Consider the following 230,686-nt stretch of genomic DNA (forward strand, 5'->3'; position numbering starts at 1 on the left):
GGCGGCCGACGGCGCGTACGAGCGCGGCTGGCTCGCATACCTCGCGGGTCTGCCGAAGGCCCCCGGATGCCTGCGCTCGCCCTCCGACCAGGCGCTGTACACGGCGTCGGTCGTGACGCTGGCGGCCGGCGAGGACAAACGCAACCCGGGCGCCTTCATAGCCTCCCCGTCGATGCCGTGGGCGTTCGGCACCGACCGCCACATCGCGCCCGAGACCGGCTCGTACCACCTTGTGTGGGCCCGCGATCTCTACCACATCGGGACGGGACTGCTCGCGGCCGGCGACCGCGACGCGGCGGACCGGGCGATGGACCATCTGCTGCGCACTCAGATGCCCGACGGGCACTGGTCGCAGAACCACAAGGTCGACGGCACACCGTTCTGGACGAACATCCAGCTCGATGAGACCTCGGCGCCCATGCTGCTCGCCTGGATACTCGACCGCCACGACGAGAAGACCCTGCGGCACCTGCGCCGCGGCGCCGACTTCATCCTGAAGTTCAAGAGCGAGGAGGGCTACAGGGCGCCCTTCAGCCCTCAGGAGCGCTGGGAGGAGCAGAGCGGCTACTCGCCCTCCACCATCGCCTCCGCGATCGCGGCGCTGGTATGCCTCGCGGATCTGATGCAGCGTGGCGGACAGGCCGCCGACGCCGCCAAGTACCTCGCGGCCGCCGAGAAGTGGCGGGAGTCGCTCGACGGCTGGACGGTGAGCACCAACGGCCCGCACTCCTCCGAGCCTTACTATCTGCGGCTGACCAAGGACGGCAAGCCGAACGCGGGCACGGCGTACGAACTCGGCAACAACAACGAGGGCAAGGCCGACCAGCGCAGCGTCGTCGACGCCGGCTTCCTGGAGCTCGTACGGCTGGGCATCAAACCCGCCGACGACCCGGTGATCCGCAACTCCCTCGAGGTCGTGGACCGCGAACTCGCCGTGGACACCCCCTCCGGCCGCCACTGGCACCGCTACAGCGGCGACGGCTACGGCGAGCAGCCCGACGGCGAGGCCTGGACCGTCGACCGTCCCGAGGTGAAGACGACCTACGGCCGTGTCTGGCCGATCTTCTCCGGTGAGCGCGGGGAGTACGAACTCCTCTGCGGGGACCGGCAGTCGGCGGAGAGGCGGCTGCGCGACATCGCCGCCACGGCCGGCGAGACCCTGATGCTGCCCGAGCAGGTCTGGGACGACCGGCCCCCGGTCCCGGAGGTTCAGTCGGGCAAGGGCACGGCGTCGGCCACGCCGCTCGCGTGGACGCATGCGCAGTACCTGCGCCTGGCGTGGTCGCTGGAGCGCGGAACGCCTGTGGAGTACCCGACGGTTGTCGCGGAGCGCTATCTGCACGGCTGACACGGACTGCACGGCTGACCCGGGACGCCGCCCTGCCGGACGTGGCCCGCTGTGCGGCCGGACGCTGCCACGGCGCACCGGCGCCGCGGGCTTGCCTCCGACCCCCGCGTGACTGCCGGCGCGGGGCGGCGCCCTCAGCGGCGGTGGCCCGGCCGCACCGGCTCAGGGCATCTCGCGGACCCCCAACCGGCCCGGCCTGCACGGGGATTGCTGACGCTCACACCGAGCGCAGCCCCCTGCTCCCGGGCAGCCGGACCGGCTTGGGCTCACCCGAGAGCCGGGGCGTCCTGGGCTGCTTGGGCAGCACGTGCTGGATCTCCTCCCGCAGGTCGTCGACAAGGCCGTGGCCCGCGTACTGACCTGTGAGCCGGTACATCTCCCGCAGCCTGTCCCACGTGCGGTGCGAGGAGTTCTCACCGATGCTGACGACGGCCAGGCGCGCGTAACGGTCGGCCTGTTCGGGCTCGTCGGCGATGAAGTAGGCCGAGGCGAGCGAGATCCAGTCGAAGATCTTCGAGCGCTGCCGCCCGTCGGCCCGCAACTCGAGGGCGCGCATGGCGTGCGCCTCCGCCGCACCGGCCGCGGACGGCTCGTGCTCGGCCAGCGTCCGGAAGGCCAGCGCCTGCATGCCGTGCAGATCGGCCTCGTCGAACATCTGCATCCAACTCGGCGGCGGCACATCGCCCTTGTCGGAGGCGAACAGCTCCTCGGCCTCCCCCAGAGTGCGCCGCATCTCCTGCCCCTGGCCCATCGAGGCCTGTGCCCACGCCTCGATGGTGTGCAGCATCGCCCGCGTACGAGGCAGGGTCTCCTCCCCCGAGCCGGACCGGGCCAGTTTCATCAGGTCGAGCGCGTCGTCCGGCCTGCCCAGGTGCACCATCTGCCGTGCGGCACGCGAGAGCGCCTCGCCGGCGCGCGGCCGGTCGCCGCCCTCGCGCGCCGCGTGCGCGGCGATGACGAAGTACTTCTGCGCAGTGGGCTCCAGGCCGACGTCGTGCGACATCCACCCGGCGAGCACCGCGAGGTTCGCCGCCACGCCCCACAACCGCCGCTGTAGACGCTCGGGGTGGCGGTAGGAGAGCATGCCGCCCACCTCGTTGAGCTGGCCGACGACCGCCTTGCGCTGCAGTCCGCCGCCCCGTGCGGCGTCCCAGGCGCGGAAGACCTCGACGGAGTGCTCCAGCGCCTCGATCTCCTGCGATCCCACGGGGGCCGCGTCGTACCTGTCGATGGCTGCCTGGTCCGCATGGCGGGCAAGACCCGGGAAGCCGGACTGCGGAACGCCCGCGGCGGAGCCCGGGTCGCCGCGGAGCCAGTCGTACATGGCACTGCTGAGTGCCGATCCTGCGGTGAGCGCGGCGCCCGCGCCCACCAAGCCGCGTCGGTTGAGCATGAGGTCCATTCCCGTGAATTCGGTGAGTACCTCGGCCGTCCGCTCGGGTGCCCACGGCACTCCGTCCAGTCCGGACTGCTGCCGTCTGGCCGACTGCCCTGGCCTGCTGAACCCGAGGTCCTCGATGGTCACGACACGGCCGAGTCGCTCGGTGAAAAGAGCCGCCAGCACCTTCGGCACCGGATCGCGCGGGGTCTCCCCCATGTCGATCCAACGCCGCACCCGCGAGGTGTCGGTCGACAGCTGAGCGTGGCCCATGGCCACCGACTGCCGGTTCACCAGCCGCGCGAGCTCGCCCTTGGACCAGCCGGCGAGGCCGAACAGGTCCGCGAGACGGGTGTTGGGTCCCTTTGTCACGTCAAGCCCCCAGGTTCTCGGCTGAGTTGACAGTAACCCCCGCTCAACTGCCCTGCGACCATTCGCCAGGGTTCGCCAGGGTCCGCCAGATGGTGTGCCACCCGCGCGCCGGTGTGCTGTAGAAACGCGCCACCCCGGTCCCGTCCGGAACGGCCAGGCATTCCCCAGGGTGCCGGGCCGCCGTCCGGTCGGGCCCGGACGGCGCGCGACCCGTCGGCGTACGAAGGGACCCTGCTCACCATGCATCCAGCGACGTCCGCCGTGTCCGCACCGCTCCGGCCGTTCGGCGTGCCACCTCACGGTGGCGGATCTCCCGTGGTTCCCGCGGACCCCTCCGCGGCGCGGCCGTCCGCCCCAAGGAGCGGCCCCGTGCGGACGCGGCAGCCGGCCGGCGCCGGATCTCAATCCGTCAGCGGGAGGCTGGACTTGTCCGGCCCGAACGGTACGCAGCTGCGTGCGGCCATCGCCTCCGTCCACCGGATCTGCCCCGAGTTCCACCCGGTGCAGGTGCTGCGCCGGGTCGGCCGCTCCGTCCTGGTCTCGGGCACGGCCGGGCGCAACGCCGTCGTCGCCAAGTGCCTGATGGACAAGGCGGAGACGTCCGTCGAACGCTTCCGGCACGAAATAGCGGCCTACCGGGCCTTCGTACGGCACCGGCCCCCGGTGCGGGCGCCGAGGCTGGTGGCGGCGGACCCCGACGAGTGCGTGCTGGTGATCGAGCGCATGCCGGGCCGTGTGGCGGCGTTGCGGCGCCACTTGCTGGACACGCCGCCGCGCGCGGACCTGCGCGCCGCGCTCGGCGCGCTGTGCAAGCTCAACCTCTGGCAGCCGCCGGCGTCGGCCTTCACCCGCCCGATCGACTACCCGTCACGGCTCTCCCGCTGCCACGAGCAAGGCCTGTTGACGGACCGTGACCTCGGGGACCTGCAGACGCTGCTCCACGGGGCCGTCCAGGGGCACGGCACCGGCGGCGTCCCGCCGTGGCAGTTCTGCCACGGTGACGCCCTGCTGACCAACGTGCTGCTCGCCCCGCCGGGCCCCGCCTTCGTCGACTGGGAGCACGCCGGCTGGTACCTGCCCGGCTACGACCTGGCAACGCTGTGGGTGGTGCTCGGTGACGCACCGATGGCCCGCCGGCACATCAGCCAGCTCGCCCAGGCTCAGGGCACGGCCGCGAGGGACGCCTTCCTGGTGAATCTGATGCTGGTGCTGACGCGTGAGATCCGTGCGTACGAGTCGGCCATCCAGCGCACCATGCGTGATCCCGCCCCTGCCGCCGGGCCTGCGGGCCAGGAACGCCCCGGCGCCATGGCAACCGGCGAGCAGCAACGACTGCTGCTGCGGCGGCTGCACGACGACTGCGGTCTCGCGAGGGGTGCGGTACGTGCGGCGGTGGGCACGCGGTAGGGCTGCCGGCGAGCGGGGGTTCCGGCCCGTATCCGCTCGTCACCTGCGGGGCGTCACCGGTCTGGACAGGTGACGCCCCGCAGGCGGTGCCGGCGCCCCCGCGCTCTCCCGAACACACCACGCTGACGTGCGACTTCTCCTTCTCTCGCGGTCATTGACGGATGGTCGGGCAACCGATACCTCTGAGGCCTGCTCGCACTTGCATGCGACGAGCCCCGACCGAGGAGGCCGCATTGCCCGGATCACCCGGAAGTTCTGGTCCCGTTCACGAAGCTCCCGACCCGCTCAGACGCCTCGCCCGTGGTGCGTTCGGCAAGGGCGTGCCACGCACACGCCGCTCGCGTGCCCTGTGGGCCGCCGGCACCGGCGTCGCCGCGACGGCCCTGCTGCTCCCGTTGGTATCGGCCGGCCCGTACGCGACGGCGGAGCAGCGCGGCACCTCACGCCTTCAGCAGCAGTTCGCGGATGCCGCCGGGGACCACCACGTCCCTGAGAGCGTGCTGCTCGGGGTGTCCTACCTGCAGTCCCGGTGGGACGCTCACGACGGTGCCCCCAGCGTCTCCGGCGGGTACGGACCGATGCACCTGACGGACGCCCGCACGGCGCTGGCCCGGTCCGCCGCCGCGCACGGCGGCCACTTCGGCTCCGGCTCGGAGGACCCCCGCGGCGACACGGCACGTCCGGCGCTGAAGACCGCCGCGGCCAGTGACGGCGACGAAGCCCTGAAGCCCGGCGACCTGCCGGCCCGGCTTCGCACAGCCGAACGGGCGGCGAAGCTGACGGGCCTGACCAGGAAGGAACTGCGCGAGTCCACGGCCGCGAATCTGCGGGGCGGCGCCGCGCTGCTGGCGGCCGCTCAGAAGAAGCTGGGACGTCCGCTCAGTCCGGACCCGGCGGACTGGTACGGCGCGGTGGCCTCCTTTCCGGGCGCGTCCGAGCGCGGCACCGGAACGGCGTTCGCGGACGACGTCTTCGACGTGATGCGCTCGGGCGAGCAGCGCACCACGGACTCGGGCCAGCGGGTGCGGCTCGACGCCGACCCCTCTTTGCGTGCGGACCCCTCACAGGCGGACGGGACCGGGCAGGCGCAGCTCCGCTCCGCGTCCGGCCAGAAGCCGGAGTGCCCCCGCAGCGTGTCGTGCGAGTGGCTGCCCGCCCCGTACGAGGAGTACACGGACGATGACGGCAACCCGAACTACGGCAACCACGACAAGGCCCGCAGGCCCGCCTCCGCCTCGGTCGACTACATCATCGTGCACGACACCGAGGGCAACTGGGACACCGTGATGGACCTGATCCAGGACCCGAAGTACGTGTCCTGGAACTACTCGCTGCGCTCCTCCGACGGTCACATCGCCCAGCACGTACGGGGCAAGGACGCCGCGTGGCACGCGGGCAACTGGTACGTCAACGCCAAGTCTGTCGGGCTCGAGCACGAGGGTTTCCTCACCGACCCCGACGCCTGGTACACCGAGGCGATGTACCGCTCCTCGGCCCGCCTGGTGCGCTACCTCGCGGACAAGTACGACATCCCTCTGGACCGGCAGCACATCCTCGGCCACGACAACGTGCCCGGCGTGACCACCGCCAACATCCCCGGCATGCACACCGATCCGGGTCCCTACTTCGACTGGCAGCACTACTTCACGCTGCTGGGACGGCCGTTCGTACCGAAGGGCGCACCGGACGGCAAGCTGCTGACCATCAGGCCGGACTACCGCAAGCACCGCCCGGAGTACACCAAGTGCGACGACTCGGGCGACCCCTGCCCGGCACACGGCTCGGGCGCGGTGCGCCTGCACACCGCGCCCGACGCGGACTCGGAGCTGGTCCAGGACACCGGGCTGCACCCCGGCGGGAAGTCCACCACCGGCGTCAACGACACCGGCGCCCGGGCCAGCACGGGCCAGCAGTACGCCGTGGCCGGCCGCAAGGGCGACTGGACGGCGATCTGGTACCTCGGGCAGAAGGCCTGGTTCCACAACCCGAAGAAGCTGCCCACGGCGGTTCCCGCCCGGGGCAAGCTGATCGTCCCCAAGGACGGCAAGGACGAGATCCCGGTGTACGGGCGGGCCTACCCGGAGAAGGAGGCCTACCCGGAGGGCATCCCGGCGCAGGAGCTCTCGCCGCTGCCTTACAGGATCAAGGCGGGCCAGGCGTACGCAGCGGGGCTCAAGACGCGCGGTGAGTATCTCTACGCCAAGGAGTTCGACCCGGAGGCGGAGAAGTTCAAGGTGGTGCGCGGCGATCTCACGTATTACCAGATCCAGCTGGGGCACCGCGTCGCATTCGTCAAGGCGGATGACGTGAAGGTGACCCGCTCCTGACGGAACCGGCTCAGGGAGTGCGAGAGGGGCCCGGCACCTCGGCCGGCACCGCCAAGGTGCCGGCCGGGGCTGCCGGGCTCCTGTCGCGGGCACGGGCTGTTCAGTACCGGCCGGCGCCGGCCCGTGACGGCCGGGAGTGGGTCAGTGCTGGAACATCTCGGCGGGCAGCGGCTTCAGCAGCGCGTAGAGGTCGTTGGTGATGGGACGGTCCCAGCTCGCGATGGTGACGAGCACCCCGTCGCTGCGGTCGAACTGCACGCACGAGACGCGCTCCTCGGAGCACTTCACGCGGCGCACGATCAGCAGGTTGTCCTCGTGCATCACCGGATCGTCCTCGACCCCGGTGACTTCGATCGCCTCGTCGTTCTCCAGCGCCGCCATCAGCTGCGCCACCTCGAAGGGAACCTGGCTGCCGGTGACCTCGCGGGCCGGTGAGCCCTCCGGCAGGTTGCCGATGATCATCGCCGGGCCGCGGCCGCCGAACAGGTCGTAGCGCAGGAAGACGCCCTGGCAGGTGCCGTCAGGTGCGGGCAGCAGGCCCGCACCGAGATTGCCGGGCCAGTCGGTCGGGTCCATGGCCAGGACATCGAAGTCCGGACCTGCGGGCACGGACGCGCTGCGACGGCGGAGGAACGACATGCGGACATGGTACGTCCCACGGCGTACCTCTCCCCGGGGGCGTCTCATCATGGTCACGGACCCGTCACGGCCACCGGTCCGGAGCCCCTGCGCCGTGCCGGCACCTGGCCCGGAGGCGGGCGGTCCCGGGCCGGCCGCCCCGGAGGTGCGGGACGTCACCATGACGGCGCAGACGGCGCCCGGCAGCGGCACTCGACTCCGGGGCCTTCCGGCCGGTCCGGCGGGGCGGGCGCCTTTCGCGGCCGACCGGTGGACAGCCGCGGCCCGCATCCGGGCCCCCAGCCGTTGCGGCGCAACGGCTCACGGCGACCTGTGAGGGTGAACTGCCGCAGTGCGCGGGGGTGTTGGGCTTCGCCGCAGCGGAGTGTCAGGTGAGGTCGAAGCGTCCGTCGCGCGCACCGAGCACGAACGCGTTCCACTCCCCCGGCGAGAAGATGACCGCCGGGATCTCGGGTGTGCGGCCGTTGCGCATCGCGATGTAGCCCTCCACGAAGGCGATCTCGACGCCGCCCATCTGCTGGGTGCCCGACTGCCAGCGGGCGTTGGTGAGATCGAGGTCCGGCCTGGTCGCGGTGCTGGTGGTGGTGCGCTCGGCCACGTGCGCTCCTCCTGTTTCTCTCATCGGAAGGGGCTTCAGCGTAACGAGCGGCGAGGGGCAGCGGACAGAGCTGTGGCGACGTGGATTGCGCCGGCGGCCGGTCGGACGGGAACCCTCAGACGATCTTCTTGCCGTTGAAGATGCCGAGGCGCTCCCGGTACAGCTCGACAGGCACGCCGTTGGGGTCCTTCAGGTACAGGCTCTCCTCGACGCCGCGGTCCGGTCCGGCGTACTCGATGCCCGCGGAGTCGAGGGCGCTGCGGGCCGCTGCGTGGGCTTCGTCCGTCATCGACAGCGCCAGGTGCTGTACACCGCCGACGGTCTCGGCGAACTCCGGGTGGTCGTGGCCGGGGAAGTCGAAGAAGCCGAGCAGGTTGCCGTTGCCGATGTCGAAGAAGAAGTGCGTGGAGCCCCTGTAGTCGCGGTTCTCGACCAGTTCGACGAGGGGGAAGCCCAGCAGCTCCTGGTAGAAGCGGATGGTCTCCTCCACGTCCCGGCAGATGAAGGCGACGTGGTGGACGCCGGCGGCTGTGGTGGCGGGCCGGCCGGGGGCGGCGCGCAGATAGCGTTCCCGCAAGGTCTCCCGCCGGGCGCGCAGTTCCTCCAGTGCCGATCCCTCGGGCTCAGCCATCACGGACCTCCCTGCAGAAGTGATTTGCTCTTCAACAATCACTGTAGAGGTGTGCGGTGCCGCTTTGCGAGCCGCCACGGGCACGGGCGGTCACCGTGCCGGGGCGCCGCCCGCCAGGAAGGTCTGCACGGCCGCGGCGAATTCCCTGGGACGCTGCTCGTGCACCATGTGCCCGCCGTCCTCGATGGTGACGAAGGTGCCGAGGGGGATGCGCTCGGCCACGGCCACCATGTCCTGCTGCGGCAGGTGGCTGCCCGGGCCGCCGCCGATGACGAGGGCGGGCGAGGTGATGTCGCTCAGCTGCCGCCACCATCGCGGGTCGGGCTCGTTGCGCTGCCGGTTCCACTGCCTTCTGACCTCGAAGTCGAACAGCGGCCGCTCCGACGGAAGTCCGGGGATCTCCCGGGGCGGGTCGAGCGGCAGCAGCGCCGCGGTCTCCTCCAGCACGAGCCGTTCCACCCGCGCCGGGTGCTCCCCGGCGAAGATGCCGGCGACGACCGAGCCGAAGGAGTGGCCGATGAGGACGACGCGTTCCAGGCCGAGTTCGTCGAGGAACGACCTCAGGTCCTCGCACAGCAGGTCCAGCCCGTACTCGCCCGGCCAGTCGCTGCGGCCGTGGCCGCGCAGGTCCGGTGCGTACAGCGGGTGCTCGGCGGCGAGTTGGGCGATCAGGGGGCCGCGCCAGTCCTCACCGTCCTCACCGAGGCAGTGCAGCAGGACGACGGGCGTGCCCTCGGCGCTCTCGGTCCCCCAGGTCCGGTAGGCGATCTGGATGCCGTTGGCCCGCACCGTTCGGACTTCATCACTCATACGGACGACGCTAGTGCACCCCGTCCCCGAACCCGTGCTCCCGATGACGGGCGAGTCCAACTGCGGCGGCAGCAGCGAGGGGAGCAGACGACGCCGGGCAGAAGGCCGGCGACCGGCGTCGGTGCAGGCATCGCCGCCGCCGTCCGAAGCGCTGCCCGGCGGCCCGGCCCGGCAGCGCCCGGACCGGAGCACTCACCGCACCTGCGCCGCTGCCCGGCCGCCCTCCGCTTCCAGCACCGCCATCGCGGCGTTGTGCCCGCCGATGCCGCTGACACCGCCACCGCGTACCGAACCGGCGCCGCAAAGAAACACGTTGGGGTGCGTCGTCTCCACTCCCCAGCGTCCACCGCCCTCTTCGGCGGCCCACGGGAAGGAGAGGTCTCCGTGGAAGATGTGGCCGCCCGGCAGCCGCAGTTCGCCTTCGAGGTCCCGTGGAGTCTTGGCCTCGATGCACGGCCTGCCGTCGGCGTCGTGCGCGAGGCAGTCGCCGACGGGCTCCGCCAGGTGACGGTCGAGTTCGGCGAGTGTGCGGGCAAGGGCCGCGTCACGCAGGGCGTCCCGCTCGGACGCGCTCCCGGCGTCGAAGCACTCGGCGGGAGTGAGCAGCCCGAACAGCGTGAGCGTCTGGAAGCCTTCAGCGGCCAGTTCCGGGGCCAGGATGCTCGGATCGGTGAGGGAGTGGCAGTACAGCTCGGAGGGAGGCGCCCCCGGCAGTTCTCCCGCCGCCGCCTGCCGGTGGGCCTCCGCCAACTGTTCGTACCCCTCCGCGACATGGAAGGTGCCCGAGAAGGCCTCCCGCGCGTCGACGGCGGCGTCCTTCAGGCCGGGTAGGCGCCGCAGCAGCATGTTGACCTTCAACTGCGAGCCGCTGACGGGACTTTCGCCGCGCCGCCCCGCGCCGGAAGCTGCCGCCTGCTCCTCGCCGAGCATCTGCGACAGCGCCTGTGGTGAGGCGTTGACCAGGACGCGGCGGGCCGCCACCGTGCCCTCGCCGTCGGCGGTGCGGTAGCGCACCTCGGCGGTCGTGCCGTCGGTGTCGATGCGCTGCACCGTGTGCCCGGTACGGATCCGGGCGCCGGCGGCGCGTGCGGCGTCGCCGAGGGCGTCGGTGAGCGCCCCCATGCCGCCGACGGGCACGTCCCAGTCGCCGGTGCCGCCTCCGATGACGTGGTAGAGGAAGCAGCGGTTCTGCAGCAGCGACGGGTCGTGCGCATGGCTGAAGGTGCCGATGAGCCCGTCGGTCAGCACCACGCCCCGGACCAGGTCGTCGGTGAAGTACTCCTCGACGGCCTCGCCGAGCGGGCGCTCGAACAGCGCCTCCCACGTGTCGTCCTCGCCGATCCGCCTCTTCAACTCCTCGCGGGTGGGGAGCGGTTCGGTGAGGGTGGGAAAGACCTTCTGGGCGACTCGCTGCGTCATGGTGTAGAAGCGCTCCCACGCCGCGAACTCCCTCTCCCCTCCGGTGAGCCGGGCGAAGGACTCCCGTGTGCGGGCCGTGCCGTCGCCTACGAAGAGCCCGGTGGGCCGCCCGTCGCGCACGGTCGGCGTGTAGGAGGAGACGCCGCGCTTGCGTACGGCGAAGCGCAGCCCGAGGTCGTCGATGATCCGCTGCGGCAGCAGACTCACCAGGTACGAGTAGCGCGAGAGCCGGGCGTCGACACCCCGGAAGGTCTGCTCGGAGACGGCGGCTCCGCCGGTACGGCCCAGGCGTTCGAGCAGCAGGACACGCTGGTCGGCACGTGCGAGATACGCGGCGGCGACGAGGCCGTTGTGGCCTCCACCGACGATGACGGCGTCGTATGCGGAGGAGTCGTCGGAGGCGTTCGGCGATGTGGCGCGGGAGGCGGCAGGCATGCTTCTTCGTAGCATGTCCCGGGCTCCGGCCACACGTTCATTCCTCCGGATCGGAGTCCGTCGTCACCTCCATGCCCAGCACTCCCGCTGTGTGGAACATCTCCGACGCCAGCGTCCGCACGTCCGCCTTGCCCTCCAGCCGGAGCGCCACCCGTGCGGTCTCCCGCGCGTGTGCACGTTCCGCCTCGGAGGCCTCCTCGGGCCGCGGCAGCCTCTCCACACTGACTCCGAGGATGCGGAAACCCCGGTTCGTGCACATCTCCATCAGACGGGGCAGCAGGGCCTCTCCGGTGCGGTAGCGCAGCCGGACCGTGGACTCCGTGAGTGCCGGTCCCGTGGAGAGCCGCGCGGCAACGAGCGGGTAGCCGCGGATGACGAGGAAGTGCAGTGCGGTTGTCACCGCCGCCAGCACGCCGAGGCCGCCGCCGCATGCCATGCCCACGGCACAGGTGAGCCAGACCGTCGCAGCGGTGGTGAGGCCGCGCACGGCGTCGCGGCGCACGAAGATCAGTCCGCCGCCGATGAACCCGATACCCGTGATGATCTGCGAGGCGACGCGGGAGGGGTCGAAGGAGACGTCCTCGGCACCCAGCACGCTGCTGAAGCCGAACTGGGAGATCTGCATCATCAGGGCGCTGGCGATGCCGACCAGCGCGTGAGTGCGCAGCCCGGCGCTCTTCTGACGCGAGCCGCGCTCCCAGCCGATGAGCGTGGAGAGGACCAGCGCCAGGCCCAACTCACCCAGCTGGGACCAGCCCTGATGGTTGTGCACGTCCCACAGTGGAGCGGCCAGCCCCATCACGCGCCTCCTACTGCTCCGATTGGCCCGGAAAATACCAGGAAGTGCATGTTCTCCGGCTCTCCCGACACAGGGAGGGAGCCGGCCCCGGGGAAGCCAGTCACCTGCGCACGGGGCCTTACGCACCCAACTTCCCCGGCATCCAGAGCAGTTCGCTTTTCAACCGTATGCCATTCCTGTGCGAGTTCTTCGAACAGGCCGTCCCGGGAGCGGCTCTTGAAGCGCGGGTCACCACCTGCGGTCCGGCGGATGCGCCGTGCCGCATCCGAGGCGCGCACGACTCCGGCTGGGCACACTCCGCTCAACGCAAAGGGTGACGCCGACGGACTGACACGTGCTCAGCGCATGCCCGGCCCGCCCGCACGACGGGAAATCCGGTGCGGAACGGACAGAGAATGTGACTCCCAACCAGGAGTGATGGGGAATAGTGGTTCCGGTCGCTCATGACGCTGAGTAGGGTGTGCGTTGCTGCCGGGTACCGGACTCGTCCCGGTCGAATTCGGCTTGCCCGAATTACGCATATCTGGACGGCACCGGCAGAGACGGCAGATTCGGCAGGAGAGCATGACCGCTGGCTTTTTCGAGGGGCAGTACGTATGGCACCCCGCGGCCGATGACCGTCAGCTGGCACGGGCCTGCGTGGATGTGCGGGCGGGCCGCTACCTCAGCTCGAACGAGGCACTGAAGGACGCACAGCACAACTTCGGTCTGCGCGCCCACCGTTCACTCGTGCTCGCCTCCGAGGCATGCGACTCCGACCTCGCGGAACGCTGGCTCGCCGAGGAGCCCGGCAGGGAGGCGGCGCTGCTGTGGGCACGGGTCTCCTCGCTGCGCGCGCTGCGCGCGGCCGACGCGCAGGACCGCCACGCCGGCGACCTCGGCCGCATCGCCTTCGCCGCGTGCCAGCGGGCGGCACTGATGGCCCCCAGAGACCCCACGCCGTGGGTCACCCAGCTCTCGCTCGCCCGTCTCCAGCGCCCCCGGGACCCCGCACCGCAAGGACTGCTGACCTCGCCGGAGGGCCCCTGGTCGCTCTTCTCCCACATCCTGCGGCTCGATCCGTGGCACAGGGAGGCCCATCACCGGATGCTGTCCTTCTTCTTCGCCCGCAACGGCGGTTCGGGCAAGGCCGCATGGGACGTTGCCGCGTTCCTCGGCCAACGGGCCCCGGCCTCCTCGGCGTTGAGGCTGCTGCCGCTGGTGGCCCTGATCGAGGAGCACGACCCCGCCTCGCTCCTGGCCGACCGCACCTGGGATCAGCCCCAGTGGAAGGCCACCGCGCTGGGGGCGTACCGGAACTGGCTGCCGGAGGTCACGGGTTACGAGTTCACGCCGGTACTGGACCTGGCTTACCTGGCACACGCACTGGTCATGGCGAACTGCGAGTTCGAGGCCCGTGCCGTCTTCGCGGCGATGGGGCCCTACGCCTCACGGATGCCGTGGAGCGCCTTCGGCGATCCCGAGGAGCAGCTCGGCAAGGCACGTCTCGCCTGCGGTCTCCCCGTACCGGGCTCGCACTGACATGACCCGCCCTTCGGCGCCCTCCTCTGCCGGGGGCCGCCCCCGTACCGGGCCGCCGCGCACAACCGGCACCCGTCGCGGCGACGTCTTATCCGCTGTCCACACAAGAAAGGCCGACCGTGTCCGACTCCGCCTTCGCAGGCCGCACTCGAATACGTCAGCGCGAAGCGCCTGCAACCCTGGACGATGACGCCACGCTGCACGCGATGGGTTATCCACGGAAACTGACGCGCCGATTCCGTGGGTTCGACAATTTCGCGATCTCTTTCACCATCATCAACATCATCTCCGGAATCTTTTCCTCGTTCGGTTTCGGGATGAATGCGGGCGGCCCGCTGGTTCTGGTATTCGGCTGGGTCGGTGTCTCGGTGATGGTTCTCTTCATCGGAGCGTCGATGGGCGAGGTCGCATCCGCCTATCCGACGAGCGGCGCGCTGTATTTCTCCGCGGGAAAACTCGCCAAGAAGAACAAAGGCGCATGGTCCTGGTACACGGGCTGGCTGAACTTCGTCGGGCAGGTGGGAGGCACGGCGGCGACCGGCTACGCGGCGGCCACCTTCATCCAGGCGTTCCTGGCGATGCAGTGGCCGTCCTACGAGGTCACGGGGCAGCGCACGGTCCTCATCACCGCCGTGATCCTTCTGCTCCAGGGCCTGGCCAACACCTACACGGTGCAACTCGTCGCCGTACTCAACCGCGTCTCGGTGTGGTGGCTGCTCATCGGAACGGTGGTGATCGTCGCCGCACTGACAGTGATGCCCGAGCACCATCAGTCCGCGTCCTTCGTGACGCACTTCGCCAACAACACGGGTTTCACGAGCGCCCTTTACGGCGGCATGCTGGGCCTGCTCGTCACGAGCTGGACCTTCACCGGCTTCGACGGCAGTTTCCACATGTCAGAAGAGACGGTGCAGGCAACGGTGAACACGCCGCGTGGCATCATGCGTGCCATCGGTTACTCCGCGATCACAGGTCTCGTCCTCATGCTGGCGCTCGTCTTCGCGATCCGCGACTACGGCAAGGAGGCCGCCGCGGACGCCCCGCCCGTGCAGATTCTCCTGGACGCGCTCGGCACGGGCGCGGCCAAACTTCTGCTGCTCATCGTGATCGGCGCAATGCTCTTTTGCGGTCTGGCCAACATGACCAGCAACACGCGGCAGATCTTCGCCTTTTCGCGTGACGGCGCGATGCCCGGATCCCGCTGGTGGCACTCGGTCTCGCCCCGTACCCGTACGCCCGTGAAGGCCGTGTGGCTCGCCGCGGCGTGCTCCCTGGTCCTGGTCGTCCCGGGCTGGTGGTCGGAGACGGCGTTCACCGCCATCGTCAGCGTCAACGTCGTCGGACTCTTCCTCGCCTACGCCGTGCCCATCTACCTCCGGCTGCGCCTGAGCGACTTCCAGCCCGGGCCGTGGCACCTGGGGCGCTGGGGCAAGCCGGTGGGGATCGTCGCAGTGGCGTGGATCCTCGTCAGCAACGTCCTGTTCATGCTGCCGCACGCCTCGCCGATCACCGCGACGAACTTCAACTACGCCCCGATCGCACTGGCCGTGGTCCTGATCATCGCGACGGTGTGGTGGTTCGCCACCGCCCGGAGGCGCTTCCAGGGCCCCGTCAGCTACGGCCGTCCCGACGAAGTGGCGGCCATGGACCTGATCTGACGCAGCGCCGGCGGGCCGTGCGGTGCCGGTCCGCCGCCCGCGACCATCCAAGGAAAGGACGGACACAAGGCATGGAACCTCTCGGGGACGACGCCTCGCATCAGCCCTCCGCAGCCGGGACCGCCGGGGCGGGCCCACTCCACGGCGGTCACGCCGACGGACTCGGCGTCACGCGCGCCTCGGCCCAGGAATGGCTCCAGGTCGAGGAATGGGCGGCCGAGGAACAGTGGAACCCGGGCCTGGGCGATACGGCCTGCTTCCATCCGACCGACCCCGACGGGTTCTTCCTGGGGCGCCAGGACGGCAGGCCCGTCTCGGCCGTCTCCGTCGTCAACTACTCCGACGACTATGCCTTCCTCGGCTACTACCTGGTCCACCCCGCGCTGCGGGGCAAGGGGGTCGGCATGGCCACCTGGCGGACGGCCGTGCCGCACGCCGGCGGCAGGACCATCGGCCTCGACGCGGTCCCCGCCCAGGAGGAGACCTACCGGCGTTCGGGCTTCGCCGCTGCCTACCGCACGGGCCGCTACGGCGGGCGTCCCGCTTCCCCGGGCGTCCCTTCGCCTTCCGTGGAACCAGTGACGGAGGATCACCTCAAGGCGATCGCCACGTATGACGAGACCTGCTTCCCCGCACCCCGCAAGGCGTTCCTCGGCCGGTGGCTGAGCGCGCCGGGGCACCGCGCGCACGTCTACGTACGCGACGGTGAGCCGGCCGGTTACGGCGTGATCCGGCAGGCCAGGAACGGCCACCGCATCGGACCGCTCTTCGCCGACACCCCGCAGATCGCCGAGGCCGTCTTCGACACGCTCATCGCACACCTCAGCCCGGAGGACGAGGTGCATGTCGACATCCCGGGGACTCACGAAGCGGCCGTCGACCTTGCCACGAGCCGTGGACTGGAACTCGGCTCCGAGACGGTCCGCATGTACAAGGGCGACCCGCCCGGCACTCGCGCGGAGCGCGTCTTCGGCGTCACGAGTCTCGAACTCGGCTGACGGCTGCGGCGCTTCCGGCTCCGTGCCCCGCGAGGAGACCCGCGAGGAGACCCGCCGCAGCACCGGCGCGGACCACCGCGGCGGCCTTCCCGTGCGGCAGGCTGTAGGTGTGCGGCCGCTCAGGGTCCTGGCCCGGGCCCACGGGGACCTCCTGACCGGACGTCAGGCGGTTTCCGGTCACGGCACCCGTCCCGGCGGGGCTGTTGCCCGCGTCCGGGACGGGCGGACGACGCGGTCGCGCTTCCGGCTCCCACCTGTAGTAATACTGGCCAGTGGGACAGTGTTCCGCTCACTCGGAGGTATCAATGAAGATGCTGATCAATGTGCCGGAGAGCGTCGTCGCCGACGCTCTCCGGGGGATCGCCGCCGCGCATCCCGAGCTGACGGTCGACGTGGAGAACCGCGTGGTGGTGCGGCGTGACGCCCCGGTGGCCGACAAGGTGGGCCTGGTCTCCGGAGGAGGATCCGGTCACGAGCCGCTGCACAACGGCTTCGTCGGGAGGGGCATGCTGGACGCGGCCTGCCCCGGCGCGGTCTTCACCTCCCCGGTCCCCGACCAGATGACGCGGGCCGCCGCTGCCGTCGACAGCGGCAAGGGCGTCCTGTTCGTCGTGAAGAACTACACGGGCGACGTCCTCAACTTCGACATGGCCGCCGAGCTGGCCGAGGACGAGGGCATCCAGGTGGGCAAGGTCCTCGTCGAGGACGATGTCGCCGTCACCGACAGCGAGTTCACCGCAGGACGCCGGGGCACCGGCGCGACGTTCTTCGTCGAGAAGGTCGCCGGAGCCCTCGCGGAGGAAGGCGCGCCGCTGGAGCGTGTCGAGGCGATCGCCCGTCAGGTCGCCGACTCCTCCCGCAGCTTCGGGGTGGCACTCGCCCCCTGCACGACACCCGCGAAGGGCAGCCCCACCTTCGACCTGCCCGCCGGCGAACTGGAACTGGGCATCGGCATCCACGGGGAATCCGGCCGTGAGCGCCGCCCGATGATGACCTCCGGCGAGATCGCCGACTTCGCCGTGGACGCCGTGCTCAGCGACCTGGATCCGGACGGTCCCGTGCTCGTCCTCGTCAACGGCATGGGCGCCACCCCCCTGCTGGAGCTGTACGGCTTCTGCGCCGAGGTGCGGCGCGTCCTGGACGAACGCCGGGTGCCGGCCGCCCGCACCCTCGTCGGCAACTACGTCACCTCGCTGGACATGGCGGGAGCATCGGTGACACTGTGCCGGGCCGACGAGGAGATCCTGCGGCTGTACGACGCGCCGGTGAACACACCGGGGCTCCGCTGGGGTTGCTGAAGATGCGTCACGAGCACCGGGCGGGGCCGCGGTCGCCGTTCCGGAAACGGCACCCGGTCCTGAAGAGGGAGTTGTCTTGACCGAACTGACCGATGAGCTGGACGCCGGTATCGCCTTCCGCTGGCTCACCGCCGCCGCCGCTGCCGTGGAACGGGACGCGGACCTGCTCACCGAACTCGACTCGGCCATCGGGGACGCGGACCACGGCACCAATCTGCAGCGCGGATTCGCCGCTGTCGTGACCGCTCTCGGCAAGGATTCGCCCTCGGCGCCCGGGGCCGTACTGGTGCTCGCGGGGCGTCAGTTGGTCTCCAGCGTCGGAGGCGCGTCCGGTCCGCTGTACGGGACGCTGCTGCGCCGCACGGGAAAGGCCCTCGGCGACGCGGAGCGGGTGACGGGCGATCAGCTGGCCGAGGCGCTGCGCGTCGGCGTCGACGCCGTGGCGCAGCTGGGCGGTGCCGCCCTGGGAGACAAGACGATGCTGGACGCGCTCTACCCCGGCGTGGAGGCCCTGACCGCGGGCGGGCCGCACCCCTACGGTGCGGCTCGTACCGCCGCCGGTGAGGGCGCGCTGGCAACCGTGCCGATGCGGGCGCGCAAGGGCCGGGCGAGCTACCTCGGCGAGAGAAGCGTGGGGCACAAGGACCCGGGCGCGACCTCCTCGGCGCTGCTCTTCGCGGCGCTGGCCGAGGCGGTCGCCGATGAGTGAGCAGCACGGGGCCTCCCCCGCCGGCGGGGAGGCCCCGGCCCGGGCCGCGACGGGGAAGCCCGGGCCGAAGGTCGGGATCGTCCTGGTCTCGCACAGCAAGGAGGTCGCCGACTCCGTCGCACGCCTGACCGTCGGGCTCGCCGCCGGAGGTGACAGCCCGCCGGTGGAGGGCGCGGGCGGTGGGCCGGACGGCTCCCTGGGCACCAGCGCGGAACTCATCAGCGAGGCCGCCCACAGGGTCGACGCGGGGGCCGGAGTGGCCATCCTCGTCGACCTCGGCAGCGCCGTGCTGACGGTGAAGGCACTGCTCGCCGAGGGAGACGAACTGCCGGAGACCGCCCAGCTGGTGGATGCCCCTCTCGTCGAGGGGGCGATCGCCGCCGTGGTCGCAGCCGCGGGCGGTGCGGACCTGGCGGCGGTCGCCGCGGCCGCCGAGGAGGCCTACCACTTCCGGAAAGTGTGAGCGGACGGTTCCGCGGGCCGGCTCAGCCCTGCCTGCGGAGGCTGGGAGCCGCCGGGTCCCCCGCCGCCTTTCCGTCCGTGTTCGGCCGGCCTGTCTCCTCCACGCCCTCGGCGGTGGCGCGCGCCCAGTCCGCGAGTCCTGCCACGTCGATGCCGTGAGGGGGAGAACTCCCGTACGGCTCGATGCCCTCGGCGCCCCGCAGCAGCAGCCGTGCGCCGCCCTTGGTGTTCCCGCGAGCGAGGTGGGTGATCCCGACGGCGAGCTGCGCCAGGCCTTTCCACAGTGGCGCTTCCGCCTCGGGCGCGCTCTTCCAGGCGTCCTCCAGCACTTCGTGTGCGTGGAAGGGCATGCCCTCGTCGAGCAGCCGCTGAGCCTCCTCCAGCGTCCGCTCCGGGGTACGCACCACGCCCTCGGGCGCGCGGGGGACGCCCTGTTCGCCGTGCGGAAGGGGCCGGCCCAGCCCGTCGCGCGGCCGCGCGTTGCGGGCCTTGCCCTCGGAGTCACGGTCGCGCCGGCGGGAACCGCGTCCGGAGGCGGCGGTGCGGGTTCCCTGCGGGTCGTGGCCGCAGTGCTCGCAGTCGGGGCGCGAGGAGTCCTCCCGCACCCGGCCGCACTCCTCGCACACCTGGTTGAGCCAGCATGCCGCCTCGCCGCCTTGCTGCTCTTGGCTCTCCTGCACGTGACGCTCTTCTCCCTCGCTGACCAAGTGCACGCCGCTCATCGGCGCCCGCCGCCGAGCACCCGCGGGCCGCCGGCCTCCTCGTCGCCGGTGGTCACCCTTCCGCGAAGACCTCGGTGAGGGGAAGGCCCACATCGGCGAGTCTCGCCGCTTCGACGGGCAGACCGGAAGTCACGAGGGTACGGATCGGATCGGTGACCTCCCAGACGTTGACGTTCATCCCGGCCAGTACCCGGCGCTCCCTGAGCCAGAACGCGATGAATTCGCGGTCGGCGGTGCTTCCCCTGAAGACGACCTGGTCGTATCCGCCCGGTCCTGTATGGCCGGTGTACTCCATGCCGAGGTCGTACTGGTCGGTGAAGAAGTACGGGAGCCTGCCGTAGGTCACGTGCTCACCGAGCATCGATCTGGCAGCCGTGGCGGGCTGGTTGAGTGCGTTGGCCCAGTGCTCGACGCGGATGTGCCTGCCGAGCAGCGGGTGGAGGGCGCCGGCGACGTCGCCGGCGGCCCAGATGTCCGGGTGCGAGCTGCGCAGGGCGGCGTCGACGCGGATGCCGTCCTCCACGTCGAGCCCGGCCTGTACGGCGAGGCCGGTGTTGGGTGTGACGCCGACGCCGACGATCACGGCGTCGGCCTCGATCCGCTCGCCGCCCCGCAGCCGCACGCCGCTGACGCGGCCGTCCTTGCCGGTGATCTCCGTGACGTGTGTGCCGCAGCGCAGATCCACGCCGTGCTCGGTGTGCAGGCCGGCGAAGACCTCGGCGGCCTCCCGGCCCAGAACACCGAGAAGGGGCAGTTCCGCCGCCTCGACCAGTGTGACCTGCACGTCTGCCGAGCGGGCGGCGGCGGCGGTCTCCAGGCCGATCCAGCCGCCGCCGACGACGACAACCCGGGAAGCGGTGCGGAAGGTCTCCTTCAGGCGGTCGCTGTCGGCGAGCCGCCGCAGGTAGTGCACACCGTCGAGGTTCTCGCCCGGCACGGGCAGCCTGCGCGGCGAGGAGCCGGTGGCCAGCAGCAGCTTCGCGAACGGGAGGGAGCTGCCGTCCGCGAGAGTCACCGCGTGGCCACCGGGGTCGACGGACGCCACGGGGACGCCGAGCCGCAGCTCGACGCCGTTGTCCTCATACCAGTCGTGGGAGTGGACGTAGACGCCCTCACGGGGCGATGCGCCCTGGAGGTACTCCTTCGACAGCGGCGGACGTTCGTAGGGACGCTCGTGCTCGTCGCCCACCAGGACGAGCGGCCCGTCGAACCCCCGTTCACGCAGCGCTTCTGCGGCCTTCGCTCCGGCCAATCCGGCTCCGACGATCACGAAGGGGGAGTTCACGGCCATGTTCTGCTCCTCGGTGGCGATCGGGCGGTGCGGCAGGGCACCCGGCGGCGCGGACTCGTTTCCCCGGCTCGGCGGCTCCGCACACGCTGCGGAGGGGCGTCAGGCGGGCCGGCTCTTCGAGGACGCGGTACGCAGTTCCTTCTCCACCGTGCCGAAAACGTCCCGCCAGGAGTCCGAGAATTTCCTTATGCCATCTTCCTCAAGAGTCGTCACGACGTCGTGGTAGGAGACACCCGCCACGTCGAGGTCGTCGAGGATCTGCTGGGACTCCGCGTACGTGCCGTGGATGGTGTCGCCTCTGAGCTCCCCGTGGTCCTCGACCGCGCGGAGGGTCGCCTCGGGCATGGTGCTCACGATGTCCGGTGCGACGAGTTCCACGACGTAACGGGTGTCGTCGAAGGCCGGATCCTTCACGCCCGTGGAGGCCCACAGCGGACGCTGGGGCCGCATTCCGTCCGCTTCCAGTGCCCGCCAGCGGTCGCCGGCACGGGCCTGCTCGAACCGCCGGTAGGCGAGCCGGGCGTTGGCGATGGCTGCGCGGCCGCGCAGCGTCCGCGCCTGTGAACTGCCGATCTTGTCCAGGCGGTTGTCGGTCTCGGTGTCGACCCGGCTGACGAAGAAGGACGCCACCGACGCGATGGAGGACAGGTCGTGACCGGCGGCCCGCGCCCCTTCCATTCCGGCGAGGAAGGCGGAGATGACCTCGTCGTAGCGGTCGAGGGAGAAGATCAGGGTCACGTTGACGCTGATGCCCTCGGCGAGGGCCGCGCTGATCGCTCCCAGCCCCTCGCGGGTGGCGGGAATCTTCACGAAGAGGTTCGGCCGGTCCACCAGCCACCACAGGTCCCGCGTCTCCGCGAGGGTCGCCATGGTGTCGCGGGCCAGCTGCGGCGCCACCTCGATCGAGACGCGTCCGTCCACGCCGTGGGTCGCCTCATGAACGCCGCGCAGGGCGTCACAGGCCCAGCGCACGTCGTAGGCGGTCAGCAGCCGGGCCGCCTCGGCGACGCCGACGCCCCGCCGGGCGAGATCCGCGATCTGCGCGTCGTAGTGGAGCCCGGAGCCGATCGCCTTGTCGAAGATCGTCGGATTGCTGGTGATGCCCACGACGCCCTGCTCGTCCACCAGCCGGGAAAGCCCGCCGCTCGCGAGGCGCTCACGGCTCAGATCGTCCAGCCAGGGAGCCACGCCTTCGCCTGCGAGCCGTTCCAGGGTGCCGGTCATGCTCGTCTCCTCGGGTCGTCTCCCCCGAGCAGCCCTCCACTCCAACGTAACGCCCGGCATCTGCCCTCGGTGGCCCGTGCCCGAGGGGATGGGCCCCGCCCCGGTCAGCTCCGGCCGACCCCCTCGAACCAGGTGGGGCCGTCGCCCGCGGCCTGTTTGATGCGGGTGACGACGGCCTCGCTCATGGGCGGCAGCGCGTCCAGCCCGAACCAGCCCACCTCCAGCGACTCGTCGTCGTTGACCCGGGCCTCTCCCCCGGTGGCGCGGCAGCGGAAGGAGATGTCCATGAACTGGCAGACGTCGCCGTTGGGGTAGGTGACGGGTTCCTCCAACGCCTGCACCGCGACCACTCGTTCGGCGACGCACCGGACGGCCGTCTCCTCCTCGACCTCACGCTGAGCCGCTGCCGCGGGCTGCTCACCCGGCTCGGGGATGCCGCCGATGATCGACCAGTGCCCGGTGTCGGCCCGTCTTCCGAGCAGCACACGCCCGTCGCCGTCGAACACGACGGCGCTCACGCCCGGCAGGTAGAGCAGCTGATGGCCTGCGGCGTCGCGGATCCTGCGGATGAATTCGGGTGTCGCCATGATCCCGAGCCTACGCGGTCGGGCATGTGCCGCCGCCCGTCACCGTTCACCGGAGGAGCATCACTCGGGTACGGGATATCCACAATTCCCGCCTCACGCATTACCGTTGAGCCGCGAAGTCGCAGCCCGCGCCGCAGCCGACCGGCCGGCGGTACGGGCCGCGCCGGTTTCGGGGGGTCGCAGGGGATGACGTCACCGGTGCTCGGATCGTCAGGGGTGCGCGAACGGCAGAACGGCACCGCCGACGTCACAGGGGTGCTCGTGCTGGGGGCCTGCGCCGCATGGGCGCTGGTGACGGCCGCGGGGAGGGACGCGCGGCCGGAAGGACTGCTGCTCGCCGTGCTCGCGGTGGGTGCCGGATACGCCACGGGACGCATCATGGGCTCTTTGATGCCCGTCGGAGCGGCCGCAGGGGCGGGAGCGATGGGTGTCGTTCTCGCCCTCTTCGGCCCGTCGTCCTTGCAAGTGATCCCGGGCGGTATCGACTTCGCGGGCCCGGCGGGACGTTCGGGTGTGACGGCCGCGCTCCTCACGCTCGCGGTCGGAGCGTTCTGCTGTGCCTCCTGGGCGACGCCGGTGCCCGCCGTGCGGCGGAGCATGCGGCTGCTGGCAGCCGCGACTGTGGTGTGCGCCCTGCTCGTGGGCACCCCGGTCGGTTTCGCCGCCGCCCTCGGCGTACTGCTGTGCTCCCTCGTGGCGGGACGGATCCGCCGGCGGCCCGCGTACCTGGCGGCTCTCGCGCTGGCCGCCGCGGCCGTCTCGGGCATCACCTTCGCGGTGGCAGAGGAGCAGCAGCCGCGCGGGGCGTCGGTCGCCCTGCACGAGCAACTGACGGCCCACCGGGTCGGGTTGTGGCGGGACGCCATCGCCATCACGCGGGAGTACCCGCTCTTCGGTGCAGGTCCCGACACATTCCGGGACCTGAGCGTGACGGCACGCAGCACGGGCACCGGCGCGGCGCCGGCGGCGTTCACGGCACAGGGCACGCTGCACGCGGACGACGCGGCGCCGTCCGACGGCAAGCCGCACTCCGCTCCCCTGCAGGTCGCCGCCGAACAGGGGCTGCCGGGGCTGGCGCTGCTCGCCTCGGCCTTCGGGTGGCTGCTGTTCGCGCTGTGGACCTCACCCCGGCCCACGCCGGTGGCGCTGACGGCGGGGGCGGCGCTCTCCGCGCTGGCCGCTCTGGCGGCGATAGGCAACGCCCTGAGCTTCACGCAGGTGACGGCCGGGGCGGGGCTCCTCGCGGGCATCGCCTGCGCGAGGCGGCTCGGCTGAGGCCTACGAGAGGTGACCGCGGATCGCCCGCACCGCCGACTCCGCGTCGTCCACGGTGAAGGTGAACGTCTGTCCGTCCTCCAGCCGCAGCCGCACGCCCTCCCCGCGCCGTACGACGACCGCCGTGCCCCTGCCGGGGCGCCACCTGTAGCCCCAGCCACCCCACTGACGTGGCGTGACCCCGCGGACCACCTCCGCGGCCAGGACGTGGGAGAGCGGAATGCGGCGCCGCGGCACCCCGGCGGGTCCGCAGCGCAGTTCCAGCGCTTCGCTGTCGACGGTGACCCGCACGTGCACGAACGCGAGGGTGCCGAAGAGCCCCAGCAGGCCCGCCGCGAGGCAGCCCACGACGGACATGACCAGAGGCGCGCTGTCCAGCTCCCACGAGGCGCGCGCACCCAGCGCGAGTCCGAGCCCCACGCATGCGGCGCCGAGCAGCGCCAGCAGCCATTGCAGACGGTTTGCCGCGCCGCCGGTCCAGACCCCGGAAGGCCGCGGCGGGGCTTCGGGCTGCTCGCTCATGGGGCGCAGATTACGCCGGGCCGGCCACGGCCCGGGGTCAAGGCGTGACGGGTGCGCCCGCGAGGAGCCGGCCCTCGGCGTAGGTGTTCGCCACCTCGGGCAGCCTGGCCGTACTCCCCCCGAGCAGCACGGTCAGCCCGCCGGTCGGGGCGGCGCCAAGGTCTGGGCCGGTGCCGATCCTGCGCAGGGCCTGGGCGGCGACCGCGTCGGCGGAGCCGAAGAGCACCGGCGGCGGACCGTCCGCATCCGTGAGGGCCGCGCGGATGCGTTCACCGACGAGTTCGTAGTGCGTGCACCCGAGGACGACGGCGCGCACACCGCGCGGAGTGAGATCGGCGGCCGCGCCGACTGCCACGTCGATGGCGTGTTCCCGCGCCGTCTCCACGGCGTCCGCCAGACCGTGGCAGGGCACCTCGGTGAACTGGGCTTCCCTGCCGAAGTCAGCGATGAGGCGCCGCTGGTAGGGGCTTCCCGTGGTCGCCGGGGTGGCCCACACGGCGACGGGACCGCCGCCCTGCGCCGCCGGTTTCACCGCGGGCACCGTACCGATGACGGGGAGGTCCGGCTCCAGCTCCTCGCGGAGCGCCGCCAGGGCGTGCACGGATGCGGTGTTGCACGCGACGATCAGGGCGTCCGGCTCGTGGGCTCCGGCGGCCTTCGCGCAGGCCAGGGCGTGTGCGGTGATGTCCTCGGCGGTGCGCGGCCCCCAGGGCATGCTGTCGGGATCGCTGGAGAGGACGAGATCCGCGTCGGGACGGGCCCTGCGCACTGCCGCAGCCGCCGCGAGCAGGCCGATACCGGAGTCCACCAACGCGATCTTCACGGCACGCAACTGTAGTCGATCGGCCATGCGGCCTCATCCGGTGGCACCGCGGCCCCGGCGTACCGTACGCACCGCCTGCGGTGCGGCAGACTGCGGCGGATGAGCCCCCTGACCTGGATCGCCTCGGGTTCGCTTGCCGCCTGGCTGTGGCTGCTGCTGGCGCACGCCCGCTTCTGGCGTACCGACCTCCGGCTGCCGCCGCGCACGGATCCGCAGGCCTGGCCGGCGGTGGCGGTCGTCGTGCCGGCGCGGGACGAGGCGGACGTCCTGCCGCTGAGCCTGCCCGGCCTGCTGGCCCAGGACTATCCGGGGCGGGCCGAGATCTTCCTCGTCGACGACGGCTCCACAGACGGCACCGGTGATGTGGCACGACGCCTCGCGAGCCAACAGGCGCCGCACGGCCTTCCGTTGACCGTCACCTCCCCCGGGGAGCCCGGACCCGGCTGGACGGGCAAGCTGTGGGCGCTGCGGCACGGCATGGCCCTCGCGCGGGAGCGGACAGGCGCGGGCTTCCTGCTGCTCACGGACGCCGACATCGCGCACGCGCCGGACTCGCTGCGGAACCTGGTGAGTGCCGCGACCGGCGCCCGTCTCGACCTTCTCTCCCAGATGGCCCGGCTGCGGGCCGACAGCGCGTGGGAGCGGTTCATCGTGCCGGCCTTCGTCTACTTCTTCGCGCAGCTCTACCCCTTCAGCCGGGTCAACCGCCCCTCGTCCCGTAGCGCCGCGGCGGCCGGCGGCTGCGTGCTGCTGCGCACCGAGGCGGCCGTCCGTGCGGACATCCCCGGGAGCATCCGGCACGCCGTCATCGACGACGTGACGCTCGCACGGGCCGTCAAACGCAGCGGGGGGCGGATCTGGCTGGGCCTGGCAGACGGTGTGCGCAGCGTCCGCCCCTACGAACGGCTGCCGCAGCTGTGGCGGATGGTGGCGCGCAGCGCGTACGCACAGCTCGGGAACAGTCCGCTGGTGCTGCTGGGCACAGTGGCCGGCCTGACGCTCGTGTACCTGGTGCCGCCGGTGACGGCGATTGCGGGGTCGCCCGTGGGCGCTGCGGCATGGGCGGTGATGGCGCTGACGTACGTGCCGATGCTGCGCTACTACCGGCAGCCGCCGTGGCGTGCGCTCGCGCTGCCGGTGACGGCTTCCCTCTATCTGCTGATGACGCTCGATTCGGCGCTGCGGCACCATCGCGGGCGCGGTGCCGCCTGGAAGGGGCGCACCTACGCGTGAGCGCAGGTACCGCGCGGCGGGCGGCAGTTCACTTGCGGCCGGGAGTCCACTGCATGCCCCAGCCGTAGGCGGCGTCTACCGTGCGCTGCGGGCTGCTGCCGCGCTGGGCGACCAGGTAGCGGGCCTCGCGGCGCACGACGAGATCGCCGCCCTGGTTGGTGATGAGCGCGAGCGCACAGACGTTGGAGGGGACGGTGCACTCGTCGAGCGAGAACTCCACCGGGGTGCCGTGCTGCGGCTGGAGGGTCACGGTGCCTTGGACTCCCTCGAAGCTGCGCGCCCCGGCGTAGATCGTCACGAAGACGAGGACGCGCCGCAGCTCCGCCGCATGATCGAGGTTGACGGTGAGGTTCTCGCCGGAGGCGACCGCGCCGGTGCGGTCGTCGCCGTCGAGGTGGACGTACGGTGGTCCGTTCAGCGAGCCGAAGGCGTTGCCGAGCGCCTGGACGACCCCCTTGCGGCCGTCGGCGAGTTCGAAGAGGGCGCACAGGTCCAGATCGAGGCCGGAGTATCCGGCGACGGCCCTGCCGAGTTTCCGGCCCTAGCCCGAGGCGTTCTTCTGCACCTGCCAGTTGAGGTTGACCCGCAGGACTCCGCCGGTGCCGCCATGCTTGGTGAGGGAGACCGACGGTGCCTGTTTGGTCAGCGTGACCTTGGCAGGCGGCACGTGCTGGGCCGCGGCAGGTGCCGGGGTCGCCGCCGGTACCGGGATCGCCGCCGGTGCCGGGATCGCCGCCGGTACCGGGGGCGTCGCGGATGTCTGGGGCGGGACCGCGGGCGCGGCGGGCGCCGCTTCGCCTGCCGGTGCGCCGGAGTCCGTTCCTTCGTCAACGCTGATCCCGAAGTCCGTCGCCAGACCCGCCAGTCCGCTTTCGTAGCCCTGGCCGACCGCACGGAACTTCCAGCCTCCCTGCCTGCGGTAGAGCTCACCGAGGACGAAGGCCGTCTCGACGGTGGCGTCGACGCTCTCGAAGCGGGCGATCTCCGCTCCGCCGTCCGCGTCCACGAGCCGTACGTACAGCCCGGGGACCTGTCCGAATGTGCCGCCTTCGGCGGAGGCCGCGAGGACGATCCTGTCGACATCGGGCTCGGCCCTCGCCAGGTCCGCGCTCAAGACGTCCACGACACCGGGACCTTCGGAGCGCTTGCCCTGGTGGATCACTGCGCCCGAGGCGTGACGGGGCTGGTTGTAGAAGACGAAGTCGTCGTCGGAGCGGACCTTTCCGGACGCCGTCAGCAGCAGGGCGGAGGCATCCACGTCCACGGGAGCTGTTCCGGAATCCCTCCCGAGCTCGATACGCAGCGACGTCTCCGCCACCGGGATGTTGGTGCCCTTGCGCATCGTCATGCCACTCCACTACCCCTCGTCCGCCGGCGTCCTGGTCGCCGGAAGCTGTCCGTCCGCCGCGTTCCTGCGGCTGACGCGGCTCGTCACAACATCTCGACAGGCCCTTCGTGACCGATTTTGCCAGGTTCGCTCCGATTGCTGACGGGCAGTCACCGCAAGCACGGGAAACCGCTCCTCGACCGGGGTCCCCAACGGCCACATTTTGGGCTTACCTTATGGGCATGACCTCCCCCCGCTACTCCCCTGGCGGCTACTACGCTGGCCCTTCGTACCCCGACACACCGATCTACGACATGCTCGTGAACGAGCGCGGCACCCCGCAGATCGCTCCCATCCGTGTCCCCTCGGCGTACGAGGCCCTGCCTTCCCTCGCCGCACTTCCCCCCGCTCTGCCCGCGCTTCCCGCCGGGCCGAGCCACCAGCAGCACACGCCACCCCAGGGGTACCCGGGTGCGATGGGCCACCAGCCCCCGCAGCCCGGCATGGCGCAGCCCGCCCCCCTTCAGTCGGCTCCGCTGCAGCAGGCGCCCGCGCCTCACATCCCGCAGCAGCAGCCGCAGCGGGGATACCAGGATCCACGCCAGCATCCTCAGCAGTACCAACAGCCCCAGCCTCCGCAGCAGATGCGGCCGGTCGCACCGCCCCGTCCCGCCGCTCCCCGTCCCGCCGCACCGCGTCCCGCGGCGCCCCGGCAGATGCCGAACGCCTACGAGGACCCCTACGGCGGGCAGCAGTACCCCGGTCGCGGCTACTGACCGGATCCGGCCCCTTCGGGCGGCCGGCGCCGGTGGCAGGATGACGGCATGACGTCCGTGACGCTGGCATCGCTCCACCTCTACCCGGTGAAGGCACTGGCGGGGATCACGCGCGAGGAGCTGACAGTCGAGCCGTGGGGACCGGCTGCCGACAGGCGCTGGATGCTGACGTCTCCGGACGGCAGCGAGGTCACGCAGCGGGAGCAGCCACGCCTTGCCCTCGTCCGGGCGGTTCCACGGCCCGATGACACCTGCGGGGGAGGTCCGGCAGGAGCGGCGCTCAGCATCACGGCTCCGGGGAGGGAGCCGCTCGAGGTCGGCGTGCCGCCGGCGGACCGGGAGACGGTCCCCGTACGGCTGTTCGGGAAGAAGCTGGACGTGGTGCCCGCCGACGCGGAGGCCAGCGACTGGTTCTCCGCGTATCTCGGCACGGAGGTGCTGCTCGTGCATCTGGACGCCCCCGAGCGGCGGCGCCTCATCGACCCGCAGTTCGCGTCGGGCGGTCAGACGGTCTCGCTGGCCGACGGTTTTCCGCTCCTGCTGACGGCCGTCTCTTCGCTGGACGCTCTCAATTCCCTCATCGCACAGGGCGATCACGCCGACGAGGGCCCCGTGCCGATGGACCGCTTCCGGCCGAGCCTCGTCGTCGCCGGAAGCACCCCGTGGGCCGAGGACCGATGGCGGCGGCTCCGCGTAGGCGAGGCCGTCTTCAGGGTGGCCAAGCCGTGCGGGCGTTGCGTGGTGACCACCACCGACCAGACGTCGGGCGTACGGGGAAAGGAGCCGCTGCGCACCCTCGCCCGCCACCGTCGCTTCGGGGACCAGTTGGTCTTCGGCCAGAATCTGATCCCCGAGCGCACGGGCAGGGTGCGCAGCGGCGACTCGGTCGAGGTGCTCGCCCAGGACCTGCCGTCCGCGGCGGGCACCCCTTCTACCGCTGCTGCGGCGGCAGTTCGGCTGAAGCGCCCTCGTCCATGAGCCGCGAGCGGATCAGGAAGCGCACCCCTTCCGGGGCCTCCAGTGAGAATCCGCTGCCGCGTCCCGGCACCACGTCCACCGTCAGGTGGGTGTGGCTCCAGTACGCGAACTGACTCGAGGACATCCAGAACGGCACCGGTTCGTCGACGCCCTCCACCGCGAGCCGCCCGAGCAGCACGTCGGCATCGCCCGTGCGCAGCTCACCGAGCTGGTAGCACATCGGGGAGCTGCCGTCGCAGCAGCCGCCGGACTGGTGGAACATCAGCGGCCCGTGCTGGTCCGTCAGCCGCCGGATCATCCTGGCCGCCTCCTCGGTGACGCCGACCCGTTCCGGCGCCTCGGCGGCCGCTCGGTCCCGCGCCTGCTCCGCGGACGACATCAGAAGAGTCCGAGCTTCTTCGGCGAGTAGCTCACCAGCAGGTTCTTGGTCTGCTGGTAGTGGTCGAGCATCATGCGGTGGTTCTCGCGGCCGATGCCGGACTGCTTGTAGCCACCGAACGCGGCGTGCGCCGGGTAGGCGTGGTAGCAGTTCGTCCACACGCGCCCGGCCTGGATGGTGCGTCCCGCGCGGTAGGCGGTGCTGCCGTCGCGGGTCCACACGCCGGCGCCGAGTCCGTAGAGGGTGTCGTTCGCCGTCGTCATGGCGTCGGCGAAGTCGGAGAAGCCGGTGACGGCGACGACCGGACCGAAGATCTCCTCCTGGAAGACGCGCATGCTGTTCTTGCCCTCGAGGATGGTGGGCCGCACGTAGTAGCCGCCCTCCAGCTCCCCTCCGAGCTCGGCACGACTGCCGCCGGTCAGCGCCTTCGCGCCCTCCTGCTTGCCGATGTCGAGGTAGGAGAGGATCTTCTCCAGCTGGTCGTTGGAGGCCTGGGCGCCCACCATGGTGTCGGTGTCCAGCGGATGGCCCTGGACGATCTTCTCCGTGCGCGCGATGCCCGCGTCGAGGAAGTCCCGGTAGTGGCCCTGCTGAATGAGGGCACGCGACGGACAGGTGCACACCTCGCCCTGGTTGAGGGCGAACATCGTGAAGCCTTCCAGTGCCTTGTCGAAAAAGTCGTCGTCGGCGCGGGAGACGTCGTCGAAGAAGATGTTGGGGCTCTTGCCGCCGAGTTCGAGCGTGACCGGCTTGAGGTTGTCGGACGCGTACTGCATGATCAGCCGGCCCGTGGTGGTCTCACCGGTGAAGGCGACCTTCGCCACGCGGGGGCTGCTGGCCAGGGGCTTGCCCGCTTCCGCGCCGAAGCCGTTGACGATGTTGACGACGCCCGGAGGCAACAGGTCGGCGACCAGGCTCATCCAGAAGTGGACGGAGGCCGGGGTCTGTTCGGCGGGCTTGAGCACGACCGCGTTGCCGGCCGCCAGCGCGGGAGCCAGCTTCCACGTGGCCATCAGGATCGGGAAGTTCCACGGAATGATCTGGGCGACGACGCCGAGCGGCTCGTGGAAGTGGTAGGCGACCGTGTCCTCGTCGATCTCCGACAGCGAGCCCTCCTGTGCCCGTATGGCACCGGCGAAGTAGCGGAAGTGGTCGATGGCGAGAGGGATGTCGGCGGCCAGCGTCTCACGCACCGGCTTGCCGTTCTCCCAGCTCTCGGCCACGGCCAGTTCCTCGAGGTGGTCCTCCATGCGCTGCGCGATGCGGTTCAGCACCGCGGCACGTTCGGCGGGGGGCGTGCGGCCCCAGGCCGGGGCGGCCTCGTGTGCCGAGTCGATAGCGCGCTCCACGTCGTCGGCGGTGCCGCGGGCGATCTCGGTGAAGGGCGCTCCGGTGACCGGTGTGGGGTTCTCGAAGTAGCCGCCCTGTTTGGGGGCTACGTATTGGCCCCCGATCCAGTGGTCGTAGCGGGACTTGTAGTTCATGACGGCCCCGTCGGACCCGGGCGCGGCGTAGCGGCTCATCACTGCCTCCCCTTGGTGCTGGTGGCCCGCCTCATCGCTCGGCGGGCCCGTGTTGCGGGAAGCCTAGGGACGGGAACGTTGCCGATACGTTGCGTGTGCTCCGCCCTCCTCTGTGTACGGACGGCGCCCGGAAGGCGGCTGCGTGCTCTCCAGCCCGTAGGAGCGGCGCAGTTCGCGCACGCGGCGCGTGAGGGCGGCGGTGCGGGCCTGACCGCCCTGGCGTCCGGCCAGCAGGGCCTCCCACATCTCCAGGTCGTCCTCGCCCCAGGGCGTGCGCACCCACTCCTCCAGCAGAACCGGGTCGCGGGAGGAGAGCAGGGCACGGCGCAACCGGTCCTCCAGCCGCCTGCGCAGCCGTACGACACCGGGCGCCTCGGAGAGCGGCAGCAGCGGGCCGCGGTAGGCGGAGAGCGCGGCGGGCAGATCGCCCTCGGCCAGTGCCTGTGCAACGGCGTCGTGGTCGGTGTGCGGAGCGGTGCGCAGCCGGTACGGACGTGAGTCGAGCAGCGACCCCAGCAGCCCGCGCAGCCGGGAGAGTTCGGCGCGCAGCGTGACCGGAGTGACGGCGCGCTCTCCGTAGAGTTCGAGCGCGAGACGTTCGCCGGTGAGGCCTTCGGGATGCGCCGCGAGGAGCACCATGATCTCGCTGTGCCGCCTGCCCAGCCGAACGGGCGTGCCGCCTCCGGGATCGAGCAGGGCCTCGTCGCAGCCGAGGGCGTTCAGCACGGGCGCACCGTCGGCCGAAGTGCCGCCGGCGGCCGACAGTTCGGCGAGATACGCCTCCGCCGCGCGGGCGGTCGCCTGGACGAGCGCGAGACTCTGCGGCGAGGCGAGATGGTCGCCGCCGGTGATGTCGACGGCCCCGATGAGGCGGTGGGTGCGCGGGTCGTGGACGGGCGCCGCGGCGCACGTCCACGCCTGCACGGGGCGGCAGTAGTGCTCGGCAGTGAAGATCTGCACGGCGTGGTCGACGGCGAGCGCCGTGCCCGGGGCGTTGGTGCCGATGTAGCGCTCGGACCAGCGGGCGCCCGGAACGAAGTTCATCCGCTCGGCGTGGCGCTGGACTTGGGAGTGTCCCTCGACCCACAGCATGCGCCCGTTCTCGTCGCACACGGACAGCAGGTGCGCACCGTCGTCGGCGACGGTGCCGAGGAGTTCACGGAAGAGCGGCATGACGCGGTCCAGGGGATGCGCGGACCGGTACGCGGCGAGTTCCGCGTCCCCCAGGTCGACCCGGGCCACGCTCTCCGGCTCGACGGAGGCACCGGCGCATCGCTGCCAGGACTCGGCCACCACGTTCCGTACCTGGGCCCCGATCGCGCCCTCGGTCACGAACTCCTCGTGCGCGCGGCGGACCTGACCGGTCCGCTCGGCCGCGTCTGCCCCTGCCTCCAGCGCCAGCCATGGATTCAGCACACCGTCATCGTGCCGTGCGTCACAGCCCCAGGCAACGCTGTGGACCCGGACAATCCGGCATGCTTCGGGATACTCCCCGGCCCGTCTGCACGTGTGTCGGGCGGCGTCCCCTGGTACCCATCCCGGCATGCACACGCACCCTTCGCTCTCGGACGACGAGACCGCCCGGCTGGACGCCCACTGGCGTGCCATGAACTACCTGTCCGCCTGCCAGCTGTACCTGCGGGACAACCCGCTGCTGCGTGAGCCGCTGCGCCCGGAGCACATCAAGCCCAGGCTGCTGGGGCACTGGGGTTCGGCACCCGGGCTGGGGCTCGTCTACACCCACCTCAACCGGGCCGTCCGTACGCACGGTCTGGACGCCGTCGGGATCTGGGGGCCGGGCCACGGGGCGCCCGCCGTGCTGGCGGGCGCGTGGCTGGAGGGGACGTTCGGCGAGCTCGAACCCGACCGCCGGCGGGACGCCGCGGGCATGCTCGGCCTCTTCCGGGACTTCTCGCATCCGGGCGGACTGCCCAGCCATACGGCACCCGACGTGCCCGGCTCGATCCAGGAGGGCGGCGAACTCGGCTACGCGATGGCCCACGCATACGGCGCGGCCTTCGACAACCCCGATCTGCTGGTGTGCTCCGTCGTGGGCGACGGGGAGGCCGAGACGGGCCCGCTGGCCGCGGCCTGGCACTCCAACAAGTTCCTCGACCCGGTGCACGACGGAGCGGTTCTGCCGGTGCTTCACCTCAACGGGTACAAGATCGCGAACCCGACGGTCCTCGCCCGGCTGCCGGAGGACGAGCTGGACGCCCTGCTGCGCGGCTACGGATACGACCCGCTGCACGTCACCGCGCACCCCGGGACGCCTCCGGCCGAGACGCACCGTGCACTCGCCGGGGCCTTCGACGTGGCGCTGGAACGCATCGGGCAGTACCAGCGTGAGGCCCGCGCCCGTGCGGGCGCTTCGGTGCACCGGCCGCGCTGGCCGATGCTGGTGCTGCGCACCCCGAAGGGCTGGACGGGCCCTGCGGAGGTCGACGGTGTGCCCGTGGAGGACACCTGGCGCTCGCACCAGATCCCGCTCACCGGCGTCCGTGAAGACCCGGCGCGGCTGCGGCAGTTGGAGGCGTGGCTGCGCTCGTACCGGCCCCAGGAGCTCTTCGACGAGGAGGGCAGGCCAGGCGAGCAGGTTCTGGCATGCGTGCCGGAGGGAGACCGCAGGCTGGGCGCATCCCCGCACGCCAACGGCGGGCGCCTGCTGCGTGAACTGCCGCTGCCCGCGCTGGAACCGCACGCCGTGTACGTGGAGCGGCACGGGCACACCTCGCACGAGCCCACACGCGTGCTCGGCGGCATGCTGACCGAGCTGTTCTCCGCCACTCAGGAGCGGCGCGACTTCCGTCTGTTCGGCCCCGACGAGACGGCCTCGAACCACCTCGACGGCGTCTTCGACGTCACGCCGCGCGGCTGGCAGGCACAGACCCTCGGGACGGACGAGCACCTCGGCCGGCACGGGCGGGTGCTGGAGGTTCTCTCGGAGCACATGTGCCAGGGCTGGCTGGAGGGTTACCTGCTCACGGGCAGGCACGGCCTCTTCGGCACGTACGAGGCCTTCGCCCACATCGTCGCCAGCATGGCCGGCCAGCACGTCAAGTGGCTGCAGAGCTCGCGGGACGTGCCGTGGCGCATGCCGCTCGCGTCGCTCAACTACCTGCTCACGTCGCACGCGTGGCGGCAGGACCACAACGGCTTCTCCCACCAGGACCCCGGCTTCATCGACCACATCATGAACAAGAGCCCGCAGGTCGTGCGGGTCTATCTGCCGCCGGACGCCAACACGCTGCTGTGCGTCGCGGATCATGTGCTGCGCACGCGCGACACCGTCAACGTCGTGGTGGCCGGGAAACAGCAGTGCTTCGACTGGCTGTCGCTGGAGGAGGCCCGCAACCACTGCGAGCGCGGTCTCGGCGTGTGGGAATGGGCGGGCACCGAGGCTCAGGGCGGGGAGCCGGATGTGGTGCTGGCCTGTGCGGGCGACGTTCCGACGCAGGAGACGCTGGCGGCGGCGTCGCTGCTGCGCGAGCATCTGCCGCAGCTGGCGGTGCGGGTGGTCAACGTGGTGGACATCGCGCGGCTGCTGCCGCGCTCGGAACATCCGCACGGGCTGCCCGACGCGGAGTTCGACGCCGTCTTCACACGCGACAGGCCTGTGATCTTCGCGTACCACGGCTATCCGTGGCTCGTGCACCGCCTCACCTACCGGCGGGCCGTGCACGACTCGCTCCACGTGCGCGGATACAAGGAAATGGGCGCCACCACAACGCCGTTCGACATGGTGGTGCGCAACGACATGGACCGCTACCGGCTCGTGATCGACGTCATCGACCGCACGCCGGGCCTGCCGGTGCGGGCCGCGGGTGTGCGGCAGGCGATGGGGGACATGCGGACCCGGCACCACTCATGGATCCGTGAGCACGGGACGGACCTGCCGGAGGTCGCGGACTGGAGCTGGTCCGCGGCCTCCGGCTGAGGTCCCCTCCTCCCCTCCCGGTCCGGATCCCCCTTGCCGCCGGTGCGCGTGCTGTTGCCTGCGCCCGTCAGATCTCGACGTCCTCCAGCACGCCGAGAGCGTCAGGGACGAGCACCGCGGCCGAGTAGTAGGTGCTCACCAGATAAGAGATGAGGGCCTTGTCGTCGATGCCCATGAAGCGCACGTTCAGACCGGGCTCGATCTCGTCGGGGATGCCCGTCTGGTGCAGGCCGACGACGCCCTGGTTCTCCTGGCCGGTACGCATGGCCAGCACACTCGTCGTGCCCTCCCGGCTGACCGGGATCTTGTTGCACGGCAGCAGCGGAATGCCGCGCCAGGAGCGCACGCTCGTACCGTGCAGTTCGGTCTGCTGGGGGTAGATGCCGCGGCTGCTGCACTCGCGGCCGATGGCAGCGATCGCCTTGGGATGGGCGAGGAGGAACTGCGTCTTGCGGCGGCGCGAGATGAGTTCGTCGAGGTCGTCGGGGGTGGGCGGGCCGGAACGGGTGTGGATGCGCTGGGCCAGGGCGGCGTTGTGCAGGAGCCCGAAGTCGCGGTTGTTGACCATCTCGTGCTCCTGCCGCTCCCGCAGCGCCTCGACCGTCAGCCGCAACTGCTCCTCGACCTGGTTCATCGGATGGTTGTACAGATCCGCCACCCGCGAATGCACCCGCAGCACCGTCTGCGCCACACTCAGCTCGTACTCACGCGGAGACAGCTCGTAGTCCACGAACGTCCCCGGCAACGCCTCCTCCCCCACATGCCCCGAAGCCAGCTCGATCTCGGCCTCCCCGCGCCTGTTCTGCCGCGGGATCGCGCGGGAGAGGTAGGCGTCGAGGTACGTGCGCAACGCCCGTGAGCGGTCCGCCAGTTCGCGGAACTCCTGGGCGGACAGGGCCAGTACGGTGCACTTCGTCAGCGTGGTGAGGGTCTGGTCCCAGTCCTCCGGCTCCGGCGTGAGGGCCTGGTCGCCGATGTGGTCGCCGCCGGCGAGAACGCCCAGGGACACCTCCTCGCCGTACTTGCCGACGCCCGTGCGCTTCACCTTCCCGTGGGCGATGAGGAGAAGCCGCGCCGGGTCACCGGGCGAGACAACTGTCTCCCCGGCGGCGTACTCCCGCTGCTCGAACCGTTCGGCGAGCGCCCCCAGGGCCGCGTCGTCGGTCAGCCCGCGCAGCAGCGGGATCTCGCGGAGCTCTGCGGGGATGACGCCGATGTCGGCGCCGGTGACGACGAATTCCACCCGTCCGTCGCCGAGGGTGTGCGTCAGGCGCCTGTTGACGCGGAAGGCACCGCCGGTGGCCTCGACCCACGGGAGGACCTTCAGCAGCCAGCGTGAGGAGATCCCCTGCATCTGAGGGGGTGTCTTGGTGGTGGTCGTCAGGTTGCGGGCTGCGGCGGTGGTGAGGCTGAGGCTCTGCCCGGGTGCGGAGGCGGGCGTCGTCTCGGGCTGGGAGGTCATCGACCGGAGACCTTTCGTGCTGTGGCCGGTACTTGGACTGCTTGCGGGAATCGTCCGGAAATCCCGCTCGGCGGGCGCGGACTGCTGTGACGCCGAAGCGCGGGGTCAGTGGCCGATTTCGACGTCCTCGAGGATTCCCAGAGCGTCCGGCACCAGTACGGCCGCCGAATAGTAGGCGCTCACCAGATAAGAGATGAGGGCCTTTTCGTCGATCCCCATGAAACGGACCGAGACCCCCGGCTGGTATTCGTCGGGAATTCCCGTCTGGTGCAGGCCGACGACACCCTGTTTCTCCTGGCCGGTACGCATGGCCAGCACACTCGTCGTGCCCTCCGGGCCGACCGGGATCTTGTTGCACGGCAGGACGGGCACGCCGCGCCAGGCGGGCAGCCGGTGCCCGTCCACTTCCGCGCTGTCGGGCTGGATGCCGCGGCGGCTGCACTCGCGGCCGAAGGCGGCGATCGCCTTGGGATGGGCGAGGACGACGCCGGGCTCCTTCCATACCGTGGCGAGGAGTTCGTCGAGGTCGTCGGGGGTGGGCGGGCCGGAACGGGTGTGGATGCGCTGGGCCGGAGCGGCGTTGTGCAGGAGCCCGAAGTCGCGGTTGTTGACCACCTCGTGCTCCTGCCGCTCCCGCAGCGCCTCGACCGTCAGCCGCAACTGCTCCTCGACCTGGTTCATCGGATGGTTGTACAGATCCGCCACCCGCGAATGCACCCGCAGCACCGTCTGCGCCACACTCAGCTCGTACTCACGTGGCGAGAGTTCGTAGTCCACGAACGTCCCCGGCAACGCCTCCTCCCCCACATGCCCCGAAGCCAGCGCCACTTCGGATTCCCCGTCGGGCGTGCGCCGCCCGTTCAGTCCGGATGCCGCCGAGGCGGTCTGCGCGCGCAGGCTCTCGGATCGGCCGGCGATCTCCTCGAAGGACTCCCGGGCGAGGGTCAGTACGGTGCCGCTGGTCAGCGAGGTGAGCGTGATGTCCCACTTCCCCGGCTCGCCGGTGAGTCGGCCGGATCCGAGGTGGTCGCCGTCGGCCAGCACGCCGAGGACGCTCTCGCCGCCGTACTTGCCCTCTGTCGTCTTGCGCAGCTTGCCGTGGGCGACGAGCACCACCTGGTCGGCCGGGCGTCCCTCCTCGATGATCGTCTCGCCCGGACCGAAGTCGCGCTGTTCGCAGCGGTTGGCCAGCGCTTCGAGCACCGCACGGTCCTCGTAGCCGCGCAGCAGCGGGAGTTCGGTCAGCTCCAGCGGGATGACCCGCACTTCGGCGCCCGTGGTGGTGAACTCCACGCGGCCGTCGCCCAGGGTGTGCGTCAGGCGCCTGTTGACGCGGAAGGTGCCGCCGGGAACCTGCACCCAGGGGAGAACCTTCAACAGCCAGCGGGAGCTGATTCCCTGCATCTGCGGGGGCGTCTTGGTGGTCGTGGTGAGATTGCGTGCGGCCGCCGTCGCAAGACTCGCCTGTGCCCGCTGTGCGGCATCCTCGCCACCGGAATTCGTCTCCACCGCAGTCGCCATATGGGTACCGCCAATCTCCGTGTCCGCACCGGCAATTCGTCGTTGCGCAGACGAAGCTAATCCGGCGCGCTCATAACGGGCAATCGCTCAAAAGAGATGGCATTCCATGGAATGACCGCCCAAGTGTCTGGGTATCGGGCCGGACTTGAAGGAGAGAATCAGCCACCGAGGGACCCCCTGGAGGACCGGCGGACACCCATGTGACACTCAGTGCAGCCCGGTTCCGCACCCCCGGCCCTTCGGAAGCCGGGCGGGGAGGTAGGCTCGATGTTCCACGATGGGGTGGCTACGGGGCCGGAGCCCTGACCATGTTCCGGTGATTTGAGTCTCTTTGGCCTACTCCACGCATGTACCCGCCTGCTCGAGGTACTCACGCACGTGGAGAAGGGGGTGAGAAGTTATGCGCGCGATCGTCGGCCTGTGGCGCTGGCGTGGCAACCCGTTGTGCCGCCGCAGCGACCGCCGCGAAGCATGGCTGGCACTGGGTGCCGTGATCCTTGTCGTCGTCATCGCTCCGCTCGCCGGCTGGCTCGGCGCCTCCGCGGCGCACGGAGCGCTGCTGAAGAACGCCGAGGAGCAGCGGCAGGGCCGTCACCAGGTGTGGGCCGTGGCCGAATCGGTCCAGGACCGGGCTCCGCTGGACGCCGATCCCGAGTCCGCTTCGCAGCAGCCCGACCGCCGTCATGTGGTCGCCCACTGGGCCGGCCCGGACGGCGAGACACACAAGAGCACCGTCACCACGAAGCAGCGCGTCCAGCCCGGTGAGCGCTTCCGCATCTGGACGGACGCCGAGGGCGTCGCCACGAGAAGTCCCATGAGTTCGCAGACCGCGTCCTCGTACGCCGCTCTGGCCGGACTGGCCGCCGGCGCGGGAGCCGCCGGGCTCATGGAGGCCGGTCGCCGGCTGACCATGCGGCAGTTGCTGCGCCGCCGGTACGCCCTGTGGGACGCGGAGTGGTCCCGCATCGGCCCCGACTGGGGACGCACCGGCTCCAACAACTGAGCCGGGGCCCGGCAGGGCTCCCCGGCTCAGGCCGTCGCCCGTGCCCGGCCGGAGTCCCGCCCGGTTTCCGGGATCCCGGGTTCCGCCCCGGTATGCCGGCACCGTGCGGCCGTGCCGCCCGGACGAGGGTGCAGCGGTCGCCCGGTGCTCCTCGGGCGCCCGAAGTGCGGACACGTGACTGCGCCGCTCCCGGCGCACGCTACGGTGGTGCCTCCCCGGCGCGCATCTCAACGCGCCACAGGAACTTCGAGGTTGGGGCACAACTGTCCATGGCACAGGGCTCGGTGCAGGTGACGCACGCCGGTACGTCGCGGTGGCGGCGCCGCACGGGAGAGTACGGCTCTCTTGCGGCCGCCGTGGAGGCCGCAACCGACGGAGACGTGATCACTGTTGCTCCCGGCACGTACCGGGAGAACCTGGTACTGGAGCGCACCGTCACCCTGCGCGGACCCGAGCGTGGTGCCTCAGGCTCGGTCCGCATCGCCCCCGCCGAGGGCGTCGCCGTGACCGTGCGGTCCTCGGCAGTCGTGCAGCACCTCCAGATCGAGGCGCAGGACGCCACCTCCCCCGCGCTGCTGGTCGAGGACGGGGCCGCCGAGCTGAACGGCCTGCGGGTGATGACGCGTTCGGCATCCGGGATCGAGGTGCGCGGAGGCGCCCGCCCCACGGTGCGCCGCTGCACCGTCGACAATCCGGCCGGGACGGGCATCACCGTCACCGGCGGCGCCGGCGGCGTGTACGAGGAGTGCGAAATCGTCTCGGCGGGACAGTCCGGCATCTCCGTGCGCGACGGCGCCCATCCGCGCCTGGAGCGCTGCAGTGTTCACCACGCGACGGGCGCCGGGCTGCTGCTGCACGGCGACGGCAGCGCCGCCGAGGCCGTCGGCTGTGAGGTGTACGAGATCAAGGGCAGCGGTGTGCAGGTCGTCTCCCGGGCGACGGGACACCTCACCGACTGCCGGGTCCACCGCACGTCGGCCGACGGCGTGACCCTGGACACCGACGCCGTCCTCACGCTCGCCGACTGCGACATCCACGACATCCCCGAGAACGCCCTGGACCTGCGCTCCCGTTCGGTGCTCACCCTCACCCGCTCCACGGTGCGCCGCTTCGGCCGCAACGGCTTGTCGGTGTGGGACCCGGGCACCCGCGCGGACGCCAACAGCTGTGAGATACATGAGAGTACGGGCGACTATCCGGCGGTTTGGATCAGTGACGGTGCGAGCGTGGTGCTGGATTCCTGCCGCGTGCACACCGTCCCGGACGCGCTGTTCGTCCTCGACCGCGGCTCGCGTGCCGACGTCGTCGACAGCGACCTGACCCAGGTCCGCGGCACCGCGGTCTCCGTGAGCGACGGGGCGACCGTGCAGCTCGACGACTGCCGCATCCGGGAGGCTGCGACGGGCGCGTGGTTCCGCGACCACGGGAGCGGGGGCACGGTCGCCAACTGCACCGTCGACGGGGTAGCGACGGGCTTCATCGTCACCAAGGGAGCCGACCCGGGCATCGAGAGGTGCACCGTCACCTCCCCCTCCGAGGCCGGTTTCTACGTCTCCGCCGACGGCCGCGGCACCTTCCACGGCTGCCGGGTCAGCGGATCGCAGGGATACGGTTTCCACGTCATCGACGGCTGCCGCACCACGCTCCGGCGATGCCGTACGGAGCGGTGCGCGCGGGGCGGCTTCGAGTTCGCGGAGAAGGGCCCCGACGTCGAGGACTGCAGGAGCGACGACAGCGCCGTCGTCGCGGCGCCCGGAGAGGGTGGCGCGTCGGCGTCCGCTCCCCCGGCCCAGGCCCCCGCCGAGGCGGGCACCCCCGCCGAAAAGGCGGTCCCTCCGGGCCTGTTGCCGGCGAAGGCCGCGGCCCCGCAGCAGCCCGCGACTCTGCGGCAGGACCCCACTGCTGGTGAGGAGGCCCAGCCTTCCGCCGTGCCGGCCCGGCCCGCTCAGGAGGTCCTCGGCGAACTGGACACGCTGGTGGGCCTGGACAGCGTCAAGCGTGAAGTGCGGGCGCTCACCGACATGATCGAGGTGGGGCGCCGCCGCCAGGAGGCCGGGCTCAAGGCCGCCTCCGTGCGACGGCATCTCGTCTTCACCGGCTCCCCCGGCACCGGCAAGACGACCGTCGCCCGCCTGTACGGGGAGATTCTGCACTCCCTCGGCGTCCTCGAGCGGGGTCATCTGGTGGAGGTCTCCCGCGTCGACCTCGTCGGCGAGCACATCGGCTCCACGGCGATCCGCACTCAGGAGGCCTTCGACCGTGCGCGGGGCGGGGTGCTCTTCATCGACGAGGCATACGCGCTCTCACCGGAGGACGGCGGCCGGGACTTCGGCCGCGAGGCCATCGACACGCTGGTGAAGCTGATGGAGGACCACCGCGAGGAAGTGGTGGTCATCGCCGCGGGATACACCGCGGAGATGCAGCGCTTCCTCGCCGTCAACCCCGGTGTCGCATCCCGCTTCTCGCGCACGATCACCTTCGGCGACTACACGCCGGAGGAGCTGCTGCGGATCGTGGAGCAGCAGGCCGAGGAGCACGAGTACCACCTGGGCGAGGCCGCGACCGAGGCGCTGTTGAAGCACTTCACGGCCCTGCCCAAGGGCCCGTCGTTCGGCAACGGGCGAACAGCGCGGCAGACGTTCGAGTCGATGGTCGAGCGGCACGCGGGCCGGGTGGCGCAGCTGTCCGACCCGAGTACCGAGGACCTCACCCTCCTCTACGAGGACGACCTGCCCGGGTCCGTCTGAGCGCCCGTGCCGCCCCCGGCCTCGCCGGCATCCCCGTGCGTGCCCTGGCGCGGCAGGTCCGCCGCGGCATGCCCGTCCGCACCTCCGTGCACAGTGCCGTGCACGGGGCCCGGCTCGCGCTGTCGCATGCTGAGCAGCAGCAGGTCCCTCTCCTCGTCGAAGACGGGGTCGGCCTGGTATTCGCCGTGGCCGAGGATGGGCGCGGGCAGCGGGTGCCGGAGGGTGCGGCCGTATTCGAGGGGGTCGAGGAGCGGACCGCGGTCGATGGCCGCGCCGCCGTCGACGCGGACCGGTCCGCCGATGGGGTCGGTCAGGCGCCACAGATTGCGCCAGCGGTCCACCTGCTGGTGCAGGTCCTGGAGTTGACGCGGCCCGAAGTAGGCGGGGAACCAGCGCCCGTAGAGCCTCTCCAGGGGCGAGCCGTACGTCAGCAGCGCGACCTGCCGGCGCCCGACACGGTCGAGGTGCCAGACCGCTGCCGCTGCCAGCACGCTGCCCTGTGAATGCCCGGAGATCACCAGTCGCCCGCCGGTCTGCTCCGTCCATGTGGCCATCCGCCAGGCCAGGTCGGGCACGGCGCGTTCCGCGTAGCAGGGCGGGGAGAACGGGTGTGCCGCGCGGGGCCAGAACGTGCCGACGTCCCACAGGATGCCGATGGTCCGGCGCGCCGACGGGTCCCGGTAGGCGCGGCGTGCCCAGGTGAGGAACAGGACGAAGGCGAAGCCGATCAGCCACGAGCCGAGCGCCTGGACGGTGTCGGCGAATCCGTCGACGACGGCGGGCCGTCCGTCCGCGGCGCGTCCCGGAACCTCACCGGTGAGCCACGCGCCGAGCACGCCGGCTCCGCCGAGGAGCAGCGTTATGGCCGCGGCGGTGCCCGCCAGCCACGGGGTGGCGTCGGTGAGGGCGGCACGGGCGATGACGGAGGCGATGCGGCGCGAACGGGAGGCGTCGTGGCGGGCCCCGGGGTAGGAGCGTTCCACGCCGTCGGTCATCTCCCGGCTGCGGCGGGAGACTTGGACGAGGAACCACAGCAGCAACAGGAGCACCACGCCGAGCATGACGGGAATGGCGGAGGACTGCCAGGTCAGCAGTACCGGCGGTCCCTCGATGAGGCCGTTGCCCATGCCGGGGGTGCCCGAGCCGTCGAGCCAGTCGCCGACGCGTTGCGTCACGCCGCCGGACATCACGCCCCCCAGCGCGCACGCGAGCATCGCGACGGAGGCGGAGCCCAGGCCCTTCAGCGCGGTGCGCCCCTCGGGATGCCGGCGGTGGAGCACGATGCCGAGCACGCCGATCGCCGCCACCAGGACGCCCTGTGCGACGACCAGTACGCCGAAGGTCTCGTCGCCCGGCAGTCCGCCGCCGCGGGAGGCCCACTGCGGCCGCGACCAGGAGGCGTGCACGGCCGCCAGCAGCAGTACGCCGGCGCTGATGCCCGGAAGCGCCCGCACCGTGATCCTGTCCAGGGCGTCGTCCGGTTCGCTCTCCTTGCGGCCGCGACGGCACACGACGTACAGCACCCACACCGCACACGCGACGACGAGGATCTCGGTCAGCCGGCCGACCGTGTCGAGTGCGGTGCTGCCGCCGGCTCTGCGGTCGTAGCGGGCTGTGGCGGCGGCGAGTGCGGCTGCGACGGTGAGGAGTCCGGCGGCGGTGTGCGCCGCGCGCAGCCGCGCCACGAGCCGCTTGCCGTACCAGAACCCCGGCAGGCACAGCGCCGGCCGGTGCCGGGCCTCACGGTCGTACTCGTCGACGGGGCGGCGCAGCGGGGGCTGCGATTCGTACGCCGCCCAGGTGCGGTGCGAGAGCCACCACAGAAGCAGCGTCAGCACGGCGGGCACCACCGCGGCCAGCGCCAGGCGGCGGCCCGGCTGGCTCCACCAGCCGCCCTCACCGGAGGGGCCCTGCGCCATGAAGCCCAGCCACGAGCGCTCACCGGCACACCCGCTGGAGCCCGCGCACTGCCAGGCGATCAGGTCCAGCGCCACCTCGCAGGCGGCGGCGACGAGCAGCACGGTGAGGCTGAGGGCGACCAGACGCACCAGCACGCCGTGCAGACGCGCGAGCACGAGGCGGGGGCCGTAGTCCGCGGGGCGCATCCAGTGGGCGAGGTTCGCGACCATGAAGGGCAGCAGCATCAGCCACAGGGCGCGGGCACCGTTGCCGGAGGTCAGATTGGACCAGGAGTACGCCTCGGGAACCGGCTTGTCCGCATAGTCCTGCGGCCGGGTCTCGGCGTCGACGTCGTCGGTGCGCCGGTAGACGGCCGCGGTCAGGTCGCCGGTGACCCGTTCGATCCTCGGATCGCCGAGCATCTCCTGGGGTGTGGTGCCGCCGACCCCGTGCACGAGCAGTTCCAGATTCAGGCCCGGCCCTGGCGGGGGCTCAACTCCCGGCTCTCCCGGAGTGGTTCGTGCGGCTTTCGCACCGGACTTGTCGTACCCGTCGCCGTACTCGGCCGTCTGCAATTCTCCGCTCCCCCGGGAAGTTGCGTGCTCCTGATCTCCCTCCAGCATCCTGCCCGTGGGCGGGTGGCCATGACCGTCCACACACAAGCAACGCGAAATCGTGACGTGGGCTCCCGCTTCGGCGGGTGGGAGGATGGCCGGGCGGGGAGGCTGCGGAGCGCGAAAGGACGGCGGCACGGTGGAGACGGCGGGCGACAACCAGAATCTGCTCGCGGAGCAGCGGCGTGCGCTCATCCTGGAGGAGCTGCGCGAACGCGGCGGTGTCCGGGTGAACGAGCTGACGCGGAGGCTGCTGGTCTCGGACATGACGATCCGCCGCGACCTGGACGTCCTCGCCCGCCGCGGCGCCCTGGAGAAGGTGCACGGCGGCGCGGTGCCCCTCGCGGACGCGAGCACGCACGAGCCGGGATTCGAGGCCAAGTCGTCGCTGGAGCAGTCGGCGAAGGAGGACATCGCCCGTGCCGCGGCGGTGCTGGCGAAGCCCGGCAGCGCGATCGCGCTGTCCGGCGGCACGACGACGTACGCGCTGGCGCAGCGGCTCACGGAGGTGCCGGACCTGACGGTGGTCACCAACTCGGTCCGCGTCGCGGACGTCTTCCATGCCGCGCAGCGCCGCACGCCGGTCGGGTCGCGCCCGGGCTCGGGTGCCGCGACGGTGGTCCTCACCGGCGGTGTGCGCACGCCCTCCGATTCACTTGTCGGCCCCGTCGCCGACGCGGCGATCCGCACGCTCCACTTCGACGTGCTCTTCCTCGGTGTGCACGGCATATCCACCGAGGCGGGCCTGTCGACCCCGAACCTGGCGGAGGCCGAGACGAACAGACATCTCGTCGGTTCCGCGCGGCGAGTGGTCGTGGTCGCGGACCACACCAAGTGGGGGACGGTCGGGCTGAGTTCGTTCGCGTCGCTGGAGGAGGTCGGCACGCTCGTCACCGACGGCGGCCTGCCGCACGAGGCCCGGGAGCGGGTCCGCGAACACATCAGGGAACTGGTCGTCGCGGACGGGCGGCCGGCCGGCGCAGAGAGCGGACAGCCGGCGTCCGAGGGCTGACGGGGGCCTCCGCGAGGCGGGGAGCCGCGCGCCCGGACTGCCCCGGAGCCGCGCGTGCCGCCGGCATCGCCGCCCCCAGCGTGCACGGAAGGGTGTGCCCCATCCGCCGCGGGACGTACTCCCCTCGCCCGATGCACCCGGCCGGCCCCGCTGGCATAACTGAGACATGAACGACCTGCGCATCGCACCCTCACGTGCCGATGAATACCTCGCCCGTATCCGTGCACCGCGCCCGGCGCGAGCCGACGCGGACTCGCTGCGGAACCTGCACCGCAGCCACCTGCTCACCGTCCCGTTCGAGAATCTGAGCGTCCACCTCGGCGAGGACATCGTGCTGGAGGCGGAGGCGCTGACCGGCAAGGTGGCCGTGGACCGCCGCGGGGGCTTCTGCTACGAACTCAACAGCGCCTTTGCCGCGCTCCTCACCGCCCTCGGCTACCCGGTGACGCTCATGGCGGCACGGGTCTTCGGCGAGGAAGGGCTCCCCGGTCCGCTCTTCGACCACCTCGCGCTGCGCGTGGAGACACCCCGGCCTTGGCTGGTGGACGTCGGCTTCGGGCGGCACAGCGAATATCCGCTGCGTCTGGACCGGCGCGGCGAACAGGCCGATCCCGGCGGGACCTTCCGCATCCTGGAGACCCCGCAGGGCGATCTGGACGTACACCGGGACGGCGTTCCGCAGTACCGCCTCGAACAACGCCCCCGCGCGCTCGCCGACTTCGAGCTGGGCTGCTGGTGGAACCGCACTTCCCCCAAGTCGCACTTCACGCGCTCTCTCGTGTGTTCGTTGCTCACGGAGACCGGACGGATCACCTTGAGCGGCCGGACCCTGACGGTGACCGAGGGCGGGAACCGGCGCGAGGAGGAACTGCCCGAGGAGGCGGTACTCGCCGCCTACCGCGAGCACTTCGGCATCGGCCTGGACCGCGTTCCGGCCCTGAGGGGCGCCGCGGAGAGCTGAATCCGGACCGTGGCAGGCCCTGGCCCCCGGGGCACCGTCAGCCGGTCCAGTCGCCCGTCGCCAGGAAGGTCTCGAGGGTCCGGGTGTACGGGGCGATGTCGAGGCCCTGCGCGGCGAGCCAGTCGTCGGAGTAGTACTTGTCGAGGTAGCGGTCGCCCGGATCGCAGATCAGCGTGACCACACTGCCCGTACGCCCCTGGCCGGCCATCTCCGAGACGATCTTCAGTGCGCTCCACAGCCCGGTCCCCGTGGAACCGCCCGCGCGCCGCCCTATGGTGCGCTCCAGGGCGCGCAGCGCGGCCATGGCGGCGCCGTCGGGGACCTTCATCATGCGGTCGATGGCGGAGGGCAGGAAGCTGGGCTCCATGCGGGGGCGGCCGATGCCCTCGATGCGCGAACTGCCCTCGACGGACGCCTCGTCGTCGCCCCGGAGCCAGCCGTCGAAGAAGCAGGAGTTCTCCGGGTCGGGCACGCACACGCGGGTGTCGTACTGCATGTACCGCACGTAGCGGGCGATGGTCGCCGAGGTGCCGCCGGTACCGGCCGTCGCCACGATCCAGGCCGGTTCCGGGAAGCGCTCGAACTTCATCTGTTCGTAGACGGATTCGGCGATGTTGTTGTTGCCGCGCCAGTCGGTGGCCCGCTCGGCGTAGGTGAACTGGTCCATGTAGTGTCCGCCGGACTCCGCCGCGAGGGCTGCCGAGACCTCGTACACCGAGCGGGGGTCGTCCACGAGGTGGCACCGTCCGCCGTGGAACTCGATGAGCCTGGTCTTCTCACGGCTGGTCGTGCGCGGCATCACCGCGATGAACGGCACCCCGATCAGCTTCGCGAAGTACGCCTCGCTCACCGCGGTCGAGCCGGACGACGCCTCGAAGACGGGCCTGCCGGCGCGGATCCATCCGTTGCACAGCCCGTAGAGGAACAGGGACCGCGCAAGCCGGTGCTTGAGGCTTCCGGTGGGGTGCGTCGACTCGTCCTTGAGGTACAGGTCGATGCCCCAGGTCTCGGGCAGCGGGAAGGACAGAAGATGGGTGTCGGCGCTGCGGTTGCTGTCGGCCTGGACCTTGCGGACCGCGTCCTTGAGCCAGGCCCGGTACTCGGCGTCGCTGCGGTCCACATCGAGGGTGGCCGCACCGGAGTCCCGGGCACACGGAGGACTGATGGGGGGCTGTGCGGGCCCCGGACCGGAGGACGGGGCAGGTTCGGTGGTGCTCACGGGGCCGATGATAGAAGGGCCCCCTGGTGGAGCCCGCAGCTTGCGTGCACACTTCACAGAGGGTATGGGGCGGCCGGCCCGGGGTTTGCTGGATTCCCGGGACCGCGGCGACTGTGGGAGGCGATCGTGGTGGAGCCGGAGTACGACGCGGGCGGGGTCCGGATACGGCGGATGCTCCGCTCACTCACACGTGCGGGTCATGTCCAGGTCCGGGACGGGCAGTTGGTGCTGATGACCAGCTACGGGAGCGAGATCGACAGCGCTCCGGTCGACAAGGTCCGCATCAGCGGCTACGGCATGCCGGACAGCGCGCTGGCGACGATCAGCGGGACACGCTATGTGCTCCAGTTCGGTCTCGGCCACCGTGCCGGCCTGCTGAACGCGGTGCGCACGGCGCGCGCCAAGGCGGCCGCGGAGCGTGGGGTGCTCGGGCGCTGAGGCCGCGGCGCGGGAGGCGCCCCGCGTGACGTCTCGGGGGCTGCCTGGGCGAGCTCCCTCGCGTTGCGGGAGACGGGGTAGCGACTCATCCTTGTCGTGTGTCTTTCATCACAAATTTCGCGAATGTCGCTGTGCGCTCCCTGACCAGTGCGTCTGCGGAGCCGTTGCCGTGACCGCCCGTCCCACCGGGAGATCACGCACCCACTGCGCGGTCGAGTTCCAGGCACTGCCCTCGCGGATCGGGCAGGTGCGGCGGATCGTGGCTGCGCAGCTGCGTTACTGGCGCCTGGAGTCGCTCGTCGACGCCGCGGCCCTCGGAGTGACCGAGCTGCTCACCAACGTTCACCGGCACACCGGGTCCGACAAGCACTGCACCGTCGAGATCGTCTTCCGCAGGGATCACCTGACGGTGTCCGTACGGGACCACGATCCGCGTCTGCCGCGGGTGCGCAGCGCCGAACCGGCCGCGACCAACGGCCGAGGGCTCGCGCTCATCGCCGCAGTCAGCGCCAGCTGGGGCATGCGTGCACAGAACGACGGTTCGGGCAAGGTCGTGTGGTTCACGCTGCCGGTCACGTTCGGCACGCCGCCGCAGCGGGCCTCGGCCCTCGCCGGCGCGGTGCCCGACGAGACCGCGCCCGACGAGACCGCCCTGCCCGCGCTCGCCGCGGCGGCGGGCGCCGGCGGGGAGCCGGGGAACACGACGGCCGGGCCGCCGCCCGCGGGCCCGTCGGCCACCGATCCCGGCACATCGGCGCATCCCTGAGCGGCACACCGGTCCCCTGCCCGGTTCCGGCCCCGGTCCCGCGCGACGGCACGCGGCACACCGAGCCGTGCAGCCCCGTGAGAGGGCCGCAGCCCCGCGACGGCGCGGCCGCTCGCCCGGGGCAGTCGTCACTACGTCCAGGCCGCCTTCGCGGGGGCCGGACAGTCGCCGCCGGTACTCGTCCTCGTCGATCTCACCGGGCGGCGAAGCGCCGTCCGAGCAGATCGACGGGTGCGTTCTCCGGCGCGGCATGCCGCGCGGGCCGTGCCAGGTGCACGGTTTCCGCGCAGGGCGGTTCGGCGCATCAGGACGATCACACCGGCCATCACCGCCCCCAGATCAGGGGGGAAGAGCAGGAGCCACGGGCCGGGGAGCGCTCCGTCGTGCCGCTGTGCGAGGTCGGACATGGCGGTCGGCTCCTCGGTCGCGGAGCCGTTGCGCCTGTGTTTCTTCGCTGCCGAGCCTCGCTGCGGCAGGGGCTCCGCGTCGTCGTACGGCAGGCGGCTCCTCGTCTGCCTCCCGGGGAGTATCCGCGGGCGCTACGACTCCGCCGACGGGGCGGGGTGCGGCCGGGGGCGGGGTGCGGCAGGGGGCGGCGTCCGGCGCGGCGTCACAGCGTGACGGCGATCCCGACATGGGGGCGTTTGCCGAGCCTCAGCAGCGCCCCGCCGGAGTCGGTGATACGGAACTGCCAGCCGTACTTGCGGGCCATCGCGCGGCGCACCCGGTCCAGGCCGCCCTCTTCCGTCATCAGTCTCGCGGTGCCCTCGGCGGGCTGTGCGTCCCCTGTCGTACGGCCGCGCGCGTCGCACGGGGTGACGGTGACGCGGGCGCCGTTGCGGATGCGTTTGACCTTGCCGCTGTCGTCGCGGGTCCACACGAGCAGTTCACCTGCGTCCTCGACCGCCCAGACGGGGGTGGCGACGGGGGTCCCGTCGCGCTTGAAGGTCGTGAGGCTGACGTAGCGGCTTGCGGCGATCCCGGATGACGTCACGTGCCGAGGCTACGGCCCCGGGCGGGAGCACGCACCGCGGGGCCTGAACCGGCCGCCGCCCCGGGCGCGGACGGCATCCGCCCCGGGCCGGGGCGGATGCCGTCCCGGCCCGGACAGCCGTCAGCCCGCGCCCAGTTCGCGCCGCATGCACACGCGCAGCCAGCGGTCCAGGCCGGCCCGCGCCTCCTCCGCGCGGATGCGGCGCAGCCCCGGGGTCAGTTCGTCCCCGGCCAGCACACGGAAGCCGCAGCGCTCGTAGTACGGGGCGTTCCACGGCACTTCGGCGAAGGTGCACAGAGTCAGTGCGGGCACTCCCGCCTCCTGCGCCCGTCGGGCCACGTGCTCGATCAGTGCCCTTCCGATGCGGCGGTGCGCGCGAGCGGGGTCGACGGAGATCTGCTCGACGTGGACGCTGCCGTCGACGGGTTCGGTCATCACGTAAGCCACCGGCTCGTCCTCGTGGGCCGTGGCTTCGTCGGCGCCGTCCACCGCGACCCAGAGACCGCCCGAGTGCGCGTAGCGGCGCAGCGCGGGCAGCGGGGGCGGGGCGTCGTCGGCGACCGGGTCCATGCCGAGTGCGCGGAAGAGGCCCCCCGCGGCGCATTCGATCCGCTGAAGGCGCCTCAGGTCCCTCTCGGCGCCGGCTCTGATGCGCACTGCCGTCATCCCGTCAGCGTCCCCAGCGGATCGTCGAGGACGGGTTGCCAGGCCAGTTCGGCGGCGCCCACGAGGCTGTTGTGCTCGAGCGAGCTGGGCAGCACCGGGACGCTGCCGCTCCTGCCCCACAGGCTGCGGTCGGCGATCACCGAGCGGAGGCGTTCGCCGTCGGTCTCGAGGAGTGTGCGGTGCAGGCCGCCGAGGACGATGCGGTCGGGGTTCAGGATGTTGACGAGTCCGGCGAGTCCCAGCCCGAGCCGGTCGATGAGGGTCCCGACCGCGCCGCGCACGGCGGGATCTTTTCCGTACTCGTTGCCGATCAGCTCCTGGGAGCGCTTCAGCAGCGAGACCTCGGGGCCGGGTTCGCGTCCGGCGGCCTCCAGGAAGGCGAGCGGGTCCGTCGCGACGTCGAGGCAGCCGCGGCTGCCGCAGTGGCAGGGGCGCCCGTCGGGGTCGACGGTCAGGTGCCCGACCTCCAGGGCGAGGCCCGAACTGCCCGTGTGCAGGCGCCCGTCCAGGACGAGTGCGCCGCCGACGCCCCGGTGCCCGGTGCCCACGACGAGCAGATGCTGGGCACCGCGCCCGGCGCCGTGCCGGTGTTCGGCGAGGGCGGAGAGGTTGATGTCGTTGGCGGCGTAGCCGGTCGCGGTGGCGTCCCCGGGAGGACCACCGATGCGGGCCTCGGCCAGTGCGCGGGTGAAGATCTCCCGTACGGGGGCTCCGACCTCCCAGGCGAGGTGCAGCGGGTTGATCGCGGTGCCCTCGGGTTCGGCGACGGCGGAGGGGACGGCCAGGCCGGCTCCGACGCAGCGCCGCCCGGTGCTCTCCAGCAGTCCGGCGCCGGTCTCGACGAGCTCGCCGAGGACCTGCGCCGGGTCGGCCGCGACCGCCCGGCGGACGGGTGCGGTGGCGACGATCCGGCCGCCGAGCCCGACGAGCGCGGCGCGGAAGCCGTCGGCGTGCACCTGCGCGGCCAGCACGACGGGCCCCTCCGGGTCGACCGCCAGCCGGTGCGAGGGGCGGCCCTGTGTGCCCGACGCGGCGCCCGGCCGGGAGTCGACCGTGATCAGGCCCAGCGATTCAAGCTCGGCGGCGACGGCTCCGGCGGTCGCCCGTGTCACGCCGAGTTCGGCGGTGAGCGCGGCGCGCGTGGGCGCCCTGCCGGTGTGGACGAGTTCCAGTGCCGGGCCGAGGGCGCTTCGGCCTCGCTCCAGTTTGCTTGTACGCGTCGGGGTCACCCCTCTATTCTCGCTTTGTGCCGACTCTGAACAAAATACGGTCGGTGCTTGCCGGAGCAACGCGGCCCGGCGGTCCCGGCGATGCCGCCTCCCCGCGTCCCGGCCTGCGCCGCCTCCGCATCGCGATCACGGTCTTCTTCGCGCTCGACGGCTTCGTCTTCGCCGGCTGGGTGGTGCGCATCCCCGACATCAAGACGCAGACGGGCGCCTCCCCCGGCGCGCTCGGACTGGCGCTGCTGGGCGTCTCCGCGGGCGGCGTCGTCACGATGATGCTCACCGGACGACTGTGCCACCGCTTCGGCAACCACGCCGTCACCGTCGCCTCGGGAGCGCTGTTCTCGATCGGTGCCGCGCTGCCGCCGCTGACCCACTCGGCCCTGTCCCTCGGTCTCGTCCTGCTCGTGTTCGGGGCAGCCTACGGCGGACTGAACGTCGCGATGAACGCCGCGGCCGTCGACCTGATCGCCGCACTCGGCCGTCCCGTCATGCCCGGATTCCACGCCGCGTTCAGCCTGGGCGGAATGGCGGGCGCCGGCATGGGCGGGCTGGTGGCGGGACAGCTCACTCCGACACGTCACCTGCTGATCCTCACGGTGTGCGGACTGCTCGTCACGGCGCTGGCCGGGCGGGTTCTGCTCACCGGCCGCGCTCCCGTCGGCACGGCCCGGGCACCGGCGCCCGCCGGGCCGGAGGCGGGCACCGCAGACGGCTCATCCGCAGGGACCGGACGCACGAGCGGACAGCGGCGGCTCGTCCTGGTCCTCGGACTGGTCGCGCTGTGCACCGCATACGGGGAGGGCGCGCTCGCCGACTGGAGCGCCCTGCACCTCACCGAAGACCTGGGAGCAGGCCCGGGCACGGCCGCCGCCGGCTACTCCGTCTTCGCGCTCGCCATGACCGCGGGCCGCCTGTGCGGGACGTGGATGCTCGAACGCCTCGGCCGGACGCGGCTGTTGACGGCCGGCGGGCTCACCGCCGGCGCCGGCATGCTGCTGGGAGCGCTGGCGCCGCAGGTGCCGCTGGTCCTCACGGGTTTCCTGATCACCGGGCTGGGACTGGCCAACCTCTTCCCCGTGGCCGTGGCCCGGGCCGGGGCCGTCGCGGGCCCGGGCGGTGTGGCCGCCGCCTCCACGCTCGGATACGGCGGAATGCTGATCGGTCCCGTCGCCATCGGCTTCCTTGCCGAGTGGTTCTCCCTCACAGCGGCGCTCACCACCGTCGCCCTGCTCGCCGCCGTCGCCGCCGTCGTGGCCCGGTTCGCGGAAACCTCGGCGGACGCCGGAGGGGAATGACCGGGGCGGGCGAACCACCCTCCCTCCGGCGCCGTCTGCGGCGGCCTCAGGTGAGCGTGAGCGTCGTGTTCAGCTCCGCCTCCGGGCTGCCGCCCGCGTAGATCCCGAACTCGCCGGGCTCGACGAGGAATTCACCCGCGGGGTGGTTGGTGTGGAACCCGAGCTCGTCGGCGCCGAGTTCGAAGGAGACCGTGCGGCTCTCGCCGGCTTCGAGCGTGACCCTCTCGAAACCGCACAGCCTCCGCACGGGCTGAGCCAGGCTGGCGACCTTGTCGTGGATGTAGAGCTGCACGACCTCGTCGCCCGCGCAGCTGCCGGTGTTCTCGACGTTCACCGTCACGCCGACCCTGGCCCCGCCGTCCCGTACCGCCTGCGCACTGACGCTCTCGTCGCTCAGCCGCAGCTGCGAGCAGGCGAAGGTGGTGTAGCTCAGTCCGTACCCGAAGGGGAAGAGCGGACCGTGCGCCAGGTCGAGGTACTTGGAGGTGTAACCGTCGTCCGGGTCGTAGGGGCGGCCGGTGTTCTCGTGCGCGCAGTACTCGGCGACCGCCCCCACGACCCGCGGAAAGGTGGCCGGGAGCTTGCCGCCCGGGTTGACCTTGCCGAAGAGGACGTCGGCGACGGCGTTCCCGCCCTCCAGTCCGGGATGCCAGCCCACGAGAACCGCGGACGCGTGCTCCACGACGCCGGAGAGCACCAGCGGCCGGCCCGCGAGAACCACGACGACCAGCGGCTTCCCGACTGCGGCCACCCTGCGGATCAGCTCCTCCTGGACCCCGGGGAGCGTGATGTCGCTGCGTGACGCGGCCTCCCCGCTGTGGCTCGCCTTCTCCCCGACGACCACGACGACGGCGTCCGCCGCCCGTGCCGCCGCCTCGGCCTCCTCGAAGCCTCCGACGTCAGGTCCGGTGACGTCGCATCCGCGCGCGAAGGCGACCCGAGCGTCCGGCGCGGCCTGCTTCACGCCCTCCAGCACGGAGACCGCGGGAAATTTCAGCGCGCCGGGACCGGCCCAGGTGCCGTGCAGCTCCCGCGTGTCGTCGCCGAGGGGACCGATGACGGCGACGGACGAGGTGTCCGTGCCCAGCGGGAGTGTGCCGCCCTCGTTCTTCAGCAGGACCGCGCAGCGGGCCGCCGTCTCGCGGGCGTGCCCGCGCGCCGCCCGGGTGGGCTCGGCGATCTCGCCGTCCTCGTCCGTGTACGGGTTCTCGAAGAGGCCCAGGCGCACCTTGACGCGGAGGATGCGGGTGACGGCGTCGTCGAGCCGCTGCCGTTCGATGCGGCCGGCCTCCAGCAGCTCCTCGCCGTTGTCGGCGTAGGTCGTGCTGACCATCTCCATGTCGACGCCCGCGCCCAGGGCGAGAGCCGCGGCGTCCGCCCCGTCGGCGGCGACCCCGTGCGGAACCAGCTCCTGCACGCCGTTGTAGTCGCCGACCACGAAGCCGTCGAAGCCCAGTTCCTCGTGGAGGATGCCGGTGAGGGTGTGGCGGTTGGCGTGCGCCGGGACGCCGTTGACGGTGTTGAAGGCGGCCATCACCGTGGCCACACCCGCGTCGACGGCCGCCTTGAACGGCGGCAGAGCGACGTCGCGCAGTCGCCTCTCGGAGATGTCCACCGTGTTGTAGTCCCGGCCGCCCTCGGGGAAGCCGTAACCCACGAAGTGCTTGGCGCACGCGGCGATCCGGCCCTCTGCCGAGTAGTCCTCGCCCTGGTAGCCCCGCACCTTCGCCGCCGTCAGACGGGCCGTCAGGTACGGGTCTTCACCGCTGCCCTCGGCGACGCGGCCCCAGCGCGGCTCACGGCTCACGTCCGCCATCGGCGCGAACGTCCAGTGCACGCCCCACGAGGCGGTCTCACGGGCGCTCACCTCCGCATCGGCGGTGACCACGGCCGGGTCGAAGGAGGCGCCCTGTGCGAGGGGGACGGGGAAGGTCGTCAGGAAGCCGTGGATGACGTCGAGCCCGAAGACGAGCGGGATGCCGAGGCGTGACTCCTCGACGGCGATGCGCTGGAGGTCGTTGCACTCCTTGGCACCGGTGATGTTGAGGACGGAGCCCAGCCTGCCCTCGGCGGCGGCCTTGCGGGCCTGCTCGTTCTGGGCCTCGCCCGGACCGGTGTCGGGGTTCCAGGTCAGCTGCTGAAGCTGGCCGAACTTCTCCGCCACGGTCATGCGTTCCAGCAGCTCCCGCACCCGCTCCTCGGTCCTCGCGTCGGCACCGCTGTGCTCGGCGCCGGGCACCGTGTCCTGCGCCCCGGACGGAGCCGGCGAAGAAGCGGCGGCCGGTGCGGCCGTCTGCGCCGGAAGGGACGCCGACGAGGCGCGCTCCGCGGCTTCCGCCACCGCGGAAGCATCGAACACGTCGCGACGGCTGAGGTCTCCGGCCACTCGGGTCTCCTTCGGTGTGCCTCACGGGCTGCTCGCATGGATCTTTCCGGGAGGCAGTCAATCCGCCGCTCCATGGGCGGTCAAGGGACGAAAGGGATGCAGGCCCGAGTTTTTGGAAGCGCATACATTCCGGGTTCTCGGTCGTCCCGGAACCGGCCGGGGGGCCGGTGCACGTGTGCCTCTGCACGGGCCGGGAAGGAACCCTTCGCCCGGTGACGCGCGCGCCGCGGGGCCCGGCGGGAGACCGGCCGCCGGGAGGAGGCAGATCAAAGGGGGAAAGCGATGAGGGGTCCACGGACTCAGGCCGAGCGGGACGCCCAGACGGTGGAGATCGGCTTCGCACTGCTGACGGGGCTGGTGATGGCAGGCCTGTGCTTCCTGCTGTTCACCGGCGTCATGGGGTCCTTGGCCGGCCTGGACCTGCTCACCCCGTCGGCCGGGCACATGTGGCTGATGCTCGCCGGAAGCACCTCCGCGACCGTCTTCGTCGGTCGTGTGCTGTACGTACTGATGCGTGCGCCGTCCGGCCGGCTGGGCCCGGAGAGGGACGACGAGGACGGGGCGGAGCTGCCGGACCACACCGGCGCGCACCGCGCGGGCCACGCGAACGGGACGGCAGGCGGGAACGGGCGGGGAGACGAGAACGGTTGAGGGCGCGCCGGCTGGTGGTCCTCAGCCAAGCCGGCCGGGGCGCACCGGTACCGACTCGTAGGCCAGGACGACCAGTTGGGCCAGGACGACCAGTCGGGCCCGGTCGCGGGAGCCGAGCTCGACCATCGCGCGGCTCACGTGCGTCTTGGCGGTCAGCGGCGAGACCACGAGACGGCCGGCGATCCCCGCGTCGGACAGGCCGATTCCGACGAGCGCCATCACCTCCCGCTCGCGCTCGGCGAGTCCGGCGAGCGCAGCAGGCTGCGCGGGCTCCTTGGAACGAGCCGCGAACTCGGCGATCAGCCGCCGCACCGGCCGCGCAGGCGCCGGTGGCGACGGTGACCAGAGGCCGGGATCACGGCCACGGCTCCGCCCGCCACGGGAGGCGGAAGGCGCCCACACCCCGAAGGGGACTGAGCCCGGGAACGGCACCCCCTGCCACCCACGGCAGTCGACGGCCCTGCCGGCGCTCCGGGCACGGACCGCACCGACGATTCTGCGGGCACTGCCACCCCGCCGAACAGGTACTGGCCCGACAAGCCCGGCAACCGCAACGCAGTCCGGCGGCTCCGCCCCTACCGCCGGTCGAGCGCGTTGAGGGCCCGCCGTGCCATCGGCCTCTGCACGACCAGGGCCAGCGAGGTCGCTCCGCGCGTGAACTGTGCGAAGACGTTCCAGGCCGGGCGGAAACTGGTGAGCGCCGCGTGCAGCAGGCCCGGGCGGCGTGAAAAGACATTGAGCATGCGCCGTCCGACACCCATCTCCGCTCCCAGGCCCGCCTTGACGGCGAAGGCGTAGTTGAGCGCCTGCTGGCGCACGTCCACCGCGTCGTGCGCCTCCGCCACGCGCACGGCCCACTCCCCCGCCAGCCGGCCGGAGCGCAGCGCGAAGGAGATCCCCTCCCGCGTCCACGGCTCCAGCAGCCCTGCCGCGTCGCCGCAGACCAGCACCCTGCCGCGGGAGAGCGGCGAGTCCTCGGCGCGGCAACGGGTCAAGTGCCCCGAGGAGATGCTCGGTTCGAAGCCGGCCAGCCCGAGTCGGCCGATGAAATCCTCCAAGTAGCGCTTGGTGGCGGCTCCTTCGCCGCGTGCGGAGATGACGCCGACCGTGAGCGTCTCGCCCTTGGGGAAGACCCAGCCGTAACTGCCGGGCAGCGGGCCCCAGTCGATGAGCACACGGCCCGCCCAGTCCTCGGCGACGCTCCGCGGCACCGGGATCTCCACCTCCAGCCCGAGGTCCACCTGGTCCGTCTTCACGCCGACGTGGGCGCCTATGCGGCTGGCGCTGCCGTCGGCCCCGACGACTGCACGGGCGAGCACGGGCTGTTCGTCCCCCGAGAGCACCACGGCGACGGAGCGGCGGTCGGGCACGGAGGTGCCGTGCTGTTCCACCCGTGTCACGGTCACGCCCGTACGCACCCGGGCACCCGCCTTGACCGCGTGCTCGACGAGGGCCGCGTCCAGTTCGGAGCGGTTCACCAGCCCGAAGAGCATGTGCCGGGAGCGCCTGGTGCGCGAGAGCCTGCCGTTGAGCGAGAAGGTCACCGCGTGCACACGGTCGCGGAAGGGCAGGTCGAAGCCCGGCGGCAGAGCGTCGCGCGACGGGCCGATGATTCCGCCGCCGCAGGTCTTGTAGCGGGGCAGTTCGGCCTTTTCGAGCAGCAGCACCCGTCGTCCGGCGACGGCGGCCGCGTACGCCGCCGAGGCGCCGGCCGGACCGGCACCGACGACCACCACGTCCCAGACGTCTTCGTCCTCGGCCCCCACACCCGGCAGGTCTTCCCCGGCCGCGGCAGGCTCCGCACCTGCGGCACCGGTGAACTCCCCGGCCCCGCGGGCCTCTTCGTCACCGCCGATGCCCTCGCTGCCGTCGGCGTCCCCGGCACCGCGGGCGCCGCCGGACCCGCCGGACGCATGCGGGCCGCCCTCGCTCCGGGGCGCCGCCGGCCCCCCGTTCCCGGACCCCTCCGCGCTCCCGGCGTCGCTCCGGTCCTCTGCCCCGGCTGCGTCCTCGCTGCTCACGATGTGCTTCCGCTCCGCTCGACCTCGGCTTGGTGTGGCCGCTGGCATCCTACGGCGCCGGTCCTCCGGTCCCCGCTGTGGGAGGATCACCGGCAACCCACACGGCACGTTCCCTGCACGTGTGCCCCACACGGGCCACGCATCGGGACGCCGCATCCCTCGGCCACGACCGACAGCACCACCGCGACCACAAGGAGCGTTCCATGACCCTCACCCCGGCCCGCGGAAATGACAAGGCCGGCGTTTCCGCCGCCGTCGTCGCTGCCGTCTCCTCCCTCATGCCGCGGGCGCGGACCGAGCTCGCGGAACTCGTCGCCTTCCGCTCGGTGGCCGATGCGGAGCAGTTCCCGAGGAGCGAGTGCGAGGGTGCGGCGCGCTGGGTCGCGGAGACGCTGCGCGCCGATGGTTTCGAGGACGTCGAGGTGTTCGGCACTCCGGACGGCACCGAGTCCGTCTACGGCGTGCTCCCCGGTCCGCCGGGCGCCCCGACGGTGCTGCTCTACGCCCACTACGACGTGCAGCCGCCGCTGGACGAAGCCGCCTGGCGCACACCCCCGTTCACGCTGACGGAGCGCGGCGGACGCTGGTACGGGCGCGGCGCCGCCGACTGCAAGGGCGGAATCGTCATGCATCTCCTGGCACTTCGCGCGCTGCGAGCGGAGGGAGAGCTGCCGGTGACGGTGAAGTTCATCGCGGAGGGGTCGGAGGAACAGGGCACGGGCGGCCTTCAGCAGCACGCGGAGGCGCACCCGCGGCTGCTGGCCGCCGACGCGATCCTCATCGGCGACACCGGCAACTTCCGTGCCGGCCTGCCGACCGTGACGGCGTCACTGCGCGGAATGTGCGCCTTCCAGGTCACCGTGGAGACCCTGGAAGGCAACCTGCACTCCGGCCAGTTCGGCGGCGCCGCCCCGGACGCGCTGGCCGCGCTCATCCGCATGCTGGACTCGCTGCGCGACGCCGACGGCGGCACCGTCATCGACGGTCTGGAGCCGGGCGCGCCCTGGGACGGCATGGAGTACCCCGAGCAGACCTTCCGTGAGGACGCGCGGGTGCTCGACGGCGTGGAACTGACCGGCACCGGCAGCGTCGCCGACCGGGTCTGGGCGCAGCCCTCTGTGACGGTGCTGGGCATCGACTGCCCGCCCGTCGTCGGCGCGACGCCCTCGGTGCAGGCGAAGGCACGGGCGTCCGTCAGTCTCCGGGTGCCGCCGGGCGCGGACACGGAGCACATGGCACAACTGCTCGTCCGCCACCTGGAGTCGCACACGCCGTGGGGTGCGCGGGTGACCGTCGAGGGGACGGGCGAGGGCAGGCCCTTCCGCGCGGACACCACGAGCCCCGCCTACAAGGCCATGGCCGACGCCCTCGGCGTGGCGTACGACGGGCAGGAGATGCAGATCGCGGGCCAGGGCGGCTCGATCCCGCTGTGCGACACCCTGGCCACGCTCTATCCGCAGGCGGAGATCCTGCTCCTCGGGCTGAGCGAGCCCGCCGCGCAGATCCACGCGGTCGACGAGAGCGTCTCGCCGGAGGAGCTGGAGCGGATGTCCGTCGCGGAGGCCGTCTTCCTCCGGGAGTACGCGCGGCGGGCCTGACCGCGTACGGGCGGCGTCCCCCGCGCTCAGGGCGCCGGACGCCGCCCCGCCGCCGCACCTCCCCCGCCGCACGTGCCCCTCTACGCCGCGTCCCGGCCACCCGGATCGCCGACCGGCACGCCGCCCTCGAGGTAGAGCGGGCGCCCCGTCTCACGTGCCCGCAGCGCGCCGCGCAGCCTCTCCAGCCGCACGGGAGGCAGGAGTTCGGCGGCCTCCGTCTCGGTGACGAAGCGCCAGCCGCGCAGTTCGGCGCCCGGCAGCAGCACGCGGTCCGCCTCCGCCGCGGCGAGGCAGCCCCCGTCGAAGAGGAGGCGTATCCCGCCGTAGCCGGGCGGGCGTGGCGGCTCCCAGTCCGTGACCAGCAGCCGCGGATCCGTCTTCAGCTCCAGGCCCAGTTCCTCGGCGACTTCCCGCACCCCGGCGCGGGCGGGTGCCTCACCGGGTTCGACGACGCCGCCGGGGAACTCCCAGCCCGGCTTGTAGGTCGGGTCGACGAGCAGCACTCTGTCCTGCTCGTCGAAGAGCAGGACGCCCGCGGCGACGGTCTCGGCGGTCGGTTCCGGCGTCTGCACGATCTCCAGGCTCCCGGCGCCCTCGCGCAGCGCGCCTGCCACCTCCTCCGCGATCTGCCGCGGGGTCAGCCCGGACGTCTCAACGGTGTGCGCGTCGGCGGTGAGCCAGCTCAACGCGGCCCGGTAGGCGGGCAGTTGTCCCTGGCACCAGCTGCGCCCGTGGCGGCCGTCGGTGTCCCCGGACCGGTCGATGCGCATGCGAAGGATCGTTTCATCCGCGTGGAGGAGGACGTGACGGACGGGAATCCGGCGGGCGGCGAGCGCCCCGAATATCTCGTCCCGGTACTCCTGCCGCAGCAGCGCCATGGGAACGATGAGCGGCCCGGGCACCTCCGTGAGCACCGCGGCCGCGGTGTCGGCCACCAGGCGCCGCCAGGAGGGAAGCTGCTGGTAGTCGTCGACCTGGGCGAGGCGTTCCTTGGGAAGCATGCATCTGAGCCCCGTGCCGATCAGCTCCGGGTTCCACAGAGTGCTTCCCGGGATGAGTTCCAGAAGTTCGTGCGCCGCGGTGGTCTTGCCCGCGCCGAAGGCGCCGTTGAGCCACACGATCACGGTCGGTCCCCCTCTGCCGTCGCCCCCCGTTTCACGCTGCCCGCTCAACCCTGCCACGGAAACGCGCGGGGGCGGCGCCGTCGCAAAACCCTGGCGCACGCGGCGGATTTCACCACTGTGCGACGGCGCGGCACCTCCTGGGCGGCTCTCCCGGGTCCTCGGACGGCCGGAGAGCGAAGGGATCAGGACCGCGCGGGCGGGCGCCAGTCCGGGTCGCGGCCACTGAGCGCAATGAGTTCGTCGAAGGGGGACGCGCTCCCGGAGACCGGGAAGGGTTCACCGAAGACCTTCATCTTCCGTCCCATGGGCGCCAGTTCCCTCCAGCCTTCGAGCAGCACCGGGAGGCTCGGCCCGTACGGGCGGAAGTCCTGGCCCGTGGCACGCGCGAGGTCCCAGGCGTGCACGGTCAGGTCGCCGAGCACCATCCCGCCGACGGTGCGCTGCGGCAGTCCCATGCCCTGCGAGCTGCCCTCGAGCGCACCGGGGGCGGACCACGCCTCCACCAGTCGCGCGGTCTCCTCCTCGAAGCGCCCGCGCCAGTCCGCCCTGCCGCCGTCCAGGTAGTCGGGGGTACTGGAGAAGTCCGCGGTTCCCCCTGCGGCGAGGGCCTGGAAGCTCACGACCACGTGGAGGAGGTGGTTGAGCAGCGCGCTCACGTCGTACTCGCTGCACGGTGTGGGGAAGCCCATCTGCTCGTCCCGCACGCGGTGCACCACCGGGCGGGCCTGTGCGGCGGCCCCTTCGAGCAGTGGGGAGATTTCGTTCGTCATGTCCGGAACGCTACGGCGGCCGTGCGGGCCACGGCTTGAAGAAACGCGACAGCGGCGCGGGCATAGGATCGGGCGGCATGGCAGGTGAGCACCGCGAGGACGGCCCCGCCTCCCGGGTCGCGGCGGGCGGGTACGGAGGGCACACGCCGCGCAGCGACACCAGGGGCATCGTCGACGCGGGTGAGCTGTTCTCACGTGTGCGTTTCAGGCGCCGCACGGCCGCGGCGCCGCTGCGTCCGTACGTGGAGCACTACTGGCTGATCGACTGGCAGCTGGACCAGCCCCACCTCTCGCAGGTCGTGCCGCATCCCTCGGTGAACCTCGTCTTCCAGCGCCGCGGTACGGGCCCCGCGGAGGCCGAGGTGGCCGGCGTGGGGCAGGGCCTGTTCTCGATCACGCTGGAGAGTACGGGGCGGGTGTGCGGCGTCCAGTTCCGCCCCGGCGGCTTCCGGCCGTTCCTCGCCCGCCGGGGCACCGGAAGCGTGGCGGGACTGACGGGCCGCAGGGCCCCGCTCGGCGAGATCTTTCCCGGCCTCGCGCACACACTTCCCGACGCCGTGCTCTCCCCTGCCGAGGAGGACGCCAGGGTCGAGGCGCTTGACGCCTTCCTCCTGGACCTGGGGCCCGAGGCCGACCCCGCCGCCTGGCGTGCGATGGAGCTGGCCCATCTCGTGCGTACCGACCGCGGCATCACACGCGTCGAGCAACTCGCCCGCCGCGAGGGCGTCTCGGTGCGGTCGCTTCAGCGGCTCTTCGCGGCCTGCGTGGGCGTGAGCCCCAAGTGGGTCATCCTGCGTTACCGCATCCACGAGGCGATGGAGCAGGCCGCCGGCCGCCCGGACACCGACTGGGCCCGGCTGGCCGGCGAGCTCGGGTACAGCGACCAGGCCCATCTCGTACGGGACTTCACGGGCACGGTCGGCCTTCCGCCGACGGAGTACGTACGCGCCGCCCTGCGCGCGCAGCCCTCGCGGGCCTGACGTCCCCGCAGGCCGCCGCCGCCCCGATGAGGCCGGCGTCGGTGCCCATCTGGGCGGGCACGATCTCCGGGCCCCGCACGAACGACAGCGTCGCGTACTCGCGCAGCGCCCTGCGGAGCGGCGCGAAGAGGACCTCGCCCGACTTGGCCACTCCCCCGCCGAGCACCGCTATCTCTATCTCGACGAGCGTGGCCGTGGCGGCGATGCCGGCGGCGAGCGCACGGGCCGCGCGCTCGAACGACGCCACGGCCACGGGATCGCCGGCCCGAGCCGAGGCCGCGACGGCGGCGGCCGAGACGTCCTTGTCCGGGCCGGGCAGCCAGCCCCGTTCCAGGGCGCGGCGGGCGATGTTGGGGCCGCTGGCGATCCGTTCGACGCAGCCGCGGCCGCCGCACGGGCAGCTGTCGCCGTCCAGGTCGACGCTGATGTGACCGATGTGGCCGGCGTTGCCGGTGGGCCCCGGGTGAAGCTCGCCGCCGAGGACGAGTCCGCCGCCGACGCCGGTGGAGACCACCATGCACAGTGCGTTCGCGCGCCCCCGGGCCGCGCCCTGCCAGTGCTCGGCCGCCGCCATCGCCACCCCGTCCCCGACGAGGGTCACGGGCAGGCCGCCGGCAATCTCACGAACCCCCTGGACGAGCGGGTAGTCGCGCCAGCCCGGGATGTTGACGGGAGAGACGGTGCCGGCGTTGGAATCCACCGGGCCCGCACTCCCGATGCCCACGGCACGGGCTGCCGCCCACAGCGGCGAGGCGGCGAGTTCGCCCAGCACCTCGCCCACGGCTGCCATCACCTGCTCGCCGTCTCCTGCGGGCGGTGTGGGGCGCTGGGTCCGTAGGAGCAGGTCGCCGCCGCTGTCCACCAGCGCGCCTGCGATCTTCGTTCCGCCGATGTCGAGAGCCGCGACGATGTCCGTGTGCATGTGGTGATGTTCTCCCGGTGGAGGGGGCCGCAGACCCGCCCCCTGCCGGGAACGGTCGAGAGATCAGTCTGGCGCGTTATGACAACGTTGTCCAGACCGCTGTGCGGGACGGCTATGCTGCTCGCCTGCCGCTCCGCGCCTCACGAGGGGGATCCCAACACCGTGCCCGACTCCGTACGTTCCGCCGCCGCCCGCCCGTCATCCGGGCGGTACGGCAACCGGCCGACCATGAAGGACGTCGCCGCCCGCGCCGGCGTCGGCCTGAAGACCGTCTCGAGAGTGGTCAACGGGGAGGCGGGCGTCTCGCCCGACACCGAGCGGCGCGTACAGGAATCGATCACCGCTCTCGGCTTCCGCCGCAACGACAGCGCGCGCATCCTGCGCAAGGGCCGCACGGCCAGCATCGGACTCGTCCTGGAGGATCTCGCCGACCCCTTCTACGCGCCGCTGAGCCGTGCCGTCGAGGAAGTCGCCCGCGCGCACGGGGCGCTGCTGATCAACGGCTCCAGCGCCGAGGACCCGGCACGCGAACAGGAGCTGGTGCTCGCCCTGTGCGCCCGGCGCGTGGACGGCCTCGTCATCGTCCCGGCCAGCGACGACCACCGCTACCTCGAACCCGAGATAGCGGCCGGAGTCGCCACAGTCTTCGTCGACCGGCCGCCGGGCCGCATCGAGGCGGACCAGGTCCTGGTCGACAGCTTCGCCGGTGCGCGCGAGGGCGTGGCGCATCTGGTCGCGCACGGACACCGGCGCATCGGCTTCATCGGCGACCTGCCCCGCATCCACACGGCGCACGAACGGATACGGGGCTACGAGGCGGCGATGTCCGAAGCGGGGCTTCCCGTGCATCCGGGCTGGATGGCTCCGGGCGCCACGGACCCCTCGCGTGTACGCGCGGACGCCGAGCGCATGCTGGCCGGCCCCGAACCGGTCACCGCGTTCTTCGCGGGCAACAACCGGGTGACGGTCACGCTGGTGCGGGTGCTGGCAGAGGTGGGGCGGCCCGTGGCACTGCTCGGCTTCGACGACTTCGAGCTCGCCGACATGCTCTCGCCCCCGGTCAGCGTCGTGGCGCAGGACCCGGCCCAACTGGGGCGCAGCGCGGCCGATCTGCTCTTCCGGCGGCTGGAGGGCGCGCAGGACCCGCCGTGCCTGAAGACGCACCCCACGAAGCTCATCGCGCGGGGCTCCGGCGAACTGCCGCCGGCCTGAGCGCACTTGGCGCCACCGCTCCGGCGCACCTGTCCCGTGTTGCTCCCCTGGCACCTGGCACCTGCGAGCGAGGGCGTGAAGTCCGTTCCGGTGCACGGGAGTTGCGTCCCGGGCACACCGGACGTCGCGTCAGTCCGGCACGACGGACTCGAAGAGGGCCTCCGCCTCGCGCAGGGCCTCTTCGAGGTCGTCCGGCCGGGTGCTCGCCGAGGCCAGCACCTCGTCGATGCCGCGCAGCCCGGCGCGCTCCAGCAGTGTCTTCTCGTTCGTCACCCAGACGCCCCGGCCGGCGAGCACGGCGTGCGCGTACTGCATCGCCGCGACGGAGACCGATCCGGCGAGTTCCGTGAGGCACCCGCGCGGTGCGTAGTTGGTCCGGGCGTAGGAGAGCGTGGCCCGGGCCGTCTCACGCCACTGGACGGACGCCGAGGCACGCAGAGCGCGCGGGTAGGACGGGCTCGGCAGTTCACCGCGCAGCGTCCGGTTGAGGGCGAGTTCGCCGACCACGAGGTAGCTGGGGATCCCGGCCAGGTGGAACATGAGCTGTTCCCGGTGGAAGCGGCCCTCCTGCGCCTCGGCGATCTCATGCTCGACCACGTCCAGATCGCGGTAGTGGACGTCGGTGCGGCGGCCGTCGATCGTCAGCCAGGCACCGCCGTTGAACACACCGCCGCCCCACTCCCCGATCCCGCTCACCTCACCCGGCCAGCCCAGGGCCCGCAGGTCAGCCGGGTCGAAGTAGCCCCGGTAGTAGAGGGCGAAGTCCCAGTCGCTGCCGGGCCGTTGGGTTCCCTGGGCGCGGGACCCGCCGAGCGCGACCGCCCGCACCGCGGGCAAGGATGCGAGCGCGCCGGCGACGTGGTCGAGGAAATTCCGGTCGTCCATGTGGTCCGTTGTACCTGCCGCCGGGCGTCAGCAGCCCGGAAGTCCGGGGACCGGCCGGTCGTTGTCTCCGCCCTTGATGTAGACGTCGCTGACGAACACGCCGGAGTTGCCGCTGTCGTCGTCGGTCTTCGCCCACCACACATTGGTCCAGCGCCCCGAGGTCTCGCGCTGGGTCAGCTTGGCCTGGCAATAGAAGTAGTTCACGCCGGCGTTGAGTTGACCCACCGGCTCGTGCGCGTCGTTGTAGGACGTGGCCGTCTTCCACACCGTGCAGTCGAACTTGCCCCCGCCCCGCGGTTGGCAGGCCGGGTCGGGTGCGGGCTCACCGCCGCTGCCGCCGGTGCTGCCGCCACCGCCGTCTCCCCCGCCGGAAGAGCCGTCCGAGCCGCCGGGGAGCGTGCCGCCCGTCTCCGCGCCGGACGTCCCGTCGCCGCTGTCGGCCTTCTCGCCGCTTCCCTTGCCCTCGCCGGGGCCGCCCGAGGCGCCCGGCTCGCCCGCCGAGGTCTTGCTGCCGCCGGGGGCGGGCCCCTCCTTCTCCTTGCCGCTGCCCGCGCCGCTGCCGGATCCGGACTTCCCCGCGCCCGCGGCCCTGCCGTCGCCGGCTCCTCCGCCGGCGCGGTTGCCACCCTCTGCGCCGGTCCCCGACATCACCGCGTAGGCGGCGCCGGCACCCGTCAGTACGGCGACGGCCGCGGCGGCCGCGATCAGGGCCCGGCGGCGCCCGCGGGGCCGTGCGGCGCCGGTGGGGACGGTGTGCCGGTCGGTGTCGCCGCCGTGGCCGGGGGCTGGAGGCTCCGCCGCTGCCGGCGCATGTGCGGTAGCCGGGCCGTGCGCACCCTGCGGATCGCCGGCCCGAGGGGGCCAGGCGCTGTCCGGGTCGCCTGCCGCGAGCGGTTGCCGCCCCGACTGCCCTTGCGCGGGCGCGACTTCGGCCCTCCCGGCAGGGGAAGCCTGCCCGTACCCGTCATTGCCCGGCCTTGCGGCCGTGCCGAGCCGCATCGTCGCGGAGGGACCGGCGGGCGGCTCCGTCCCCTTCGCGACGGCTTCCAGCAGTGCCTTCGCGCGCTCCACGCCGGCCCGCTTCGCCGGGTCCTTCTCCAGCAGCTCGGCCAGTACGGGCCCGAGCGGCCCGGCTCGCCGCGGTTCGGGGAGAGGTTCCACGACGATGGCGTTGAGCGTGGACCATGTCGAGGTGCGGCGGAAGGGGACGGCGCCTTCGACGGCGGCGTACAGCGTCGCGCCCAGTGCCCATACGTCGCAGGCGGCACTCGGCTCCTCGCCGCGCGCACGTTCGGGCGCCAAGTAGTCGAGTGAGCCGACCAGTTCACCGCTTCCGGTCAGCTGGGTGCCGGCACCGTCGTCCGGGTCCTCCACGGAGGCGATGCCGAAGTCGGTGAGGACGACGCGCCCGGAGCCGTTCTCCAGGAGAACGTTGCCCGGCTTGACGTCCCGGTGGAGCACTCCGGCGCGGTGGGCGGCGGCGAGGGCGTCCATCACCTCGGCGCCGATGGCGGCGGCCTCCCGCGGCTCCAGGGTGCGTCGCTCGCGGAGCACGTCGTCGACGGAGGGGCCCTCGATCAGTTCCATCACGATGACGGGGCGCCCCTCGTGCTGTGCGACGTCGTGCACGGCGATCACGCCCGCGTGCCGCACTCGCGCGGCGGCCCGCGCCTCCCGCTGCATCCGGGTGCGCAGCCCGTCCAGTTCACCGGCGCCGGCGTCGGTGAAGGTGCGCAGTTCCTTGACCGCGACCTCCCGGCCGAGCACTTCGTCGACGGCGCGCCAGACCACGCCCATTCCGCCGCGGCCGATGCGGCCGGTCACGCGGTAGCGCCCCGCGAGGACTCTGCCGACCTCCGCCGGGTCCGTGCTCCCGCCCGCGGGGCCCGTGTTGCTGCCCGCGGGGCCCCCGTCGCTGTCCGCGGGGCCCGTGCTGCCGCTTCCGCCGCCCTCCGGCGGCCGATCCCCCGGTGTCCGCACTGCCCGTCCCCTTTGCCGCGTGCCGAAGGGGCCAGACTACGAGCCGGAGTTGACTTGCGTCTGCGAGGCCCGTCCGGCGAGACGGTCGAGGTCCGCCCGGGTCAGCCCGGAGTGCTTCGCGACCTCGCCCGGTGACAGAGCGCCGCAATCCAGGCCGCGCAGCAGGTAGTTGCTCAGTGCGCGCGCGGTGGCGGGCTCGTCCATCACGGCGGCGTCCGCGCCGGTGTGGCCGGTGTAGGCGGCGAGCCGGGCGGCGGCCCGCTCCATGCCTTCGCGGTAGAAGGTGTAGACGGCGGCGTAGCGCGTGGGCAGGTGGCCGGGGTGCATGTCCCAGCCCTGGTAGTAGGCGCGGGCCAACGACCGCCGCACGAGGGCGTGATGGTGCCTCCAGGCGTCGTGCACCTGCTGGGTGGGGCCGCTGGGGACGATGTTCGTCGACCCGTCGGACAGCCGCACGCCCGTCCCCGCGGCGGCGGCCTGCATGACGGCCTTGGCGTGGTCGGCCACGGGATGGTCCATCGCCTGGTGGGCGGCGCTCACGCCGCACGCCGCGCTGTAGTCGAAGGTGCCGTAGTGGAGAGAAGTCGCACGCCCGCCGGCCGCGTCGATCATGAGGGCGACGGTGGCTCGCCCGTCGGGGCCGAGGATCGACTGGGTGGTCTCGATCTGGATCTCGAAGCCGATGCGGCCCTCGGGCAGTCCGCGTGCCGCCTCGAACTCCCCGCACAGCCGCGCCATCGCCGCGACCTGCTCGGGGTGGCTGACCTTGGGGAGGGTGAGCACCAGCCCGGCGGGCAGCCCGCCCGCGTCGGCAAGGCCCGTGAGGAAGATGTCGAGGGTGCGGATGCCGCGGTCGCGCACGTCGGCTTCCATGCACTTCATGCGGATGCCCATGTACGGGGGTGCGCCGCCCTCTTGGGAGGCGGCCACGACCAGCCGGGCCGCGCGGGCAGCCGCCGCGTCCTCCTCGCTGTCGGGACGGAGTCCGTAGCCGTCCTCGAAGTCGATGCGCAGGTCCTCGACGGGCTCGCGCTCCAGCTTCGCCCGTACGCGGTCGTGGACGGGCCCCGCGAGCTGCGGAGGCAGGCCGAGCACGGAGGCGAAGGAGGCCGCGTCCGGGGCGTGTTCGTCGAGCAGTTCCCGCGCCTGCTCTCCCCACTCGCGTGCGGTCCCGGACGTGACGGCGTCGGCGGGCACGTACACGGTGTGCACGGGCTGGCGGTGCGGCGGCTCACCGGGGTAGCGGCGGGCGAGCTCCGCGTCGACGGGGGCGAGCCGCGCCGCGAGTTCTTCGCTCACGCCGTCCGGCAGGCTCGTGGCCACGTCCGCGTCCTCACCCACGCCAGGCTCCTCTGCCGGTCTGCCTCCGGCCTCCCGGCCAGCGGATTCAACAATTCGTTTAAGACGCTATCCGCGGCCTTCCGCACAGGTCAACCGTCAGTCCGGCATCGCCAGCAGCCTCGCTTCGGTCTCCTCGTCCAGACCCTTCGGCGGCCGGTCCGCCCTCATCGGGGCTCTTCCGCCGATCCGCCGGAGCCATGCCCAGGTGTCGGCCACCGTCTCCTCCACCGGGCGGCAGCGAAGTCCCGCGGCCAGCGCCCTGGAGACGTCACACCGGTGCATGTGGTCGTAGTCGGCGCTGTCCGGGGGCAGCCACACGGGGAGCCCCGTCCACGGTTCGGCGCCGGACGCGAGCACGGACTCCGGCCTGCGCCAGCACAGTTGGGCACGGCCCCCGGTGACCTCCACGCAGTTGCGCAGCAGTTCGCCCATCGTCGTGTGCCCCGGCGGCGAGACCACGTTGTAGGTGCCGCCGAGTCCGCGGGCCACGGCCGACAGCACCCATTCGGCCAGGTCGCGCACATCGATGTACTGGAGCGGCAGTCCGGGCGGGCCGGGTGCCGGCACGGCGCCGCCCCGGGCGGTGCGCAGCAGCCACCACGGGAGGCGGCCGACGTTCTCACCGGGGCCGGTGATCAGGCCCGCCCGCACGAAGAGGGCCCGGTCGCCGAAGGCAGCGGCGGCGGCGAGCTCCCCTCCCCGCTTGGCCCGGGCGTAGTCCCCGGCCTCCGTGTCGTGCGGTGAGGCGTCCACGACCGGAACGGTCTCGTCGGCACCCGCCACGACGGGCTCGGCGTAGACCGACCGGCTGGAGATGTAGACGTACAGCCCGGCCTGGCACCGGCCCGACAGCAGCCGTGCCGCGTCGCGCACGGCGCGGGGCGCGCCGGTCCAGGTGTCCACTACGGCGTCCCACTCCTGCTGACCGAGCGCCGCGAGGCCGTCCCCGGACGAGCGGTCGCCGCGCAGGACCCGCACGCCGGGGGGCGGCGCGTGCCGTCCCCGGTGGAAGACCGTCACCTGCCAGCCGCGCGCCAGCGCCGCCTCGGCGACGGCTCTGCCCACGAACTCGGTCCCGCCCAGCATCAGGAGTCGCATTCCGCGAGTGTGCCCGTCCCGGGGAAGGCGCAGGCGCCGTCCTGCTCTCGGCAGAACAAGCGGAACACAGTGCGCCGCCCCCGCATGCCGGTGGCGTGCGGGGGCAGCGGAGCGGCCCGGGCCGCAGAGGGCCCGGCGGGGAGGGTCAGCCCTTGCGGCTCTTGATCTCTTCGGTCAGCTTCGGCACGACCTCGAAGAGGTCGCCGACGACGCCGTAGTCGACGAGGTCGAAGATCGGTGCCTCGCTGTCCTTGTTGATGGCGACGATGGTCTTGGACGTCTGCATGCCGGCCCGGTGCTGGATCGCGCCGGAGATACCGGTGGCGATGTACAGCTGCGGGGAGACCGTCTTGCCGGTCTGGCCGACCTGGTTGGAGTGCGGGTACCAGCCGGCGTCGACGGCGGCGCGGGAGGCGCCGACCGCCGCGCCGAGGGAGTCCGCCAGGGACTCGATGACGTGGAAGTTCTCCGCACCGTTCACGCCACGGCCGCCGGAGACGACGATCGCGGCCTCGGTCAGCTCCGGACGCCCGGTCGACTCACGGGGCGTGCGGGAGACGATCTTGGTGCCGGTCGCCGTCTCACCGAAGGACACCGAGAGCTGCTCGACCTCACCGGCGGCCGGCGCGGCCTCCGGGGAGGTGGAGTTGGGCTTGACCGTGATGACCGGAGTGCCCTTGCTGACACGGGACTTGGTGGTGAACGCCGCGGCGAAGACGGACTGCGAGGCCACCGGCCCCTCGTCGCCCGCCTCCAGGTCGACGGCGTCGGTGATGATCCCGGAGCCGATGCGCACCGCGAGGCGGGCGGCGATCTCCTTGCCCTCCGAGGACGAGGGGACGAGGACGGCGGCGGGCGAGACGGCGTCGTAGGCAGCCTTCAGCGCGTCGACCTTCGGCACGACGAGGTAGTCGGCGAACTCACCGCTGTCGGAGGCCAGTACCTTCACGGCTCCGTACTCGGCGAGCGTCTTCGCGGCCTCGTCGGCGCCCGCGCCGAGGTGCACGGCGACCGGGTCGCCGATGCGGCGGGCCAGAGTGAGCAGTTCGAGGGTCGGCTTGCGGACGGCACCGTCCACGTGGTCGACGTAGACAAGGACTTCAGCCATGGGGTTGCTCCTGCGGAAGAATGGGGCGGATGGTGCGGGCGGGCGTTCGCATCAGGTGCGTGTCGCTCGGGCGGGCCTCAGATGAACTTCTGGCCCGCGAGGTACTCGGCGAGCTGCTTGCCGCCCTCGCCCTCGTCGTTGACAACGGTGCCCGCGGTGCGCGGCGGACGCGGCGTGGCGTCGTCGACCTTCGTCCAGGCGCCCTCGAGTCCGACCTCGTCCGCCTCGATGTCCAGGTCGTCCAGGTCCAGGGACTCCACCGGCTTCTTCTTCGCCGCCATGATCCCCTTGAAGGACGGGTAACGAGCCTCGCCGGACTGGTCGGTGACCGAGACGACGGCCGGCAGGGAGGCCTCGAGGTGCTCGGTCGCGGTGTCGCCGTCGCGCCGCCCGTTGACCTTGCCGTCGGTGACGGAGACCTCGGACAGCAGCGTCACCTGCGGCACGCCCAGGCGCTCGGCGAGGATCGCCGGAAGCACGCCCATCGTGCCGTCGGTGGAGGCCATGCCGCACATGACCAGGTCGTACCCGGTCTTCTCGATCGCCTTGGCCAGTACGGCGGATGTGCCGAGCACGTCGGTGCCGTGCAGGTCGTCGTCCTCGACGTGGACGGCCTTGTCGGCACCCATGGACAGCGCCTTGCGCAGCGCGTCCTTCGCGTCCTCGGGTCCGACGGTCAGCACGGTGATCTCCGCGTCGTCGGCGTCCTCGGCGATCTGGAGGGCCTGTTCGACCGCGTACTCGTCCAGCTCCGAGAGCAGGCCGTCCACGGAGTCGCGGTCGGTGGTCAGGTCCTCGGCGAAGTGCCGGTCGCCGGTGGCGTCGGGCACGTACTTCACACAGACAACGATCCTCAAGCTCACGCCGGCTCTCCTACTGCTTGTCCTACGGTTCCGGTCCGTCGCTGAACCGGCACCCCGTCCTCGATATTACTCGCCAGTACACATAGCGCGTACCCCGTTCTCAAGGCCCCGAACTGTGACCTTGCCAACCCGGGCGCACCTGGAGCACGAGCCCAACTCAATCACGGCGGCCGTCCGGCGAGGCCGCCGGTGACCGCGCTGTCACCGTGCCGAGGCGGTATGGAGGGGTCAAGCAAGTCGCCGCGCGATGCGAGATCAATCACGGGAGGCCGTGGCCCCCGGCTCAACCGGTTCCGCGCGACGGCCGCCGCCCCCGGGACCCTCCCCCGCCGCGCTGCCCGTCTCCCCCGCCTCGCCCGCCTCGCCCGCCTCGACCACCGTGCCCAGCGCCGCGATGACGTCCGCCCTGCGCGGCTGTCCGTAGGCACGGCTCACCTCGCGCCCGTCGGCGTCCAGTACGAGCACGGCCGGAGTGCGCACGATCCCCAACTCCCTTACGAGGGCGAGGTGTTCCTCCGCGTCGATCTCCGCATGGGTCACGCCGGGAACCATCCCGCCGACCTCGCGGAGGACGCGCCGCGTCGCTCGGCACGGCTGGCAGAAGGCGCTGGAGAACTGCACGAGCGTCGCCCGCCGCCCCAGGACGCCCGGCCCCAGCGTCTCCGCGCCCAGGCGCGCGCCTCCGTCACCGCTCTGCTGCCGCACTCCGCTCTCCTGCCGTCCGCTCCTGTGGCCTGCAACGCGCTCCCGCGTCCCGAGTGTGCAGCACAGCCGCACGGGACGGACATTCCCCTCCGGCCCCGGCCTCCGCGCAGGTCCCGGGTGTAGCCAACGCGAGGCCGATGGGGAACCATCGGCGGCGGACCGAAGTTACGCAGCCGTAGGTACATGGCTGCGCACCTGGCGGGAGCCGCTCCCTCCCAGGACGGAAAGGAAGGGCTCCGGACATGGCAGAACTCGTCTACCCACCCGTGATCGCCACGGCACGCGCCTGGTTCAAGGCGCTGGACCTGCGCTTCGACATCCAGGGGACCGAACACGTGCCGAGGCGGGGCGGCGCACTGCTGGTGAGCAACCACATCAGCTACCTGGACTTCATCTTCACCGGGCTCGCGGCGCTGCCCTCGAAGCGGCTGGTGCGCTTCATGGCGAAGGAGTCGGTCTTCCGGCACAAGGTGTCCGGGCCGCTGATGCGGGCGATGAAGCACATACCGGTGGACCGTTCGCAGGGCGAGGACGCCTACAAGCACGCGCTGCGGGCGCTGGACGCGGGCGAGATCGTGGGGGTCTTCCCCGAGGCGACCATCTCCCGCTCCTTCACGCTCAAGGACTTCAAGTCCGGTGCCGCCAGGCTGGCACAGGAGGCCCGCGTCCCTCTGGTGCCGGTCGCACTGTGGGGGACGCAGCGTATGTGGACCAAGGGCCACAAGCGGGACTTCGGGCGCAACCACTTCCCCGTCTGCATACGCGTCGGAGAAGCGCTGCACACCACCGCGGGCGAGTCCGCGGCAGGGCTGACCTCCCGGGTCCGCGAACGTATGCAGGGACTGCTGGAGGCGGCGCAGCACGCGTACCCGGGCACCCCCAGCGGGCCCGACGACAAGTGGTGGCTTCCGGCCCACATGGGCGGAACCGCGCCGACCCCCGCCGAGGCGAGGGCCATGTAACTCCCGCGCGGCCGGGCCGGACAGGCCGGGAAGAGGTCCCGACGACGGGTGCGGCGGCCGGTGCCTGCACGGCCCGGCCCCGCCGGCCCTTCCGTCAGCGGCCCATCTCCTCGCGCAGCGCCGCGACGAACCCGTCGACGTCCTCCTCGCTGGTGTCGAAGGAGCACATCCAGCGAACGTCGCCCACCGCCTCGTTCCAGAAGTAGAAGCGGTAGCGCTTCTGGAGGCGCTCGCTGACTTCGTTCGGGAGCCGCGCGAAGACCGCGTTCGCCTGGACGGGATAGAGGATCTCGACCCCGTCGACGTCCTTGACGCCCTCCGCGAGACGGCGCGCCATGGCGTTGGAATGGCGGGCGTTGCGCAGCCACAGGTCGCCCGAGAGCAGGGCGTCCCACTGCGCGGATATGAAGCGCATCTTGGACGCGAGCTGCATGGACAGCTTGCGCACGTGCTTCATCGCACGCACCGAGTCCGGGTCGAGGACGACGACGGCCTCGCCGAAGAGCATCCCGTTCTTCGTGCCGCCGAGGGAGAGGACGTCTACGCCCGCGGCGTTGGTGAAGGCACGCATGGGCCTGTCGAGCGCCGCGGCGGCGTTCGCGATGCGGGCCCCGTCGAGGTGCACCTTCATGCCGCGCTCGTGGGCGTGGTCGCAGATCGCCCGGATCTCCTCCACCGAGTAGAGGGTGCCGAGTTCGGTGCTCTGCGTGAGGGAGACGACCTGGGGCATCGCCCGGTGCTCGTCGTCCCAGCCGTGCGCCTCGCGGTCGATGAGCTCGGGGGTGAGCTTGCCGTCCTCGGTCGGGACCGTCAGCAGCTTCAGCCCGCCGACGCGTTCCGGGGCGCCGCACTCGTCGACGTTGATGTGCGCGGTCTCGGCGCAGATCACCGCGCCCCAGCGGTCGGTGAGCGCCTGCAGCGAAATCACGTTGGCGCCGGTGCCGTTGAAGACCGGGTAGGCCTCGGCGCGCGGGCCGAAGTGGCTACGGACGGTCTGCTGGAGATGCGCGGTGTACTCGTCGTCGCCGTAAGCGGTCTGGTGACCGCCGTTGGCCAGGGCGAGCGCCGCCAGGACCTCCGGGTGCGCGCCGGCGTAGTTGTCGCTGGCGAATCCGCGGATGGCGGGGTCGTGGCGGCGCTTGGCGTCGGTGTTCAGGGCTTCGGGGTCAGCCACAGGCGTTGTCCGTTCACTTCCTCGGTGGGCGTGGTCCACGTGCCGGCGATGGCACCGGCCAGGTCCTTGACGTCGGTGAAGCCCGAGAACTTCGCATTGGGGCGTTCGGCCCGCATCTGGTCGCTGACCAGTGCCTTGACGACCAGGATGGCAGCGGCGGCGGACGGCCCGGCCTCGCCCCCCGCTTTGCGGAAGGCGTCGCCGAGCGCCAGCGTCCACGCCTCCGCCGCAGCCTTGGAGGCCGAGTAGGCGGCGTTGCCCGCGGTGGGGCTGCTCGCCCCCGCGGCGCTGACCAGCAGGAAGCGGCCGTTGCCGCTGCGCGTCAGCGGGGCCTCGAAGGCGAGGGAGGTGTGCTGGACGGTGCGGATCAGCAGATCGTGCAGTGTGTCCCAGTGCGCGAGATCGGTCTCGGCGAACGACGCCGAGCCACGCCAGCCGCCCACAAGGTGCACGAGCCCGTGCACCTTGCCGAACTCCTTCTCGGTGCGGGCGGCCCACTCGCGCGTCGCCGCCAGGTCCAGCAGATCGACGGTCTCGCCCGTCACCCTCGCACCGCCGTGGGCGAAGCGGGCCGTGTCGACGGCCTGGGCGAGGCGCTCGACGTCGGAATCGGCTCCGACGACCGTGGCCCCCTCCTCGGCGAGCCGCGCGAGCGTGGCCGCGCCGGCCGGTCCCGCCGCGCCTGCGACGGCGATGACGGACCCTTCGAGGCTCCCCCTGCCGTTGCCCTGGTATCCGTGTGCCGCCTTGTCGCTCATTGCTGTCGCCTCCTGGTCCTCGACGCCCCGCCGCCTGCCCGTACTGTCCGCCCGCGAGCTCAGGCGGCGGCCCGCACGGGTGCCTCCGCCGTGATGCCCTTGGTCGATGCGATCACGGAACGGAGCTTCTTCGCGAGGGCCTCGTAGAACATGCTCAGCGGAAACTCGTCCGGAAGCACTTCGTCCACGAGCTTGCGCGGCGGCAGGCTCAGGTCGAGCGCGTCGGGGCCCTTGGCCCATGTGGAGCCGGGGTGCGGGGCCAGGTAGGCGGAGACCAGCTCGTACGCCTTGAACCAGTGGACGAGCTTGGGACGGTCGATGCCCGCGCGGTAGAGGGTCTCGATCTCCTCACGCAGCCGCACCGTCACCTGGCGGGCCCGGTCCCAGTCGATGGCGAGCTTGTTGTCGCTCCAGCGCAGCGCCCCGTGCTGGTGGAGGTAGGCGAAGAGGAGCTGGCCGCCCAGGCCGTCGTAGTTGCGGTTGCGCTCACCTGTGACCGGGAAGCGGAAGAGGCGGTCCAGCAGCACCGCGAACTGCACGTCACGGCCCTGCGCATAGCCGTCGGCCTCCAGGCGTACGCCCTCGTGGAAGGCGGTCAGGTCGCAGCGCAGCTCTTCGAGCCCGTACATCCAGAACGGCTGTCTCTGCTTGATCATGAACGGGTCGAAGGGCAGGTCACCGTGGCTGTGGGTGCGGTCGTGGATCATGTCCCACAGCACGAACGTCTGCTGGCAGCGCGCCTGGTCGGCGACGAGTCCGCGGACGACGTCGGGCAGTTCGAGGCTCGTGACGTCGCATGCGGCATCGACGACGCGGCGGAAGCGTGCCGCCTCGCGGTCGCAGAAGATGCCGCCCCAGGAGAAGCGCTCCGGTGCCTCGCGGACGGCGACCGTCTCCGGGAAGAGGACGGCCGAGTTGGTGTCGTAGCCGGAGGTGAAGTCCTCGAAGGTGATGCCGCAGAAGAGCGGGTTGTCGTAGCGGGTGCGCTCCAGTTCGGCCAGCCAGTCGGGCCAGACCATGCGCAGCACGACCGCTTCGAGGTTGCGGTCGGGGTTGCCGTTCTGGGTGTACATCGGGAAGACGACGAGGTGCTGGAGGCCGTCCCGGCGGTTCTGCGCCGGCTGGAAGGCGAGCAGGGAGTCGAGGAAGTCCGGGACGCCGAAGCCGCCGGCGGCCCAGCGGCACAGGTCGGCGACCATTGCCTCGTGGTAGGCGGCGTCGTGCGGCAGCAGCGGTGAGAGGTCCCGCACGGCGTCGCAGACCCGCTGCACACCGGCTTCCACGGCGTCGCGCGCGGGAGCGCCCTCCGCCTCGAAGTCGATCGAGCCGTCCTTCGACTGTGCGGGGCGGATGGCTTCGACGGCGTCCTTCAGCACTGCCCATGCCGGGTGTTCGACCACGCGCTCGGCGGACATCCCCCGGACATCCGCGACCTTGGACGAAAGCATTTCCGTCATGACTACCCCTCCACAGAAGAACCTGGCGTCATGAAAAAGGTAGCCGGGACCGGTGCCCCTCTCAAGTGGAGGAGACAGGAAATCGTCCTCCTCAACCCCCGTGTTCACCGTGGATCTTCCTGTTTGCCACGGTGGAGGCAATGACTTTGCCCAGTCCGGCCATGGCTTCGGAGGCGTCCGGGAGCAGGTCGCCGACCCCGAGGAAGCCGTGGAACATGCCCGGGAAGTGCGCCTCGCTCACCGGCACACCGGCGTCGCTCAGCTTCGCCGCGTAGTCACGGCCTTCGTCGCACAGCGGGTCGCAGCCCGCGGTGATCACATGCGCGGGCGGCAGACCCGGCAGATCCGCCCGCAGCGGCGCCGCGTAGCGGTGCGCCGGGTCGCCGTCGGGGCCGAAGTACTGCGCTCCGTACCAGCGCATGGCGACCTCGGTGAGGAAATAACCCTCCGCGTTCACACGGCGGGACTCCGTCTCGGCCAGCGGATCGAGGACGGGATATATCAGCAGCTGATGCGCGATCCTCGGACCGCCGCAGTCGCGGGCCATGAGGGCGGACACCGCCGCGAGGTTGCCGCCGGCGCTGTCGCCCGCTACCAGGAGCGCCTCCGGGTCGCCGCCCAGCTCCGCGATGTTCCCCGCCGCCCAGCGCACCGCTGCGTAGGCGTCCTCCGCCGGCCCGGGGAAGCGGGTCTCGGGCGCGAGGCGGTAGTCGACGGAGACGACGACGGCCCCGGAGGCGCGGCACATGGCGCGCGCCGTCGCGTCGTGCGTCTCGAGGTTGCCCAGGACCCAGCCGCCTCCGTGGAAGAAGACCACCGTGGGGCCACCACCGGGCACCGCGTCCTCCTCGTACGGTCGGTAGATCCGCACGGGCAGGTCGGGCGCACCCTCGGGCCCGCGGATCAGACGGTCGGACACCTCGCCCACGGGCGGCTCGCGCGGCGGCTCCGGCAGCGACCGGGCGAAGATGCGCCGTGCCTCCGCCGCGTCGTGGACGGTCACGCCGACGTCCGGGAAGACGGCCGTCATGGCCTCCATCATCTCGCGGGCCCCGGGGGCGAGGCGCTCGGGACCTTGGGGCGCGCTGCTGCCGCTCAACGTGCTGCTCCTTCTTCTTCGTCGCGTGTGTGCGTTCCGCACGGTCCGCCGGGTGTTCGTTCACCTTCTGTGGGTCCCTCCGGCACCGGGCCGCCTCGCGCAGCACCGCCGGGCGTGCTGTGCTGCTCCGCGCGAGCAGGACGGGCCGGAGTCGCTCCGGGCACGACGGCTAGTCTGTCCGCCGCGCACGTCACGCCGTGCGCCGTCCCGGAGGAAAGAGAGAGCGCCTTGTCACTGCTCATCGTCGGCCACCGCGGGGTGATGGGCGTCGAGCCCGAGAACACTCTGCGCTCCTTCGTCCGCGCCGAGCACGAGGGCGTCGACGTCATCGAACTGGACCTGCACCTGAGCAAGGACGGCGAGCTGGTCGTGATGCACGACGCCGACGTCTCACGGACCACGGACGGTTCGGGTGCCATCAGCGACTTCACCCTGGCGGAGCTGCGTGAGCTGGACGCCGGCGAGGGCGAGCGCGTCCCGACCTTCCAGGAGGTCGCGGAGGCCGTGCGCTCCCCGCTGCAGGCCGAGATCAAGGACCGGGCGGCGGCCCGGGTGCTGACCGGAGTGATCGGTGAACTCGGGCTGCACGACCGGGTCACCGTCATCTCCTTCCACGACGAGGCGCTGCGGGAAGTGCGCGCGCACCTGCCGGAGATGCCGCTGGTGCTCGTGACCGGCCGCTCGACTCCCACCGCGCCCGAACGGGCCCGCGAGCTGGGCGCGTTCATGGTCTCCTGCGAACTGCGGTGGCTGGAGGCGGAGACCGTCGAGCGCTGCCACGCCGACGGGATCAAGGTCATCGCCTGGACCGTGAACACCGGCGAGGAGCTGGACCAGGTCCGCGAGCTGGGACTCGACGGCCTGGTGACGGACCTGCCGGAGATCAAGACGGCGGCACGCCAAGCGTCTTGACCAGCAGTTCGAAGGCCAGGTCGTCGCGCTGCGGAATGCCGAACCGCTCGTCGCCGTACGGGAACGGCGACAGCTTGCCGGTGCGCGTGTAGCCGCGACGCTCGTACCAGGCGATCAGGTCCTCGCGCTGCCGGATCACGGTCATCTGCATCTCGCGCGAGCCCCATTCGGCGACGACCGTGCGCTCGGCCTCCGCGAGGACCACCTTGCCCAGGCCCCCGCCCTGAAGTTCGGGACGGACGGCGAACATCCCGAAGTACGCGACGTCGCCGCGCCGCTCCAGCTGGCAGCAGCCCACCAGCTCCCCCGCCCGCTCGACGGCGAGCATGATGCTGCCGTCGCCGGTGACGACGGCACCGACGCCCTGGGGATCGGTGCGCTGCCCCTCCAGCAGGTCGGCCTCGGTGGTCCAGCCCGCGCGGCTGGAGTCGCCCCGGTAGGCCGACTCCAGGAGTGCCACGAGTGCGTGGACGTCCTCCGGTCCGGCGACGCGGAAGACCGGTCCGCCGCTCTCCTGGACGCCCGCCTTCACGTTCTCCTTGACGTTCTCCATGGTGGCCGACCCTAATACCGGGCCGCCGGGAATAGGGTCGGCCGGCATGGTGCACGTACTCAGCAGCCGCCTACTGCTGCGGCCGACCGACCCCGAGCGCACGAGGACCTTCTACGGGCGGACGCTCGGGCTGGCCGTCCAGCGGGAGTTCGGGACGGGCCCGGAGCGCGGCACGGTCTACTTCCTGGGCGGCGGTTCCCTCGAGGTCTCCGGCCGCTCCGAGCACCCGCCCGCGCCGGGACTGCAGCTGTGGCTCCAGGTCGAGGACGTGGCGGCGGCGCACCGCGAGCTCGCCGAGGCGGGGGCAGAGGTGCTGCGGGAGCCGGTGCGGGAGCCGTGGGGGCTGATCGAGATGTGGATCGCCGACCCGGACGGCGTGCGCATCTGCGTCGTAGAGGTTCCCGAGACCCACCCGATGCGCTACCGGCCGGGGATCTGACCCGGGGCCCGGACGCGGTTGGCCGCCAACTGTGCGGCCACGCCGTGCGGTTGAGCGCTCCCCCGTTGCGCCTGTGCGCTCCCGTGTGACGGCGCCGGGCGGGAAGCCTCACCACGGGGCGAGCGGGGAGGTCGCGATGCACGGCTCAGCGACCGTCGGCTGGCTGCTGACGGCACTGTGCGCGTTCGTCGCCTGTGTGTGCCTGCTGCGCGCACGGGGGGCCGGGGGGATGCGGCGGCGTACTGCCAGGAGCGAGGCCCTGATGGGGCTGGGGATGGCGGCCATGGCGCTGCCCGGCAGCGTGTCCGCGGGGCTGCCCCCGCTCGTCCTTCTGCTGCTCTTCGCCGGGGTGGGGGTGCGGGAGCTGACGCTGCTGCATGAGGCGCGGCGGGCGGCCCGGCCGCCGCGGGGGCGGGGCCCACCGGAGCGGTCCGGGAGTGGACACCACCTCCATCATCTCGTCGGTGCCCTCGCGATGATCTACATGGCGCTGGCGATGCCGGGGCCGCACGGCGCCGCGTCAGGCGGTCACACGGCCGACGTCGCTCCGGGGCTGCCGCTGCTGACGGGTGCACTGCTGGTCTACTACGCCGCGTACGTGATGCGCACCGGCCTGCTCCTGCTTCCTGCGCCCGCACGCGGCGCCGCCGTGGTCGGGGCGGAGGCCTGCGCCGGGACCGGGACCGGGACCGGGACGCCCGGAGGTGACTGCCCGGCGCACGACCGGCCGGAGCTGGCGTCGGCGTGCCGAGTCGCCATGGGCACCGGCATGTTGGCCATGCTCCTCATGCTGTGAGGGATCGGTCACTTCTGTACCGGTGGACGTACCGCCCCGCGGCCGCCGGCTCATAGTCTTGCGGTCATGATGGTCCCGCTGGCGCTGCTCGTCCTCGGCGCCCTGGCCGCTGCCGTCGCCCCCCGAGTACTGGCACGTTCGTCCTGGCCGGAACGGGAGCCGGTGCTCGGCCTGTGGGTGTGGCAGTGCGTCGTCGCCGCCGTACTGCTGTGCTGCCTGCTGGCCATGGCCTTCTCGGCGGCCGCGGCCTGGCAGGTCGTACGCGGTCATGTGTTCGCGCCGGCGCCCAGCGGCGTCGAGGAGGCCTACGGGCTCGGCCTCGGCTCGTACGGGCCCTGGGCCGGAGCCCTCGCGGTGCTGCTGGCATGCGGCGGCGCGTGGACGGGCGCGATGCTGCTGCGCGAGGTGCACGAGGCACGGGTGCGGCGCCGCAGGAGGCGTGCGGAGCTGCTCGAGCGGGCACCGCGGCTGCCCGGCGAGGAACCGTCCGGCGGCGGCCCTCTGGTGGTCCTCGAAGGGGACAAGGCGGAAGCCTGGTGGCTGCCCGGCAGCACACCGCAGCTCGTCGTCACCACTGCCGCGCTGCGCCGGCTGAAGGGCCGGCAGCTGGACGCGGTCCTGGAACACGAGCAGGGACACGCGCGAGCCCGTCACGACCTGCTGATGCACTGCTCGTCCGCGCTGGCGGCGGGTTTCCCCCGGGTGCCGGTCTTCGCCGCGTTCCGCGACCAGGTGCACACCCTGGTCGAGATGGCCGCGGACGACGCCGCCTCGAAGCGGTACGGACGCCGGACCGTCGCGCTGGCCCTGGTCGAACTCAACGAGGACAGCGGTGTGTTCGGCCCCGCGCCCGCTCCGCTCGCCCAAGTTCCCCGCAGGGTGCACCGTCTGCTGTCCGCCGCTCCCCGGCTGCCGGTCTCGCGCCGGCTGCGGATGACGGCGGCTGCCGTGCTCGTCCCCGCGGTGCCACTCGTCGTGGCTTTCGTGCCGGGACTGTCCGCGCTGCGTTAGCCACGCACGTGCCCGCCGGGTGAAGATCGGACCATGCACGGACCGACGCACGCGCCGACCACCGACGCACCCTCACCGGCGAACTCCTCTGCCCCCGGGGCAGCATGGCTGTGGACCGCGCTCGCGCTGAGCGCCGTCGCCTCGGCCGTCATCGTGCTCGTCGCGGTCGGCTGGCCGCCCCTGCTGAGCACCGACAAGGAAGTCGCGGGCTGGTTCCACGCACGGGCGCTGACGCATCCGGCCTGGACGGAGACCAACCGCGTTCTCACCGACTGGGTGTGGGACCCGGTGACGATGCGGCTCGTGATCGGGGCGGCGGCGCTGTGGGTGTGGCTTCGGGGGGAAGGCGTGCTTGCGCTGTGGTGCCTGGCAACGACCGCCGTGGGAGCGGGAGTTCAGCAGGGGCTCAAGGCGCTGGTGGACCGTCCGCGTCCGAAGTGGCAGCAGCCCGTGGACTCCGCCCACTTCGCCGCGATGCCGTCGGGCCACGCCATGACGGCCGCGCTCACGTGCGTTGTGGTGGTGTGGCTGGTGCAACGCTCCGGGGCGGGCAGGGCGTTGCGTGCTCTCGTGCTCCTCCTGGCCTGTCTGTCGGTCGCCGGGGCGTGCCTGACCCGCGTGGCGCTCGGGGTGCACTGGCTCACGGACACCGTGGTCGGCGCGGTGCTGGGCATCGCGCTGGCGGCGGCGTCCATCGGCCTGTGGTATTTGCTGGTGAACAGGGGCCGCCTCGGCGCGGGCAGGGACACCGCCTGACGTCTCCCGCCCGGCGGGGCCGGGTCAGGGCGTCATCACGTCCGTGTGGATGGCCAGTTTGAACTGGGCGTGCATCAAGGGCGTGCGGATCTTCTTGTCGCCCTTGCCCCGTGCGGAGACCTTCAGCCCGAGCGGCACGTCCGGGTACACGAACATCTGCCACATGTACGCCTTGTACTGGCCGCCGCCCGTCTCCGCGGCGTCCGTGGTGGCCGTCGAGTCGTATCCGTCCCCGAGCGGGTCGCGCACGAAGCGCGCGCGGTACTCGTGCGGTTCGCCGTCCTTCGACCAGTGGACCATCGCGGAGAGGACGCCCCAGCCCTCGTGGCTGGGGTGGATCAGGCCCGACCGCGAGTCGGGGAACTTGGAGGTGTCGCCGTCCCGACGGGCGGCGTGCATGTTCCAGGGGTCGTACGACTCCTGCTGCCCGTAGGGGAAGCGGACGAGGTAGTAGCCGTCGTCGTCGTACTTCACGTCCTGTGAACCGGAGGAGTGCTGTGCGTCCCAGATGAGCGAGACCACCGCTAACGGCATGGACTCTCCTAGTAAGCCGCGGGAACCGGGAGGCCGCAGACCGGGCGGGAGGGACTGCTCGGCCGCAGTGCCGCAAGTGCCCGTATCAGCGCGTTCGTCCATTCATTCTATTGCTCGTCCCGAGTTCAACAACGTTTCGCACACGATGAATTGTGCGCTTGTGCGGGGCCTCGGCTCCGGCCGGCACGTCGACTGCGCGAATGGGCAGCGGGCTTGGGGCCGGTGTGCAATGGGGCTTGGCGCCGGCGCAGCGGGGTGGCTCCGCGGCCGGATGCGGCAACTCACGGAACGGATGCGCCGCCGGTGCCCCGGACCGGGCGAACGAGAGGGCCCCGTCTCCTCCGGAACACAGGCGCAGGGGCCGGAGCAGGCCGGTATTGGGCGATCCCCCGCGTCGCCCAATACCGGCGGTCGTGCCGGAAGCAGCCTGGTCGGGGGCGTGCGTCCGAAGCCTCCACGAGTATATTGGCTCGGAGCCAGTCAACATAGGAGTTAACAGGATGTCCCCTCGGAGCGCCTCGGTCAACGAAGAGTTGCGCCGGCGCTCGCGCGAGCGGTTGCTGCAGGCGACGGTCGACCTCGTCGGCGAGCGCGGCTTCGAGGCGACGACCCTGGGTGACATCGCGGACCGTGCGGGCTCGGCCCGTGGGCTCATCTCGTACTACTTCCCGGGGAAGCGGCAGCTCTTCCAGTCCGCCGTGCACCGTCTGATGCACCTCACGCTCCAGGAGGCCCTGGAGCGTGAGCCGCTGCCGGAGGGCCCCGACGCGGGGAACGAGTCCCTGGCGCGTGCGATCGACGCCATCCTCGGACTGGCCCAGGACCGCCCCGTGCTGATGCGGGCGCACATGGCCGGAATCCTCCAGCAGGAAGGATTCGTCCAGTGTCCTGAGCAGCAGCGGCTGGCTGCTCTGCTGAGAAGGACCGTCGAACGTTACGGATCTTCCGACCCGGACGCCGACTATCCGCTGCTGCGCGCGCTGTTGATGGGCGCCGTGTTCGCCGTGCTGATCCCCGGCGTGCCGATGCCGGTGGCGCGTCTGCGTGCGGAACTCTTCGCGCGTTACGAACTGGAGTGGGAACTGGGCAGACCCCCGGCACAGAGCCCGGCGGGGAGCGATTCGGCGCAGGCGAGGCGGCTGACCGCCACAAGGGCTCCCGCCCCGCCGGAGCCGCGGACCGAGCCGGAGCCGTACGAGGTACTGCGGCAGGCGCAGACGCCGGCCGGCACGCCCCGCCGGAGGCCCTCGGCGAACTGAGCACCTGCCGGCGGCGGCAGGAGGGCCGGTGGCGGCAGGACGGCCTCCGGCGCAACGGAACGTCCTGTCCGCACCCTGCTCACGAACCGCCCCGCTCCGGCGCGTGTGCCCATGAGGACGCACGCGCCGCTCTCACCTGCGGCGACCTCCGCGGTGGCGTCATTGTCAGTGGCCGGGTGCAGACTGTGGCCACTTCGGAAAGCCCGGACAAAGACGTCACGGAGGCAGGATCAGACATGTCAGACGTACTTCTCGCGGTAGGCACCCGGAAAGGGCTCTTCCTCGCGCGGCGGCCTGTCAACGGCCGGCGGGGAACGGGCTGGGAGTTCGAGGGTCCGCACTTCAACGCACAGGCGGTCTACTCGGTCGGCTTCGATACGCGCCGCGCCTCCGGTCCCAGGATCCTCGTCGGCGGCGACAGTGCGCACTGGGGGCCGTCGGTCTTCCACTCGGACGACCTGGGATCGACGTGGACGGAACCGTCCGCGCCGGCCGTGAAGTTCCCCCAGGACACGGGGGTTTCGCTGGAGCGCGTGTGGCAGATCCAGCCCGGCGGGGCGGACGAGCCCGACGTCGTCTGGGCCGGCACCGAACCTGGTGCGCTGTTCCGCTCCGAGGACGGCGGCAGCAGCTTCGAGCTGGTGCGCGGACTGTGGGAACACCCCACCCGCAAGGACTGGGTGCCGGGGGGCGGCGGGCTCGGTCTGCACACCATCCTTGTCGACCCCAGGGACCCGCGCCGGGTGACCGTCGCCGTCTCGACGGGAGGGGCCTACCGCACGGCCGACGCGGGCAAGAGCTGGGAGCCGTGCAACCGCGGCGTGGAGGCGGTGTTCCTCCCGGAGAACATGCGCTTCCCCGAGTACGGGCAGTGCGTGCACAAGGTCGCGCGGGACGCCGCCGACCCGTCCCGGCTGTATCTCCAGAACCACTGGGGCGTCTACCGCAGCGACGACGACGGCACCAACTGGACCTCCATCGGAGGGAGTCTGCCCTCCGATTTCGGCTTCCCCGTGGTGAGCCACCCGAGACGCGGCGGTGTCGCCTACGTCTTCCCGCTCAACGCCGACTCCGACCGCGTCCCGGCGGAGCGCCGCTGCCGCGTCCACCGCACCGAGGACGCGGGCGCGAGCTGGCAGGAACTCGGGGCGGGGCTGCCGGTGGAGGCGCACTACGGTCCGGTCCTGCGCGACGCGATGTGCACGGACGGGGCGGACCCGGCCGGAATCTACTTCGGCAACCGCAACGGCGAGGTCTTCGCCAGCGCCGACGAAGGGGAGAACTGGCAGCAGCTCGCGGGACATCTGCCGGACGTGCTGTGCGTGCGGGCGGCGGTGATCGGCTGATGTGACGGGGAGATCCGAGGTCCGAAGCGGCCTTCCGGAGCCAGTAGAGTAACCGCCCGTGGCTGCACGACCGTTGAACGAGATCGTCGAACCGGGCTGGGCGAAGGCGCTCGAGCCCGTCGCTGAACGAGTCGCCTCCATGGGCGACTTCCTCCGGGCGGAGATCGCCGCGGGGAGAACCTATCTCCCCGCGGGTGAGAACGTACTGCGCGCCTTTCAGCAGCCCTTCGACGACGTGCGGGTCCTCATCGTCGGACAGGACCCGTACCCGACTCCGGGTCACGCCGTGGGGCTGTCGTTCTCCGTCGCGCCGGACGTGAGCCCGCTGCCCGGCAGCCTGCAGAACATCTTCCGGGAGCTGGGCAGCGACCTCGGCCTGCCGCGCCCCTCGAACGGTGACCTGACGCCCTGGACGAGGCAAGGCGTACTGCTGCTCAACAGGGCACTGACGACCGCGCCTCGGCACCCCGGCGCCCACCGGGGCAAGGGTTGGGAGGAGGTCACGGAACAGGCGATCAAGGCGCTCGTCGCGCGGGAGCGGCCGATGGTCTCGGTGCTGTGGGGCCGCGACGCGCGCAATCTGCGTCCCCTCCTGGGGAGCCGTCCCGTTGTGGAGTCCTCGCACCCCTCCCCCATGTCGGCCGACCGGGGGTTCTTCGGCTCGCGTCCCTTCAGCCGCGTCAACGACCTGCTCGCGCAGCAGGGAGCCGAGCCTGTGGACTGGCGGCTGCCGTGACCGGTCAGGGGCCCGGACCGGGCCCGTCTCCGCTGCCGCCGGAGGGCACGGCACGCAGGCGGATGTGGGTGCTCGGCGCGGACTCGGGCGGCTCGGGGCTGCGCGTCGCGCTGGCGGACGCCTCCCGGCCAGGCGCCGCCCCCCGGGCAGCGGGCACGGTCGCCTCGACCGAGCCGGTCCGCACCGGCCCGGAAGGGATCGACGCCGAACACATGCTGGCCCAACTGCTGCCCGCCGCACGGCGTCTGCTCGCCGAAGCAGGCGAGGAGGGCGCCGGCCTGGACGCGGTGTGCGTAGGTGCAGCGGGAATGGCCACCTTGGGCGGGAGCCTGCGGGCGGCGCTGCCCGGCGCGCTGACACGGGAGCTGGGCACCCGGCGGGTCGCGCTGGCCGCCGACGCGGTGACCGCCTACGCGGGCGCGCTGGGCGAACAGCCGGGTGCCGTCGTCGCCGGCGGCACCGGACTGATCGCCACGGGCACCGACCTGCAGAGCTGGCAGCGTGCCGACGGCTGGGGGCACCTGCTGGGCGACTGCGGCGGCGGGGCCTGGATCGGGCAGGCCGGACTGCAGGCCGCGATGCGGGCGTTCGACGGCCGGGAGGGCGGCTCGTGTGCGCTGCGGGAGCGCGCCGAGGCCCGTTTCGGCACACCGCTCAGCGGTCTGCCCTCGCAGCTTTATCCGCGAAGCGACCGGCCCGCCGTGCTGGCTTCCTTCGCCCCCGACGTCGCTGCCTGCGCCGGGGACGGCGACCCCGTCGCCGGTGCGGTGATGAGGTCGGCGGCGCGGGAGATCGCTGCGGCCGCGACGGCCGTGTGCCCCTCCGCGGAGGGTGCCGCCGTGGCCCTGACCGGTGGCCTCTTCCGTCTCGGTGCCCCCCTCGCCGACCCGCTGCGGCAGGAGCTGGACGGGCGGCTGCCGGGTGCGCGGGTCCTGACGCCGGAGGGCGGCCCTCTCGACGGTGCGCTGCTGATCGCGGCGCGGCTCACCGATGGTGCGCTGCGGCTTCCACCGGATCCGGTCCTGCTGGCCCTGAGTTGAGAAATCCGGCAAAGCCGAACAACCCTCCACCGGATCAAAACGGCATTTCCGGCCACTCTCCCCCGCCTGAACTGCCGGGTCCCACAAGGCGTTAGCATGCGGGCGCATGAGCTCCCCCACTGACCCGGACAACGGCCTGCCAGTACGAATGCCGCGTCCACGCAGGCCCGGAAGGCACCGCAAGCCGGAGCCTGTTGTTGCACCAGAGAACGCGCCTGCGCTGGTACTCGCCGTGCCCGGCACCCCGTCCGGCGCCGTCCGCAGCCTCGCCGAGGAGATCCTCAGCATCGCCCGCTCGGAGTTGCCGGGGATGGACGCCCGGATCGGTTACGTGGAGGGCGACGGCGAGGAGTACCCCACTCTCGGGAACGTCCTGACGCAGACCGCCGCCGACCAGCAGGCCGCGGAGGACCGCGCCGCGGACCTGGCCGCGGTCGAGGCCGCCGCCGCGGCCGCGGACGAGGGCGCCGAGGGCGGCCAGGCGGAGTCCGGGGCGGCCGCTGCCGCCGCCCGCCAGGCTCCGAAGACGGGGGCGGAGGAGCGCCTCGTCGCGCTCGTCATCCCGCTTCTGGCCGGTCCGGACGCCGCCGGCATGCGGCAGATACGGCAGGCGGTGCTCTCCAGCGGCACGGGCGCGGAACTCACCGACGTGCTGGGGCCGCACCCGCTGCTCGCGGAGGCGGTGCACGTGAAGCTCTCGGAGGCGGGTCTCGCCCGGGCCGACCGCGCACGGCTGTTCACCGTCGCGACCGCCGCGGACGGCATCATCCTCGCGTCGGTAGGCGGTGAGGAGGCGGTGCAGGCCGCCGGCATCACCGGCATGCTGCTGGCCGCGCGGCTCGCCGTTCCGGTGCTCGCCGCAGGCCTCGACGAGGCGGGCGCGGTGGCGCGCGTGGCCGAGCAGCTGCGCGAGGCGGGATCGCAGCAGCTCGCGGTTGCACCGTGCCTCATCGGCCCCGAGGTGCCGGAGGGGCTGCTGGACGCGGCGGCGGCGGAGGCCGGCTGCGCCGTGGCCGAGCCGCTGGGCGCCTACCCGGCCGTGGGCAAGCTCGTCGCGTCGACGTACGCGGCCAAGCTCGGCATCCCGCAGCAGCACTCGCCGCAGGGCCTGGCGGCTCGCTGACGAGGCGGCCGGGGGCAGGCTCTTCGGCGCGGGTCTCCGCCCGCGCTGCGCGGAACGGAGGCGGTGTGCCCGCCGGGGAGGACGGGCACGCCGCCTCTGCACATGCCTGGGCGCCCCGCGCGACGCCCGTCCTTCGCAGGGCGAGGGCGTGGTGTGCACGGTGACGGAGAGGCCGGCGGACTGACGGGCGGGCGGGCCGCGGACCGAGGCCCGGCGCCTCTCAGCCGTGGTGTCTCAGCAACTGTGTCTGCCGCGGTGACTCACCCGTGGTGACTCCGCCGCGGTGACTCAGCCGCGGTGACTCACCCGTGGTGACTCGGCCGCGGTGACTCAGCCGCGGTGACTCACCCGTGGTGACTCAGCCGCGGTGACTCAGCCGAAGACGACGCAGCTGGCGGCCGGGACGGAGATGGTTCCCTCACGGTGCGGCGTGCCGGTGATCTGGTCGACGGCGAACCACGTGACGTCACCGGAGCGTTCGTTGGCGGCGTAGAGGCGGCGCCCGGACGGGTGCAGGACGAGGTCGCGCGGCCAGTGCCCGCCGCACGGCACGGTCCCCGTGAGCTGCAAGGAGTCCCCGGCTGCGGCGACGGCGAAGACGGAGATGCTGTCGTGGCCGCGGTTGGCGGCCCACGCGAAGCGTCCGTCGGGCGAAACGGCGAGCTCCGAGGGAAAGTTGCGTTCGGGGGCCGCGCTGTCGGGAACGGTCGCCGTCTCGCCGATCGCTTCGAGCCCGCCCGTCCCGGCATCCCAGGCGCACACGGTGACGGACGAGGCCAGCTCGTTCACGATGTAGGCGTGGTCGCCGTCGGGGTGGAAGACCAGGTGCCTGGGCCCGCTTCCGGGCCGCAGGTCCGCCTCCGCGTACGGCAGGGGTTCGCCTTCGGGACAGGCGTCGCGCAGGTCGTAGATCCACACCGAGTCGGTGCCGAGGTCGACCGAGAGCAGCCAGCGCCCGGACGGGTCGGGCACCACCGCGTGCGCGTGCGGCCCCTCCTGCCGCTGCGTCTCGGGGCCGTGGCCGGTGTGCTGGTGCACGGACGCGCGGCTGCCGAGAGTGCCGTCGGCCCGTACGGGCAGTGCGCTGATGCTCCCGGAGCCGTAGTTGGCGGTGATGAGATGTCCTGCGGCGACGGTCAGATGCGTCGGTCCCGCGCCTCTCACGGGAGTCGGTTCCCCCAACGGCTCGGGTCTGTCCCGGTCGGCGAGGGAGAAGGCGGCCGCTCCGCCCGTCTCGCGCTCGCTGACGGCGTAGAGGTGACCGCCGGCGCTGCCCGGCCCGCCGGGGCCCTCGATGACGGTGAGGTACGACGGGTCGGGCACGAGCGTCTCGGTGTGGTGCAGCTCCGTCAGCGCACCGCTCTCCGGGTCGAGTGCGGCGGTGGTGATGCCCCGGCCGCCCGCCGAGGTGAACGATCCGATGTACGCCCTGTCGGCCCACTGCCCGCTCACTTCACTCACCGCGCCGCGCCTTTCTCCGGAGACAGTTCCGCGATCTTGGCCGACCGTAGCAGCGCCCGCGGTGAGGCGGGGCGTACTCGATCACACCCGGCGCCCGGCCCCGGTCGCTCCCCCCGCCCGCAAGTTGGCACCCTGGTGGCCATGGACAACTCCGCCGCCGTCATCTTCGATCTCGACGGCACGCTCGTGGACAGCGAACCCCACTACTACGAGGCGGGGCGGCGAGTGCTCGCCGACCACGGGGTCACCGGCTTCACCTGGCAGGACCACACGCGGTTCATCGGTATCGGAACCCGGGAGACGCTGGAGACACTGCGCGCCGAGCACGGGATCGCCGCCCCCGTCGAGCAGTTGCTGGAGGAGAAGAACCGCATCTATCTCCGGCTCGCTTCGCACTCCACGCCGGTCTTCCCCGGGATGCGCACTCTCGTCGAGCAACTGCACGGCGCCTCATGTCCGTTGGCGGTTGCCTCGGGGTCCTCGCGTGCGGCCGTCGAGGCCGTGCTGGAGGGCTCGGGGCTGTCGGCGCTGCTGCCCGTGCGGGTCTCCGCGGAAGAGGTCGCGCACGGCAAGCCGGAGCCCGACGTCTTCCTCGAGGCGGCCCGGCGCCTGGGGGTGCCGCCCCGGCGCTGCGTGGTGCTGGAGGACGCTCCGCCCGGCGCGGAGGCGGCACACCGCGCGGGCATGCGCTGCGTGGCGGTTCCGTACGTGCCGGAGACCGCGGCGGACCCGGCGTTCTCCTCGGCCGGGCTCCTCTTCGCAGGCGGGCAGGACCAGTTCGACGCCTCACGGGTCTTCGACTGGGTCACCGGCCGAAAGGGCTGACGCTCCGGCTCCCGCCCTCAGTCCGGGCCGAGAGCGCCGCGGAGCAGGGGGGCCGCGGACTCCCAGGTCAGTGCCATGACCTGCGCGGCGCGGTCGTCGCCCACGCAGTCGGCGACCTTGGCGGCGAGCTCCGCGTCGCTCGCCGGCCGTCCCGGGTGGCCGCGCGGCAACTCCAGGGCCGCCTCGGCCCGTTCACCGCCGGAGCTCTCCACGACGATGCGGGTCTCGCCTCCCATCAGCCCGCCCTCTCCGCCGCCGGGGAGGACCCGTACCTCTGTACGCTCCAGCAGTTCGCGCACCTCCGGCCGGGCGGCCGCGCTGTCGGTGAAGTCGGCCATGCGCGGGAATCCGTCGAGCAGGGTCGTCACCACCGCGTACTCCATGCTGAACTTCGCCTCCAGCCCGGTGCGGGGCCGCCGGTGGATCAGCGGCTGCATGCCCGCCTCGGGCGTGATGACGGTGATCCGCTCGATGTCCTCCACCCCCCGTCCCTCGCGCGGCAGTTCACGCGCCGCGCTGATGGGCCGCTGCATCGCGTAGCAGCAGGGGTGCAGCTTGAGGGCCAGGCCGTCCGGCACGGCGGGTCCGGACAGATCCGGTTCCGCGGTGCCGCCGGCCAGGCCGAACCAGTCGTCCAGCGCTGCCGGTTCGGCCGTCGCGCCTGCCGCGGCCAGCCGCGCCGCACGCACGCCGGCGTCGGTCGCGAAGCCCACCTGGAGTGACTTCCCGGAAGTGCCGAAGGCCCGCTGGACCCCGCCCGCCGCGGGCACGGCCAGCGCCATGGCCCGCCTGAGCCCGTCCGCGTCCAGGCCGAGGGCGACCCCGGCTGCCACGGCGGCGGCCGGCGCTCCGGCGGTGCACGTGGTGTGCCAGCCGCCCGCGTAGTGGCTCCAGCCCAGCGCCGTGCCGAGCCGGGCCATCACTCCCGCTCCCGCGAGGTAGGCCCGCGCTCCGCCTCCGCAGGCGAGCGCCGCGTTGACGCATACGACGCTGACGTGCGAGGTCGAGGGCAGGTGGACGTCGTCGAAGTCCAGGACGTGCCCGGTCGCCGCCCACCGCAGCGGCTCCGGCAGCCCCGCCGTCATTGCGGCGACCGGGTCGCCGGCCGCGGCGAGGGTGACGGCCGCAGTGTCCACCAGTGCCCTGCGGGCGACTTCCCTGTCGGCCTCGTCGGGGCCGAGGGCGGCGGCCCAGTCGGCGAGGTCGGCGATCACGCGATCAACTCCGGCAGCCAGGTGGCGAGTTCGGGCACGGCCGTCACCAGTGCCAGCATCGCGGCCTCGATGGCCAGATAGGGCAGGATCCCGCGGAAGATGTCCGCGAGGTCGAGTTCGGGAACGACCGATTTCATCGTGTACAGGTTCAGCCCGACCGGCGGTGTGATCACCGCCATTTCGAGGTTGATCACCAGCACCACTCCGAACCACAGGGGGTCGAAGCCGAGCCCTTCGATCGCCGGTACGAGGATCGGCGTCACGACGAGCAGCAGCGAGGCGGCGTCGACCAGGCAGCCGAGCAGCACGAGCACCAGCATGATCGCCGCGATCACCAGGTACGGCGAGGCCTCCAGGCCCACGACGAAGTCGGAGACGGCGTCGGGGACCCGTGCCACCACGAGCATCTGCGTGAAGACGAAGGCGGCGCCGACGATGGCCAGGATGGACGCGGTGACGTGCGCGGTCGAGACGAAGATCGTGCGGAGGTTCTGCCGGCCCAGCTTCCGGTACAGGAAACCGGTCATGGCGAACGCCGCCAGGGCACCGACTGCCGCCGCCTCGGTGGGGGTGGCGACGCCAAGGTAGATCGATCCGAGGACCAGGACGATGAGCAGCAGCGCGGGCGAGATCTTCGTCAGGGCCACGAGGCGTTCCCGCCAGGTGAAGCGCTCCTCCGTGACGGGCGCCTCGGCCGGTGAGGTCTTGGCCCGCATCACCACGTAGAGAATCATGAACGCGGCGAGGAGCAGTCCGGGAATGATGCCTCCCGCGAAGAGTTCGGCGATGCTCACACCCGTCACGGACGAGTAGAGGATGAACATCAGGCTCGGCGGGATCAGCATCGCCAGCGCGCCGGAGGCCGCGACGCTGCCGCTGGCGAAGGACGGGCGGTAGCCCCTGGCGAGCATCTCCGGTACGGCCATGCGTCCGATCACCGCGACGGAGGAGATGCTGACGCCGGACATGGCACCGAAGACGGTGGAGGAGCCGATGGCGGAGGCTCCGAGCCCGCCCGGGACCCGGTTGAACCAGCGGTATGCCGCGCCGAACAGGTCGCGGCCCAGGCCGCTGACCGCCAGCACCTCGCCGAGGAGGATGTACAGCGGCGCTGCGACGAGCGCGTAGTTCTGGAGCTGCGCGACGAGGGAGAGCGGCACCAGTTCGACGCCGGACAGCCCGTCCAGGCCGATGAGGCCGACGATGCCGGAGACGGCGAGCGCCACGAAGATCGGTGTGCGCAGCGTGATGAGGACCAGCAGGAGAACGACCGCGAGGCCGGCTATGGCGGCGTCGGAGATCATGGGCGTGCCTGCCCTTCTGTGGTGCCGGCGGCGGTGTCGCGGTCACCGGGGGCCGGTGCGCCCTCCGCGGACGGTGCGGCCGTGGACGGGGGTTGGACTGCCGCGACGGCGTCGGTGGCCGGCGGCGGGAAGAGGACCGCGACGACCGCCAGCAGTACGCCGCTGATCAACAGCACGGCGTCGGGGACCCACAGGGGGATGCTGAAGGTGCCGGAGCCGGTGAGTCCGCCTTCGACGGCCACGGTCATCGAGCGGTACGCGGTCACGGCGAGCACCACCCCGAGGAACGCGGTGGCGGCGGCGGTCACCAGGTCGGCGGCCCGGCGCAGTCCGGGCGAGAGGGCCCGGTGGACCAGATCCATCGAGATGTGGCGGCCCTTGGCGTACAGGTACGGGACCGCCAGCGAGGTCGCGGCGAGCACCCCGGCGGAGTTGAGCGGGTAGGCCCAGTCCGTCGGCGCGGACAGGACTGCCCGGACGACCACGTCGTAGGTGATGGTCAGCATCATCAGTCCGACGACGGCCATGGCGACGACGGCGAGCGCAAGGGCGCAGGCCAGTACGTATTTGCGTATCGAGTTCAGCGCGGTCATGCCGGGCCCCTCATGCTTTCCGGATGGATTCGACGGCCCGGTCGGCCGTGCGGGCCCCGAGGCGCTGCCTCCAGGCCGCGTGCACCGGGGCGACCGCCTTGCGGAAGGCGTCCAGCTCGGCGCCCTCCGGCCTGACCAGCTGCACGCCGGCGGCCTCGACCTTGGGGAGGTAGTCCTTCGTGTGGACCTTCACCATGTTCGCGGTCCCGTCGCGGTAGAGCTTCCGGCCCGCCTCGTCCAGGGCGGTGCGGACGGCGGTGGGCTGCTGCTCGTACCAGTCGCTGCGGCAGTAGGCGTCGACGGTGTAGGCGCCGAAGTGCCCGGCCGTCCCGTACCTGACGATCTTCTGCAGGTCGCGGGAGACCACCGTCCCGATGTAGCTGACGAGCCCGTCGATGGTGTTCTTCTCCAGCGCCTGGTAGACCTCCGCGGACCCCATCGTGACGGGCGCTCCGCCGAGGGCCTTGACCGTCTCGCCCTCGATCTCGCCGGCGACGCGCAGGCGCAGGCCGCGTACGTCCTCGGGCCTGCGGATCGGCCTGTCCACCGTCCACAGGTACTCGAACGTCGTGGGCATGCCGCCGAGTACGCGCACGCCCTTCGGCGCCAGTTCCCTGTTGACCAGTTCGTACTGCGGCTTCCCGGGTTCGATGGCGCGCCGGAGCTTGCCGTAGTCCTCCGTGACGAAGGGCAGTTCCATGGCGCCGAGCACCGGATACGTCGAGGACACGTAGGAGCTGGTCTGGAAGATCACGTCGGCGACGCCCGCGAGCAGCCCCGGAAGGAGCTGTTCGGCGCCGAGGAGGGCGCCCGAGTCGTACATGTCCAACGTCAGCCGCCCGCCGCTGTGTTCGGCGGCGGCCTCGTTGAACATCTCGATGCCGGGGTACAGGTCGTCGTACGAGGACGGCAGATATGTCGCCATCCTCGACGTGCCGCCCGTCTTCGCGCTCGCCGGCGCGCACGCGGAGGCTCCGGCCGCTGCCAGGCCCACGCCCGCCGCGGACAGGAAGCTCCGCCGTCCCATAGCTCTTGTCTTCATCGAAGTACCTCGTCCGTAAGGCGTTTCAGGCTGGCCATGACCTTCTCCTGCGGCATCCCTGGCCATTGCGGGCGGAGCAGGATGTTCTCCGGCGCCACATGAGTGATGAGGTCGCTGAGCTGCGCCCGGCAGGCGGCGGGCCCGCCGAGGATGAACCGGCCCTTGCGCAGCTTGTCGAATTCCGCGTCGAAGCTCTGCGAGGGCGGCAGCACCTGGTCCTGGCCCCAGGCGCGGTAGGCGTCGTACTTCACGGTCATCGCGGCGCGCACGTCCTCGACGGCCGCCTCGTCGCTCTCGCCGACGTAGATCTCCTGCAGCACCTGTACAGGGGCCTGTTCGCGGCCGTACTCGGCGCAGGCGGCCCGGTAGAGGGCGACCTGCCGGTGCAGATAGTCCCGGTCGACGTGTGCCGCGGCCGCGATCCACGGCAGCCCCATCCGCGCGGTGCGGCGCAGCGCTCCGTCGGTGTGGCCGGCGAGCCAGATGGGCGGGTGGGGGCGCTGCACCGGCCGCAGTACGGGGCGTACGGCGTCGAGCTTGACGTGGTCATCGGTGAAGCTCACCTCGTCCTCGGTCCACAGCCGGCGCACCAGGCCGAGGTTCTCCAGGAAGCGGCGCAGCCGGGCGTCCCGGGGCACGCCGAAGGCGTCGAACTCCGTGTCGCGGTAGCCGAGTCCGGCTCCGACGGTGAGGCGGCCTCCGCTGATGATGTCGAGCGTGGCCAGTTCCTCGGCGATGTCGACGGGGTTCTGGAGCGCCATGAGCGTGATGGCGGTGCCGATGCGCATGTCGCCGGATTCGGGAACGATGCGGGCGAGCACGGCCAGTGGATGCAGGTACTGAAAGGGGTCGGCTAGATAGTGCTGCGTCGCCCACACCGAGGAAAAGCCGGCGTCGCGGGCGAAGCGCACCTGTTCCACCTGTTCGGCGAAGCGCGTCACCACGTCGTCGTCGGAGGTGAACTGGCTGCACAGCACCAGCCCGTAGCCGGGAGCGGGAGTCATGTGCGCTGAAGCCTCCTTCGTGGTGCGGGTCTGCCTGCGGGCCGCGGTCAGAACGAGCGCGGCATCTTCAGTACGTGCTGGCCGATGTGGGCGAGGATGAGATTCGTGGAGACGGGGGCGACCTGGTAGAGCCGCGTCTCGCGGAACTTGCGCTCGATGTCGTACTCGGCGGCGAAGCCGTAGCCGCCGTGGGTCTGGAGCGCGGCGTTGCCCGCCTCCCACGAGGCGTCCGCCGCGAGCAGCTTGGCCATGTTGGCCTCGGCACCACAGGGTTCGCCCGCGTCGAAGAGGTCGCAGGCCCGCCAGCGCATCAGGTCGGCGGCCTCCACGTTGACGTGCGCTCTCGCGATGGGGAACTGCACGCCCTGGTTCTGCCCGATGGGACGGCCGAAGACCTCGCGCTCCCGCGCGTATTGCGAGGCACGCTCCACGAACCAGCGTCCGTCGCCGATGCATTCGGAGGCGATGAGGATGCGCTCGGCGTTCATGCCGTCGAGAACGTAGCGGAACCCCCTGCCCTCCTCGCCGATGAGGCTGTCGGCGGGCACGCGCACGTTGTCGAAGAAGACCTCGTTCGTCTCGTGGTTGACCATCGTGCGGATGGGGCGCAGCCCGACGCCCTCCGCCTCGCGCAGATCGATGAGGAACAGCGACATTCCCTCGGACTTCTTCGCCGCCTGCTCCCTTGGCGTGGTGCGCGCCAGCAGCAGCATCAGATCGGAGTGCTGCACGCGGGAGATGAAGACCTTCTGGCCGTTGATGACGTAGCCGTCGCCGGCGCGTTCCGCGGTGGTGCGGATGCTGGTGGTGTCGGTGCCGGCCGTGGGTTCCGTCACGCCGAACGCCTGGAGGCGCAGTTCCCCCGAGGCGATCGAGGGCAGGTAGCGGCGCTTCTGCTCCTCGGTGCCGTGCCGCAGCAGTGAGCCCATGGTGTAGAGCTGCGCGTGCACGGGGCCGGCGTTGCCGCCGTTGGCGTTGATGCCCTCCAGGATGACGGAGGCGTCGCCCAGGCCGAGCCCCAGCCCGCCGAACTCCTCCGGCACGAGCGCCCCGAGACAGCCCGTGCCGGTCAGGGCGTCGACGAACTCCTCGGGGTAGCGGCGTTCGGCGTCGACCTCCCGCCAGTACGCGTCGGGGTAGTCCGCGCAGATCCGGTCGGTCAACCGGCGTAGGTCGCGGCGGAGTTCGCTGGTCGGCTCGCTGGTCACTGTCCGTCTCCCTCGTGCGCCCCGTTCCCTGCGGGGCCCTCGTGCCGCGGGCCGTGGCCGCGTTTGTAGACCAGCAGCGTCCTGGTGAATTCGATGACGGCTTCGCCGGTCTGCTTGACGCCGGTGGTGCGGACGGTGACGACGCCGAGGGCCGGGCGCGAGGCGGACTCCCTCGCCTTCAGCACGCTCGACCGCGAGTGGATGGTGTCGCCCTCGAAGACCGGGTTGGGCAGGGTGATTTCGTCCCAGCCGAGGTTCGCGAAGACGTTCTGCGAGACGTCGGTGACGCTCTGGCCCGCCACGAGCGCCAGAGTGAAGGCCGAGTTGACGAGCGGTTTGCCGAACTCGGTGCGCCGCGCGTACTCGTGGTCGAAGTGGAGCGGCGCGGTGTTCTGCGTGAGCAGGGTGAACCAGATGTTGTCGGTCGTGGTCACGGTGCGGCCCAGCGGGTGCTCGAAGACGTCGCCGACGACGAAGTCCTCGTAGTAGCGGCCCTGCCAGCCGGTGTGGGTCGTCATGACTCCCCCTTGGCAGCGTGCAGTTCGGCGAGTACGGAGGCGGTGTGGGCGCCCAGGGCCGGCAGTGCGCCGCCCTCGGCGGTGCGCCCTCCGGGCATGCCGGGCGGACGCAGGGTGCGCACGGTGCCGCCCGGCGTGCCGGTGTCCATCCAGCGTCCGTCGCGGGTGAGTTCGGGGTGGGAGGGCAGGTCGGTCAGCGACGTCATCCGCCCCCAGGCGATACCGGCGGCGTCCAGCCGTGCGGTGAGTGTCTGCGAGGTGTGCGCGGCGAAGCGGGCGGCCAGTTCGGCGTCGAGGGCCGTGCGCTCGGCGACGCGGGCGGTGTTGGAGCGGAAGCGGTCGTCGACGGCGAGCGCCGGGGCATCCAGGACGTCCGTGCACAGCCGCACCCATTCGCGTTCGTTCTGCACGGCGATCAGCAACGAGGCGCCGTCCGCCGCAGTGAAGGCGCCGTACGGGGCGATCGCCGGATGCGAAGTCCCCATCGGGACGGGCGCCTTGCCGGAATGGAGGGTGTAGTACAGCGGGTGCGCCATCCATTCGGTCAGCGCGTCGAAGAGCGAGACCTGGACCGGCAGGGCTTCGCCCGTCCTGTCGCGGTGGCGGACGGCGGCGAGCACTCCGCTGAGGGCGTGGCTCCCGGCGGCGATGTCGGCGATGGACACGCCCACCTTCGCGGGTGCCCGCGGTGTGCCCGTCAGCGACATCACGCCGGTCTCCGCCTGGATCAGCGCGTCGTAGGCCTTCTTCTCGGCGAGGGGCCCGCCGGGTGCGTAACCGGAGATCAGGCAGACGATGAGACCGGGATGGCGCTGCCGCAGCGAGTCGGCGTCGATGCCGAGGCGGCCGAGGGCGGTGGGGGCGAGGTTGGCGACCACGACGTCGGCGCGCTCCAGCAGCAGGTGCAGATCCTCCACCGCGGCCGGGTCCTTGAGGTCGAGCTGCACGGACTCCTTGCCGCGGTTGAGCCAGAGGAACGCGCTGGATTCGCCGTCGACCACCTGGTCGTAGCCGCGTGCGAAGTCGCCGCCGTCCGGCCGCTCCACCTTGATCACGCGGGCTCCGAGGTCCGCGAGCTGGCGCGTGGCGAACGGGGCGGCCACGGCCTGTTCCACCGCGACGACGGTGAGGCCGTCCAGGGGGAGCCCGCCGCGCGACGCGGCGTACGCCGTCATCGGCCGGCCTCCGCCTCGTGCCGGCCGCACTCGCGCAGCAGCGCCTCGGCCCGGGCCACCACCGGGCGGTCGACGAAGGTCCCGTCACTCAGCCGCACCGCCCCGACGCCGCGTCCGGAGGCGTCCCGGTGGGCGGCCACCACCGCGCGGGCCTGGTCCAGTTCGGCGGCCGTCGGTGCGAACGCCTCGCGGACGGGGGCGAGTTGACGGGGATGGAGCACGACGCGTCCGGTGAAGCCCAGTTCGCGGGCGGCGAGCGTGGACCGCACGAGGCCGTCCTCGTCGTCCAGCGCCGCGTACGGTCCGTCCAGGATGCCGGTGAGCCCCGCGGCGCGCGCGGCGAGCACCAACTGCGAGCGGGCGTGAAGCAGTTCACGTCCTTCGACGCTCGGGCGCACGCCGAGCCCGGCGGCCAGGTCGAGCGTGCCGAACAGCACCGCGTGCACACGGGGCCCTGCCGCGGCGACACCGGCGGAGGCGAGTACTCCTGCGGCGGTCTCCACGACGGGCAGCAGCGACAGCTCTCCGGGGCAGATACCCGCGGTGGCCTCGGCCGCGGTGAGTCGCGCGTCGAGCTCGGCGAGCTGCCGGACCGAGTCCGCCTTGGGCACGATCAGGCCGTCCAGGCGAACCGTGCCGAACAGGGATGCGACCGCTGCGAGGTCCGCTTCGGCCTCGGGGGTCTCCAGGGCGTTGATGCGGACAAGGACGGCGGGACGCACAGGGGCACCGGTCCCGCCGGGTGCCGACCCGCCGGACGGGGCCGGTGCGAGGCGGGCGAGTGCTTCCGCGGTGAGGGCGCGCGCAGTGTCCTTGGCCGCCTCCCCGACGGCGTCCTCGAAGTCGACGGCAACGGCGTCGGCTCCGCTCGCCAGGGCCTTCGCGATCCGGTCGGGACGGTCGCCGGGAACGAACAGCAGCGTCCGTCCGACGTCCATGAACTCTCCCTGTTCCGTGAGGCTCCCTGACAGTTGTTCCGTGAGACGGAACACGTACCACGTGGCGGTACGATCGCCCTTACCTTGGTGATGGCCCTCACGTACTGTCAAGGGGTGTGAAGGCGCCAACCGGAACGAGACCTGGGCAAGGGGGACGATCGCTGATGCCAAGCTCCGGCACCGGGATGCGCGCCGTCATCACAACTCTGCGCGTTCTGGAGACAGTTGCTGAGCTGCAGCCCGTGGGGGTCTCGGCGATCGCGAGGGCGTCGGGCATTCCGAAGAGCTCCGTCCACCGCTGTCTGGTCACGCTGCGCGAAGCGGAATGGCTGACCACCTCCCGCGGCGACCGCACGCTCTGGGTGCTGACCGGCCGGGCGCTGTCCGTAGGCATCCACGCCCCGGCCGAAGTCGGCCTGCGCGAGGCCGCACTGCCGGTGATGCGGGACCTGCGGGACCAGACGCACGAGACCATCCACCTCTCCGGCTACGGCTCCGAGCACGACCTGATCGTCATCGACCGGGTGGACAGCGACGAGCCGGTGCGCACCTGGGTGCGCCTGGGCACGCGGGTGCCGCTGCACGCGAGCTGCAGCGGCCGGGCCATCCTCGGCCGCCTGCCGGACGCGGAGGTGGAACGGCTGCTGCAGGGGGAGCTGGAACGCTTCTCGGAGACGACTCCCGCGGACCTGCCGGCGGTCCTGGAAGACCTGCGCCGTGTGCGCGAGGTGGGGTACGCGACGAACGACTGCGCGTGGCGGCCCGGAGTCGGCGCCGTCGGAGCGGCGCTCGTGGACCAGCGGGGCCGGCCGGTCGGCGCGCTCGCGGTCTCTGTGCCGGTCCAGCGCTACGACGCGGAGCGTGGCCGCGTGCTCGGACCGTTGACGGCAGCCGCGGCGCGGCGCATCAGCGCGAGCCTGCCGCCGGGATGAAAGGGACCCGGGGGCAGCGGACGCCGCCGCGGCGGCTCACTCGGGTCATCCGAGAAAGCTCAGCCTGACCCTCCGGTGCGGGTTGTCCCCGTTGGTGTCGACGAGGCACACGGACTGCCAGGTGCCCAGCTCCAGCCTCCCGCCGACGACCGGAAGCGTGGCGTGCGGGGGAACGATCGCGGGCAGTACGTGGTCCCTGCCGTGCCCCGGGCTGCCGTGCCGGTGCCGCCAGCGGTCGTCGGCGGGCAGCAGGTCGCGGAGGGCGGCGAGGAGGTCGTCGTCGCTGCCCGCGCCGGTCTCCAGGACGGCGATGCCGGCGGTGGCGTGCGGGACGAAGACGTTGAGCAGGCCGTCCTGGCCCTCGGCCGCACCGGCGAGGAAGGACTCGCACTCGTGGGTGAGGTCGGTGACGCTCTCACCCGAGCCGGTGGTGATGTGCAGGACGTGGGTCCGAAGTGCGTCGGTCATGCCTCCATCCTCCATGCAGGGCCGCCTCCGCACCCTCCGCGCCCCTCTCCGCGCACGCGGACGGGAAGTTCCGGAAGCGCCGGAGGGTTGCAGTGAGCATGGTGAACGAGGTTGCGGCTGTGGTGATCGGGGCCGGGCAGGCGGGCCTCTCGAGCGCCTTTCACCTGCGGCGCCTCGGCCACGAGCCGGGGCGGGACTTCGTCGTCCTGGACCGGGCGGAGCGGCCCGGCGGCGCCTGGCAGTTCCGCTGGCCCACGCTGACGTACGGCAAGGTCCACGGCATGCACGCCCTCCCCGGAATGGAACTGAGCGGGGCCGATCCGGCGCGTCCTTCGGCCGAGGTGATCAGCGAGTACTTCGCGGCGTACGAGCAGACCTTCGGCCTGGACGTGCGGCGTCCGGTCCATGTGCGGGCGGTGCACGAGGACGACGGGCTGCTGCGTGTGGAGACGTCGGCCGGAGTCTGGCGGGCCCGGGCCGTCATCAGCGCCACAGGCACCTGGAACCGTCCGTTCTGGCCCCGCTACCCCGGCCAGGAGACCTTCCGCGGGCGCCAGTTGCACACCGCCGGATATCCGGGTCCCCACTCCGAGGCCTTCGCCGGCAAGCGCGTCGTCGTGATCGGCGGCGGTACCTCGGCGGTGCAGCATCTGCTGGAGATATCGCAGGTGGCTGTGGGGACGGCGTGGGTGACGCGCCGCGAACCCTCCTTCCGCGAGGGGCCGTTCACCGAGGACCAGGGGCGCGCCGCGGTGGCGGCCGTCGAGCGGCGTGTCCGGCGGGGGCTGCCGCCGGGCAGCGTCGTGTCCGTCACTGGGCTGCCCCTGACCGATGAGATGGCCCGGGCCCGCGGGCGCGGCGTGCTCGTGCGGCGACCGATGTTCGAACGGATCGTGCCGGACGGCGTCGAGTGGAGCGACGGGCGCCGCATGGAGGCCGACACCCTCCTGTGGGCCACCGGATTCCGGCCCGCCACCGGCCACTTGGCACCCCTGGGCCTGCGGGAGCCGGGCGGCGGCATTCGCATGGAGGGCACGCGGGTGGCCGCGGATCCCCGCATCCACCTGGTCGGTTACGGTCCCTCGGCCAGCACGGTGGGCGCGAACCGTGCCGGCCGTTCCGCCGCACGCGAGGTGGACCGGCTGTTGCGGGGCAGGGCCTCGCGGCCCTCGCCGGGGACGGGCACGGACCGGCCCCCGCCGGTCAAGGAGCGCGAACACGGAGGCGACCGGTCGCCCGAAGGCGTGGCCGCGGCGGATTCCCCGTCCCGGTGACCGCGAGGGCGGCAATCCTTGCGGTGCGCAAGCGGGGCCGCGGGCCCGCGCAGGCGCCTCTCCGGCGCAACGTCCCTTCGTAGCCGGTGAGTTGGTCCATTCGGAATGAGCACGCACCGCATGAACGTCGTCACCAACGCGCCGGCCGCTCTCGCCCACTTCGCCGGCCGGCTCGTCCGACGGATGTCCCCGGCGGCGCCGCCCCGCATCCCACGGCCTGGCGGCGCCGTCCGTCGTCTGCGTCAGAGCTCTCCGGCCGGGTGACGGTCAGGTCCGGACGGGAATGCTGGAGCGGCGGACGACGAGTTCGGGCTGGAGCACGATCCGCTGATGCGGGGCCGTCTCGCGGACACCGACATCGAGGTGGTGCACATCGTCGGCGGCGGCGTGCACCACGAACTGCTGTGCCAACTCACCGCCGACGCCTGCGGGTTGCCCGTCATCGCAGGTCCGGCGGAAGCCGCGGCGCTCGGCAACGTCGCCGCGCAGGCACGCGCACACGGAGTGATCGGTGACGACGCGGGGCTGGTGCGGCGGCAGCTGTATGACACGCTGCCGCTGCGGAGGTACGAACCCTCCGACGAGCACGGCGGCAGGCAGGCCTGGGCCCGGGCCGCGGCGACGGTCCGTGCCGGCAGCTGAGACAGACGCCCCCGGCGGGCGCGCGGAAGGACAAGGAGGGACCGTGCGGGTCGCGCTCTTCATCACCTGCATCAACGACACGCTCTATCCCCGTACCGGGCAGGCTGTCGTCACCCTCCTGGAACGGCTCGGTGTCGAGGTCGGCTTCCCCGAAGGCCAAAGCTGCTGCGGACAGCCGCAGTTCAACACCGGCTACCGGAAGGAGGCCGTGCCACTGGCCCGCCGCTGCGCAGAGGTCTTCCGCGACTACGATCACGTCGTCGTGCCGTCCGGGTCGTGCGCGGCGATGGTGCGGGACAACTACCCGCGGATCGACGCCGAGGCCACGCAGGAAGTCGTCGCCCGCACGTGGGAACTCACGGAGTTCCTCGTCGACGTCCTCGGCGTGACCGACGTCGGCGCGTACTACCCGCACACCGTCACCTACCACCCCACCTGCCACGGGCTGCGCATGCTCGGCCTCGGGGACCGCCCGCTCCGGCTGCTGGAGGCCGTGAAGGGACTGCGGCTGGTGGAGCTGGAGGGCGCCGAGGAATGCTGCGGTTTCGGCGGCACCTTCTCGGTGAAGAACGCCGACGTGTCCGCCGCCATGGGCGCCGACAAGGCCCGTCACATCGAGCAGACCGACGCCGAGGCGGTCTGCACCGTCGACAACTCCTGTCTCATGCACATCGGCGGCACCCTCACGCGGCGCGGCGCCGCCACACGCCCCGTACACATCGCCGAGATCCTGGCGGGCACCGAGGAGGCACCACTTTGAGCGGTACGTATCTGGGCATGCCCTCCTTCCCGCGTGCGGCGGCCTCCTCCACGAGGGACTTGAGGCTGCGCGGCAACCTGCGGCACGCGACGCACACCATCCGCGCCAAGCGCGCTCAGGCCGTCGAAGAGCTGGGCGACTGGGCGCAGCTGCGCGCGGCGGGCGCGGCCCTCAAAGAACGCACACTGCGCCATCTCGACCACTATCTGGAGCAGTTGGAGGCCGCCGTGACGGCGGCCGGCGGCCACGTGCACTGGGCCCGCGACGCGGAGGAGGCCAACAGGATCGTCACCGGCCTCGTCCGGGAGACGGGCGAGAGCGACGTCGTCAAGGTCAAGTCCATGGCCACGCAGGAGACCGGGCTCAACGAGGCGCTCGCGAAGGCGGGAATCTCCGCGTACGAGACCGACCTCGCCGAACTCATCGTGCAGCTCGGCGACGACCTGCCCTCCCACATCCTCGTCCCCGCCATCCACCGCAACCGCGACCAGATCCGCGACATCTTCCGCGAGAAGATGGGCAGTTGGGGGCGGGCCGCGCCGAAGGGCCTCAGCGACGACCCCGCCGAACTGGCGGAGGCCGCGCGCCTGCATCTGCGGGAGAAGTTCCTCAATGCGAAGGTGGGCATCTCCGGCGCGAACTTCATGGTCGCCGAGAGCGGCACCCTCGTCGTCGTGGAGTCCGAGGGCAACGGCCGCATGTGCCTGACGCTTCCCGAGACCCTGATCTCCGTCGTCGGCATCGAGAAGATCGTGCCGACGTGGCAGGACCTGGAGGTCTTCCTGCAGACGCTGCCGCGCTCCTCCACGGCGGAGCGGATGAACCCCTACACCTCCACCTGGACGGGCACCACCGACGAGGACGGACCCTCGGCCTTCCACCTCGTCCTGCTCGACAACGGCCGCACGGACGCGCTGGCCGACACCGTCGGACGGCAGGCGCTGCGCTGCATCCGCTGCTCGGCATGCCTGAACGTCTGCCCGGTCTACGAGCGCGCCGGCGGCCACGCCTACGGCTCGCCCTATCCCGGACCGATCGGCGCCATCCTCACTCCCCAACTGCGCGGAGTGCACAGCGAACTGGACGCCTCGCTGCCGTACGCCTCGTCGCTGTGCGGGGCCTGCTACGAGGTGTGCCCCGTCGCCATCGACATCCCGGAGGTGCTGGTGCACCTGCGAGAACGCGTCGTCGAAGGCGGCACCGTCACCGTCCGCGGGCAGAGGACCACCGTCAAACCGGCGAAGGGGCACGCCGCCGAGCGCGCCGCCATGCGCGCGGCGCGCTGGACGTTCGAGCATCCCGGTGCCCTGCGCGCAGGCCAGCGGATCGCCGCACGCACCCGGCGTCTGACGCCGCGGCGCCTTCCGCTGCCGGGGCCGGGCAGGGCCTGGTCCGACAGCCGGGACATTCCGCGGCCGGCGCCGGAGTCCTTCCGCGACTGGTGGAGGCGGACCCGTGGCGGCGGACCCGCCGCTCCGCGCACGGAAGGAGGCGGCGCCGAGTGAACAGCCGCGATGTCGTCCTCGGCCGCGTACGCCGCGCACTCGCCGACGTGCCGCGCGACGAGGGACCGGAGGAGGCGGCCGTCCCCCGCGACTACTGGACCACCCACGCCGAGCGCACCGACGCCCAGCGGCTGGACCTGCTCGCGGAGAACCTCGCCGACTACCGCGCCCTCGTGCACCGCTGCACGCCCGCCCAACTGCCCGCCACCATCGCGGAACTGCTGAGCGCGCGCGGTGCCCGCAGCGTCGTCGCGCCGCCGGGCATCCCGGCCGGCTGGCTGCCGGGGGAAGTCGAACGCGTCGCCGACGACCCTTCGATGCCGCCGCGCGAACTCGACGCCCTGGACAGCGTCGTGACGTGCTGCGCCGTGGCCGTCGCCGAGACCGGGACCATCGTGCTGGACGCGGGAGAGGACCAGGGCCGGCGCCGCATCTCCCTCGTGCCGGACCACCACATCTGCGTCGTACGCGCCCCGGAACAGATCGTGGACTCCGTGCCGCAGGCGCTCGGCAGGCTCGACCCGGCCCGTCCGCAGACCTGGATCTCCGGCCCGTCGGCCACCAGCGACATCGAACTCGACCGCGTGGAGGGCGTCCACGGCCCGAGAACCCTGGAGGTGGTCATCACCTCACCGGAACGGTGACGATTCACAAGAAGTGACCCGCTGCCCTCTCCACACCTGCAATCCCTCCGGTACTTCGAAGCCGCAGAACGCTCGGCGCCGCCACTAAAAGCCTCACAGCGCGAGGTAGGAGAACGCGAAGAGAGCTACTCCGAGAACCGACGGCAGCACCAGGCGCCTGTAGCGGCCGACCCCAAACGCTGCACCGAATGCGGTGAAAACGAGGGTCAGCATGCCGGAAACTCCCGCGAGCAGGCTCAGTGCTTCCCGCACAGGCAACTCATCGGCGATCTGGGTACTGGTGACGATGAAAGCGATGACCGCGGCCAGCAGTCCCAGGCTCCCGAGGGTCTCCGAACGCAACCTGGTGAGCTCCTGCTGCTCACGTTGCCGGATCTCCTCCGCGACTGCCTGCAACTGCTCCTTCATCGAGACTTCCAGTCGCTCGGTACTGTCGTGCAGCCTCGAGCGAATGTTCTGCGTTTCTCGGCGCAAGAGAATGTCAGACCTGATGCGGTGATATTCGACAATACGCACGGCGTATCCGGTCTGGTCGGAGTCCTCCAGGTCAAGTGCGCGCTGGATGGCCGCCAGGGCGGTGTCGAACTCGCCGAGCAGTGCGGACAATTGAGCTCGTACTGCATGGAATCGAGGACGTTCGGGGCTGAACTCGATCGCACGACTCATCTGGTTGAGCGCCGTCCGCAGCTCCCTGGGGTCAAAATCGGCACCGCTCCACGCGAACTCGGCGAGCACCCGGGCGCGGTGGGCGACCAGCGGAAGGTTTCCGGGGTATGCGGCCAGAGCCGACGTCGCATGATGTAATGCCGCACTGAAATCCGGGCCTGTCGGGTCGAGCAGCGCCACGTCGGAATCGAGGACGGCGCGCATGGGCACGGAGGCGAACCGCGCCGAATGGCGCCCATAGATTTCGCAGTACTGGCTCGCATCGAGTGAACGACGGTGACGTGCAAGCAGCACATAAAGGGCGTTGAAACCCCTTGTCGTTTGCTGCTCGTCGACTATGAAGTCCTCCAGCGCGTTCATACCGTCGGCGTCCAGCCGGGAACACATTTGGGCGGCGACCTGGTGGTAGTCCGACGATTCCAGGGGAGGCATACCGTCAAGCGCGTCCTCGAGTTCTTCGGGCGACATGACCCAACCCTATCCGTGAGGCACTGCCGGGGCCCCGGTGCCGCTACAACGACCTCCCCAACTCATGGGGCCTATCGTTCGGTTCCGCAGGCGACCTGCGTAAGTCGCCCGGGGGTGCGGCAGCACCCGCCCGGAAGTCGAAAGGGCGTCCACGGCCCGAGAACCCTGGAGGTGGTCATCACCTCACCGGAACGGTGACGGACGCGCCGCCCGGGACGCGTCCCTCATGGCACGGTGATATCCGCTGGACAGGCGCGCCGGACCTCAGAACACTGAGCCGGTGAAGTCAACTGTCAAGAACATTGCGGTCGATTGCGCGGACCCGTACGCCCTGGCCCGCTTCTGGAGCGAAGTCCTCGGCATCCCTGTCCACCCCGACGACGAGCCCGATGAGGACGAGGTGGGCATCCCCCTCGACGGAGGACGGGAGCTGCTGTTCCTCAAGGTTCCCGAGCCCAAGGCCGTGAAGAACCGCCTGCATCTGTGCCTGGAGCCCGAAGGGCGGCGTGACCGCGAGGTCGAACGGCTGCTGGCACTGGGGGCCACGATGGCCGACGATCGCCGGGCCGAGGACGGCACCGGCTGGGCGGTGCTCGCCGACCCCGAGGGCAACGAGTTCTGCGTGCTGCGCAGCACGGCCGAGCGGGAGGCCACGTCGGCCGTTGCGGCCCTGTCACCGGATGAGGCCTGACGAGGCCGCTTCGTCCCCGGTTCGTGGGCGCCGCGTCGCACACGCGAGCCGCGCTCCCGGCTCCGGTCCGAGGGTGCGGCTCGATGCTCAAGCCCCGGACCGGTGCGATTCCCCCCGCGGAAGGGCCTCGCCCGCGGAGTCCTAGGACTCCCCCGCCAGGGCCTACTTCCCTCGTCCCGTCGCAGACGGGCCGTTCGACCGGGCCGGCGGGCCGTTACGCGCCGTCGCACCGCGTCGTAGCGTCTGACGGCATGGACACCGGGACGACCGACAGCAGCGGCACGCTGGACGAGGCGCTGGAGCGGCTGCACCGCAGCGGCCCCGAGCGCGAGGACTGGCTCAGCAATCACGCCCCGATGGCCGTCGAGGCGCTGGTGCGGCACGGCAAGGCGCCCACGGTGCACCGCTGGCTGGACCGGTACGAGGACAAGCTGGAGGACATGCCCGTCTCCTCCTCGCCCGTCACGGACGCCGACTGGCCCGAGGCGCTGGGAGACCCACGGCGACTGGCCGACTGGATCGCCTACTTCACGCGGGAGCTGGAGGAGCGTCCCTGGCGAGAGGTGCTCGCCGAGTGGTGGCCCCGGCTGCTGCCGGGCATCAGCGCCGCTGCCACACACGGCGTGATCCGCGTGGGCCACGCCGTGCGGACGCTGCTCGACGAGCCCTCCGCCGACGGCAGCCGGGGAGCGGTCGCCCCTGGCCCCCGTATCGACGAGCTCGCCCACGCCCTCGGCTACTGGGCGGGCCGCCACCTGCCGCTGCCCCGGGTCAGCCTCTGCCCCGGGCCGGGCTCGGCCGCAGCGGGACTCGACGCCGTCCCCCGCATCGGGGATCAGAGCGGCGGATTCCGGGACCGCCTCCCCCGGATCACCACGCTTCCCGCCCTTCCCGGCTCGTACGGGACCGGCACCGATGGTCCGGACCGCACCGGCCCGGACGGAACGGGCTCCGGCGCGCCCGGCCCCGGTCAGGCACGTGCGCTCCTGGAGGACCTGGTGCGTGCGGCGACGCACCGGTACGCGACGCACGCCCACGGACAGCCGGTGATGCTCGTGCACGCGGCGACCGCGCCGAACGCCGTCCTGCGGACGTTGCCCGCCCTGCCCGAGCGGCTCTGGCTGCCGAGCCTGGAAGCCGCATGGTCGGCGGCCACCGTGGTGACCGCGGTCTACGCGCCGGCCGCAGCGTCGCCCGCGCCTCTCGACGCCGCCGCGCGCCTCACATCCGGGGAGATCTTCGAGCGCGCGGCCGCACACGGCGACGAACACACCATCAAACTCACCGACACCGCACTGGACGTCGCGGCCCGGGATGCGGCCGTGACCGGCGGCGGAAGCGTTCACGCGCTGGCCGCGGCGCTGCGCTCCGTCGAACTCGTCGACCCCGCCTGAGCAGGCGGCGGGGAAAGACCCGGGCCGGGCCCTACAGCTCGGCCGCGAAGGTGGCGTAGGAGCGCTCGTCGAAGAGCACGAACCGCACTTCGTCGAAGTCCTCGGCCTCCTCGCGCACGGTGGCGACGGCGATGCGGGCCCCGTCGTCGAGCGGCCAGCCGTAGACGCCGGTGGAGATCGCCGGGAAGGCGACGCTGCGGGCGCCCAACTCACGTGCGACGCACAGCGATTCGCGGTAGCAGGACGCCAGCAGCTCCGAGCGGTCCTCGCTCTTCGCCCAGACGGGACCGACGGTGTGGATCACCCAGCGGGCGGGCAGCCGCCCTGCCGTCGTGGCGACGGCCTGCCCCGTCGGCAGCCCTTCCTCGAAGCGGGACGAGCGCAGTCCGCGGCACTCGGCGAGGATGTCCGGGCCGCCCTTGCGGTGAATGGCGCCGTCGACTCCGCCTCCGCCCAGCAGCGAGGAGTTGGCGGCGTTGACCACCGCGTCGACGTCCTGCTCCGTGATGTCGCCCTGCACGATCGTGACAGCGGCGTTCGTCGGATTCGGCATACGGGTCATCCTCGCACCGCGCCGTGGGCCGTTGTGCGTACTCGCCGCGTGCCCGCCCCAGGACTCCGGCTGAGCCAGGGCGCCCGGGCCCCGCACCGAGAGAGCCGAGCTGAGAGAGCCCCCACCGCGTCGGGCCTACTGGGGGAGAAAACCCGACGCGGCGGGGACCGGCCCTGAGGGCTGAGTCCGAGAGTGCGCCCGTGATGTCCGGATAACAAGGCTTTGAGGGAAACTTTCACAATCTGATGAGTCGCTCACTTCTGTCCGAAGGTGGAGCAGGCTCCCCCGCGGCCACGACGGTGTCCGCGGTCAGGGCGGTTCCGCGGTCAGGGCGCACACCGGAAGTGCGTCGGCCGGTTGCTTGGCACAAGGGTGAGCGGGCCTTTCATTGCGCGTACCACTGGCGGCGTGCACGCACACTGGTAGGCGCTGTGGCCGTGGGATAACTTGCGTCACCTGCCGTGCCCTGAGCACCCGTCTCCGGAAGGACACCTGCCGATGTCCAGCAACCCCTCCCGCCGCTCGGTCTTCCTCGGCGGCACGGCTGCCGCCCTCGGCGCCCCGCTCCTCGCCGCCGGCAGCGCCTCCGCCGCCACGCCTCCCGGCGGCGCGGGCCGGAGGCGCGTCACGACAGGCGCCGATGTGGCCGCGACGTCAGGCTGGAAGATGCTGCGCGGCCGCAAGGTCGGCGTGGTCAGCAACCCGACGGGGGTGCTGCGGGACACCAGCCACGTCGTGGACTCCATGGCCGCCCGCAAGGAGCTCAACATCGTGGGGGTGTTCGGGCCCGAGCACGGCTTCCGCGGGAGCGCGCAGGCGGGCGAGTCCGAGCCCGAGTTCGAGGACCCGCGCACGGGCCTGACGGTCTACGACGCCTACGGTGCGGACGCCGCCAAGATGGCGCAGCTGTTCCGCAAGGCGGGTGCGGACACCATCGTCTTCGACATCCAGGACGTGGGAGTGCGCTTCTACACCTACATCTGGACGATGTATCAGGCGATGGTCGCCGCCCGCGACATCGGCGCCTCCTTCCTCGTCCTGGACCGTCCGAACCCGATCGGGCGGAGGGCGGACGGGCCGATGATGACGAAGGAGTACACCTCCGGTGTCGGCCTGAAGCCCATCATCCAGCAGCACGGTCTGACGGTCGGTGAGCTGGCGGGTTACTTCAACGGCGAGCTGCTGCCGGACGAGGGCAAGGGCGGCAAGGCCGATCTCGACGTCGTACGCGTCCGGGGCTGGGACCCCGAGGCGCCCGCGCAGGAGACGGGCCTGCCGTGGGTGCCGCCGTCGCCGAACATGCCGTTCCCGGACACGGCCACCGTCTACTCGGGCACCGGCTACTTCGAGGGCACGAACCTCTCCGAGGGACGGGGCACCACCAGGCCCTTCGAATTCATCGGCGCCCCCTACCTGGACCACCGCTACAGCGACCGGCTCAACGCCCGCAAGCTGCCCGGAGTGCGCTTCAGAGAGGGCTACTTCGTGCCCACTTTCAGCAAGCATCAGGGCAAGACCTGCGCGGGCGTCCAGCTGCACGTCACCGATCCCCGCAGCTACCGGCCCATCCCGACGGCCGTGGCGATGCTCGCCGAGGCGATGAAGTACGACGACTTCGCCTGGCGCAAGGACAACGACCCGCGCCCGTACTGGATCGACAAGCTGTCCGGGTCGACGCGGCTGCGGACGATGCTCGACGCGGGCAAGAGCACGGACGAGGTCGTGGGCGCCTGGGAGGACGAGGTCCGCGCCTTCGACCGCACCCGCCGGCAGTACTTCCTCTACCGCTGAGGCCCAACGGCCGACGCCGAGGCACACGACGTGGCCGCCGTTCCCGGTGAGGACCGGGGCGGCGGCCACGTCGTGTTGCGGGGCCCGGGGCCCTACCGGTCGAGCGGCTTGTTCGCACCTTCCGGCAGCTTCAGGTAGACGACCGCGGAGATGAGGCACAGCGCGGCCACGTACCAGGGAAAGGCGCCCGGCCGCCCCAGGTCCTTGAAGAGGGTGCCCATGTAGGGGGCGGTGCCGCCGAAGAGGGCCACCGTCACGGAGTACGGGAAACCGATGCCTGCCGCGCGTACGCGGGCGGGGAAGACCTCGGCGTTCACGGCCGCGGCGACCGAGGTGTAGCCGGTCAGCAGGACCATGCCCGCGCACTGCACGAGCAGCAGCGACGTGAACGACGTGGTGATCGAATTCAGCAGCGGCACGCACAGCACGGCGAAGCCCACGGAGAAGGTGAGCAGCAGCGGCTTGCGCCCGACACGGTCGGAGAGCAGACCGCCCAGCGGCTGCAGCAACGCGAAGAACCCCAGCGAGATGGTGCCGATCAGCAGCGAATCGCCCTTGTCGAAGCCGACGTTGACCTGCGCGTACGTCGGCAGGTACGAGGTCCAGGTGTAGTAGGCGATGGTCGCGCCGGTCGTGATGCCGCAGATGAGCAGCGATTCACGCGGGTGCGTGCGCAGCGCCTCGAAGAGCCCGGGACGTGGCGCGGCCTGCTGCTCGGCGCTGCGGGTCTCCTGCGAACCCCGCCTGATCCAGAAGCCCACGAGGCTCAGCACCGCACCGAGCAGGAACGCCGCCCGCCAGCCCCACTGGTGCATCGCGGCGTCGTCGATGCTTGCCACCAGCAGCGCCGTGACGCCGGAGGCGATGAGCTGTCCCACGGTGGTGGAGACGTACTGGAAGCTGGAGAAGAACCCGCGCCTGCCGGGTCCCGCCGACTCCACGAGGAAGGTGGTCGCCGCCGCGAACTCGCCGCCCACGGAGAGACCTTGCAGCAGCCTGGCGATCACCAGCACGACGGGGCCGAGCAGTCCGGCGGCCGCGTAGCTGGGGGTGAGCGCCAGCAGGAGGCTGCTGCCGCCCATCAGCAGGATCGTGGCGGTCAGTGCGGCTCGGCGTCCGCGGCGGTCGGCGATGGCGCCGAGCAGCAGCCCGCCGATGGGGCGCATGAAGAAGCCGACGGCGAAGACGGCGAACGTCGAGAGCAGCGGGACGAGCGAGTTGCCGGCGCTCCGGGGGAAGATCTCGTCGGCGATGAACGTCGCGAGGAAGGTGTAGGCGAGCCAGTCGTACCACTCGACCGCGTTGCCTACGGAGGCGGCGAGAAGTTGGCGCCCGGAGCGCATCGGTGGGGCCTCGCCGGCTGCCTTCGCGGGCCCGGCGGCATCGGTCGGCTGCGTCATGGGCCGTCCCCTCCCCAGAATTCACCTGCGCACACCGCGTGTGAATACATGCTCACCAAACCCGACGGACGTATGCGGAGCGGAACCTTCCGCGCATCGGGCCGCCCCGGTGCCCGGTGAGGCTTGAGGGCACCGCGCCCGCTACCCGTCGGCGCCGTCCGCGAGCATCCCCGCCACCTCTTCCGCCACCGTGCGGTGCCAGTCGGCACGCCGCCGCAGCATCGCGTGGTCGCCGCCGGGTACCGGGACGAAGCGGGTCTGGGCTCCTGCCTCACGTGCCCGCACCAGCAGCCGGCGGGAGGCGCCGGGATCGGTCACGCGGTCCCGGTCTCCGTGCAGCACGACGACACGGCGCCCGGAGAGCTGACGCACGGGCTCACCCTCCGGGCACCACGGGGCCAGGGCCACCACGCCCCGCACCGCGGCGTCACCGGCGACGCGCAGCGCGGCCCGTCCGCCCATCGAGTGTCCGACGACCACCACCGGCAACTCGCCCACGGTCCGGGCCAGTTCGCCGAGCGCCCAGCGGGCGTCGCGCGAGGCGTCCTCCCGTTCGCCGTTCCAGCCGCGGCACCGGTACCTCACCCGGCACAGCAGTACCGAGCGTCCCGCGGTTGCCCTGATCAGGGACGGGACGAAGAGCCGCATGCGGGCTCCGGGAAGATTCCACGGCGGCGGGGCCTCCAGCCCGTCGGAGCGGCCGCCGTGCAGCATCAGCACGGCAGCCTTCGGCTCCTCGACGGTGGTGTGCGGGAGGAGGGCCGGGGCCGCCTCTGCCTCATACGAGGTCACCGGGCCGCCCGGTGACGGCGCAAGGTGCGGAAGCCGGCGGAGCACCGCTCGCCGCGCTGCCCGCGGCGGGCGCACAGTCCCGCGACCGACAGCGAGGCCCAGCCCACCGACACGGCGACGGCCTTGGCGCGGGCGTGCTTGGGAAGCGTGGAGCCCAGGAGAACGGCGTCCCCCAGGTCGGAGGCGATCCGGACGAGCGTGGCCGTGCGCAGCGCGGGTCCCTCCGGTGCGCACGCCATCGCCAGCCCGTCGGCCGCGTCGCGCAGCGCCAGCGGACGCAAGGAGATCCGTGTCGCCTCCGCGGCCCGTCCGTCGGCGCCGGTCAGACCCGAGGGCCTGGCAAGCAGCTCGGGCCTGGCCGCCACCGCGAGCCCGTACAGGGCGGTGGCCGCGCCCACCAGCCGCAACGTCTTCACGTGCACAGTCTCCGCCTCGCCGTTCCTCGCCGTTGTTGTCACCGTTCCTCTTCCCCGCGTGCCGGCGCGTGAGCCCGGCCGGACGCCGTCCGGGGACGTGTACCCCCGAGTCGCGGAGGGACGCGGAACAACGGCGGGCACGCGTGGCCGATGCGTGCCCGCGCACGTGGCGGGGCAGGCGTCCGCCGTCGCCCTCGGGTGTTCGGGGCTCGGGGCTCGGGGCTCAAGCGGAGAGCCTCCGGAAGCCCGGGGGGTCCCGCCGCGTCGCGGGCCGGACAAGCAGGACGGACTCGGGAGGGCCTCGGAAGGTGCCGGACACTCAGGTATCGCACGCCGTCTTCACGGTGCCCGGGCTCGGCGCACCCGTGGAAATCCGCATCGACCGGTGGGGCGTACCGCATCTGTACGCCTCGTCCCGGCGGGACCTCTTCCTCGCTCAGGGCTTCAACGCCGCCCGTGACCGCCTCTTCCAGATCGACCTGTGGCGTCGCCGCGGGCTGGGACTGCTCTCGGAGGTCTTCGGCGACCGGTACCTCGAACACGACCGCGCGGCCCGGCTGTTCCTGTACCGCGGTGCGATGGAGGAGGAGTGGCATTCCTACGGTCCGGACGTGGAGCCGGCGGCCAGGGCGTTCACTGCGGGCGTCAACGCCTTCGTGGAGCTGTGCGGACGTCAACGACAACTGCTGCCTCCGGAGTTCGGGCTGCTCGGCTACGAGCCTGCGTTCTGGGAGCCGTCCGACGTGGCCCGCATCCGCAGCCACGGACTCCACTACAACCTGGGCGAGGAGGTCGCGCGGGCGCTGACGCTGCGCGACTTCGGGCCGCAGGTCGAGGAGTTGAGGCGGGTGCGCGAGCCCTCGCCGCACCGGCTGCGGGTGCCGGAGGGCCTGGACCTGTCCGTCATCCCCGACGACGTGCTGCACGTCTACCGGCTGGCGACGGTGGCGCCGTGGGCGGCTCCGCCCGCCGGATCGCCGGCGCCGTCCCGCGCCGGGGTGGACGGCAGCAACAACTGGGTGCTGGACGCCTCCCGCACCGCCACCGGACGCCCCCTGCTCGCCAACGACCCCCACCGGGCGCTCACCCTGCCCTCGCTCCGCTACCTGGTGCATCTGACGGCTCCGGGCCTCGATGTCGTCGGCGCCGGCGAACCCGCGCTGCCCGGTGTCTCCATCGGGCACAACGGGCGGATCGCCTTCGGGCTGACGATCTTCCCGATCGACCAGGAGGACCTGTACGTCTACCGCACCGACCCGGAGGACCCCACCCGCTACCGCTACGGGGACGGCTGGGAGTCCATGGTCCGGGTGACGGAGCCGGTCCCCGTACGGGGCGGCGACGATGCGGAGGCCGAGCTGTGGTTCACCCGGCACGGCCCCGTCGTCCGCCGGGTCCCGGAGCGGAACGCGGCGTTCGCGGTCCGGGCGGCCTGGCTGGAGCCGGGCATGGCCCCTTACCTCGGCAGCATCAACTACATGGGGGCGCGCAGCGCCGCGGAGTTCACGGAGGCGATGCGGCTGTGGGGCTCGCCCGGCGAGAACCAGGTGTACGCGGCGGCCGACGGCACCGTCGGATGGGTGCCCGCGGGGCGCGTCCCCGTCCGCCCGGGCTGGGACGGGACGCTGCCCGTGCCGGGCGACGGACGGTACGAATGGGCAGGCAGTCACGAGCCGGGCACTCTCCCGTCGGCCCGTGACCCGAGGGGCGGCTGGATCGCCACGGCCAACCAGATGAACCTGCCGCCCGGATACCCCAACGCCGACCGCACGGTCACCTACGACTGGTACGCGCCCTACCGGTACCGGCGCATCGCGGAGTCGCTGGAGAGCCGTCACGACTGGACGGTCCAGGACTGCGTCGGGTTGCAGACCGACCACGTCAGCCTGCCGGCGCGCAGCATCCAGCCGTTGCTGTCCGGGCTGACGAGCGACGACCCGCGCGTGGCCGCGGCCCTCGGAATGCTGCGCGGGTGGGACGCACGGCTCTCGCCGGACTCGTCCGCGGCGGCCCTGTTCGAGATCTGGTTCCGCCGTCATCTGCGCCCGGCCCTGCTGCGTTCGGCTCTGCGGCGTCTGCTGCCCGCCGACCGGGCCGAAGAGGCGCTTGCCCGGATCCTCCCCGCCGAGGACTCCTCCGCCGACGCCCGCGTGGACCTGGGGCTGCTGCTGGAGCCGGGCGACCGGCTGGGTCCCGACCCCGCGGGAGAGGTGCGCCGCGTCATCCGCGGCTCCCTCGCCGGCGCCTTCGCCGAGGCGGAGGTTCTGCTCGGCGGCGACCCCGGCGGCTGGCGGTGGGGCGACCTGCATCACAGCCTTCTGCGGCACCCGCTGGCCGAGCTGTTGCGGGAGCGGACGGGAAGCGAACCGGAGTGGGCTTCCGTCGGACCGGTGCCGCGCGGCGGCAGCGGCGACACGGTCGGCGCTGCCGAATACACCTCGGCCTTCCGCCAGAACGCGGGCGCCACGTTCCGCCTCGTCGTGGACGTCGGCTCATGGGACGAGTCCGTGGCCATGAACTCCCCCGGCCAGTCCGGCGATCCGGGCAGCGGCCACTACCGCGACCTGTTCGCCGGCTGGGCGGACGACGCGTCCTTCCCCCTCCTCTACAGCCGCTCCGCGGTCGAGGAGCACACGGAAGGGACCGTCACGCTGCGGCCCGCGCCGGACGAGGCGTAGGCAGGCAAGCCTGACCGTGCCGGGCGGGTGATCCCTCTCTACGGCCGGGCGCTCCACGGGTGACGGCACACTCCACCTGTTCCGGGCAACGGGCCGGGACCGCTCGCCCTCAGCTCAACTTTTGCGTCCCTGCCGGGGTTTCAGTGCCTCGCCTCCGCCGTGCACGCGGACGGAAGCACACGCGCTGAAGGACGCGGACAGGAGCACGGAGACGCATCGGCGTGCGACTGTGCGCCGGTCAAGCGGCTGATCATCCCGGCTACGCTCGTTCAATGGCAAACCTTCTGCCGGTTGCCCGCCCGCGGCTGCCCAAGGGCAGGCAGTTCGCCCTGACCTGGAGCATCCCCGACCAGTTCGGCGGCATGACGAGCGCGATGCTCCACCGCTCGCGGGCTCTCGTCAGCCTCGCGCGACGCCCCGTCGACGTCCTCACCTTCGACGACCGCCCCGACTACCCGTCACTCGAGGCCGAGTTGCGCTCGGCCGGCGAACTCATCGACGGCATACGGCTGATGAACCTCTACGACTTCTTCCGCGGCCTCGAACTCCCGGCGTCCGCGGCCGGTTCACTCGACCTCCGCCGGCACCCCTTCAACCCCCTCCGCCCCGACGACTCCCACGTGCCGGCGCTGCGCGACGGTCTCGTGCTCAGCCGGAGGCGTTGCGCGGCGGACGGGACGGTGCTTCAGACCGACCACTACCGGGAGGACGGCTCGCTGCTGCTGAGCGACCGGCGGGACATCCGCGTCCCCGGCAAGGAGGGCGGCAGATCCGTCGTCCTGTGCGACCGGGCGGGGAACCCCGTGCGCTCCTGGAGCCGGATCTGGTCGTTCTACCGGTTCTGGCTGGACCTCGCCCGGAACCGCGAACCCTCGATCATGATCGTCGACAGCAAGACCGTTGCGGCGTTCATGCTCACCTACCGGCGCAAGCTCGCCACCACGATGCACGTGGTCCACAACTCGCACCTCGCTCCGGACGGTGGACCCACGGGGTTACTGAAGGAGTCGCGGCGGCCGGTCTTCGAGCGTCTCCATGACTTCGACTCCGTCGTCCTCCTGACGCCCCGCCAGAAGCAGGACGTCGAGACACTGCTCGGCCCCGCCGGCAACCTGTGCGTGATCCCCAACAGCAGAAGCCTCCGCCGCCGGTCCCGGCCCGAATGCCCCAGGCCGCCGCGGCGAGGCATCGTCGTCGCGGCGCTCATCGGCCGCAAGCGCGTCGATCACGCCGTACGCGCAACGGTCCGCGCCGGGCAGCTCACCGGGTGCGCGATCAGTCTCGACATCTACGGCGACGGGCGGGAACGGGAGCGCCTGGAGTCGCTGATCGACGGACTCGGCGCGGCCGGCACCGTCCGGTTGCACGGCCACCGGTCCGATGCCCGCGCCCGTCTCCGCGAGTCGTCCTTCATCGTTCTGACCGGACGCACGGAGGGCCTGCCGCTGGTCCTGGTGGAGGCTATGGCCGCCGGCTGCATCCCCGTCGCCTACGACATCCCGTACGGCCCGGCGGACGTCATCACTCACGGGCAGAACGGGTTCCTCGTCGAAGCGGGCGACGAGCAGGCGCTGGCCGGGACGGTCGCCGCGCTCGTGACGACGGCGCCGGAGCGGCTGACGCGGATGCGCCGGGACGCCCGGCGGGCCGCGGGCCGGTTCTCCGACGCCGCCGTGACAAGGCTCTGGGCCCGGGAGATGCGCGCGGCGCAACGGCGTCACCAGGCGGTCTTCGGCCGCCCCGCCGGACGCGTCCGGAGGCTGGTGCGGCGGGGGCGGCGAGCCCTGGCGTGGCCGGTCCGGCGCCTGCGGCTGCGCACCGCGCAACGGCGTGCACAGCCCGCTGCCGACGTATGAGCGTGTCCGTGCGTGTGCCGGGTGCGTGGTCGGGAGACGGTGTCCGGGGCGGCGCGGGGTGGCGGTGGCCGGCGGCCGAGCCGTCACGACGAGCGGGAAGTTACCGTAGCGTAACCGGCCAACCGGTTACCGCGGGTACACCAGCACCGCTAGTTTTCCCTCGCCCGGCTTCGGGAGCAGAGCGAGGAGAGAGCCATGGGACAACCGTCGAGGCCCACGGGGGACGAACCGGCCTTCGGTGGCCAGGACCGTGGTCCGGTGACGGCGCGGCCAACCGCTCCCACCGCCCCTCCGCGGAAGGCCGCCGGCCACGGCCGCCTCCTGACCACCGCCGTCGCGGTCGCCGCCTGCCTCGGCGCCCAGGCCGCACCGGCCTGGGCGACGGGGGCGCAGCCCGACCGGGACCAGTGGGATCGAACGGTCTCACGGGGCGTGCCCGTCCCGGCGTTCTACGATCCGCCCGCCCAGCTGCCGGAGACCGACGGCACCCTGATCCGGACCGAGACGCTTCCGCTCGGCCTGAGCCTGCCCGGCCCGCGCGGGACACTCCCGGGCACGGCGACCCGCATGATGTACAAGTCCACGGACTCCGGCGGGAATCCGGTCGCGGTGACCGGCGCCTACATCGAGCCGTCGGCCGAGTGGAAGGGCGGCGGACCCCGCCCGCTGGCGGCCCTGGCGCCGGGCACGATGGGCCAGGGCGACCAGTGTTCGGCGTCGCTCGCCCTCGAGCACCCGGTGACGCTGAACGGCCGGACCGTCTCCGTCGGTTACGAGGACGTGGCCGTCTACCGGCTTCTCGCGGCGGGTGTCGCGGTGGCCGTGACCGACTACGCCGGCCTCGGCGCGACCGACCGGCTTCACACCTACGTCAACCGGCTCGACGAGGCCCACGCGCTGCTGGACGCCGCACGTGCGGCCCGCGCCGTGGACGGATCGTCCGTCAACTCCGCCTCACGCGTCGGCATGTACGGCTACAGCCAGGGCGGAGGCGCGGCCGCCGCGGCGGCCGAACTTCAGCCCTCCTACGCTCCCGACGTGAAGCTGGCCGGCACGTACGCCGGCGCACCGCCCGCCGACCTGGCCGAGGTCGTCAAGGGCATCGACGGCAGTGCCCTCGCCGGCGCCCTGGGCTGGTCGGTCAACGGTTTCGTCCAGTCGGATCCCTCCCTCCGGAAGATTGCGGAAGCCAACCTCAACGCGACGGGCAAGGCCGCGCTCGACGACCTGTCGACGATGTGCGTGGGCGACGCGATCCTCAGGTACGGCTTCAGCAAGAGCACGCAGTGGACGACCGGCGGCAAGTCCCTCACGGACATCGTCGAGGCGGAGCCGAAGCTCCGGGCGACCCTCGACGAACAGCGGATCGGCAGGCTGAAACCGGCGGGTCCGGTGCGTGTGGCGACCGGTGTGCAGGACGACATCGTGGGGCACGCCCAGGCACGCCGGCTGGCCGTCGACTGGTGCCACAAGGGCGCGGACGTCACCTACAAGCCGGTCGAACTGCCCAACCTGGGCGACGGACTTCTCACGAACCACCTCGCACCGCTCCTCGTCGACCAGGGCAGCGCCGTCTCCTGGCTGACCGACCGCCTCTCCGGCAGGTCCGCCTCCTCCAACTGCGCATCCCTGCCTGCCCGCAAATGATGGAGCCTGCCCGGAGTGGACGTCTGACGTGTTGCCTCAGCTCTCGTACTCGTCGTCGGGAGCCTTGACCGGGCGGGCCCGGCTGACGTCGAAGTAGGGAATGACGCCGTCGTTGACGGGGTCAGCGGTGCGCTTGCGCGAGTACGTGCCGGTGACTTCGAGCCACGTGTCGGCCTGGAGCGTGGGTGGCAGCCGGCCCGAGAGGCCGATCTTGACCGGCGCGGCGTCCGCCGCACAGCAGTTGAGAACCATGCGGGTCAGGTACGGGGCGCCGCTGCGGTCGAGAGCGACGAATCCGGTCATCATGATCCGGCGGTCGCCGAGCGAACGTCCGTGGTCGTAGACCGCCCGCGCGGCGTAGTCGCCGACGCCGAGCCGGAGAGGGCTGCCGTCGGGGAGGCTCGGGAAACCGGGAGGCTTCTGCAGGGCCGTGCCCGCGCGCATCGCGCTGTAGGAGCCCGGTGCGGGCGGTGCGACCAGGATCAGGGCGAGCAGGGGGAGGACGAGAAGCCACGATATTCGCGGTTCGCGGTGACCGTGCCCGTGCCCGTGCCCCTCGTGGTGCTCCTCGTCCGCCGCGCTCCCCCGGTGCCCGCGCAGCCGCCGCAGTTCGTACCAGACGGTGGCCACAGCCGTGAGGACCAGGACGATGCCCGCGGCGAGCAGCAGCGGACGCAGACCGGCCTTGACGTAGCGCAGGTAGAGGTCGGTGAAGCCGGCACGCAGCACGGCCACGCCGGTGAGGAACAGCACCGCTGCTTGCGCGTACCGGTTCACAGCAGCACCGCCCCGGTCAGGACGGAGACGAGGACGGCCACTGCGAAGGTGACGGGCGCGAACCGCATCGCGAATCCGCGTCCGAACGTGGCGGCCTGCATGGCGAAGAGCTTCAGATCGATCACCGGTCCGACGACGAGGAAGGTCAGCCGGGCCGTGAGTGAGAACTGGGAGAGGGACGCGGCCACGAACGCGTCGGCCTCGGAACAGATCGACAGCAGCACCGCGAGGACACCCAGGGCGAGGACGGCCACGACAGGGTTGCCGGCCGCGCTCTGCAGCCAGTCGGGGGGCACCACGGCCTTGAGGGTGGCGGCAGCCATCGCCCCCACGACGAGGAATCCTCCGGCGTGCATCACGTCGTGCCGCACGGAACCCCAGAACGCCGCCCCTTTGCCGAGGCCTTCGAACGAGGGGCGGTCCGGGGGCCGCAGCCAGTCGGCACGGGCCCACCGCTGCCACATCCAGCCCATCGCGCACGCCACCAGCAGGCTCGCGGCGAACCGTGCGAGGACCATCTCCGGATTGCGCGGAAACGCGACTGCGGTGGCGGTCAGCACGATCGGGTTGATCGCCGGGGCGGACAGCAGGAAGGCCAGGGCCGCGGCGGGGGTGACGCCCCGCCGCACGAGCGCACCGGCCACAGGAACGGAAGCGCACTCGCAGCCGGGCAGGACCGCTCCGCCCGCTCCGGCGACCGGAACCGCAAGGGCGGGCCGCCGCGGCAGCGCTCGGACGAAGAACGAGGGCGGGACGAGGACCGCGATGGCCGCCGAGAGCAGCACGCCGAGCACGAGGAACGGCAGTGCCTGTACGACCACCGCGACGAACACGGTCATCCAGCTCTGCATCACCGGGGCGGACAGGGCCCGGCCGACGGGTGCCTGCAGCACCATCACCAGGAGCAGCAGCATCGTCAGCACGAGCGACGAACTGACCCGCCGGCGCTGCGGACCGTCCGCGTCGCGCCCGACGGCCCGCGACGGGGCTGCTTCGGTGGTCGGCACGGGTCGGGATACCTCCGGGTCGGGCGTGCGCGCGCCGCGGTGGCCCGGCGTGCGGCACGCTCCGTCAGCGTAGCCGCGCCTCCTCGCGGCGTCCTTCGAACCGGATGAAGCGATGCGTGAGCAGGCCGGCGGCCCGCCGCAGCGGCCATCCGTCCTCGACGACGCAGCGGGCCAGGCGACGTCGGCCGGTCGGAGTCAGCGGAGCGTTACGGTGGGACAACGAGGGCCTCCTGGACGCCGGTCGAGATGTCGCAATCCCCACCGAAACCAGAAGGCCCTCGCCTCATGCAAGCACCACGCGTCCCCGTCACCAACGTGCCGGAACAGCACACTTGGGGAAGTGCCTCACGGCGGCCCCGCCGGAGGCGAAGCCCGACGAGCACCGGACTTCCCCGGGTCCGGCTCCCGTTCAGCCGCCTGCGGCCCATCGGCGGACAGTCGGCGGACAGTCGGAACCGCAGCTGCCGGCGGCCCGGCCGTACGGGGATGTGACGCAGCTGTGAAGCCCTCCCGCGCTGGTCAGAGATCTCTGTGAGGAGATCGGGAACCCGGTTGCCGCGTCAGGGCTTTCACCACAACGGGACAGTACGGTGCGGGCATGCGCATCGTCTCCCTGCTTCCCGCGGCGACCGACATCGTCGCCGAACTCGGCCTGGCCGACGCCCTGGTGGGCCGTACGCACGAGTGCGACTGGCCGCCCGAGGCAGTGCGGGACACCCCGGTCGTCACCGCCGCGGGCCTCGACGCGCAGGGCATGGGCAGCAAGGAGATCTCGGAGGCCGTCGGCGGTGCGCGCCACAGCGGCTCCTCGCTGTACGCGCTCGACGTCGGGAAACTGACCGAACTCGCGCCGGATGTGGTGCTGACCCAGGAACTGTGCGAGGTGTGCGCCGTCTCGTACGGCAGCGTCGCCGGAGCCGTGCGCACGATGGAGAGCGGGCCGACGGTGCTGAGCCTGGAGCCCCGCACGCTCACGGACGTACTCGGCTGCGTGGAACGCCTCGGCGCGGAGCTGGGCGTGCCCCTGGAGGGGGCGAGGCAGGTCTCGGCGCTGCGGGGACGCCTGGAGAGGGTGCGAAGGTCCGTCGCGGGACGGCCCAGGCCCCGGGTGGCCGCGATCGAATGGCTGGACCCGCTGTGGCCGGCGGGCCACTGGGTGCCGGAGCAGATCCGCACGGCCGGAGGTGAACCGCTGCTCGCCGAGCCGGGGGAGCACACCGAACCGGTCGACTGGGAGACGGTGCGGGCCGCGCAGCCCGAGGTCCTGCTGCTCATGCCGTGCGGGCTCACTCCCGAACGCACCGAAGCAGAGCAGGAGTTGCTCACCGGGCTGCCGGGCTGGGCAGAGCTGCCGGCGGTGCGGAACGGGCAGGTGTGGGTGGTGGACGGCCCCGCGTACTTCAACCGCCCGGGGCCGCGCGTGGTGCGGGGCACGGAAGTGCTCGCGCACATCCTGCACGGCGTCACCACGGGGGACGACGTCACGCCTGCCGAGGCCCGGCGCGGAAACGCGTAGAGCAACCACCCTCGGCGGAGGCTCGGCGGGGCTTCCGCATGTGGGTCGTGGGGGGAAACGAGCAACTGTGGGCCCGCCCGCCGCGCAGGCGCCGTCCTCGGGCCTCACATCAGCCGGACCCGCCCGTCCTGGACGCCGCCGTACCAGCCGGCGTCCAGGACGAGCCGCTGCTCACTACGGTGCGAGCGGTTCCCGGCGGTCAGCCGTCAGCGTCGCCGCTCTTGGGAGTACGCCGCAACCACGTGGAAGCCGTGGTCTGCGTGCGTTCCCTGCGAGTTGTATGTCTGGATGTACAGACAGTTGTCGGTGCCGACCCGGCCCACGACGTTGATCTCACCGGGAGAGGAGGCGCCGACGTTGCCGGGAAGTCCGATGCTCGCCACGTAGGTGCCGTTGTCGATCGGTACTGCGAAGCAGACCTGGTAGACGCCGGTGCCGAGCTTGGTCGCCGACGTGGCACCGAAGCTCTGGTCCCTGACGAGGGTCGCGTCGCTTTGCACGACAGCCCGGACGGTCCTCTGCGTCTTCTTCTTCTCGTGGTCACCGAGCCCCTTGGCGGGCGCGGCGGGTTTCGGGTTTGTCGTGTTGGGCGGGACGGGCTTGTCGGCCGCGGCCGCGGGCGAGGCGATGAGAACCCCGGCGATCACGGTTCCGGCAACCGCCGAAAGTCCTCTTGCGGCCCAGGTGATGCTCTTGGACCGGCCGTTGACACGTCGTGAAGTCCTGACCTCGGATTCCATTCCTGCGCTCCTTGTTCCGTGCGTGCGTGAGCCACTCAGAAAAAGCGAGGGAAAGCCTTCTTCCGGGCTGCCGTCCGCGAACCTCACACCTGGACGTTGCCCGGAGTACATCCCTCCGGAAGCCATGCGGAATTGGTTGAATGCCTGCCGGCCCGACGGGCGCGACGCTCTGTTGCTAAATCGACAATTCCACGGTCTGCACAATCGGTTTCGCACAGACCCGGCCTGCCACCTGTGCGGGCCATCGAAATGCGCCGAACGGGCAGGACGGCCGGCCACGGGCCCCGGGCCTTCGACATGACGGAGACCACCGGGCCGGCGCCGTCGAGAACTTCGGGATCTGCCAGGAGCCTACGTTCACCCCACCGGATCGGCCGGGCCGCTGCAGCCCCACGTCGGCGCAGAGCCCTCGTCGCCGCGGCCGCTCCCCCGTGACTGCGCTCGGTCGATACGTCCTGGTGCGACCGCACCCGCGGCGGTCTCCCAACCGCCGAGCCGCAGACGCAATTCGGGTACGGTGACGCCGCCCCGCCCGGACCAGCTCACCGGAGGATGCCGACCGTGCCTTTCGAACCTCTCGCCGCCACGCCGGTCACACGGATCGGGCTCGGCCTGGCCGCTCTCGGACGTCCCGGCTACATCACGCTGGGACGGGATTCGGACCTGCCCGCCGAGCGGACGGTCGAGGCGATGGAGGCCCGCTCGCACGAAGTGCTCGACGCCGCGTACGCGCACGGGGTGCGGTACTTCGACGTCGCCCGCTCCTACGGAAGGGCGGAGCAGTTCCTCGCCGGCTGGCTGCGGAAGCGGCCGGACGCAGACGACGTCGTGACCGGCAGCAAGTGGGGCTACACCTACACCGCCGAGTGGCGCACGGACGCGACGGTGCACGAGGTCAAGGAGCACGGCCGGGCCACGTTCGAGCGGCAACTGGCCGAGACGCGGCAGCTTCTCGGCGACCGTCTCGACCTGTACCAGGTGCACTCCGTGACGCCGGACAGCCCCGTCCTCACGGACCGCGCGCTGCAGGACGAACTCGCCGCCCTCGCCGCCGAAGGCGTCACCGTCGGCCTGTCCACGAGCGGGCCCGAACAGCCCGCCGCCATCCGTGCCGCACTCTCGGTCGAGGTGGAGGGCCTGCCGCTCTTCTCCACCGTCCAGGCCACGTACAACCTGCTGGAACCCTCTGCGGGCCCCGCCCTCGCCGAGGCGCACGACGCGGGACGCGCCGTCCTCGTCAAGGAAGCCCTCGCCAACGGCCGTCTCGTGCACGAGGCTGTCCCGGAGTCGCCCCTCGGCAGTCTCGCGAGGCAGACCGGCACCTCCCCCGGCGCCCTGGCGCTGGCCGCCGTCCTGCACCGGCCCTGGGCGGACGTCGTCCTCTCCGGCGCCGCCACGACGGCCCAGCTCGACGACAACGTCTCGGCCTCCGGCGTCCACCTCACCGACGGCGATCTGGAACGTCTGTGGTCCATGGCCGAGCCGGCGCCCGCGTACTGGCAGCACAGGTCGGCCCTGCCGTGGACGTAGCCGGGAAGCCGGGAACGGCCTGTGCGGGGCCCGTCACGGGAGGGCCCGTCCACCCGCACCGAGTCAACTGAACGAATCCCGCTGCCCGTTGGCCGAGGGGCAACGCCGCGGCGGAGGCCTCACGCGGTCACTCGGCCGGTCGCCTCCTGGAACGGCCGCGCCCCGGCCGCGGCTCGGACCAGCTCTGGAACAGCTCTGGAACAGGCCGCGGGCGGCGGCACCTGCCACCGCCCGCGCGGAAACCCGGCCTCTTGCCGGGTGAGGCTCAGCGGACCCCGAGGTCGCGGAGGACGTTGCGCTGCCCGGCCGTCAGACTGGTCGGGAAGTACAGGTAACACACGCCGCCCGTACCGGACTTGACCTTGCCGTCCGCGTCCTTGCGCTTGGTGCGCAGCCAGATGTTCTCCCACTGCCTGCGCTTGTAGACGCGGCGCACGGCCTCGTTGTCGTCGGAGGCAGGATCGTTGGCGATGACGTCGCCGTCCTGCGTGAAGCCGATGACGGTCATCAGATGGCCGGCGGTGCCGTAGCCCGCCCCGTCCAGTTCCGACTCGATGAAGGACTGCGAGGTGATGACGGGAATCCCCGCCGCCACGAGCCGCTCGACGTCGGTGAGGCTGCCGAGCCGGGTGACCACGGCCTCCATGTCGCGGTAGGTGGCGGCATACGCCGCGTTGAAGGGCCAGTTGCCGCAGCCCTCGTACTGGTAGTCGAAGGTGTAGCGCGCCGCGTGGCACACCTGCGGGTCGGCGAAGTCCGGGTCGACCCACTCCAGATCCTTCTCCGAGGGCGTGCGGCCCCAGTATTCGAGGATCATCGTCGACGAGGTCGGGCTGCACCAAGCCTCGCCGCCACCGTCGTACTCCGGGTACTGGCCCTTGTGCACCTCCTGCGAGAAGCGCGGGACCTCCAGCTCGATGCCGCGGCCCGTGCCTGGCTTGGAGGCCGGGACCTCGAAGCGATCGGGAACATCCGAACTCATCGCGCTCAGCCGCCACACGGCCGGCTTCGCCCCGCTGGCCAGTGCCCGGTAGAGCGTCAGGCGCAGCTTGTAGCCGGTCAACCGCAGGCCGCTGTCCAGTTCGTCGATGGCGAGGGTGTCCGTCCACACGCTGGACTTGCCGTCGCTCTGGTCGTCGACGGACGTGCGCCGCGGAACGTCCTTGCCGTCGCCGGAGGTCCAGATGCCCATCGTGTACCAGGGCGTCTCCGTGCCGTCCGAGTAGCGGCCCTGGATTTCGACGCGCAGCCAGGTGCCCTTCGGCGTGTGCGCGTTCCACGATGCGATGACTTCGCCCGCGGCGACTTCGGTCGGCTGCAGCGGCGAGGTCCAGGTGGCGTACTCCCAGGTGGCGCTCTCGCCGGTGTGCGGGTCCTTGTAGCCGGCGGTGCCCTGCGGAGTCTCGAAGACGACGGCGGGTCGGCCCCGCCCGACCACACGCGTGCCCTTTGCCGTGCCCGCTTTCCAGTCGCGCGAGGTGTTCCAGCTGTGCAGCGAGATCTTCGGCCTGGCGGCTGCGGTCCGGCCGGGCCTGGCGGCCCGCTCCGAGGCGGAGGCGGGCGGGGCGGTCGCCATGGCGGCCGTGGCGACGGCGGCTGCAAGTACGGTACGGCGCGTGGTGGGTCTGCTGTTCATGGCCATAGATCCCTCAACCTCGGTTCCCCTGCGGCAGGTGCGCGTCAGATGCCACTATCCCCGCTCCGGCGCCCACCCGGCCACCGGTCCGGCGGCGACGCACACACCAATATTGGAGTGGACCACTGACACGGCTGACGCCGCGGCACATCCTGGCGGACCGTAGGCTGGCCGGGTGTCCGGCTCCGACGCCCCTCATATACCCCTCCCCGTCCTCGTCGCCCTGCTCCGGGACCTGCCGCCGTCGTGCGGGCCCGTACGGCTGGTCGCCGTGGACGGTCACGCGGGCTCGGGCAAGACGACGTTCGCGGGACGGCTCGCCGCCGCCCTCGGCGGAGCACCCGTTCTGCACCTGGACGATCTGGCCAGCCACGACGCCTTCTTCGACTGGACCGGACGGCTCGCCGAACAGGTCCTCACACCCCTCTCCCAGGGCCGCACGGCGCGCTACACGCGGTACGACTGGAAACGCGCGGCCTTCCCCCGCGGAGAGCACGCGTCGACACCGCTGCCGCCCGCACCGGTGATCCTCGTCGAGGGCGTCGGGGCGGGCCGTCGCGTGCTGCGTCCGCACCTGTCCCGTCTGCTGTGGATGGACATGGCGCCGCAGGACGCGTGGCGGCGCGGCCGCATGCGGGACGGTGCGGAACTGGCGGAATTCTGGGATTCGTGGACGCGCAGCGAGAACAGGCATTTCGCGGAGGACCCCTCGTATTCGTCTGCGAATTACCTGGTGCGTCAGGGAGAGCTGGGGTTCGAGGTGCGGGTGGGACCTGCGGGAGACCGCTGACGGTCCCAACTCCTCACACTCAGTGACGCGTTGGCGGATTCCGGCCGCTGCTCACGGTGCCGGTCGCCGGAGCCGCTTGACCCGGGAGCCTCACAGGAATTACTTTTCCAACAGGCGCTCTGTACAGGTCGCCTGCAGACGCGAAGCCCCCGGTTGTTCCCCCGTGATCGGGGGCTTCGTTCTGTCTTCCTCCGCTCACACCGCATCCCCGCCCGCGGATCGCCGTTCACCGTATGTGACCGCATCTGACCGCACCGGCATCTCCCACGGCTTCCTTCCGCACCGCGTGCACCACCCTTCGGCCGCGACGATCTCGCGGGTACGATGCGTAGGGAAGCCGGACTTCGGGCAAACCAGGGTCAACGAGCCTCAAGTCCCGCCAGGAGTACGGACGTTCGTCCCACACCTCATCCGGCTGCCCGGCGCCGGGTTCCGGGGTGCCGCCCCGGGGATGGAGCGGGCAGGCCGTCGGCGGATGACGGGGGACGTTTCGTGGGGGACGTGATGGATTACGGCACGCAGAGCGGCCCGCCTCTGCACACCCCTGCCGATCTTGCGTGGCTGCGGGGCGTGGACGCCTACACAGTGGGCCAGTACGCCCAGGCCGAGGAGGAGTTCCACACGGCGGTGCGGCTCGACCCCGGAATGGCCGACGCCTGGCTGGGGCTGCACGCGCTGCGCGCCGACACCGCGACGGCCCTGCTCCGCATGTACCACAACCGCAGCCGTTTCGGAGAGCAGCGCACACGCCACGGCCGCAACCTCAACTCCTGGTACTGGCTGGGCTGGTGGGTGCAGCCGGTACTGGAGAGCGAACGTGACCTGCTGCTGGCGCACGCGTCGCACTGGCTGGACGGACGCCACGTCGCGGAGCTCGACAGGGCCCTCGCCGACTGCCCGCCGGTGGAGACCGATCCGCAGGTGCGTTTCCTGCACGCCTGCCGGGCGTATCTCGCCAAGGACTGGGAGCGCCTCGTCGCACACACCGAACCTCTCGTCGACGACACGCTGCTGGGCATCGAGGCGGGTCTGTTCGCGGGGATGGCGCGGGTGCGCCTGGAGATGTTCGGGCAGGCGGAGCCGCTGCTGGCCGCCGCGCTGATGCGCTGCCGCAGCGAGCAGCCTCAGCGCAAGGAGCTGCGCTACTGGCTCGCACGCGCCCGCGAGGGCACCGGACGCAGCGCCGCGGCCCTCCCGCTGTACCGCGCGGTGCACCGCATCGACCCTGCCTTCATGGACACCGCCGCGCGGCTGACCACGATCGCCGAGGGCGACGGCCTCGGCGACACCGGCGACCTTGCCGCGGCCGTCACCCTCGCGGGCACCGACACCGGCGCCGGCGGCCGGGCCGGCACGGACGGCCTGGAGGGCATCGACGGCCCCCTCGAGACCGGGATGGACATGGACGGGGCCGCTGCCGCCGCCGAGGCGTCCGCCGCGGAGTCCGGTCCGGGAGGCGGCGCCCCGGCTGCGGCGGGCCTCGACGGGCTGGGCGGTCCCGCTGTGCCGGACCCGGCGGAGAGCGCCGACCCGGACATCGATCCGGGCGCGGACGCCCTGCGGCTGGAGGACTCCGGAGATCCCGCGGAGCCGGTGCGGGTCGACTCGGACGCCGTACGGGACCGGATGGTGCCGCACACCGCAGGCGCCGCGGCCGACCGTGTGCTGACCGGCCCGTCGGACCCGGTGCTGCTGGCGCAGGCGCTGGACGAGCTGGAGCGGATGGTGGGCCTGGAGCCGGTCAAGCGGCAGGTCCGGGCGCTCTCGGCGCAGTTGCACATGGCGCGGCTGCGGGCGGCCCAGGGACTTCCGGTGCAGCCGCCGAAGAGGCACTTCGTCTTCTCGGGCCCTTCCGGCACGGGGAAGACAACGGTGGCGCGCATACTCGGCCGCGCGTTCTACGCGCTGGGACTCCTGGGCGGCGACCATCTCGTGGAGGCCCAACGGGCCGATCTCGTGGGCGAGTTCCTCGGCCAGACAGCTGTGAAGGCGAACGAGCTCATCGACTCGGCCATGGGCGGCGTACTGTTCGTCGACGAGGCGTACGCCCTGTCCAACTCCGGCTACAGCAAGGGCGATGCATACGGCGACGAGGCGCTGCAGGTGCTGCTGAAGCGGGCCGAGGACAACCGGGACCAGCTTGTGGTGATCCTCGCCGGCTACCGGGAGGGCATGGACCGGCTGCTGGCCGCCAACCCGGGCCTCTCCTCGCGCTTCACGACGCGCGTCGACTTCCCCAGCTACCGTCCGCTGGAGCTGACCGCGATCGGTGAGGTCCTCGCCGCCGAGAACGGCGACGCCTGGGACGAGGAGGCCCTGGAGGAGATGCGCAGCATCAGCGGCCACGTCGTCGACCAGGGATGGGTCGACGAGTTGGGCAACGGCCGCTTCCTGCGCACCCTTTACGAGAAGAGCTGCGCCTACCGCGATCTCCGCCTCACCGGATACCCGGGCACGCCGACGCGGGACGATCTGGCCACGCTGCGGCTGCCCGACCTCATGCAGGCGTACGGTGAGGTGCTCTCCGGCCGGGGCCCGGACGGTCCGCGTCCGGATTCGCCGCCTCCGCTGGCCTGACGGGCTCCTCCTCCGTGGCCTCTCCGGCCGTCTCACGCCCGTGAGCCGAGGCCGGTGAGCCGGGACGGGAGCCGGCGCTGCCCGTGCTGCCGCAGGTGCCGCCGCCGCGCTGTTTCGGCGGGACGCCCGCCGACTCGTGCGCCGGGTCGTGCACTTCGCCGACGAGCATCTCCAGCACGTCCTCCAGCGCCGCCAGCCCCAGCACCCGTCCCGACGCGTCGGCGACGGCCGCAAGGTGCGAGGCGGCGCCCCGCATCGCTGCCAGTGCGTCGTCCAGGGGCAGTTCGGCACGGAGCGTCGTCATGGAGCGCCACAGGTGCTGCGGTACTGCGCGGTCGCGCTCGCTCGGCTCCTCCGTCAGGTCGAGTATGTCCTTCACGTGCAGATAGCCCATGAAGGCGCCGTCGGGTGCGCAGATCGGGAAGCGTGAGAAGCCGGTGCGCACGGTGAGTTCCTCGACCTGCCGCGGTGTGACGTCCGGGCCCACCGTCACCAGGGAGTCCCTGGTGAGGAGCACGTCCGTCACCGGCCGGGAACCGAGTTCGAGGGCGTCGGAGAGGCGTTCGTGTTCCTCGTGGTCCAGCAGCCCCGCCTGCCGGGAGTCCGCGAGGAGGTCGGCGAGCTGTTCGCTGGTGAACGCCGACTCCACCTCGTCCCTGGGCTCGACGCGGAAGAGCCTCAGCACGACGTTGGAACAGCTGCCGAGGCCGGCCGTCACCGGCCGGCACAGCCGGGCGAAGGCCACCAGCGCGGGACTCAGCCACAGTGCGGTCCGCTCCGGTGCGGCCATGGCGAGGTTCTTGGGCACCATCTCGCCGATGACGAGGTGGCAGGTGACGACGACGGCCAGCGCCACGACGTACCCGACGGGGTGTACCAGCGCCTCGGGCAGCCGCACCGCGTCGAAGAGGGGCTCCAGCAGATGGGCGATGGTCGGCTCGGCGACTGCGCCGAGCGTCAGCGAGCAGACCGTGATGCCGAACTGCGCGGCGGCCATCATCTGGGGCAGGTTCTCCAGACCGTTCAGCACCCGGCGGGCGCGGGCCGAGCCGGCCGCCGCGAGTGGTTCGATCTGACTGCGGCGCACCGAGACCAGCGCGAACTCGGCGCCGACGAAGAAGCCGTTGGCGAGCACCAGCAGCGCCGCGAAGAGAAGTTGGAAGGCGCTCACAGCGTGCTCCTCTCCGCGTGCGGGGTCCGCCGGTGCGGTACGCCGCCCCGCCCGCTCTCGTCGGTCCGTACGATGCGGACGCGTTCGGCTCTGTGGTGGTCGACGAGGCGCACCCGCAGCTGCCAGCCGGATGCACCGGGACCGCCGGGAAGGTGTGCCGTGTCGCCGGGCGCCGGGATGCGGCCGAGGAGATCCGCGACGAGTCCCGCGACCGTCTCGTACGGACCCTCCGGCGCATCGAGGCCGATGCGCCGCAACAGGTCGACGCGGCAGCCTCCGGCGGCGTCCCAGGCGGGCCGGCCCTCCGGGTCGGGGGCGGCGGGGGCGAGCGCCGGCAGGTCGTCGCGGTCGTGCTCGTCGCGTACTTCGCCGACCAGTTCCTCGACGATGTCCTCCAGGGTGACGACCCCGGCCGTGCCGCCGTACTCGTCGACGACGACCGCGATGGGTGCCTCGCTGCGGAGCCTGGCCAGCAGCGGCTGCACGGGCAGCGTCTCCGGGACGAGCAGGGCGGGAGCTGTGATGTCGTCGACGGGCGTGCGCAGCCGCTCCTGCGCCGGAACGGCGAGCGCGTCCTTGAGGTGGGCGGTGCCGGTGATCTCGTCGAGGCGTTCGCGGCAGACGGGGAAACGGGACAGGCCCGTGGCGCGGGTCAGGTTGACGACGTCTTCGGCCGTGGCGCCGCTCTGCAGTGCGCTCACCCGCACCCGCGGCGTCATCACGTGCTGCGCGGTCAGTCCGGCGAGGGAGAGCGTCCGCACGAACAGGTCCGCGGTGTCCTGCTCGATGGCTCCGGCACGTGCCGAATGCCGTGCGAGGGAGATCAGTTCGACCGGCGTGCGGGCCGAGGCAAGTTCCTCCGCGGGCTCCACACCGAAGGCGCGGACGATGCGGTTGGCGAGGGCGTTGAGCAGGGTGATCACCGGGCGGAAGACGGCGGAGAAGAACCGCTGCGGCCCCGCGACGAAACGGGCGACGGCCAGCGGCCGGGAGACGGCCCAGTTCTTGGGGACGAGTTCCCCGATGACCATCTGCACGGCCGAGGCGAGGAACATGCCTATGGTCACGGCTGTGCCGGGCACGGCGTTCGCGGGCAGGCCCGCCGCCGTCAGCGGACCGCTCAGCAGATGGGCGAGCGCGGGCTCGCAGAGCATGCCGACGACGAGAGAGGTCAGCGTGATGCCGAGCTGGGTGCCGGAGAGCTGGAAGGAGAGTTCGCGCAGGGCCGCGGTGACGGAGCGCGCGCGGCGGTCGCCGTCGGCGGCGGCCCGTTCGGCCTCCGGGCGCTCCACCGTGACGAGGCCGAACTCGGCGGCGACGAAGAAGCCGTTGGCGAGGATCAGCACGAAGGCGGCGGCGAGGAGCGCGAGCGAAAGGGTCATGCTGTGTCTCCCCTGAGGTGACCGGGGGACACAGCGCAGGTACTACAGGACGATCCGTCCATCTCTGACGGGGGTCACTCCTCGGGTAGCGGTTGGAAGTCGAGGGCGGCTGGACGCGCCATTCGACCAGAGTAAACACGTCCATGAGCCCTGCGGCAGAGGCAGCGGGCGGACGAGTTGGTTCCGCCGAGGGAGCCACAGCGGGCTGTGACGGTCCTGCGGCGGGGCGTGGCGGGGGGCACCTGTCAGTGCATCAGCGCACCGTCTCCCCCGTACCGCGGGTCTCGGCGAGTGCGCGGAGCGCGCCGGCGTCGGCGATGGCCCGTTCCCGGGCGATTCCGGGCTGGATTCCCATGGCGGGCAGGCTGGTTCCGTCGGCGAGGTCGAGGCTCACCCACGGGTCTCCCTGGCGCAGGTTCACGCGGAGCACTTCCGCCCATTCGAGGCGCCGTGTGGTCGTCAGGTTGACGACGGTGACCCCGTCCTCGTCCGCGGTCACATGCGGACGCGACAGAAGCAGCAGCACGCCGAGGAAGAGCAGCCCCGTGACGACGAAGCTGGCCCGCTCCCCCGCGCCGGTCGCCGGCAGGATCACTGCGACGACGGTGAGCACCACGAACAACGCGACACCGACGGTGACGAGGACGGCACGCGTGCGCTTCGGGCGGAACGTCACGGGCAGAGGGGGCAGTTCGGTCATCCGGATCCTCCTGGAGGACACACGGCGAGTCAGATGCGGCAGGCGTGGATGCCGGTGGTGAGGATGGCGCGGGCGCCCAGGTCGTACAGGTCGTCCATGATGCGCTGCGCCTCCTTCGTACGCACCATGGAGCGTACGGCGACCCATCCCTGGTCGTGCAGCGGCGACACGGTGGGCGATTCGAGGCCGGGGGTGAGGGCGACGGCCGCTTCCAGGTGCTCGGCGCGGATGTCGTAGTCCATCATCACGTACCGGCGGGCGACGAGAACGCCCTGCATGCGGCGGAGGAACTGCTGGACCTTGGGGTCGTCGACGGGGGCGTCGGTGCCGCGCACGACGACGGCTTCGGAGTGCAGGATCGGCTCACTGATGATCTCCAGCCCGGCGTTGCGCAGGGTGCTGCCCGTCTCCACGACGTCGGCGATGACTTCGGCCACGCCGAGCTGGATGGCGGTCTCCACGGCGCCGTCGAGGTGGACGACGGAGGCCTCCACGCCGTGTTCGGCGAGGTGCTTGCCGACGATGCCGGCGAAGGACGTGGCGACGGTCATGCCGCCGAACTCGCTCACGTCCTTGGCGGTGCCGGGACGGGTGGCGTAGCGGAACGTCGAGCCCGCGAAGCCCAGTTGGAGGATCTCCTCGGCCTTCGCCCCGGAGTCCAGCAGCAGGTCCCTGCCGGTGATGCCGATGTCGAGCTTGCCGGAGCCGACGTAGATCGCGATGTCGCGGGGGCGCAGGAAGAAGAACTCGACGTCGTTCTCGGCGTCGGTCAGCACCAGTTCGCGGCGGTCCTTGCGCTGCTTGTAGCCCGCTTCATGGAGCATCTCCACCGCAGGCTCGGAGAGAGAACCCTTGTTGGGGACGGCGATGCGCAGCATGGTGCGGGATTCCTTTGCGTGGGATGGCGTGGGTTGCGGGAGCTTGCGTCGGTCTGCTCGGACGGGTGCACCGCCCGGAGACTTCGGAGCGGCGGCCGGGCCGTCTGTGGCTGTGGCCGTCAGGAGCGGGACGGATCAGAGATGAGCGTATACGTCATCGAGGGTCACACCGCGGGCGATCATCATGACCTGCACGTGGTAGAGGAGCTGCGAGATCTCCTCGGCTGTGCGCTCGTCCCCCTCGTACTCGGCGGCCATCCACACCTCGGCGGCCTCCTCGACGATCTTCTTGCCGATGGAGTGCACACCCTGGGCGGTGAGTTCCGCCGTGCGTGAGGTGATGGGGTCGCCGTTGGCGGCCTTGTGCTGGAGCTCGGCGAAGAGCTCCTCGAATGTCTTGTTCGCCATGGTGTCCCAACTCTACGTGGAGGCCCGGCGGCCTCCCGCGCCCGGGTGGGGCCGCTCAGGCCACCGCGCGCAGCGCGGCGGCGGTCGCCACGGCGGCGGTGGTGGCCTCGTGGCCCTTGTCCTCGCGGGAGCCGGCCAGTCCGGCACGGTCGAGGGCCTGTTCATCGTCGTCGCAGGTGAGGACGCCGAACCCGATGGGGACTCCGGTCTCGACACCGACCTGCGTCAGCCCTTGGGTGACTCCCTGGCAGACGTACTCGAAGTGCGGTGTGCCGCCGCGGATGACAACGCCGAGCGCGACGACCGCGTCGTACCCGGCCCGGGCGAGGGCCCCGGCCGCGACCGGCAGTTCGAAGCTGCCGGGGACGCGGACCAGCGTGGGCTCGGCGGTGCCCAGTTCCCGGGCGGCGCGCAGGGCGCCGTCCACGAGGCCGTCCATGACGGTCTCGTGCCACTGCGCTGCCACGACGGCCACGCGCAGATCGCCGCACTCCTCGACGGTCACTTGGGGGGCACCCTTGCCGCTCACGTTCCTCGCTCCTTGCTTCTGCCGGCCGATGTCTTCGGCGCCGTTGGTCCTTGTGGTGCGGTCCGCCCTCGTCCAGGCGTCGCCGGGGTGGTCACTGGTTCCCGCAGGGTGAGGCGTTCCGCGCCTCCAGCCACGGCAGTTCGTGGCCCATTCGGTCGCGCTTGGTGCGCAGGTAGTGCAGATTGTGCTCCCCGGCCTCCACGGGCATGGCCACGCGCTCGGTGACGCGCAGACCGTGACGGGCGAGCGCGTCGGACTTCTCCGGGTTGTTGGTCATCAGCCGCAGGGACCGCACGCCCAGGTCGTCGAGCATCCGGGCGGCGGCGGCGTAGTCGCGTGCGTCGGCGGGCAGCCCCAGTTCGAGGTTGGCGTCGAGGGTGTCGCGGCCGCGTTCCTGGAGCTCGTACGCGCGCAGCTTGGACAGCAGTCCGATGCCGCGGCCCTCGTGTCCGCGCAGGTAGACCACCACGCCACGGCCCTCGGACTGCACGCGCTCCAGGGAGGAGTCCAGCTGCATTCCGCAGTCGCAGCGCAGCGACCCGAAGACGTCGCCCGTGAGGCACTCGGAGTGCACCCGTACCAGGACGTCCTCGCCGCCGCCCTCCGTGAGGTCCCCGGTGACCAGCGCGATGTGCTCCACGCCGTCGGCGGTGGAGCGGTATCCGTACGCCCGGAACTCGCCGTGGCGGGTGGGCAGCCGCGTGATGGCCTCACGCCGTACGGGGGGCTCCACGGTGTCGGCCGCGGGCACGGCGGGCTCCGCGGGCATCGCGGCCACGACGGCTTCCGCGGCCTCTGCGGGCTCCGCCGGGGCGGCGGACTCCCCAGGCATTGCGCCCTCCGCCCGGGCCCGCCCCTCGGTGGCCTCGCGATAGGTGATCAAGTCCTCGATGGAGATCACCGCGAGGCCGTGCTTGCGGGCGAACGGCAGCAGCTCGGGCAGCCGCAGCATGGTGCCGTCCTCGCCGGCGATCTCGACGATGGCCGCCGCGGGACGCAGCCCCGCCAGCCTCGCCAGGTCCACCCCGGCCTCGGTGTGCCCGGCCCGTTCCAGCACGCCGCCGGGCTTGGCACGCAGCGGGAAGGCGTGCCCTGGGCGCACGAAATCGGACGGCGCGGAGCCCGGGTCGGCCAGCAGCCGGATGGTGGTGGCCCGGTCGGCGGCCGAGATGCCTGTGGTCACGCCGTGGCGGCCGGTGGCGTCCACGGAGACGGTGAAGGCCGTTCCCAGCGCCTCCGAGTTCCGCTCGACCATCTGCGGCAGGTCGAGCCGGTCGAGGGCGGCGGGCTCCATGGGCGTGCAGATCAGGCCGCGGCACTCGCTCATCATGAAGGCGACGATCTCCGGGGTGACGCGCTCCGCGGCGACGATCAGGTCGCCCTCGTTCTCCCGGTTCTCGTCGTCCACGACCACAACGGGACGGCCGAGGGCGACATCGGCTATGGCACGCTCGACCGGGTCGAGGCTGAAGTCGTCGGGGCCGCCTCCGGGAAACCCGGGGGCCCCGCCGGTCTCTGCGTCCGCGTACCAGCCGGGAACGGCTGCGCTCATTCCTGCGCCTCCTTGCTGAGGCCCGCTCGGGCCGTTGGTGCCGGGCAGCGGCCCGGCGGTGCTGCCGGGCCCGTTCATGGACGTGCTCCTTCGACGGCGGACTCCCGCGGGGCGGAAGCCACGGGGGTGCTGATGCGGGTCCTCAGCCACCAGCTGCGCAGGCCCCACATCACGAGCCCCAGGTAGAGGACGTAGACCAGGCCGGAGAAGGGAAGGCCGCTGCTGAAGGCCAGCGGGACGCCGACGATGTCGACCAGCAGCCAGGCGAACCAGAACTCCACGAGCCCGCGGGCCTGTGCCGTCATCGCGGCGAGGGTGCCGACGAATATGTAGGCGTCGGGCCACGGGTTCCACGACAGTTCGGGCACGAGCGTGAAGAGCGAGCCGACGGCGAGGGTGCCCGCGACGGTGCCGGCCAGCAGCACCACGCGCTCACGCGGCCGCGCGAAGCGCACCGTGATCGCGCCGTCCTCGGCCGTGCGGTTGCCGCGGCGCCACTGCCACCAGCCCCACAGCGCGACGACGATGACCAGCAGCTGCTTGCCGACTCCGCCCGCGAGCTGCGCCGAGTAGTAGGCGCACACGAGGACGAGGCCGGCCAGCACCTGCACGGGCCAGGTGAGGACGGAGCGGCGCCAGCCCAGCGCGAGGGCGGCCAGGCCGATGACGTTGCCGATGAGGTCGGAGTAGATGACGTCCTGGCCGAAGGCCGTGAAGGCCTCGGTGTTGAGCAGTCCGGGAGCGTTCACCGCACGGCTTCCTTCTCGCCGGCGGCCTCTTTCCCTCGCGCAACTGCCGCTGCCGCACCGGGCCCGCCGTGCGTGAGCAGCCGCTCGACGTACTTGGCCAGCACGTCGACCTCGAGGTTGACCGGGTCTCCCGGCTGCTTGATGCCGAGCGTGGTCAGCGCGAGCGTCGTGGGGATCAGGCTGACGGTGAAGTGGGCGTCACCGGCCTCGACGACGGTGAGGCTGACGCCGTCGATGGTGATGGACCCTTTCTCGACGATGTACTTGGCCAGGTCCGAGGGGATCTCGACCCGCACCGTCCCGTCCTCGGACCGCTCGGCTACGGTCCCGGTGCCGTCGACGTGGCCCTGGACGAGGTGCCCGTCGAGCCGTCCGCCCAGCGCCATGGGGCGTTCGAGGTTGACGCGGGAGCCGGTGGTCAGGGCGCCGAGGCAGGAACGGGCCAGGGTCTCGCCGATGACGTCGGCCGTGAACTCGCCTCCGGACGCCTCGACGACGGTGAGGCAGACGCCGTTGACGGCGATCGACTCGCCGTGCCGCACGCCGTCGGTGACGAGGGGGCCGCGCAGCCGGAAGCGGGCCGCGCCCGGCAGCTCCTCCACGGCGACGACCTCACCCAGTTCTTCGACGATTCCGGTGAACACTCAGGACTCCTCAGTGGAAGCGGTTGACGCGGTTGACGCGGTTGACGCGGTGACCGCGGCGGAAGCGCCGGAGGCCCTGGCGCGCAGTGCCGTCGGGGGAACCGCGGTGATGCGCAGGTCAGGGCCGACACGCACGGTCTCGGTCACCTTCAGCCGCAACGCCTGCGCGATGGTGGCGATTCCGGCGTCGCCGAGTGCGGCGGGCCCGGCGCCGAGCAGTACGGGGGCGACGTAGCCGATGACCTCGTCGACGGCTCCGGCCCCGACGAAGGCCCCGGCCAGCGTCGGGCCGCCCTCGAGCAGCACCGAGCGGACGTCACGCGCGTGCAGGTGCTCCAGCAGCGCCGCCAGGTCGAGCCCCGGCCGGCCGCCCCCGGCGCGCGGCAGCCTCAACAGCTCGGCGGCGCCTTCGAGTTCGCCGGCGCCTTCGAGTCCGGCCGCGTCATCCGCGACGGCGACGAGCGTGGGCGCGGCGTCGTCGAGGACGCGCGCACCGGGTCGTACGACGGAGGCTTCGGTGTCGACGACGACGCGCAGCGGCTGCACCGCCCCGGGCACGCCTCGCACGGCGAGGTGCGGGTCGTCCGTACGTACCGTGCCCGAGCCGACGAGCACCGCGTCGGTGCGGGCGCGCAGCCGGTGCACGTCAGCACGCGCCTCGCCGGAGGTGAGCCAGCGGCTGGAGCCGTCGGCGGCGGCGACGCGCCCGTCGAGCGTCGCCGCGTACTTCCAGATGACGTACGGGCGTTGCTCCCGCACGGACGTGAGCCAGGCGGCGTTGCCGGCGGCCGCCTCGTCCGCGAGCAGCCCCTGCACCACGTCGGTTCCGGCCCGGGCGAGGGTGCCCGCTCCGCCCGGCGCCGAGGGGTCGGCGACGGCGTACACGACGCGGGCGATGCCCGCCTCGATGAGGGCGAGGGAGCAGGGGCCCGTGCGGCCGGTGCGGTCGCAGGGTTCGAGGGTGACGACTGCGGTGCCGCCGCGTGCGTCGTCGCCTGCTTCGGCCAGGGCGTGGATCTCGGCGTGCGGGCCGCCGGCACGCTGGTGCCATCCCTCGCCGACGGGATAGCCCTCGGAGTTGAGGACGACGCACCCCACGACAGGGTTCGGGCTGGTGGAACCGAGTCCGCGGGAGGCGAGTTCGACGGCGCGGCGCATGGCTGCCCGTTCGGCCGGTTCGGCGGAAGGGGCTGACACTGCGGCTGCTGCGTCGGTTGCCACCGGGTCTCTCCTGCCTCTTCGGGCACGGACTCCGGGGCATGCACGGACCGTCGGGGCCAGGACACCACCACTGGGGAAGGCCGCTTCCGTGCAAAACACGGCTGCGCCCGCCGACGGGGCAGTGTACCGGTCTCGGCCCGCCGCGCACTGCCTCCCATCCGGACTTTCACCGTCGGTCCAGGAATTTCACCTGGTCAACCGGCCGCTGGAGGCGACCGGGTCGCGGACTGTAACCGCCGGTTCGGACTTTCACCGACCCCGGAGTGCGCTGACGTCACTGGTACGCATCCAAGTCTGCCACGGACAGGGGCGGGTCATGCTCTCGTCACCTGTGGGCTCACTCACAGTGCGTGCACAGCAGTGCATCGAGGGTGTGCGAGCGCTTTCAGCCTCTTGCAAAAGCCTTGCGAAAACCCCTTGTTCGGACGGCCGAGACCCCCCGTACAGTGTCCCGGATCGCGCAGGACGAAGGGGTACGGGCGCGGGGGAAGGGCGCTGAAAGGCAGCTGCCGGAGACACACGTACAGGCCGGAGGGTCCCGTATATGCAGCAGACCGCCACCGACGGCGAAACCCGCCGTGCACGGCGCGCGATCTCAGCCGTCTTCACCGTCCACGGCGTGGTGAGCGGCAGTTTCGCCACGGCCATCCCGTGGATCCGTGAGCACCTCCAACTCGGCCACGGCTGGCTGGGGATGGCACTGGTGTTCCTCACGATCGGCGCCTCGGCGGCGATGCCGCTCTCCGCGCGCCTCGCCCACCGGCACGGTCCGCGCCGCTCGCTGGCGTGGCTGTCGCTGATGTGCTGTGCGGGTCTTGCGCTGCCCGCGCTCTCGCCCTCCCTGCTGTGGCTGTGCGTGATCCTCTTCGTCTACGGGTGCGGCCTCGGCCTGATGGACGTCGCGATGAACGCCCACGGTGTGCAGATCGAGGAGCGGTACGGGAAGTCGGTGATGTCCGGCCTGCACGGGATGTGGAGCGTGGGGACCCTGCTGGGCGGTGCGGGCGGCGCCCTCGCCGCGCACTCCGGCCTCGACGGGCGCGTCCATCTGGGCGTCGTGGCCCCTCTGGCCGCCGCCGCGGCGCTCGTGTCGTGCCGCTGGACGCTGGATGTGCGGGAGCAGCCGACCCCCGCGGCCGGGGAGACCGGCGAGACCGCGGCGGCGGAGCAGCCGCCCCGTTTCGCCCTGCCGAGCCGCGCCGCGCTCACTGTCGGGCTCATTGGTTTCTTCGCGGTGTTCGCGGAGGGCTCGTCGATGGACTGGTCGGCCATCTACCTTCGCGATGTGACGAACGCCGATCCGGGCCTGGCCGCCTCGGCGTTCACCGCCTTCGCCTGCACGATGGCCGTCGCAAGGCTCCTGGGCGACGCGGTGGTGCGGCGCCTGGGGCCGGTGCGGACGGTGCGGATCAGCGGGCTGACGGCGGCGGTCGGCGGAGCACTGGTGATGGTCGCGCGCACACCCGCGCTGGCGATCACGGGCTTCGCCCTGATCGGGATCGGCGTGGCCGTGGTGGTTCCGCTGTGCTTCGCTGCGGCGGGCCGCATTCCGTCGGCGTCGCCGGGTCAGGAGATCGCGGGCGTGGCCACCCTCGCCTACGCCTCGGGGCTGGCTGCTCCCGCCGCGGTCGGCTGGATCGCGGAGGCCACGTCGCTGTCCGCGTCGTTCGGGCTGGTCACCGTGCTGCTGCTGGGGCTGGTGCTGGGTGCGGGCGTGCTGCGTCCCGAAGGGCGCACGACAACCTCGGTCGCGGGCGAGGGCCCCGCCGGGAGGCCGCAGAGCACGCCGGCGTCCGCTCCCGAGACTTCCTGAGGCCAGGGCTGCTCCCCTGGCTGCCGGCCCGAACGCTCGGGCCGGCCGGGCCCGTTCGCGCGCCGGTGTCCTCCGTCCGGGCGCCACGGACGCCGTATTCGCCACCGCACGCCACCGCGCCTGCCACGCTGCACTCATGACGTCAGCTGAACGGACACCCCTGCGGGAGACGACGCCGTCGCGGCCGCACGCGACGCTCGGCCCGGTGGTGCGGCGCATGCGCGGCGTCGGTGCCCGGGTGCCGCAGGGCGACGGTGTGGCGGTCTTCGGGCGCGTCTATCTCTCGGTGACGACGGAGCTCCAACGGCGCCTGGAATCAGGATGGTTCGGCGACCGCGCCTCCGCCGAGGAGCTGAGCGCGCGCTTCGCGGGCCGCTATCTCTCGGCGGTGGAGGCGCACAGTTCCGGCCTCCGCCCTCCCGCGTCCTGGCGGCCCCTGTTCCAGATGCGCCGCCATCCCGATGTGCGTCCCCTCCAGTTCGCCCTCGCGGGGATCAACGCGCATGTGGGCTACGACCTGCCGCTGGCGCTGCTGGCCACCTGCGAGGCCCGGCAGGCCGAACCGTCCGCGCTGGAAGGCGACTTCGAGCGGGTCGGCGTTCTGCTGACGCTTCTGGAGGAGCGCATCCGTGAGGAGCTGATGCCGGGGCCGGACGTCCTGGACGTAGCCGATCCGCTCACGCACCTGCTCGCTTCATGGAGCCTCGAGATGGCCCGTGCGGGCGCGTGGATGGCTTTCCGCACCCTGTGGGGCCTGCGCGAACAGCCGGAGCTGGCCGGTGAGTTCACCGAGGGGCTGGACGCCGGAGTGGGCCTCGCCGGGCGGTGCCTGCTCACTCCCCTGCCGCGCGACCGCTGACGGCCAAAGCGGACGCCCCAGACGCGGGAGGGGTCACGGGAGCAGAAGGGGGCATTCATGCAGGGCGGGAGAACCCCGTACGGACACGACCCTCACGGAGGACGGCATGACGCTGCGACTGGGTCTGGGGCTGCCACAGATGAAGCACTACGCGCCCGGACGCGATGTTACGGCGGTGGCACGGGAGGCGGAGGCGTGCGGCTACGACAGCCTGTGGGTCTTCGAACGCACCCTGGTCCCGCAGGACCCGGTCGACGGCATGTACGGCATCGAGGGCCGCCCGTGGCCGGAGTCCTTCCGGCACATCGCCGACCCGCTCGTCACGCTGGCCCAGGCCGCGGCGGTCACGGAACGGGTGCGGCTGGGCACGTCCGTGCTGGTGGGCCCGCTCCACGCGCCGTTCGACCTGGCCCGTGCTCTCGGCACGCTGAGCGCCGCGAGCGGCGGCCGCCTCGTCGCGGGCTTCGGCACCGGCTGGTCGCGCGACGAATACGCCGCTGCGGGCGCGGACTTCGACCGTCGGGGCGCGCTGCTGGACGAACTGCTGGACGTGTGCGAGACGGTGTGGGGCCCCGGCACGTCGGCATACGAGGGCAGCCGCACGCGGATCGCCCCGGCGGACGTCGGGCCCAAGCCGCAGAACGGCAGAATCCCCGTGCTGCTGGCAGCGAGCAACTCCCGCACCCTGGAGCGGATCGCCCGCCGTGCCGACGGCTGGGTGCCCTCCCTCACGCCCCACCCCGTCGTGGCCCGCAGCCGCGCCAAGCTGCGGGAGCTGGCCGAGCGCAACGGCCGCGATCCGGACTCGCTCACCGTCGTGCAGCGGTGCAGCGTGAGCCTCACGGACAAGCCGCTCGAATCCGGGCGCAGGAGGCACCAGGGCACCGTCGAGCAGGTCGTCGAGGACCTCGCTGAGGGCGTGGCGGCCGGCGTCGACGAGGCGATCCTGGACGTGCAGGCGGCATCGCGCGACACGACGGAACTGACCGACGCGGCACGCGCGTTGCACTCGGCGGTGCGCGAGGCCGGCATGTGAGCGGGTGACGCCCGGCCCGGCGCCCGCACCCCTCCGCTCAGTCCTCCGGCAGCTCAGTCCTCCGGCAGCAGCACCGGGGCGATCTCGTCGAAGACGTCGCCCGGCCCCGGGTTGGACGGGTCGGTGCCGCCGCCGAAGTGGTGCAGCACTCCCCACACGGCGTTGAGCGCGGTCTGCACGGCGCCCTCCGCCCAGCCCGCCGTCCAGGAGATGTCGTCGCCGGCGAGGAAGAGCCCGCGCTTGTCCTCGGGCAGGGAGTCCTGCATGAAGTGCGTGAACAGCCGCCGCTGGTAGCGGTAGTGGCCGGGCAGGTTGGCCTTGAAGGCGCCCATGAAGTAGGGCTCGTTCTCCCAGGAGACGGTGAGGGGGCTGCCGGTGATGTGGCTGCGGATGTCGACCTTCGGATAGATCTCCCCCAGCGACTTCAGCATCACCTCCATGCGCTGACTCGCGTCGAGCGGCAGCCACTTGAGGCTGTCGTCGCACCACGTGTACGAGAGGCAGATGACGGCGGGCCGGTCCGGGCCGTCGTCCAGCAGGTAGGTGCCGCGCGTCATCCGGTCGGTGAGCGTCATGCTCATCTTGTCGCGGCCGGTCGGCTCGCCCCTGTCGTCGACGGCCTCGTCGAGCCAGAACGGCCGGTCCACGGGCACGAACAGCTTGGAGGACTCCATGTAGTGGGTGCGCTCCACGGCCGTCCAGTGGTCGATGGGCAGCAGGTCGTCATCGCAGTCGATCTTGCTCAGCAGCATCCACGACTGGGCCGTGAAGACGGCCGCGCGGTAGGTGCGGATGTCGCCTCCGGCGTCGGTGACGGTGATGCGGTTGCCGGCGGTGCGGCGCAGCCGGGTCACGGCGGGACGGTGCCCACCGCGGGTTCGGCCGCCGCGAGTGTCTCCCGCGTCCCGGTGGAGCGAGGCCAGGGAGGTGCCGGCGGGCCAGTGCACGAGCTTGTCGGGCTCCAGCTCCCACAGCCGCTCGGGGAGCTGCCGGCTTCCGCCGACGATGCTGCGGTGGTCGTCGTCTGCACCGGTGTAGACGACGCGCAGGATCTCCAGGATGGAGTTGGGGAAGTCGGTGTCCCAGCCGCCGGTGCCGAAGCCGACCTGCCCGAAGATCTCGCGGTGGCGGAAGGAGCCGAAGGACTCCGAGTCGCAGAGGAAACCGTAGAAGGTCTGGTTGTCGAGCCTGTGCACCAGGCGGGACCAGATCTCGCGGATGCGCGGCACGTCGCGCTCCCGCAGCGCCCGCTGCATGGCGGAGAATTCGGCGCCGTCCTCCAGGCAGGTGTTCCAAGCGTCCATGACCTGGTGGAAGACCGGTGGAAGGTCCTCGAGCGTACGGGCGTAGTGCGAGGTGCCCTTGAGGTCCACGACCGTCGAAGGAGCCGCCGGCGAGAGGGGGTTGGGGAACGGCCGCGTCTCCAGACCGGTCAGCTCGACGTAGTGCTGGAAGGCGGTGGAGGACGGCGGGAAGCGCATGGCTCCCATCTCGGCCGTCAACTCGCCCTCGCAGCCCTCGAACCGCTCGGTGCGCAGCCGCCCGCCGATCCGGTCGGCCTCGTAGACGACGGGCTTGAGGCCCGCCTTCATCAACTCGTAGGCGGTGACCATGCCGGAGAGTCCGCCGCCGATGACGGCGACCTCGGTGCCGTGTTCGGTCGCGGGGACCGACCCCAGGCCTGCGGGGTGGGCGAGGTGGTCGTCGTAGGCGAAGGGGAAGTCCGGGCCGGACATGGTCAGCGGCCTGACGGCCAGCGGCTGCGGTTCCTCGTGTGCGGCTGTGGGCACCGTGGACGTCATCGGCGCGCTTCTCCTCTCCCCGGTTCGGGGTGGCTGCTCGGGCAGGGACGTGATCGGCGTGCGGGCGTGGGACGCGGCGGCGCGGCCGGCGGCCGGGCGGCGTCGTGCAGGCCGGGCGGGGCGGCCCGTCAGGCGGTGTACAGCTCGGGCCGCCGGTCGGTGAGATAGCTGTTCCGCTCGCGTGAGGTGTGCAGCGCGGCGGTGTCGGCGACGGCCGTCAGCAGCGCGGACTCCCGGCCGGCGCGCGCGGGGACGGTTCCGTCGGGGGCGGCGAGACAGCTGAGGCCCGCGAAGTCGAACTCCCCTTCGCGGCCCACGCGGTTGGCGTACGCCACATACAGCTGGCTCTCCCAGGCCCGGGCGGGCAGGAGCGTTTCCGCCACCATGTCGTAGGGACGCATCAGCGCCGTCGGGACCACCAGCAGCTCGGTGCCCGCGAGGGCGTGGGCGCGCACGGTTTCGGGGAACTCCACGTCGTAGCAGATGAGCAGGCCGATGCGGACGCCGTCCACGTCGGCCTGCACCACGAGCCGGTCACCCGGGGTGAAGTGGCGCTTCTCGTAGCCGCCGTAGAGGTGCGTCTTGCGGTACCCGGCGAGACGGGTCCCGTCGGGTCCGACGAGGGCGGCGGAGTTGTACAGCGCGCCGCTGTCCGGGTCGCGTTCGGGATATCCGTGGACGACGGCGATGCGGTGCGCGGCGGCGATGCCGGCGACCGCACGCGCGGAGGGGCCGTCGGCGGATTCTGCGCGTCCGGCGACGCCGTCGCCCAGCGCGTAGCCGGTGAGGGACAGTTCGGGCGTGACCAGGAGACGCGCGCCTTCGGCGGCGGCGGTGCGTGCGGCCTGGTCGAGCGCGGCGAGACCGTCCTCGACGGTGCGGGGAACGCCCGCGGGGCCCTGATGCAGGGCGATACGCAGCGACGGCATGGGACCTCTGGCTGTGCTCGGGCGTACGGGGGCGGGCGCGGACGCCGCGAGTCGCCCGTACGGATGTGCTGGGAACACTTCGACGGTACGGTCCGGGTATCCGGCCGACAAGGCACATCTGTTGCGCATCGGAGGGCATTCCGTTGCGCATCGGGGCTCGTTCACGGGGTTTCGTTGCGCGGTGCGCCGCCGCACCGGGCAGGCCCCAGTCCTCAGCCCGGCGCTCCCGCCGGGTAGCGGCGCAGCAGCGGCGAGAGCACCAGCACCGACTTGGTGCGTTCGACGAACGGCTCCCCGGCGATGCGTTCCAGCACCTGCTCGAAGTGCCGCATGTCGGAGGCGAAGACCTGCACCACGGCATCGGCCTCACCGGTCACTGTGGAGGCGGATGCGACCTCCGGATAGCCGGCGAGTGCGCGGCGGATGTCGTCCGGCCCGGTCTTGGAGCGGCAGTACATCTCGATGTAGCCCTCGGTCCGCCAGCCGAGCGCCGCCGGGTCCACGCGGACGGTGAAGCCGGTGATGGCGCCCTGCTCCCGCAGCCGGTCGACCCGGCGTTTGACGGCCGGCGCGGAGAGGCCCACTTCGGCACCGATGTCGGCGTAGGAGCGGCGGGCGTCCTGGGAGAGGAGGTGGACGATGCGCTCGTCGAGGTCGTTGAGAGTCACTGCGGGGCCGGTCACTCTTCCGTGCTCGCGGGGTCCGGTGCGGTCTTCAGCCGGGAGCGGCGTATCCCGTACCCGAAGTACACCACAGTGCCCACCGCCATCCAGGCGCCGAACACCGCCCACGTGACGGCGTCCAGGGAGAGCATCATCCACAGGCACAGCCCCAGTCCGGCCAGCGGCAGGAACGGCGAGAGCGGAACCCGGAAGGACCGGCGCATCCCGGGCCGGGTGCGGCGCAGCACGATCACAGCGACGTTGACGAGTCCGAAGGCGAAGAGGGTGCCGATGCTGGTGGCGTCGGCGAGACCGCCGAGCGGCACGGCCGCGGCGAGCGTCCCGCAGAACGCGGAGACGATGACGGTGTTGGCGCGCGGCGTGCCGCTTCGGGGGTCGACCTTGGAGAAGACGGCGGGCACCAGGCCGTCGCGGGACATCGCGAAAAGGATCCGGGTCTGCCCGTACAGCACGGTCAGCACGACCGATGCGATGGCGACGACGGCGCCGAAAGCGAGCACCGCGGGCCAGAAGTCCTGGCCGGTGACCTCGCGGAGGATGCCGGAGAGCGCCGCTTCGCCGCCCTCGAACCGCTGCCAGGGCAGGGCGCCCACGGCCACGGCCGCGACGAGGCAGTACAGCGCGGTGACCAGGACGAGCGAGAGGAGGATGGCGCGCGGAAGGTCTCGCTGCGGGTCCTTCGCCTCCTCCCCCGCCGTGGAGGCCGCGTCGAAGCCGATGTAGGAGAAGAACAGGGTCGCTCCGGCGGCGCTGACCCCGGCCATGCCCAGCGGCATGAAGGGCTGGTAGTTGCCGGCCCGGACGCCTGTGGCCGCGACGGCGCAGAACAGCAGCAGCGCGATGACCTTCACGGCGACCATGACGGTGTTGGCCCGCGCGCTCTCCCGGGCGCCGCCGAGCAGGAAGGCCATGGCGAGCAGCACGACGAGGAGCGCCGGGACGTTGAAGAGCCCGCCCTCGCCCGGCGGGGCCGACAGGGCCTGGGGGAGGTTCAGCCCGAGGGTGCCGTGGAGCAGTTCGTCGGTGTACTGACCCCAGCCGACGGCGACGGCGGCGACCGAGACCCCGTACTCCAGCAGCAGACACCAGCCGCACACCCAGGCGACGAGTTCGCCCATCGTCGCGTAGGCGTAGGAGTAGGAGGAACCGGCGACGGGGATGGTGCCGGCCAGTTCCGCGTAGGAGAGGGCGGAGAAGAGCGCCGTGAGGCCCGCGACGACGAAGGAGACGACTACCGCGGGCCCGGCGTCGGGCACGGCCTGCCCGAGGACGACGAAGATCCCGGTCCCGAGCGTCGCCCCGATGCTGATCATGGTCAGCTGCCACAGGCCGAGGCTGCGGCGCAGTTCGCCGCCGCCTCCGTGGCCGCCCTCGGCCAGCAGCATCTCCACGGGCTTGCGGCGCGTCAGCCGCGAGGCGCCGCCATGCCGCCCGGCGGGGATCTTCGGGGTGTGCGGGCCTGCGCCCTGGTCCAGCACGGCAACGGCCTCCTCGCTGTCGGTCCTGCTACGGCGCACGACCCTACGAGGCGCGGACGGCGGCCGGTAACGGGGCAGCCTTGCGCGTTCGCGGCGATCCGTTGCGCCCAAGTGGTCCTGGGAGGCGAAACGTTCAGGAGCCGGGCTGGGCATGCGCAACGCGTACGCGTACCCATGTCCGGTCGTCGGTCAGGTAGGCGTCGACGGCGAGTCCGGCGTCGGCGAGTGCGGCCTCGAACTGCGGCTCGGAGAGGTTCTGCGAGAAGAAGGTCTGTGTCCAGCGGGCGTCCTCGAAGGCGTAGCCGATGCAGGTGCGGGAGACGCCGCCACCGAGCGGTTCGATGGAGACGACGGAGATCTTCATCGCGCCTCTGTCCCAGGTGTCCCCCGCGCTCAACGCCTCGTGCAGCCCGTCGCGTTCGCGCTGCAGCAGGACGCAGCCGCCCGGGGCGGTGTGCCGGCGGCAGGCGCGCAGCAGCCGGCCGCGCTGTGCGCCGTCGGCGGTGTTGACGAGGAAGGACGCGAGCATCACGGCGTCGAACTGCCGCCCCAGGTCGAGGTCTTCGATGGCGGACAGCACCGTCGGCGCCGTGTCCCCTATCTGCGCGAGCATCTCGGCGGACTCGTCCACGGCGGTCACCGCCAGGCCGCCCGCCACCAGGGGCCGGGTCACCCGGCCCGCTCCCGCGCCGAGTTCGAGGAGCGACGCCCCGGGCGGCACGGCCGACAGCACGACGTCCGGTTCGCCGTGGGTGGGGAGGCGGGAGTACATCTCCACCGAGCAGCCGTCGCGGGTGATTGCTCCGGGGCCGGTTCCTGAGTGTCCGTCACGCGTGAATGCGGTCATGCGGGCATGGCAGCACGGCGTCGTTCGGGCGGGAAGCGATTCGTCCGGGGACGAATCCCGGGATATTTCCCGGGATTCGTCGGTCGGGACTCAAAGCCGTCTGCCGGGGGCTTCTTCACGTCCGGACATCTGCTTGCTGTCACTGTCCGGGCCGGGAATGCCTATTCCCGGGCCTGCCTCGGATCGATCGGAATCTCCCGCGCCGTGTTCTCGGCGCGCTGCTCGGCGGTCAACTGCCGCCCCGTGGTCCCGCAGCAGCGGTCGTACTGGTTCTGCCAGTCCGCCATGAACGTGTCGTAGGTGGACCGGCCGACCAGCTTCAGGGCCGTTTCGTCGTTGTGCCAGACGCCGTTGCTCGTCCAGTTCGAGGAACCGACGAACACGAGCCTGGAACCGGCCGTACCCGCGTAGGTTCCGCTGACCATCATGTACTTGTCGTGCGTGTAGTGCAGGGCGTTGCCGTTCGCGTCGGTGCCGCGGCTGGTGTCGTGCACGTAGATGTTCGGCCGGTTCTTCAGGTAGCTCTGCACGCTGTCGTCGGCCATGGCGGCGGTGATCAGGATGTGGATCTTGACGCCTGTTCGTGCCAGGCTCACCAGCTTCTTCGGCAGCTCCAGATAGTTCCGGTCGCCCGGCTTCCCATGAGAGGTCCACTGGAACATGGCGATGTTGATCGTGGCCGGCGCCTTGATGTTGCCCAGGAAGTCGACCCAGGTGTCGCTCTTGGTGCGCGCCTTGGGCCACTGGTAGGAGGGCGGGGACAGTTTCCTGGCGGCCTTGGCACTGGTGGAGTTGTAGTAGTCGGGCGCCAGCGGACCCGGGCCGTTGATCGCCCCCCTGGCCATGGCGGCGAAGTGGCGGACGTAGGAGTTGTACAGGGCGACGTTTCCCTTGACGGTGGCGCTGCTGTTCCACGCGGTGCCGACCTGGGCGGAGGTGGGGTTGGCGCTGCTGACGGTCACGGTCCTGTTCGCCTCGCTCCCGCCGCTGAGCATGTAGTACTTCGCGTGCAGGGAGGAGCCGGCGAAGTGGGTGAGGCAGCCGCCGGGGCACATCGCGGCGAAGCTGGAGGCTCGCGGGTCGTTGCCCAACTCGTCGACCATCGACTGCCAGACCGCATTGTCGCTGTGGACGTCCATCAGGGCCTTGACGATGACGCCGCGCCGGTGCGCGGCGATCAGGGCGTCGGCGAAGTCCGGGCCCGGCTGTGCCCTGCTGATCGAGTACATGGCGACGCGAATGGTCTGCCCGCAGCCGGCGCTGTTGATCGACTCGATGATCGGGCCCATGACCTCCATCCGGGTGGCAGGGTCCTCCGGGTCGTTGAAGCGCGGTCCCGGGCTGGAGGTGAACGTCCGGTACTCGCAACTGAGCGGTGCCTTGGCCTTCTTGACCGCGGCGTGCGCCGTTGTCATTGGCAGCATGCTGACGATCAGCGCGATGATCACCGTGATCGTTCGCTTCATGGGCGGCCTTTCGCCGGGCTGTTGATGATGAGGAGTCGCGTCGCCGCAAGAGGCGCACGGGAGCGGTGCAGCTGTCAGCGGAATCCGCTGCTGGTCGACGGATTCGTGTCACCGCGGGCGGCGACGGCCGCCTGGCGCATCGGCCCGTCCGCGCCGTCGGGACGGCGCTCGCGCCCCTTCGGCCACCGGCTTCTGAGGCGGCCGCGGGCACGACTGCGGCGAGCGCCTCGACACCGGGCAAGGCCGGGAAGGGTGTCCGAACTCTTTCGGGTTCGTCGGCATCAGGGCGCTACCGCTCGCACTGTGCCGAGGCTGTCGCCGCGACGGCGACAGCGAGATGACGAAACTTCAAGGTCCCCCCGGAGTGTCCTGAAAGTTGCCACGAGCCGCCGTGACGATCGGCGCCTGCGCCCCGCTTCTCCTGCAACGAACCGACGGGCGGGGCCCAAGTGGCTGCATAGCACGGCGAATTGGGCTTACCGTCTTTCAGAGGATTACCATGATAGCTTCACGTAAACTCTACAATCGCCCCCAAGTAGGGACAATGAGGCTTCCAACCCGGTTGTGCGGCAAGCCGGTTGGCGCGGGGCGGCTTTGAGGAAGAGCGAAGCTCCTGGAGGCGGGTTGTCGGCCGAGAGCAACCTGTCCGCTCGGAGCGTCGTGAGCTCGCCCCGTCGCGAGGGGTCTGTTCAGATCGGCCCTGCGCCTGCCGGAGCCGGCCTGCGTGCGCCGGCTGACCGCGGACTGGCAGGCGCTTCCCGCCCCGGACCGTCGGGCACCCCGGGCCCCTCCCGGACCCTCGGGCGCCCCGGGCCCCTCCCGGTCCCCGGGGCGCCGCCGTCAAGGCACCGGGATGTCACCAACTGGCGTGCAGCGGCTCGCCCTCCGCATATCCCGCGGCGCTCTGCACTCCGACGACGGCCTTCTCGGCGAACTCCTCCAGGGACGCCGCGCCCGCGTACGTGCACGAGGAGCGCACCCCGGCGATGATCGCGTCGATGACGTCCTCGACACCGGGACGCGCCGGGTCGATGAACATCCGCGAGGTCGAGATGCCCTCCTCGAAGAGCGCCTTGCGGGCACGGTCGTAGGCCGATTCCTCGCTGGTGCGGTGGCGCACGGCACGCGCCGACGCCATGCCGTAGGACTCCTTGTAGGCCCGTCCGTCGGGGGTCTGCTGGATGTCGCCCGGAGACTCGTACGTACCGGCGAACCACGAACCGATCATGACGTTGGACGCCCCGGCGGCCAGGGCCATGGCGACGTCACGCGGATGCCGCACACCGCCGTCGGCCCAGACGTGCTTGCCGAACTTGCGTGCCTCCGCGGCACATTCGAGCACGGCCGAGAACTGGGGACGGCCGACGCCGGTCATCATCCGGGTTGTGCACATGGCCCCCGGCCCGACGCCCACCTTCACGATGTCGGCACCGGCCTCGATGAGGTCGCGCACGCCGTCGGCGGCGACGACGTTCCCCGCGACGACGGGAACCTGGGGGTCGAGGGCCCGCACGGCGCGCAGCGCGTCGGCCATGCGTTCCTGGTGGCCGTGCGCGGTGTCCACGACGAGGGTGTCGACGCCGGACTCCAGCAGCGCGCGGGCCTTGCCCGCCACGTCGCCGTTGATGCCGACGGCGGCGGCGACGCGCAGCCGCCCTGCCGCGTCCGTCGCCGGGGTGTAGAGCGTGGCGCGCAGGGCTCCCTTGCGGGTGAGGATGCCGACGAGCCGTCCGTCGGTGTCGACGGCGGGGGCGAGCCTGCGGTGTGCGCCGTCGAGCTGGTCGAAGGCCTCGCTCGGGTCGACGTCCGCCTTGAGCACGAGCAGGTCGCGGGACATCACCTCCGACAGCTGCGTGAAGCGGTCCACGCCCGTCAGGTCGGACTCGGTGACGATGCCCACGGGACGCCCGTCCTGGACCACGACTCCCGCCCCGTGCGCCCGCTTGGGCAGCAGCGACAGCGCGTCGGCGGCGGTCTGGTGCGGGGTGAGCGTGATGGGGGTGTCCAGCACGAGGTGCCGGCGCTTGATCCAGGCGGTCACCTCGGTGACCACGTCGATCGGGATGTCCTGCGGGATGACGGCGAGCCCGCCGCGGCGTGCCACGGTCTCGGCCATACGCCGGCCCGCGATGGCCGTCATGTTGGCGACGACCAGCGGGATCGTGGTGCCGCTGCCGTCGGGGGACGCGAGGTCCACGCCCTGTCGCGAGGCGACCGCAGAGCGGCCGGGCACCATGAAGACGTCGTCGTACGTCAGGTCGTACGGGGGCTGCTGGTCGTTCAGAAATCGCATACCGGCTCTTTCACCTGCGTGGTCGCTCCGTGTGTGGCACCTCCCAGCGGTGGCTGGGTGGGGGCACCTCCCAGCGGTAGCTGGGTGGGGGCACCTCCCAGCGGTAGCTGGGTGGGGGCACCTCCCAGCGGTAGCTGGGTGGGGGCACCTCCCAGCGGTAGCTGGGTGGGGGCACCTCCCAGCGGTAGCTGGGGGAGGGTGGGGAGTGAGTGCCGGAGGCGCCGTGTCCGGGCTGTTGCTCCTCCTCCATCATCCCCGAGGTGGCCCGGAAGCCGCGCACCGGCCCTGCCGGGACGGTGGTCACAGCACCGCGGCCCGTCCTTCCCGGGCCTGTTGCACGCCCGCCGCGGGCACATCTAGTGTCCCGCTTGGACACATGAATCCATCCATGGTGGGGGGCAGCAGGTGGGCAGGGCTCTCCCCACGTCCCAGCGCGCATACCGGTACGCGAAGGAACAGATACTCGACGGCATCCTCGCCGGGGGCGACCTGATCAGCGAAGGGACGGTCGCCGAGGCCCTCGGCATCAGCCGTACGCCGGTGCGTGAGGCGTTCCTGCGGCTGGAGTCGGAGGGGCTGCTGCGGCTCTACCCCAAGCGCGGCGCGGTGGTGGTTCCGGTCTCCGCGAAGGAGGTGGAGACGGTACTGGAGACGAGGGAGCTGATCGAGTCCTTCGCCGCCGAGAAGGTCTCCTCCCTCGCACCGGCGGTGCTGGCGCGGCTCGTCGAGGAGCTGCGCGGCCAGCTCCAGGAGCAGAGGAGGCTGCGCGAAGCCGGTGACGGCAAGGCGTTCGTCGCCGCCGATCAGCTCTTCCACCAGCTGATCGTCCAGGCCGCGGACAATCCGATTCTGCTGGATCTCTACGCGGGGCTGCGCGACCGCCAGCAGCGCATGGGCCTGTACGCGGTCTTCAACGACAGCGACCGGCTGCGCGCCACGAACCACGAACACGTCGGACTCGTCGCGCTGCTCGAGAAGGGCGACCTCGCGGCCTACCGGGCCGCGCTGCGCGAGCACCTGCGTGGCACCCGCGCAGCGGTCCTCGGTTTTCAGGCCAGCAGCATCCAGCCCAGCACGGACGTGGACTGAAGGAAGACCAGGACGCACATCAGCAGCAGCAGCGCCAGGCTCCAGCCGACGACCTTCCTCAGCAGTTCGGGCTCCCGGCCGCCCAGTCCCGTCGCCGCGGCGGCGATGGCCAGGTTCTGCGGGGAGAGCATCTTTCCGAGGACGCCACCGGAGCTGTTGGCCGCTGCCAGGAGTTCCGGGGCGTAGCCGGAGTTCTTGGCCGCGGTCACCTGGAGGATGCCGAAGAGGGCGTTGGCGGAGGTGTCGGAGCCCGTGACGGCGACTCCCAGCCAGCCCAGCACCGGGGAGAGGAAGGCCAGCGCCGCTCCGGCGCCCGCGATGAAGTTGCCGATCGTGGACGTCTGCCCGGACAGGTTCATCACATAGGCCAGAGCCAGGACCGTCGCGACCGTGAGGATCGCCCACCGCAGCTGGTGCAGGGTGCGTCCGTAGGCGCGGGTGGCGACGCGGGGCGAGACCGCCAGCAGCACCGCCGTGATCACGCCGCTGAGGAGCAGCATCGTGCCCGTCGCGGGCAGCCAGTCGAACTTGAAGACCGTGGAGGCCGCCGGCTTTCCGCTCACGGGGTCGGCCACGTGCAGGCCGGGCCAGTTGAAGAGGACGGTGCCCTTCTCCTCCAGCACCGTCTTCACTGCGGGCAGCTTGGTCAGGGCGAAGATGACGATGATCACGACGTAGGGCAGGTAGGCGTTGACTGCCGCGCGGGTGCTGTCCTGCGTTTCCGCGTCCGGCTTCGTGCCTGTGTCCGTTGCTGTGCCCGTGTCCGGGCTCTTGGTCCGCGTCGCGGGTTCCGCGCCGGTGCCCGGTCCGGTGCCGGCGCCCGTACCGCCGGTCGCGGCGCCGCCGGTCGCCGGCGCGGGACCGTCGGCCTCGTCCGCGGAGATCTCCGCGGGTGCGGGCGCGGGGATGTTCGTCGTCCGCATCACCAGCACCAGCATCCCGACGGAGACCAGCGCGGCGAGGACGTCCGTCAGCTCGACCGACATGTAGTTGGAGCAGACGAACTGGGCCCCGGCGAAGGAGAGGCCGCAGACCAGCGCAGGCCACCAGGTCTGCCGCACACCGCGACGGCCGTCCACCAGGTAGACCAGCAGCACCGGTACGACCGCGGCCAGCAGCGGCGTCTGGCGGCCGACCATGGAGGAGACGTCCTCGAGCGGCAGTCCCGTCAGTTCGGAGAGCGTGATGACGGGGGTGCCCATGGCGCCGAACGCCACGGGCGCGGTGTTGGCCACCAGCGCGACCGTCGCCGCCTTGAACGGCTTGAAGCCCAGAGCGATGAGCATCACCGAACTGATCGCGACGGGAGCCCCGAAACCGGCCAGTGCCTCGAGGAGCGCCCCGAAGCAGAAGGCGACGATGACGGCCTGGAGGCGCTGGTCGTCCGAGAGCTTGCCGAAGGAGCGGCGCAGCACTTCGAAGTGCCCCGTGTCTACGGTCATCTGGTAAACCCACAGGGCGTTGACCACGATCCACATGATCGGGAACAGCCCGAACAGGGCGCCCAGAACAGCGGAGTTGAGGCTCTGCCCCACGGGCATGCCGTATGCGGCCACCGCGACGACGATCGACGTGGCGAGTGCGGCGAGTCCGGAGAGCCACGCCTGGACGCGCAGCACTCCCAGCAGCACGAAGAAGACGACCAGCGGGAGCGCGGCGACGAGCGACGACAATCCCAGCGAACCGCCCAGCGGATCGAGTACGGGTTGGAACACGGTGCCTCCGGTGACGGGTTGGAACTCGGGACGGATCACCAGGGCCTGACGCCGCGTATGGAGGCGTCGATGACCTGGACGGGGTGCAGCACGGGGAGCTGCTTGTCGAGATGGCGCGAAATCTGCAGCAGACAGCCGGGGTTGGCCGTCACCACGGCGTCCGGCGCGGTGGAACGCACGTTGTCCGCCTTGCGGCGGCCGAGTTCCTCCGCGGGCCCCGGCTGGATGAGGTTGTAGACGCCGGCGGAGCCGCAGCACATGTCGGCCTCGGGGATGTCGACCACCTCGAGTTCCGGCACGCTCCCCAGGACGGAACGCGGCTGCTCGCGAACGCCCTGCGCGTGGGCGAGGTGGCACGCCTCGTGGTGTGCGAGGCGTGCGGCGACGGGGTGCCGGGGGGCGCTCGGCGTGAGTTCGGCGAGCAGTTCGGAGACGTCGCGCACCTTGGCCGCGAACGCCTCGGCGCGTTCGCGGTATCGGGGGTCGCCGGCGAGCAGCCGTCCGTACTCCTTGAGTGCCGAGCCGCAGCCCGCGACGTTGACGACGATCACGTCGACTCCGAGCGGTTCGAAGGTGTCGATCAGCTGCCGGGCCCGGTGGGCGGCCTCCTCCTCACGTCCCGCGTGCTCGCTGAGGGCGCCGCAGCAGCCCTGCGCGGCGGGCGCGACCACGTCGCAGCCCTCGGCGGTCAGCACGCGCACCGTGGCCTCGTTGACCTGGGCGAAGAAGACCTGCTGCACGCAGCCGGTCACCATGCCCACGGTGCGGCGTGCGGCGGCAGGCTCCGTGTCCTGGTCCCCGGCGGCGGAGGCGGTCTCCGCATGTGCCGTCCCGGTACGGGCCGTGTCCGCACGGGCCGGGCTGCGCTCGGGTGTGCGGCGCAGCGCGGAGCGCAGGGGCACGTCCGGCATCAGCGCCTCCAGCGCGCGCAGCCTCGCCGGGAGCCGCCGCATCAGGCCCGTACGGTGCAGGGCTCGGCGGATGCCCAGCCGCTGGTAGACGGCGCCGAGGACGGCGGCGACGCGAAGCCGCCGCGGGTAGGGAAAGAGGCGGAAGATCAGTCCGCGGAAGGCCCGGTCGGAGCGGGTGCGGGCCCAATTGCGTTCGATCTGCGGACGCACGGACTCGATGAGCCGGTCGTACTGCACGCCGGACGGGCACGCCGTCACACAAGCCATGCAGCCGAGGCAGTTGTCGAAGCTGGCGACAGCGGCGGCGTCGAGCGTGGCGTCGCCCTCGTTGATGAGCTGCATCTGGTAGATGCGGCCGCGAGGTGAGTTCATCTCCTCGCCGCTCAGCGTGTACGTGGGGCAGGCCGGCAGGCAGAAGCCGCAGTGCACGCAGTCGGAGATGAGCTCGGGGGACGGCGGGTGGTGGGCGTCGAAGCCGCCGGGCGAGGCCGGCGTCCGGGGCGTTCCACCGTGCGGCGTGGTCATGCGGTGCTCCCTGGAGAAGTGCCGGGGCAGAGGAACCGGGGCGGTCGGTCGGGGACGGGGGTGGTCGCGGTGCCGGGCGGGCCCGGCCGGGTCAGAACCAGGGCGCGAAGCGCCCCGGTGCACACCTGTCGTCGGGGTCGAACTGCCGCTTGAGGGAACGCAGTACGGAGACCGCGGAAGGAGCGGGCCCCCACGAGGCGGCCGCGGTGTCCACACCTTCGCGGCGTCGCCGCAGCGTCACCGAGCCGCCCGCCTGGTACACGGACTCGCGCCACGCAGTGAGGCACGCGGCGTGCTCCGCCGCGTCCCCGCCGCGCAGCACCACGGTGTGCAGCCCCTGCGCGACCCCGCTGACCAGGGCGGCCTCCATGCCGGTCCCCCCGGTCAGCTCGTGCAGCCTGCGTGTGAGGGCGGGCAGCCGCGCGGGATGCGTTCCGGCGCGCAGGACGGTCTCGCCGTCCGCTCCGCGCACGAGCGCGGACAGCCGCTGCCACGCGGCCCGTTCGGCTTCGGCGTCGAGCACACGCCCGGCCTCGAGCCCGGGGACCTGCGGGGCGAGGCGGCCGCGTTCCGCCGCGCTCTCCTCGGTGCCCTGGAAACGGATGAGCAGTTGCTGCCCGTCCCACTCGACCGCGACCGGTTCCAGCGGCGAACTCATGACGGCACGCGCCGCCGAGAGTGCGCGGCCGGCGTCGTCCACCGCGAGGGCGAGGGTCGTCGTGGCGGCGGGCAGGGGATGGACGCGCAGGTTGAGCCGGGCGACGAGGCCGAACGCACCGAGCGAGCCGGCCATCAGCTTGACCAGGTCGTAGCCCGCGACGTTCTTGATGACGTCGCCTCCCGTGCGGGCCACGGTGCCGTCCGCGAGTACGAGCGTCGCTCCGATCACCAGATCGGCGAGGCCGCCGTACTTCAGGCGCCACGGCCCGGCGTCGCCGCACGCCAGCAGTCCGCCCAGCGTGGCGCCACGGCTGCCGGTGGGCGGGTCGACGGGCAGCCACTGCCCGGCGGGGGCCAGCAGCTCCTGAAGGCGGGTGAGGGACATTCCGGCCTCGACGCCGACCGTCCAGTCCTCGGGGGCATGGCTGATCAGGCGGTCCATTCCGGAGGTCTCCAGCACCAGACCGGTCTCCGCGACGGGCGCTCCCCACTCAAGCGCCGTGCCGCCCCCTTCGAAGAGCACCGTACGCCGCTCGCGTGCCGCGACGGCCAGGGCTTCGGAGGCCTCCGCGAGGCCCGACGGCCTTACGCGGACGGGCACTTCACCCGCACCGCTCCCCCGCTCCGCGGCGGGCGGCGGCTCTCGGCCGGGCTCCGCGTCCGTGGACGGGGTGGTCTCCCGCAGCGTCCCAGGGGACTCCTCGGTCACCTCTGCTCACAACCTCTCGATCACGCCGGCCGCTTCCAGCGGGTGCGGGCGGTAGCGGCCGGGAGTCTCTCCGCACAGCCGCGGAGTGGGCAGCACCTTGCCGGGGTTGGCGAGTCCTTCCGGGTCGAAGGCGCCGCGCAGCTGCCGCATCACCGCCAGGTCCGTCTCACCGAACATCTCCGGCATGGAGCACGCCTTGTCGAGGCCGATGCCGTGCTCACCGCTGAGTGAGCCGCCCAACTCCACGCACATCTCGGCGATTTCGGCGGCAAGCTTCTCGGCACGCTCCGCCTCGCCGGCCTGTTCGTCGAAGAGGACGAGAGGGTGCAGGTTGCCGTCCCCGGCGTGGAAGACGTTGGCCACGCGCAGGCCTTCGGCTCCCGACATCGCGGCGATGCGGCTCAGCGCCTCCGAGAGGCGGGTGCGGGGTACGACGCCGTCCTGCACGAAGTAGTCGGGGCTGATGCGGCCCACCGCCGCGAACGCGGCCTTGCGGCCCTTCCAGATCAGTGCCCGTTCGGCGGCCGTCGTGGCGATGCGCACGTTCGTGGTGCCCTTCTCGTGGCAGAGCGCGACGACCTTCTCGAACTGCTCGTCGCATTCGTGCTCCATGCCGTCGAGTTCGACGACGAGCGCCGCCGTGGCGTCGAGGCTGTAGCCGGCGTTCACGGCCGCTTCGCACGCCTCGATCGCGAGGGCGTCGAGCATCTCCACCGCCGCCGGCACGATCCCGGAGGCCATGATCCCGCTGACGGCCTCCCCCGCCGCCTCGACCGTCGGGAAGTCCGCGACCAGGGTGCGCACGCTTTCGGGGGTGCGCAGCAGGCGGACGGTGATCTCCGTGGCGATGCCGAGGGTTCCCTCCGAGCCGATGAACAGGCCGCGCAGGTCCGGTCCGGCGCTCTCCGGCGCGTCTCCGCCGAGTTCGGCGACCGAACCGTCGGGCAGCACGACCCGAAGTGCGGTCACATGGTGCACGGTGAAGCCGTACTTGACGCAGTGGGCGCCGCCGGAGTTCTCGGCGACGTTCCCGCCGATGGTGCACACCACCTGGCTCGAGGGATCGGGCGCGTAGTAGAGGCCGTGCGGAGCGGCGACGCGGGAGATCTCGGCGTTGGTGACGCCGGGCTGGAGGACCATCCGCCGGTCGTCCGGGTCGACTTCCAGCACCTGGCGCATACGGGCGAGCGAGATGACCACTCCCTGCGCCACGGGCACCGCTCCCCCGGAGAGCCCCGTTCCGGCCCCCCGCGCGACGAACGGCAGACTGGCCTTTGCGCACAACGAGACGGCGGCGGCGACCTCTTCGGTGCTGCGCGGCAACACGACCAGGGCGGGGACTTCACGGAAACCGGTCAGCCCGTCACACTCGTAGGTCCGCAGCTGGAGCGGATCGGTCAGCACGGCGTCCGCTCCCAGTGCGGCTTCGAACTCCCGGAGCAGTGCGGAGTCGACCATGGCACCGTGCCTCCTGACCCGTAGACCCTCCGACGGAACGGCAGTTCAGCGAATTCCGGAGTCCGGTATTCAAGGACCGCGTCACGGAACCTAGGGTCCTTGTATCTATGGGTCAACCCTTCGTTGCATCTATGTTTCACAAACGGCTCCGCCCAGGCCACGGCCACCCGTCGCCCAGGCGCCTGCGCCGACCGGGGCGGCAGGACGTCAGCGGGCGTCGAGTGCCTGCCGCGCACACGGAGCGGGAACCCGGGCGGAGTTGCGCGGCTCTGAGATGCCGGCCGCCGCGCCCTCCGGCCGTCTCCCCCGGCCGTCGTCACCGTGGCCCGCCCGGACTCCCCCACGAGCGCGCACCAGCCGCCATGAGCCCGGTGCAACGTCCCACTCGTCCAACTCTCGCCGCACGCACGGTGGTTGGAAGTGCAACGTCGGACACGGCGGGGCGGCACGCCTTCCGCGGACTCCGTCCGGCAGCACGGGGCCGAGGCAGACCGGGACAGCCCCCGGACCCGCTCATGCGGCTCGGGGGCTTCAAGGGGCCCAGGGGCGCTTCTGAGAGCCGCACGGCGCCCCGTCGACCACTGAGCCGGAGGCATGCCTCCGCGGACCGGAGAGAACCGCTCACGGATCGGCCGTTCCCGCGCGGCCGTCGAACCGGCCCCGCGCACGCTCAGGGCCCGCCTCCCCGCACGCCCCGTGGGCGTTACGAGAAAGGCGGGCCCTGAGACGGGTTCCGGTCCTGACGTGCGCCGGGCGTGCGGCCGCGGGAAGTCAGCGAGACACGCCCGCCTTCTTGCCCTCGTCGGTGGCGGCGTGCCAAAGACCCATCTTGCCCTGGCCGTTGATGTCACCGGGCTTCTTGTCACCCTTGAACCAGTACAGCGGCCAGCAGTCGATCGTCATCTGCTCGGTGCCGTCAGGGCGCTTGAACGTGGTGATCAGCTTCGGGTCGACGCCGCTGATCTTGTCCTTGTCGGCGGGCTTCGCGGGCACCCAGCTCTTGAGGCATTCACCCTTGCAGTTGGACTTCATCGGCCACGCCGAGTCCTTGTCGAACCGGTAGAGCGTACGGCCCTTTCCGTCGGCCAGGATCTTGCCGAGCTCCGGGTTGTTGACGGCCTTCACGTCCTTGACGTTGCGCGGGCTCGCCTTGCCGCCGTCGGGCGTGATGGCGTTCCACATCCCGCCGGAGCCGTGACCCTCCATCTCGCCGGGCTTGGAGTCCTTCGCGAAGCGGTACACCGGCCAGCCGCCGAGGGTCAGCTGCCAGGAACCGTCACTGCGCTTGACCTTGCCGATCTGCTCCTTGGAGATGCCGGCCGATGCCTTGGCGTCCTTCGCCGGCACCGGCGGCCATGCCTTCTCGCATTTGCCGTTGCAGTTGGACTGCGAGGGGGAAGCCGTGTCCTCGTCGTAGCGGTAGAGCGTCCAGCCCTCCGAGTCGGTGACGACGTCACCCAGCTTCGCCGTGGGTTTGACCTCCAGCGTCTTCGCCGGTGTCTCCCTCTTGCTGGTGCCGCTCGCGTCGCCTCCGTTGTCGGCGGCCTGTCCGGCCGGCTTGATCTTCTGACCGGAGTAGTCATCGCCCTGCGAGCCGCAGCCCGTAGCGAGCAACGCGACGGCGAGCGCGGTCCCGATCAGAGCCACGTGACGCTGCTTCCTCATGACCGCTCCTTCAGTGCTGGATATGTGTGGCTGGCACGTGAGTGTGGTGCAGGAGTGATCCAGGCGGCGGAAAGTTGTCCGATCGTGCCAAACGGACGGGTTCCGCCACGCGGCCAAATGTGCTGACCGGCCAACTTCCCTTTAACTGCGGCACGTTGAGCACCGCGCGGTCCCCCGTGACGTTTCGTCGCAGCCCCCGGCACGACCGGCCGGAGAGGACTCAGCGCTCCACGATCCGCAGCGCCAGCGCCGGGCACCGGCGCACGGCGCGCTGTGCCTGCTTCTGCATGTGCGGGTGGATCGTCGCCGACGCACCCGTGGGGTAGCCGTCGATGTCCAGCTCGATCATGTCCGGGACGACGCCCGCGCAGAGCCCGTGTCCCTGGCACAGCGTCCAGTCCACGACGAGCCGCCGCTGCTTCTGCTGAAGCTGCGGCGCGGCACGCCGCGCGCGTTCCGGACGCGCGGGGGGCTGGTAGCCCGCCGCGAGCTGCACCTGCTCGGGCACCGCCAGGCAGCCGAAGACGGGCCTTCCGCACCCGTTGCCGAGGGCGTGCTCCTCGAAGTCCTCGGCGAAGCTCTCCAGAGCGGACTCGACGAACCGGGCCGTGCCGTCGGGGTGGCTGCACGCGCCGCGCTTCTTGACGCCCTTCGTGCGTGCCCGTATCGCCTCCAGCGCTTCCACTCCGCCGCCGTCCGCGGCCCAGGCGACCGTGTCGGCGATCGCCGGCAGCCCCAGGAAGCAGGGGCCGCACTGCCCGGCCGACTCCTCCGCCATCCACCGGGCGACCAGCTCGACCTCACCGACCGGGCAGGTGCCCTCGGGCAGCGGCAGCACCGCACCCGCGCCGAGCGTGGAGCCCAGCGCGTCCAGCGAGTCACGGGAGATGCGGGCCTGCCAGCACGAGTCCCGCTCGAGGAAGCGGCCGTGGTAGCCACCGATCAGCACACCCTGGCCCGGGTCGATGCCGCACAGCCCAAGGATGTACGGGAGCGGCGCACCGGTCGGCGTCTCCACGACCTTGTCGCCGCCGACCGTCAGCAGCACGGTGCCCGGTTCCGTGGGCAGACCCACGTTGCGGAAGTCGAGGGCTCCGAGGCGGGCACCGACGGCGAGCTGCGCGAACGTCTCGGTGTTGGACAGCAGCGTGGGCATGCCGGCGACGCCGGCGTCGCTGGCGCGCACGCCCGACCCCGAGGGCAGCACCGGCAGCTGGTTGAGACCACTGACGATGGAGCTGGACTCGCCCGTGACGAAGCGTTCCGGCATGCGCACGACGCGGATGCGCGGGCCTTCGGGGCCGCGCTCCGCGACGGCGTCCCGAACGGAGCGCTCGACGTCGGGCCGCGTCACGGCGACGCTGACCTCGTCCGAGTTGAGGGCGCGGGCGCAGAGCATCGCTCCGTCCAGCACCAGATGCGGAGTGAACAGCAGCAGCGCGGTGTCCTTGAGGCAACTCGGCTCGCCCTCGCTGCCGTTGACGACCACGGCCGCCCGCGCCTGCTGGCGCCGGTGGGCCGACTCGATGACGGCCTTGAGCTTCTTGGCGAAGGGGAACCCCGCGCCGCCACGGCCGCGGAGGTCGATGTTCTCGGCGAGATCGACCAGTTCCTCCAGCCGCAGCTCCGGCATCGTTCCGTGCACCGTCAGATGGCCCACGCGCTCCAGGCGCCGGGTCCATCCCGCGCCGGTGCCCAGGCCCGCGAGCAGCCGTGGCGGCCCGAACGAGGCGAGGGAGGGCACCGAGTCCGCGTTGGCCGCGGAGACGGGGGAGGGCACGACAGCTGTCACTATTGCTCCTTCTTGCGCTTGTCGGCCGACGGGTTACGCCCGGGGGCCAGACGCATCATCAGGACGACCGTCACTCCGGTAAGGGCCACGCCGTATCCCCAGTCCACCCAGTCGGCGACCGCACGGCCGGCACGCAGGCCGTGCACCAGGGAAGCGCCCCATGCCAGATAGGCGGTCATGTGCAGGGCACGCCACAGCCGTGACTGGCCCTTGCGTGCGAAGACGCCCCGCACGGCGCCCGTGACCATCACCGCCACGAAGAGATATCCAGCGACCGTGCCCATGCCGATCAGGATGGGCTGGGCCCCGTCGAGTCCCGGTACCACCGTCGCCTGCCAGGAAGTGGATCCGAGCGCGAGCTTCGACCAGATGTGCAGACCGAGGAAACCGACGCCGCCGACGGCTGATCCCCGGTGGATCGCCTGAGCTATCAGCCGGTGATTCGGGTCCAGCAGCATACGGTCCGCGGCGGCGACTCCCCACAGGACCGCGAACGTGAGCAGCAGCAGGGAGAAGACGCCCGAGCCGAACTCGACGAACGCCCACAGCCTGTCCATCGACTGATTGCTGATAGCAAAAACGATCGCAAGGGTCGAAACGATGATGAAGGCCGTGTAACGGGGGACGAAGCGGGCCGCGGTACCGCGCCCGGGATTCTCGGCATCGAGTCTGGGAGCCGCGTTCGGGCGCTGACGGCCCTGGCGAGGGGAGATGTCACCTCGCCGCTGGTCCACGAGCGCCGTCGGGCGGCGCTTCGCCGGCGGAACACGGATCTGTTCTGGGGGCATCCGGATCTTCCGATCGCACTGTCGCCGAGTCCGACCTGACCCTCGGTCCCGCATCTGCCGTATACCGCAAAGCAGTTGAATCGGGAATGACCCGTCACGTTCCGGTGTGAAGCTCTCTACTTTGCGCGACCAGAATGCGGTGGTCGGGATGCAGAAGCATCTCGAAACTCCCCGGGACCTTCACAGGATTTATCGCTCTGTGACAAATTCTGGCAGTGGGATCGCCGCCGCACCCCGCGGTGTCGATGATGCCCCTTCAGGGGAAGCAGGGGGACCCTCAACTCCGGGACCGGGGCGGGATACCGGTTACCGGAGGCAACCTCCGCGGGCTTGTCCTCCCGTGCTCGGGCAGGCCCAACCCGGCAGGAACGAGGTAGAGATGAGCGACGTTCTCAACCGCACCCGCTCTCGCCCACGCGGCGAGTGGGTGCGTGTTCCGAGAAAGGAGCTGCCCGCCGTCGCAGACCAGGTGGTGGAAGCTCTACAGCGCAGCATACCGGCAATGTCCGCTTTTCTGCGGGAAATTGACCGCGAGGATGCCCAATGGGCCGTCGAGCAGGCATTGCTGGCGGCACTGGGACATCACTTCCCGGAGACAAAGGATACGGACACGGGAACCGCGAACCAGGCTGACAACGTCACAGCTGCGGTTCCCATCGACCGAGCCCGGCGTCAACTGTTCACGGCACTCATGGGAGAGGAGGAATTCCCGGAATCACGCCTGACGGAACTGGCCAGGTCAGCAAGGTGGCCCCTGCCCGAGACCGTGCGTGCGATAGCCCTCGCCTCACCCAGCGAGGTGCCCCAGCTCGCCGCGGCGCTCGGCAATGCGCTGGTCAGCCCCGTCGAGAGTGAACTGTGCCTGCTGGTACCCGACCCGGAAGAAGACCGCGAAGCACTGGAGAACGTGCTTCGCGGTCGTACGGCTGCGGTCGGGCACACCGTCCCGCTGAGCGATGCGGGTTCATCGGTGCGCTGGGCCCGGCGGCTGCTGGAACTGACGCCGCCTCCGGCAGCACCGGGCGGCAGCGGCATCAACGGCGGCATCGGAAACAACCAGGACGGCAAGGTCCTCTTCGTCGACGACCATCTGTCCATGCTTCTTCTGCTGCAGGACGAGTCACTCGCCTGTGCGCTCTCCTCCCGCTGGCTCGGCCCCCTCGCCGAGCTCACCCCGCGGCAGAGCGAGCGTCTCGAAGTCACGCTTCTGGCGTGGCTGGAGAGCGGCGGGGCACCTGAGGCGGCGAAGACGCTGCAGGTGCACCCCCAGACGGTGCGGTACAGGCTGCGTCAGATAGAGAAGCTGTTCGGCTCGGCGCTGCGCGACCCGCGTACCCGTTTCGAACTGGAGATGACCCTTCGCGGCCGCAGGCTGCTGGGGCAGATACGCCGGCAGCGCACCCGTGCAGGCCGCAGGGCGCGCACCACCACAGCGGGCGTACGCCCGCTGGGCGTCGCACGTGAGGCCCGGGTCAACGGTCTGTGACCGCAGGCACCCGGTATTCGCGTGCCGGGTGCCTGTACGGAACCCACGGGTGAGGCCCTGACAAGAGAAAACCGGAGAACAACGAAGCGGCCCGGACACAGGATCTGTGTCCGGGCCGCTGTCGTGTGCTTCCGCCGCGGGGCCCGAGGCGGCCCCGCGGCGGAGTCCTACATCAGCACTCCTGGTCCTGGTTGATGCAGTTCACGGCTTCCGTCATCAGGTCCTCGGGCATGACGTTGATGAAGTCGCTGTGGTCCGTGATGGGCTTGTGCAGCTGCTCCGGGAAGGAGTCGACCGCGAACGGCGTATCCGCATTGAGGAGGTTCTGCTGCGGAATGTCGTACTTGATGGTCTGCTGCAGCTGCGGGACGTTCTGGAATCCCTCGGGGCAGTTGCCCTGGTCGTCCGAGAACGCCATGTGGTCGCGGTGGTTGCCGCTGTCCGTGTTCTGACCGTCCCAGCAGTTCTGGAAGTTGAACGTACGGATCGTCGCGCTGCCCTCGGGGCAGATCGGGTACTTGTCCTCCAGCTGACGGTCCTCGAAGCCCTCGCAGCTCCACGAGGCGTTGGCGTTCTCGTCGCCGTTGGTGAAGGACTTCGCGTCACCGGTGATGATGCGCAGGAAGCGCGGCATCTCGGCGACCTGGTCGGCACCGCCGGAGGTGAACTTCAGCGTGGCGTCGGGCTTGAGGATGGTCCCGACGTTCAGGTCGTTGGCGCCGCCGTCGCCGGGCTGGGCCTCGGCCCCCTCGCCGCCGCCGACCTGGTCCTCCTCGCCTTCACCTTCACCCTGGCCCTGGTCCTGGCCCTGGTCCTGACCCTGGTCCTCACCTTCAGCCGGGGGCTGCTCCTCGGCCGGGGGCTGCTCCTGGCCCTGGTCCTGACCCTGGTCAGCACCCTGGTCCTGTCCCTGGTCCTCACCTTCAGCCGGGGGCTGCTCCTCGGCCGGGGGCTGCTCCTGGCCCTGGTCCTGGCCCTGGTCCTGACCCTGGTCCTGGCCCTGGTCCTGTCCCTGGTCGGCACCCTGCCCGCCGTCGGCGAAGCTGTTGGTGCCGACCTCGTTCCCGGCCTGGTCGCCGCCGGCCTGGTCGTCGCCACCCTGCTCACCGGAGACGTCGCCCGCCTGGACCGCACCGCGCTGGTCCTCGTTGCCGTCCAGCGAACGGATCACGGGCCAGTAGTGCGTCGACTGGTCACCCTTGGCGCAGGTGGTACCCGCAGCGGCGAGAGACTCGTCGCTGGAGGCCTGGTTGGTGTCCTCGTTGCCCACGTAGTCGTGGACGTGGTGGGCACCGTTGAGAACGCCGGGAGCCGCGATCACGTTGTCGGAGTTGAAGTGCTCCTCTTCGTTGTTGCCGCACTCCGTGGTGAAACTGCCGCCCGGGGCCTCCTCCTCCGAGGCGTTTGGCTCGACGTCCTCGATGTTGACGAAGTCCTCGGCCACCGGGCCGGAAGCCTGCTGACCTTGACCCTCGTCACCACCCTCCTGGGCGGCCTGGTCCTGCATCATCTCGCACTGGGCCATCGAACCCATGTCCGCGGGCTGCTGTGCGCCGGCCTGCTGCAGGTCCTGGCCGATGCTGCGGATCGTCTCGGAGCGCTGCTGATTCAGCTGGCCCAGAGCCTCCTCGGAGCTCTTCTCCTTGGAGTGCCACTCGCCGTAGGCCTGAGCGACCTGCTGATCCAGAGTGGCCAGCTTCTGACCCACTGACTCCTTCGCACCCTTGGGCACCTGGTCCAGTGCAAGGCTCACATCAGGACAGTCGATCGTGCTCGCAGCAAGAGCGGGGTCTTCGTTCGACCCTGCGAAGGCACTTACACCTATCGCCGCCGCGCCACCACCACCGACCACCAGCGCTGCGACGATCGCTATCGTTTTATTCGCCGTGCGCGAGCGTTTGTGGCCTTTTTGTCTCATGTTGACTTCACTCCACTCATTTCACGTCGTTCAGCGCCTCGAACTCCACGAGTCCCGTGTCCTCCAGGACTGTGATGTGGTCGAGGACAATGGCGTTGGCCCGGGTCGCCAACGACCGCACCATTGAGTTGCGGGTCTGATCGCGTACAAGGCCGATGAGGCCGAAAACCACGCCGTGTGCCTGGCGCAGCCTTTCGACCAGCACCTTGTCGAATTCCTTACCGTTCGCCCTGTTGATCTCGTCCAGGTAGTCCTGGTTCTTGCCGGCAGGCCGGTTCGGAAGCGAAACCTTCAGGGTGCGACCGGCATCGATGGCCCGCCGGTCCAACTCCGTGTGACCGTCGACGAGATGATCGCCCGCGATCCGCACCGACTTGGTTGTCCCGCGCTCCTGCGCAGATCGGCCGGCGGGCAGTTCCCACAAACCGGCGTTCCGCACTTTGCGTATGAAGTCACGGTCCATCGGAGTAAGGGGTCCGTATTTCGTAGACCGGGTTCCCTTACCGTCGTCCTGCCATCCCGCCCGGGCGAGCGCGATGCTGCGGTTGCCGTCGAAGTACTGACTCGGCAGCAGCATCGCACTGAGGGTTGCGACAAGCCCGAGAACGACCAGCACAGTGCCGATCGCCCGCCCGGAAGTCATGGCGGACCGCATCCGCCCCCTCCTCTCCACACACATCTTCGAAGTGCGACGGACGCTAATGGTGTGTGTGAGGATGTGGTCGAGGCTTCGTCCCGACCTGACAAGAACCGGTCCTGCAGCGTTCAACACTGCTACATTGCCGAGTCGTATCTGCCGAGTGTCTAGGTGGCGGCGGTCAGGCCGAGTAGAGTTCCTCGATCTCCGCCGCGTACATCCGCGTGATCTCCGACCGCCGCAGCTTCAAAGACGGGGTCACCAGTCCGTCGGCCATGCTGAACTCCTCCGGCAGGATGCGGAACGACCGGATCGATTCGGCCCGCGACAGGGCGCTGTTGGCCGCCACCACCGCTCGTCCCACCTCGCGTTCCAGTTCCTCGGCAGGCGTGCTGCCGTAGCCGGGACCCGAAGGACCCCACTGCTGGCGGCCCTTGCGCCACTGCTCGACAACTTCCGGATCCAGGGTGACCAGAGCGGCGATGTAGGGACGGTCGTCGCCGACGACGAACGCCTGCGAGATGAGCGGATGGGCACGCAGACGCGTCTCCAGCATCATCGGCGACACGCTTCTGCCGGAGCTGGTGATGATGACGTCCTTCTTGCGGCCGGTGATGACGAGGTAGCCGTCGTCGAGGTAGCCGAGGTCGCCCGTGCCGAGCCAGCCGTCGCGCAGGGTCTCCTCGTACGGGCTCCTGGCGTGCGCGCCCCCGCCCCGGGAGGAGTGCCGCCTGTCCTGCCCGGGCGCGGCCCCGCCTTCCGGGTGGGCGGCGTGCCGCGTCTCGGCCTCCTCCGAGCGGCCCGTGTAGCCGGGAAAGACCATCGGGCCGCGCACCCACACCTCGCCGTCGCGGGCGATGTGCACCGAGGAGCCCGGCATGGGGCGGCCCACCGTGCCGAACCGCGGCCTCCCCGGGGGCTGCGCGGTGACGGCGCACGTGGTCTCCGTCAGCCCGTAGCAGTCGTAGACGACGATGCCCGCGCCGGCGAGGGTCAGACCGAGTTCACGGCTGAGCGGGGAACCTCCCGAGACCACGTTGCGCGTGCGGCCGCCGAGCACCTCCCTGAAGTGCCGGTAGACCAGGCGGTCGTAGACGGCGTGCCGTGCCCGCAGCCCCGCGCCGGGGCCCGGTCCGGTTCCCAGCGCCTGTGCCTCCGCCGCCTCCGCGTACCTCCTGGAGACGTCCATCGCCCGGGCGAACATGGCTCCGCGGCCGGCCGTCTCGGCCATCATCCGCGCACCGGAGTAGAACTTCTCGAAGAAGTACGGCACCGCGTACAGGCACGTCGGCCGGAAAGACCTGATCGCCGGCATCAAGTCCTTCGCGGAGACGGAGGGTTGATGCCCCAGCAGGTAACCGCCCCGGATGCACATCACCGTCACCATCAGCCCGTACACGTGACCCACCGGCAGAAAGGCCAGCACGGAGGGCTGCTGGCCCGGTTCGCCCATCAGCCGGCCCCAGCCGGCGAGGATCGTGTCACACTCCGAGGCCAGGTTGCGGTGCGTGATGACGCATCCGCGCGGGCGGCCGGTGGTGCCCGATGTGTAGATGACGGCGGCCGTCATCTCCGGTGTGACGGCCCAGCGGTGACGGTGCACGTCGTTGTCCTCGAGCGTGCGGCCCACCTCCTGCAGCCACGCCACGCAGCCGGCGTCGAACTGCCAGATGTGACGCAGCTGCGGCAGCACGTCGACCACCGAGCCCACGCTCATCGCGTCGTCCTCGTGCTCCACGACGACGGCGCAGGCTTCCGAGTCGCCCAGGACCCAGCGCAACTGCCCCGGGGAGGACGCCGGATACAGCGGCACGACCTGCGCGCCGATCGACCACAGGGCGAAGCTGAAGAGCGTCCACTCGTGGCGCGTACGGGTCATGACGGCGACCCGGTCGCCGAAGCGTATGCCTTCCGCCAGCAGCCCCTTGGCAAGCCTGAGCACCTGAGAGGCGAAGGCGGCGGCGGTCATCTCACGCCACGGGCCGGTGTTCCCGTCGGGACCCTCGCGGCGTGCCAGCTGCGGCAACCCCGGCTCCCGCGCGGCCAGTTCGTAGACCGAGTCGGCGAGCCCGCCCGATCTCAGCGGCTCCACGAGCGACGGAAGGCTGTAGTCACGCACAGCACATCGCCCCCACCCCGTCCGCTCACGTCACGACGTTCAGTGACTGACCGCGCAAATTACCTCGCGGCGCGGCCCGTTGCCTAGGGAATCCCGGATCTTCCCGTGCGTGGAATCGGAGGAGGGTGTGTGAGGGAATTCGACCGCTCACCTGCGCAGCGCCGGTTCGGCTGCTCGTACGGACGGTCGGAGGCGGGCGCCCCGGGCGGGGTAACCGCCAGTAAGCGCGGTGCGCCGGCGACGAGTTCGACGCGCTCCCTTTGCCCGGTGCCGGCACGCAGCAGACCGCCCTCGGCTGAGAAGTTCCGGCGCCTGGGCACCCCGGGACCGGCGCCGCGGACGGGTGCGGACGAACCGCCCTGCGTGCACGGCCACTTCGAGATGCCGACGCACCGTCGGGGCAGCAAGACACCTACGGTGGACGAGCGTTGGGCAGCGCCCCCAGCGAACCCCAGCCCCTCGGCGGGGGCGGATTCGCGTACGCGTCCCCCGTGCCGTGGACGCTCCGTCAGCGCTTCAGCGGCTGCACGTCGTCCCTCACCCCGGCGGAGGTCTCCTCGCCGCTCCCCGGGGTGGGTGACATGCCGATGCGCCCCGCGAAGCGCCCGACGAGACCCAGGCCGAGAATCACGGCGCCCAGTTCGATCAGCAGAACGGTGGTGTCGTGCACGGGCTCGACCCGCCCCCCTTCCGTACCGCCGGTCCCTGCCGTGGCCGGGCTCCGGGGCGGGCCGGGACCCGCCGGGACGACCCGTCCCGTGTGCGGCCCGTCAGGTGCCGCTGATGATGCGAGTGAGCTCGTCGACACCTTCGCGGGTACCGACGGCGACGACCGCGTCGCCCGCCTCCAGCCGGAACTCCGGCCCGGGAGACGGATGCGGCCCCGTGCGGCGGAGCACGGCGACGATGTAGGCACCGGTGCGGGTACGGGCGCGGGTCTCCCCCAGCGGGCGGCTGCGGTAGGGGGACTGGGTCGTGACCGCGATGCGCTCGGTGACCAGGTCGAGATCCATCTCGCTGGTGGCGAGCGCGGGCGTCTCGGGTGGTGCGAGCAGCGCGGCGAGGGACGCGGCCTCGTCGGAGTCGAGCGGCACGGTGGCCTGGCAGGCGTCGGGGTCGTCCGGCTCGTAGAAGCCGAGGAAGCGCCGCCCGTCCTGATGGGCGACGACAGAGATGTGGCGGCCCGCCCGGGTTTCGATGTCGTACTGCGTGCCGACTCCCGGCAGCTTGGTGCGCTGCGTGGTCATGGCTGCCTCTGCCTCCTCGGAGAGTGCGATACGGCCGCACGACGCGGCGAGCACGAGAGTAACCCGTACAGCGCGCCGACCCCCAACCGCGTCCGCCTGCCCTCCGCCCGGTCCGCGCGGGAGAGTCGGGGGGACCCGTTTCGGCGGAGGCGCGGGCAGCCCGTGCCGGGCCGCAGTCAAGTGGCCGGCGCAGGCGGCCCGTTGGCGCCTACGAACCGTCCGGGTCGGCGCGCTCCAGGGCCGGCTTCGGCCCGGGCTCGGCTTCGGTCAGCAGGTAGTCGGCGGCGGCGGTGTCGGTCACGAGGCTCGTGACGAGGCCGGAGCGCAGGACCGCGCCGATGGCCTCCGCCTTGCGCTGGCCGCCGGCGATGGCGACAACCTCCGGGATCCGGCGCAGCCGTTCGGCCTCGACGGTGATGCAGCGCTCCCCCAGGTCGCGGCCGATGCGCCGGCCGCTCTTGTCGAAAAGGTGCGCGGACATCTCCGCGGCGACCCCGAGCGACGAGTAGTGCTCGCGCTCGGTGTCGCTGAGCATGTCGTGGACGGTGGAGATGCCCGGCTCCCAGGAGCCGATGGACACGGCGGCGACCGTCACCTTGTCGAAGTACTCGAAGGCGCGGGCGATGCCCGTCTGACTGCGCAGCGCTGCGGCGGTCGCCGGGTCGGGCAGCAGCATCGGGGCGTAGACGGGGTGCGCCTCTCCCCCGGCGACCTCGGCCGCCCGCCGTACGGCCTCGACGGAGCCGCGGTCGGCGGTGCCCGCGTCGTAGACGCCGGTGAGCTGCACGACCGTGCACGGCGGCAGCTGGCGGAGCGCGGCGGCCATGTGGATGGTGGAGCGGCCCCAGGCCAGGCCGAGCACGTCCCCTTCGGTGACGAGCTCGCCGAGCAGGCCGGCGGCGACCTCTCCCAGGTTCTCCGGGTCGGCGCCGTCGTCGGCCGCCTCGGAAGGGGATTCGACGACGACGGCGTGCCGCAGTCCGAAGCGTGCCCGCAGAGCGTCCGAGCGGTCGGCGTCCAGCTCCGCGGGAACCCTGATCTCGATGCGGACCAGGTCGCGCTCCAGCGCCGTCTCCAGCACCCGCGCCACCTTGAAGCGGCTCACGCCGAACTCGTCCGCGATCTGGATCTTGGATTTGCCCTCAAGGTAGAAGCGGCGTGCCATTGCTGCCGCCTGCATGAGCTCGGCGGGTCCCATTCGTGTGGTCCGACCCGACGACACCGCACTCACCTCACTGTCTTGCCGTACGTACGCATCAGCGCTGGGCGTTCATCCTTGCAGATCCCGGGTGCCCCCGATCCCGTTCGTGCGCCTGCGGACAGCTCCGGCACCCGTTCCCGGAGCCTGATTCCAGTGTGCGCACACCGCGGGCGCATGCCGAAGCGGCCGCAGCGGGCACCGACCGGCGGCGGGCCGCCGGTGCCACGTCCGGGGAGAAACCCCGGGTCAGGGGGTCAGAGCCGGTCGTCGCCGGGGGCCACGGCTGAGCGGCGGGCCGCCTCCTCCGCCTGCTGGCGCAGTCCCCGCACGGCCGCGGCCGGGTCGTCGGTCCCGTAGACGGACGATCCCGCGACGAAGACGTCCGCGCCTGCCTCCGCGCACTGCTCGATGGTGGACGCGGAGACCCCTCCGTCCACCTGGAGCCACATCTCCAGGCCGTGCTTGTCCATGAGCTGCCGGGCCCGGCGGATCTTCGGCAGCATGATGTCGAGGAACGCCTGCCCGCCGAATCCGGGCTCGACCGTCATCACCAGCAGCATGTCCAGCTCGGGCAGCAGGTCCTCGTAGAGCTCGACGGGGGTCGCGGGCTTGAGCGCCATCGACGCGCGGGCGCCGAGCGCCTTGATCTCCCTGGCGAGCCGTACGGGCGCGCCCGCGGCCTCCGCGTGGAACGTGACGGAGCCGGCGCCGGCCTCCACGTACTGCGGCGCCCAGCGGTCCGGCTCCTCGATCATCAGGTGGCAGTCCAGCGGGATGTCGCTCGCCTTGCTCAGCGCCTCGACGACGGGTGCCCCGAGGGTGAGGTTGGGGACGAAGTGGCCGTCCATGACGTCGACATGGAGCCAGTCCGCGCCGGTCACCGCTTCGGCCTCTTCGGAGAGACGCGCGAAGTCGGCCGAGAGGATGCTGGGGCTGATCTGAGCCATGTGCCTGGTGCCTGCCTATCTGAACCGTCGGGCCGGGCCTGCCCGGCCCGCACCCGCCTGTGCTGCCCTGAACCGTGCGGCGCGGGGCGTTCGGAGTGCCGCACGCCGGATCATGCCATCCGCGGGGCGCGGGGCCTCGCGCGGCCACCGGCTCGCACGCCCCTGGTCTGCCGCGGGCCGCCGCGCGGGCGGCGCGCACCCCTGAAACACGAGCGGACGAACGACCGGGCGTGCGCCGCGAGTTGTCCGTGGCGCACGCCCGAGCGAAGGTGCGTACTCAGAGCCAGCCCGGGATGACGAAGAACAGCCACGTCACCGGAGGGGCGAGGGCGACCATGCTGAATCCCCAGATCATCAACTTCTTGAAGACCATTTCCCGTTGCTCCGCCGGCGCGTTCGCCGTCACGAGCGCACCGCTGGTGGAGAAGGGCGAGGAGTCGACGACCGACGAGGAGATGGCCAGCGCGATGATCATGCCGACCGCTCCGACGTGACCGCCCTGAAGGAAGGGCACGGCCAGCGGGATGAGCGCACCGAGGATTCCGGTCGTCGAGGCGAAGGCGGAGACCACCGCACCGATGAAGCAGATCAACAGGGCTGCCAGCAGCGGGGCGTTGATCCCCGCGACGCTGTCGCCGAGGAAGTCGATCGTCCCCATGTCCTCCATCATGGTGACGAAGGTGACGATGCCGCAGACAAGAAGCACCGTGGACCAGGCACAGGCGTCCACTGCGCCCTTGGCGGACGCGGGGTTCACGAGCGTGAGCACCACGCCGACGGTGAGTGCCATGAGGCCGGGGTCCAGGTCGAAGAAGAGCGTCCCGACGACCATCCCGACCAGCCCGAGCAGCGTGAGGGCCCGGATGCCGGTGAGCTGTGCGGCCTCTTCCTCTTCCTCGACGGCGGTCGTACCGCCTGCACCGGAGGGAGCAGTCACGGGGGCGGGGGCTCCGCCGCCCTTGACCGCTGTCGCTCCGGTGCCACCGTCCGTCTCCAGTCCGGGCTTGTCGCCCGACCCGGCCGGTGCGCCGGCCGTCACCAGCGAACCGCCCGCGCCGTCCCCGGATTCCGTCGCCTTCTGCGTGTCCTCCGCCCTGCGGCCGACGAGACCGCGTCCACCGAACAGGAAGAAGACGACGAGGCTGAGGACCACATTGAAGAGGAACGAGCTGACGAAGAGCAGCGTCGGATTTCCGGCCAGTTCGTTCCGCGACACGACGCCGTTCGTGATGCTGCCGAAAATGCTGATCGGGGAGAATCCGCCGGCGCTGGCGCCGTTGATGATGAGCAGCCCCATCAGCACCGGATTGATCCGGTAGCGGACGCAGAACCCCATGCCGATGGGAGCAATGATTCCCACGGCTGCGGGAACGACGGCCCCGGTCGCCGTCAGAACGGCCGTGACCAGGAACATCACCCAGGGTATGAGCGCGATCCTGCCGCCCACCGCCCTGGTCGCGGATTGGACGAGCCAGTTGACCGTTCCGTTGTTGTTGGCGATGGCGAAGAGGAATGTGACACCGACGAGGACGACGAACAAGTCGCCCGGGAATCCGCCGAATATGTCGTCCGCGGATTTGCCCACGAATCCACTTCCGATCACAAAGGCGGCGACAATGGCGAGCGCACCCATGTGGACCGACGTGAAGGTGGCGACGGCGAATACCAGCACCAACCCGATGATGGCTATGACATGATCTGACACGAGGCTTCCTCGCCTTCGGTCGAACGGTCACTGCAAAGGCGTGCCGGCACATATCCGAACGGAAATCAGAAGCCTTTCGGGGGCCTGTGACTCCGCTCTTGCGAGCGCTTCTGGGGATTGCCCGCAAAACGCCACAGCATTCCGCGATGCGGAATCCGGTTTTCGCCTTGGGTGAGTATGTGAGGGGGGTCGGGACCCGTCAAGGGTTCGCGTGAGGATCCTTCAACTGCCGTCGCCCTCCTCGTGCGCGCGTCCCAGAGCTGTGCTGATCCTCTTGGCCGCCTCGTTGACGAGAGCGCCGTAGACGGGTCTCGACTCCTCCGTCATCCGGCTCGTGGGCACGTTGATGCTGATGCTCGCGACCGGAAGCCCTCCCTCCCCGATGACCGCGGACGCGACGGCCGAGACGTCCGCGCGCCATTCGCCGCTGTTGGTCGCCCAGCCACGTTCACGGGTCCTGGCCAGTTCGGCGCGCAGCAGCCCGGGGTCGGTGATGGTCGTGCCGGTGAATCCCCGGAGCCCCTGGGCGATGTAGCGCTCGACGACCTCCTCCGGATCGGCCGCGAGCACCGCCTTGCCGTTGGCGGACGCATGCACCGCGAGGTTCTGGCCCAGCGGCAGGATGATCCGTACGGGCTGCGACGTCTCCAGACGCTCGACCAGCACCACCTTGCTGCCCTCGCGGACCGCGAGGTGGACCGTCTCGTCGGTTCGTCGCCGCAGCTCCTCCATCACCGGCAACGCGATGTCCCGCAGGCCGAGTTCGTCCGTGGCGTGCCGGCCGACGTGCAGCGCCTTGGTGGTGACGACCCACCGGGTGGGGGCGGAGCCGGTGGAGCGGATCCACCCCGCCTCCTTGAGCGTGACCAGCGTGCGCTGCACCGAGGACTTGGGCAGCCCCATGGCCCGCGCCAGTTCGGCGACGCCGATCGGCTGGCGGACGGCGACTTCTTCGAGGGCCCGGAGGGCGTTGAGGACGTTCTGCATCCATTGACTCGTTCCGTGGGGGAGCCTTAGGCTCCGGCGTGCCGCGTGACGATACAGTGTGCCGTTCTACGGCACAAGCCTTTGGGAGGAGCCGGACCATGACCCCGCGCACCGGTCGCCACTTCCTGCAGATCCCCGGCCCCACCAACGTCCCCGACCAGGTGCTCCGCGCCATGTCGGCACCCACCATCGACCACCGCGGTCCGGAGTTCTCGGCGCTGACGCTGCGTCTGCTGGACGCGCTGAAGCCGGTGTTCGGCACGGCCGGCCCCGTCCTGATCTATCCCGCGTCGGGAACCGGGGCCTGGGAAGCGGCCCTGGTCAACACCCTCAGCCCCGGCGACCGCGTCCTCAGCTTCGAGACGGGCCACTTCTCCTCGCTCTGGCGCGAGATGGCGACGTCCCTGGGCCTCGAGACGGGCACCGACTTCGTCCCCGGCGACTGGCGGCACGGCGCCGATCCGGAGGTGCTGGCCGAGCGGCTCGCCGCCGACACCGGGCACGCGATCAAGGCGGTCTGCGTCGTCCACAACGAGACCTCGACCGGCGTGGCCAGCCGCATTCCTGAGATCCGGCGCGCCATGGACGAGGCGGGCCACCCGGCGCTGCTGCTCGTGGACACCATCTCCTCGCTCGGCTCCATCGACTACCGCCACGACGAGTGGGGCGTCGACGTCACGGTGGCCGGCTCGCAGAAGGGGCTGATGCTGCCGCCGGGACTGAGCTTCAACGCCGTCAGCGACAAGGCGCTCGCGGCGAGCCGGACGGCCCGGCTGCCGAAGGTCTTCTGGGACTGGGGCCCTGTCATCGAGGCGAACCGGATGGGCTCATTCCCGTACACCCCCGCGACGAACCTGCTCTACGGGCTGGAGGAGGCGCTGCGGATGCTGCGGGAGGAGGGCCTCCCGAACGTCTTCGCCCGGCACGCGCGGCACGCGGCCGCCACACGCGCCGCCGTGCGCGGGTGGGGCCTGGAAGTGCTGTGCCGGGACGAGCGGGAGCACTCGGGCTCGCTCACGGCGGTGCTGATGCCGGACGGACACGACGCCGACAAGGTCCGCGAGATCATCCTGGAGCGGTTCGACATGTCGCTGGGCGCAGGTCTCGGGCGGCTGGCGGGCCGGGTCTTCCGCATCGGCCACCTCGGGCACCTCAGCGACCTCACCCTCGCGGGCACGCTCGCCGGGGTGCAGATGGGCCTCCAACTCGCCGGGGTCCCCGTGGGAGCGGACGGTCTCGGCGCGGCCCTCTCGACGCTGCGCGACGCCGAGTGACGGCGCCCGCACCGAGATCCCGCCTTCGCTTACGCCCCGGACCCTCGCAGCCCCACCCCGCGCCCTTGCGCCGCCGCGGCGCGCAGGCGCCGGTTCCGCAGCGTTCACGAGCACTTGGAGTCCGCACCACATGACAGCGATCAGCGGCGACGCACCGGTCCCGGACGGCACGGCGGATACGGCCCGTCACGTCGAGGCCCGTCTGCGCGGTGAGATCGAGGGCGACGTCCTCTTCGACGACTACACCCGGCACCTCTTCTCCCGCGACGCGAGCATGTACGCGATCGAGCCCCTGGGCGTCGTCTTCCCCCGTCACGCCGGCGACGTGCAGTTGGCCGTGACGGCGGCCGCCGAGGCGGGCATACCCGTCGTGCCCCGCGGCGCCGGCACGTCGCTCGCCGGGCAGACCGTCGGGCCCGGCCTGGTCCTGGACCTCTCCCGCCACATGAACCGCATCGTGGAGATCGACACGGAGGGCCGCACCGCGCTGGTCGAGGCGGGCGTCGTGCAGGACCAGCTCAACCGGGCCGCGGCCGCGCACGGCCTGATGTTCGGGCCCGACACCTCCACCAGCAACCGCGCCACCATCGGCGGGATGATCGGCAACAACTCGGCCGGCAGCGGTTCGATCCGCTACGGCATGACGATCGACCACGTGCGCGAACTCGACGTCGTGCTCTCCGACTCGGCCAGGGCCCGCCTCGCCCCCGTCGACGAGGCCGTGCGCGAGCACCGCGCCGGACTGCCGACACTGGAGGGCCGCCTCTACCGCGAACTCCCCCGGATCGTCGAGGAGAGCGCCGAGGCGACCGCCGAGGGCATGCCGCAGTTCTGGCGCCGGGCGTGCGGCTACCGGCTGGACCGGCTCGCGGCCCCCGGAGCGGAGTTCGACCTGGCGAAGTTCGTCGTGGGCTCGGAGGGCACCCTCGTGCTGGCCACCCGCGCCCTCGTCGACCTCGTGCCCAAACCGGCCCGCACGGTCATCGCCGTCGGTCACTTCACCTCCGTCGCCGGTGCGATAGCCGCCACGGACGACGCCCTGGCGTGCGACCCGTCCGCGGTGGAGATGATGGACCGTACGATCCTCGACCTGTCGCGGCAGAAGATCGAGTACGCCTCGCTCGGCTCGATCCTCGAAGGCGACCCGGAAGCCCTGCTGTTCGTCAGCTTCACCGGCGACGACGAACACGAACTCGCCGGCAGGCTGCAGCAACTCACGGCGCTCTGGCAGCGCCACGGCCACGGCTACCACACCCTCCAGGCCGTCACCCCCGCCCAGCAGGGCTCGCTGCTGAAGGTCCGCAAGTCCAGCCTCGGGCTGCTGATGGCCGCCAGCGAGGGGACGCGCCGCCCGCTTGCGTTCATCGAGGACACCGCCGTCGACCCGGTCCATCTCGGCGACTACACACGGCGCTTCAAGGAGGTCCTGGACCGCCACGGCCTCAACGCGGGCTTCTACGGCCACTGTTCGGTCGGCTGCCTGCACATCCGTCCCTTCGTCGACACCGCCGACCCGTCGCAGGTCGCGACGATGCGGTCGGTCGCGGAGGAGATCAAGGACCTCGTGCGGGAGTACGGCGGCGTCAACTCAAGTGAGCACGGCGACGGCCTGGCCCGCAGCGAGTTCAACCGCGAGATCTTCGGCGACGACCTGTACGAGGCGATGCGGCGCGTCAAGGGCCTCTTCGACCCGGACAACCGCCTCAACCCCGGGAAGATCGTCGACGCGCCCTCCATGACGGACAACCTCCGCGACCCGGCGCTGCCTCCGGCCGGGCCGCTGCGCACCCGCCTGGACTTCGAGGTCGTCGGCGGCATGCGCGGCGCCGCCGACCGCTGCATGAACATCGGGCTGTGCCGAAAGGCCGAAGCCGGCACGATGTGCCCCTCGTACATGGCCACGCTCAAGGAGGAGGACTCCACGCGCGGCCGGGCCAACGCGCTGGTCAAGGCCCTCTCCGAACCCGACCCGCACCGGGCGCTGGGCGACGGGCGCCTCCACGAGGTCCTCGACCTGTGCCTGATGTGCAAGGCGTGCAAGAGCGAGTGCCCGCTCGGCGTCGACATGGCCACCCTCAAGGCGGAGTCGCTCTCCCACCACCACGACGAGCACGGAATCCCCCGCAGATCACGGGTGTTCGCCTCGATCCGCTCGCTGAACCGGATCGGCTCGGCCACGGCGCCGCTGTCCAACCTCCCCGCACGGGTCCCGTTCCTGCGCGCGCTGATGGACCGGTACCTGGGCATCACCCCCGCCCGGCCGCTTCCGGCCTTCGTACGGGGCAACCTCGTGCGCTGGTTCCGGCGGCGAGGGCGGGCGGCGGCCTCCCCGGCGACGGCGGCGGGCCCGTCCGCACCCGGATCCCAGGGCACCGTCACCTACCTCGCTGACTCCTTCACCACCTACACCGAGCCCGGAATCGGCCGGGCGGCTGTCGAACTCCTCGAACTGGCGGGCTGGCACGTCGCGTTGGAGTCCCGGGGCTGCTGCGGGCGGTCCGCCTTCTCCAAAGGGCTGCTCGACGAGGCGAAGGACCAGGCGCGCAAGCTGACGAAGCTGCTGGCGGAGAACTCGCCCGCCGGCTCACCGGTCGTCGGCTGCGAACCCTCGTGCCTGATGACGCTCCGGGACGAGCACCGCGCCATGCTGCCGCAGGACCCGTCGGTCGCGGACGTCTCCGGCCGCGTGCGCCAGGCCGAGGAACTGCTCACCGAGGCCGTCGACGACGGGCGGCTGCGGCTGTCGCCCGACGCGTGGCCCGCCGGCCGCCGCATCCTCTACCACGGCCACTGCCACCAGAAGGCCGAGGTGGGCACCGCGGCGACCGTCGCGCTGCTGAAGCGGATTCCCGGCGCCGAGGTCGTCGAACTCGACGCGGGCTGCTGCGGCATGGCCGGCTCCTTCGGCTTCGAGTCCGAGCACTACGAGACGTCCATGACGGTCGGCAGCGACCGCCTCTTCCCCGCCATCAGCGCCGAAGACGACACGACGGTCGTCGCCGCGAGCGGGGTCTCCTGCCGGCAGCAGATCTTCCACGGCACGGAACGCAACGCATGGCACCCCGTCGAGCTGGTGCGGGCCGCGCTGCTCGCCGGTTCACCGGACAACGGCGGCACCGGGGACGAGACCCCCGCGACCGCCACGGAAGGCGAGGCGCCGCAGTGACGACAGGCGAGAATACGGGCGCCCTCGAAGGCGTACGCGTCATCGACCTCACGCAGGTGATGGCGGGCCCGTACTGCACGATGCTCCTCGCCGACCTCGGCGCGGACGTGATCAAGGTCGAACCACCGGGCACCGGGGACCAGACCCGCAGCGGCTGGGACGCGCCGGCGCCCGGCCACGACAGCGCCTCCTTCCACGCACTGAACCGCAACAAGCGCAGCGTCGCCCTCGATCTGCGCACCGACGAGGGGCAGCGGGACTTCCACACACTCGTCGCAGGCGCGGACGTGGTCGTGGAGAACTTCCGGCCCGGAGTCGCCGACCGGCTGGGCGTGGGCTACGAGGCCGCACGCAGGACCAAGCCGGACATCGTCTACGCGTCGATCTCGGGCTTCGGGCAGTACGGCCCCTACGCCCAGCGTCCCGGCTACGACCTCATCGCCCAGAGCATGGCCGGCGCCCTCAGCGTCACGGGCGAAGGAGACGGGGCTCCGGTCAAGTGCGGCCTGCCCGTGGGCGATCTCGGCGCCGGGATGCTGTGCGCCGTCGCCATCCTGAGCGCCTACGTGCACCGCACGCGCACCGGAGAGGGCCAGTACCTGGAGACTTCGCTGTACGAAGCTGTGCTGGCCATGTCGGTGTGGGAGTCCACGGAGTTCTTCTCCACCGGACAGGCGCCGCGGCGCCTCGGCTCCGCGCACCGGATGACAGCCCCGTACCAAGCCGTGCGTACCGCGGACGGATACGTCACCGTCGCCGCCAACACCCAGCGCCTGTGGGAGCGGCTGTGCGGCGCGCTCGGCCTCGAACACCTCGTGGGGGACGAACGGTTCCTCACCAACACGGCGCGCATGGAGCACCGGGCGGAGTTGATCGCGATGCTGGAAGGACGGCTGGCAGCCGAGCCGACCAGCGAGACCGTGGCAAAGCTCCTCGACGCGGGCGTGCCCGCCGGGCCGATCCTGGACTACGAGCAGCTACTCGGAGACGACCCGGACCCGCACGCCGAGGCGCGCGGCATGGTCGAGGAGTACGAGCATCCCGTGTCCGGCCGTAAGCGGGTCCTCGGCTTCCCCGTCAAGCTGGGGCGCACCCCGGCACGGATGCGGCGCCATCCGCCGCTCCTCGGCGAACACAACGACGAACTCCTGGGGGACGCATGAGCGTCGAGGAACAGGCTCCTTCCGTCACCTGGCGGGAGGAGACCGTGCCGGGCGGCGACACGTCAGTCGCCTGGCTCACCCTCTCCAATCCGCGCCGGCACAACGCCCTGACGCTGGAGATGTACGACCAGCTGCACCAGGCGTGCGAGGAGATCGACGCCGCCTCCGACGTCCGCGTGACGGTGCTGCGCGGGGCGGGCGGCCGGGCGTTCGCCGCGGGCACCGACATCCACGAGTTCCGCGGCTTCGGAAGCGGCGCGGACGGCGTCGGCTACGAGCGGCATGTCGGCACCGCCCTCGAACGGCTCGCCGCGCTGCGCATGCCCGTGATCGCCGCCGTCGACGGCCCCGCCGTCGGCGCCGGGATCGCCCTGACGGCCTGCTGCGACATCGTGGTGTGCACGCCCGGCTCCGTCTTCGGCGCACCCATCGCGCGCACCCTCGGCAACTGCCTCTCCCCCACCGTGATCGCCCGGCTCTACGCGTCCCTGGGCAGGGCCCGCTCACTGCACGCCCTGCTCACCGCCCAGCTGATCAGCGCGCAGGAGGCGCACGAGGCGGGCCTGGTGGCGCAGATCGTCGACGCCGACGGGCTCGACGAACACCTGGCCGGGCTCACCGCCCGCATCGCCGGATGCGCACCGCTGACGCTCGCCGCGCTGAAGGAGGCCGACCGGCGCGTGCTCAGCGCCTCGGCACCCGGCAAAGCCGACGACCTGTACGAACTCTGCTACGGCAGCCGCGACTTCCGCGAAGGCGTCTCCGCCTTCCTCGACAAGCGGCCCCCCGAGTGGGAGGGCCGCTGAGACCCGGCGGGACGCCTCATCTCACGCGCCGCCCGCTCCGTCCGTGCGCCGCAGCAGCGCCAGATACATCGCGTCGGTGCCGTGCAGATGCGGCCAGAGCTGGACGTCGGGGCCGTCGCCGAGGCCGGGCATGTCCGGCAACAGCGGGCGGGCGTCGAGGAGTTCGGCCCCGGTCTCCTTGACCAGGTCGTCCACGACGGCCCGGGTCTCCGCCGGGTGCGGCGAGCACGTCGCGTAGCCGACGACCCCGCCCGCACGCACCGCGTGCAGTGCCTGCCGCAGCAGGTCCCGTTGCAGCGGCGCGAACCCCGGCACGTCCTCCGGCCGCCGCCGCCAGCGGGCCTCGGGCCGGCGGCGCAGCGCCCCCAGCCCGGTGCACGGCACGTCGACGAGGACCCGGTCGAAGGTGCCGGGCCGCCAGGCGGGCCGGGTCGAGTCGGCGGTCACCACGGCGTACGGCCCAGGGTTGCCTTCCAGCGCCCGGCCCACGAGGCCAGCACGGTGGGGCTGCTTCTCGGCGGCGACCAGCCGCGCCCCGCGCTGCGCGGCGAGGGCGGCGAGCAGCGCCGCCTTGCCGCCGGGCCCGGCGCATCCGTCCAGCCACAGCTCGTCCCGGGCCGACGCTTGCGCTCCGCCGGTACCTGCGCCGGCGGGCGCGAGCGGCGCGGCCGCCAGCGCGAGGGCGACGAGCTGACTGCCCTCGTCCTGCACTCCGGCGCGTCCTTCCCGTACGGCCTGCACCTCGCCCGGATCGCCGCCCTCGGCGAGCCGCACCGCGTACGGCGACCAGCGTCCCGGCACTGCGTCGCCGGTGAGCAGCTCGTCGGGAGTGGCCCGGCCGGGACGGGCGACGAGCGTGACCTCGGGCCGCTCGTTGTCCGCCCCCAGCAGCTCCTCCATGCCGGCGCTGCCGCCGCCGAGCGCGTCCCACAGTGCCGAGACGATCCACCGCGGGTGCGCATGGCGGATACCCAGATGCTCCTCGGGGTCCTCGTCGTACGCGGGGGCGACCTTCTCCAGCCAGCCGTCCAGATCCTCGGCGGCGATCTTGCGGAGCACCGCGTTGACGAACTTGGCGCGCCCGTCGCCCAGTACCACGCGGGCGAGTTCGACCGTGGCGCTGACTCCGGCGTGCGTGGGGATGCGGGTGCCCAGCAGCTGGTGGGCACCGAGCGCGAGCACGTCCAGTACGGGAGGGTCGACGTCGCGCAGCGGCCGGTCGACGCACTCGGCGATGATCACGTCGTACGTGCCCTGCCACCGCAGGGTGCCGTAGACCAGCTCGGTGGCCAGCGCCGCGTCCCGGGCGTCGAACTCCCCCTTGGCGCGGGCCTTGTCCAGCAGCGGCGGCAGTACGAGGTTCGCGTAGGCGTCGCGCTCGTCGACGGCGCGCAGTGCCTCGAAGGCGAGGATGCGGACGGGGTCCTTGCGGGGGCGGCGGTAGGGCTTGGAGGGGCGGCGGGGCCTATTGCTCACAGGGAAGGTGCTCCGGTGCTGCGATGACGAGGTGTCCGGCCGTGCGGCCGGGGTTCACGGTCCGGCGGTGCCGGCAGGGGTGCTGCCAGCGTACGCCCGCCCCGGTGGCGCGGCGGATACGGGACGGGCCGCGCACCCGCGCTCGACGGACCGGGGACTCCGGCGCCCGTGCACCTTCCGCCGGGCAGCCGCCCCCGCCCGGCCGCTACTCCCCCAGGCGCTCGCCGTCGCCGACGCGTACTCCGCGTGCCCAGTCCGCCGCTGTCATCGGCTTCTTGCCCTGCGGCTGCACCCACAGAAGTTCGACGGGGTGCGAACCGGTGCCCACCCACACGGAGTTCTTGTTCGCGAGCAGTTCGCCCGGGCCAGGGCCAGGGCCGTCGTGACCGTCGTTGCCGCTGCCGCCACCGCTGCCGCCGCCGGGAACAGGGTGTTCAGGGTGCTGCGTCAGCGACCGGATCTTCAGCCGCTCGCCCCGGAAGAGCGTCCACGCGCCCGGCGCGGGCGTACAGCCCCGCACGAGCCGGTCCACCCGCAGCGCCGGCGCCGTCCAGTCGACGCGGGCGTCCTCGACCTCCAGCTTGGGCGCGAGCGAGACGCCCTCCTCGGGCTGCGGAACCGCGCGCAGCGTGCCGTCCTCGATGCCGTCCATGGTCGCGGCGAGCAGCCCGGCGCCCGCGAACGCGAGGCGGGTGAGCAGGTCGCCGCTGGTGTCGGTCTCGCGCACCTTCTCCGTGATCACGCCGTAGACCGGCCCGGAGTCCAGGCCCTCCTCGATGAGGAAAGTGCTGGCGCCGGTCATCTCGTCGCCGGCCAGTACCGCGTGCTGCACCGGCGCCGCGCCGCGCCAGGCGGGAAGCAGGGAGAAATGCAGGTTGACCCAGCCGCGGGCGGGCACGTCGAGCGCGACGCGCGGCAGCAGCGCCCCGTACGCGACGACGGGGCAGCAGTCCGGCCCGATCTCGCGGAGCCTGGCGAGGAAGTCCTCCTCCCGTGGACGCGCCGGCTTGAGGACCTCGATGCCCGCCTCCTCGGCCCGCTGTGCGACGGGGCTGGGCACCAGCCGGCGTCCGCGTCCCGCGCGGGCGTCGGGCCGCGTCACCACGGCTGCCACCTCGTGCCGCTCCGAGGCGATCAGTGCGTCGAGCGCGGGCACGGCGACCTCGGGGGTGCCTGCGAAGACGAGCTTCATCGGTGGGGAACACCTCTCACATTGCAGCGGCGCCGCGTGGTGCGCCGCCGCGGACGACGACGCGCCAGTCTACGGTCCTCACGTTCCGTCACTTTGCGCCGCCCGAGGGGGCGTACGGGCCTCCGCGCACCCCTCCCCTCCCAACAACGCCCCGCCCGGGCGTGACCCGGGCACTGTTACCGCGTTGGTCAAGTCATATTGACCGAAACGAGCCGTTCGCGGCTCCTATCCTCTGCAAGACGGTTCGAGAGGCTTGTTCATGGCCGACCACGCAACCCACGACGCCCAGGCGAGGGCCAGCCTGCACCTGCTGGTGCGGGACATCGAGCGGGTCCGCCGCCAGGTGGACGCGCTGCGTACCCTCACCGCCCAACTCGGCAACGTCTACCGCCCGCGGCGGTCAGCTCCGTCCGCGGGCTTCGTCGTCTACGGACGTGCTCCCGCCCCCACGGTGCGGCTCGCCCAGGAACTGCGGGACAGCGTCGAGACGCTGGTCACCGCCGCGGTGGACTTCGACCGGTCGCTGGGTTTCTCATGGGACGCGGTGGGGTCCGCCCTCGGAGTCACCAAGCAGGCGGTGCACCGCCGTTACGGATCGCGCCGCAACGCCTCACGTGAACTAACCGAGGCGGGCGGGCAGTCCGCCGACGCCCCCTCCTCACCCGATGCCGTGCCGGCGTTGCCGGGTGCGGCCGGCAGCGGAAACGCGCTCCCGGCCGCTGCCGCCGCCCCTCCGGGTGCTCCGGCCCGGACCGCCGCGTCAGCAGGCGCGCTGCCCCCCTCGCGTCCCGTGCCCGGCCAGCCCGGGCGCGACCGCGACCACAGACCGGGGGCCCTCCCCGGCCCCCGCAACGGCTGACTCCTCCACGGCCGTTGCCCCACCGCCCGGTGCGCGTCCCGTACGCCACCGGGCGGTGTCGTGTCCGCCCGGCACGGCGGGGCGGCGGCTCAGCCGATGTCCAGCGGGTCCACGCGGATCCACACCGGCGTCCCCTCGCGCCGCGTCAGCCGCGCCACATGTGCCGTCTTCAGCGCCGACGCCATCGCCGCACCCGATCCCTGGGGCACCCGCACCAGCGCACGTACCCACTCCTCCCCCGCCGGCGGATCCCCGGGACGGCGCGGTCTGCCCGGCTCGATCACGGGAACCGGCACCGGCCCCAGGATCTCCGCGTCCCCGGGCAGCCGGGCCTGGGATAGCAGCCCGGCCACGGCCTCGGCCCTTCCGCTCACCGACGCCATCCTCGCGACCGGAGGGAAACCGAGCTCCGCGCGGTCCGCGAGCTCACGCACCGCGAAACCCGCCGGGTCCCAGCGCACGAGGGCCTGAACCGGACGCAGAGTGGGCTCGGCCACGACCAGCACCGTGCCGTCCGGCTCCTCGCCCTCGCCCCCGGGCCGTACGAGCGCGGCGGCCGAGAGCCATCTGCGCAGCGCCTCCTCCCCGGCCCGCAGATCGGGGCGGCCCAGCAGCGCCCAGCCGTCCAGCAGCAGCGCCGCCGCATAACCGGGGCCCTCCGCGACGGGTTCCGCGCCCGGCGTGGAGACCACGATCGCCGGGGCGCCGGGCACGCTGTCCAGCACATGATCACGCCCGGACGTACGCACCGGCACCGCCGGAAAGGCCCGCCCCAGTTCCTCGGCCGTGCGCCGCGCGCCGAAGACCCGGCCGCGCACCCGTGCGCCGCCGCACTGGGCGCAGTGCCAGTCGGGGGCCTCGCGGGCGCACCACCCGCAGCGCAGCACGGCGCCTTCCTCCAGCGCCTCGAGCGGGCCCGCGCAGTGGGCACACCGTGCGGGGGCGCGGCACTGCTCGCACGCCAGGCTGGGTACGTAGCCGCGCCGCGGCACCTGCACCAGCACGGGGCCCCGCTCCAGCGCTTTCCGGGCCGTGTTCCAGGCGAGGCTCGGCAGCCGTGCCGTGCGCGCCGCGGCGTCGCGTGCCTCGTCGAACTCGCCGACCGTACGGATCAGCGGCGCCGTCTTGCGCAGGGTCTCCCGGTCGGCCTCGATGGGCCTCGCCCACCCGGACTCGACGATCTGCGCCGCCTCGACGGTGCAGCTGTGCCCGCCGAGCAGGAAGGCCGCCTCCTCCGTGACGGCGCGCTGGAGCAGCACTTCACGCGCGTGCGGCTGGGGTGCGTGGTCGTCGCTGTGGGCCGCGTCCCCGTCGTCCCACAGGACGGCGAGGCCCAGATCTGCCACGGGCGCGAACATCGCCGCCCGCGTCCCCACCACGGCACGTACCGATCCTCTCTTGACCGCCAGCCAGCGCGTGTAGCGCTCCTCGGGGCCCGCCCCGGCGGTCAGCAGCACGTGCTGCCCCTCGCCGAGCAGCGATGTGAGCGCGGCATCGACCCGCTGGGCCGCGCGTCCGTCGGGCAGTACCGCCAGGGCGCCCCGCCCGGAAGCGAGCGCGGCCGCGACCGCACGCGCCAGTTCGTCGGGCCATTGCGGACCGGGCAGTGCCGTCCAGACGGCGCGCGGGACCCCTCCGCCGGCCAGGGCCGCCAGAAATGCGGGGCCCTCCCCGTACCGCTCCCAGCTCCCCGGCTCCGGCGGCTCCGGCGGCGGCTGCGGCTCGGGGGCGGGCCGCTTCTCCGCCCGCGCCATGCGCGGCGGCACCGCCAGCTGCACGACGTCCGCGAGCGATCCCGCGTACCTGTCCGCGACGGCACGGCACAGCCGCAGCAGCCGGGGCGTGAGCACACGCTCCGGCGAGAGCACCTGCGCGATGGGAGCGAGGGCGCCCGGGTAGTCGCTGCGGGCCACCCGCTCCACGACGAACCCGTTGATCAGCCTGCCGCCCTCGCGCCGGCCCTCCTTCTCGCCCGCGCCGAACCGCACCCGGACCCGCACTCCGGGCTGGGCCTCCTCGTCCATGGCGGCCGGCACCGCGTAGTCGAAGTAGCGGTCGAGGTGCACGAGGCCCTTGTCGACCAGTACACGCGCCACGGGCAGCTCCGCGGCGAGCTCCGCACCGCGCCATGTGCGCGGCTTCGCCTTCGGAGACCTGCGCCTGCGCACGGTCTCCCGCAGCAGGGCAAGCTGCTCCGGTGCCTCACCGGATGACTCCCCCTGCTCGTTGTCGCTGCTCACAGCGTTCAGTCATAGCAGACGGCTCGGACAGCGACGGGGGCCGCGGGGCGCGGGAGCCGGGAGGCCGGTCAGGAGTCCTCCTGCTGCCTGCGAACGTGCCGACCGGACTTCACGCCGGCCGGGCGGAGCCGCCGGGCGGAGCCGTCCGGTCGCGTGTCCGTTCGCGCCGCCGGATCAGGTACCGCCGCAGTTCGTCCGCTCCCCACACGACGAGCGGGTAGGGCAGCAGAAGCAGAAGGGTGCTCGCGGGGAGCGCGGCCGTCCCCAGCAGGGCCTGGAAGGGGGGCGCGTAGACGAAGACCGCGGCGAGCAGGAGTGCCCCCGCGATGCCCGCCAGGAGCGGCCGGTTGGACAGCACGCCGACGGAGCGCAGCGAGGCGTGCTGGGTACGGACGGCGAACGCGGTGCCGACCTGACCGGCGATCATGCCGAGCAACGTCATGGTGGTGGCCTGCTGGTAGGCGTGGTGCAGCGGCGTGCCGGGTCCCGTGGGGTCGCCGGGATGCCACCCGGCCTGCACGAGGACGTAGAAGAAGCCCGCCATCTGGAGGGCGGCCACCAGCACGCCGAGGAAGAGCCATGCCCGCAGCAGCATGGGGGTGCGGATGACTCCTTCGGAGCGGGGACGCGGGGGACGCCGCATGAGACCGGGTTCGGCCTTCTCCCGGCTGAGGGCCAGGGCGGGCAGGGTCTCGGTTCCGACGTCGAAGGCGAGCAGCTGCAGGATCGTCAGCGGCAGCGGCACGAGTCCCCCGGCGAGAGCGTAGACCAGGAACGGGACCACGTCGGGAGTGGAGTGGGTGAAGATGTAGACGATGAACTTCCGGACGTTGTCGTAGATGCGGCGCCCGTCCCGCACCGCCTCCACGATCGAGGCGAAGTTGTCGTCCGTGAGGACCATCGTGGACGCTTCGCGTGCCACGTCGGTCCCGGAGCGTCCCATCGCCACGCCGATGTCCGCGCGGTGCAGCGCGGGGGCGTCGTTGACTCCGTCGCCCGTCATGGCCACCACGTGACCCTGGCTCTGCAGAGCGTCGGCGATGTGCAGCTTCGCCTCCGGGGATGCCCTGGCGAAGATGATCTCCGGTTCGCTGCTCGTCAGTTCGGCGATCTGGTGCTCGTGCAGGCGGTCCAGTTCCTCGCCGGTCACCACGCGGGGACGGTCACCGGTGATGCCGACACGGCGGGCGACCGCCGCAGCGGTCAGCGGGTGGTCGCCGGTGATGACGATGATGCGGATGCCGGCCGTACGGCATGCGGCGACGGCATCGGCGACCTCGGCGCGCGGCGGGTCCAGCAGGGCCATGAGGGCGACGAAGCACAGGTCGTACTCGGCGTCGTCCCGCCGGTGCGGGGCCGGACGCCCGGCCGGCAGGGTGCGTCGGGCCAGGGCCAGGACGCGCAGACCGTCCGAGGCGAAGGCATCGGCCTGCCCGGTGATGCGGCTGCGGCCGGCGTCGTCCAGCGCGGTGGGGGCGCCGCGCTCGTCCAGCATCGACGTGCAGTGCGGCACGACCGCTTCGGGAGCGCCCTTGGTGTGCACCACGATGTCGCCGTCGCACTGGTCGATCGTCGACATCAGCTTCAGTTCGGGGTCGAAGTGGAACTGCCACCGGCGGCCGGCCTCCCGCCGGTCCGCGTCCGTGTCGGCGCCCAGCGCCCGTGCCCCGAGCAGCAGGGCGACCTCGGTGGGGTCGCCGGTGGGCCCGTCGTCCTGCCGGAAGCCGGCGTTGTTGCATGCGGCGGCGATGCGGGCCGCGGCGCGGAGGTCCGGTCCGTCCCGGCGGGGGCTCTCGCCCGCTCCGGGCTCGGACTCCAGGCCTGTGAGGCCCGCCGGCGTCCACACGGCCATGGGACGCATGCGGTTCTCGGTGAGCGTGCCCGTCTTGTCGGTGCAGATGACGTCCGTCGAGCCGAGCGTCTCCACCGCGCTGAGCCGTTTGACCAGCGCACCACGGGCGGCCAGCGCCCGCACGGCGAGTGCCAGGGCGAGGGTGATCACGGGCAGCAGTCCCTCGGGGACCATGCCTGCCAGCAGTCCCGCCGCGAAGATCACGGAGTTGGTCAGCGACAGGTGCGCGCCGAAGACCACGAGGGGGACGAATGCCAGCGCCAGCACCACCGATACCGCCGCGATCAGCCACGCCACCCGCCGTACCTGGCGCTCCAGCGGGCTCGCTTCCTGCTTGACGCGCTGGGAGAGCGCCGCGATACGGCCCAGTTCGGTCGTCATCCCGGTGGCGAACACGACTCCGTGTGCTTCGCCCCCGGTGCAGTTGGTGCCGCTGAGGACCAGATCGTGAGCCTGCAGCACGGGCACCTGCGTGTCCATGAGGGCGGCAGAGCGCAGCTCGGGGACGGACTCCCCCGTCAGCGCGGACATGTCCGTCTCGATCGCACCCGCCAGCAGCCGCACATCCGCCGCGATGCGGTCGCCCTCCTCGATCACGACGACGTCGCCCGGCACCAGTTCGACCGCGTCGACCTCCACCCGCTCGCCGTCGCGCTGGACCTTGGCGCGCTGCGGCAGGTACCGGGAGAGCGCCTCCACCGCCCGCTGGGCCTGCAGCTCCTGCACGAAGGCGAAGGCGGCGTTCAGCAGGATGATCAGCACCACCGCCGCGGCCACCACATTGGAGCCCACGGCCAGCAGGAGAGCGGCCGCCAGCCACAGCAGCAGGGCCAGCGGGTGGGTGAGCTGGCGGGCCAGCTCTCTCGGCCACCGCCGGCCGCGGGCACGTCGCAGCTCGTTGGGCCCGTACTGGTGCAGCCGCCGCCGGGCCTCGGCACTCGAGAGCCCTCGCCGGGAGCTGTGCAGATCGCGCAGCAGCAGCTCCGCCGCCTCTTCCGGGTCCACTCCGGGTGGGCGCAGCCAGGTCTCGTGCCGACTTTTCACCGCACGAGGGTATCGGCCGAAATGTGAACAAACCGGCACTCGGCACTGGTGAGGTGAGGCCGTCGCACGCCGTCACCGGGTCGGCTGAGGACCGGGGGCCGGCACCCCGGAGAGCCGCGGACACACGACGAGGCCCGGCCGCCCCGTGAAGGGCGGCCGGGCCCGTGAGTCCGTATGCGCGAGCGGGCCGGTTACAGCCCGGCGGCCTTGCGCAGCGCGTCGACGCGGTCGGTGCGCTCCCAGGTGAAGTCCGGGAGTTCACGGCCGAAGTGGCCGTATGCCGCGGTCTGGGCGTAGATCGGACGCAGCAGGTCCAGGTCGCGGATGATCGCGGCCGGGCGGAGGTCGAAGACCTCGCCGATCGCCTGCTCGATCTTCTCCACGTCGACGGCCGCGGTGCCGAAGGTCTCGACGAACACGCCCACAGGCTCGGCCTTGCCGATCGCGTAGGCGACCTGGACCTCGCAGCGGGTGGCGAGTTCGGCTGCCACGACGTTCTTGGCGACCCAGCGCATCGCGTACGCGGCCGACCGGTCGACCTTGGAGGGGTCCTTGCCGGAGAAGGCACCGCCACCGTGGCGGGCCATGCCGCCGTAGGTGTCGACGATGATCTTGCGGCCGGTCAGGCCGGCGTCGCCCATCGGGCCGCCGATCTCGAAGCGGCCGGTGGGGTTGACCAGCAGCCGGTACCCGCTGGTGTCGAGCTTCACGCCGTCCTCGTCGACGAGGCGCTTGAGCTCCGGCTCCACGACGTACTCGCGGATGTCCGGGGCGAGCAGCGAGTCGAGATCGATGTCCGCAGCGTGCTGCGAGGAGACCACGACGGTGTCGAGACGGACGGCCTTGTCGCCCTCGTACTCGATGGTGACCTGCGTCTTGCCGTCAGGGCGCAGGTAGGGGATCGTGCCGTTCTTCCGGACGTCGGAGAGGCGCTCGGAGAGCCGGTGCGCCAGCTGCACCGGCAGCGGCATGTACTCGGCGGTCTCGTCGCAGGCGTAGCCGAACATCAGGCCCTGGTCGCCGGCGCCCTGCTTGTCGAGCTCGTCCTCGTCGCCCTCGACTCGGTTCTCGTAGGCGGTGTCGACGCCTTGGGCGATGTCCGGGGACTGCGCGCCGATGGATTCCGAGACGCCGCAGGAGGCACCGTCGAAACCCTTCTTCGAGGAGTCGTAACCGATGTCCAGGATCTTGTTGCGCACCAGCGAGGAGATCGGGGCATAGGCCTTCGTCGTCACCTCACCCGCAACGTGTACCAGGCCGGTGGTGATCAGAGTCTCGACGGCGACCCGCGAGTGCGGGTCTTCCTTGAGCAGCGCGTCGAGGATGGTGTCGCTGATCTGGTCAGCAATCTTGTCAGGGTGACCCTCGGTCACGGATTCCGAGGTGAACAGACGGCGGGACACATCGCTCCCTGGGGTTGCAGCGGCTGCTGGCTATTCATGGGCGGACCGGCCGGGGGCTGTGCACAAGGGCAGGAGCCCAAGCACGGTCCGCCGCCAGTTTATCCATCTACGGCCGCATCCAATCACGTCGTCTCGAACTTCGATACCACGGTGACCTGCGCAACCCTGTCCCGGGTCGCCGCCGAGGCACTCTTGACGCGATGACGGAACAACGGCCACCTCGTGACATACCACACAAGCCCGACCGCACGGAACCGTTGGTTCCGCACTGCTGTCCAGCCACCGTCCGGGTCAGGGAAAACGCAGTGCGACCAGGTCCCAAACCGTGTCGGACAGCACCTCTTTGGGGCCGTACGGAACGGGGGTCTCGCTGCCGTCGGCACCGAGCACCACGGCCTCGTTGTCCTCGGCCCCGAAAGTCCTGTGCTCCCCCACCTCGTTGACGACGAGGAGGTCGCACCGTTTGCGTGCGAGCTTGGTCCGGCCGTTGGCGAGGGCGTCCTCGGTCTCGGCGGCGAAGCCCACGACGATCTGGCCCGCGCGCGGACGGTCCGTGGACAGTTCGGCGAGGATGTCCGGGTTCTGCACGAGGGCGACGGGTTCCGGCTCGGCGCCGCCCTGCTTCTTGATCTTTCCGGCCGCGTAGACGGCGGGCCGGAAGTCCGCGACGGCGGCCGCCATCACGACGGCGTCGGCGTCGCCGGCGGCCTTCACGACCGCGTCGCGCAGCTGGGCGGCCGTCTCCACGGGGACCACGTCCACGCCGGCCGGATCGGGGAGAGCGGTGTTCGCCGCGACCAGCGTGACGCGTGCGCCGCGGGCGGCTGCCGTACGGGCCAGCGCGTAACCCTGCTTCCCCGACGAGCGGTTGCCCAGGAACCGTACGGGGTCGAGCGGCTCGCGCGTACCGCCCGCGCTGATCACCACGTGGCGCCCGGCGAGGTCGGCGGGCACCTCGGCGCTGCCCCGGGTGAGCACGCGGCGGCACAACTCGAAGACGCTCTCAGGATCCGGGAAGCGTCCCTTGCCGGTGTCGGTGCCGGTCAGCCGTCCCACGGCCGGCTCGATGACGAGCGAGCCCCGGCGGCGCAGCGTGGCGACGTTCTCCTGAGTGGCCGGGTGCTCCCACATCTCCGTGTGCATGGCGGGGGCGAAGATCACCGGACATCGCGCGGTGAGAAGGGTGTTGGTGAGCAGGTCGTCCGCGAGGCCGTGGGCGGCCTTGGCGAGGATGTCGGCGGTGGCCGGGGCGACCACCACGAGGTCGGCCGCCTGCCCGATCCGTACGTGGGGGACTTCGTGCACCGAATCCCACACGTCGGTGGCCACCGGCTTGCCGGACAGAGCCGCGAAGGTGGGGGCACCCACGAAGTGCAGCGCCGACTCCGTCGGTACAACCCGTGTGTCGTGACCGCTCTCGGTCAGGCGGCGCAGCAGTTCGCACGCCTTGTAGGCGGCGATGCCGCCGGTGACTCCCAGGACGACCCTGGGCCTGTCCTGCTGGCGCTGCTCCATCGTTCGCCTCTCCCCATGCGGCACCCGTCGCTCGGCGCGGGCCTGTCGGTCGTCAGCGTTTCCGCTCACTCGCCATGACACACCAAGAGCCCGGCAGCCGCGCTGCCGGGCTCTTGCGTGAAGCCGTGTCCGCCGGCTGCCTTCGCACCGCGGACGGGCGGAGTGCTACTGCGTGACCGGCATGTCGACGGCCTCGGAGGTCAGCAGGCCCGCGTTGATCTCGCGGAGAGCGATCGAGAGCGGCTTCTCGTGGACGTGGGTGTCCACCAGGGGGCCCACGTACTCGAGCAGGCCCTCACCGAGCTGCGAGTAGTACGCATTGATCTGACGGGCGCGCTTGGCCGCGTAGATCACCAGGCTGTACTTCGAGTCGGTGGCTTCGAGCAGCTCATCAATCGGCGGGTTGATGATGCCCTCGGGCGTGGAGATGGAAGAGGACACGCTCTGCCTTCCGGAGGGTGTGTGAAGGTCGTAAACAGATCAAGAATCAAGCGATCCGCATCAAGGCTAGCAGCTCGGCGCTGACGTCCTCGACCGAGGTATTGACAAGGGTGGTGTCGAACTCTTCCTCAGCCGCCAGCTCCGTGCGGGCCACCGCGAGACGGCGCTCGATCACCTCAGGGGCCTCGGTGCCGCGGCCGGTCAGGCGGCGCACCAGCTCGTCCCAGCTGGGGGGTGCGAGGAAGACGAGCCGGGCGGAGGGCATCGCCTGCTTCACCAGGCGTGCCCCTTGCAGGTCGATCTCCAGGAGCACGGGCTCGCCGCGCTCCAGGTGCTCCAGTACGGGCCCCCGCGGCGTCCCGTACCGGTTGCCCGCGAATTCGGCCCACTCCAGCAGTTCACCGTTGGCGACCAGCTTGTCGAACTCGTCGTCGCTCACGAAGAAGTACTGCACACCGTGCACCTCGCCGGGGCGCGGTCTGCGCGTGGTCGCGGAGACGGACAGCCAGACCTCGGGATGGACCTTGCGCAGATGCGCGACGACCGTGCTCTTGCCGACGCCCGAAGGGCCGGAGAGCACGGTCAGCCGCGGCGTGCCGACGGGAGGTTCGGGGGTGGCCCCCCGGGGAGCTGCTGAACTCATGCAGCGATTATCCCGGTTCTCGGCGGTGCCTTGCCACCACGGCACCGCGGGCCGGGGCCCACGGTGCCTCACGGGGCGGGGTCAGGCGGACGCGCCGCCGAACTCCCGCTCCAGAGCGGCGATCTGGTTGGAGCCGAGCCCACGCACCCGGCGGCTCTCGGAGATCCCGAGACGCTCCATGATCTGCTTGGCGCGGACCTTGCCGACGCCCGGCAGACTCTCCAGGAGAGCGCTGACCTTCATCTTGCCGATGACGTCGTTCTCCTGGCCCTGTTTGATCACGTCGTGCAGGGTCGCACCGGAGTGCTTCAGCCGGTTCTTGACCTCGGCGCGCTCCCGGCGAGCCGCGGCGGCCTTTTCGAGCGCGGCTGCGCGCTGTTCAGGGGTAAGGGGCGGAAGAGCCACGCCTACGTCACCTCAGTTAGAACTGTCGGAAATGGATTCTGTGAGGAACCTCGTAGCCCCGCACAGGCGGAGCAGCGAGCAACGTGCCTGTTCACGCTGCTCCCGACGGAGACTAGCGGGCGAGCGCGCCTGAGTCAGCGAGAACTGCGGAAAAGTCCTGGTCAGACTCAAGTCGATCGGTGCATAACGAGACAAATCGCTACAGTTTTTTGCCCAACTGCGCGATTTTGTACGGCCGTCGGCGTCACTGCGGGGCATCTCCGCAGGTACGGAGCGGGTGCGGGGCGGTCGCGGAAGCGGAGTCGCGAAGGGGCGCCCGGGGGGTGGTCCGCGCTCTCACGTGCGACCGATCCGTACGGGTTCACGCACGTTCGATCGAGGGGTCACCCTGTACCGGTCGCCTTCACGCGACGGCTCCGGCCATCATGCGCGCCTCGGCTGCGGCGGCCTCGCGCAGTGCTTGCGCCGACGGACCGTGCTTGAGCACCCCCCTGCTGATGCTCGGCAGCACGTTGCCCACCGCGGCGCCGAAGACGCGTGGCAGGTCGGCCGCGGTCGCGCCCTGTGCGCCGATCCCCGGTGCGAGCAGCGGCCCGCCCATGTCGAGGCCGACGCCCTGCCCGCCGGAGAGCGAACCCCCGAGTGTGGCACCGACGACCGCGCCGAAGGAGCCGAGCGGCGTCTCCCCCGCGTTCTCCCGCGCGAGATGGGCGAGAACGGCGGCCGCGACGCTGCGTCCGTCCGCGACGACGGCCTGCTGCACCTCGGCCCCCTCCGGATTGGAGGTCAGAGCCAGCACGAAGAGGCCGCAGCCGGACGCGCGGGCACGCTCGACGGCCGGGCGCAGCGAACCGAAGCCCAGGTACGGGCTCACGGTCAGCGCGTCCGCGAACAGGGGGGAGGCCGGGTCGAGGAAGGCGTCCGCGTAGGCACTCATGGTCGACCCGATGTCCCCGCGTTTGGCGTCCATGACGACGAGCGCGCCCGCGTCGCGTGCCTCGGCGACGGCGCGTTCCAGGACGGCGATTCCGCGGGAGCCGAAGCGTTCGAAGAACGCCGACTGCGGTTTGAGGACCGCGACCCGGTCCGCCAGCGCCTCGACCACGGTGCGGGTGAAGCGTTCGAGGCCGGCGACGTCGTCGCCGAGGCCCCAGTCGGCCAGGAGCGCCGCATGGGGATCGATGCCGACACAGAGCGGGCCCCTGGTGTCCATGGCGCGGCGCAGCCGGGCGCCGAAGGGTTCGCGGCGGACGGTGTCGGCGGGGTTGCCGTTCCCGGGGCCCGCGGCGCCCGGATTCGTGAGGCTCATGCGGCTTCGGCCCTTCTGTTTTCGGCTCCGACGGCTTCGGAGAGCGTCTCGTACGGGCTTGCCGCCAGCCGCTCGGCCAGGCCCTCGTGCAGTTTCCGGGCCCAGCCGGGGCCCTCGTAGACGAAGGCGCTGTACCCCTGCACGAGCGTCGCGCCGGCGAGGATGCGCTGCCACACGTCCTCAGCCGTGGTCACCCCGCCGACGCCGACGAGGGTGACCCGGTCGCCGACCCGTGCGTACAGGCGTCGCAGCACCTCCAGCGAGCGCTCCCGCAGCGGGGCGCCGGAGAGGCCGCCGCTCTCCTGAACGACGGCAGGGTCGCCGGTCAGGCCCAGCCCTTCGCGGGCGACGGTGGTGTTGGTGGCGATGATGCCGTCCAGGCCCAGCTCGACGGCGAGGTCGGCCACGGCGTCGACGTCCTCGTCCGCGAGATCGGGTGCGATCTTGACCAGCAGCGGCACGCGGCGGTCCGGAACGGCCTCGTCGGCCGCCTCCCGCACCGCGCCGAGCAGCGGGCGCAGCGTCCCGGTGGCCTGAAGGGCGCGCAGGCCCGGGGTGTTGGGCGAGGAGACGTTGACCACGAGGTAGTCGGCGTACGCGGCGAGACGCCGCGCGGACGTCACGTAGTCGCCGGCTGCCTCCTCCTCCGGGACGGCCTTGGTCTTGCCGATGTTGACGCCGACCACCGCTGTCCGTCCCGCGGCGCCCCCGCGGCGGCGCACACGGGCGGCGAGCCGCTCGGCGACTGCGGCCGAGCCGTCGTTGTTGAAGCCCATGCGGTTGATCAGGGCGCGGTCCGCCGGCAGCCGGAAGAGCCGCTTGCGCGGATTTCCCGGCTGCGCCTGTCCGGTGACCGTGCCGACCTCGACGTGGTCGAAGCCGAGCATCGCCAGGCCGTCGATGCCCTCGGCGTTCTTGTCGAAACCCGCGGCCAGCCCGAACGGCCCCGGCATGCTGCGCCCTAGAGCCCGCACGCCCAGCTCCCGGCGGCGGGGCGCGAACCTGGCGGCGACCAGGCCGCGCACCACCGGCAGGCGCGCGGCGAGGCGGATCAGCCCGAAGGCCGTCCGGTGGGCCGCTTCGGGGTCCATCCGCGCGAACACGGTCTTGAACAGCAGGGAGTACATGCGGGCCGGGCCTTCGGGTGTGTGTACGGGCAGTGGAGTCGGGAGCGGTCGGGGGCTCCGGGGAGCTCCGGCCGGGAGACGGAGGAACGGTTCAGCCGGAGCGGCGGGCCGCGGTGAGGTGGGCGGCGTGCTCCTGGAGCGACCGGACACCCACCTCGCCGCGTGCCATCGCCTCGATGCCCTGCACCGCCGCCGCCAGTGCCTGGACGGTGGTGAGGCAGGGGACGGCGCGGGCGACTGCGGCGGTGCGGATGTCGTATCCGTCGAGGCGGCCGCCGGTCCCCCACGGAGTGTTGACGATGAGGTCGATCTGGCCGTCGTGGATGAGCTGGACGACCGTGGGCTCGCCGTCCGGGCCGGGACCCTGGATGTGCTTGCGTACGACGGTGGCGTTGATGCCGTTCCGCCTGAGCACCTCGGCGGTGCCGGAGGTCGCCATCAGCTCGAAGCCCATTGCGGCCAGCTCGCGCGCCGGGAAGATCAGCGAACGCTTGTCGCGATTGGCCACCGAGACGAAGGCCCGTCCCTTCGTGGGCAGAGCACCGTACGCGGCGGCCTGCGACTTGGCGTAGGACGTGCCGAAGACGGCGTCGATGCCCATGACTTCGCCGGTGGAACGCATCTCCGGCCCGAGGACGGTGTCCACGCCGCGTCCCTGCACGTCGCGGAAGCGCGTCCAGGGCAGCACCGCCTCCTTCACGGAGATCGGCGCATCCAGCGGCAGGTCCCCGCCGTCGCCGGTGGCGGGCAGCATGCCCTCGGATCGCAGCTGCGCCACGGTGGCGCCGAGGGAGATGCGCGCTGCGGCCTTGGCCAGGGGGACGGCCGTCGCCTTCGAGGTGAAGGGGACGGTACGCGAGGCGCGCGGGTTGGCCTCCAGGACGTAGAGGATGTCGCCGGCCATCGCGAACTGGATGTTGATCAGTCCGCGCACTCCGACGCCGCGCGCGATGGCCTCCGTCGAGGCGCGCAGCCGCTTGATGTCGTGGCCGCCGAGGGTGATGGGCGGCAGGGCGCAGGCGGAGTCGCCGGAGTGGATGCCGGCCTCCTCGATGTGCTCCATGACCCCGCCGAGATAGAGCTCCTCGCCGTCGTAGAGCGCGTCGACGTCGATCTCGATGGCGTCGTCGAGGAACCGGTCGATCAGGACGGGGTGTTCGGAGATCAGTCCGGCATGCCGCTCCAGGTAGGCGGCGAGCGACTCCTCGTCGTAGACGATCTCCATGCCGCGTCCGCCCAGCACGTACGAAGGACGCACCATCACCGGGTAGTTGATGCCGGCGGCGATGTCCTTGGCCTGGCCGAAGGAGTAGGCCGTGCCGTACTTGGGCGCGGGAAGCCCGGCCTCCTCCAGGACCCGGCCGAACGCGCCGCGTTCCTCGGCGAGGTTGATCGCCTCGGGCGGCGTGCCCACGATCGGCACCCCCGCGTCCTTCAGCGCCTGCGCCAGGCCGAGCGGCGTCTGACCGCCGAGCTGCACGATGACGCCCGCGACCGGTCCCGCCTCCTGTTCGGCGTGGACGATCTCCAGTACGTCCTCCAGGGTGAGCGGCTCGAAGTAGAGCCGGTCGGACGTGTCGTAGTCGGTGGAGACGGTCTCGGGGTTGCAGTTGACCATGACGGTCTCGTAGCCCGCCTCGCCCAGGGCGAAGGAGGCGTGGACGCAGGAGTAGTCGAACTCGATGCCCTGGCCGATGCGGTTCGGCCCGGAACCGAGGATGATCACGGCCGGCTTCTCACGCGGCGCGACCTCGCTCTCCTCGTCGTAGGAGGAGTAGAAGTACGGCGTACGGGCGGCGAATTCGGCGGCGCAGGTGTCGACGGTCTTGTACACGGGGCGGATTCCCAGGGCGTGCCGCACCTCGCGCACCACGTCCTCGCGCAGCGACCGCACCTGTGCGATCTGCGCGTCCGAGAAGCCGTACCGCTTGGCCTCGGCCAGCAGTTCGGGGCTCAGCTCCCGTGCCGCGGCGAGCGCTTCGGCGACCTCGTGGATAAGGAAGAGCTGGTCGGTGAACCACGGGTCGATCTTCGTGGCGTCGAAGACCTCCTCCTGGGTGGCCCCGGCACGGATGGCGTCCATGACGGTGTTGACCCGGCCGTCGGTCGGGCGGGCGGCCTTCTCCAGCAGCGCGCTCTTCTCCCCCACCGGGGAGGTGAAGTCGAACTGGCTGCCCTTCTTCTCCAGCGAGCGCAGCGCCTTGTTGAGCGCCTCGGGGAAGTTGCGGCCGATGGCCATCGCTTCGCCGACCGACTTCATCGTGGTGGTGAGGATGTCGTCCGCCGCGGGGAACTTCTCGAAGGCGAACCGCGGGACCTTGACCACCACGTAGTCCAGCGTCGGCTCGAACGAGGCCGGAGTCTGCTCGGTGATGTCGTTGGGGATCTCGTCGAGCGTGTAGCCCACGGCGAGCTTCGCCGCGATCTTGGCGATGGGGAATCCCGTGGCCTTCGATGCGAGGGCGGAGGAGCGGGAGACCCGCGGGTTCATCTCGATCACGACGACGCGGCCGTCGGACGGATCGACCGCGAACTGGATGTTGCAGCCGCCGGTGTCGACGCCGACCTCGCGGATCACGGCGATGCCGATGTCCCGCAGGACCTGGTACTCCCGGTCGGTCAGGGTCATCGCGGGTGCGACGGTGATGGAGTCACCGGTGTGCACGCCCATCGGGTCGAAGTTCTCGATGGAGCAGACGACCACGACGTTGTCGTTCTTGTCGCGCATCAGCTCCAGTTCGTACTCCTTCCACCCGAGGATCGACTCCTCCAGCAGCACCTCGTGCGTCGGGGAGAGCGCGAGCCCCTGGCCGGCGATGCGGCGCAGCTCCTCCTCGTCGTGAGCGAAGCCGGAGCCCGCGCCGCCCATCGTGAACGAGGGCCGTACGACGACTGGGTACCCGCCGAGCCCGTCGACCCCCGCCAGCACCTCCTCCATGGAGTGGCAGATCACGGAGCGGGCGGACTCCCCGTGCCCCGTGCGGGCGCGGACGGCCTCGACGACCTCCTTGAACTGGTCTCGGTCCTCGCCCTTGTTGATGGCCTCGACGTTGGCGCCGATCAGCTCCACGCCGTACTCGGCCAGGGTGCCGGACTCGTGCAGCGAGATCGCCGTGTTCAGGGCCGTCTGGCCGCCGAGCGTCGGCAGCAGCGCGTCCGGGCGCTCCTTCGCGATGATCTTCTCCACGAACTCCGGGGTGATCGGCTCGACGTACGTCGCGTCCGCGATCTCCGGGTCCGTCATGATCGTGGCCGGGTTGGAGTTGACGAGGATCACCCGCAGACCCTCCGACTTCAGCACCCGGCAGGCCTGCGTACCGGAGTAGTCGAACTCGGCCGCCTGGCCGATCACGATCGGGCCGGAGCCGATCACCAGAACGGACTCGATGTCGGTGCGCTTAGGCACGCCGGTCCTCCATGTGCGCCTTGGTGCTGTGCTGTTCGTTTCCGCTGTGCTCGCCGTCCGCCGCACCGCTCATGAGGGCGGTGAAGCGGTCGAAGAGGTACGCGGCGTCGTGCGGACCGGCCGCCGCCTCCGGGTGGTACTGGACGCTGAAGGCGGGCCGGTCCAGAAGCCGCAGCCCCTCGACCACGTCGTCGTTGAGGCAGACGTGGGAGACCTCCGCGCGTCCGTACGGGGTCTCGCTGACGGTGTCCAGCGGTGCGTCGACCGCGAACCCGTGGTTGTGCGCGGTCACTTCGACCTTGCCGGTCGCGCGGTCCTGCACGGGCTGGTTGACGCCGCGGTGGCCATACTTGAGCTTGAAGGTGCCGAAGCCGAGGGCCCGCCCGAGGATCTGGTTGCCGAAGCAGATGCCGAAGAGAGGTGTCCCGCGCTCCAGCACCGCGCGCATCAGCGCCACGGGGTGTCCGGCCGACGCGGGGTCGCCGGGCCCGTTGGAGAAGAACACCCCGTCCGGGCGGACCGCGTAGACGTCCTCGACGCTCGCGTCGGCCGGCAGTACGTGCACCTCTATCCCGCGCTCGGCCATCCGCTGCGGCGTCATGCCCTTGATGCCGAGGTCGACGGCGGCGACGGTGAAGCGCTTGGTGCCGTGCGCGGGCACCACGTACGGCTCCCGCGTGGCCACCTCGCCGCACAGGTCGGCGCCCTTCATCGCGGGCGCGGAGCGCACCCGCTCCAGCAGTGCCGCCCCGTCCGCCGAGGCCGCGTCCCCGGAGAAGATCCCGGCGCGCATCGCGCCGCGCTCACGCAGATGCCGGGTGAGCGCGCGCGTGTCCACGCCGCTGATCCCGACGACGCCCTGTGCGGCGAGCTCCTCGTCGAGGCTGCGCACTGAGCGCCAGTTCGAGGGCCTGCGGGCCGGGTCACGCACGACGTATCCGGCGACCCAGATCCGTGCGGACTCCGGATCCTCGTCGTTGACTCCCGTGTTGCCGATGTGCGGGGCGGTCATCACCACCACCTGACGGTGGTAGGAGGGGTCGGTCAGCGTCTCCTGGTATCCGGTCATGCCGGTGTTGAAGACGGCTTCCCCGAAGGTCTCCCCCACCGCTCCGTACGCGCGTCCGTGGAAGCTGCGGCCGTCCTCCAGCACGAGTACGGCGGAACTCCCGGCTGCCGTCCGGTCGGTGCTCGTCATCATGTGTCCCTCTCCGGGGTTACTGCGGGGTGGTGCCTTCCGGCGACGCCGCTGTCGCCGGACGCGATTGCGCTGATCCGATCCGCCCAGGCCGTGTGCCCGGCGGCGCTGTCGAAGCGGAAGCCGGAGTCGAGGCGGCGGTCGCCGAGCTGCCAGGTGATGACCAGCAGGCCCCCTTCGGTGAGGACCTTGCCCGCGATGCCCTTGTCGAGGCGGGCGCCGCACAACTGCCCGGCCGGGATGAAGAAGTCCCGCGCCCCGGGCCGTACGACGTGGACGCCCTGCGCCGTCAGCGCGAGCTCGACGCGGCTGCGCGTGCCCAGGCCGTGGGCGACGATGCGATCCAGCCACTGCCCGGCGGTGGTGGAACCGTGGTAGCGGCCGGCTGCATGAAGCAGCGTCCCGCCGGTCTCCTCAGGAGCGGGTGGCGACTCGGGCTCCGGCAGGTCGCCCTGGAGAGTGCCGCGCCACTTCCAGCCCTGCCGCATCAGCCAGTACAGCAGCGCCACGAAGAGTGCCAGCCCGACGACCCAGCCGATGCGGGCCGCCCAGTCCGTGACCTCCTGCGACTTGGGTTCGGCCGCCAGCCCGGCGGCCAGCGAAGCGAGAGGTTGTGCGATCACGCCAGTTTCCCGTCGACGAGTGTTGCCCGTCCCCGCAGCCAGGTGTGCGTCACGCGTCCCGGCAGTTCCCGGCCCGCATAGGGGGTGTTGCGGCTCCGGGAGGCGAAGCCCGCGGGGTCCACCGCTCCACGGTAGTCCGGGTCGATGAGCAGCAGGTTCGCGGGTTCTCCGGCGGCGACGGGACGGCCCTGGCCACTCAGGCGGCCGATCGCGGCCGGGCGGTGCGACATCCGTTCGGCGATGCCCGCCCAGTCCAGCAGGCCGGTCTCCACCATCGTGTGCTGGAGCACGGACAGCGCCGTCTCCAGGCCGAGCATCCCCATGGCGGCCGCGCCCCACTCGCAGTCCTTGTCCTCGTGCGGGTGGGGGGCGTGGTCGGTGGCGACGCAGTCGATGGTGCCGTCTGCGAGCGCCTCACGCAGCGCGCGCACGTCGGTCTCGGTGCGCAGCGGCGGGTTGACCTTGTAGACGGGGTCGTAGGAGCGCACCAGTTCGTCGGTGAGCAGCAGGTGGTGCGGGGTGACCTCGGCGGTGACCTTCCAGCCCTTGGACTTGGCCCAGCGCACCAGCTCGACCGAGCCGGCCGTGGAGAGGTGGCAGATGTGCAGGCGCGACCCGACGTGGGCGGCGAGCAGCACGTCCCTCGCGATGACCGACTCCTCGGCGACGGCGGGCCAGCCGCCCAGGCCGAGTTCGGCGGAGACGGTGCCCTCGTTCATCTGCGCGTCCTCCGTGAGCCGCGGCTCCTGCGCGTGCTGGGCGACGACGCCGTCGAACGCCTTCACGTACTCCAGCGCCCGCCGCATGATCACAGCGTCGTCGACACACTTGCCGTCGTCGGAGAAGACCCGCACGCCCGCCGCGGAGTCGTGCATGGCTCCGAGCTCGGCGAGCTTCTTGCCCTCCAGGCCGACGGTGACCGCGCCGACGGGCTGCACGTCGCAGTACCCGGATTCGCGCCCCAGGCGCCACACCTGCTCGACGACGCCGGCGGTGTCGGCGACCGGGAAGGTGTTGGCCATGGCATGCACGGCGGTGTAACCGCCCTTGGCGGCGGCCCTGGTGCCGGTGTGCACGGTCTCGGAGTCCTCGCGGCCCGGTTCGCGCAGATGTGTGTGCAGATCGACGAGGCCCGGCAGCAGAATCCGGCCCCCGGCGTCGATCACGTCCGCGCCACCGGCGTCGAGTCCGCTGCCGGTCTCTGCGATCTTCTCCCCGTCGATCAGGACGTCCTGGGGCTCACCGCCGAGTACGCGGGCGCCGCGGAGAAGCGTGCGGGCGGTGGTGCCGTTCTTGCCTGCCATGGTCACTCGTTCTCCTCGGTGCGGTCGGCTTCCGTACGGACGGGGTCCGTGTGGGCTTCCGGGTGGGCGGCGGACGAGCCGGAGACGGCGGGTTCGGATCCGCCGAGCAGCAGGTAGAGCACCGCCATCCGGATGCTGACGCCGTTCTTGACCTGCTCGACGGCGGTGCACCGCGGCGAGTCGGCGACCTCCGCGGTGATCTCCATCCCGCGGTTCATGGGACCGGGGTGCATCACCACGGAGTGCTCCGGCATGCGGGCCATCCGCTGCCCGTCCAGCCCGTAGCGGCGGGCGTACTCGCGCTCGGTCGGGAAGAACGCCGCGTTCATGCGCTCCCGCTGGACGCGCAGCATCATCACCGCGTCGGACTTGGCGATGACGGAGTCGAGGTCGTAACTCACCTCGCAGGGCCAGCTGTTCACGCCGACGGGGACGAGCGTGGGCGGCGCCACGAGCGTGACCTCGGCGCCGAGCGTGCTGAGCAGATGGACGTTGGAGCGTGCCACGCGGCTGTGCAGCACGTCGCCGACGATCGTGATGCGACGTCCCGACAGGTCGCCCTCACCGCCGGCGAGGCGCCGGCGCATCGTGAAGGCGTCCAGAAGGGCCTGCGTGGGGTGCTCGTGCGTACCGTCCCCGGCGTTGACGACCGAACCGCCGATCCAGCCGGAGGTGGCGAGGCGGTGTGGCGCCCCGGAGCCGTGGTGCCGGATGACGACGGCGTCGGCGCCCATGGCCTCCAGCGTGAGGGCCGTATCCTTCAGCGACTCGCCCTTCGAGACGGACGAACCCTTCGCGGAGAAGTTGATGACGTCGGCCGAGAGGCGCTTGGCGGCGGCCTCGAAGGAGATCCGGGTGCGCGTCGAGTCCTCGAAGAAGAGATTCACGACGGTGCGGCCGCGCAGTGTCGGCAGCTTCTTGATCGGCCTGTCGGCGACGCGGGCCATCTCCTCGGCGGTGTCGAGGACGAGCACGGCGTCGTCGCGGGTGAGATCGGCGGCCGAGATGAGGTGACGCTTCATCTGTTGCCTTCCGTGGGTCAGTTGTCCGCGGGCGTGACGGACGGGCAGGGGTCGGTCGGGAGGGCGTGGGACGCCGACCGGTCGGGGGCGGGCGGCTGCGTGCCGCCGCGCCCGTGCCGGGGCGTCGCTCGGCGGGGTTCGGGGCCGGCGGGCGGCGTGAGGGACACGTCGTGGCGCGGCCGGAGGGTCGTGCGGTGCACCGGAGGTCTCGTGCTCCTTCGGGCGCTAGCGCTCCGCCTGCTGTGCGGGCCGGGCTCCGCCGCTGTGCGGCCGTTCACCGCCGGGCGCCGAGCCGAGGAGCACCCCGTCGCGTCCGTCCTCCTCCGTGAGCTGCACCCGGACCGTCTCGCGCAGCGAGGTGGGCAGGTTCTTCCCCACGTAGTCGGCACGGATGGGCAGTTCGCGGTGGCCGCGGTCGACGAGCACGGCGAGCTGGACCGCCCGGGGCCGTCCGATGTCGCCGAGGGCGTCCAGGGCGGCACGGATGGTGCGCCCGGAGAAGAGGACGTCGTCGACCAGGACCACCAGGCGCCCGTCGACCCCGTCGGGCGGGATGTCCGTGTGCGCCAGCGCGCGGGCGGGACCGAGCCTGAGGTCGTCGCGGTACATGGTGATGTCCAGCGCCCCGTGCGGTACCGGGCTGCCGGTGATCTCCGCGAGCTTCGCCGCCAGGCGCCGCGCCAGAAAGACGCCCCGGGTGGGAATGCCGAGAAGCACCACGTCATCGGCGCCCTTGGCGCGTTCGACGATCTCGTGTGCGATGCGGGTGAGGACGCGCGCGATGTCCGGCGCCTCGAGTACGGGGCGGCCTGCGGCCGTGCCCCTGCTGCCGTCGTCCGTACGGCTGTCCATGCGAAAGGGACCTCCTTCCCCGCCTCACGGGACGGGCCTTAAAGGACGTCTGAACTGTCAGCGCAACGGTACCAGGGGGCCGGAGTCCGCCCGGATGGGGGCCGAATTCGCTCGGAAGAGTGTTCGGTCTCGGAGCGGAGCCGCCAATTCCGCTCTACCTCGCAAAGCTGATCGCCGTTCGGCTTGACGGCAGACATTACGCTGCGTAACCTCACAGTGAGTTACCACTTTCTCGTCCGCGGGGAGCGATATGTCCAGCGAATACGCCAAGCAGCTCGGAGCGAAGCTCCGGGCCATCCGCACCCAGCAGGGACTCTCCCTCCACGGGGTCGAGGAGAAGTCCCAGGGCCGCTGGAAGGCGGTCGTGGTCGGTTCCTACGAGCGCGGGGACCGCGCCGTCACCGTCCAGCGCCTCGCCGAGCTCGCCGACTTCTACGGCGTGCCAGTCCAGGAGCTGCTGCCGGGCACCACCCCGGGCGGCGCCGCCGAGCCGCCGCCGAAGCTCGTGCTCGACCTGGAGCGCCTGGCACACGTGCCGGCGGAGAAGGCGGGCCCTCTACAGCGGTACGCGGCCACGATCCAGTCCCAGCGCGGTGACTACAACGGCAAGGTCCTCTCCATCCGCCAGGACGACCTGCGCACCCTCGCCGTCATCTACGACCAGTCCCCCTCCGTGCTGACGGAGCAGCTCATCAGCTGGGGCGTCCTCGACGCGGACGCCCGCCGCGCAGTGGCCCACGAGGACGCCTGACGGCCTGACCGGCGGCTTCCGCCGGCTCCGCCGAACGTGCCGCCGCCGGTGGTGCCTCCTTTCGGGGAGGCCCACCGGCGGCGGTTTCTCTTTGCTGCGCTACCACCGTAGCGCCCCCCTGAGTCGTGAGCGCATCACCACGGAACGTGACCAACTGCTCCGGTCCAGAGCCCCGTTCACACGAACAGGGGAACGCGCCCAAACAGATTTGAATCAGCCTGCGGAGGCAAGGGTGCGGCCTCCCCGCGCTGCGAGCGCGAACGGCCGGTCCGGCCGAGGGCAGCGGACCGCGTCAGTGCGGAACGGGGGCCGCAGAAGCGGCCCCCGTCAGCGGCGGAGCGTCGGTTTGAGGTCCTGAAGCCGGCCGAGCAGCCCGTTGATGAAGGGCGGTGACTCGTCCGTGGAGAACTCCCGGGCGATGTCCAGCGCTTCGTCTATGACGACCGCTTCGGGAACGTCTTCCGACCAGATCAGCTCGTAGGCCGACAGCCGCAGGATGCAGCGGTCCACCGCCGGCATCCGGTCAAGCGTCCAGCCCACCGAGTAGGTGGAGATCAGCTCGTCGATGCGCTCGGCGTTCGCCGCATAGCCCTCGATGAGCTGCATCGTGTACTCGCTGACGGGCGGCTGCCGCTCGTCGGTCCCGGCGTGGCGGATCCAGTCCTGCATGACGGCCGTCGGGGTACTCCCCCGCTGGTCCGCCTCGAAGATGATCTGAAAGGCGCGCTTACGGGCCTTGTTACGGGCTGCCACGGTTAGCTGTTCACCCGGCCGAGGTATTCGCCGGACCGGGTGTCGACCTTGATCTTCTCCCCCGTGGTGATGAACAGCGGCACACCGACCTCGTAACCGGTCTCCAGGCGGGCGGGCTTGGAGCCGCCGGTGGAGCGGTCGCCCTGGACACCCGGCTCAGTGTGCTCGATGACCAGCTCGACCGCGGCGGGCAGTTCGACGAAGAGTGCCTCGCCCTGGTACATCGCGACCGTGGCCTCGAAGCCCTCCATCAGATAGTTGGCGGTGTCGCCGACGATCTCGGGAGTGATGTGGACCTGGTCGTAGGTCTCCATGTCCATGAAGACGAAGTACTCGCCGTCCTTGTACGAGAACTGCATTCCGCGTCGGTCCACGGTGGCCGTATCGACCTTGGTGCCCGCGTTGAACGTCTTGTCGACGGTCTTGCCGGACATGACGTTCTTCAGCTTCGTACGGACAAAGGCGGGCCCCTTGCCGGGCTTGACGTGCTGGAACTCGACGACGGACCAGAGTTGGCCGCCTTCGAGCTTGAGCACCATGCCGTTCTTGAGGTCGTTCGTGGATGCCACGGTTGCGGAATCTCCTGAGACTGCTGCTGCGGAGACCAGAGGGCTGCCCGGCTCCGTCGCCCCGTCAGGGACTAGAGGGCGAGCAGCTCTTTGGTCGTGATGGTGAGTAGCTCGGGTCCGCCGTCCGCAGCGGGGCGGACGACGAGCGTGTCATCGATCCGGACACCGCCCTGGCCCGGAATGTGGACCCCGGGCTCGATGGTGACCGGCACACAAGCGTCCAGTTTACCCATGGCCCCAGGTGACAGCCGAGGGTCCTCACCGATTTCCAGTCCCACCCCGTGGCCCGTCGCCGGACCGAGCGCCTCGGCGTGGCCGGCGCCCCTCAGTACCTGGCGCGTGGCCCGGTCGACGTCACTGCAGGCCATGCCGGGCGTCAGCGCCTCCCGTCCGGCCCGCTGGGCGGCGAAGACGAGGTCGTACAGCTCCACCTGCCAGTCCTCCGGAGCGGTGCCGATCACGAACGTACGGCCGATCTGGCACCGGTAGCCGTGGTACTGGGCGCCCAGCCGCACGGAGAGGAAGTCGCCCTCCTCGACCCGCCGGTCGGTGGGACGGTGCCGGGCGAGGCCCGAGTTCCGGCCGGTCGCCACACAGGTGGGGAAGGCGGAGCCCTCCGCGCCGTGGTCGATGAGTCTGCGCTCCAGTTCGAGGGCGAGGTGCCGCTCGGTGCGTCCCACGAGGATCGACTCCAGCAGTTCGCCGAGCGCCTGGTCGGTGATCTCGGCCGCGATGCGCAGGGCGGCGATCTCTTCGTCGTCCTTGATGACGCGCTGGGCCTCGACGGGGCTGTCGAGTGCCGCCAGGCGGAGCCCGGCCGCGACAGATGCCATGGCCCGGTGCCTGGCCACCGTCAGATGGTGCTCCTCGACGGCGAGGAGCCGTGCGCCCGCGGTGGCGGCCAGGTCGGCTGCGGCCACCGCGGTGTCCCCCTCCGGGTTGGAGAGGCGGCCGGTGCGCAGCCCGTCGTCGTGGTGGCTGCCGGACTCGTGCGGAGGGGTGTCGTCGGAGGAGGGGCCGAGCAGCGTGTCGATGCCGTCCGGGCCGATCAGCAGCGCGGCTCCGTGCGGCGGACGGCCGGTCAGATAGCGGATGTTGGCCGGCCGGGTGACCAGCACCGCGTCGGGAGGGCCGTCCTTCGCCGCGGTCGCGGCGCAGCGCTCGCGGAGCAGGGCGCGGCGAGCCACATGGACTTCGGACATGCTTCCGAGCCTACGGAGGGCTCAGGGCGGCGGCAGTCCGTGCGGGGCCGTGCGAGCGACATGGCGTGCCGCACGGGGAGGACGGCCGGGCCGCGCGGAGGTGCCGTACGGGCCGGCACCCCCTTCGCCGGTCCGGCATCACCAGCGCGGCGGGCTCGCCAGGCTGCGGGCCACCACGTCGTCGAGCATCCGGGCCGTGGTTGCGATGTCCTGCCGGGAGTTGTCGATGATGGGCAGGCCCGAGCCGTACCAGCCCGCCATCCGGCCGTGGATCTGCGCGACCTCTTCGTCGCTGAGGCGGCGGTTGCCGCTGCGGGCGGCATTGCGCTCCAGCACGATCTCCAGCCCGGGCAGCAGCACGACGGGTATCAGGCCCGGACCGACGTGGCGTTTCCAGCCGCCCAGTCCGACGACGGGACGGTCGGGGAAGACGGCGTCGTCGAGAATGCAGGAGATGCCGTTGGCGAGGAAGTTGCGGGCGGCGAAGCCGCAGGTGCGGCGCGCCAGCCGGTACTGCGCCTCGGAGTGGTCGTTCCAGCCGCTCTGCGGGTCGGCGAAGCCCGAGCGCACCCATTCACGTACGTCGTCGAGGCTGATGTGGGAGGTCGGCACGGCACGTCGGTCGGCCCAGTAGCGGGCCACGGTGGTCTTGCCCGCACCGGCCGGGCCGATGAGCAGTACGGCGACGGCCGCCCGCGTCGCGTCGAGCTGCGCCGGGTCGGCGTCGGGAGTGGGGATCTCCACGGGAGCGCCGCGCGATAGGAGCAGGTGCCCGGTGGACTCGGTGGGGTGGGCGTCGGGGTCACCGTGTTGCACCTGACCGGGCGGCTGCGCCGGAGCGGTGGGCACCGGTGGCGGCGCGGGCGCCGGGGGCTGGGCCGGGAGCGGCGGGCCCCCCGCCGGCGGCTGCGCGGGCGGTCGCGCCGGCGGCTGGAGAGGGGGCTGCGGAGGCTGGGAGTGCGCACCCGGCCAGGCCGGCTGCGGCACCACTCCTCCGGGCCCCGGGGCGGGAGCGGGCGGCGGAGGAGGAGGCACCTGCCCCTCGGAGTGCCCGTTGTACGGGGGACGCGTTCCCTGATGTCGGCCCGGAGTCAACTCCGGAGGTGGCACGGGTTGTTGCGCCCCGTACTGCTGCATCCGCTCCCCAACTCCGCTCGGGTCCGCCGGCACTGCCCCCGCAGCGCCATGATTGTGTGACAGTACCGGAAGGTACCGCCCGGGTCGTTCCTGTTGAACGCTGGAGGAGAACGGCGAGTGCCCGGTATCCGGTGCCGGCGCGGGCGCCGGCCCGCGCCCCCGCCCCGGGACGGGGTCTCTACGCGGCGATCTCCGCGTGTGCGGCGAGCAGCATCGCCGGGTCGGGCCCCTCCAGCACCGAGGGTTTGGCCAGGCCGTCGAGCACGATGAAGCGCAGCATGTCGCCGCGGGACTTCTTGTCGACGCGCATCGTCTCCAGCAGCTTCGGCCACTGGTCGCCGCGGTACGTGACGGGCAGGCCCACCGACTCCAGTACGGCGCGGTGCCGTTCTGCCGTGGCGTCGTCCAACCGGCCGGCGATGCGGCCCAGTTCGGCCGCGAAAACCATGCCGACCGCGACGGCGGCGCCGTGGCGCCACTCGTACCGCTCGTTCTTCTCGATGGCGTGGGCGAGCGTGTGCCCGTAGTTGAGGATCTCGCGCAGCCCTGTCTCCTTCAGGTCGGCGGAGACGACCTCCGCCTTGACCCTGATGGAGCGCTCGATCAGCTCGGCGGTGTGCGGGCCCTCGGGGCTGCGTGCGGCGGCCGGGTCGGCCTCGATCAGGTCCAGGATGACCGGATCGGCGATGAAGCCCGCCTTGATGACCTCGGCGAGGCCGCCCACGTAGTCGTGCACGCCCAGCGACTCCAGTGCGGCCAGGTCGCAGAGAACCCCGGCCGGCGGGTGGAAGGCGCCCACGAGGTTCTTGCCCTCTGCGGTGTTGATGCCGGTCTTGCCGCCGACGGCGGCGTCCACCATGCCCAGGACGGTCGTCGGCACGGCGATCCAGCGCACCCCTCGCAGCCAGGTCGCGGCGACGAATCCCGCGATGTCGGTCGTCGCGCCTCCGCCGACGCCGACGATGACGTCGCTGCGGGTGAAGCCGGTCTGGCCCAGCGCCTTCCAGCAGTAGGCGGCGACCTCGGCGGTCTTGGACTCCTCGGCGTTCGGGAGCTGTACGGCGATCGCCTCGTACCCCTGCTCCGCGAGATCCTCGCGGAGCACCTCGCCGGTCTCGGCGAGTGCCTCGGGGTGGAGAACGGCGACGCGCTTGGCGGCCTTGCCGATGAGCCCGGGGAGCTCCCCGAGCAGCCGGCGGCCGATGAGCACGTCGTAGGGCGTGGTGCCCGGGTCTCCGCCGACGGTGATGCGGGTGTGGGCGTCCTGCCCGTCCGATGCCGTGGGGGCGGGGGTCTGGCTGGTCACTTCTGCTTCAGCTCCAGGACGTCGAGGATTTCGCCGGCGACCTCGTCGGGCGTGCGGTTCTCAGTGCTGACGACGGCCCTGGCGACCTCCGTGTAGAGGGGGCGGCGCGCGTCCATCAGCTCCCGCCACTGCTTGCGCGGGTTCATCATCAGCAGCGGCCGCGGTGCGTCGAGCCCGACCCGTTTGACGGCTTCCGCGACGTCCATGTCGAGGAAGACGACGGGGGCGCCCGCCAGCAGCTTCCTGGTCTCCTGCGCGAGGACGGCGCCGCCGCCCAGCGCGAGGACTCCGGTGTGCTCGGCCAGCGCCGTGCGCACGGCCTCGAGTTCCAGGGCGCGGAAGCGCGGTTCCCCCTCGTCGAGGAAGATCTCGGAGATCGGCTTGCCCGCGGCCTCGACGATGTCGTGGTCAGTGTCCCGGCAGCCCACGCCCAGCCGCTGTGCCAGGAGTTCGCCGACGGTCGTCTTTCCCACGCCCATCGGGCCGACGAGGATCACGAGGGGCCCGCTCACTTGATCTCCAGGCTGTCGAGGAAGCCGTTCACGTTGCGGCGGGTCTCGGTGACGCTGTCACCGCCGAACTTCTCCGCCACCGCGTCCGCCAGCACGAGCGCCACCATCGCCTCGGCCACGATCCCCGCGGCCGGCACGGCGCACACGTCGGAGCGCTGGTGGTGTGCGCGAGTCTCCTCGCCGGTCTGCACATCGACGGTGGCCAGTGCGCGCGGCACCGTCGCGATGGGCTTCATCGCGGCCCGTACGCGCAGGAGTTCACCGGTGGAGAGCCCGCCCTCGGTGCCGCCGGACCGGCCGGAGCTGCGGCGGATCCCCTCGTCCGTGGGGACGATCTCGTCGTGGGCCCTGGAGCCCGGCACCCGTGCCAGGCCGAAGCCGTCGCCCAGCTCGACGCCCTTGATCGCCTGGATGCCCATGAGGGCTCCGGCGAGCCTGGAGTCCAGACGCCGGTCCCAGTGGACGTGCGAGCCCAGCCCGACCGGCACGCCGTACGCGGCCACTTCGACCACGCCGCCGAGGGTGTCCCCGTCCTGATGCGCCTGGTCGATCTCCGCGACCATCGCCTTGCTCGCGTCGGCGTCGAGGCAGCGCACCGGGTCGGCGTCCAGCCGCTCCACGTCGCCGGGCTTCGGGACGAGTCCGTAGGGGGCCTTGGCGGCGCCGAGCTCGACCACGTGGGAGACGATCTCGATCCCGGTGGTCTCCTTCAGGTACGAGCGGGCGACGGTTCCGAGGGCCACACGCGCCGCCGTCTCCCGCGCGGAGGCCCGCTCCAGTACGGGGCGCGCCTCGTCGAAGCCGTACTTCTGCATGCCCGCGAGGTCGGCGTGGCCGGGCCGGGGCCGGGTGAGGGGGGCGTTGCGTGCCAGGCCGGCCAGCTCCTCCGGGTCGACCGGGTCGGCGGCCATGACCTGCTCCCACTTGGGCCACTCCGTGTTGCCCACCATGATCGCGACGGGCGAGCCGAGGGTGAGGCCGTGCCGCACTCCGCCGATGAAGGTGATCTCGTCCTGCTCGAACTTCATCCGCGCCCCGCGCCCGTAACCGAGGCGCCGCCGCGCCAGCTCGTCGGCCACCATGCCGGTGGTGACGGGCACGCCGGAGGGCAGCCCTTCCAGCGTCGCCACCAGTGCGGGGCCGTGCGACTCCCCAGCGGTCAGCCAGCGCAACCTGCTCAACGGTGCTCCTCGATCTCGCGCCTGGGCGCCTCTTGCGGTACGTGTTCGGCTCTGGCTCCGATCTTCCCACGTACGCGGCCCGGAGCCCGCCCCGGTCCACTGGCCGGACGGCGCGCCGGTGCCCGCCCGGCGTGGTTCTCCACGCGGTGCTGTGCGTCCCCGGGGCGGGCGCGGCGGTCAGACCGTACGCGCGTGCAGCGCCGCCTCGCCGGCTGCGCGCATGGCTTCGAGCGGCGCGGGCGCGTGCCCCGTCATGAGCTCGACCTGGAGCACGGCCTGGTGCACGAGCAGGTCGAGCCCGGAGACGACGGTGCCTCCGTGTGCGGACCACTCCGCCGCGAGCCGCGTGGGCCACGGGTCGTAGAGGACGTCGAAGAGCGTGCCCGGCTCCGCGGGCACGTGCGCGGAGAGCACGTCGGTGGTCCCCGCGGGGGTGGTGGCGATCACCAGGGGTGCGCCGAGCGCCTCCGCGGCGTCGGCCCATTCGGCGGTGCGCAGGTTCAGCCCGAGACGGTCGCCCCAGGCGCGCATCTCGCGGGCGCGTGCGGCGCTGCGCACGTACGCCGTGACCACGCCGTCGCAGATCTGGGAGAGGGCGGCCAGCGCGGAGGACGCGGTGGCGCCCGCGCCGAGGACGGCCGCGTGCTCCACGCCCATGATTCCGCGCTCCTGCAGGGCGGCCACCATGCCGGGGATGTCGGTGTTGTCGCCGATGCGCCTCCTGCCCCTGAAGACAACGGTGTTGACGGCCTCGACGGACTCCGCGGTGGGGCTGACGTCGTCCAGCAGCGGGATCACGGCACGCTTGAGCGGCATCGTCAGCGAGAGGCCCGCCCACTGTTCGTCGGTGGCGTCGAGGAAGGAGGCGATGTCCTCCTCCCCCACCTCGTACCGCTCGTACGTCCAGTCCTCCAGGCCGAGTTCCGCGTACGCGGCGCCGTGCAGGACCGGCGAGAGGGAGTGGGCCACGGGTGAGCCGAGGACGGCGGCGCGCCGTACGGACCGCGAAGCCGCGGGAGCCGGCCGTACGGGGTGGTGCCGGTCCATCAGCCGCCGCTCTCCTTCTTCTTGCGCTGTTCCCTGTTGAAGTCCTGTACGTTGCGGTCGTGTTCGGCCTTGCTCTCGGTGAAGCGGGTGTCCCCGGGCTTGACCGTGACGAAGTAGATCCAGTTGCCCTTGGTGGGGTTCAGGGCCGCTTCGATGGCCTGGTGGCCGGGGTTGTCGATCGGGCCGGGCGGCAGACCGCGGTTGAGATAGGTGTTGTAGGGCGATTTCAGCCTGGTGTCCTCGACCGAAGTGTCCAGCGAGGAGCGGCCCTTGGCGTAATTGATGGTGGAGTCGAACTGGAGCAGTATGTTCTTGCCCAGCCGGTTGTAGATGACGCGGGAGACCTTGCCGAACTCGCTGTCCTGCTGCGCCTCTGCCTGGATGAGCGACGCTATGGTGACGATCTCCTCCGGGGTCTTGCCGGCCTTCTTCGCCTCGCCCGCCAGATCGACCTTGGTGTGCTCGGCCTTGGCGCGTTTGACCATGTCCCGCAGCACGTCGAGCGGATCGCTGTTCTCACCGACGCTGTAGCGCGAGGGGAAGAGGAAGCCCTCCGGGTTGCCCTTGGCGAAGGCAGGAAGCCCCAGATCGGTGGCGTTGGCGTTCTTGGCGGCCTTCTCCGTGGTGCCTTTGGCCTTGCCGAGCTTCTTGTCGATCAGCTCGTAGATCTTCTTCGCCCTCAGCCCCTCGGAGATGATCAGTGCGTTCTGACTGGCCGGGTCGAGCATCAGCTTCACCGCTGCGGCGCCGGACATCTTCTTGCGGAGGCTGTACGTGCCGGGCTGGATCCCGCTCGCCTTCTTCTCCGCCTGCGCCGCCTCGACGAACGCCCCGGCGCTCTTGACGACTCCGGCCTTCTGCAGCTCGTTGCCCATGTCGGCGATGGAGGCGCCGTCCGGGATCCTCACCTGGGCCTGGCCCGATCCCTTGCCCGGGTAGTCGGGCGCCGGAGCGAGGTAGGTCTGGTAAAGGTCGTACCCGAAGTAGCCGGCGGTGCCGAGGCCTCCCGCGAGGAGCACCGAGACCGCCAGGCACGCGCAGCCGCTGCGGCGCTTGGTCTCGCCACCGCGGTTGCGGCGGCCGGACCGCTTGCCGTCGTCGAGGTCGTCGTCACCCTCGTCGTCGCGGTCCGAGAAGAACGCGTGCTCGCCCTGGTCTGGGCCCGGGTCCCAGCCGGTCTCCGGGTCGGCGTCGTGGCGGACGGGAGGCGGTACGTCGTAGCCTTCCGGGCCCGGCTGCGCGTACGGGCCGGAGTAGCCCTGGCCCTGCTGCGGGTGGTGCTGCTGAGGCTGGTGCTGCTGTGGCTGGTGCTGTTGTGGGAAGCCCTGCTGACCCGCGTAATAGCCGGGCTGCTCGCCGGTGTTGTACGGGTCCTGCACGGTCGGCATGCCGTGCGGGTCCGTGGCCCCCGGACCGTAGCCGGAGTCGTAGGGCCGGCCCGCTCCGGCTGTCTCGTAGCCGCCCTGGCCATAAAACTGCTGCTGCGGTTGCTGCTGCCCGTAGTAGCCCTGCTGCTGCGGCACTTGATGCTGACCGGTGCCGTACGGGTCGGCGTACTGACCGGCGTAGGGGTCGCCGTCGCCCGGGTAGGCGCCGTCTCTGCCACCGTCCCACCCCTTGTCTCCGAAGAGAGGGTCATCGGGATGCCACGGTGGGAGGCTCTGCCCCCGGCCATACTCAGTCATCGATCCCCTAGATCCGCCGGACGGCAGTCGTCTGCCGTACGCAATTCGGGCAGTGCACCCACGGCACCCGGGGTGGGCCGACCCCCTCCGGCGGTTGCGCGTGTCGCGGGAACGTTACCGTATCGCGATCAGACAACCACTTCGACGCATTCGCCGGGTGGACTGCCCGAGATCCGTTCAGTCTCCAGGGCGTTCTGCAGGATGACCACCGCCGCGGCCTGGTCGATGCGGGAGCGGCCCTTCTTGGAGTTCACGCCGGACGCACGCATGCCGTGTGCAGCCGTGACTGTACTCATACGCTCGTCCACCAGCCGAACCGGCACCGGTGTGATCTTCCTCGCCAGCTCCTCGGCGAACGCGCGGACCTTGGCCGCGGCCGGCCCCTCGCCCCCGTTGAGGGAGCGCGGCAGGCCGGCCACGACCTCGATCGGTTCGTACTCCTCGACCAGCGCCGCCAACCTCCGCCATGCAGCGGGCAGATCGCGCCCCGGCACCGTCTCGACCGGCGTCGCGAGCAGCCCGTCCGGATCGCTGCCGGCGACGCCGATGCGGGCATCACCCACGTCGACGGCGAGACGGCGCCCTCGGCGCATCAGGCGCTGCCGCTGTCTGTCACGAGCCGTTCGACGGCGGCGATGGCATCCTCGACCGCCTCCGGGTTCTGCCCGCCGCCCTGGGCGACGTCCGGCTTCCCACCGCCTCCGCCGCCGAGTGCCTTGGCGGCGGCGCGCACCAGGTCACCGGCCCTCAGACCGCGGTCCCGGGCGGCGTCGTTCGTGGCGATCACGGTCAGCGGGCGCCCGCCTGTGACGGCGAACAGAGCGACGACGGCGGGACGCGAACCCGGGATGCGCTGACGGACGTCGAGCACAAGGGTGCGCAGGTCCTCCGCGGCGGTGCCGTCCGGCACACGCGCGGCGGCGAAGGCCACACCCCGTACGTCCGTGGCGCCTTCGGCGATGCCGGCGGCGGCCTGGAGCACCTTCTCCGCGCGGAAGCGCTCGATCTCCTTCTCGGCGTCCTTCAGCCGGGTCACCATCGAGGAGATCCGCTCCGGCAGCTCCTCGGGGCGGCCCTTGACCAGGTCCGTGAGCTGGGAGACGACCGTGTGCTCACGGGCGAGGAACTTGTAGGCGTCGACGCCGACGAGCGCCTCCACACGCCGCACCCCGGAGCCGATGGACGACTCGCCCAGCAGCTTGACCAGGCCGAGCTGCGCGGTGTTGTGGACGTGGGTGCCGCCGCACAGCTCCTTGGAGAAGTCGCCGATCGTCACCACACGCACCCGCTCGCCGTACTTCTCGCCGAACTCGGCCAGCGCGCCCTGCTTCTTGGCGTCGTCGATGCCCATGTACTCGGCGGACACGTCGAGTTCGCGGGCGAGAACCTCGTTGATCCTCTGCTCGACGTCCGTGAGGACCGTGCCGGGCACGGCCGACGGCGAGCCGAAGTCGAAGCGGAATCGGCCGGGCGAGTTCTCCGAGCCGGCCTGCGCGGCCGTCGGCCCGAGGGCGTCGCGCAGCGCCTGGTGCGTGAGGTGGGTGGCGCTGTGGGCGCGGGCGATGGATCGGCGCCGGTCCACATCGATCTGCGCGTGCGCGGACGAGCCGACGGTCACCTCGCCGACCTGGACCACGCCCTTGTGCACGAAGACGCCCGTGACCGGCTGCTGCACGTCCCGGACCTCGATGACGGCGCCGTTCTCCAGGCGCAGGCGGCCGGTGTCGGCGAGCTGGCCGCCGCCCTCGGCGTAGAACGGGGTGCGGTCGAGGACGACTTCGACCTCGTCGCCCTCGTGGGCCGCGGGCGCGGAGACGCCGTCGACGAGGAGACCCACGACCGAGGCCTCGCCGGCCGTGTGCTTGTAGCCCGTGAAGTCGGTGGCGCCGCTCCTGTCGGCGATCTCGCGGTACGCGGAGAGGTCGGCGTGGCCCTGCTTCTTGGACCTGGCGTCGGCCTTGGCGCGGTCGCGCTGCTCCTGCATCAGGCGCCGAAATCCCGACTCATCGACGGACAGGCCCTGTTCGGCGGCCATCTCCAGCGTGAGGTCGATCGGGAAGCCCCAGGTGTCGTGCAGCAGGAACGCCTTCTCACCCGGGAGGACGGTGCTGCCGGAGGCCTGGGTCTCGCTGACGGCGGTGTCCAGGATGTTGGTGCCGGAACGCAGGGTCTTGAGGAACGCGGCCTCTTCGGCAAGAGCGACCGTCTCGATGCGCTTGCGGTCCGTCTCCAGCTCCGGGTACTGCGGCGCCATGGCCTTGATGACGGTGTCCGTCAGCTCGGCGACCGTCGGGCCGCTCGCGCCGAGGATGCGCATGTTGCGGATGGCGCGGCGCATGATGCGGCGCAGGACGTAGCCGCGGCCCTCGTTGCCGGGGGTGACGCCGTCGCCGATGAGCATGATCGCGGTACGGATGTGGTCGGCGACCACGCGCAGCGAGATGTCGGTCTTCTCTGCGTCGCCGTAGCGCACCCCGGTCAGTTCGGTGGCCTTGTCGAGCACCATGCGCGAAGTGTCGATCTCGTACATGTTGCGCACGCCCTGCAGCACCATCGCCAGGCGCTCGAAGCCGAGGCCGGTGTCGATGTTCTGGCTGGGCAGATCGCCGAGGATCGGGTAGTCCTTGCCCTCGCCCGGCCCGCGCTCGTACTGCATGAACACCAGGTTCCACAACTCGACGTAGCGCTCGCCGTTGACGGCGGGGCCGCCCTCGGGGCCGTACTCGGGGCCGCGGTCGTAGCTGATCTCCGAACAGGGGCCGCAGGGGCCGGGGACGCCCATGTCCCAGTAGTTCTCGTCCTTGCCGAGACGCTGGATGCGCTCGGCGGGCACTCCGACGACGTCGCGCCAGATGCGCTCGGCCTCGTCGTCCTCCTCGTAGACGGTGATCCACAGACGCTCGGGGTTCAGACCGTAACCGCCCTTGTCCTGCGGGGTGGTCATCAGCTCCCAGGCGTACTTGGCGGCACCCTCCTTGAAGTAGTCGCCGAAGGAGAAGTTGCCGCACATCTGGAAGAACGTGCCGTGGCGCGTCGTCTTGCCGACCTCTTCGATGTCCGGCGTGCGCACACACTTCTGCACGCTCGTGGCACGGTCGTACGGCGCCTTGACCTCGCCGAGGAAGTACGGCTTGAAGGGGACCATGCCCGCCGGGACCAGCAGAAGCGTCGGGTCGTCCGCGATGAGCGACGCCGACGGCACAACGGTGTGCCCCCGCTCCTCGAAGAAGCGCAGCCAGCGGCGGCGGATTTCAGCCGACTCCATCAGTGGTCCTCGTTTCGGTCGTGTGGTCGGTCGGGGCCCTGCCGGTGGTGCGCCGGGCCCAGTTCTGCCCTGCGGGCCTGGGCGGGGAGCCCGCGGCCCTGGCCGGGCGGTGGTGCGGAAAGCCCGAGAGCGTCGTTCAACTCGCTTTCGCGCTGGGCCATTCCGGCCCGTACGTCAAGAGCGAAGTCCTTGAGGCGGTGGCCTCCCTGGACGGCCTTGTCGGCGGCACGCACGGCGAGCGCGTCGGGCGCGAGGGAGCGCAGCTTGCGCTGGACTTTGGCGGTCGCCCACACACCGGCTGCGGCGCCGGTGGTGAACCAGAAGGCACGGCGGAACATCTGCGGATCAGCCCTTCCCTCGCTCACGCCCGCGTCCGCCGCGCCGGGCACCCGGCAGGGTGCGGGACACGACGACGGGCGGCGGCGTCTGCTGTGCGGAACTCTTCGCCTTCCGGCCGAGCGCGCGCCGAACGCCGTAGCCGAAGGCCGCGACCTTCACCAGCGGTCCGCCGAATGTGGTCGAGACGGTGGAGGAGAGCGCAGAGGCGTTGGAGGCGACCTCCTGGACGTCCGTTGCGATGGCGTCCACCCGGGCCAGCTGGGTCTGCGCCGAGCGCACCGTCGCGGACGCCTCTCCCAGCAGGGGGACGGCCCGTTCCGTCACGCCCGTCACCAGCTTGGTGGCCGCCTTGAGCGTCTGTGCGAGCCTCACCAGCACCACGGCGAGGAACGAGACCAGAATCGCCCAGAAGACCGCCACGAGGAGGCCGGCCACTTCTCCACCGGACACGCTGCACCGCTTCCCTCGGGTCGTTCGGGGTCCGCCTCCGCTCCGGGACGCGTTCGCTCACGGACCGCGTCCGGGCCCGCTCGGGCAGCGGAGGCTGGTACCGAGCCTATCGCGCCCGCGAGTCCCGCTCGTACCGCATAAATGACGGCATCGGAGCAGGAGGGAGGGCGTGCGCTCCGCCGGCGGAGCACGTACGGCCGTGACGGCGCGGCCCGCGGTGCACGGTGGCCGGAGAGGACAGCCGGCCCCGAAAGGGCCTGTGCGGCAAGGGCGTTGCACCAGGCCGGGGCGAACATGCGCAATCCCGGGGCGGGTTGAGGCCTCACGGGTGCGCGGCAGCCCGCCGTGCCGGCGCCGGGCGCATAAGGCCCGGCGCACGCGGCAGGCGGGCTGTGGCCGTCCTGTTGCGCGCTCCGCAGGCAGAGCGACAGCGAAGGGCCCGCACGCGCGGTCCGGGCGTGCCGCCCGGCCGTGCTGCCCTTCTCGCTCCCGCGGACTCAGCGTGCGTAGTACTCGATGACCATCTGCTCGTCGCAAACCACAGGAATCTCCTTGCGGTTGGGCGTGCGGTCCAGGCGGAACGCGAGCGCCTCCAGGTTGACCTCGAGGTAGCGCGGGGTCTCACCCTCGGGCGCGTAGCCGCCCTCGCGTGCGACCAGGAAGGGGTGCTTGGTGCGGCTGCGCTCGCGGACCCGCACCACGTCGTCCGGCTTGAGCCGGTAGGAGGGCTTGTCGACCTTCCGGTCGTTCACGGAGATGTGGCCGTGCACGACCATCTGACGGGCCTGGTAGATCGTGCGGGCCAGGCCGGAACGGAGCACGAGCGCGTCGAGGCGCCGTTCGAGCTCGATGACGAGCGCGTCGCTGGTCTTGCCTTCCGTCTTGCGGGCACGGTCGTAGGCGCGGACCATCTGGCGCTCGCTGATGTCGTACTGGGCACGCAGCCGCTGCTTCTCCAGCAGCCGGACCTTGTAGTCACTGTTCTGCTTGCGGCCCCGGCCGTGCTCCCCCGGCGGGTAGGGCCGGTGCTCGAAGTACTTCACGGCCTTCGGGGTCAGCGCGATGCCGAGGGCACGCGACTTCTTGACCTTGGGACGCGACTGGTTCACTGAACAGACCTCCATGTAAGTTAGGTGAGGCTTACCTTAGCGGAGGAGAACGTATGTTTCGACCTGGGATTCCCCGCTCCGGCACCGACACCGGCCGGGGACAGCCGCGTCCCGTGGAAGACGCCCGGGCACCTACTGCCGCAGAGCGCGTACGAACTCTCGTGGAATCCAGCGTATCGGCCGTGCTGGACATTCCCGGAGCCCGGTCGGCGGACCCGGCACCGGCCGGACACGGCAGCCCGGAAGCCCGGGCCGTCACGGACGACGGTGACGTGGTGCTCCTCGTCCCCGCCTCCTCACAGGCCGCACAGGTCGCGGAACATGCAAGCGGCGACGAACTCGTCGCGGTGATGGAAATCACCGACGTCGCCCCCGTCGCAGTCCCGCGCCGCATACGGGGCAGGGCACGGGTGGCGGGCTGGCTGACCGCGGCGCGGGCCGGTGAACGTGCCGCGCTCGCACGGCTGCTGGCCGAGCGGCATCCGGCCGGGCCACCGGCCGCCGAGGTGGCGTGGGTCCTGCTGCGGCTGGAGGTCGGCGAGGCGCACATCGAGGATCTGTGGGGATCGGACGCGGTCGAACCCGACGACTTCGCGGCGGCGGCACCGGATCCGCTGGCGCCCCACGAGGCGGAACTGCTCCAGCACCTCGCCTCCTCGCACGACGATCAGATGCGCACGCTGTGCTCACTCCTGGGCGACTCCGGGCCGGCCTGCGCGGCCGAGGGCGCCCGGGCGGTGCCCCTCGCCCTGGACCGCTACGGGATGCGGGTGCGGTTCTGCGACCTCGAGGGGCAGCCCCCTTCGGCGTGCTTCGACGCCCGGTTCGAGTTCCCGGAGCCGGTCTACGAGGTCGCTCAGCTGCGGCGGGCGATGCGTCTCCTCTTCGAGGCCGCCGCACAGTAGCGAGCGCGGGCGCACACGGGGAACGTGTTCGGTGGTGTGCGAGCCCGGCCGGCGCCCGTCCGCCCGGTTCAGCCCTCCTGCGGCTTCTCGGACTTACGGGCTTCCCGCGCGGCCTGTGGTTCCTCGGACGCGGGTGCGGCGCCCCGCAGCCGCTCGCGGACCCGCTCCGCCACCTCGGCGTAGCGGGCCTCGGCGCCGTAGCGCGTCGGTTCGTAGTAGCGCTTGCCGTGGATCGCGTCCGGGGCGTACTGCTGCGCGGCGATGCCACCCGGCAGGTCGTGCGGGTACTGGTATCCCTTGCCGTGGCCGAGCTTCGCCGACCCCTGGTAGTGGCTGTCGCGCAGATGCGCCGGAACGGGGCCGGCCGCTCCGTTCCGAACGTCGGCGAGGGCTGCGTCGACGGCGAGATACGCGGCATTCGACTTCGGGGCGAGGGCGAGGGCGACCACCGCGTGGCCCAGGGTGATGCGGGCCTCGGGGAAGCCGATCATGGCGACCGCCTGGGCCGCCGCCACCGCTGTCTGGAGCGCTGTCGGGTCGGCCAGGCCGATGTCCTCGCTGGCGGAGATCATCAGGCGGCGGGCGATGAACCGGGGGTCCTCCCCCGCCTCGATCATCCGGGCCAGGTAGTGCAGCGAGGCGTCGGCGTCCGAGCCGCGGATGGACTTGATCAGAGCGCTCGCGACGTCGTAGTGCTGGTCGCCGTCGCGGTCGTAGGTGACCGCCGCCCTGTCGACCGCCTCCTCCAGAGTGGCGAGAGTGACGGCCCGCTCCCCCTTGGCGAGGGCAGCGCCGGCGCCCGCCTCCAGCGCGGTCAGCGCACGCCGGGCGTCGCCTCCCGCGATGCGCAGCAGATGGCTCTCCGATTCCGGCGGAAGCGTGACCGAGCCGCCGAGGCCGCGCTCCTCCTCCACCGCGCGGCGCAGCAGGGAGCGCACGTCCTCGTCGGTGAGCGCCTCCAGCGTCAGCAGGAGCGAACGCGACAGGAGCGGTGAGATCACCGAGAAGTAAGGGTTCTCGGTCGTGGCCGCGATCAGGGTGACCCAGCGGTTCTCGACGGCGGGCAGCAGGGAGTCCTGCTGGGCCTTGCTGAACCGGTGGATCTCGTCGAGGAAGAGGACGGTGTCCTTGCTGTACGCACCGGTCGAACGGCGCGCGCTCTCGATGACCGCCCGGACTTCCTTGACGCCCGCGGTGATGGCGGACAGTTCCACGAAGCGCTTGTCGGTTGCCTGGCTGACGACGTACGCCAGGGTCGTCTTGCCGGTGCCCGGCGGGCCCCACAGCATGACCGACGAGGGCCCGGCGGGGCCACCGCCGCCCTCCCCGACGAGGCGGCGCAGCGGAGACCCGGGCCGCAGCAGGTGCTGCTGGCCCACGACGTCGTCCAGAGTGCGGGGACGCATCCGTACCGCCAGGGGGCTGGCCGACGGATCCTTCTCCCGGCGTTCCTCTGCGGCCGCGGTGAACAGGTCGGGTTCCACGTCAGGAACCCTAAATCAACCCTCCGACAGCGGTGACGGGAGTGCCCCGGCCTGCGGCCTCAGCCCGTCCAGAACTCCCACCAGCGCATGAGGACCAGCAGGCCGATGACACCGATGTGCAGGACCGGCAGCACCCAGGGGAACTCGTCGAGAAAGCCCCGGGCAGGCGCCGGTGCGGGCAGGAAGCCGTGCCGCACGTTGTGAGCCGTCACGTACCAGAACATGACGATGGTGGCGACCCAGGCGAGACTGCACCACAGGCACAGGGCGCCGATGTCGTACAGCGACTGGTACATCAGCCAGGTGCAGAACCCGACACCGAAGAGCGTGCCGGCGTTGAACGTCAGCCAGTACCAGCGCGGGAAGCGAGCCCCCGCGAGCAGGCTCATCCCCACGCAGATCACGATCCCGTACGTCACGAGACCGATCATCGGGTTCGGCACCCCGAAGGCCTCGGCCTGCTCGCTCTTCATGATGTTGCCGCAGGAGATGACCGGGTTGAGACTGCACGCGGGCGTGAAGTCCGGGTTCTCCGCCAGCTTGATCTTGTCGAGGGTGATCACCCAGGCCGCGAGAAGTCCCGCCGCCGCCGTGACCAGCAGCATCCAGGCGAAGGCACGTCCGGCGCCGACGACGCTCCTGGGAGACTCGTCCGTGCCCGTGCGAGCGTCGTCGAGGGGTGCCGTCATGGTCATGAGCCCTGATCCCGTCGTCGGTCGTGTTCTGCCCCGTCTGCCGCTTCATTCTGCACCAAGGCCCCAAGGCCTGTCCGGCGGAGCTTCGCGGGTTCGCGACGCCCGTCAGCGGAGTTTCGCGGCCACCTCGGCCACGACTCCGTCGATCGCCACGGCAGTCTGCTCACCGCTGTGCAGGTCCTTCAACTGCGCCACACCCTGGGCCAGGTCCCGCTCCCCGACCAGCAACGCGTAGCGCGCGCCGGAACGGTTGGCCGATTTCATCGCGTTCTTCATGCCCTTGCCGCCGTACGCGAAGTCGGCGGCGACGCCCTCCCGGCGCAGTTCGGTGACCACCCGAAAGAGTGCGCGACGTGCCTCGTCACCGATCGGCACCGCGAACACGTCTGTGGTCGCGGGCAGTTCGAGCTTCACGCCCTCCGCGCGCAGCGCCAGGACGGTGCGGTCAACGCCCAGGGCCCAGCCGACGGACGGCAGCGCCGGGCCGCCGATCATCTCGGACAGCCCGTCGTAGCGGCCGCCGCCGCCGACGGCGGACTGCGAACCGAGTCCGTCGTGCACGAACTCGAAGGTGGTGCGCGTGTAGTAGTCCAGGCCGCGCACCAGCCGTGGGTCGTCCTCGTAGGCGACGCCCGCCGCCGTCAGCAGCTCCCGCACCTGCTCGTGGTACGACTTGCACGCCTCGCACAGGTGGTCGCGCATCATCGGTGCCTCGGCGAGCTGACGCTGGACGCTCTCGCGCTTGTCGTCCAGGACCCGCAGGGGGTTGATCTCGATGCGGCGGCGCGTGTCCTCGTCGAGTTCCAGACGCCTCAGGAACTCCTGGAGCGCCGCACGGTAGACGGGCCGGCACTCCTTGTCCCCGAGGGAGTTGAGCAGGATGCGGAAGTCGCGCAGCCCGAGCGAGCGGTACGCGTCGTGCGCCAGGATGACCAACTCGGCGTCCAGCGAGGGGTCCTCGGCGCCGATCGCCTCGGCGCCCACCTGTGAGAAGTGCCGGTAGCGGCCCTTCTGGGGACGCTCGTATCGGTAGTACGAGCCCGAATACCACAGCTTCACCGGGAGATTGCCGCTCTTGTGGAGGCTGGCCTCCAGGGCGGCGCGCAGCACGGAGGCGGTCCCCTCCGGGCGCAGGGCGAGTTCGTCGCCGCCCTTGGTGGTGAGGGTGTACATCTCCTTGGTGACGATGTCGGTGGACTCGCCGACACCGCGCGCGAAGAGCTCGACCTGTTCGAAGCCGGGCGTCTCGGTGTAGCCGTACCCGGCCCGGCGCAGCGGCGCCGAGAGCGCCTCACGCACCGCGAGGTAGTCCGCGGACTCGGGCGGGATCAGGTCGTAGGTGCCCTTGGGGGCCTTGAAGGTGGTCACGGAAGGTTCTCGTCACATTCCTCGTCGCGGAGCGGCGCCCGTAATGCCGCCGCCCGGCCCGGCGGCCACCTGCCGCATGAAGGGGTTGGTGGCACGTTCCCGGCCGATGGTCGTCTGGGGGCCGTGGCCGGAGAGCACCACGGTCTCGTCCTCCAGCGGCAGGCACACGCGCGCCAGCGACTGGAGGATCTCCTCGTGGTCGCCCCCGGGAAGGTCGGTGCGTCCGACGGAGCCGGCGAAGAGCAGGTCGCCCGAGAAGAACACCGGTGGCACGTCGGCCTGTTCGGGCATCCGGAACGTCACCGACCCCTTGGTATGGCCCGGTGCGTGCGAGACGGTCAGCTCCAGCCCGGCCAGACGCAGGGTGGAGCCGTCGGTCAGCTCCTCCACGTCGTCCGGCTCGCCCACGGTCAGCTCCCCCATGAGCGGCTGCCCGATGCTGCGCCCCAGCGCCTTCTCCGGGTCGCTCATCATGTAGCGGTCCTCGGGGTGGATCCAGGCGGGCACGTCGTGGGCGCCGCACACGGGCACGACCGAGGCGACATGGTCTATGTGACCGTGGGTCAGCACGACGGCGACCGGCTTGAGCCGGTGCTTGGCGACAGCCTCCTCGACGCCCTCGGTGGCCTGGTGGCCAGGGTCGATGATCACGCACTCCTCGCCGGCGGCGGGGGCGACCAGGTAGCAGTTGGTCCCCCAGGCCCCGGCGGGGAACCCGGCAACGAGCACGATCGTCCTTCAGTCGTCCGGAAACGGTCACGGCGGCCGGGTGTCCTGCCCGGGGAGCGCCGGGGCCTGCGGCGGTCCGGCGCAATCCGCCCCGCCGATCAAGCTGGTCACAGCCTACCGGCGGCGGCAGCGGAGCGGCGAACCCGTATACGGTACGGGCGGACTCTGGTAGGTACGCACGCATCCCCACGCACGCACGCCCGAAGGAGAAGCTTCCGGTGGTCAGCAGCGAACAGCGCAGAAAGCAGCTCGCACGCGAGAAGTACCTCAGACAGCAGGAGCGCCGGGCGCAGCGCCGGCGCCGGGCCCGTCTGCGCACCATCGGGATCCTGGCCGGCAGCGCGCTCGTGATCGGGGCAGGGGCGGCCTACGTGGCCTCCGGCGGTTTCGGGGGCGGCGAGAAGAAGAACTCGTCCGCGGGCAAGGACCCGGATCCCTGCCGCAAGGCCCCGCCGGGCAAGCCGAACGGCAAGAAGTGGGAGAAGGAGCCCGCCCTCCGCATCGACGACTCCGCGACGTACGCGATGACGCTGCGCACGACGTGCGGGGACATCAGCTTCGACATGGACGCGTCGAAAACCCCGCGCACGGTCAACTCCTTCCGCTTCCTGTCCGGGGAGAAGTTCTTCGACCACACCAAATGCCACCGGCTCGTGAAGCAGGGGCCCTACGTTCTCCAGTGCGGCGACCCGACGGCCACCGGCAAGTCCGGCCCCGGCTACACGCTCCCGGACGAGAACCTGACGGACCCGCAGGTCAAGGACGGTACCTACCCGGCGGGCACGGTCGCGATGGCGAACAGGTACCAGGCGCAGACCGGGAAGGGCCGGGACACCGGGGGAAGCCAGTTCTTCCTGGTCTTCAAGGACAGCAAGCTGCCGCCGGACTTCACGCCTTTCGGAAAGATCACCAAGGGAATGGGCGTGCTGAAGAAGATCGCCGACGCCGGTTCGAGGCCGGAGCCGGAGAACCAGAACACCGCTCCGATCGCGACCGTGGTGATCGAGGGGACCTCCGTACGCAAGTCCTGACCGGCCCGGGCGTATACGCACAAGGGCCTTCGCGTGCACAATTTCGCTCCGTCGGCATGCGGACAGCGCGGGCGCCGTTCGCCTATGTTGGCAGTGACGAGATCTGTGGACGATGCCGGGGGGCCCGCACCCAGCCTGGGCATCTTGTGGAGGAGGCGCTGTGAGCAGCGACACGTGGGGCCGCGTCGATGAGGCGGGGACCGTATACGTGCGTACAGCCGACGGCGAGAAGGTCGCCGGATCGTGGCAGGCAGGCTCCCCGGAGGAAGCGCTCGCCTACTTCACGCGCAAGTACGAGGGCCTGGTCGTGGAGATCGGCCTCCTGGAGCGGCGTGTGCAGACCACCGATCTGTCCGCCAAGGACGCCACCGCCGCGATCGAGCATCTGCGCGAGCAGGTCGACGCGCATCACGCCGTGGGTGACCTGGAGGCGCTCAGCAAGCGCCTCGACGCCCTGACGGGCGCCGTGGAAAAGCGCCGCGAGGAGCGCAAGGCCGAGAAGGCGCAGCAGAACGAGCGGGCGCGCCGCTCCAAGGAAGAGCTGGTCAGCGAGGCGGAGGAGCTGGCGCAGAGCGAGCAGTGGCGGGCCGCCGGCGAGCGGCTGCGCACCCTTGTCGAGAGCTGGAAGCGCCTGCCGCGGCTCGACCGCAAGACCGACGACGAACTGTGGCGCCGCTTCTCCCATGCCCGTTCGGCCTTCTCCAAGCGGCGCAAGGCCCACTTCGCCCAGCTCGACGCGCAGCGGGAGGAGGCCCGCCGGCGCAAGGAGAAGCTGGTGGCCGAGGCCCAGGCGCTCTCCGACTCCCGCGACTGGGGTCCCACGGCGGCCAAGTACCGCGAGCTGATGCAGGAGTGGAAGGCCGCCGGGCGCGCGCAGCGGGAGCACGAGGAGGACCTGTGGCAGCGCTTCCGCGGCGCTCAGGACGTCTTCTTCCAGGCCCGCAGCGAGGTGTTCGCCGAACGCGACGTCGAGCAGCGGGAGAACCTGGCCCGTAAGGAGGAGCTGGCCGCCGAGGCGGAGAAGCTGTTTCCGATCACGGATCTGAAGACGGCCCGCGGCTCGTTCCGGGCGATCAATGAGCGCTGGGACGCCGTGGGGCATGTCCCCCGCGACGCCCGGCCGAAGATCGAGGGCCGCATGCACGCGGTGGAGCGGGCGATCCAGGAGGCCGAGGAGGCCGAGTGGCGCCGTACGAACCCCGAGGCGCGGGCACGCGCGGCGGGGCTGACGGGCCAGCTTCAGGACGCCGTCGACAAGCTGCGCGGCCAGGCCGAGAAGGCCCGCGCGGCGGGGAACACGGCCAAGGCCGAGAAGCTGGAGAAGGAGCTCGCCGGCCGCCAGGAGCTGCTGGACCAGGCGATGAAGGGCCTGGAGGAGTTCGGCGGCTGACCGGGAGCAGGAGACTCCGGGGCCGAAAGCCGGTGCGCTGTCCGCGGTGGCGGGCAGCGCACCGTCATTGTGTGCGCACCGGAGGCCGAGGGCCGAGGCGCCACGGCCGGGACGACCCCGGGGTCAGGACGGCCGGCGGGCCGAGGTCACCCGGTAGACGTCGTAGACACCCTCCACGCTGCGGACCGCCTTCAGTACG

At 71.7% G+C, this 230,686-nt stretch carries 199 protein-coding genes, 3 pseudogenes and 1 riboswitch (2 of these 203 cut by a window edge); of the genes and pseudogenes, 67 read left to right on the top strand and 135 right to left on the bottom strand.

The window, feature by feature from the left end:
• Positions 1–1,348 carry the 3' portion of a glycoside hydrolase family 15 protein gene (locus EV375_RS01260; protein WP_207227960.1) on the top strand. 872 nt of this gene lie to the left of the window's left edge, so only the last 1,348 of its 2,220 coding nucleotides appear in the window; its start codon lies beyond the left edge, outside the window; the stop codon is at positions 1,346–1,348.
• Positions 1,349–1,565: 217 nt separating this feature from the next.
• On the opposite strand, the gene EV375_RS01265 is transcribed toward EV375_RS01260, so the two are convergent.
• Positions 1,566–3,098 (bottom strand): DNA-binding protein NsdB, encoded by a 1,533-nt coding sequence (locus tag EV375_RS01265; RefSeq protein WP_130297784.1) that lies wholly within the window; start codon positions 3,096–3,098, stop codon positions 1,566–1,568.
• Positions 3,099–3,338: 240 nt separating this feature from the next.
• Between EV375_RS01265 and EV375_RS01270 the strand changes: the two genes are divergently transcribed.
• Together EV375_RS01270 and EV375_RS01275 are read left to right on the top strand one after the other, a co-directional pair.
• The gene (locus EV375_RS01270; RefSeq protein ID WP_130297785.1) at positions 3,339–4,505 is read left to right on the top strand and encodes an aminoglycoside phosphotransferase family protein; all 1,167 of its coding nucleotides are present in this window, start codon (positions 3,339–3,341) and stop codon (positions 4,503–4,505) included.
• Positions 4,506–4,708: 203 nt separating this feature from the next.
• Positions 4,709–6,832 (top strand): peptidoglycan recognition protein family protein, encoded by a 2,124-nt coding sequence (locus EV375_RS01275; protein ID WP_130297786.1) that lies wholly within the window; start codon positions 4,709–4,711, stop codon positions 6,830–6,832.
• A gap of 141 nt (positions 6,833–6,973) precedes the next feature.
• On the opposite strand, the gene EV375_RS01280 is transcribed toward EV375_RS01275, so the two are convergent.
• The 6 genes from EV375_RS01280 to EV375_RS01305 all read right to left on the bottom strand — a co-directional run bounded on the left by EV375_RS01280 (position 6,974) and on the right by EV375_RS01305 (position 12,166).
• On the bottom strand, positions 6,974–7,471 hold the full coding sequence (locus EV375_RS01280; protein WP_055488785.1) for a hypothetical protein: 498 nt from the start codon (positions 7,469–7,471) through the stop codon (positions 6,974–6,976).
• A gap of 367 nt (positions 7,472–7,838) precedes the next feature.
• Complete coding sequence (locus EV375_RS01285; protein WP_055488784.1) at positions 7,839–8,069, bottom strand: DUF397 domain-containing protein; 231 nt, start codon at positions 8,067–8,069, stop codon at positions 7,839–7,841.
• Positions 8,070–8,184: 115 nt separating this feature from the next.
• Positions 8,185–8,700 (bottom strand): VOC family protein, encoded by a 516-nt coding sequence (locus tag EV375_RS01290; protein WP_130297787.1) that lies wholly within the window; start codon positions 8,698–8,700, stop codon positions 8,185–8,187.
• Positions 8,701–8,790: 90 nt separating this feature from the next.
• Entirely contained in the window at positions 8,791–9,510 is a 720-nt protein-coding gene (locus tag EV375_RS01295) for an alpha/beta fold hydrolase (RefSeq protein ID WP_130297788.1), read from the bottom strand.
• 192 nt (positions 9,511–9,702) lie between these two features.
• Positions 9,703–11,364, bottom strand: coding sequence for a phytoene desaturase family protein (locus tag EV375_RS01300; RefSeq protein WP_130297789.1), 1,662 nt, complete (start codon positions 11,362–11,364; stop codon positions 9,703–9,705).
• A 37-nt stretch (positions 11,365–11,401) separates the two neighbouring features.
• Positions 11,402–12,166: an MgtC/SapB family protein gene (locus EV375_RS01305; protein ID WP_486588218.1), complete on the bottom strand. Its 765-nt coding sequence runs from the start codon at positions 12,164–12,166 to the stop codon at positions 11,402–11,404.
• Between the two features lie 561 nt (positions 12,167–12,727).
• Here EV375_RS01305 and EV375_RS01310 point away from each other — a divergent pair.
• The 6 genes from EV375_RS01310 (at position 12,728) to EV375_RS01335 (ending at position 18,810) form a co-directional block, all read left to right on the top strand.
• Entirely contained in the window at positions 12,728–13,684 is a 957-nt protein-coding gene (locus EV375_RS01310) for a hypothetical protein (RefSeq protein WP_130297791.1), read from the top strand.
• Between the two features lie 206 nt (positions 13,685–13,890).
• Positions 13,891–15,342, top strand: coding sequence for an amino acid permease (locus EV375_RS01315; RefSeq protein WP_130301522.1), 1,452 nt, complete (start codon positions 13,891–13,893; stop codon positions 15,340–15,342).
• Between the two features lie 71 nt (positions 15,343–15,413).
• Complete coding sequence (locus EV375_RS01320; RefSeq protein ID WP_130297792.1) at positions 15,414–16,340, top strand: GNAT family N-acetyltransferase; 927 nt, start codon at positions 15,414–15,416, stop codon at positions 16,338–16,340.
• A 305-nt stretch (positions 16,341–16,645) separates the two neighbouring features.
• Positions 16,646–17,638, top strand: a complete 993-nt coding sequence (dhaK, locus tag EV375_RS01325; protein ID WP_130297793.1) for a dihydroxyacetone kinase subunit DhaK — start codon at positions 16,646–16,648, stop codon at positions 17,636–17,638.
• A 76-nt stretch (positions 17,639–17,714) separates the two neighbouring features.
• A complete protein-coding gene (gene dhaL / locus EV375_RS01330; protein ID WP_130297794.1) occupies positions 17,715–18,347 on the top strand; it encodes a dihydroxyacetone kinase subunit DhaL in 633 nt (210 codons plus the stop codon).
• Positions 18,340–18,810, top strand: coding sequence for a PTS sugar transporter subunit IIA domain-containing protein (locus tag EV375_RS01335; RefSeq protein WP_130297795.1), 471 nt, complete (start codon positions 18,340–18,342; stop codon positions 18,808–18,810). The genes dhaL and EV375_RS01335 overlap by 8 nt, the downstream gene beginning before the upstream one ends.
• Positions 18,811–18,832: 22 nt before the next feature.
• On the opposite strand, the gene EV375_RS01340 is transcribed toward EV375_RS01335, so the two are convergent.
• The 4 genes from EV375_RS01340 to EV375_RS01355 all read right to left on the bottom strand — a co-directional run bounded on the left by EV375_RS01340 (position 18,833) and on the right by EV375_RS01355 (position 22,633).
• Positions 18,833–19,489 (bottom strand): DUF309 domain-containing protein, encoded by a 657-nt coding sequence (locus EV375_RS01340; protein WP_486588219.1) that lies wholly within the window; start codon positions 19,487–19,489, stop codon positions 18,833–18,835.
• A gap of 94 nt (positions 19,490–19,583) precedes the next feature.
• The gene (locus EV375_RS01345; protein ID WP_130297797.1) at positions 19,584–20,822 is read right to left on the bottom strand and encodes an FAD-dependent oxidoreductase; all 1,239 of its coding nucleotides are present in this window, start codon (positions 20,820–20,822) and stop codon (positions 19,584–19,586) included.
• A gap of 99 nt (positions 20,823–20,921) precedes the next feature.
• Entirely contained in the window at positions 20,922–22,046 is a 1,125-nt protein-coding gene (tal, locus tag EV375_RS01350) for a transaldolase (RefSeq protein WP_130297798.1), read from the bottom strand.
• Between the two features lie 104 nt (positions 22,047–22,150).
• Entirely contained in the window at positions 22,151–22,633 is a 483-nt protein-coding gene (locus EV375_RS01355) for an NUDIX hydrolase (protein ID WP_130297799.1), read from the bottom strand.
• Between the two features lie 186 nt (positions 22,634–22,819).
• On the opposite strand from EV375_RS01355, the gene EV375_RS01360 reads away from it, so the two are divergent.
• Entirely contained in the window at positions 22,820–23,908 is a 1,089-nt protein-coding gene (locus EV375_RS01360) for an O-antigen ligase family protein (protein ID WP_130297800.1), read from the top strand.
• Between the two features lie 3 nt (positions 23,909–23,911).
• Here the strand turns inward: EV375_RS01360 and EV375_RS01365 are convergent, their stop codons facing one another.
• Positions 23,912–24,430: a hypothetical protein gene (locus EV375_RS01365; protein WP_130297801.1), complete on the bottom strand. Its 519-nt coding sequence runs from the start codon at positions 24,428–24,430 to the stop codon at positions 23,912–23,914.
• A gap of 37 nt (positions 24,431–24,467) precedes the next feature.
• The gene (locus EV375_RS01370) at positions 24,468–25,253 is read right to left on the bottom strand and encodes an aspartate/glutamate racemase family protein (protein WP_130301523.1); all 786 of its coding nucleotides are present in this window, start codon (positions 25,251–25,253) and stop codon (positions 24,468–24,470) included.
• A gap of 99 nt (positions 25,254–25,352) precedes the next feature.
• Here EV375_RS01370 and EV375_RS01375 point away from each other — a divergent pair, with 99 nt between their 5' ends.
• Positions 25,353–26,486 (top strand): glycosyltransferase, encoded by a 1,134-nt coding sequence (locus EV375_RS01375; RefSeq protein WP_130297802.1) that lies wholly within the window; start codon positions 25,353–25,355, stop codon positions 26,484–26,486.
• 28 nt (positions 26,487–26,514) lie between these two features.
• On the opposite strand, the pseudogene EV375_RS01380 reads toward EV375_RS01375, so the two are convergent.
• Positions 26,515–27,834: pseudogene (locus EV375_RS01380) on the bottom strand (TerD family protein).
• Between the two features lie 221 nt (positions 27,835–28,055).
• Between EV375_RS01380 and EV375_RS01385 the strand changes: the two are divergent.
• Positions 28,056–28,589, top strand: coding sequence for a DUF6643 family protein (locus tag EV375_RS01385; RefSeq protein WP_130297803.1), 534 nt, complete (start codon positions 28,056–28,058; stop codon positions 28,587–28,589).
• A gap of 48 nt (positions 28,590–28,637) precedes the next feature.
• Positions 28,638–29,567, top strand: coding sequence for an MOSC N-terminal beta barrel domain-containing protein (locus EV375_RS01390; RefSeq protein ID WP_130297804.1), 930 nt, complete (start codon positions 28,638–28,640; stop codon positions 29,565–29,567).
• On the opposite strand, the gene EV375_RS01395 is transcribed toward EV375_RS01390, so the two are convergent.
• From EV375_RS01395 to EV375_RS01405, 3 genes are all read right to left on the bottom strand, one after another.
• Positions 29,521–29,946, bottom strand: coding sequence for a DUF779 domain-containing protein (locus EV375_RS01395; RefSeq protein ID WP_130297805.1), 426 nt, complete (start codon positions 29,944–29,946; stop codon positions 29,521–29,523). The genes EV375_RS01390 and EV375_RS01395 overlap by 47 nt on opposite strands.
• Entirely contained in the window at positions 29,946–31,469 is a 1,524-nt protein-coding gene (exaC, locus tag EV375_RS01400; RefSeq protein ID WP_130297806.1) for an acetaldehyde dehydrogenase ExaC, read from the bottom strand. Before exaC ends, EV375_RS01395 begins: the two co-directional genes overlap by 1 nt.
• A 63-nt stretch (positions 31,470–31,532) precedes the next feature.
• A complete protein-coding gene (locus EV375_RS01405; protein ID WP_130297807.1) occupies positions 31,533–32,885 on the bottom strand; it encodes a GAF domain-containing protein in 1,353 nt (450 codons plus the stop codon).
• 127 nt (positions 32,886–33,012) lie between these two features.
• Between EV375_RS01405 and EV375_RS01410 the strand changes: the two genes are divergently transcribed.
• Positions 33,013–35,406 (top strand): phosphoketolase family protein, encoded by a 2,394-nt coding sequence (locus EV375_RS01410; protein WP_130297808.1) that lies wholly within the window; start codon positions 33,013–33,015, stop codon positions 35,404–35,406.
• A gap of 67 nt (positions 35,407–35,473) precedes the next feature.
• Here the strand turns inward: EV375_RS01410 and EV375_RS01415 are convergent, their stop codons facing one another.
• On the bottom strand, positions 35,474–36,868 hold the full coding sequence (locus tag EV375_RS01415; protein ID WP_130297809.1) for a family 2B encapsulin nanocompartment shell protein: 1,395 nt from the start codon (positions 36,866–36,868) through the stop codon (positions 35,474–35,476).
• A 105-nt stretch (positions 36,869–36,973) separates the two neighbouring features.
• Positions 36,974–38,389 (bottom strand): family 2B encapsulin nanocompartment shell protein, encoded by a 1,416-nt coding sequence (locus EV375_RS01420; protein WP_130297810.1) that lies wholly within the window; start codon positions 38,387–38,389, stop codon positions 36,974–36,976.
• A 400-nt stretch (positions 38,390–38,789) separates the two neighbouring features.
• Here EV375_RS01420 and EV375_RS01425 point away from each other — a divergent pair, with 400 nt between their 5' ends.
• A complete protein-coding gene (locus tag EV375_RS01425) occupies positions 38,790–39,392 on the top strand; it encodes an Rv1733c family protein (RefSeq protein WP_130297811.1) in 603 nt (200 codons plus the stop codon).
• 269 nt (positions 39,393–39,661) lie between these two features.
• On the top strand, positions 39,662–42,139 hold the full coding sequence (locus EV375_RS01430) for a right-handed parallel beta-helix repeat-containing protein (protein ID WP_130297812.1): 2,478 nt from the start codon (positions 39,662–39,664) through the stop codon (positions 42,137–42,139).
• Here EV375_RS01430 and EV375_RS01435 read toward each other — a convergent pair.
• Positions 42,109–44,661, bottom strand: a complete 2,553-nt coding sequence (locus tag EV375_RS01435) for a hypothetical protein (protein WP_486588220.1) — start codon at positions 44,659–44,661, stop codon at positions 42,109–42,111. The two genes, EV375_RS01430 and EV375_RS01435, sit on opposite strands and share 31 nt — an antisense overlap.
• Positions 44,662–44,746: 85 nt before the next feature.
• Here EV375_RS01435 and EV375_RS01440 point away from each other — a divergent pair, with 85 nt between their 5' ends.
• Together EV375_RS01440 and EV375_RS01445 are read left to right on the top strand one after the other, a co-directional pair.
• Positions 44,747–45,664, top strand: a complete 918-nt coding sequence (locus tag EV375_RS01440) for a DeoR/GlpR family DNA-binding transcription regulator (protein WP_130297813.1) — start codon at positions 44,747–44,749, stop codon at positions 45,662–45,664.
• Positions 45,665–45,830: 166 nt separating this feature from the next.
• Positions 45,831–46,625: an arylamine N-acetyltransferase family protein gene (locus EV375_RS01445; protein WP_130297814.1), complete on the top strand. Its 795-nt coding sequence runs from the start codon at positions 45,831–45,833 to the stop codon at positions 46,623–46,625.
• A 37-nt stretch (positions 46,626–46,662) separates the two neighbouring features.
• Here EV375_RS01445 and EV375_RS01450 read toward each other — a convergent pair whose 3' ends face one another.
• Positions 46,663–47,790 carry a PLP-dependent cysteine synthase family protein gene (locus EV375_RS01450; protein WP_486588682.1) on the bottom strand — a complete coding sequence of 376 codons (1,128 nt, stop codon included), beginning with the start codon at positions 47,788–47,790 and terminating at the stop codon, positions 46,663–46,665.
• 180 nt (positions 47,791–47,970) lie between these two features.
• Here EV375_RS01450 and EV375_RS01455 point away from each other — a divergent pair, with 180 nt between their 5' ends.
• Positions 47,971–48,282 (top strand): hypothetical protein, encoded by a 312-nt coding sequence (locus tag EV375_RS01455; RefSeq protein WP_130297816.1) that lies wholly within the window; start codon positions 47,971–47,973, stop codon positions 48,280–48,282.
• Positions 48,283–48,451: 169 nt separating this feature from the next.
• Entirely contained in the window at positions 48,452–49,048 is a 597-nt protein-coding gene (locus tag EV375_RS01460; RefSeq protein ID WP_130297817.1) for an ATP-binding protein, read from the top strand.
• 610 nt (positions 49,049–49,658) lie between these two features.
• On the opposite strand, the gene EV375_RS01470 is transcribed toward EV375_RS01460, so the two are convergent.
• From EV375_RS01470 to EV375_RS01480, 3 genes are all read right to left on the bottom strand, one after another.
• Positions 49,659–50,042 (bottom strand): PPOX class F420-dependent oxidoreductase, encoded by a 384-nt coding sequence (locus tag EV375_RS01470; RefSeq protein WP_130297818.1) that lies wholly within the window; start codon positions 50,040–50,042, stop codon positions 49,659–49,661.
• 120 nt (positions 50,043–50,162) lie between these two features.
• Positions 50,163–50,699 (bottom strand): GNAT family N-acetyltransferase, encoded by a 537-nt coding sequence (locus tag EV375_RS01475; protein ID WP_207228265.1) that lies wholly within the window; start codon positions 50,697–50,699, stop codon positions 50,163–50,165.
• Between the two features lie 5 nt (positions 50,700–50,704).
• Positions 50,705–51,937: an ROK family protein gene (locus EV375_RS01480; protein ID WP_130297820.1), complete on the bottom strand. Its 1,233-nt coding sequence runs from the start codon at positions 51,935–51,937 to the stop codon at positions 50,705–50,707.
• A gap of 17 nt (positions 51,938–51,954) precedes the next feature.
• Here EV375_RS01480 and EV375_RS01485 point away from each other — a divergent pair, with 17 nt between their 5' ends.
• Positions 51,955–53,229 carry an MFS transporter gene (locus EV375_RS01485; RefSeq protein WP_130297821.1) on the top strand — a complete coding sequence of 425 codons (1,275 nt, stop codon included), beginning with the start codon at positions 51,955–51,957 and terminating at the stop codon, positions 53,227–53,229.
• Positions 53,230–53,275: 46 nt separating this feature from the next.
• Here the strand turns inward: EV375_RS01485 and EV375_RS01490 are convergent, their stop codons facing one another.
• The gene (locus EV375_RS01490) at positions 53,276–55,399 is read right to left on the bottom strand and encodes a glycoside hydrolase family 3 N-terminal domain-containing protein (protein WP_130301525.1); all 2,124 of its coding nucleotides are present in this window, start codon (positions 55,397–55,399) and stop codon (positions 53,276–53,278) included.
• Positions 55,400–55,897: 498 nt separating this feature from the next.
• Here EV375_RS01490 and EV375_RS01495 point away from each other — a divergent pair, with 498 nt between their 5' ends.
• Complete coding sequence (locus tag EV375_RS01495; RefSeq protein ID WP_130297822.1) at positions 55,898–56,266, top strand: DUF6332 family protein; 369 nt, start codon at positions 55,898–55,900, stop codon at positions 56,264–56,266.
• Positions 56,267–56,287: 21 nt separating this feature from the next.
• On the opposite strand, the pseudogene EV375_RS01500 reads toward EV375_RS01495, so the two are convergent.
• Both EV375_RS01500 and EV375_RS01505 read right to left on the bottom strand, forming a co-directional pair.
• Positions 56,288–56,575, bottom strand: a pseudogene (locus tag EV375_RS01500) (helix-turn-helix domain-containing protein); the annotation flags it as partial.
• 266 nt (positions 56,576–56,841) lie between these two features.
• Positions 56,842–58,287, bottom strand: coding sequence for a geranylgeranyl reductase family protein (locus EV375_RS01505; RefSeq protein WP_486588221.1), 1,446 nt, complete (start codon positions 58,285–58,287; stop codon positions 56,842–56,844).
• A 203-nt stretch (positions 58,288–58,490) separates the two neighbouring features.
• On the opposite strand from EV375_RS01505, the gene EV375_RS01510 reads away from it, so the two are divergent.
• Entirely contained in the window at positions 58,491–59,885 is a 1,395-nt protein-coding gene (locus EV375_RS01510) for a dipeptidase (RefSeq protein WP_130297823.1), read from the top strand.
• An 80-nt stretch (positions 59,886–59,965) separates the two neighbouring features.
• Here the strand turns inward: EV375_RS01510 and EV375_RS01515 are convergent, their stop codons facing one another.
• From EV375_RS01515 to EV375_RS01525, 3 genes are all read right to left on the bottom strand, one after another.
• The gene (locus tag EV375_RS01515; RefSeq protein WP_130297824.1) at positions 59,966–61,009 is read right to left on the bottom strand and encodes an NUDIX hydrolase; all 1,044 of its coding nucleotides are present in this window, start codon (positions 61,007–61,009) and stop codon (positions 59,966–59,968) included.
• 182 nt (positions 61,010–61,191) lie between these two features.
• Complete coding sequence (locus EV375_RS01520; protein ID WP_130297825.1) at positions 61,192–61,779, bottom strand: TIGR03086 family metal-binding protein; 588 nt, start codon at positions 61,777–61,779, stop codon at positions 61,192–61,194.
• Complete coding sequence (locus tag EV375_RS01525) at positions 61,776–61,922, bottom strand: GAF domain-containing protein (protein WP_130297826.1); 147 nt, start codon at positions 61,920–61,922, stop codon at positions 61,776–61,778. Before EV375_RS01525 ends, EV375_RS01520 begins: the two co-directional genes overlap by 4 nt.
• Between EV375_RS01525 and EV375_RS01530 the strand changes: the two genes are divergently transcribed.
• On the top strand, positions 61,857–62,759 hold the full coding sequence (locus EV375_RS01530) for a helix-turn-helix domain-containing protein (RefSeq protein ID WP_130297827.1): 903 nt from the start codon (positions 61,857–61,859) through the stop codon (positions 62,757–62,759). The two genes, EV375_RS01525 and EV375_RS01530, sit on opposite strands and share 66 nt — an antisense overlap.
• Here the strand turns inward: EV375_RS01530 and EV375_RS01535 are convergent.
• Positions 62,686–63,681, bottom strand: a complete 996-nt coding sequence (locus EV375_RS01535; RefSeq protein ID WP_130297828.1) for an ROK family protein — start codon at positions 63,679–63,681, stop codon at positions 62,686–62,688. The genes EV375_RS01530 and EV375_RS01535 overlap by 74 nt on opposite strands.
• A 228-nt stretch (positions 63,682–63,909) precedes the next feature.
• Here EV375_RS01535 and EV375_RS01540 point away from each other — a divergent pair, with 228 nt between their 5' ends.
• Complete coding sequence (locus tag EV375_RS01540; RefSeq protein ID WP_486588683.1) at positions 63,910–64,893, top strand: LacI family DNA-binding transcriptional regulator; 984 nt, start codon at positions 63,910–63,912, stop codon at positions 64,891–64,893.
• Between the two features lie 129 nt (positions 64,894–65,022).
• Here the strand turns inward: EV375_RS01540 and EV375_RS01545 are convergent, their stop codons facing one another.
• The 7 genes and pseudogenes from EV375_RS01545 to EV375_RS01575 form a co-directional block, all read right to left on the bottom strand.
• Positions 65,023–65,778 (bottom strand): nucleotidyltransferase domain-containing protein, encoded by a 756-nt coding sequence (locus tag EV375_RS01545; protein ID WP_130297830.1) that lies wholly within the window; start codon positions 65,776–65,778, stop codon positions 65,023–65,025.
• A gap of 27 nt (positions 65,779–65,805) precedes the next feature.
• Positions 65,806–67,758 carry a serine/threonine-protein kinase gene (locus EV375_RS01550; protein ID WP_486588222.1) on the bottom strand — a complete coding sequence of 651 codons (1,953 nt, stop codon included), beginning with the start codon at positions 67,756–67,758 and terminating at the stop codon, positions 65,806–65,808.
• Between the two features lie 36 nt (positions 67,759–67,794).
• Positions 67,795–69,099 carry a DUF6986 family protein gene (locus EV375_RS01555; protein ID WP_130297831.1) on the bottom strand — a complete coding sequence of 435 codons (1,305 nt, stop codon included), beginning with the start codon at positions 69,097–69,099 and terminating at the stop codon, positions 67,795–67,797.
• Between the two features lie 96 nt (positions 69,100–69,195).
• Complete coding sequence (locus tag EV375_RS01560; RefSeq protein WP_130297832.1) at positions 69,196–70,197, bottom strand: NAD-dependent epimerase/dehydratase family protein; 1,002 nt, start codon at positions 70,195–70,197, stop codon at positions 69,196–69,198.
• Positions 70,198–70,342: 145 nt separating this feature from the next.
• Positions 70,343–71,305 (bottom strand): electron transfer flavoprotein subunit alpha/FixB family protein, encoded by a 963-nt coding sequence (locus EV375_RS01565; RefSeq protein ID WP_130297833.1) that lies wholly within the window; start codon positions 71,303–71,305, stop codon positions 70,343–70,345.
• A gap of 77 nt (positions 71,306–71,382) precedes the next feature.
• Complete coding sequence (locus EV375_RS01570; RefSeq protein ID WP_130297834.1) at positions 71,383–72,168, bottom strand: electron transfer flavoprotein subunit beta/FixA family protein; 786 nt, start codon at positions 72,166–72,168, stop codon at positions 71,383–71,385.
• A 372-nt stretch (positions 72,169–72,540) separates the two neighbouring features.
• Positions 72,541–72,945, bottom strand: a pseudogene (locus EV375_RS01575) (thioredoxin family protein); the annotation flags it as partial.
• A 170-nt stretch (positions 72,946–73,115) separates the two neighbouring features.
• Here EV375_RS01575 and EV375_RS01580 point away from each other — a divergent pair.
• Positions 73,116–73,835 carry a lysophospholipid acyltransferase family protein gene (locus EV375_RS01580; RefSeq protein WP_130297835.1) on the top strand — a complete coding sequence of 240 codons (720 nt, stop codon included), beginning with the start codon at positions 73,116–73,118 and terminating at the stop codon, positions 73,833–73,835.
• Between the two features lie 94 nt (positions 73,836–73,929).
• On the opposite strand, the gene EV375_RS01585 is transcribed toward EV375_RS01580, so the two are convergent.
• The 4 genes from EV375_RS01585 to EV375_RS01600 all read right to left on the bottom strand — a co-directional run bounded on the left by EV375_RS01585 (position 73,930) and on the right by EV375_RS01600 (position 78,323).
• The gene (locus EV375_RS01585) at positions 73,930–75,009 is read right to left on the bottom strand and encodes a threonine aldolase family protein (protein WP_130297836.1); all 1,080 of its coding nucleotides are present in this window, start codon (positions 75,007–75,009) and stop codon (positions 73,930–73,932) included.
• Positions 74,988–75,767 carry an SDR family NAD(P)-dependent oxidoreductase gene (locus EV375_RS01590; protein WP_130297837.1) on the bottom strand — a complete coding sequence of 260 codons (780 nt, stop codon included), beginning with the start codon at positions 75,765–75,767 and terminating at the stop codon, positions 74,988–74,990. Before EV375_RS01590 ends, EV375_RS01585 begins: the two co-directional genes overlap by 22 nt.
• Positions 75,768–75,826: 59 nt before the next feature.
• Positions 75,827–77,224: a DUF6421 family protein gene (locus EV375_RS01595; RefSeq protein WP_130297838.1), complete on the bottom strand. Its 1,398-nt coding sequence runs from the start codon at positions 77,222–77,224 to the stop codon at positions 75,827–75,829.
• Between the two features lie 91 nt (positions 77,225–77,315).
• Complete coding sequence (locus tag EV375_RS01600; protein WP_486588223.1) at positions 77,316–78,323, bottom strand: alpha/beta hydrolase; 1,008 nt, start codon at positions 78,321–78,323, stop codon at positions 77,316–77,318.
• A 228-nt stretch (positions 78,324–78,551) separates the two neighbouring features.
• Between EV375_RS01600 and EV375_RS01605 the strand changes: the two genes are divergently transcribed.
• Positions 78,552–79,235 (top strand): glycerophosphodiester phosphodiesterase family protein, encoded by a 684-nt coding sequence (locus EV375_RS01605; protein ID WP_130297839.1) that lies wholly within the window; start codon positions 78,552–78,554, stop codon positions 79,233–79,235.
• Here EV375_RS01605 and EV375_RS01610 read toward each other — a convergent pair.
• Entirely contained in the window at positions 79,207–79,788 is a 582-nt protein-coding gene (locus EV375_RS01610; protein ID WP_130297840.1) for a GNAT family N-acetyltransferase, read from the bottom strand. The two genes, EV375_RS01605 and EV375_RS01610, sit on opposite strands and share 29 nt — an antisense overlap.
• A 46-nt stretch (positions 79,789–79,834) precedes the next feature.
• Here EV375_RS01610 and EV375_RS01615 point away from each other — a divergent pair, with 46 nt between their 5' ends.
• The 4 genes from EV375_RS01615 (at position 79,835) to EV375_RS01630 (ending at position 82,790) form a co-directional block, all read left to right on the top strand.
• Entirely contained in the window at positions 79,835–80,227 is a 393-nt protein-coding gene (locus EV375_RS01615; RefSeq protein WP_130297841.1) for a VOC family protein, read from the top strand.
• Between the two features lie 136 nt (positions 80,228–80,363).
• Positions 80,364–81,023 carry a DUF5134 domain-containing protein gene (locus tag EV375_RS01620; protein ID WP_130297842.1) on the top strand — a complete coding sequence of 220 codons (660 nt, stop codon included), beginning with the start codon at positions 80,364–80,366 and terminating at the stop codon, positions 81,021–81,023.
• Between the two features lie 66 nt (positions 81,024–81,089).
• On the top strand, positions 81,090–82,034 hold the full coding sequence (locus EV375_RS01625) for a M56 family metallopeptidase (protein ID WP_130297843.1): 945 nt from the start codon (positions 81,090–81,092) through the stop codon (positions 82,032–82,034).
• Between the two features lie 33 nt (positions 82,035–82,067).
• Positions 82,068–82,790, top strand: coding sequence for a phosphatase PAP2 family protein (locus tag EV375_RS01630; RefSeq protein ID WP_130297844.1), 723 nt, complete (start codon positions 82,068–82,070; stop codon positions 82,788–82,790).
• A gap of 24 nt (positions 82,791–82,814) precedes the next feature.
• Here EV375_RS01630 and EV375_RS01635 read toward each other — a convergent pair whose 3' ends face one another.
• Positions 82,815–83,324 (bottom strand): hypothetical protein, encoded by a 510-nt coding sequence (locus EV375_RS01635; protein ID WP_130297845.1) that lies wholly within the window; start codon positions 83,322–83,324, stop codon positions 82,815–82,817.
• A gap of 500 nt (positions 83,325–83,824) precedes the next feature.
• Here EV375_RS01635 and EV375_RS01640 point away from each other — a divergent pair, with 500 nt between their 5' ends.
• From EV375_RS01640 to EV375_RS01660, 5 genes are all read left to right on the top strand, one after another.
• Complete coding sequence (locus tag EV375_RS01640; RefSeq protein WP_130297846.1) at positions 83,825–84,583, top strand: TetR/AcrR family transcriptional regulator; 759 nt, start codon at positions 83,825–83,827, stop codon at positions 84,581–84,583.
• Positions 84,584–84,819: 236 nt separating this feature from the next.
• The gene (locus EV375_RS01645; RefSeq protein ID WP_130297847.1) at positions 84,820–85,929 is read left to right on the top strand and encodes an exo-alpha-sialidase; all 1,110 of its coding nucleotides are present in this window, start codon (positions 84,820–84,822) and stop codon (positions 85,927–85,929) included.
• Between the two features lie 58 nt (positions 85,930–85,987).
• Positions 85,988–86,665: a uracil-DNA glycosylase gene (locus EV375_RS01650; protein WP_130297848.1), complete on the top strand. Its 678-nt coding sequence runs from the start codon at positions 85,988–85,990 to the stop codon at positions 86,663–86,665.
• A 62-nt stretch (positions 86,666–86,727) separates the two neighbouring features.
• Positions 86,728–87,705 (top strand): BadF/BadG/BcrA/BcrD ATPase family protein, encoded by a 978-nt coding sequence (locus tag EV375_RS01655; protein ID WP_130301530.1) that lies wholly within the window; start codon positions 86,728–86,730, stop codon positions 87,703–87,705.
• Between the two features lie 106 nt (positions 87,706–87,811).
• Positions 87,812–88,828, top strand: coding sequence for a hypothetical protein (locus EV375_RS01660; RefSeq protein ID WP_207227961.1), 1,017 nt, complete (start codon positions 87,812–87,814; stop codon positions 88,826–88,828).
• Positions 88,829–89,200: 372 nt separating this feature from the next.
• Here EV375_RS01660 and EV375_RS01665 read toward each other — a convergent pair whose 3' ends face one another.
• Positions 89,201–90,289: a lactonase family protein gene (locus EV375_RS01665; protein ID WP_486588224.1), complete on the bottom strand. Its 1,089-nt coding sequence runs from the start codon at positions 90,287–90,289 to the stop codon at positions 89,201–89,203.
• Positions 90,290–90,430: 141 nt separating this feature from the next.
• Between EV375_RS01665 and EV375_RS01670 the strand changes: the two genes are divergently transcribed.
• On the top strand, positions 90,431–91,114 hold the full coding sequence (locus tag EV375_RS01670) for an HAD family hydrolase (protein ID WP_130297849.1): 684 nt from the start codon (positions 90,431–90,433) through the stop codon (positions 91,112–91,114).
• A 17-nt stretch (positions 91,115–91,131) separates the two neighbouring features.
• Here EV375_RS01670 and EV375_RS01675 read toward each other — a convergent pair whose 3' ends face one another.
• Genes EV375_RS01675 through EV375_RS01715 form a run of 9 tightly spaced genes read right to left on the bottom strand, consistent with a single transcriptional unit; the run spans position 91,132 to position 100,110 of the window.
• Positions 91,132–92,328 (bottom strand): MmgE/PrpD family protein, encoded by a 1,197-nt coding sequence (locus EV375_RS01675; protein WP_207227962.1) that lies wholly within the window; start codon positions 92,326–92,328, stop codon positions 91,132–91,134.
• On the bottom strand, positions 92,325–93,632 hold the full coding sequence (locus EV375_RS01680; protein ID WP_130297850.1) for a TRAP transporter large permease: 1,308 nt from the start codon (positions 93,630–93,632) through the stop codon (positions 92,325–92,327). The genes EV375_RS01675 and EV375_RS01680 overlap by 4 nt, the downstream gene beginning before the upstream one ends.
• Positions 93,629–94,225: a TRAP transporter small permease gene (locus tag EV375_RS01685; RefSeq protein WP_130297851.1), complete on the bottom strand. Its 597-nt coding sequence runs from the start codon at positions 94,223–94,225 to the stop codon at positions 93,629–93,631. The genes EV375_RS01680 and EV375_RS01685 overlap by 4 nt, the downstream gene beginning before the upstream one ends.
• Positions 94,226–94,235: 10 nt before the next feature.
• Positions 94,236–95,267, bottom strand: coding sequence for a TRAP transporter substrate-binding protein (locus tag EV375_RS01690; RefSeq protein ID WP_207227963.1), 1,032 nt, complete (start codon positions 95,265–95,267; stop codon positions 94,236–94,238).
• On the bottom strand, positions 95,264–96,271 hold the full coding sequence (locus EV375_RS01695) for an LLM class flavin-dependent oxidoreductase (protein ID WP_130297852.1): 1,008 nt from the start codon (positions 96,269–96,271) through the stop codon (positions 95,264–95,266). Before EV375_RS01695 ends, EV375_RS01690 begins: the two co-directional genes overlap by 4 nt.
• A gap of 47 nt (positions 96,272–96,318) precedes the next feature.
• Positions 96,319–97,479, bottom strand: a complete 1,161-nt coding sequence (locus EV375_RS01700) for an acyl-CoA dehydrogenase family protein (RefSeq protein ID WP_130297853.1) — start codon at positions 97,477–97,479, stop codon at positions 96,319–96,321.
• On the bottom strand, positions 97,476–97,997 hold the full coding sequence (locus tag EV375_RS01705) for a MaoC family dehydratase (protein WP_130297854.1): 522 nt from the start codon (positions 97,995–97,997) through the stop codon (positions 97,476–97,478). The genes EV375_RS01700 and EV375_RS01705 overlap by 4 nt, the downstream gene beginning before the upstream one ends.
• Positions 97,994–99,172, bottom strand: a complete 1,179-nt coding sequence (locus tag EV375_RS01710) for a CaiB/BaiF CoA transferase family protein (protein WP_130297855.1) — start codon at positions 99,170–99,172, stop codon at positions 97,994–97,996. Before EV375_RS01710 ends, EV375_RS01705 begins: the two co-directional genes overlap by 4 nt.
• Entirely contained in the window at positions 99,169–100,110 is a 942-nt protein-coding gene (locus EV375_RS01715; protein ID WP_130297856.1) for an HpcH/HpaI aldolase/citrate lyase family protein, read from the bottom strand. Before EV375_RS01715 ends, EV375_RS01710 begins: the two co-directional genes overlap by 4 nt.
• A gap of 164 nt (positions 100,111–100,274) precedes the next feature.
• Between EV375_RS01715 and EV375_RS01720 the strand changes: the two genes are divergently transcribed.
• Positions 100,275–101,042, top strand: a complete 768-nt coding sequence (locus EV375_RS01720) for an IclR family transcriptional regulator (RefSeq protein ID WP_130297857.1) — start codon at positions 100,275–100,277, stop codon at positions 101,040–101,042.
• 45 nt (positions 101,043–101,087) lie between these two features.
• Here the strand turns inward: EV375_RS01720 and EV375_RS01725 are convergent, their stop codons facing one another.
• On the bottom strand, positions 101,088–101,510 hold the full coding sequence (locus tag EV375_RS01725) for a secondary thiamine-phosphate synthase enzyme YjbQ (protein WP_130297858.1): 423 nt from the start codon (positions 101,508–101,510) through the stop codon (positions 101,088–101,090).
• Positions 101,511–101,608: 98 nt separating this feature from the next.
• Between EV375_RS01725 and EV375_RS01730 the strand changes: the two genes are divergently transcribed.
• The 5 genes from EV375_RS01730 (at position 101,609) to EV375_RS01750 (ending at position 106,335) form a co-directional block, all read left to right on the top strand.
• On the top strand, positions 101,609–102,784 hold the full coding sequence (locus tag EV375_RS01730) for a flavin-containing monooxygenase (protein ID WP_207227964.1): 1,176 nt from the start codon (positions 101,609–101,611) through the stop codon (positions 102,782–102,784).
• Positions 102,785–103,114: 330 nt separating this feature from the next.
• Positions 103,115–103,426, top strand: a complete 312-nt coding sequence (locus EV375_RS01735; RefSeq protein ID WP_130297860.1) for an FGGY-family carbohydrate kinase — start codon at positions 103,115–103,117, stop codon at positions 103,424–103,426.
• Positions 103,427–103,469: 43 nt separating this feature from the next.
• Positions 103,470–104,186 (top strand): (Fe-S)-binding protein, encoded by a 717-nt coding sequence (locus EV375_RS01740; protein WP_130297861.1) that lies wholly within the window; start codon positions 103,470–103,472, stop codon positions 104,184–104,186.
• Positions 104,183–105,691 (top strand): lactate utilization protein B, encoded by a 1,509-nt coding sequence (locus EV375_RS01745; protein ID WP_130297862.1) that lies wholly within the window; start codon positions 104,183–104,185, stop codon positions 105,689–105,691. Before EV375_RS01740 ends, EV375_RS01745 begins: the two co-directional genes overlap by 4 nt.
• Complete coding sequence (locus EV375_RS01750) at positions 105,688–106,335, top strand: LUD domain-containing protein (RefSeq protein ID WP_130297863.1); 648 nt, start codon at positions 105,688–105,690, stop codon at positions 106,333–106,335. The genes EV375_RS01745 and EV375_RS01750 overlap by 4 nt, the downstream gene beginning before the upstream one ends.
• 93 nt (positions 106,336–106,428) lie before the next feature.
• On the opposite strand, the gene EV375_RS01755 is transcribed toward EV375_RS01750, so the two are convergent.
• Positions 106,429–107,469 carry a hypothetical protein gene (locus EV375_RS01755; RefSeq protein ID WP_130297864.1) on the bottom strand — a complete coding sequence of 347 codons (1,041 nt, stop codon included), beginning with the start codon at positions 107,467–107,469 and terminating at the stop codon, positions 106,429–106,431.
• A 280-nt stretch (positions 107,470–107,749) separates the two neighbouring features.
• Between EV375_RS01755 and EV375_RS01760 the strand changes: the two genes are divergently transcribed.
• The gene (locus EV375_RS01760; protein ID WP_130297865.1) at positions 107,750–108,160 is read left to right on the top strand and encodes a VOC family protein; all 411 of its coding nucleotides are present in this window, start codon (positions 107,750–107,752) and stop codon (positions 108,158–108,160) included.
• Positions 108,161–108,411: 251 nt separating this feature from the next.
• Positions 108,412–109,554, top strand: coding sequence for a questin oxidase family protein (locus tag EV375_RS01765; protein ID WP_130297866.1), 1,143 nt, complete (start codon positions 108,412–108,414; stop codon positions 109,552–109,554).
• Between the two features lie 31 nt (positions 109,555–109,585).
• Here EV375_RS01765 and EV375_RS01770 read toward each other — a convergent pair whose 3' ends face one another.
• Complete coding sequence (locus EV375_RS01770; RefSeq protein ID WP_130297867.1) at positions 109,586–110,107, bottom strand: O-acetyl-ADP-ribose deacetylase; 522 nt, start codon at positions 110,105–110,107, stop codon at positions 109,586–109,588.
• Between the two features lie 498 nt (positions 110,108–110,605).
• Between EV375_RS01770 and EV375_RS01775 the strand changes: the two genes are divergently transcribed.
• Positions 110,606–111,898: a DUF1343 domain-containing protein gene (locus EV375_RS01775; protein WP_130297868.1), complete on the top strand. Its 1,293-nt coding sequence runs from the start codon at positions 110,606–110,608 to the stop codon at positions 111,896–111,898.
• Between the two features lie 92 nt (positions 111,899–111,990).
• Here the strand turns inward: EV375_RS01775 and EV375_RS01780 are convergent, their stop codons facing one another.
• From EV375_RS01780 to EV375_RS01790, 3 genes are all read right to left on the bottom strand, one after another.
• Positions 111,991–113,298 (bottom strand): MFS transporter, encoded by a 1,308-nt coding sequence (locus EV375_RS01780; RefSeq protein ID WP_165434665.1) that lies wholly within the window; start codon positions 113,296–113,298, stop codon positions 111,991–111,993.
• 141 nt (positions 113,299–113,439) lie between these two features.
• Positions 113,440–114,012 (bottom strand): alpha/beta fold hydrolase, encoded by a 573-nt coding sequence (locus EV375_RS01785; RefSeq protein ID WP_130301536.1) that lies wholly within the window; start codon positions 114,010–114,012, stop codon positions 113,440–113,442.
• Positions 114,013–114,086: 74 nt separating this feature from the next.
• Positions 114,087–114,512 carry a hypothetical protein gene (locus EV375_RS01790; protein WP_130301537.1) on the bottom strand — a complete coding sequence of 142 codons (426 nt, stop codon included), beginning with the start codon at positions 114,510–114,512 and terminating at the stop codon, positions 114,087–114,089.
• A gap of 302 nt (positions 114,513–114,814) precedes the next feature.
• On the opposite strand from EV375_RS01790, the gene EV375_RS01795 reads away from it, so the two are divergent.
• From EV375_RS01795 to EV375_RS01805, 3 genes are all read left to right on the top strand, one after another.
• Positions 114,815–117,184 (top strand): penicillin acylase family protein, encoded by a 2,370-nt coding sequence (locus tag EV375_RS01795; protein WP_130297869.1) that lies wholly within the window; start codon positions 114,815–114,817, stop codon positions 117,182–117,184.
• 272 nt (positions 117,185–117,456) lie between these two features.
• Positions 117,457–119,040, top strand: a complete 1,584-nt coding sequence (locus tag EV375_RS01800) for a glycosyltransferase (RefSeq protein WP_130297870.1) — start codon at positions 117,457–117,459, stop codon at positions 119,038–119,040.
• Positions 119,041–119,235: 195 nt separating this feature from the next.
• Positions 119,236–120,687 (top strand): lipase family protein, encoded by a 1,452-nt coding sequence (locus EV375_RS01805; protein WP_130297871.1) that lies wholly within the window; start codon positions 119,236–119,238, stop codon positions 120,685–120,687.
• Between the two features lie 36 nt (positions 120,688–120,723).
• Here EV375_RS01805 and EV375_RS01810 read toward each other — a convergent pair whose 3' ends face one another.
• The 3 genes from EV375_RS01810 to EV375_RS29000 all read right to left on the bottom strand — a co-directional run bounded on the left by EV375_RS01810 (position 120,724) and on the right by EV375_RS29000 (position 122,691).
• Positions 120,724–121,464 carry a TIGR03943 family putative permease subunit gene (locus tag EV375_RS01810; protein WP_130297872.1) on the bottom strand — a complete coding sequence of 247 codons (741 nt, stop codon included), beginning with the start codon at positions 121,462–121,464 and terminating at the stop codon, positions 120,724–120,726.
• Positions 121,461–122,471 carry a permease gene (locus tag EV375_RS01815; protein WP_130297873.1) on the bottom strand — a complete coding sequence of 337 codons (1,011 nt, stop codon included), beginning with the start codon at positions 122,469–122,471 and terminating at the stop codon, positions 121,461–121,463. Before EV375_RS01815 ends, EV375_RS01810 begins: the two co-directional genes overlap by 4 nt.
• A gap of 64 nt (positions 122,472–122,535) precedes the next feature.
• Positions 122,536–122,691: a hypothetical protein gene (locus tag EV375_RS29000; RefSeq protein WP_165434644.1), complete on the bottom strand. Its 156-nt coding sequence runs from the start codon at positions 122,689–122,691 to the stop codon at positions 122,536–122,538.
• 378 nt (positions 122,692–123,069) lie between these two features.
• On the opposite strand from EV375_RS29000, the gene EV375_RS01820 reads away from it, so the two are divergent.
• Positions 123,070–123,987, top strand: a complete 918-nt coding sequence (locus tag EV375_RS01820; protein ID WP_130297874.1) for a cobalamin-binding protein — start codon at positions 123,070–123,072, stop codon at positions 123,985–123,987.
• 206 nt (positions 123,988–124,193) lie between these two features.
• Here EV375_RS01820 and EV375_RS01825 read toward each other — a convergent pair whose 3' ends face one another.
• Positions 124,194–124,727: a hypothetical protein gene (locus EV375_RS01825; protein WP_130297875.1), complete on the bottom strand. Its 534-nt coding sequence runs from the start codon at positions 124,725–124,727 to the stop codon at positions 124,194–124,196.
• 561 nt (positions 124,728–125,288) lie between these two features.
• On the opposite strand from EV375_RS01825, the gene EV375_RS01830 reads away from it, so the two are divergent.
• Complete coding sequence (locus tag EV375_RS01830; protein ID WP_130297876.1) at positions 125,289–126,257, top strand: aldo/keto reductase; 969 nt, start codon at positions 125,289–125,291, stop codon at positions 126,255–126,257.
• Between the two features lie 265 nt (positions 126,258–126,522).
• Here EV375_RS01830 and EV375_RS01835 read toward each other — a convergent pair whose 3' ends face one another.
• A complete protein-coding gene (locus EV375_RS01835; RefSeq protein ID WP_130297877.1) occupies positions 126,523–127,893 on the bottom strand; it encodes a peptidase C39 family protein in 1,371 nt (456 codons plus the stop codon).
• Between the two features lie 175 nt (positions 127,894–128,068).
• On the opposite strand from EV375_RS01835, the gene EV375_RS01840 reads away from it, so the two are divergent.
• Complete coding sequence (locus EV375_RS01840; RefSeq protein ID WP_130297878.1) at positions 128,069–128,683, top strand: nucleoside/nucleotide kinase family protein; 615 nt, start codon at positions 128,069–128,071, stop codon at positions 128,681–128,683.
• A 504-nt stretch (positions 128,684–129,187) separates the two neighbouring features.
• The gene (locus tag EV375_RS01845) at positions 129,188–131,260 is read left to right on the top strand and encodes an AAA family ATPase (protein ID WP_130301538.1); all 2,073 of its coding nucleotides are present in this window, start codon (positions 129,188–129,190) and stop codon (positions 131,258–131,260) included.
• On the opposite strand, the gene EV375_RS01850 is transcribed toward EV375_RS01845, so the two are convergent.
• From EV375_RS01850 to ribD, 10 genes are all read right to left on the bottom strand, one after another.
• Complete coding sequence (locus EV375_RS01850; RefSeq protein WP_130297879.1) at positions 131,181–132,431, bottom strand: hemolysin family protein; 1,251 nt, start codon at positions 132,429–132,431, stop codon at positions 131,181–131,183. The two genes, EV375_RS01845 and EV375_RS01850, sit on opposite strands and share 80 nt — an antisense overlap.
• Positions 132,428–133,813: a hemolysin family protein gene (locus EV375_RS01855; RefSeq protein ID WP_130297880.1), complete on the bottom strand. Its 1,386-nt coding sequence runs from the start codon at positions 133,811–133,813 to the stop codon at positions 132,428–132,430. Before EV375_RS01855 ends, EV375_RS01850 begins: the two co-directional genes overlap by 4 nt.
• Positions 133,814–134,066: 253 nt before the next feature.
• On the bottom strand, positions 134,067–134,513 hold the full coding sequence (locus EV375_RS01860) for a PH domain-containing protein (RefSeq protein ID WP_130297881.1): 447 nt from the start codon (positions 134,511–134,513) through the stop codon (positions 134,067–134,069).
• A gap of 29 nt (positions 134,514–134,542) precedes the next feature.
• The gene (gene hisG / locus EV375_RS01865) at positions 134,543–135,391 is read right to left on the bottom strand and encodes an ATP phosphoribosyltransferase (protein WP_055487395.1); all 849 of its coding nucleotides are present in this window, start codon (positions 135,389–135,391) and stop codon (positions 134,543–134,545) included.
• 135 nt (positions 135,392–135,526) lie between these two features.
• Complete coding sequence (locus EV375_RS01870; protein ID WP_130297882.1) at positions 135,527–135,799, bottom strand: phosphoribosyl-ATP diphosphatase; 273 nt, start codon at positions 135,797–135,799, stop codon at positions 135,527–135,529.
• A gap of 55 nt (positions 135,800–135,854) precedes the next feature.
• Positions 135,855–136,328, bottom strand: coding sequence for a 6,7-dimethyl-8-ribityllumazine synthase (gene ribH / locus EV375_RS01875; protein WP_130297883.1), 474 nt, complete (start codon positions 136,326–136,328; stop codon positions 135,855–135,857).
• Positions 136,329–136,419: 91 nt separating this feature from the next.
• Positions 136,420–137,880: a 3,4-dihydroxy-2-butanone-4-phosphate synthase gene (ribB, locus tag EV375_RS01880; RefSeq protein ID WP_130297884.1), complete on the bottom strand. Its 1,461-nt coding sequence runs from the start codon at positions 137,878–137,880 to the stop codon at positions 136,420–136,422.
• 74 nt (positions 137,881–137,954) lie between these two features.
• Positions 137,955–138,629, bottom strand: coding sequence for a nicotinamide mononucleotide transporter family protein (locus EV375_RS01885; protein WP_130297885.1), 675 nt, complete (start codon positions 138,627–138,629; stop codon positions 137,955–137,957).
• The gene (locus EV375_RS01890) at positions 138,626–139,273 is read right to left on the bottom strand and encodes a riboflavin synthase (protein ID WP_130297886.1); all 648 of its coding nucleotides are present in this window, start codon (positions 139,271–139,273) and stop codon (positions 138,626–138,628) included. Before EV375_RS01890 ends, EV375_RS01885 begins: the two co-directional genes overlap by 4 nt.
• Positions 139,274–140,431, bottom strand: a complete 1,158-nt coding sequence (gene ribD, locus EV375_RS01895; RefSeq protein WP_130301539.1) for a bifunctional diaminohydroxyphosphoribosylaminopyrimidine deaminase/5-amino-6-(5-phosphoribosylamino)uracil reductase RibD — start codon at positions 140,429–140,431, stop codon at positions 139,274–139,276.
• A 203-nt stretch (positions 140,432–140,634) separates the two neighbouring features.
• A riboswitch (FMN riboswitch) is annotated at positions 140,635–140,765 on the bottom strand.
• A 273-nt stretch (positions 140,766–141,038) separates the two neighbouring features.
• Between ribD and EV375_RS01900 the strand changes: the two genes are divergently transcribed.
• The 3 genes from EV375_RS01900 to EV375_RS01910 all read left to right on the top strand — a co-directional run bounded on the left by EV375_RS01900 (position 141,039) and on the right by EV375_RS01910 (position 144,202).
• Complete coding sequence (locus tag EV375_RS01900) at positions 141,039–142,307, top strand: MFS transporter (protein WP_130297887.1); 1,269 nt, start codon at positions 141,039–141,041, stop codon at positions 142,305–142,307.
• Between the two features lie 136 nt (positions 142,308–142,443).
• Positions 142,444–143,166 (top strand): DUF5995 family protein, encoded by a 723-nt coding sequence (locus EV375_RS01905; RefSeq protein ID WP_130297888.1) that lies wholly within the window; start codon positions 142,444–142,446, stop codon positions 143,164–143,166.
• 106 nt (positions 143,167–143,272) lie between these two features.
• Positions 143,273–144,202, top strand: coding sequence for an LLM class F420-dependent oxidoreductase (locus EV375_RS01910; protein WP_130297889.1), 930 nt, complete (start codon positions 143,273–143,275; stop codon positions 144,200–144,202).
• 53 nt (positions 144,203–144,255) lie between these two features.
• On the opposite strand, the gene EV375_RS01915 is transcribed toward EV375_RS01910, so the two are convergent.
• The 8 genes from EV375_RS01915 to EV375_RS01950 form a co-directional block, all read right to left on the bottom strand.
• Positions 144,256–146,004 (bottom strand): NAD(P)/FAD-dependent oxidoreductase, encoded by a 1,749-nt coding sequence (locus tag EV375_RS01915; RefSeq protein ID WP_130297890.1) that lies wholly within the window; start codon positions 146,002–146,004, stop codon positions 144,256–144,258.
• Between the two features lie 128 nt (positions 146,005–146,132).
• On the bottom strand, positions 146,133–146,933 hold the full coding sequence (locus tag EV375_RS01920) for a carbon-nitrogen hydrolase family protein (protein WP_130297891.1): 801 nt from the start codon (positions 146,931–146,933) through the stop codon (positions 146,133–146,135).
• Between the two features lie 212 nt (positions 146,934–147,145).
• A complete protein-coding gene (locus tag EV375_RS01925) occupies positions 147,146–147,601 on the bottom strand; it encodes an Lrp/AsnC family transcriptional regulator (protein ID WP_130297892.1) in 456 nt (151 codons plus the stop codon).
• Positions 147,602–147,612: 11 nt separating this feature from the next.
• On the bottom strand, positions 147,613–149,094 hold the full coding sequence (locus EV375_RS01930) for an amino acid permease (RefSeq protein WP_130301540.1): 1,482 nt from the start codon (positions 149,092–149,094) through the stop codon (positions 147,613–147,615).
• Between the two features lie 133 nt (positions 149,095–149,227).
• Positions 149,228–149,941: a class I SAM-dependent methyltransferase gene (locus tag EV375_RS01935; protein WP_130297893.1), complete on the bottom strand. Its 714-nt coding sequence runs from the start codon at positions 149,939–149,941 to the stop codon at positions 149,228–149,230.
• A 161-nt stretch (positions 149,942–150,102) separates the two neighbouring features.
• Complete coding sequence (locus EV375_RS01940; protein ID WP_130297894.1) at positions 150,103–151,407, bottom strand: phospholipase D-like domain-containing protein; 1,305 nt, start codon at positions 151,405–151,407, stop codon at positions 150,103–150,105.
• An 856-nt stretch (positions 151,408–152,263) separates the two neighbouring features.
• Positions 152,264–153,700, bottom strand: coding sequence for a GuaB1 family IMP dehydrogenase-related protein (locus EV375_RS01945; RefSeq protein WP_130297895.1), 1,437 nt, complete (start codon positions 153,698–153,700; stop codon positions 152,264–152,266).
• Between the two features lie 10 nt (positions 153,701–153,710).
• Positions 153,711–154,004 carry a hypothetical protein gene (locus tag EV375_RS01950; protein ID WP_130297896.1) on the bottom strand — a complete coding sequence of 98 codons (294 nt, stop codon included), beginning with the start codon at positions 154,002–154,004 and terminating at the stop codon, positions 153,711–153,713.
• A 101-nt stretch (positions 154,005–154,105) separates the two neighbouring features.
• Between EV375_RS01950 and EV375_RS01955 the strand changes: the two genes are divergently transcribed.
• Positions 154,106–154,789, top strand: coding sequence for a GntR family transcriptional regulator (locus tag EV375_RS01955; RefSeq protein ID WP_130297897.1), 684 nt, complete (start codon positions 154,106–154,108; stop codon positions 154,787–154,789).
• Here the strand turns inward: EV375_RS01955 and EV375_RS01960 are convergent.
• The 7 genes from EV375_RS01960 to EV375_RS01990 all read right to left on the bottom strand — a co-directional run bounded on the left by EV375_RS01960 (position 154,750) and on the right by EV375_RS01990 (position 165,012).
• Positions 154,750–156,504, bottom strand: a complete 1,755-nt coding sequence (locus tag EV375_RS01960) for an L-lactate permease (protein ID WP_130297898.1) — start codon at positions 156,502–156,504, stop codon at positions 154,750–154,752. The two genes, EV375_RS01955 and EV375_RS01960, sit on opposite strands and share 40 nt — an antisense overlap.
• 35 nt (positions 156,505–156,539) lie before the next feature.
• Entirely contained in the window at positions 156,540–157,940 is a 1,401-nt protein-coding gene (locus tag EV375_RS01965) for a heterodisulfide reductase-related iron-sulfur binding cluster (protein ID WP_130297899.1), read from the bottom strand.
• Between the two features lie 91 nt (positions 157,941–158,031).
• On the bottom strand, positions 158,032–159,309 hold the full coding sequence (locus EV375_RS01970; protein ID WP_130297900.1) for an FAD-binding oxidoreductase: 1,278 nt from the start codon (positions 159,307–159,309) through the stop codon (positions 158,032–158,034).
• Between the two features lie 6 nt (positions 159,310–159,315).
• Positions 159,316–160,767 (bottom strand): FAD-linked oxidase C-terminal domain-containing protein, encoded by a 1,452-nt coding sequence (locus EV375_RS01975; protein ID WP_130297901.1) that lies wholly within the window; start codon positions 160,765–160,767, stop codon positions 159,316–159,318.
• A 771-nt stretch (positions 160,768–161,538) separates the two neighbouring features.
• Positions 161,539–162,432, bottom strand: coding sequence for an SCO0930 family lipoprotein (locus EV375_RS01980; protein ID WP_130297902.1), 894 nt, complete (start codon positions 162,430–162,432; stop codon positions 161,539–161,541).
• Between the two features lie 220 nt (positions 162,433–162,652).
• Entirely contained in the window at positions 162,653–164,224 is a 1,572-nt protein-coding gene (locus tag EV375_RS01985; protein ID WP_130297903.1) for an NADH-quinone oxidoreductase subunit NuoF family protein, read from the bottom strand.
• Positions 164,224–165,012 carry a hypothetical protein gene (locus EV375_RS01990; protein ID WP_130297904.1) on the bottom strand — a complete coding sequence of 263 codons (789 nt, stop codon included), beginning with the start codon at positions 165,010–165,012 and terminating at the stop codon, positions 164,224–164,226. Before EV375_RS01990 ends, EV375_RS01985 begins: the two co-directional genes overlap by 1 nt.
• 502 nt (positions 165,013–165,514) lie before the next feature.
• Between EV375_RS01990 and EV375_RS01995 the strand changes: the two genes are divergently transcribed.
• Positions 165,515–166,498 carry a PucR family transcriptional regulator gene (locus tag EV375_RS01995; RefSeq protein WP_486588225.1) on the top strand — a complete coding sequence of 328 codons (984 nt, stop codon included), beginning with the start codon at positions 165,515–165,517 and terminating at the stop codon, positions 166,496–166,498.
• Positions 166,499–166,670: 172 nt separating this feature from the next.
• Here EV375_RS01995 and EV375_RS02000 read toward each other — a convergent pair whose 3' ends face one another.
• The 9 genes from EV375_RS02000 to EV375_RS02035 form a co-directional block, all read right to left on the bottom strand.
• The gene (locus EV375_RS02000; RefSeq protein WP_486588226.1) at positions 166,671–168,416 is read right to left on the bottom strand and encodes a DUF1996 domain-containing protein; all 1,746 of its coding nucleotides are present in this window, start codon (positions 168,414–168,416) and stop codon (positions 166,671–166,673) included.
• Positions 168,417–168,432: 16 nt separating this feature from the next.
• Entirely contained in the window at positions 168,433–169,071 is a 639-nt protein-coding gene (locus EV375_RS02005) for a DUF4142 domain-containing protein (protein ID WP_130297906.1), read from the bottom strand.
• A gap of 163 nt (positions 169,072–169,234) precedes the next feature.
• The gene (locus EV375_RS02010; protein WP_130297907.1) at positions 169,235–171,172 is read right to left on the bottom strand and encodes a long-chain fatty acid--CoA ligase; all 1,938 of its coding nucleotides are present in this window, start codon (positions 171,170–171,172) and stop codon (positions 169,235–169,237) included.
• A 508-nt stretch (positions 171,173–171,680) separates the two neighbouring features.
• The gene (locus tag EV375_RS29005) at positions 171,681–171,842 is read right to left on the bottom strand and encodes a hypothetical protein (RefSeq protein ID WP_165434645.1); all 162 of its coding nucleotides are present in this window, start codon (positions 171,840–171,842) and stop codon (positions 171,681–171,683) included.
• 100 nt (positions 171,843–171,942) lie between these two features.
• A complete protein-coding gene (locus EV375_RS02015; protein ID WP_130297908.1) occupies positions 171,943–172,419 on the bottom strand; it encodes a cation:proton antiporter regulatory subunit in 477 nt (158 codons plus the stop codon).
• A 208-nt stretch (positions 172,420–172,627) separates the two neighbouring features.
• Complete coding sequence (locus EV375_RS02020; protein ID WP_207227965.1) at positions 172,628–173,617, bottom strand: sugar-binding domain-containing protein; 990 nt, start codon at positions 173,615–173,617, stop codon at positions 172,628–172,630.
• Positions 173,618–173,874: 257 nt separating this feature from the next.
• Entirely contained in the window at positions 173,875–174,567 is a 693-nt protein-coding gene (rpe, locus tag EV375_RS02025; protein WP_130297910.1) for a ribulose-phosphate 3-epimerase, read from the bottom strand.
• Between the two features lie 277 nt (positions 174,568–174,844).
• Positions 174,845–176,272, bottom strand: coding sequence for an SLC13 family permease (locus EV375_RS02030; RefSeq protein ID WP_130297911.1), 1,428 nt, complete (start codon positions 176,270–176,272; stop codon positions 174,845–174,847).
• A gap of 222 nt (positions 176,273–176,494) precedes the next feature.
• Positions 176,495–177,259 (bottom strand): IclR family transcriptional regulator, encoded by a 765-nt coding sequence (locus EV375_RS02035; RefSeq protein ID WP_130297912.1) that lies wholly within the window; start codon positions 177,257–177,259, stop codon positions 176,495–176,497.
• A 98-nt stretch (positions 177,260–177,357) separates the two neighbouring features.
• On the opposite strand from EV375_RS02035, the gene EV375_RS02040 reads away from it, so the two are divergent.
• The 4 genes from EV375_RS02040 (at position 177,358) to EV375_RS02055 (ending at position 183,668) form a co-directional block, all read left to right on the top strand.
• Entirely contained in the window at positions 177,358–178,533 is a 1,176-nt protein-coding gene (locus EV375_RS02040; RefSeq protein WP_130297913.1) for an aminotransferase class V-fold PLP-dependent enzyme, read from the top strand.
• 130 nt (positions 178,534–178,663) lie between these two features.
• The gene (locus EV375_RS02045; protein WP_130297914.1) at positions 178,664–181,699 is read left to right on the top strand and encodes an FAD-binding and (Fe-S)-binding domain-containing protein; all 3,036 of its coding nucleotides are present in this window, start codon (positions 178,664–178,666) and stop codon (positions 181,697–181,699) included.
• Complete coding sequence (locus tag EV375_RS02050) at positions 181,696–182,862, top strand: CoA transferase (protein WP_207227966.1); 1,167 nt, start codon at positions 181,696–181,698, stop codon at positions 182,860–182,862. The genes EV375_RS02045 and EV375_RS02050 overlap by 4 nt, the downstream gene beginning before the upstream one ends.
• A complete protein-coding gene (locus tag EV375_RS02055; RefSeq protein WP_130297916.1) occupies positions 182,859–183,668 on the top strand; it encodes an enoyl-CoA hydratase in 810 nt (269 codons plus the stop codon). The genes EV375_RS02050 and EV375_RS02055 overlap by 4 nt, the downstream gene beginning before the upstream one ends.
• 21 nt (positions 183,669–183,689) lie before the next feature.
• On the opposite strand, the gene EV375_RS02060 is transcribed toward EV375_RS02055, so the two are convergent.
• Together EV375_RS02060 and fmt are read right to left on the bottom strand one after the other, a co-directional pair.
• Positions 183,690–185,144 (bottom strand): transcription antitermination factor NusB, encoded by a 1,455-nt coding sequence (locus tag EV375_RS02060; RefSeq protein WP_130297917.1) that lies wholly within the window; start codon positions 185,142–185,144, stop codon positions 183,690–183,692.
• A gap of 205 nt (positions 185,145–185,349) precedes the next feature.
• Complete coding sequence (gene fmt / locus EV375_RS02065) at positions 185,350–186,336, bottom strand: methionyl-tRNA formyltransferase (protein WP_130297918.1); 987 nt, start codon at positions 186,334–186,336, stop codon at positions 185,350–185,352.
• Positions 186,337–186,595: 259 nt separating this feature from the next.
• Between fmt and EV375_RS02070 the strand changes: the two genes are divergently transcribed.
• Positions 186,596–187,195, top strand: a complete 600-nt coding sequence (locus EV375_RS02070; RefSeq protein ID WP_130297919.1) for a hypothetical protein — start codon at positions 186,596–186,598, stop codon at positions 187,193–187,195.
• Positions 187,196–187,284: 89 nt separating this feature from the next.
• Here EV375_RS02070 and EV375_RS02075 read toward each other — a convergent pair whose 3' ends face one another.
• The 15 genes from EV375_RS02075 to pyrR all read right to left on the bottom strand — a co-directional run bounded on the left by EV375_RS02075 (position 187,285) and on the right by pyrR (position 207,579).
• Positions 187,285–189,435: a primosomal protein N' gene (locus EV375_RS02075; RefSeq protein ID WP_130297920.1), complete on the bottom strand. Its 2,151-nt coding sequence runs from the start codon at positions 189,433–189,435 to the stop codon at positions 187,285–187,287.
• Between the two features lie 109 nt (positions 189,436–189,544).
• Entirely contained in the window at positions 189,545–192,331 is a 2,787-nt protein-coding gene (locus tag EV375_RS02080) for a cation-translocating P-type ATPase (RefSeq protein ID WP_130297921.1), read from the bottom strand.
• 191 nt (positions 192,332–192,522) lie between these two features.
• The gene (gene metK / locus EV375_RS02085; RefSeq protein WP_055487356.1) at positions 192,523–193,734 is read right to left on the bottom strand and encodes a methionine adenosyltransferase; all 1,212 of its coding nucleotides are present in this window, start codon (positions 193,732–193,734) and stop codon (positions 192,523–192,525) included.
• A gap of 291 nt (positions 193,735–194,025) precedes the next feature.
• A complete protein-coding gene (gene coaBC, locus EV375_RS02090; protein ID WP_207227967.1) occupies positions 194,026–195,249 on the bottom strand; it encodes a bifunctional phosphopantothenoylcysteine decarboxylase/phosphopantothenate--cysteine ligase CoaBC in 1,224 nt (407 codons plus the stop codon).
• Positions 195,250–195,414: 165 nt separating this feature from the next.
• Positions 195,415–195,690, bottom strand: a complete 276-nt coding sequence (gene rpoZ / locus EV375_RS02095) for a DNA-directed RNA polymerase subunit omega (protein ID WP_055487354.1) — start codon at positions 195,688–195,690, stop codon at positions 195,415–195,417.
• Between the two features lie 46 nt (positions 195,691–195,736).
• Entirely contained in the window at positions 195,737–196,333 is a 597-nt protein-coding gene (gmk, locus tag EV375_RS02100; RefSeq protein ID WP_130297923.1) for a guanylate kinase, read from the bottom strand.
• An 81-nt stretch (positions 196,334–196,414) separates the two neighbouring features.
• On the bottom strand, positions 196,415–196,738 hold the full coding sequence (gene mihF, locus EV375_RS02105; protein WP_028431629.1) for an integration host factor, actinobacterial type: 324 nt from the start codon (positions 196,736–196,738) through the stop codon (positions 196,415–196,417).
• A gap of 403 nt (positions 196,739–197,141) precedes the next feature.
• The gene (pyrF, locus tag EV375_RS02110; RefSeq protein WP_130297924.1) at positions 197,142–198,047 is read right to left on the bottom strand and encodes an orotidine-5'-phosphate decarboxylase; all 906 of its coding nucleotides are present in this window, start codon (positions 198,045–198,047) and stop codon (positions 197,142–197,144) included.
• Positions 198,044–199,174 (bottom strand): quinone-dependent dihydroorotate dehydrogenase, encoded by a 1,131-nt coding sequence (locus tag EV375_RS02115; RefSeq protein WP_130297925.1) that lies wholly within the window; start codon positions 199,172–199,174, stop codon positions 198,044–198,046. Before EV375_RS02115 ends, pyrF begins: the two co-directional genes overlap by 4 nt.
• A 91-nt stretch (positions 199,175–199,265) precedes the next feature.
• A complete protein-coding gene (gene carB, locus EV375_RS02120) occupies positions 199,266–202,580 on the bottom strand; it encodes a carbamoyl-phosphate synthase large subunit (protein ID WP_130297926.1) in 3,315 nt (1,104 codons plus the stop codon).
• Entirely contained in the window at positions 202,573–203,778 is a 1,206-nt protein-coding gene (gene carA / locus EV375_RS02125; protein WP_130301542.1) for a glutamine-hydrolyzing carbamoyl-phosphate synthase small subunit, read from the bottom strand. Before carA ends, carB begins: the two co-directional genes overlap by 8 nt.
• On the bottom strand, positions 203,778–204,401 hold the full coding sequence (locus tag EV375_RS02130; protein WP_130297927.1) for a PH-like domain-containing protein: 624 nt from the start codon (positions 204,399–204,401) through the stop codon (positions 203,778–203,780). Before EV375_RS02130 ends, carA begins: the two co-directional genes overlap by 1 nt.
• The gene (locus EV375_RS02135; protein ID WP_130297928.1) at positions 204,398–205,705 is read right to left on the bottom strand and encodes a dihydroorotase; all 1,308 of its coding nucleotides are present in this window, start codon (positions 205,703–205,705) and stop codon (positions 204,398–204,400) included. Before EV375_RS02135 ends, EV375_RS02130 begins: the two co-directional genes overlap by 4 nt.
• Before the next feature lie 2 nt (positions 205,706–205,707).
• The gene (locus tag EV375_RS02140) at positions 205,708–206,727 is read right to left on the bottom strand and encodes an aspartate carbamoyltransferase catalytic subunit (protein WP_130297929.1); all 1,020 of its coding nucleotides are present in this window, start codon (positions 206,725–206,727) and stop codon (positions 205,708–205,710) included.
• A 225-nt stretch (positions 206,728–206,952) separates the two neighbouring features.
• Positions 206,953–207,579 (bottom strand): bifunctional pyr operon transcriptional regulator/uracil phosphoribosyltransferase PyrR, encoded by a 627-nt coding sequence (gene pyrR / locus EV375_RS02145; RefSeq protein ID WP_130297930.1) that lies wholly within the window; start codon positions 207,577–207,579, stop codon positions 206,953–206,955.
• Between the two features lie 250 nt (positions 207,580–207,829).
• Between pyrR and bldD the strand changes: the two genes are divergently transcribed.
• Positions 207,830–208,330, top strand: coding sequence for a transcriptional regulator BldD (gene bldD / locus EV375_RS02150; RefSeq protein ID WP_028431622.1), 501 nt, complete (start codon positions 207,830–207,832; stop codon positions 208,328–208,330).
• A 327-nt stretch (positions 208,331–208,657) separates the two neighbouring features.
• Here the strand turns inward: bldD and nusB are convergent, their stop codons facing one another.
• The 14 genes from nusB to rpsD all read right to left on the bottom strand — a co-directional run bounded on the left by nusB (position 208,658) and on the right by rpsD (position 222,885).
• Positions 208,658–209,083: a transcription antitermination factor NusB gene (gene nusB, locus EV375_RS02155; protein WP_130297931.1), complete on the bottom strand. Its 426-nt coding sequence runs from the start codon at positions 209,081–209,083 to the stop codon at positions 208,658–208,660.
• A 2-nt stretch (positions 209,084–209,085) separates the two neighbouring features.
• Positions 209,086–209,652 carry an elongation factor P gene (gene efp, locus EV375_RS02160; RefSeq protein ID WP_130297932.1) on the bottom strand — a complete coding sequence of 189 codons (567 nt, stop codon included), beginning with the start codon at positions 209,650–209,652 and terminating at the stop codon, positions 209,086–209,088.
• 71 nt (positions 209,653–209,723) lie between these two features.
• Positions 209,724–210,854 carry an aminopeptidase P family protein gene (locus EV375_RS02165; RefSeq protein ID WP_130297933.1) on the bottom strand — a complete coding sequence of 377 codons (1,131 nt, stop codon included), beginning with the start codon at positions 210,852–210,854 and terminating at the stop codon, positions 209,724–209,726.
• Between the two features lie 138 nt (positions 210,855–210,992).
• Positions 210,993–211,991 (bottom strand): AAA family ATPase, encoded by a 999-nt coding sequence (locus tag EV375_RS02170; RefSeq protein ID WP_486588227.1) that lies wholly within the window; start codon positions 211,989–211,991, stop codon positions 210,993–210,995.
• 178 nt (positions 211,992–212,169) lie between these two features.
• A complete protein-coding gene (aroB, locus tag EV375_RS02175; RefSeq protein ID WP_130297935.1) occupies positions 212,170–213,297 on the bottom strand; it encodes a 3-dehydroquinate synthase in 1,128 nt (375 codons plus the stop codon).
• A complete protein-coding gene (locus EV375_RS02180; RefSeq protein WP_130297936.1) occupies positions 213,294–213,809 on the bottom strand; it encodes a shikimate kinase in 516 nt (171 codons plus the stop codon). Before EV375_RS02180 ends, aroB begins: the two co-directional genes overlap by 4 nt.
• Positions 213,806–214,990, bottom strand: a complete 1,185-nt coding sequence (aroC, locus tag EV375_RS02185) for a chorismate synthase (RefSeq protein WP_130297937.1) — start codon at positions 214,988–214,990, stop codon at positions 213,806–213,808. Before aroC ends, EV375_RS02180 begins: the two co-directional genes overlap by 4 nt.
• A gap of 177 nt (positions 214,991–215,167) precedes the next feature.
• A complete protein-coding gene (locus EV375_RS02190) occupies positions 215,168–216,037 on the bottom strand; it encodes a shikimate dehydrogenase (RefSeq protein WP_130297938.1) in 870 nt (289 codons plus the stop codon).
• The gene (gene mltG, locus EV375_RS02195) at positions 216,037–217,722 is read right to left on the bottom strand and encodes an endolytic transglycosylase MltG (protein WP_130297939.1); all 1,686 of its coding nucleotides are present in this window, start codon (positions 217,720–217,722) and stop codon (positions 216,037–216,039) included. The genes EV375_RS02190 and mltG overlap by 1 nt, the downstream gene beginning before the upstream one ends.
• Before the next feature lie 128 nt (positions 217,723–217,850).
• On the bottom strand, positions 217,851–218,315 hold the full coding sequence (gene ruvX, locus EV375_RS02200; RefSeq protein ID WP_055487337.1) for a Holliday junction resolvase RuvX: 465 nt from the start codon (positions 218,313–218,315) through the stop codon (positions 217,851–217,853).
• The gene (gene alaS, locus EV375_RS02205) at positions 218,315–220,987 is read right to left on the bottom strand and encodes an alanine--tRNA ligase (protein WP_130297940.1); all 2,673 of its coding nucleotides are present in this window, start codon (positions 220,985–220,987) and stop codon (positions 218,315–218,317) included. Before alaS ends, ruvX begins: the two co-directional genes overlap by 1 nt.
• On the bottom strand, positions 220,987–221,325 hold the full coding sequence (locus tag EV375_RS02210) for a DUF6167 family protein (protein ID WP_130301543.1): 339 nt from the start codon (positions 221,323–221,325) through the stop codon (positions 220,987–220,989). The genes alaS and EV375_RS02210 overlap by 1 nt, the downstream gene beginning before the upstream one ends.
• 7 nt (positions 221,326–221,332) lie before the next feature.
• Positions 221,333–221,776 carry a DUF948 domain-containing protein gene (locus EV375_RS02215; RefSeq protein ID WP_130297941.1) on the bottom strand — a complete coding sequence of 148 codons (444 nt, stop codon included), beginning with the start codon at positions 221,774–221,776 and terminating at the stop codon, positions 221,333–221,335.
• 497 nt (positions 221,777–222,273) lie between these two features.
• Complete coding sequence (rpsD, locus tag EV375_RS02220) at positions 222,274–222,885, bottom strand: 30S ribosomal protein S4 (protein ID WP_486588228.1); 612 nt, start codon at positions 222,883–222,885, stop codon at positions 222,274–222,276.
• Between the two features lie 161 nt (positions 222,886–223,046).
• Here rpsD and EV375_RS02225 point away from each other — a divergent pair, with 161 nt between their 5' ends.
• A complete protein-coding gene (locus EV375_RS02225) occupies positions 223,047–223,790 on the top strand; it encodes a DUF2470 domain-containing protein (RefSeq protein ID WP_486588229.1) in 744 nt (247 codons plus the stop codon).
• Positions 223,791–223,858: 68 nt separating this feature from the next.
• Here the strand turns inward: EV375_RS02225 and EV375_RS02230 are convergent, their stop codons facing one another.
• The 4 genes from EV375_RS02230 to EV375_RS02245 all read right to left on the bottom strand — a co-directional run bounded on the left by EV375_RS02230 (position 223,859) and on the right by EV375_RS02245 (position 228,066).
• A complete protein-coding gene (locus EV375_RS02230; protein ID WP_130297944.1) occupies positions 223,859–225,274 on the bottom strand; it encodes a replication-associated recombination protein A in 1,416 nt (471 codons plus the stop codon).
• Between the two features lie 59 nt (positions 225,275–225,333).
• The gene (locus EV375_RS02235; protein WP_130297945.1) at positions 225,334–225,969 is read right to left on the bottom strand and encodes a vitamin K epoxide reductase family protein; all 636 of its coding nucleotides are present in this window, start codon (positions 225,967–225,969) and stop codon (positions 225,334–225,336) included.
• Between the two features lie 105 nt (positions 225,970–226,074).
• Complete coding sequence (hisS, locus tag EV375_RS02240; protein WP_130297946.1) at positions 226,075–227,337, bottom strand: histidine--tRNA ligase; 1,263 nt, start codon at positions 227,335–227,337, stop codon at positions 226,075–226,077.
• A gap of 12 nt (positions 227,338–227,349) precedes the next feature.
• Positions 227,350–228,066 carry an MBL fold metallo-hydrolase gene (locus EV375_RS02245; protein ID WP_130297947.1) on the bottom strand — a complete coding sequence of 239 codons (717 nt, stop codon included), beginning with the start codon at positions 228,064–228,066 and terminating at the stop codon, positions 227,350–227,352.
• A gap of 218 nt (positions 228,067–228,284) precedes the next feature.
• On the opposite strand from EV375_RS02245, the gene EV375_RS02250 reads away from it, so the two are divergent.
• Positions 228,285–229,097 (top strand): peptidylprolyl isomerase, encoded by an 813-nt coding sequence (locus EV375_RS02250; RefSeq protein WP_130297948.1) that lies wholly within the window; start codon positions 228,285–228,287, stop codon positions 229,095–229,097.
• A 160-nt stretch (positions 229,098–229,257) separates the two neighbouring features.
• On the top strand, positions 229,258–230,487 hold the full coding sequence (locus EV375_RS02255) for a DUF349 domain-containing protein (protein WP_130297949.1): 1,230 nt from the start codon (positions 229,258–229,260) through the stop codon (positions 230,485–230,487).
• Between the two features lie 123 nt (positions 230,488–230,610).
• Here the strand turns inward: EV375_RS02255 and EV375_RS02260 are convergent, their stop codons facing one another.
• Positions 230,611–230,686, bottom strand: the final stretch of a protein-coding gene (locus EV375_RS02260) for a RelA/SpoT family protein (RefSeq protein ID WP_486588230.1). It continues 2,567 nt past the right edge of the window; the window shows 76 of its 2,643 coding nt (coding positions 2,568–2,643); its start codon lies off the right edge, out of view; its stop codon occupies positions 230,611–230,613.

Source organism: Streptomyces sp. CNZ301 (assembly GCF_004217425.1).

Coding starts and splice junctions, on each gene's coding strand:
- EV375_RS01270 (WP_130297785.1), top strand. CDS start 3,339: ATGCATCCAGCGACGTCCGCCGTGTCCGCACCGCTCCGGCCGTTCGGC.
- EV375_RS01275 (WP_130297786.1), top strand. CDS start 4,709: ATGCGACGAGCCCCGACCGAGGAGGCCGCATTGCCCGGATCACCCGGA.
- EV375_RS01280 (WP_055488785.1), bottom strand. CDS start 7,471: ATGTCGTTCCTCCGCCGTCGCAGCGCGTCCGTGCCCGCAGGTCCGGAC.
- EV375_RS01290 (WP_130297787.1), bottom strand. CDS start 8,700: ATGGCTGAGCCCGAGGGATCGGCACTGGAGGAACTGCGCGCCCGGCGG.
- EV375_RS01295 (WP_130297788.1), bottom strand. CDS start 9,510: ATGAGTGATGAAGTCCGAACGGTGCGGGCCAACGGCATCCAGATCGCC.
- EV375_RS01300 (WP_130297789.1), bottom strand. CDS start 11,364: ATGCCTGCCGCCTCCCGCGCCACATCGCCGAACGCCTCCGACGACTCC.
- EV375_RS01310 (WP_130297791.1), top strand. CDS start 12,728: ATGACCGCTGGCTTTTTCGAGGGGCAGTACGTATGGCACCCCGCGGCC.
- EV375_RS01315 (WP_130301522.1), top strand. CDS start 13,891: ATGGGTTATCCACGGAAACTGACGCGCCGATTCCGTGGGTTCGACAAT.
- EV375_RS01320 (WP_130297792.1), top strand. CDS start 15,414: ATGGAACCTCTCGGGGACGACGCCTCGCATCAGCCCTCCGCAGCCGGG.
- dhaK (WP_130297793.1), top strand. CDS start 16,646: ATGAAGATGCTGATCAATGTGCCGGAGAGCGTCGTCGCCGACGCTCTC.
- EV375_RS01335 (WP_130297795.1), top strand. CDS start 18,340: ATGAGTGAGCAGCACGGGGCCTCCCCCGCCGGCGGGGAGGCCCCGGCC.
- EV375_RS01345 (WP_130297797.1), bottom strand. CDS start 20,822: ATGGCCGTGAACTCCCCCTTCGTGATCGTCGGAGCCGGATTGGCCGGA.
- tal (WP_130297798.1), bottom strand. CDS start 22,046: ATGACCGGCACCCTGGAACGGCTCGCAGGCGAAGGCGTGGCTCCCTGG.
- EV375_RS01355 (WP_130297799.1), bottom strand. CDS start 22,633: ATGGCGACACCCGAATTCATCCGCAGGATCCGCGACGCCGCAGGCCAT.
- EV375_RS01360 (WP_130297800.1), top strand. CDS start 22,820: ATGACGTCACCGGTGCTCGGATCGTCAGGGGTGCGCGAACGGCAGAAC.
- EV375_RS01365 (WP_130297801.1), bottom strand. CDS start 24,430: ATGAGCGAGCAGCCCGAAGCCCCGCCGCGGCCTTCCGGGGTCTGGACC.
- EV375_RS01375 (WP_130297802.1), top strand. CDS start 25,353: ATGAGCCCCCTGACCTGGATCGCCTCGGGTTCGCTTGCCGCCTGGCTG.
- EV375_RS01385 (WP_130297803.1), top strand. CDS start 28,056: ATGACCTCCCCCCGCTACTCCCCTGGCGGCTACTACGCTGGCCCTTCG.
- EV375_RS01390 (WP_130297804.1), top strand. CDS start 28,638: ATGACGTCCGTGACGCTGGCATCGCTCCACCTCTACCCGGTGAAGGCA.
- EV375_RS01395 (WP_130297805.1), bottom strand. CDS start 29,946: ATGTCGTCCGCGGAGCAGGCGCGGGACCGAGCGGCCGCCGAGGCGCCG.
- exaC (WP_130297806.1), bottom strand. CDS start 31,469: ATGAGCCGCTACGCCGCGCCCGGGTCCGACGGGGCCGTCATGAACTAC.
- EV375_RS01410 (WP_130297808.1), top strand. CDS start 33,013: ATGCACACGCACCCTTCGCTCTCGGACGACGAGACCGCCCGGCTGGAC.
- EV375_RS01415 (WP_130297809.1), bottom strand. CDS start 36,868: ATGACCTCCCAGCCCGAGACGACGCCCGCCTCCGCACCCGGGCAGAGC.
- EV375_RS01420 (WP_130297810.1), bottom strand. CDS start 38,389: ATGGCGACTGCGGTGGAGACGAATTCCGGTGGCGAGGATGCCGCACAG.
- EV375_RS01425 (WP_130297811.1), top strand. CDS start 38,790: ATGCGCGCGATCGTCGGCCTGTGGCGCTGGCGTGGCAACCCGTTGTGC.
- EV375_RS01430 (WP_130297812.1), top strand. CDS start 39,662: ATGGCACAGGGCTCGGTGCAGGTGACGCACGCCGGTACGTCGCGGTGG.
- EV375_RS01435 (WP_486588220.1), bottom strand. CDS start 44,661: ATGCTGGAGGGAGATCAGGAGCACGCAACTTCCCGGGGGAGCGGAGAA.
- EV375_RS01440 (WP_130297813.1), top strand. CDS start 44,747: ATGGCCGGGCGGGGAGGCTGCGGAGCGCGAAAGGACGGCGGCACGGTG.
- EV375_RS01445 (WP_130297814.1), top strand. CDS start 45,831: ATGAACGACCTGCGCATCGCACCCTCACGTGCCGATGAATACCTCGCC.
- EV375_RS01490 (WP_130301525.1), bottom strand. CDS start 55,399: ATGACCGTGGCGGAGAAGTTCGGCCAGCTTCAGCAGCTGACCTGGAAC.
- EV375_RS01495 (WP_130297822.1), top strand. CDS start 55,898: ATGAGGGGTCCACGGACTCAGGCCGAGCGGGACGCCCAGACGGTGGAG.
- EV375_RS01510 (WP_130297823.1), top strand. CDS start 58,491: ATGACCCTCACCCCGGCCCGCGGAAATGACAAGGCCGGCGTTTCCGCC.
- EV375_RS01520 (WP_130297825.1), bottom strand. CDS start 61,779: ATGACGAACGAAATCTCCCCACTGCTCGAAGGGGCCGCCGCACAGGCC.
- EV375_RS01530 (WP_130297827.1), top strand. CDS start 61,857: ATGGCAGGTGAGCACCGCGAGGACGGCCCCGCCTCCCGGGTCGCGGCG.
- EV375_RS01535 (WP_130297828.1), bottom strand. CDS start 63,681: ATGCACACGGACATCGTCGCGGCTCTCGACATCGGCGGAACGAAGATC.
- EV375_RS01540 (WP_486588683.1), top strand. CDS start 63,910: ATGAAGGACGTCGCCGCCCGCGCCGGCGTCGGCCTGAAGACCGTCTCG.
- EV375_RS01545 (WP_130297830.1), bottom strand. CDS start 65,778: ATGGACGACCGGAATTTCCTCGACCACGTCGCCGGCGCGCTCGCATCC.
- EV375_RS01560 (WP_130297832.1), bottom strand. CDS start 70,197: ATGCGACTCCTGATGCTGGGCGGGACCGAGTTCGTGGGCAGAGCCGTC.
- EV375_RS01565 (WP_130297833.1), bottom strand. CDS start 71,305: ATGGCTGAAGTCCTTGTCTACGTCGACCACGTGGACGGTGCCGTCCGC.
- EV375_RS01580 (WP_130297835.1), top strand. CDS start 73,116: ATGGCAGAACTCGTCTACCCACCCGTGATCGCCACGGCACGCGCCTGG.
- EV375_RS01590 (WP_130297837.1), bottom strand. CDS start 75,767: ATGAGCGACAAGGCGGCACACGGATACCAGGGCAACGGCAGGGGGAGC.
- EV375_RS01595 (WP_130297838.1), bottom strand. CDS start 77,224: ATGACGGAAATGCTTTCGTCCAAGGTCGCGGATGTCCGGGGGATGTCC.
- EV375_RS01610 (WP_130297840.1), bottom strand. CDS start 79,788: ATGGAGAACGTCAAGGAGAACGTGAAGGCGGGCGTCCAGGAGAGCGGC.
- EV375_RS01615 (WP_130297841.1), top strand. CDS start 79,835: ATGGTGCACGTACTCAGCAGCCGCCTACTGCTGCGGCCGACCGACCCC.
- EV375_RS01620 (WP_130297842.1), top strand. CDS start 80,364: ATGCACGGCTCAGCGACCGTCGGCTGGCTGCTGACGGCACTGTGCGCG.
- EV375_RS01625 (WP_130297843.1), top strand. CDS start 81,090: ATGATGGTCCCGCTGGCGCTGCTCGTCCTCGGCGCCCTGGCCGCTGCC.
- EV375_RS01630 (WP_130297844.1), top strand. CDS start 82,068: ATGCACGGACCGACGCACGCGCCGACCACCGACGCACCCTCACCGGCG.
- EV375_RS01635 (WP_130297845.1), bottom strand. CDS start 83,324: ATGCCGTTAGCGGTGGTCTCGCTCATCTGGGACGCACAGCACTCCTCC.
- EV375_RS01640 (WP_130297846.1), top strand. CDS start 83,825: ATGTCCCCTCGGAGCGCCTCGGTCAACGAAGAGTTGCGCCGGCGCTCG.
- EV375_RS01645 (WP_130297847.1), top strand. CDS start 84,820: ATGTCAGACGTACTTCTCGCGGTAGGCACCCGGAAAGGGCTCTTCCTC.
- EV375_RS01655 (WP_130301530.1), top strand. CDS start 86,728: ATGTGGGTGCTCGGCGCGGACTCGGGCGGCTCGGGGCTGCGCGTCGCG.
- EV375_RS01660 (WP_207227961.1), top strand. CDS start 87,812: ATGAGCTCCCCCACTGACCCGGACAACGGCCTGCCAGTACGAATGCCG.
- EV375_RS01670 (WP_130297849.1), top strand. CDS start 90,431: ATGGACAACTCCGCCGCCGTCATCTTCGATCTCGACGGCACGCTCGTG.
- EV375_RS01680 (WP_130297850.1), bottom strand. CDS start 93,632: ATGATCTCCGACGCCGCCATAGCCGGCCTCGCGGTCGTTCTCCTGCTG.
- EV375_RS01685 (WP_130297851.1), bottom strand. CDS start 94,225: ATGACCGCGCTGAACTCGATACGCAAATACGTACTGGCCTGCGCCCTT.
- EV375_RS01690 (WP_207227963.1), bottom strand. CDS start 95,267: ATGAAGACAAGAGCTATGGGACGGCGGAGCTTCCTGTCCGCGGCGGGC.
- EV375_RS01695 (WP_130297852.1), bottom strand. CDS start 96,271: ATGACTCCCGCTCCCGGCTACGGGCTGGTGCTGTGCAGCCAGTTCACC.
- EV375_RS01705 (WP_130297854.1), bottom strand. CDS start 97,997: ATGACGACCCACACCGGCTGGCAGGGCCGCTACTACGAGGACTTCGTC.
- EV375_RS01710 (WP_130297855.1), bottom strand. CDS start 99,172: ATGACGGCGTACGCCGCGTCGCGCGGCGGGCTCCCCCTGGACGGCCTC.
- EV375_RS01715 (WP_130297856.1), bottom strand. CDS start 100,110: ATGGACGTCGGACGGACGCTGCTGTTCGTTCCCGGCGACCGTCCCGAC.
- EV375_RS01720 (WP_130297857.1), top strand. CDS start 100,275: ATGCCAAGCTCCGGCACCGGGATGCGCGCCGTCATCACAACTCTGCGC.
- EV375_RS01725 (WP_130297858.1), bottom strand. CDS start 101,510: ATGACCGACGCACTTCGGACCCACGTCCTGCACATCACCACCGGCTCG.
- EV375_RS01730 (WP_207227964.1), top strand. CDS start 101,609: ATGGTGAACGAGGTTGCGGCTGTGGTGATCGGGGCCGGGCAGGCGGGC.
- EV375_RS01735 (WP_130297860.1), top strand. CDS start 103,115: ATGCGGGGCCGTCTCGCGGACACCGACATCGAGGTGGTGCACATCGTC.
- EV375_RS01755 (WP_130297864.1), bottom strand. CDS start 107,469: ATGTCGCCCGAAGAACTCGAGGACGCGCTTGACGGTATGCCTCCCCTG.
- EV375_RS01765 (WP_130297866.1), top strand. CDS start 108,412: ATGGACACCGGGACGACCGACAGCAGCGGCACGCTGGACGAGGCGCTG.
- EV375_RS01770 (WP_130297867.1), bottom strand. CDS start 110,107: ATGCCGAATCCGACGAACGCCGCTGTCACGATCGTGCAGGGCGACATC.
- EV375_RS01775 (WP_130297868.1), top strand. CDS start 110,606: ATGTCCAGCAACCCCTCCCGCCGCTCGGTCTTCCTCGGCGGCACGGCT.
- EV375_RS01780 (WP_165434665.1), bottom strand. CDS start 113,298: ATGACGCAGCCGACCGATGCCGCCGGGCCCGCGAAGGCAGCCGGCGAG.
- EV375_RS01785 (WP_130301536.1), bottom strand. CDS start 114,012: ATGCTGCACGGCGGCCGCTCCGACGGGCTGGAGGCCCCGCCGCCGTGG.
- EV375_RS01800 (WP_130297870.1), top strand. CDS start 117,457: ATGGCAAACCTTCTGCCGGTTGCCCGCCCGCGGCTGCCCAAGGGCAGG.
- EV375_RS01805 (WP_130297871.1), top strand. CDS start 119,236: ATGGGACAACCGTCGAGGCCCACGGGGGACGAACCGGCCTTCGGTGGC.
- EV375_RS01820 (WP_130297874.1), top strand. CDS start 123,070: ATGCGCATCGTCTCCCTGCTTCCCGCGGCGACCGACATCGTCGCCGAA.
- EV375_RS01825 (WP_130297875.1), bottom strand. CDS start 124,727: ATGGAATCCGAGGTCAGGACTTCACGACGTGTCAACGGCCGGTCCAAG.
- EV375_RS01835 (WP_130297877.1), bottom strand. CDS start 127,893: ATGAACAGCAGACCCACCACGCGCCGTACCGTACTTGCAGCCGCCGTC.
- EV375_RS01845 (WP_130301538.1), top strand. CDS start 129,188: ATGGATTACGGCACGCAGAGCGGCCCGCCTCTGCACACCCCTGCCGAT.
- EV375_RS01855 (WP_130297880.1), bottom strand. CDS start 133,813: ATGACCCTTTCGCTCGCGCTCCTCGCCGCCGCCTTCGTGCTGATCCTC.
- EV375_RS01860 (WP_130297881.1), bottom strand. CDS start 134,513: ATGACCGAACTGCCCCCTCTGCCCGTGACGTTCCGCCCGAAGCGCACG.
- hisG (WP_055487395.1), bottom strand. CDS start 135,391: ATGCTGCGCATCGCCGTCCCCAACAAGGGTTCTCTCTCCGAGCCTGCG.
- EV375_RS01870 (WP_130297882.1), bottom strand. CDS start 135,799: ATGGCGAACAAGACATTCGAGGAGCTCTTCGCCGAGCTCCAGCACAAG.
- ribB (WP_130297884.1), bottom strand. CDS start 137,880: ATGAGCGCAGCCGTTCCCGGCTGGTACGCGGACGCAGAGACCGGCGGG.
- ribD (WP_130301539.1), bottom strand. CDS start 140,431: ATGCGCCGCGCCGTCGAACTCGCCTCCCGCGGACTCGGTTCCACCAGC.
- EV375_RS01900 (WP_130297887.1), top strand. CDS start 141,039: ATGCAGCAGACCGCCACCGACGGCGAAACCCGCCGTGCACGGCGCGCG.
- EV375_RS01905 (WP_130297888.1), top strand. CDS start 142,444: ATGACGTCAGCTGAACGGACACCCCTGCGGGAGACGACGCCGTCGCGG.
- EV375_RS01910 (WP_130297889.1), top strand. CDS start 143,273: ATGACGCTGCGACTGGGTCTGGGGCTGCCACAGATGAAGCACTACGCG.
- EV375_RS01915 (WP_130297890.1), bottom strand. CDS start 146,004: ATGACGTCCACGGTGCCCACAGCCGCACACGAGGAACCGCAGCCGCTG.
- EV375_RS01920 (WP_130297891.1), bottom strand. CDS start 146,933: ATGCCGTCGCTGCGTATCGCCCTGCATCAGGGCCCCGCGGGCGTTCCC.
- EV375_RS01935 (WP_130297893.1), bottom strand. CDS start 149,941: ATGACCGCATTCACGCGTGACGGACACTCAGGAACCGGCCCCGGAGCA.
- EV375_RS01940 (WP_130297894.1), bottom strand. CDS start 151,407: ATGAAGCGAACGATCACGGTGATCATCGCGCTGATCGTCAGCATGCTG.
- EV375_RS01945 (WP_130297895.1), bottom strand. CDS start 153,700: ATGCGATTTCTGAACGACCAGCAGCCCCCGTACGACCTGACGTACGAC.
- EV375_RS01965 (WP_130297899.1), bottom strand. CDS start 157,940: ATGACCACGCCGCACGGTGGAACGCCCCGGACGCCGGCCTCGCCCGGC.
- EV375_RS01975 (WP_130297901.1), bottom strand. CDS start 160,767: ATGGTCGACTCCGCACTGCTCCGGGAGTTCGAAGCCGCACTGGGAGCG.
- EV375_RS01980 (WP_130297902.1), bottom strand. CDS start 162,432: ATGAGGAAGCAGCGTCACGTGGCTCTGATCGGGACCGCGCTCGCCGTC.
- EV375_RS01990 (WP_130297904.1), bottom strand. CDS start 165,012: ATGCCCCCAGAACAGATCCGTGTTCCGCCGGCGAAGCGCCGCCCGACG.
- EV375_RS01995 (WP_486588225.1), top strand. CDS start 165,515: ATGTCCGCTTTTCTGCGGGAAATTGACCGCGAGGATGCCCAATGGGCC.
- EV375_RS02000 (WP_486588226.1), bottom strand. CDS start 168,416: ATGAGACAAAAAGGCCACAAACGCTCGCGCACGGCGAATAAAACGATA.
- EV375_RS02005 (WP_130297906.1), bottom strand. CDS start 169,071: ATGCGGTCCGCCATGACTTCCGGGCGGGCGATCGGCACTGTGCTGGTC.
- EV375_RS02015 (WP_130297908.1), bottom strand. CDS start 172,419: ATGACCACGCAGCGCACCAAGCTGCCGGGAGTCGGCACGCAGTACGAC.
- EV375_RS02020 (WP_207227965.1), bottom strand. CDS start 173,617: ATGGGACCCGCCGAGCTCATGCAGGCGGCAGCAATGGCACGCCGCTTC.
- rpe (WP_130297910.1), bottom strand. CDS start 174,567: ATGGCTCAGATCAGCCCCAGCATCCTCTCGGCCGACTTCGCGCGTCTC.
- EV375_RS02035 (WP_130297912.1), bottom strand. CDS start 177,259: ATGCAGAACGTCCTCAACGCCCTCCGGGCCCTCGAAGAAGTCGCCGTC.
- EV375_RS02040 (WP_130297913.1), top strand. CDS start 177,358: ATGACCCCGCGCACCGGTCGCCACTTCCTGCAGATCCCCGGCCCCACC.
- EV375_RS02045 (WP_130297914.1), top strand. CDS start 178,664: ATGACAGCGATCAGCGGCGACGCACCGGTCCCGGACGGCACGGCGGAT.
- EV375_RS02055 (WP_130297916.1), top strand. CDS start 182,859: ATGAGCGTCGAGGAACAGGCTCCTTCCGTCACCTGGCGGGAGGAGACC.
- fmt (WP_130297918.1), bottom strand. CDS start 186,336: ATGAAGCTCGTCTTCGCAGGCACCCCCGAGGTCGCCGTGCCCGCGCTC.
- EV375_RS02070 (WP_130297919.1), top strand. CDS start 186,596: ATGGCCGACCACGCAACCCACGACGCCCAGGCGAGGGCCAGCCTGCAC.
- coaBC (WP_207227967.1), bottom strand. CDS start 195,249: ATGGAGCAGCGCCAGCAGGACAGGCCCAGGGTCGTCCTGGGAGTCACC.
- gmk (WP_130297923.1), bottom strand. CDS start 196,333: ATGAGTTCAGCAGCTCCCCGGGGGGCCACCCCCGAACCTCCCGTCGGC.
- pyrF (WP_130297924.1), bottom strand. CDS start 198,047: ATGAGCCTCACGAATCCGGGCGCCGCGGGCCCCGGGAACGGCAACCCC.
- EV375_RS02115 (WP_130297925.1), bottom strand. CDS start 199,174: ATGTACTCCCTGCTGTTCAAGACCGTGTTCGCGCGGATGGACCCCGAA.
- carA (WP_130301542.1), bottom strand. CDS start 203,778: ATGACGAGCACCGACCGGACGGCAGCCGGGAGTTCCGCCGTACTCGTG.
- EV375_RS02135 (WP_130297928.1), bottom strand. CDS start 205,705: ATGGCAGGCAAGAACGGCACCACCGCCCGCACGCTTCTCCGCGGCGCC.
- EV375_RS02140 (WP_130297929.1), bottom strand. CDS start 206,727: ATGAAGCGTCACCTCATCTCGGCCGCCGATCTCACCCGCGACGACGCC.
- pyrR (WP_130297930.1), bottom strand. CDS start 207,579: ATGGACAGCCGTACGGACGACGGCAGCAGGGGCACGGCCGCAGGCCGC.
- bldD (WP_028431622.1), top strand. CDS start 207,830: ATGTCCAGCGAATACGCCAAGCAGCTCGGAGCGAAGCTCCGGGCCATC.
- EV375_RS02165 (WP_130297933.1), bottom strand. CDS start 210,854: ATGTCCGAAGTCCATGTGGCTCGCCGCGCCCTGCTCCGCGAGCGCTGC.
- EV375_RS02170 (WP_486588227.1), bottom strand. CDS start 211,991: ATGCAGCAGTACGGGGCGCAACAACCCGTGCCACCTCCGGAGTTGACT.
- EV375_RS02190 (WP_130297938.1), bottom strand. CDS start 216,037: ATGGACCGGCACCACCCCGTACGGCCGGCTCCCGCGGCTTCGCGGTCC.
- mltG (WP_130297939.1), bottom strand. CDS start 217,722: ATGACTGAGTATGGCCGGGGGCAGAGCCTCCCACCGTGGCATCCCGAT.
- ruvX (WP_055487337.1), bottom strand. CDS start 218,315: ATGCGCCGAGGGCGCCGTCTCGCCGTCGACGTGGGTGATGCCCGCATC.
- alaS (WP_130297940.1), bottom strand. CDS start 220,987: ATGGAGTCGGCTGAAATCCGCCGCCGCTGGCTGCGCTTCTTCGAGGAG.
- EV375_RS02210 (WP_130301543.1), bottom strand. CDS start 221,325: ATGTTCCGCCGTGCCTTCTGGTTCACCACCGGCGCCGCAGCCGGTGTG.
- EV375_RS02235 (WP_130297945.1), bottom strand. CDS start 225,969: ATGACCATGACGGCACCCCTCGACGACGCTCGCACGGGCACGGACGAG.